This is a genomic window from Streptomyces tyrfis (genome assembly GCF_037034285.1).
Classification (GTDB): Bacteria; Actinomycetota; Actinomycetes; order Streptomycetales; family Streptomycetaceae; genus Streptomyces.
The window spans coordinates 1-203,890 of record NZ_JBAGJZ010000008.1; the positions used below are offsets into that span (position 1 = coordinate 1).

Genomic DNA, 203,890 nt, shown 5'->3' on the forward strand with positions numbered 1-203,890 from the left:
CCCGCTCCAACACCGACTACGCGGTCCTCGGGCTCGTTGTCCGACGGGTCACCGGGCACGGCTACGCCGAGGAGATCCGCCGACGCGTCATCAGTCCCTCGCGTCCCGGCGGCACCTCGCTGCCCGGCGCCCGGACGACGCTGCCCGCGCCGCACGGCCGGGGCTTCACCCGCGACCCGGCCGACGGCACGCTGCGCGACGTCACCGCGCTCGACCCGCGTGCCGCGGGCGCGGCCGGCGAGCTGATCTCCACGCCCGCCGATCCGAACCGCTTCTACGCGGCCCCGCTCGGCGGGCGGCTGCCGCGTCCCGTACGGCGCGCGGCCCTCCTCGAAACCGCCGCCACGCACGGCGTCCACGGCCTGGGAGTCCATCCGCAGCGGCTGTCGTGCGGCGTGACCGTCCGGGGGCACAACGGACACATCGCGGGCAGCCACGTGCGCTCCGCCGCCACGCGCGACGGCCGGCACACCCTGACGTTCCGCGTCGACACCGACGCCCTGGCCGACGCGCCCGCGCTGGAACGGGCGCTGCTCGACGCGGAGTTCTGCCCCGGGTCGCCCGGCTCCCCGGCCGCGGAGGGCCGGGCGGCCCGGCCGGGGAACGCCTGCCGCGGGGGCGGCCGCCGGGAATAGCCGTTCGGCCGCCGCCCGACCGGGGGACGGCGTGACCGCAATGGCCGCCCGCGCCGGGGCGGCGCCCGCCCGGCGGCAGCCGGCCCCGCCCGTCCGCGGCCGGCCCGCCCCCGGCGCCCTCCGCGAAGGCCCCTCCGCGAAGCCCCTCCGCGAACGCCGCTGGGCGCGCCGCCTACAGCGGCACGATGTCCGGCGCGCCCAGCCGCGCCGCGTCCGCCGTGAGGTCGTCCGGCTGCCGCTGCGACTCCCGTTCCGCCTCGACCCGCTTCTCGTAGTGCTCGACCTCCCGGTCGATCTGCCCCTCGTCCCAGCCCAGCACGGGCGCCATCAGCTCGGCGCAGAGCCGGGCGCTGCGCGTGCCCCGGTCGAAGGTCTCGATGGAGATCCGGGTGCGCCGGGTCAGCACGTCGTCGAGGTGCCGGGCGCCCTCGTGCGAGGCGGCGTAGACGATCTCGGCCTTCAGGTAGTCGTCCGCGGCGGGCAGCGGCTCGCCCAGCACCGGGTCGGCGGCGATCAGTTCCAGGAGCTGCTCCGTCAGGGAGCCGTAGCGGTTGAGCAGATGCTCGACGCGGACGACGTGCAGGCCGGTCCGGGCGGCGATCCTCGCCCGGGCGTTCCACAGCGCCCGGTACCCTTCCGCGCCCAGCAGCGGGACGTCCTCCGTGACGCACTCCGCCACCCGCTGGTCGAGGCCGTGCACCGCCTCGTCGACGGCGTCCTTCGCCATCACCCGGTAGGTGGTGTACTTGCCGCCCGCCACGACCACCAGGCCCGGCAGCGGGTGCGCCACCGTGTGCTCGCGCGAGAGCTTGCTGGTCGCCTCCGACTCGCCGGCCAGCAGCGGCCGCAGCCCCGCGTAGACGCCCTGGACGTCGTCCCTGGTCAACGGGGTGGCGAGGACGCTGTTGACGTGTTCGAGGAGGTAGTCGATGTCGGCGCTGGACGCCGCCGGGTGCGCCTTGTCCAGGTCCCAGTCGGTGTCGGTGGTGCCGACGATCCAGTGCCGCCCCCAGGGGATGACGAAGAGGACTGACTTCTCGGTCCGCAGGATCAGCCCGGTCGAGGAGTGGATGCGGTCCTTCGGGACGACCAGGTGGATGCCCTTGGACGCCCGGACGTGGAACAGCCCGCGCTCCCCGATCAGCGCCTGGGTGTCGTCGGTCCACACGCCGGTGGCGTTCACCACCTGCTTGGCCCTGACCTCGTACTCGCCGCCCGCCTCGACGTCCTCCACCCGGGCGCCGACGACCCGTTCGCCCTCCCGGAGGAAGCCGGTCACCCGCGCCCGGTTCGCCACCCGGGCGCCGTATCCGGCGGCGGTGCGCACCAGGGTCGCCGTGTAGCGGGCGTCGTCCATCTGCGCGTCGTAGTACTGCAACGCCCCGACCAGGGCGTCCTTCCGCAGCGCCGGGGCGACCCGCAGCGCCCGGCGGCGGGAGAGGTGGCGGTGGACGGGAAGGCCGCGGCCGTGCCCGGAGGAGACCGACATCGCGTCGTAGAGGGCCACCCCGGAGCCCGCGTAGAACCGCTCCCAGCCCTGATGGCGCAGCGGGTAGAGGAACGGCACGGGCTTCACCAGATGCGGGGCCAGCCGCTGCAGCAGCAGCCCGCGCTCCTTCAGCGCCTCCCGGACCAGCGCGAAGTCGAGCATCTCCAGGTACCGCAGGCCGCCGTGGATCAGCTTGCTGGACCGGCTCGACGTGCCCGAGGCCCAGTCGCGCGCCTCGACCAGACCGGTCGACAGCCCTCGCGTCGCCGCGTCCAGCGCCGTGCCGGCGCCGACCACGCCCGCCCCCACGACCAGCACGTCCAGTTCGCGTTCGGCCATGGCGGCCAGCGCCTCGGCGCGTTCCGCGGGTCCCAGTGTCGGTGTCCTCACTGCTGCCTCCCGGGTGGCTCGGGGTGGTCAGGCACGGGGACACGGCCGACCGGGCGGTCGGGCGCCCCCGCCCACCCCTCGATTCTGTCCGCCGTCCACGACTTCGGCCACCGCCTGTGGACGACGCCCGGCGTCACGGGGCGCGCGGCGCCACGAATCGCGCAACGCCAGGGGCCGCCCAATACGACATATAGGTCATATTTACGCCTAGTCTGACATCGCGCTGTCCCCAGCGGTTGCGCTTTCTGCTCTCATGGTCGTGCACCGGCCGGTGCCCGGAGGACGCCGCCCTCCGCGCCCGCCCGGTCCGAGGGAAGGACGGCCCCACATGCCCGCAGACCTCGCTGTCATCGGCCTCGGCCACCTCGGCCTGCCCCTCGCACAGGCCGCCGTCGCCGCCGGTGTCCAGACCGTCGGCTACGACACCGACGCGCGCGCCTACGCGGAACTCTCCGCCGGCCGCACCCCCGTCGAGGGATCGCTCACCGCCTCGGACGTCCGCCGGATGCTCGCGGGGGGTTTCCGGCCCACCACCGACCCGGCCGAACTGGGCCGGGTCCGTACCGCGGTGATCTGCGCACCCACCCCGCTCGGCGCCGACCGCACCCTCGACCTCACCGCGCTCACCGACGCCACCCGCGCGCTCGCCGCCCGACTGCGCCCGCACACCACCGTGCTGGTGGAGTCGGCCGTCCAGCCCGGCACCACCGAGGACCACGTGCGCCCGCTCCTCGAAGAGGGGTCGGGGCTGCGCGCCGGGCGCGACTTCCACCTCGCCTACGCGCCGAGCCGCCTCGACCCCGGCAACCGGACCCACGGCCAGGCCGGCACCCCCAAGGTCATCGGCGGCCTCACCCCCGCCTGCACCGAGTCCGCCGCCGCCTTCTACGGGCGGCTCACCGACAAGGTGGTCCGGGCCCGGGGGCTGCGCGAGGCGGAGATGACGAAGGTCCTGGAGACCAACTTCCGGCACGTCAACATCGCCCTGGTCAACGAGATGGCGGTGCTCTGCCACGACCTCGGGGTCGACCTGTGGGACGTCATCCGGTGCGCCGAGACCAAGCCCTTCGGCTTCCAGCCGTTCCGTCCGGGGCCCGGCGTCGGCGGGCACGGGGTCCCCGTCGACCCGGGCCGGCTCCCGTACCACAGCCGCACCCCCGGCCACCCGCTGCGGATGGTCGCGCTGGCCCAGGAGATCAACGACCGGATGCCGCAGTACGTGATCCAGCGCTGCGCCACCCTGCTGAACGAGCACGGCAAGTCGGTGCGCGGCGCCCGGGTGCTGCTGCTCGGCGTCACCTACAAGCCCGACCTCGCGGACCAGGAGGCGTCGCCCGCGCGGGAGATCGCGTCCCGGCTGCTCGACATGGGCGCGCAGATCGCCTACCACGACCCGTATGTCCAGGACTGGCGGGTGCGGGACCTCCCCGTGCCGCGCGCCGACTCGCTGTACGAGGCCGCGGCCAACGCGGACCTGACGGTGCTGCTCCAGCACCACCGCACCTACGACCTCCAGGGCCTCTCGGTGAAGGCACAGCTGCTCCTGGACACCCGGGGCGCGACCCCGGCGGGAGCCGCGCACCGGCTGTGAGCGGGGCGCGACCCCGGGGGCCGCGGGGGTCTCGGGGGGCCTCGGGGGCGGGTTCGGCACGGGGCGTTCCGGTGCCGTGGGGCCGATCCCGGGGGGGGGCGACGGCGCGGCGATTCCGGTGGGCGATGCCAGGAGGCCCGGGGGGCGATGCCGCCGTGATTCCGGTGGGCGATGTCACAGTCGGCTGCTAGCCTGCGGCGTCACTTCTCGCACATTCGTGCGCATCCGTTCCAAGGGGGATTCCCACCATGAGCCAGCCCGTGCCGCCGCCGAACCAGCAGCCCGGCCCCCAGCCCGTCGACGGCAACCCGTACGCGGCCCAGCAGCCCGGCGCTCCGACCGGCAACCCCTTCGCGGCCCAGCAGCAGCCCGGGGGCTACGGGCAGCCGGCCCCGGCGTTCGGCGGCGCGCCGTCCGCCCCGCCGGCCCCCGCCGCGAACAAGCTGGGCCTCGGCCTGCTGACCGCGGTGGTCGCGGCGGTCGTCACGGCCGTCCTGTACGGCGTCATCGCCGGCGCGATCGAGCGCGAGGTCGGCTACATCGCCGTCGGCGTCGGCTTCCTCGTCGGCTTCGGGGCGAGCAAGGTCGGCGGGCGCAGCCCGGTCCTGCCCGTCGTCAGCGCCGTCCTGTCCGCGGGCGCCGTCTACCTCGGCCAGCTCATCGGCATCGCGGTCATCGCGGCCAAGCTGTTCCACCAGTCGACGACCGCCTTCTTCTTCGACCACTTCGACATGCTGACGGAGGCGTGGAGCAAGGCGGCGGACTTCAAGACCTACGTCTTCCTGCTGCTCGGCGCCGCCGCCGCGATCGGCGGCGCCAGGAAGGCCGCCGGCTGATCCCGCCGGGCGCACGACGGGCGAAGGCCCCGGAACCGGGTACGGGTTCCGGGGCCTTCGCCCGTGGACCGGCCGCCGCGTGCCGGGGATGTCCGGCCGCGGGCGGTCAGCGGCGGTGCTGCGAGTCCGCGACGGTCACCTCGACGCGCTGGAACTCCTTGAGCTCGCTGTAGCCCGTCGTGGCCATCGCCCGGCGCAGCGCGCCGAAGATGTTCATCGAGCCGTCGGGCGAGTGCGAGGGGCCGGTGAGGACCTCCTCGGTGGTGCCGACGGTGCCCAGGTCCACCAGCTTGCCGCGCGGCACGTCCTCGTGGACGGCCTCCATGCCCCAGTGGCGGCCGCGGCCCGGCGCGTCCGTCGCGCGGGCCAGCGGGGAGCCCATCATCACGGCGTCCGCGCCGCAGGCGACGGCCTTCGGCAGGTCGCCGGACCAGCCGACGCTGCCGTCCGCGATCACGTGCACGTACCGGCCGCCGGACTCGTCCATGTAGTCGCGGCGGGCCCCGGCGACGTCGGCGACCGCGGTCGCCATCGGCACCTGGATGCCGAAGACGTTGCGCGTGGTGTGCGCGGCGCCGCCGCCGAAGCCGACGAGCACCCCGGCCGCGCCGGTGCGCATCAGGTGCAGGGCCGCGGTGTACGTGGCGCAGCCGCCGACGATCACCGGGACGTCCAGTTCGTAGATGAACTGCTTGAGGTTGAGCGGCTCGGCCGCGCCGGACACGTGCTCGGCGGAGACCGTCGTGCCGCGGATGACGAAGATGTCCACACCGGCGTCGACGACCGCCTTGGAGAACTGGGCGGTGCGCTGCGGGGAGAGCGCGGCGGCCGTGACGACGCCGGAGTCGCGCACCTCCTTGATGCGCAGGCCGATCAGCTCCTCCCGGATCGGGGCGGCGTAGATCTCCTGGAGGCGGCGGGTCGCGGCCTCGACGGGCATCTCCGCGATCTCGTCGAGCAGCGGCTGCGGGTCCTCGTACCGGGTCCACAGCCCTTCCAGGTTGAGGACGCCGAGACCGCCGAGCTCACCGATGCGGATCGCGGTCTGCGGGGAGACCACCGAGTCCATGGGAGCAGCCAGGAACGGCAGCTCGAAGCGGTAGGCGTCGATCTGCCAGGCGATCGAGACCTCCTTCGGGTCCCGGGTTCGGCGGCTCGGGACGACGGCGATGTCGTCGAACGCGTATGCCCGGCGGCCGCGCTTGCCGCGCCCGATCTCGATCTCAGTCACGATGGTGTGGCCTTTCCCTCTATGAGGAGCTGACACGATGGGCGCCCGGCTCGCGACGCCTGGCAACGCACGCTCGCCGCATTGCTGAAACGTCCTGGTAGCTCCGCTACGAGGACCTTCCAGCGCCTTGCGACCGCACGCACCAGACGCCGCGAGCTGATCGGACTCCCATTGTGTGAGCCCCTCTGTGTCTGCGCTGTCCAGTATCCCCGACGCATGGCGGAGGGGCGGGCCCGGGAACCCCCTCCGCGCCGTCGCCGTCGACAGTGCGGGGAGTCCCGGGCCGCCCCTCGGCCGCGCCGGTGCGCGTGTTCCCCGTCGCGGCCGGGCCGTCGGGCCCGCCGCGGCCGGGTCGCTACTTCCTGCTGTAGTTGGGCGCCTCGACCGTCATCTGGATGTCGTGCGGGTGGCTCTCCTTGAGCCCCGCCGAGGTGATCCGGACGAACCGGCCCCTGGCCTGGAGCTCCGGCACGGTGCGTCCGCCGACGTAGAACATCGACTGGCGCAGACCGCCGGTGAGCTGGTGGACGACCGCGGAGAGCGGGCCGCGGTAGGGAACCTGGCCCTCGATGCCCTCGGGGACCAGCTTCTCGTCGGAGGCGACGCCCTCCTGGAAGTAGCGGTCCTTGGAGAACGACTTGCGGTCGCCGCGGGTCTGCATCGCGCCGAGCGAGCCCATGCCGCGGTACGACTTGAACTGCTTGCCGTTGATGAAGAGCAGCTCGCCCGGGGACTCCTCGCAGCCCGCCAGCAGTGAGCCGAGCATCACGGTGTCCGCGCCCGCCACCAGGGCCTTGGCGATGTCGCCGGAGTACTGCAGGCCGCCGTCGCCGATGACCGGGACGCCGGCCTCCTTCGCGGCGAGCGACGCCTCGTAGATCGCCGTGACCTGCGGGACGCCGATGCCGGCGACGACGCGGGTGGTGCAGATGGAACCGGGGCCGACGCCGACCTTGATGCCGTCGACACCGGCGTCGATCAGCGCCTGGGCGCCGTCCCTGGTGGCGATGTTGCCGCCGATGACGTCGACGCCGGAGGCGTTGGACTTGATCTTGGCGACCATGTCGCCGACCAGCCGGGAGTGGCCGTGGGCGGTGTCGACGACGATGAAGTCGACACCCGCCTCGATCAGCGCCTGGGCCCGCTCGAAGGCGTCGCCCGCGACGCCGACGGCGGCGCCGACCAGCAGCCGGCCCTCCTTGTCCTTCGCGGCGTTCGGGTACTGCTCGGCCTTGACGAAGTCCTTGACGGTGATGAGGCCCTTGAGGACGCCCGTCTCGTCGACCAGCGGAAGCTTCTCGATCTTGTGGCGGCGCAGCAGCTCCATGGCGTCGACGCCGGAGATGCCGACCTTGCCGGTGACCAGCGGCATGGGCGTCATGACCTCGCGCACCTGGCGCGTGCGGTCCGTCTCGAAGGCCATGTCGCGGTTGGTGACGATGCCGAGCAGCTTGCCCGCGGCGTCGGTGACCGGCACACCGCTGATGCGGAACTTGGCGCAGAGCTCGTCGGCGTCGCGCAGCGTCGCGTCCGGGTGCACCGTGATCGGGTCGGTGACCATGCCGGACTCGGAGCGCTTCACCAGGTCGACCTGGTTCGCCTGGTCCGCGATGGAGAGGTTGCGGTGCAGCACGCCGGCGCCGCCCTGCCGGGCCATGGCGATCGCCATGCGGGCCTCGGTCACCTTGTCCATGGCGGCGGAGAGCAGCGGGATGTTCACCCGCACGTTCTTGGAGATGTACGAGGAGGTGTCGATCTGATCGGGCGCCATGTCGGACGCGCCGGGCAGCAGCAGCACGTCGTCGTATGTCAGCCCGAGCGTCGCGAATTTCTCGGGCACTCCGTCGACGTTTGCAGTCATGACACCTTCCCCAAATGGCCTTGATCGGTGCGGATGTCCATGCTAACGGCCTTCGCACGTGTCTCATTCCACGAGCAAGATCACCTACGGGTTCTGTAGCTTCGTACAGAACGGGACGCGGCGCCGCACCGCCGCCGCTTCCGCCTCCGCTGTCGCCTCCGCCGCTTCCGTTGCCCGTCGCCGTCGCGCTATTGCTCGGCGAGCGCCCGGAGTCTGCTCAGCGCCCGGTGCTGGGCGACCCGGACCGCGCCGGGCGACATGCCCAGCATCTGCCCGGTCTCCTCGGCGGTGAGCCCGACCGCGACCCGCAGGACGAGCAGCTCGCGCTGGTTCTCCGGGAGGTTGGCGAGGAGTTTCTTGGCCCAGGCCGCGTCGCTGCTGAGCAGCGCGCGCTCCTCGGGCCCGAGCGAGTCGTCGGGGCGCTCGGGCATCTCGTCGGAGGGCACGGCGGTCGATCCGGGGTGCCGCATGGCGGCCCGCTGGAGGTCCGCGACCTTGTGGCCGGCGATGGCGAAGACGAACGCCTCGAAGGGCCTGCCGGTGTCCTTGTAGCGCGGCAGCGCCATGAGCACCGCGACGCAGACCTCCTGCGCCAGGTCCTCGACGAAGTGACGCGCGTCACCGGGTAGGCGGCTCAGCCGCGACCTGCAGTAGCGCAGGGCGAGCGGGTGGACATGGGCCAGCAGATCATGGGTGGCCTGCGCGTCGCCCTCGACGGCCCGGTGCACCAGGGCGCCGATCACCGTCGTCTCGTCGTCGCGCATCGGACCATGGTGCCTCGGAGCCTCGTCTTCCGCTCCGCCGCGTCCGTAGTTGTGCACCGAAGCGTTATGAGCGGGTGCGCCGGAAGTCATGTCCTGCGCCCTCCCCTTCCGCTCGACCGAATCGTTCCCGAGGAACTCCACGCCTCAAGGATGCGGCATCGGCCGTGAAGCGTCACACTGCGTCGGCCGGGTGCCCGGCGCAGTGCTCGGCCCGCCGGACCGCCCCGCGTCCGGCGGCCCGCCGCCCTCCCGTCCGCCGCGGCACGGACGCGAGGGCGTTCGACCGCAGGCCGTGATCACCGACCGCGGTCACCGGCTGTGATCACCGACCGTGGTCACCGGCCGCGGTCGCCGCCCCGCGCCGGTCCTCGCGGCCGCGGCCGGCCGCGGGTCACGGGCCCACGGTCACGGACCCATGGCATCGCGGCCGCAGGTCGCGGCCGCCCGGCCCGCCGGTCGTGGTCATCGGCCCCCGGCGGGCCCGGCGGCCGCGGCCGGCGGCCTCGGTCGACCGGACCTCAGCGGACCAGGCCCCAGCGGAACCCGAGCGCCACGGCGTGCGCCCGGTCCGAGGCGCCGAGCTTCTTGAACAGACGCCTGGCGTGCGTCTTCACCGTGTCCTCGGAGAGGAAGAGCTCGCGGCCGATCTCGGCGTTCGACCGGCCGTGGCTCATCCCCTCGAGCACCTGGATCTCCCGCGCGGTGAGCGTGGGCGCGGCGCCCATCTCGGCCGAGCGCAGCCTGCGCGGGGCCAGCCGCCACGTCGGGTCGGCCAGCGCCTGGGTGACGGTGGCCCGCAACTCCGCCCGCGAGGCGTCCTTGTGGAGATAGCCGCGGGCCCCGGCGGCGACCGCGAGCGCCACGCCGTCGAGGTCCTCCGCGACGGTCAGCATGATGATCCGGGCGCCGGGGTCGGCGGAGAGCAGCCGCCGGACCGTCTCCACACCCCCGAGACCGGGCATGCGTACGTCCATCAGAATCAGATCCGAACGGTCGGCGCCCCAGCGGCGGAGGACTTCCTCGCCGTTGGCCGCCGTCGTCACACGCTCGACGCCGGGCACGGTCGCGACCGCGCGACGGAGCGCCTCTCGGGCAAGCGGGGAGTCGTCGCAGACGAGGACGGATGTCATGGCCGCCCTCCGCAGCTGATGCGCGTCACCTTGAGCCTCCAGGCTGTTCACAAGTCGTCACCTGAGCGGTTGACGCTCTCGGACGTCTGCCCGATCGCTTTTTCCGTCAACCGCTTCCGCCCTCTCAACGATGGTCACTCGAAAGAGTTACGGGTCGGACGGCCGGGTTCGGCACTCTACGTGAGGAAGCGTGCACGGAGGAGAGCGACGCGGATCATCCAGCCATCAACCAGATCTTCATATGAAGGTATGCCCCATTTAGCGGGTTTTCTTTCCTTTTCCCGGTGTCTGTGGCTAGATTCGCAATCAGTCATATTTACATCTACTTGCAGCGTAGATGCTAGTGTCATGAACACGGTCAAAGCAGACGGCATCCGACGACAACGACGTTTCCGACTCAGCATGGTTTGAGGGGACAAACAATGGCAGATTTCTCCCGCCTTCCCGGACCCAACGCCGATCTGTGGGACTGGCAGCTGTTGGCGGCCTGCCGCGGGGTCGACAGCTCGCTGTTCTTCCACCCGGAGGGTGAGCGCGGGGCGGCCCGCAGCGCCCGCGAGAACTCGGCGAAGGAGGTCTGCATGCGATGCCCGGTACGCGCCGAGTGCGCGGCGCACGCGCTGGCCGTACGGGAGCCCTACGGCGTGTGGGGCGGGCTCACCGAGGACGAACGCGAGGAGCTCATGGGACGGGCCCGCAACCGCCTGATCGCGGCGGGCGCGCCGTCGGCCGGCCCCGTGCCGTCCCCGTCCGGGCACGGCTGATCCGGCCCGCAGCGCCCATTCACAAGAGAAAAACGTTTCTTCTACCCGGTCGCCCAGTGAGGCCGGGTCACAGGCAGGCCCAGGTCAGCGCGCGGCCGCCTGGGACAGCCGGTCCAGCGTGGCGGCCACCGCGGGGACCTGCGCCAGGTCGGGCAGGGTCAGGGCGACGATCTCGCGCTCGACGGCCGGTTCGACCGTCACGGTGCGGACGCCCTTGGCGCGCACCGACTCGATCGCCAGCTCCGGCAGCACCGCCACCCCGAGTCCGGCCCCGACCAGGCCGACGACCGCCGGGTAGTCGTCGGTGGCGAAGTCGATGCGGGGCGTGAAGCCCGACTCCTCGCAGACCTCCACCAGCTGACGGCGGCAGCGCGGGCAGCCCGCGATCCACGACTCACCGGCCAGTTCCGCGATGCCGACCGGCTCCGGACCGGACAGCCGGTGCCCCTCCGGGACCAGGCCGATCAGCCGGTCGGTGAGGAGCGGGCGCACGACCAGGTCCGCCCATTCCGCGCCGGAGGCGCCGTACCGGAACGCCAGCGCGATGTCGCAGTCGCCCTCGCGCAGCATCTCGACCGAGCGCGGCGGCTCGGCCTCGACCAGCGAGACCCGGGTTCCGGGGTGGGCCTCGCGCAGCGCCGCGAGGGCGCCGGGCACCAGCGTGGAGCTGCCGCTGGGGAACGAGACGAGCCGGACCCGGCCGGCGCGCAGCCCGGCGATGGCGGCGACCTCCTCCTCCGCGGCGGTGAGCCCGGCGAGGATGCCCGAGGCGTGCCGGACGAGGGCCTCGCCCGCCTGTGTGAGGCGCATCTCGCGTCCGGTGCGGATCAGCAGCGGGGTCCCGGCGGAGGACTCCAGGGCCTTCATCTGCTGGCTGACCGCGGGCTGGGTGCAGCCCAGTTCGCGGGCCGCGGCGGAGAACGAGCCGGTGGCGGCCACGGCGCGCAGGACACGGAGGTGACGAGCTTCGATCACCCCTCAACCATAAGCACTTCTTGGAACAAGCGCGAATTACCCTCGTGCACCTTTGGGGCGGAATGGTTAGCGTTCTCCGTATGCGCGCCGGTGATGTACGCGCCGTGGTGCGCCACACGTGGTCGCGGCCCGTCCGCATCGGCGGGGGCGACCGGGGCGCGGGCGCGGGGCGTACGCGCGGCGCGCGGCCGTGGACGGGCGGAGCCGAGGAGTGAGGGACGGGATGGACCGGGCGGGGCGGACGGGACGAGCGGCGGAGGACGGGCGGGGGCCCGCCGCGGAGGCGATGCGGGTGCTGAGCGTGAACGTGGGGCGGCCCAGGACGGTCGCGTTCACCGATGCCCCGGGCGGCGCGACCGGGATCGGCAAGCGGCCGGTCGACGGTCCGGTGCGGGTGACCGATCCGGGGCCCAAGGGCCTGGGCGGCAGCGGCCTGGCCGGGGACGCGGTGTGCGACCTTCGCCATCACGGCGGCTCCGACCAGGCGGTGTACGCCTTCGGCCGCGAGGAGCTCGACGCCTGGGAGCGGGAGACGGGCCGCCCGCTGCCCAACGGTTCGTTCGGCGAGAACCTGACGACCCGTGGGATCGACGTGAACGGCGCGCGGATCGGGGAACGTTGGCGGATCGGCGCGGACCTGGTGCTGGAGGTCGCGTCGAGCCGGATCCCGTGCCGTACGTTCGCCGAGCACCTGGGTGAGAAGGGCTGGGTCAGGCGGTTCACCCGGGCGGCGGCCCCGGGCGCGTACCTGCGGGTGGTCGAGCCGGGTGAGGTCCGCGCCGGGGATCCGGTCGCGATCGTGCACCGGCCCGGCCACGACGTCACGGTGCGGATGCAGTTCCTGGCCGCCACGACCCGCCGCGAGCTGCTGCCCCGGCTGCTCGCGGCCCGCGACGCGCTGCACCCGGAGACCCTGCGCGCCGCCCTGGCGTACGTGGAACGGGGGCACGGGGAGCGGGGGCACGGGGAGCCGGAGCACGGGCAGCCGGAGCACGGGGAGCGGGAACCGGCCGACGGCTGAGCGCGCGGCCGGGCGGGGGCCGGTCCGGCCGGGTACGCCCGGGGGGCGGCTGTCCGATGGGCGGCTGTCCGATGGGCGGCTGTCCGATGGGCGGCTGTCCGGCCGTGTTCCGCCGGACAGGCACTAACGTGCCGCCCATGACGACTGCACTGATTACGGGCGCGACCGCGGGCATCGGCGCCGCGTTCGCGCGGCGGCTGGCGGCCGACGGACACAACCTGGTGCTGGTGGCGCGGGACGCCGAGCGGCTGCGCGAGCAGGCGACCGAGCTGCACGACCGGCACGGCATCGAGGCCGAGGTCCTGCGGGCCGACCTGTCCGAGGACCAGGGGATCGACACGGTCGAGGACCGTCTGTCGGACCGTCAGCACCCGGTCGACCTGCTGGTCAACAACGCCGGCTTCGGCAACAAGGGGCGCTATCTGGAAGTGCCCATGGCCGATGAGCTGAAGATGCTCAAGGTGCACTGCGAGGCGGTGCTGCGGCTGACCTCGGCCGCGGTGACCGGGATGCGGGAGCGCGGGCGGGGCGGGGTCGTCAACGTGGCCTCGGTGGCGGCGTTCGTGCCGCGCGGCACCTACGGGGCGTCCAAGGCGTGGGTCGTGCAGTTCACCCAGGGCGCGGCGAAGGACCTGGCCGGGTCGGGGGTGCGGCTGATGGCGCTGTGCCCGGGGTTCGTCCGGACGGAGTTCCACCAGCGGGCCGGGATGGGGACCGGGAACATCCCCGGCTGGATGTGGCTGGACGCCGACAAGCTGGTGGCGGCGGCCCTGACGGACCTGGCGCGCGGCAAGTCCCTGTCGGTGCCGGACCCCCGTTACAAGGCGCTGATGGGGGTCGTGAAGGTGACGCCGCGCGGGCTGCTCGGAGGGGTCGCCTCCAAGACGGGCCGCAAGTACGGGCCCCGGTAGCGGACGGCCGGCGGGGTCGCGCCGCCGTCCGCCGTCCGCCGTCCGGGGGACGCGCGCTCTGTCTACCGCACGCCGCGCCCCGCGTAGGCGCCGATGTTGGGGGCGCCGTGCTTCAGCCTGTCGCCGAAGTAGTCCTTGCCGCCGTTGTCCTCGATGACGGCTCCGGCGGCGAGGGCGGGCGATCCCGCGCCGAGGCGGAAGTCGGCCCGGAGCTTCGGGTCGGCCGTGATGCCGCCGGGGTTCGGGCGGGTCATGTCGACGCCGTAGAAGGCGTTGTGGTCGAAGGAGAGCCCGGCCGTCGGGTTCTTGAAGGCGTAGCCGCCGGCGCCCTCGCTCACGAACACGTTGTTGCGGACGGACAGTTCGTGCTGGGTGGTGGCGGGGCTGCCGGCGTCGTCCTGGACGAGGTAGCCGGGGATCTCGGTCGTGTTGTGGAAGGTGTTGTTGTAGATCCTCGTGTCGAGGATCGGGCCCCAGCAGTTCTGGATCAGCCGGGCGCCGTCGTTCCGGCTGACGTTGTAACGGGCGACGGTGCCGATCGTCTTGGCGCCGCTGTACGGGCAGATCAGCAGGAAACCGCCCTTGTTGTCGTGGCTGTTGTTGTACTGGAAGACCGTGTTGCGCGAGGCGCCGTCGGCGTCGAAGGACATCCCGTCGTGGGTGTTCCCGCCGCCGGAGACCTCGTTGTGCTCGACGACCGTGTCGTCGGTGTTGAAGGTCCAGATGCCCGCGTTGGCGGAGGGCGAGCGGAGCTGGAAGCCGTCGATCCGGTTGTGGTCGACCCGGGCGCCGCTGGTGGTGTCGAGCTTGACGCCGTCACCGGCCAGGGACTTCAGCGTGTTGTGGTGGACGCGGACGCCGGTGCTGGGCGTCCAGTCCCCCGGGTAGGCGTTGGGGTCCTGCTGCTCGCCGACCAGGTCGCGCCGGGAGAACGTCGACTTGAAGTAGATGCCCTCGCGGTCGACGTCCTCGATGCGGTTGTGGGCGACGTCCAGGCCGTCGTACCAGCTGGCCTTCGCGGTGCCCTCGACGGCGATGTGGATCGCGCTGGAGCCGGTGAGCGTCTTGAAGTCGCCGCCGCGCACGTCGTGGATGTAGAGGCCGGACACGGACAGGCCGCGCGCCGCGCCGTAGTCGGTGAGGCGCAGGCGGACGCCGTTGCGCTCGCTGCCGGGCTTCGCGGCGTTGGTGATCTCCAGGTCCTGGAGGTGCACGTACCGCGTGTTCGCGAGCAGCACGACGTCGTGGGCGCCCGCGCCGTCGAGCCGGGCGCGGGCCGGGCCGTTGCCGTAGTCGCCGATGGTGAAGGGGGCGCGGGCGGAGCCGGCGCCCTCGGGGGCCAGGGTGCCGGTGCAGGTGGCGCCGCGCCTGAAGAGCAGCCGGTCGCCGGGGCCGTAGGTGTGCGCGTTGGCCTCGGCGAGCGTGGTCCAGGGGTGCTGCTTGCTGCCGGTGGCGCCGGCCGGATCGGCGGCGCAGTCGACGTGGAAGGCGCGGCCGTTGGGCGCGGCCTGCGCGGCGCCCTGTCCGACGACGGTCAGAGCGGCGGCCGTCAGGGCCGCGAGCGCGGCCGCGGTGACGCGATGACTCACAATTCTCCTTCGTACGAACTGTGGGAAACGAGCGATCGGTTGAAAACGGGCGATCAGCGGGGAACGAGGCCGGACGGCCGGTCAGGACGGACCGCCGGATCGGACGGCCGGTCAGGTCAGGTCAGGTCGGACGAACGATCGGGCCGGGGCGGACGGTCGAAGGCGGGCGGAATGATCGGGACCGGAACCAGGACAGAAACCGGGGCTGGAACCGGAACCGGGATCGGGATTGGGATCGGGATCGGAGCGGGTCGGTGGTCGGCGGAGACCGGGCAGGGCGAACCGGGCACGGCGAACCGGCGTCACCGGACGCCCGGGCCCGGGCCTGCCGAAATCCCGGACTCGGACTGCCCGGAATCCTGGACTCGGATTGATCGAACGTCAATGGATCGCGTTTGAATGATCGAAACTCCCATCGTTCGATCACGTTGGTCTAGGGTCGGACAACGGCCCCGGCACCGGCCGGGCCGGGGGCCGGGCCACAACACTGCGAGGGGACTGCCGCCGTGCGCGAAAGTGCTGCTGAACGTCATGACCGCCTGCTGGCGCTGGTACGGGAACGGGGCTCGGCCCGGGTGTCGGACCTGGCCGCACGGCTGGGGGTCTCCCCCGTCACCGCGCGCCGGGACGTGGAGGAGCTGGCCGGCCGGGGCCTGCTCGACCGGGTGCACGGCTCGGTGTCCTGGCCGCGCGACGCCGCCCCCGCCCCCGCGCCGGCGCCCGGGGGGAACGGCCTGGTCCTGGGCATGCTCGCGCCCTCGTCGACGTACTACTTCGCCGAGGTGATCCGCGGCGCCCACGAGGCCGCCGCCCGGGCGGGCGCCCGGCTGATCCTGCGGATCTCCGACTACCGCCCGCAGGAGGACCAGGCCCGCACCGAGGGACTGCTGGCCGCGGGCGCCGAGGGGCTGCTGATCGCGCCGGGCTGGCAGCACCCCGGCGACCCCGCCGCGTTCGGCGACTGGATCGCCTCGCTGCCCGTGCCGACCGTCCTGCTGGAGCGCAGGCCCGCCGCGGGCTCCCCGCTGGACGGCCTGGACCGGGTCTGCTCGGACCACGCGTACGGGGTGCTGCTCGCCATGCGCCACCTGGTGGGACTCGGGCACGAGGCGCCGCTGCTGATGGCCCGAGCCGACTCCCCGACCGCCGTGGCGGTGCGGTCCGGGTACGCGGAGGCCCTGGACGTGCTCGGGCTGCGGCCGCCGCGGGACGTGATCGACTCCGTCCCCGCCGAGCTCGCGCCGGAGGCGTTCGAGGAGGGCGTGCGGGCGCTGTACGAGGCGGTCCGCTCGGGGGCGGCGACGGCGGCGCTGGTCCACAACGACGTGGACGCGATCCAGGTGATGCAGCGCCTGGCCGAGCTGGACGTGCGAGTGCCGGACGACCTGGCGCTGATCGCCTACGACGACGAGGTCGCGGGGCTCGCGGACATCCCGCTCACCGCGGTGGCGCCGCCCAAGCGCGACGTGGGCCGACACGCCACGGAACTGCTGGTGGACCGGCTGGGCCGGGAGGAGGGGACGCCCCGCCGGCATCTGACGCTGCTGCCGCAGCTGAGGGTGCGGGACTCCTGCGGGGCCTCCCTCTCGGAGTCGTAGGCGTCGGACGTCCCGGCGCCGCGGGCGCGCGGGGGCCGCGGAACGACGACGCGGCGGGCGGGGCGGAACGCCGGTCCGCCCCCGGAGCCGCCGGGACGCCGATGTGGCGGGTACCCGGCGGTGCGCCGGGGGGCGGGAGGCGGCGGGCGAGTGTTCTCCCGCCCGTCACCCGCTCGTAGCACACGGCATTCCACCCGCTTCGATACGTAATGTATCTGATCTTTTTTCGATCAATCGCTCTTTCGCTCTTGACTTCGGTCACGGCTGGTCGAAAGATCTCGGCCAACGCCAATGTCGTCGCCTGTTCAGGAGTCTCGCTGTGAGCCGCAGTTCGAGCAGAACGTCCCTCGCCGTCGTCGGCGCCGCCACCGCACTCGCCGTTCTCACGGCCTGTGGCGGCAGCGGCGACGACAAAGCCTCCGCCGGAAGCGACGGCAAGCCCGTCAGCATCACGTTCTGGGGCTGGGCCAAGGGGTCCAAGGAGGTCGTTGACGCCTTCAACGCCTCGCACAAGAACATCAAGGTGGTCTACGAGGAGATCCCGTCCGGCAACGCCGGCGGCTACGCCAAGATCTCCAACGCGGTCAAGGCGGGCAACGCCCCCGACCTGGTCTCCATCGAGTACCCGCAGCTTCCGGAGTACGTCAGCCAGGGCGCGCTCCAGGACATCGGGAAGTACTTCACCGACGACATCAAGAAGAAGCTGCTCCCCCAGGCCGTGGACCTGACCACGCTGGGCGGGAAGAGCTGGGCCGTCCCGTTCGACGCCTCGCCGCAGGCCTTCTACTACCGCAAGGACCTGTTCGAGAAGTACGGCGTCGAGGTCCCCAAGACCTGGGACGACTTCCGCAAGGCCGCCGAGAAGGTCAAGAAGGCCGACAAGAAGGCCCGGATCGGCACCTTCTTCCCGGACGACCCGACCACGTTCCAGGCGATGGCCTGGCAGGCCGGCGCCCAGTGGTACAAGCCCGAGGGCGACACCTGGAAGGTCAGCACGAACGACGCCGCCACCAACAAGGTCGCCGACTACTGGCAGGGCCTGCTCGACGACGACCTGATCCGCTCGAACGCCTCGTTCAGCCCCGAGTGGACCAACTCCCTCAAGAACGGCGGCACCATCGGCTACCTCGGCGCCGCCTGGGGCGCCGGCGTCCTCAAGGGCACCCTGCCCGAGCAGAGCGGCAAGTGGGCCGTCGCCCCGATGCCCAGCTGGGACGGCAAGCCGGCCAGCGGCATGCTCGGCGGCTCCACCTTCGCGGTGACCAAGGACAGCAAGAAGGCCGAGGCCGCGGTCGAGTTCGCCACCTGGATGTCGACCACCGAGGAGGGCATCAAGGCCCGCATCGAGTCCGGCACCTCCAGCGCCTTCCCGGCCGCGTCCGCGCTGCGCCCGGTCGCGAAGAAGGCGTTCGACGCCGGTTACTACGGCGGCGAGGACATCTACCAGGTCTTCGAGGGCGCCGCGGCGTCCATCGGCCAGAACTGGAGCTGGGGCCCGACCACCGGCACCACGAACACCACCCTGAAGGACCAGTTCGGCAAGGTCGCCAGCGGCTCCTCCACCATCAAGGACGCGGTCAAGGCCGGCCACGACGCCACCGTCGCCGAGCTGAAGAAGCGCGGTCTGAAGGTCGAGGACGCAGGCTGATGAAACACGCCCGGACGACCAGAGCCGCCGCCATTCTGCTGGGGCCCTTCTTCGTACTGTTCACCGTGGCCATGGTGCTGCCGATCGGATACGCGGTCTGGCTCAGCCTGTTCACCGAGAAACAGTCCGGCCTGGGCTTCGGCGGCACCGAGACCGTCTTCAGCGGACTCGACAACTACACGGCGGCCCTGGGCGACCGGGCGTTCCGCGAGGGCTTCGGCGTGCTCCTCGGGTACTGCCTGTTCTACATCCCGCTGCTGCTCATCGGAGCCCTCGCCCTCGCCCTGCTGCTGGACTCCGCGCTGGCCCGCGCCCGCCGCTTCTTCCAGCTCGCGCTCTTCCTGCCGCACGCGGTGCCCGGGATCATCGCCGCGCTGATCTGGGTCTACCTCTACACGCCCCAGCTCAGCCCGGTCGTCAGCGCCATGGAGTCCGGCGGGCTCGGCTTCGACTTCTTCTCGCCCGAGGGCGCCCTCCCGTCCGTCGTGAACATCGCCCTGTGGGAGTGGCTCGGCTACAACATGGTGATCTTCTACGCCGCGCTGCAGGCCATCGACCGGTCCGTCCTGGAGGCGGCGACCGTCGACGGGGCCGGCGCCTGGCGCATCGCGATCGGCATCAAGGTGCCGCTGATCCGCGCCTCGGTCGTGATGGTCGCCCTGTTCACGGTCATCGGCTCGCTCCAGCTGTTCACCGAGCCCCTGATCCTCAACCGGGGAACGGGCTCCGCCGTCACCTCCACCTGGACGCCGAACATGTACGCGTACACCGCGGCCTTCGAACGCAACGACTACGGCCTCGCCGCGGCCGCGTCCATCCTGCTGGCGCTCACGGCCGCGCTGCTGTCCTTCGTCGTCACCCGCTTCACCGGCCGGAAGGGCAAGAAAGCATGAACTCCCCCGCCTCCCGAAGCCGCTGGATGTCGAAGACCGCCGTCAACGGCTTCCTCCTGCTCGCCGTCGTCTACATGCTCTTCCCCCTGGTCTGGCTGGTCACGGCCGCCACGAAGGACACCGGCGACCTGCTCGCCGGCAACGCGTTCTCCTTCCAGGGCTTCAACCTCGGCGAGAACCTGTCGAACCTGGCCTCCTACGGCGACGGCATCTACTTCCGCTGGTACCTCAACAGCCTCCTGTACGCGGGCGTCGGCGCGCTCGTCTGCTCGCTGATCTGCGTGGCCGCCGGATACGCCTTCGACAAGTACGAGTTCCGCGGCAAGGAGAAGCTGTTCGGCCTGGTGCTGATGGGCGTGCTCGTCCCGACCACCGCGCTGGCCCTGCCGATGTACCTGCTGGCCTCCAAGACCGGCCTGGTCAACACCTACTGGTCGGTGCTGATCCCGGTGCTGGTCAACCCGTTCGGCGTGTATCTGGCCCGGGTGTTCAGCACCGGCTACATACCCAACGAGGCCCTGGAGGCCGCCCGTATCGACGGCGCCGGCGAGCTGCGCGTCTTCTGGTCCATCGGACTGCGCATGATCATGCCCGGCTTCGTGACCGTCTTCCTCTTCCAGTTCACCGCGATCTGGAACAACTTCTTCCTCCCCCTGGTGATGCTCTCGGACCGCAAGCTGTTCCCCCTGAGCCTGGGCCTGTACTCCTGGAACACCAACACCCACGGCGAGCCGAGCTTCTACCCGCTCGTCGTCACCGGCTCGCTCCTCGCCGTCATCCCCCTGATCGTCGCCTTCGTCTCGCTCCAACGGCACTGGAAGGCCGGACTGACCGCCGGCAGCGTCAAGTGACCCTTCCCACGAGCCCCCCACGAGCCCCGAGGAGTACGGGTACCACCATGCCCCACGCCACTGACAACCGGCCGAAGGCCCTGCTCGCGATGGGCCCGGGCATCGCCGACCGGCTGCTCGCCGACCGCCACCGCACCCGGCTGGCCGCCCTCACCCGCACCGACCCGCACCTCGTCGCCCACGACCTGACCGACCCGTCGCCGGAGGTGGCCGCCGCGTTCGCCGAGGCGGAGGTGCTGTTCACCTGCTGGGGCGCGACCCCGCTGACCGCCGAGGTGCTGGCGACGGCCCCCCGGCTGCGGGCCGTGGTGCACGCGGCCGGTTCCGTGAAGCACCACATCACCGACGCCTGCTGGGAGCGCGGCATCGCCGTCACCTCGGCGGCCGGGGCCAACGCGCTGCCGGTCGCGGAGTTCACGCTCGCCGCGATCCTCTTCGCGAACAAGCGCGTCCTCACCTCCGCCGACCGCTACCGCGCCCTGCGCGCCGACCACGACTGGCTCGCGGAACTCGACGGTTCCGGCAACTACCGCCGCACCGTCGGCGTCGTCGGCGCCTCCCGCATCGGCCGGCGCGTCATCGAGCTGCTGCGCCCCTTCGACCTGGACGTCCTGCTGTACGACCCGTACGTGGACGAGGCGGAGGCGGGCCGGCTCGGCGTCCGGCTCGCCCCGCTCGACGAGCTGTGCGCGCATAGCTCGGTGGTCTCGGTGCACGCCCCGCAGCTCCCGGAGACGCACCACATGATCGGCGCGACGCAGCTCTCCGCCATGGCGACCGGGACCACGCTGATCAACACCTCGCGGGGCTCGCTGGTCGACGAGGAGGCGCTGCTGCCCGAGCTGGTCTCCGGACGGCTGCACGCGGTGCTGGACGTGACGGACCCCGAGCTCCCGCCCGTCGGCTCTCCGTTGTTCGAGCTGCCGAACGTCCTGCTCACCCCGCACGTGGCGGGCTCGCTCGGCAACGAGCTGCACCGGATGGCCGACCAGGCGCTGGACGAGCTGGAACGCTACGCGCGGGGGCGGCCGTTCGCGGACCCGGTCCGCGCGGGAGCGCTGCCGCACTCGGCCTGACCGCGCCGCGGGCCCTCCGCCCGCCCCTTCCCCGGCCCGTGGCCCTTTGGCCACGGGCCGTCCGCGTGTCCGGGGCCGGCGCCCGCCCGGGCCGGCGCCTGCCGGGGGCCGCCGGGGGCCGCCGGGGGCCGGGCCTGCCGGGGCCGGGACCGGGCCCGCCTGAGGCCGAGGCCGCCGGGGTGCGTCGGGCTCGCCCCGCCGGAGGGGGCGGCGCCCGCCCGGGCCGGTGCGACGCGTCCTACGGTGTGCGGCCGTCCCTGACCCCCGCACAGGCCGAGGCCCGGTGTCCCGCGACGGGATACCGGGCCTCGGTGGCTGGTGCCGGGGTGACGCCTCAGTGCGCGTGGCCGTGGCCGCCGTGGCCGGCCTCGGCCTCCTCCTCGGCCGGCTTCTCGACGACCAGGGTCTCGGTCGTGAGCAGCAGCGACGCGATGGACGCGGCGTTCTCCAGCGCGGAGCGGGTGACCTTGACCGGGTCGATGACGCCGGCCTTCACCAGGTCGCCGTACTCGCCGGTCGCGGCGTTGAAGCCCTGGCCCTTGTCGAGCTCGGCGACCTTGGAGGTGATGACGTAGCCCTCCAGGCCGGCGTTCTCGGCGATCCAGCGCAGCGGCTCGACGGCGGCGCGGCGCACGACCGCGACACCGGTGGCCTCGTCGCCGGTCTTGCCGAGGTTGTCGTCCAGGACCTTGACGGCGTGGACCAGAGCGGAGCCACCACCGGAGACGATGCCCTCCTCGACCGCGGCGCGGGTCGCGGAGATGGCGTCCTCCAGACGGTGCTTCTTCTCCTTGAGCTCCACCTCGGTGGCCGCACCGACGCGGATCACGCAGACGCCGCCGGCCAGCTTCGCAAGGCGCTCCTGGAGCTTCTCGCGGTCCCAGTCGGAGTCCGTGGTCTCGATCTCGGCCTTGATCTGGTTGACCCGGCCCTTGACGTCGCCGGGCTCGCCGCCGCCGTCCACGATCGTGGTGTCGTCCTTGGTGACGGTGACGCGGCGGGCGGTGCCCAGCACGTCCAGACCGGCCTGGTCGAGCTTGAGGCCGACCTCCTCGGCGATGACGGTCGCACCGGTGAGGGTGGCGATGTCGCCGAGCATGGCCTTGCGGCGGTCGCCGAAGCCCGGGGCCTTCACCGCGACGGCGTTGAAGGTGCCGCGGATCTTGTTGACGACGAGGGTGGAGAGCGCCTCGCCCTCGACGTCCTCGGCGATGATCAGCAGCGGCTTGGAGCCACCGGCCTGGATGATCTTCTCCAGCAGCGGCAGAAGCTCCTGGATCGCGCCGATCTTGCCCTGGTGGACCAGGATGTACGGGTCGTCGAGGACGGCCTCCATGCGCTCCTGGTCGGTCACCATGTACGGGGACAGGTAGCCCTTGTCGAAGGCCATGCCCTCGGTGAAGTCGAGGTCCAGACCGAAGGTGTTGGACTCCTCGACGGTGATGACGCCGTCCTTGCCGACCTTGTCCATCGCGTCCGCGATGAGCTCGCCGACCTGCGGGTCCTGCGCGGAGAGCGCGGCCACGGCGGCGATGTCGGACTTGTCGTCGATCGGTCGGGCGGTCGCGAGGAGGTCCTCGGACACGGCCTTGACCGCGGCGTCGATGCCCTTCTTCAGGGCGGCCGGGGAGGCGCCCGCGGCGACGTTGCGCAGACCCTCGCGGACCAGCGCCTGGGCCAGCACGGTGGCGGTGGTGGTGCCGTCGCCCGCGATGTCGTTGGTCTTGGTCGCGACTTCCTTCACCAGCTGGGCGCCGAGGTTCTCGTACGGGTCCTCGATCTCGACCTCGCGCGCGATGGTGACACCGTCGTTGGTGATGGTGGGGGCGCCGAACTTCTTGTCGATGACGACGTTGCGGCCCTTGGGGCCGATCGTCACCTTGACCGTGTCGGCAAGCTTGTTGACGCCGCGCTCAAGGGCGCGACGGGCGTCCTCGTCGAACTTCAGGATCTTCGCCATGGGAGCTGAGCTTTCCTCTCGAACGAACCGCGCCCCCGGCCGCCCGGCTGATCAGGACGCACGGGGCCCGGGGGCGCGGAACGGAAGCAGACGTGGGTGAATTACTTCTCGATGATCGCGAGAACGTCGCGAGCCGAGAGAACGAGGTACTCCTCGCTGTTGTACTTCACCTCGGTGCCGCCGTACTTGCTGTACAGCACGATGTCGCCGGTCTTGACGTCGAGCGGCAGGCGCTCGCCGTTCTCGAAGCGGCCCGGGCCCACGGCCAGGACGACGCCCTCCTGGGGCTTCTCCTTGGCGGTGTCCGGGATGACCAGGCCGGAGGCCGTGGTCTGCTCGGCGTCGAGCGGCTGGACCACAATGCGGTCTTCGAGCGGCTTGATCGCAACCTTGGTGCTGGCGGTCGACACGATCCGGTCTCCCCCTTCGGAGATCTCACGGGGTTAAGAGTCTGTGGTGTGGCGACCAGGTAAATCCGTCGTCGCGGGTGCCGGACCTGCCCGTCGCACAGTACTGCTGGCACTCTCCAGTGGTGAGTGCCAGCACCGAGACTATGACCGCGATTAGCACTCGGTCAAGCGGAGTGCCAATTCAGCCAGTCGTGGCGTCCCGGATCCCCCCGCGCGGCGCCCGCCCGCCGCCCGCCGCGCGCCCGCCCGCGGCGATCCGGCCGCCGCCGGGCCGGGGCGGGGACGGAGCGTCCCGTTCCGCACGATCCCGGCCGCGCCGCCGCCGTGCGCGGCGACCGTGCCGGCCGGGCGGGAGGACTACCGCCGCGCGCACCCGGTGCCGGCGCCCGTCCCCACGTACGGCCCCGGGCGTTCCGGCCACCCGTGCCTCGGCGGCGGCGACGGCGGCGAGTGCCGGGGCTCGGGCGGCCGAGGGCAGGCGGCCGGTGCGCCGGGGTCCGCGCCGGGGCCGGGGGGCGGGCGGTCCCCCGGGTGCGCGCGGGGGCCCGCGGCGGGTTTCGGCCGGGGGTGGGTCATGTTCCGGGCGGCCTTGCGGCCCAGCCGTTCGATCGGGTCGACCGACTGGGCGCACCCGGCCGTCGCGGTCAGCAGCGCCCCGGCCGCCAGCGCCCCGGCGATCAGCCGGCGCGCCCGTCCCGCCCGCCCCGCTCGCCCCGCTCGTCTCATACGTAGTCCTCCAGCCGGGCCACGGCGAACCCCTGGTCGGTGATCGTCTTCATGACGGCGCGGACCAGGTCGGTCATGTCGGCGCCCCACTCACCGCGCCCCCGGAAGTGCGTGAGGATGATGTCGCCGGGGCGCAGCTTCCCGTCCCCCTCGCGCCACTCCATGTGGTCCGGGAAGGCCTCCGCGTTCCAGAGCGGCACGGCCTTGACGCCACAGGACTTCGCGATGCGGAGGGTGTCCCGGTTGTAGTTCCCGTACGGCGGGCGGAAGAGGACCGGCCGCTTCCCGAACTGCTTCTGGATGACGTCCTGCTGCCCACAGATCTCGCGCTTCTGCTCCTCGTGGGAGAGCCCGGGCAGATAGCGGTGGTTGAGGGTGTGGTTGTTGAGGGTGACGCCCAGCCGCTGGGCCTCGCCGAAGTACCCGTAGCCGCCGTTCACCTCGTGGTCGCTGAGGAACGCGCTGTACGGGATGTCCAGCTCGTCCATCATCCGGAGCAGTTCGGGGTCCTTCTCCGCGCCGTCGTCCATGGTCAGGAACACCACCCGCTCCTTGGTCGGGACGGTGGTGAAGACCGGCGGGAGCGAGGGGTCGCCGCCCGTGACCTCGAAGCCCGGGCGGGTGGTGAGGCGCGGTCTGGCGGCGGGCGGCGGGGGCGCGATCAGCGGGGCGCGGACCAGCCCCCACTTCTTGGCGAGGGCCGCCCGTACGGCGGGGGCGAGCGCGGCGTTCTCCCGCGCCGCGCCGGGCGCGCCGCGGTCGGCGGGCAGCCCCGCGCCCGCCCGGTGCCCGGGGCCGCCGGGCCGGCCGGAGGGCGGCACGCCGAACATCTCGGCGGAGGGGCCCGCGGAGGGTCCGGCCTCCGCCCGCTCCCCGGCCCCGGAGGCGCATCCCGAGCCGACGGCGGCGACCAGGAGTGCGGCCAGGACCGCGCGGGCCGGCCGGCGCCCCGCGGCGCGCGGCCCGCGGGAGGGGCACGGGCCCGATTCACACGCTGTCATGGCTCAGCCTTCCTTTTGTCGCATTAGTCGCATTAGTCGTATAAATGACGGTCGGCGTCGCATCCTGCCAGAGCGGGCGGGGCGCTCCGGGCCGACACCGCCGCCGGTCCCGGTGGTCGACCCGACTGGCTCACCCCGACTGGCTCACAATGGGGCGGGTGAACGCTCTCGACCCGAACGACCCGGCCGGTACGCCCGACCCGGCAGGACCGAACGACCCGAATGCCACGTCCGACGCGGACACCGGCGCGGACACCGGCCCCGGCGCCCCGGCGGGCGCGGCCGGCCCGTCCGGCGCCCGGGCCCGGTCCGGGGCCGACGCCCCGTCCGGCGCCGACGATCCGCTCGCCGCCTTCCTGGCCCTGCGCTCCCCCGAGGGGGCGGCGCTCCTGGACGAGCTGCGGTCGTACGACCCCGCCCGGGAGCTGGCCACCGCGACCCGGCTGCGCCGCACGCATCCGGCCGCCCTGGTGTCGGCGGCGCTGGGACAGGCGCGGCTTCGGCAGCGGGCGGCGGCGAAGTTCGGCGCCGAGGACGCGCACCGGATGTTCTTCACGCCGAACGGCGTCGAGCAGGCGACCCGGACGTCGGTGGCCGCGCACCGGGCGCGGCGGTTCGCCGGGGCGGGCGGGGTGCGGAGCGTCGCGGACCTCTGCTGCGGGATCGGCGGCGACGCGATCGCGTTCGCCCGGGCGGGCATCCGGGTGCTGGCCGTGGACCGGGACCCGCTGACCGCCGAGGTGGCCCGCGCCAACGCCGCCGCGCTGGGGCTGGCGGAGCTGATCGAGGTGCGGTGCGCCGACGTCGCCGAGGTCGACGTCTCGGGTTACGACGCGGTCTTCGTCGACCCGGCCCGGCGCGGCGGCCGGGGCCGGATCTTCGACCCCGAGGCCTACTCGCCGCCGCTGTCCTGGGCGACCGGGGCCGCGCTGCGGGCTCCGCGCGCCGCGCTGAAGGTCGCCCCCGGCATCCCGCACGAGACGGTCCCGGAGCAGGCGGAGGCCGAGTGGATCTCGGACGGCGGCGACGTGAAGGAGGCGGTGCTGTGGTTCGGCGCGGGCTTCACGCCGGGCGCGCACCGCGCCACCGTGCTCCCGTCCGGGGCCGGGCTGTGGTCCGCGGAGCCGCTGCCCGCCCCGCCGGTCGGCCCGGTCGGGCGCTATCTGTACGAGCCGGACGGCGCGGTGATCCGGGCCCATCTGGTCGCGGACGTCGTGGCGCGGTGCGACGGCCGGCTGATCGACGAGACCATCGCGTACGTCACGAGCGACCGCCCGTACGCGTCCCCGTACACCTCCGGGTACGAGATCACCGACCAGCTGCCGTTCAACCTGAAGAGGCTGAGGGCGCTGCTGCGGGAGCGGGAGGTCGGCGTGCTGACGGTGAAGAAGCGCGGCTCGGCGGTCGAGCCGGAGGAGCTGCGCCGCCGGATGAAGCTGCGGGGGCCGAACGCCGCCACGGTCTTCCTCACCCGGGTGGCCGGGGCCCCGACGATGCTGATCGGCCACCCGGTGACGGCCCCCGCCTGAGCGGACGGACGCGGAAGGGCGGGGCGAGGCCGGGCGAGCGGGGCGCGGCGCGAAAGGGCGGGCCGGCGCGGAAGGGCGGGCCGGCGCGGAAGGGCGGGCCGGCGGCCGTCAGGCCGCCCGTCCGGAGGAGGATGACCGCCCACCAGTGCCACGCCATGCGACGCCCCCCGTCCGGCCGAACGCGTTCGGCCTGTCTCCGACCGGCCCGGGCAGGTCAGCGGTGCGCGCCGCCGCCGACCGAGAAGAGCGGTTCCGGGCGGGGCGCGCCGACCAGCACCCGCATCACCCAGCGGCGGTGTGCGAACGCCTTGACGATCCCGATCAGCCCGGTGATCCAGGAGATCATCCCGAGCCCCATGATCAGGGCGGCCTGCCCGTAGGTCTCCCCGAGCCCCTCGTCGGTCGCGGGGACCGCGACGCAGAGGTAGAGCCCGAGCCCGCACAGCGCGTACGACGGCAGCAGCCAGAGCAGGCCCGCCCCGGGCATCCGCAGCCGGGCGTCGCGCTCCGGATCGCGGGCCAACTCGCCCCAGGCGTCGAGCAGTCCGCGGATCTCGCGGTCGCGGCCCAGCCCGGCGGCGACGAGCAGGGCCCCGGGCACCGCGAAGCCGAGGCCCATGACGGCGAGGATCAGCGCGATCCCGACGCCGAAGATCTCGTCGTGGGTCTCCTGGAACGTGACCAGCGCCGCGCACACCAGCGACCAGCCGATCGCGCAGAGCGCGCCCCACAGCCACAGCAGGGCCAGCCGTCCGGGCGAGACGTGCTTGCGCACCAGTTCCCCGAGCACCGCGGCCCGGTCGGCGAGCATCGCCCCGTCGTCGGGCCAGGCGCGTATCTCCACGGGGGGTGGGGGCGGCGGCAGTTGGGAGCGCGAGGACATGGGCCCGACCCTATCGGGGCCGCGCCGGGGCCCCGCCGGGCGGCACGATGCGCCCGGATCGCCCCGGTGCCATGCTGGGAGAGGGACACACGGAGGTTCGCGATGGGGTTCTACGCCGAACGGATCGTGCCCCGGCTCGTCGACGCCGTCGGCGGGATGAGGTCGACCGAACCGCTGCGGCGCCGGGTCTGCGAGGGCCTGTACGGCGAGATCATCGAGATCGGGTTCGGTTCCGGGCGCAATGTGCCCTTCTACCCGGCGGCCGTCACCGACGTGGCCGCGATCGAGCCGTCCGACCTCGGCTGGCGGCTGGCCCGGGAACGGATCGACGCGGGGCGCACCCCGGTCCGGCGCGTGGGGCTGGACTGCCAGTACCTGCCGTTCGACGACGAGATCTTCGACGGCGCGCTGTCCACCTGGACGCTGTGCACCGTCCCCGACGCCGACGCGGCGCTGCGCGAGCTGCGGCGGGTCCTCAGGCCCGGCGGGACGCTGCACTTCCTGGAGCACGGGCTGGCCCCGGAGGAGGACGAGAGCGTACGCCGCTGGCAGCGCCGCCTCGACCCGCTGGAGCGGCGGCTCCTCGCGGGGTGCCGGCTGAACCGGTCGGTCACGGGGATGCTGACGGCGGCGGGCTTCACCATCGTCGACCTGGACGTGTTCTACGAGAGGGGCGCGCCGAAGGCGCTGGGAGCCGGCTCCCTGGGCGTGGCCCTGCGCTGACGGGGGCGGGGCGACCACGGGCGCGGACCGCCCGTACGGGCGAGGCCCCGTACTCCCACCGGGCGGTCCGCCCCCGCCGGCCGCCGGGCGTCATCCCCGCGTCGACGGGGAGGCGGCCGGGCCGGCGCCCGCCCCGGAGTCCTCCCGGGCGTCCCCCGGAGCGGCGGCGGCCGGGGCGTCCCGTGCCGCCGTGCGCGGGAGCAGCACCAGGGCCGCCAGCGCGGCGGCCGCGAGCAGCCCCGCGCAGACCCAGAACGCGGCCGCGTAACCGGCCGCGAGGTCGGACGGCCGCCGCCCGTCGCCGGTGGCCCCGGCGGCGACGGTGACCAGGACCGCGAGCCCCAGCGAGCCGCCCACCTGGCGGGCGCTGTTCAGCAGCCCGGAGGCCATGCCGGTCTCCTCGGGCGCGACATCGGTCGTGGCGGCGGTGCCCAGCGGCACGAAGCACATGCCGATGCCGACGCTGCACACCAGGGACGGTCCGAGGATCGAGTACAGGAAGCTCCCGTCGGCCACCGCGGTCGCCGCGAACCCGGCGAGTCCGAGCGCGGCGAGGGCGCCGCCCGACGCCAGCAGCCGCCGGGTGCCGAGCCGCGCGACCGTCCGGGTGGCGATGACCGAGCCCGTGACGACGCCCGCCGTGAACGGCAGGAAGGCGGCGCCCGCGGCGGTCGGCCCGTAGCCGAGCACCAGCTGCATGAAGAGCGAGACGAAGTAGAACGCGGCGAACTGGCCGGAGCTGAGCAGCAGGGCGAACAGGTTCGCGGTCAGCACCGGCCGCCCCCTCAGCAGCCCGGGTCGGAGCAGCGGGTTCCGGGTCCGCAGCTCGACGGCGGTGAACGCGATCAGCAGCAGCGCGGCGGCGCCGAGCGTGCTCAGCGTCCGGGCCGAGCCCCATGGGTGGACCGAGGTGCCGACCAGCCCGAGGACCAGCAGCGTGGTGCCCGCGGTGGCGAGCAGCGCCCCGGCCACGTCGAGCCGGGCCCCGGTCCGGACGGTGCCGCTCCGCAGCCCGGTGCGCGCCGCCCCCACCAGGGCGAACAGCACGATCGGCACGTTGATCAGCATCACCGCCCGCCAGCCCGCGGCGTCGGTGAGCAGTCCTCCGGCGAGCACGCCGACCGCGCCGCCCGCGGCCCCCGCCATGCCCCACAGCCCGAGCGCGCGGGACCGGGCGGGCCCGGCCGGGAAGGCCAGGGCGATCAGGGCGAACGCGACCGGGGCCAGCGCCGCCGCGCCGACCCCCTGCGCCGCCCGCGCGGCGACCAGCGCGCCGGGCGAGGTCGCCAGTCCCCCGGCCAGGCTCGCGGCGCCGAACAGCGCCAGCCCGGTCGTCAGCACCCGGCGGCTGCCCACCAGGTCCGCGAGGCGTCCGCCGAGCATCAGCAGCCCGCCGAACGCCAGCGCGTAGGCGTTCACCACCCACAGGAGCCCCTCCGCGCCGAAGCCGAGCCCGTGCCGGATCGCCGGCAGCGCGACGTTCACCACGGACATGTCCAACGCCACCAGGAACTGCACGGTGAGCGCCACCGCCAGCAGCCAACGTGTGCGCCGCGACCGGTCGTCCACGACGTCCCCTTCCGCTCGTGCCCACTCCGCCGCCCCTTCGGCGGCCGGATTAATTACTATACGCGTATAGAAATGGCCGGAACGCCCCGGGAGCCGAGCCGGGACGGGCGGGGGACAATGCCGGAGTGCCAGAGAGAGAACAGCCGCCGGAGCCGGGGACGCCCGCGCGGACGGCGAAGAAGCGGACGGCCGGGAAGCGGACGGCGGACGGCGACGCGCGGCCGGCGGACGGCGGCGGCGAGCGGGCCACCGGGAAGCGGTCCGTCGGACGCCCCCGCAGGCTCGACCCGGACGCGATGGTCGCCACGGCGCGCCGCATCATCGAGGAGGAGGGCGTGGCCGCGCTGAGCATGCGGCGGGTGGCCAAAGAGCTGGGCTCCACGCCGATGGCGCTGTACCACTACGTGCGGGACAAGGACGAGCTGCTGATGCTCACCCTGTCGGGCACGGCGGACGCCTTCCCCCGCCCCGAGCTGCCAAAGGACCCGCGCGAACGGCTGCTCGCGGTGGCGGTGCACATGCACTCCGTCCTCGCCCGGCTGCCCTGGGTGCTGGACGTGCTGGCCCTGGGCGAGCTGACCGACAGGAACGCGCTGTGGATGGTCGAGGAGATCGTCGACTGCGCCCTCGCCTGCGGCCTCTCCCCCGCCCGCGCGGTGCGCGCGTACCGGACGATCTGGAGCTACGTCTACGGCGACCTGGTCTTCCGCAGGGCGGCCGAGCGTCGCGCCGAGAACCCGCCGAGCGGACGCCGGTACTTCCCCGAGATGATCACCGAGGAGGACGCCGCCGAGCTGCCCCGGCTCACCGCGGTCAAGGACCGCTGGCGGGAGTACGCCGAGGACTACGAGCCGGCCGAGGAGCTGGACGCGATCGTCGAGGGCCTGCTCCGCCACGGCTCCCGGGCCGACTGACCGGCGGCCGGCCGACCGGGCGGCCGCCCCGGACCGTGGAGGCCCCGCGCGGCGGGCGCCCCGGGCACGGGCGACCCCCGGCCCGCGCCGGGGCTGCCTCCATGTCGCGAATCCGCCGGTATGCCGGACGGGCCGCTCCGAGACTGGCCCCATGACCACCACGACCAGGACCACGACCACAGCCGAGACCACGACCACGGCGACCGCGGGCGCCGCCACGGCCACCGCGTACACGCCCCTGCCCATCCCGCCCGCCGCGCTCGCCGGGCTCCGCCGCGCCGACGACTCCGGACGGCCCGCCCGGCCGTTCACCGCGCGCGAGGACGGGGTCCCCGTCGACTGCGTGGGCAGCCCGCTGCGCTGTTGCCTGCGGCCCGTCGAGGCGGGCGAGCGGGTGGCGCTCGTCTCGTACGCGCCGCTGCGGCGCTGGGCCGCGGCGGCGGGCGCCGAGCCGGGGGCGTACGACGAGACGGGCCCGGTGTTCATCCACGCCGAGGAGTGCGCGGGCCCCGGGGACGCCCGCGGCTACCCCTTCGCGCGGCCGGGGGCCCTGCGCACCGTCCGCCGCTACGACGCCGGGGGACGCATCGTCGGGGGCCGCCCCTTCGAGATCCCCGAGGACGCCGGGGCGGGGTTCGACCGGGTGCTCGCGGAGGCCTTCGCCGATCCGGCGGTGGCCCTGGTGCACGTGCGCGCCCTGGAGTACGGCTGCTTCCTCTTCGAGGTGCGGCGTCCGTAGCCCCCGCTTCCCGCGCCGCCGCCCGTCCCCGCGACGCGCCCCGGTCGGCCCCGGACCCCGTCCGGTCCGGGGTGCGCTCAGTCGGCGGACTCCACGGCCCCCAGCGACTCGAAGCGCCAGCGGTGCACCGGGCGCGTGATCAACTCGGCTGCGGGCTCCGGGAGTTCGGGCAGGTCGTCGCCGAAGGACGCGTCCCACCAGGTGATGACCAGCACCCGGTCCTGCGGGGCGCGCAGCAGTTCCCGGCGCAGCGGCTCGCGGGCCAGTTCGGCGGCGCGGGCGCGCGCCCACTCCAGGAGTTCCGGTCCGCGGCCGGCGACGGCGCGGGCCTCCCACATCAGCGCGACGGCGGCGGCGCTCATGAGTAGAGGTTCTCCTTGCTGATCTCGTGCACGTGATCGTGGTCGTGCGCGTGCCCGTGCGCGTTCCCCCGCTCCTGGGCGTGGGCGCCGGGCACATGGGCGTCCGTGACCGGAAGCGAGGAGTCCGCGGAGAGCTCCCAGTCCGAGGCGGGCCGGCCCCGGGCGACCATCTCCGCGCCCAGCGCGGCGACCATCGCCCCGTTGTCCGTGCACAGCTTCGGCCGCGGCACCCGCAGCCGGATGCCGGCCCGTTCGCAGCGCTCCTCGGCCAGTGCCCGCAGCCGCGAGTTGGCCGCGACGCCGCCGCCGATCATCAGGTGGTCGACGCCCTCGTCCTTGCACGCCCGGACGGCCTTGCGGGTGAGCACGTCCACCACGGCCTCCTGGAAGGACGCCGCCACGTCCCGTACCGGCACCTCCTCGCCCGCCGCGCGCTTGGCCTCGACCCAGCGGGCCACCGAGGTCTTCAGGCCGGAGAAGGAGAAGTCGTACGCGGGGTCCCGGGAGCCGCTCAGGCCGCGCGGGAACGCGATCGCCGCCGGGTCCCCCTCGCGCGCCAGCCGGTCGATGACCGGGCCGCCGGGGAAGCCCAGGTCCAGCACCCGGGCGATCTTGTCGAACGCCTCGCCCGCCGCGTCGTCGATGGTCGCGCCCAGCGGCCGCACGTCGGCGGTGATGTCCGGGGCCAGCAGGAGCGAGGAGTGGCCGCCGCTGACCAGCAGCGCCATCGTCGGCTCGGGCAGCGGGCCGTGCTCCAGCTGGTCGACGCAGATGTGCGAGGCGAGGTGGTTCACCCCGTAGAGCGGCTTGCCCAGCGCGTACGCGTACGCCTTCGCCGCCGAGACGCCGACCAGCAGCGCGCCCGCGAGGCCGGGACCGGCCGTGACGGAGATCCCGTCGAGGTCGCGGGCACCGACCCCGGCCTCCTTCAGGGCGCGCTCGATGGTGGGGACCATCGCCTCCAGGTGCGCGCGGGACGCGATCTCCGGGACGACGCCGCCGAACCGGGCGTGCGTGTCGACGCTGGAGGCGACGGCGTCGGCGAGCAGCGTGGTGCCCCGGACGATGCCGACGCCGGTCTCGTCGCAGGAGGTCTCGATGCCGAGTACGAGCGGTTCGTCAGCCATCAGTCAGTCCCTGTTTCCATTGCGGGCTCTTGTACGTCCAGTGCTCCGGCGGGCCGCCGCGCGCCGCCCGCGCCCCCGCCCTCCGCGTCCGTGCCTTCCGTGCCGTCCGCGTCGTCCGCCGCGCGTTCCAGGTTCTCGCGCACGCGCAGGCGCATCACGAGCGCGTCGACGTTGCCCGGCTGGTAGTAGCCGCGGCGGAAGCCGATCGGTTCGAAGCCGAAGCGTTCGTACAGCCTCTGCGCCCGGGTGTTGTCCACGCGGACTTCGAGGAGCACCTCGGCGCACTCGAAGGCCGTGGCGTGTTTCAGCAGGTCGGTGAGGAGGGCGGAGCCCAGACCGCCGCCCCAGTGACCGCGGGTGACGCCGATCGTCTGCACGTCCGCGAGGTCCCCGGCCGCGGCGAGGCCGGCGTAGCCGACGATCCGGCCGGTGGCGGGGTCCTCGGCGACGACATAGCGGCGGGTGGCCCCCGGGCCTCGGGAGTGCGCCAGCTCGGACCAGAACATGCCGGCCGACCAGGCGTCCTCCGGGAACAGCTCGGCTTCCAGCTCCAGCACCGGGTCGATGTCCCACCAGCGCATCTCGCGCAGCACGACGGCCGCGTTCGTGCTCGTGCTCGTCACTTCGGGGTGACCACCTTGTAGTTCTTCGGGACCTGGGCGTCGGGCCTGCGCAGGTAGAGCGGCTGGGGCGGCAGCAGCTCCTGCCCGGCGGCGAGCCGTTCGGCGGCGAGGGCGGCCAGCGCGCCCGCCGCGACGTGCTCCGGGCCCCGGCCGTCGGGGAACGCCTCGGGGTAGAGGGTCGCGCCCGCCCCGACGACGGGGAGTCCGGCGAGCGCCTCGGCGATGTCGGCGGGGCGGTCGACGGCGGGCCCGGCGACCCGGGTGCGGAAGTCCTCGTACCGCGCCCAGTAGACCTCCTTGCGGCGCGCGTCCGTGGCGACGGCGAACGGGCCCTCCAGCCCGTCCCGCCCGGCGGCGTACGCGAGGCCGTCCAGGGTGCACAGCCCGTGCACGGGCACGGAGAGCGCGGAACCGAAGGTCGCGGCCGTGACCAGCCCGACCCGCAGCCCGGTGTACGGGCCGGGGCCGACGCCCACGACCACGTCCGTCACTGCGGCGAGCTTCGTGCCGGCCTCCGCGAGGACCCGGTCGACGGCGGGCAGCAGCAGCTCCCCGTGCCTTCGGGCGTCGACCTGTCCGTACTCGGCGACGACGGATTTCCCGTCGTGCAGGGCGACGGTGACGGCGGGGGTGGCGGTATCCACGGCGAGCAAGAGCACGCAAACAGCCTACGGCTCCGCCGGACGGGGCACCGCGCCCCGGCCCGGCGTCCCGGCAGGACCGGCGCGACCGGCCCCGGCTGCTACCGTCACCGTGCACACGTGAGTACGACCTAACGACGTAAACGCTTGTACGACAAACACGTGTGCTGTGGACGAAGGCGAAAGGGGCGCACACGGTGGCTAAGGGCAGCTCGGGAATCGTGGCCGGGCTCACCGCGGCGGCACTCGCCGTCGTCGGCGTCCTGGCGTACCAGGCGTCCGCGAACGCGCCGGCGTCCGTGGCAGCCCCGGACCCGAAGGCGTCCGCGCCCGCGCACGCCACCGCTTCGGCGAAGCCGGAGAAGAAGAAGGAGACCCCGCCCGCGCTCCCCGCCGAATCCGGGACGGGCAAGCGGACGGTGTACGCGCTGGCCGACCGGCGGGTGTGGCTCGTCGACGAGAGCGAGAAGGTGCTCAGGACCTTCGCGGTCGTGCCGAGCGCGCTGAGCCCCGCGCCCGGGTCGTACCGGGTGACCAGTCGCGGGGAAGCGCCCACCAAGGGCTCGGACGGCGTGATGATCGAGCACGTGGTGCGGTTCGCGACGGTCGAGGGAGTGACCGTCGGCTTCAGCGCGGCGGTGGACGGCTCGATGACGAGCCCGGACCCGTCGTTGAAGACGGGCGGCGTGCGGATGTCCCGGGCCGACGGGGACGCGCTGTGGAACTTCGCGTGGAACCGCACCGAAGTGGTCGTGGTCCCCTGAGCGGCGGCCGGCGACGCCCCTGAACCCGGGCGACGCCCCTGACTCGCGGCGCGCGCCGCTCACCGGATCGCGCGCCGCTCACCGGATCGCGCGCCGCTCACCGGATCGCGACGGCCGACGTCAGCCCGCCCGGCGGAGCAGGGCCGGCTCGGCGTCCTCGGCGTCCTCGCCCTCGTGCTCACTCCCGCTCTCGCCGTCGGCGGCGTCCGCGGCGCGCTCCTCGGACGGCGGGGGCGGCGTCGAGACCGCCGACGCCGCGGCACAGGACGCCAGCAGGTCGCTCATCGACGGCGGCGGCACGTCGCGTTCGGCGGGCGTCGTCATGGGTGCCTCCCGGGGGCTCCGATGGAAGGCGCGGTTAGGCAGACCTAACCCGCTCTCACCCGTCCATGGGAACACGCCCGCCCCACCCCGCGCAACAATTTGCCGACACGCTGTCGGAAAGTGTTTCCACCGGCGGAACATCGCACCTTGTCGCGATTCGGTCACGCCGCGTGATGCCCGGCGCGCTGCCGGGGGGCGCGGCCGCCCCGCGACCGTGCCCCGGCCATCCCGCCTCCGCGCACGGGCCGCCGCACACGCCTCCCCGCGCGCTTCCCGGCCGGGTCCCTTCCGGTACGGCGCCACGGCGTACGGCGGTACGGACGTGTCAGCCCGCCAGCGCCTCGCGCAGCCCGGCCCAGCGCTCCCCGACGCCGACCAGTGTCACCGTGCGCCGCTCGTCGTCCGTGTCGCCGACCGCGCGGTGGATCAGCACCCGCAGGCGGTTCTCCGACAGCTCCTCGACCTTGCCGTCGCCCCACTCCACGACCACCACCGAGTCCGGCAGTGACACGTCGAGGTCCAGGTCCTCCATCTCGTCGAGCCCGCCGCCCAGGCGGTACGCGTCGACGTGGACCAGGGCCGGGCCGCCGGTCAGCGACGGGTGGACGCGGGCGATCACGAAGGTGGGGGACGTCACGGCGCCGCGCACCCCGAGCCCCTCGCCCAGGCCCCGGGTCAGCGTCGTCTTCCCCGCGCCCAGCTCCCCGGTGAGCATCACGAGGTCGCCGGGGCGCAGCACTCCGGCGATCCGGCGGCCCAGGGCCTGCATCTGTTCGGGGGATTCGACGGCCAGGCCGACGGTGACGGCGCCCTCCACGACGCCCTCCCCGGCGCTCCCGCCGACCCCTTCGCCGGCGCCTGCGCCGACGCTCTCCCCGGCCGTCTCAGCGGTCCCGGTCACCGGAGCCGTCGGGCTGTTGTGCGGTGCTTCCATGTCCGCCAACGTTAGTCGCTGCGGGCACCGCGCCGATGCGCACCAGCAGGTCCGCCAGCCGGTCCGTGACCGTCTCCGGGTGCTCCAGCATCACCAGGTGGCCGCCGTCCGGGACGATGACCAGCTCCGCCTCCGGCAGCTGATCGGCGATGGCCTCGCTGTGCGAGCTGGGCGTCACCAGGTCCTTGTCGCCCGCCAGGATGAGCACCGGGAGGTCGCGGAAGGCGGGCAGCGCGGAGCTCTTGTCGTGTTCGGTGAACGCCGGGTAGAACTCCGCGACCACGTCGATCGGGGTGGACTCGATGAGCCGTTCCGCGAAACGTTCCACGGCCGGGTCGACGTCCCGCGACCCGAACGAGTACTTCTTGATCAGCCCGGCGAACAGGTCCGCGGTCGCCCGCCGGCCGCGCTCGACCAGTTCGGCCTGGGAGCCGAGCGCCCGCAGCACCCCCGGCAGCACCCGCCGCACCGCGTTCACGCCCGCGAGCGGCAGCCCGAAGCTGACCTCGCCGAGCTTCCCGCTCGATGTGCCGACGAACGCGACGGCGGCCACCCGGTCCCGCACCAGCTGCGGGTACTGCTCGGCCAGGGCCATGATCGTCATGCCGCCCATCGAGTGCCCGACCAGCACCAGCCTGCCCTCCGGGGCGGCCGCGTCGATGACCGCCTTGAGGTCCCGGCCGAGCTGGTCGATGCCGACCGGCACCCCGTCCGCCTGGGCCCGGCCCCGCTCCGAGCGGCCGTGGCTGCGCTGGTCCCAGTGGACGGTCCGGACCAGGCCGCGCAGCGCCGCCCGCTGGAAGTGCCAGGAGTCCTGGTTGAGGCAGTAGCCGTGGCTGAAGACGATGGTGACGGGCACGGGCGCCTTGCGGCCGAAGAGCCTGCGGCGGCGGGACCCGTTGCCCGTGGCGGCCCCGGCGTCGGCGGACGCGGCCCCGGCGTCGGCGGGCCGGACGCCGCCCGTCCCGTCGCCCTCCCCGGGGGGCGTCCCGTCGCTCTCCTCGACGCGCTCGCCGTCCGGCTCGACCTCGTCGACCTCGTAGTAGAGCTCGGTGCCGTCGTCGGCGGCGGCCCGGCCCGGCAGCCCGCGCAGCGAGCCGTACGGGCCCGAGGCGTCCAGCGCCAGCCTGGCCCGTTTGCGCATGCCGCGCCCCACGGTCAGCCGCTCGACCGCGACTCCCGCCGCCGCGCCCGCCGCGAGCACGCCTATGGCGGCCCCGGCGATCCCGGCGCGGCGCCAGCCGGCCGTCGTGGCGCCCGCCGTCACGGCGTCCGTCGCCGCGCTGATCTCGCTCACCGTGCCGCGCTCCTCGCCTCGTCGGTCGTGATCGATCGTGCCCCATCGCCGTCCGGTCCTACCCGGTCGTGATCAGATCGTGCCTGGTCAGGAGGAACGAACGGTCAGGACTCGGCCGGAGCGGCGTGCAGGTGGACGCGGGGCACCCGGGCCCCGATCCGGGTGACGATCTCGTACGCGATCGTGTCGGCGGCCTGCGCCCAGTCCTCGGCGGTCGGCTCACCGCGGTCCCCCGGGCCGAAGAGCACGGCCTCGTCGCCCACCGCGACCTCGTCCCCGTCGAGATCGACGACGAACTGGTCCATGGCGACCCGGCCGGCGACCCGCCGCCGCTTGCCGCCGACCAGGACGGGCCCGCGGCCGGAGGCGTGGCGCGGGATGCCGTCCGCGTAGCCGACCGGCACCAGGCCCAGGGTGGTCTCCCGCCCGGTCGTGTAGAGGTGCCCGTAGCTGATCCCGTGACCGGCCGGGGCCTGCTTGACCAGGGCGACCGACGCGGCGAGCGTCATGACGGGGCGCAGCCCGAAGTCGGCCGGGGCGCCCAGTTCGGGACTGGGCGAGAGGCCGTACATCGCGATCCCGGTCCGCACGAGGTCGAAGTGGGCCTCGGGGAGGGTCAGCGTCGCCGGGGAGTTGGCGATGTGCCGGACCTCGGGGTCGATGCCCTCCTTCTCCGCGTACCCGGTCATGTCCCGGAAGGCGTTCAGCTGCCGGGCGATGGAGGGATGGCCCGGTTCGTCGGCGCAGGCGAAGTGGGACCACAGGCCGGTGACCCGGAGGGCGCCCGCCGCCTCGGCGGCGAGGGCGGCGGAGACCAGCTCCGGCCAGTCGGCGGGCTGGCAGCCGTTGCGCCCGAGCCCGGTGTCGGCCTTGAGCTGGACCCGGGCCGGAAGGCCGGCCTCGGCGGCCGCGGCGACGACCTCGCGCAGCGCCCACATCCCGCTCACGGACACGTCGATGCCGGCCTCGATCGCCTCGCGCCAGGGCCCGCCCGGCGTCCACAGCCAGCACATCACCCGGCCGCCGAGCCCGGCGGCCCTCAGGGCCAGCGCCTCCTGCGGGGTGGCGGTGCCCAGCCAGGTCGCCCCGGCCGCCAGCGCGGCCCGTGCGCAGGGCACCGCCCCGTGCCCGTACGCGTCGGACTTGACGACGGCCATGAGCTGCGCGCCGGGCGTCCGGGAGCGCAGTTCGCGCACGTTCGCGCGCAGAGCGGCGAGGTCGATTTCGGCACGGGCTCTCAAGGACGCTGTCTCGTTCATCGTGCCCCAGTCTCTCAGAGCCGCCCGACGTGCCCTTTCGGCACACGGGCCGGGAGCGGCCGGGGACGGGCCGCCGCGGGGCCGCCCGGCCCCGGGGTGAGGGACCCTCGAAGGACCGTCCGGGGCGGCACGGGCGGTACGGGCCGTACGGAAGGCGGCGCGGGCGGGAGGGAAGGCGGCGCGGGCGGCACGGAAGGTACGGAAGGCGGCACGGACGGCGGCGCGGCGGCACGGTCGCGGGTCCGTTCGGGACGGCCGGGAGGCCGGGACGGCCGGGAGGCCGGGACGGCGGCCGGCGGCCAGCGGCCGGCGGCCAGCGGCGGCAGACGATCGCCTGACACTGCCTCATGGGCGGCCGGACCGCGGCCAGACGCGCGCGGGTACCCGCGGGCACGGCCGGGCGCGGCTCAGTGACGCGGCCCGGCGGCGCGGAAGGGCGCGGCCCGGCGGCGCGGCTCAGTGGCGGCGCAGGTCGTGCCGCAGGCGGTCGACGAGGACCGGGACATGACTGTGCGGCATGTCCTTGACCGCCGTGAGCAGCGTCACCGGGCCGCCCTCCCGGACCAGGTCCACCAGTTCGCCCATCGCCGCCGCGTGGACGGGGTCGTCCAGCTCGTCCCGGTAGCGGGCTGCGAAGTCGTCGTAGCGGGCGCCGGTGCGGTCCTCGTGGTACCAGGAGCGGAGCTCCTTGGACGGGGTGACGTCCTTGAGCCACTTGTCGATCCCGGCCCGGTCCTTGGCCACACCGCGCGGCCAGAGCCGGTCGATGAGCACCCGGGTGCCGTCGCCGTCCTCCGGCGGGTCGTACACCCGGCGCACACGCACCTCGCCGCCGCCGCTCGTGCCGCTGCTCCTGCTTCCCATGTCCGGTCCTCCTGCCCCGCCGTCCCGCCGTCCCTCCGACCATCGACCCTGCCGCCCTGCCGCCGCCCTTCTCCCCTGCCGGCTCCCGTCCTCGCGGCCTCGCGGCCAGGATCGCTCAGGCCCGTACGTCCCGCCACGCCGCCGGGATCGCGTCCGCGACGTCCAGGGCGGCCACGGGCGCGCCGTCGGCGGCGTGCCGGGCGGCCAGCCCGTGCAGGTACGCCCCGGCGGAGGCCGCGTCGCGCGGGGCGAGGCCCGCCGCCAGCAGGGAGCCGGTCAGGCCGGACAGGACGTCGCCGCTGCCCGCCGTGGCCAGCCAGGACGTGCCGGTCGGATTGACCCGTACGGGAACCTGCCGGTCGTCGGTGGCGACCAGGGTCGTCGACCCCTTCAGCAGGACGGTGGCGCGGTGGCGCTCGGCGAGTTCGCGTACGGCGGCGAGCCGCCCGGCCTCGACCTCCTCGCGGGGCACGCCGAGCAGCGCGGCGGCCTCGCCGGCGTGCGGGGTGAGGACGGTCGGCGCGGTGCGCGCGCGTACGGCGGCGGGGTCGAGCAGCCGCAGCCCGTCCGCGTCGACCAGCACCGGCACGTCGGCGGCCAGCACGTCGCGGACCGCCTCGGCGGCCTCCGTCCCGTCGCCCAGGCCGGGCCCGACCACCCACGCCTGCACCTGCCCCGCCTTCGACGGCGGGCCCGCGTGGACCAGGGTCTCCGGGTGGCGGGCGATGACCGCGTCGCCGCCCGGACCGACGTACCGCACCGCCCCCGCGCCGCCGCGCAGCGCCCCGGAGACGGCCAGCACCGCCGCTCCCGGGTAGCGGGCCGAGCCGGCGACGATCCCGACGACGCCCCGGCGGTACTTGTCGCTCTCGTTCGCGGGCTCCGGCAGCAGCGCGTCGAGGTCCGCGTACTGCAACGCCTCCAGGTCGGGCACGTCCGGCAGTTCGGCCCCGAGGCCGATGTCGACCAGGCGCAGCGCGCCCGCGTGTTCGGCGGCGGGGTCGACGAGCAGGCCCGGCTTGTACGTGCCGAAGGTGACGGTCGCGTCGGCGCGCACCGCCTCGCCCCGCACCTCCCCGGTGTCGGCCTCGACCCCGCTGGGCAGGTCGACGGAGACGACGGCCGCGCCGGTCGCCGTGAAGACCCGCACCAGTGCGGCGGCCTCCGGGCGCAGCCCGCCGCGCCCGCCGATGCCGGTGATCCCGTCCACCACGAGGTCGACGTGCCCGCCCCAGGCGGCCGCCACCGGGCCGCCCGAGAACGGATGACCGGGGCCGGGGCCCCCGCCCGGACCGCCCGCGCCGGGGCCGGCCGGGTCCGTCCCGCCCGCGTCGGCCGGGTCGGTCTCCGCCTCGGCCACGTGTCCGCCCGCCGCGCGCAGCGCCGCGAGTCCGCCCGCGTGGGCGCGGCCCGGGGAGGTGAGCACGGCGCACACCCCGGCTCCCCGGCGGGCCAGCCGCGCGCCCGCGTACAGGGCGTCGCCCCCGTTGTCGCCGCTGCCGACGAGCAGGACGACGCGCGCCCCGTACACCCGGCCGCGCCGCCGCAGCACGTCGGCGCACGCCACCGCGAGCCCCGCGGCGGCGCGCTGCATCAGGGCGCCCTCGGGCAGCCGGTCCATCAGGGCGCGCTCGGCGGCCCGCACGGTCTGAACGCTGTACGCGGTACGCATGGTTCAACCCTCCGCGATCACCACAGCCGACGCCACTCCCGCGTCATGGCTGAGCGAGATGTGCCAGTGCCGCACCCCCAGTTCGGCCGCGCGCGCGGCGACCGTGCCGCGGACCCGGAGGCGGGGCTGCCCGCTGTCCTCGACGTACACCTCGGCGTCCGTCCACAGCAGTCCGGCCGGCGCGCCGAGCGCCTTGGCGACGGCCTCCTTCGCGGCGAACCGCGCGGCGAGCGAGGCGACGCCGCGCCGCTCGCCGCCGGGCAGCAACCGCTCCCGTTCCAGGAAGAGCCGGTCGGCCAGGTGCGGCGTGCGCTTCAGCGCGGCGTCGAACCGCTCGATCTCGGCCACATCGATCCCCACCCCGATGATCACAGGCGTTCCCTCATCACTCGCTCGTTCGCTGCCGGCCCGTCGGCCGGGCGGCCGGCGGGCTACTCCACGGTCACGGACTTCGCCAGATTGCGCGGCTGGTCCACGTCGTTGCCGCGGGCCGTCGCGAGTTCGCAGGCGAAGACCTGCAAGGGCACGGTCGAGACCAGCGGCTGAAGCAGCGTAGGCGTTGCCGGGATCCTGATCAGGTGGTCGGCGTAGGGGACGACCGTCTCGTCGCCCTCCTCGGCGATGACGACGGTGCGGGCGCCGCGGGCCCGGATCTCCTGGATGTTCGAGACGATCTTGTCGTGCAGCACCGAGCGGCCGCGGGGCGAGGGCACGATCACGACGACCGGCAGGCCGTCCTCGATCAGCGCGATCGGCCCGTGCTTGAGCTCGCCCGCGGCGAAGCCCTCGGCGTGCATGTACGCGAGTTCCTTGAGCTTGAGCGCGCCCTCCAGGGCGACCGGGTAGCCGACGTGGCGGCCGAGGAAGAGCACCGTGTCGTGGCCGGCGAGGGACCGGGCGAGCGCCCGGACGGGTTCCATCGTGCCGAGCACGCGGGCGACCGCCCCGGAGATCTCGGCGAGCTGGCGGACGACGGTGCGGATCTCGTCGCCCCACTTGGTGCCGCAGTTCTGGCCGAGGTAGAGGGCGACGAGGTAGCAGGCGACGAGCTGGGTGAGGAACGCCTTGGTGGAGGCGACGGCGACCTCGGGTCCGGCGTGGGTGTAGAGCACGGCGTCGGACTCGCGCGGGATGGTGGAGCCGTTGGTGTTGCAGACGGCCAGGACCTTGGCGCCCTGTTCGCGGGCGTGCCGTACGGCCATCAGGGTGTCCATGGTCTCGCCGGACTGGGAGATCGCGACGACCAGGGTGCGGTGGTCGAGGATCGGGTCGCGGTAGCGGAACTCGCTGGCCAGCTCGGTCTCGCAGGGGATCCGGGTCCAGTGCTCGATGGCGTACTTGGCGATCATCCCGGCGTGGAACGCGGTGCCGCAGGCGACGACGACGACCTTGTCGACCTCCCGCAGCTCGTGCGGGGCGATGCGCACCTCGTCGAGGCGGAGGGCGCCCGCGCCGTCGATCCGGCCCAGGAGCGTGTCCGCGACGGCCCGGGGCTGTTCGGCGATCTCCTTGAGCATGAACGAGGCGTGGCCGCCCTTCTCGGCGGCGGAGACGTCCCAGTCCACGTGGTACGCGCGGACGGCCGCGGGCGCGCCGTCGAGGTCGGTGACGGTGACGCCCTCCCGGCGCAGCTCCACCACCTGGTCCTGGCCCAGCTCGATCGCGGAACGGGTGTGCGCGATGAACGCGGCCACGTCGGAGGCCAGGAACGCCTCGTCCTGCCCCACCCCCACCACCAGCGGCGAGTTGCGCCGGGCGCCGACCACCGTGTCGGGCGCGTCCGCGTGCACGGCGACGAGCGTGAAGGCCCCCTCCAGCCGCCGGCACACCTGCCGCATCGCCTCCGCCAGGTCGGCGCAGGACGAGAACGCCTCGGCCAGCAGGTGGGCGACGACCTCGGTGTCGGTCTCGGAGGCCAGCACGTGGCCCCGCCCGGCGAGTTCGGCGCGGAGCGCGGCGAAGTTCTCGATGATCCCGTTGTGCACGACCGCGACGCGGCCCGAGTTGTCCAGGTGCGGGTGCGCGTTGGCGTCGTTGGGCGCGCCGTGGGTGGCCCAGCGGGTGTGCCCGATCCCGGCGGTCCCGGCCGGGAGCGGCGCCTCGGCCAGCGCCTTCTCCAGGTTGACCAGCTTCCCGGCCCGCTTCGCCGCGGCCAGCCCGCCGTCCGCGAGAAGGGCGATGCCCGCCGAGTCGTAGCCCCGGTATTCGAGGCGCTTCAGCCCCGCGACGACGATGTCCTGCGCCGACTGCCCCCCGACGTATCCGATGATCCCGCACATACCATTCCCTTCCCTGCGCGTCGCTGCCGCCGAGCCCCCGGGCTCTCTCGAACCACTGAAACTTTTACGGCATTCGCCCCTTTTCATCGCAACCTCACCGCATCGTCGCAGACGCCGGACGGGGCGGCGGGGAACGCCGTGGACACCGGGCGGGGCCCGCATGCAGCCGGACCGGAGCCCGCGCCGCAGGCGCCCCGCAGGCGCCTCCCGGGCGTGGGCGCGGCGCGGCCGGTATCCGGGCGTGGCCGCCGACGCCGGCCGGTACCCGGACGCGGGCGCCGACGCCGGGCGGCGGTACCCGGGCTACGGGCCCGGCCCACGCCCCGAGAAGGCCGGCGCTCCGAAACCTCAGCGCCTGAGGAACTCCAGAACCTCTGAACCTCAGCGCCTGAGGAACTCCAGCAGGTCCCGGTCGAACCTCTCCTTGTCGCCGGGGACGAGCGCGATGCCGTGGGAGCCGCCCTCGTAGACCTTGAGGGTGGCTCCGGGGACGAGCGCGGCGGTCTTGCGGCCCGTGGCGTCGATGGGAACGATCTGGTCGTCGTCGCCGTGCACGACGAGCACCGGGATGTCGAACTTCTTCAGGTCCTCGTGGAAGTCGGTCGCCGCGAAGGCGTCGACGCACGCGACCCCGCCCTCGATGGTCTCGGCCATGGCCATGTGCCAGAACGCGTCCTGGTTGCCCCGGGTGACGCGGTGACCGGCGCGGTTCGCGCCGAAGAAGGCGACGGCCGTGTCCTTCCAGTACTGCGAGCGCTCGGTGAGGATGCCCTGTTTGATGTCGTCGAAGACGGACTGCGGCACGCCCTCGGGGTTGTCCGTGCCCTGGAGCATCAGCGGTGTGATCGAGGAGAGCAGCACCGCGGACCTGATCCGTTCGGTGCCGTGCCGGCCGATGTAGCGGGCGAGTTCGCCGCCGCCCATCGAGTGCGCGACCAGCGTGACGTCCCGCAGGTCCAGTCGGGTGATCAGGTCGTCGAGGTCGTCCGCGAAGGTGTCGAAGTCGTAGCCGTCCCAGACCGGGGTCGAGCGGCCGTGCCCGCGCCGGTCGTGGGCGATGCCGCGGTACCCGCTGTCCGCGACCGCCTTCAGCTGGTCCTGCCAGGCGTCCCCGTTCAGGGGCCAGCCGTGGCAGAAGACGACGGGGCGGCCGCGCCCCCAGTCCTTGTAGAAGATCTCGACGCCGTCGCGCGTGGTCACCGTGGGCATGCGACGCTCCTCCGTCCTCTCGGCTCTCTCCTGCGGGAACGAGCGGGCACGGGCGGACGGGCCGCCCCGCCCCACGTCTCCCCTGCCCAGCGTGCGGCCCGGCGACGGGCGCGCAATCCGAACCGCCCCGGCGCTCCCCGCGGGGACCGGTGGACCCGAACGGGTGAGGCGGGGCGGGACGGGGGCGGGGCCGGCAGGCCAGAGAGGCGGGACGGCGAACCAGGGGGCGGGGCGACGGACCGGCGGGCAGCCGGTCCGCTCCGCCCCTCAGCCCCGGCCCCCAGCCCCGGCCGTCAGCTCCGGTCTACGGCGTCGGTCTACGGCCCCGGGGCGAACGCCCCGCCGGAGCCGAAGGCGCGGGCGGCGAAGTGCTCACCGATGCGGCGGTGCGCGGCGGCGTCCGGGTGGAGCTGGTCGGGCAGCGGCAGTTCCGCGAAGTCCGCCTCGCCGTACAGCTCGCGCCCGTCGAGGTAGTGCAGGTGCGGGTCGTCGGCCGCGCGCTGCGCCACGACGCGGGCCAGTTCGTCGCGGATCACGTTGAGCGTCAGCTTCCCCGCCGCCCGTTCGGCGGGATCGCCCCCGGCCCGGACGCTGAGCCGTCCCCCGTCGTAGTCCGGGACGCTGGGGCCGGGGGTGTCCTCGTGGACGGGGCAGAGAACGGCCGAGACGACCAGCAGCGGGGTGGCGGGGTGTCCCTCGCGGATGGTGTCGAGGAAGCCGTGCACCGCCGGAGTGAAGGCGCGCAGCCGCATCAGGTCGAGGTTCACCAGGTTGATGCCGATCTTGACGCTGATCAGGTCCGCGGGGGTGTCCCGCATGGCGCGGGCGGTGAACGCGTCGAGCAGCGCGTTGCCGCCCAGACCGAGGTTGACCAGTTCCACCCCGCCGAGCGACGCGGCCACCGCCGGCCAGGTCGTGGTCGGGCTCGCGGCGTCGACACCGTGGCTGATCGAGCTCCCGTGGTGCAGCCACACCCGGCGGCCGTCCGCCGGCACGGGCTCGACCGGGGCGTCGGTGCGCAGTGCGACCAGCTCGGTGGCCTCGTTGTGCGGCAGCCAGATCTCGACCCGCTTCTCCCCCTCGGGCAGCGGCGGGAAGCGCACGGTCCCGACCGGCCCGGGCCGGGTCTCCACCGGCCCGCCGACCAGGTCCGCCACCACGACGTCGCCCCCGCTGGTACTGGCCTGCGCCGCCAGCCGCCCGTCGACGACCAGGTCGTAGACCCCGTCCGGGCCGGGCGCGGCGCCCTGGTAGACCGTCCTGGTACGCAGGGTGTCCAGCTCGACGACGGCGGCCCGGGTACGGAACACCAGCCGTACGCCGGACGACTGCGCCTCGACCATCGCCAACGCCCCGTCCCCCTGCGCCCGGACCCACCCGGGCAGCCGGTGCGGCAGCACCCCACGCTCGGTCCGCTCCAGTTCGAGCGCGCCGCGCACGAGGTCGGCGGTCAGCGGGGTGGTGACCAGGCCAGCGTCCGGGACGGCGGAGGAGGGGGCCGGGCCGGGGGCGACGTCAGAGGCGGAGCCGGGGCCGGAGACGGTTTCGGGTTCTGGCTGAGCGTTCATGGCCTCAGCGTTTCAACCGATCCCCCGCCCCACGTACGCATTTCCGGCCGTGGTTGAGGGGGACGGGGACGGGACCCCGCCCGGGCCCCCTGGACTGCTGTAGCTGCTCTTGAGCCAGGCCAGTTGGGGGTCCATAAGTCTCTCCGGGTACTCAACTCGCAGAAACGTACGCCACGAAGTCTTCCCACGCCCCCGGCGCGAAACCAAGCTGCGGACCACACGCAACCTTCGAGTCACGCACGTGCAACGCATCCTGAACCACAGCAACCTCCACACACGCAGGTCCGTCGTTACTGCTGTAGCTGCTCTTGATCCACTCGGGCTCGAATCCATCGCCAACTGACGCGTTGCGGGTCATGTCTCCCCTAGTACTTTCTCGATGAAGGCCAACGACTCCTGTGGAGTCAAGGCTTGCGATCTGATGATTCCGTACCGCAACTCGATGATCCGGACCTGCTTCGGGTCGGAGACCAAGCGGTTGAACAACTGGCCTTCCCAGTGTGCCACCGCCGTACCATCCCCGAACTTCAGCAGCTGGAACTGGCCCCCCATGCCAGCGTGGTCGTGCCGGTCGGTCGGCATCACCTGAATCTCGACGTTCCGCAACATACCGATCTCCAGCAAGCGTTCGAGCTGGCGTCGCGCCACGGCCCCACCGCCGAGAGGACGTCTGATCGTGACCTCTTCCTGAACAAAGCTCAGCATGGCCGGAGGCTTCCGCTCGAAGATGCCCTGCCGCCCCATTCGCCCCGCGACGTGCCGCTCGACCTCGTCCCGGCCATACGACGGACGGCGCATTTCATAGAGCGCCCGCGCATACTCCTCGGTCTGCAACAGACCGTTCAAATTGTGGTTGTCGTACGCCCCGAACTCAACCGCCGCCCGCTCCAGGGTCGCCAGACCTCGAACCTTCTTCGGGTACCGCGCCTCCTTCAGGTCCTGCTTCGTCGCGGCGATCTTGCCGCCCGCGCCCAGGACTTGGTCCGCCTTGTCCAGGAACTCCGGCTTCGGGATGCGCTTGCCGCCCTCCACCTTGTAGACCTGGTTCTCCCCGTAGCCGATCGCGTCGCCCAGGTCCTTGGCCCGCAGCCCCGCCGACTCCCGCCACAGGCGGATCTGCCGGCCCACCGCCGCGATCACCGCGCCCGAGTCGTCCTCCAGGTCGAGCGCCCCGTCGCCGTCGTCCGCGCCGTTCAGCCCGTCCGCCGTGAGGCTCCCGATGCCTTCGATTCCGCCGGCGCCCTCACCCTCGTCCGTCATACGAACATCCGCCTTCGTTCCCGTGCCCGCGCGGTTCCGCGCCCGGCGTCGTACCGGGTGGACAGCTCCGCATCTCCGCTGGACAGTCACCGTCCGTACCCGTGTCATCACTTTTCAGCGTAAGCAGCATCGGCCACGCTGAGTGACGTGAATCAGGAAATCGCCCAACCGCGTGTACGGGACGGCAAGTTCGCCGTCCGTTTCTCCGCCACCCGTCAGGGGGCCCGGCTCGCCAGGCTCGTCACGACCGAATGGCTTCGCTCCTGGGGGCTGCCGTCGGAGAACGCCGGGCACGTCGTCGCCGAACTCGCCTCCAACGCCGCGCTGCACGGCCATGTGGCGGACCGGGACTTCCGGATCGGACTGACCGTCAACGGCGACACGCTCCGTATCGAGGTCACGGACGCGCGCGGGGACGCGCTGCCGCGACTGCCCCGACCGGACGACGAATCCGCCACGGGCCGAGGGCTGTTGATCGTCGACGCGCTCTCCGACCTGTGGGGCGTGCAGGTGGGCCCGTTCCCGCGCAAGACCGTCTGGGCGGACCTCTCGCTCGCGGGTGGTGCGCGCGGTTAGTGCGCGATGCCGTCGATCACGTCGCGTGCGCCCTGTCGGAGCAGGGCGACGGCGACGGATGTGCCGAGCGTGGCCGGGTCGAGTCGGCCCGCCCACTCATGGGCGTTCAGCACGGTCTTGCCGTCCGGGGAGAACACGCAGGCTCGCAGGGAGAGTTCACCGCCGCCCTCGGCGCGGGCGTATCCGGCGATCGGGCTGTTGCAGTGGCCTTGGAGGACGTGCAGGAGCATCCGCTCGGCCTGTGTCTCCCGGTACGCGTCGCGGTCGCCGAGCGGGCTGATCACGTCGATGAGTTCCGTGTCGCCCTCGCGGCACTGGAGCGCGAGGACCCCGGCGCCGATCGGGGGCATCATCGTCTCGGTCGGGAGGATCTCGGTGATGACGTCGGTCCGGCCGATCCGCTTGAGCCCGGCGAAGGCCAGCAGGAGCGCTTCCACCTCGCCTGCCTCCAGAGCGGCGAGGCGGCTGTTCGCGTTACCGCGGATCGGAACGCACACGAGGTGCGGATGCGAGGCGGAGAGCTGCGCGATCCGACGCACCGAGGAGGTGCCGATCCGGGCGCCGGCCGGGAGCTCGTCGAGCGTGAGGCCGCCGGGGTGGATGAGCGCGTCCCGGAGTGGTCTCGATGCCGGGCTGGAGCGCGGCCAGTTCGGCGCGGACGCGCTCCACCTGGGCGAGTGCCATCGGAGAGTCTCGGGAAACGATGCGAATCAGATCGACCGGCATGAGGGCACGGTAGACCCTCAGATGCGGACAGCCACCACCAACCCGGAGGCCCAGCTCATCGGCGTGGCTCGCCAGTTGGTGACGTCGTGCAGCCGTTCGAGGAAGCCGTCGACCCTCGACTGGTGGCCCTCGGGCCATGTGGCCTGCGGAAGCATGTCGTCGACGACGTAGAGCGCGCCGGGCTTGAGCAGGACGAGGAGGTCGGGCAGGCGCAGGTACTTCCCGGGCCTGCAATCGACGTAGACGCAATCGAACCGCTCCCCCGGCTCCTGCTCTCGGCGGTGAGGGCCGGGCCGGTGTAGAGGCCCCGCACGGCGCGGCGTGCGCGCGCGGGGTTGATGCCGTCAGGGGTTGGCGCTTCGCGCTCGGTGAGGGTGGTCATGCGGAGATTAGTGCCGCATCAGGCAACGTTCGCCCTGTGGCCGTCGGCATGCATGGATCGGATACCGGATGATTGAGCACATGACGAATGGCATGTCCGTGTCCGGGATGACAACGCGCCCTGGGCCGCCTCACCTGGTCGGTCTGACCGAGCCGGCTGACCGTCCCTGCAACGTGACCGAGAACTTCTGGGCAGGGCTGCTGGAGGCCGGCTGGGCGGCACGGCTGCGGTCAAAGGACGGCCAGACTCGATTCCAGCTGCGCTACTACGGGGAGCTGTTCGAAGGGCTGATCGTCGGTGACGACTTGCCCGCGCTGGTGTACGCGGTCACCGAGTCCGGGCAGCAGATTCTGCTGTTCGATGGCGCGGTGCATGGCTATGACGCGATGTTCTGTGACAGCTGGGACGAGGACAGGCTGTGTACTCGCCGTGCCGACCAGGTGTATGTCGATGCTGATGGCGAGGACACCTTCGAGCTGGTGGTCTGGGTCGGCTACAACATCGACTGGGAGGATGAGCGGCAGTCCTTCGCGGACGCTGACGATCCCGACTTGGTCACGCTCGTCGACGGTCGTCGTCTCCCGTTCGAGGTCGCTCGGCACGCCGCCTTTGATGCTGTCTCGATAACCGCCACGAACGCGCGGGGCCGGGCCACCGATGCTGTGTCGGAGGAGCTGGCCTGAGCGGTGCCCACAGCGGGCAGATCCGTCGGCCGTGGTGAGCCGAACCATTCCGCGTCCTGTGACCAGGTGCGTCCTGTCCAGCGGGGTTTGTTCTTGGTGATGTGACGTGCCGCTCGGATGCTGGTCCGGACGGCGCGGTGTTGCCAGGCTGTGCGGGTGGCAGAACGAGTACGTGTCCGTGAGATCGATGACGCCGAGGGGCAGCGCCTGCTGCGGATCATCCGCAGAGGCACCGGCTCGGTGGTGACCTGGCGGCGGGCGCAGATGATCCTGCTGTCCGCGCAGGGCATGCCGGTGGCGAAGATCGCCGAAGTGACGTTCACCAGCGACGACCGGGTCCGGGACGTGATCCACAACTTCAACACCGACGGCTTCGACTCCCTTTCCCTCAAGTACAAGGGCGGTCGGCCGAAGACCTTCACGCTGCCCGAGCGCCGCGAGATCAAGAAGATCGCCAGATCCCGGCCCGCCGAGCACGGCCTGCCGTTCTCGGCCTGGAGTCTGACCAAGCTGGCGGACTTCCTGGTCGCCGAGGGGGTGGTCGACGACATCAGCCACGAGGGCCTGCGCATCCTGCTCCGCGAGGAAAGCGTCTCCTTTCAACGCCTGAAGACCTGGAAGACCTCCCGCGACCCCGACTACGCGGCCAAGAAAGCCCGCGTCGAACACCTCTACGCGATCGCCGACGGCGAGGTCGTACCCGAGGAAGAAGAACCCGAAGTCATCTTCTGCATGGACGAGTTCGGGCCGCTCAACCTGATGCCTCACCCGGGCCGGCAGTGGGCTGAACGCGGCGGCAGGCACAAGGACCCCGACCGCGAACCACGCCGCAGGCGGCGGGCCACCTACAACCGCTACGGCGGGGTACGGCACCTGTTCGCCGCCCTGGACCTGGCCAAGGACAAGCTCTACGGCCACATCAAGCCGAAGAAGAACCGCATGAGTTTCCTGGAGTTCTGCCGCTACCTGCGCAGCCTCTACCCGCCGGACATCCGGATTGCGATCGTGCTCGACAACTTCTCCCCGCATCTGACCACGAAGAAGGACACCCGGGTCGGCGACTGGGCTGCGGCCAACAACGTCGAGTTCGCCTACACGCCGACCAACAGCTCCTGGCTGAACCGCATCGAGGCCCAGTTCACCGCCCTGCGCTACTTCGCACTGGACGGCACCGACCACGCCAGCCACAAAGAGCAGGGCAGCATGATCCGCCGCTACATCATCTGGCGGAACAAGCACGCCGCCGACCAACGCCTGCGCGACGTGGTCGACAGGGCGAACGTTGCCTGATGCGGCATTAGATGCCGACGCTCTGTCGGCATCCAGAGGCGTGAGGAGGCTCAAGACGGCGCGCACGCGTGGAAGGCCCGCCGGGTGGGCGACGATTTCCAGGGGCCTTCCCGCACGAGACCGTCTGGGCCGACCACGCGCCCGAGACCCCGACCCGGTGCGGCCAGTCGTACCGTGTCGTGTTTCCTTGCCGTGTCGCGCGTCCCTACCTCGCGGTCGGGCCGTACCGCGTCGCCCGGCCCACGCTCATGTATGTGAAGCCGGCCTCCACCAGCGTCGTCGGGTCCAGCAGGTTGCGGCCGTCGAAGAGCAGCGGGGTGCGCATGCGGCGGGCGGCGGCGGGCCAGTCGACGTCCCGCAGTTCGGGCCACTCGGTGACGAGTACGGCGGCGTCGGCGTCCGACACGGCGTCCAGGACCTCCTGGTGACGGGTCGTCGAGGCCCAGGGGTCCGCCGCGCCGGGGCGGGCCATCGGGTCCCAGCAGGTCACCTCGGCGCCCTCGGCCAGGAGCCGGGAGGCGATGATGGCGCTGGGGGCCTCGCGCATGTCGTCCGTGCCGGGCTTGAACGTCAGGCCGAGGAGGGCGACGCGGCGGCCCCGCAGGCCGCCGAGTTCGGACTTCAGCCGCTGGATGGCGCGCCTCGGCTGGAGTTCGTTGACCTCGATGACGGCGTTGAGGAGCTGGAAGGGGTAGCCGGAGTTGCTGGCCATCGCCCGCAGCGCCCGGGAGTCCTTCGGGAAGCACGAACCGCCGTACCCGAGACCGGCGTTGAGGAAGTGCGGGCCCAGCCGGCGGTCCTGGCCGACCGCGCGGGCCACCTGCGCGATGTCCGCCCCGGTCGCCTCGCACACGGTCGCGATCTCGTTGATGAAGGTGATCTTGGTGGCGAGCAGGGCGTTGGAGGCCAGTTTCACCATCTCGGCGGAGGCCACGTCCATGGTCTCGACCGGCCCGTCCACGCCGGCGTACAGCCCCTCCACCCAGCGGGCGGTGGCCTCGTCGAAGGCGCCGATCACCACCCGGTCCGGATGCAGGAAGTCGTCCACCGCGCTTCCCTCGGCGGTGAACTCGGGGTTCGAGGCGTAGCCGACGCGGCTCAGCCCGGCCTCGTCTAGGGCGGCCCGCACCCGGCTCCCGGTGCCGACCGGGACCGTGCTCTTCACCACCACCGCGACCAGGTGGGACGCGGTGTCCTTCAGCGCCTCGACGACGGCCCAGACGCGGGAGAGGTCGGCGTCGCCGGACGCGGTGGGCGGGGTGTCGACGCAGACGTACACCGCCTCGGCGTCGCGCACCGCCTCCCGCGCGTCCAGGGTGAACGACAACCGTTCCTTGTTCCGGATGATCAGGTCGCCCAGGCCGGGTTCGAAGAACGGGACCTCGCCGGAGCGCAGCAGCTCGATCCGCTCCGGCTGGATGTCGCGTACCACCACCCGGTGACCGAGGTCGGCGAAGCAGGCCCCGGTCACCAGGCCGATGTAGCCCGCGCCGAACACGGCGATCCGGCGGGGGACGGGAAGGAGGGGTGCGGTGTCAGTCATGGATGGCAGATGTCCTTCGGGCGGCGCCGCACGCGTCAGCGGCGGCGCCCTTGGTTTCTCGGATGATTACGGGCGGTGCGTTCGTTGCCGAACTTGTAGGAGCCGGTCCAGCGGGCCATGACGGCCTGTTCGTCGCCGGAACCGGCCTCGGCGAGGAAGCGCGCGGCGCGGTCGCCGCGCAGAGTGGTGGCCTTGCGGCCGCGATGGGTGATGACGACCGTGCCGTCGGCGTGGGTCTCGTAACTGAATCCAGAAGGTGCGGGCATGTGCGGACTGTGCCTCATCTCCGCCGGGGCCGCCAGGTGAATCCCGGCGGCGGTGACGGAGGGTCAGTTCGCCCGGCCGGTACGGGTGCGGTCCGGAACGGACCGCACCGGGAGCGGGAGCGGCAGCAGCAGCGAGGAGCCGCCGCCCGGCGACTGGGGCGGCGCCGGGGAGCACCCGACGGTCCGCATCGGATGTGGAACCGGAGGCGGGGCCGGAAACGGAGACGGAGACGGAAGTGGGACCGGGGCGTGCCCGGCGACTCGTAACGGCAGTGCGACCGGGCGCGGCGCCGGAACCAGAACCGGAAGCAGAAGCGGAACCGGAGGCGAAGCCGGTGCCGGGACTGCTGTCCCTGTCCCTGTTCCTGTTCCTGGCCCTGTCCCTGGCCCTGGCCCTGCCCCTGTTCCCGTCTTTGTCTCTGTCTCTGCCCGTGCCTGTGGCTCTGCCCGTACCTGTGCCTGTGCCAGTGCCTGTGCCGGGATCGCTGCCGCTGCGGGCGTTGGCACCGCTCTCGGTGTCGGCGGCGGGCAGCAGCAGGCGGGCCGCAACGGCGTGGGCGGCGACACGGGCATCGGAACCAGTACTGGCTGCGGCCCCGCGGTCCGCGCCCGCGGCGGGGCGGAAGCGCCGCAGGCCGCGGGCCGTGCCGACGGGAGCGTCGACGGCTCGGCGCCACCGTCGGCCGCCCGTACCGGCAGGGGCAGCGGGACGCCGCCCTCCTCGCGGGCCAGCAGTTCCCGGGCGAACAGCCCGACCAGGGGGTGCAGCCGGTGGCCGGGTGCGCCGCCCGGGCCGGCCTGCTCGGTCCAGTGCGCCTCGGCGAGCCCGGCGAGCAGGTCCTCGGCCCGGTCGGGGCCGACGCCGAGCGCGCGGGCGGCGGTCTCCGGCGTCACGGGACGCGGTCCCAGCGCCGACAGGAACCGCAGGGCGCGCCGTTCCGGCGGCGCGAGCCGGCGGTACCCGCCCCTCAGGCGGTCATGCAACGACAGGTCACCGAGGGCGAGTTCGTCCAGGACACGGTCGTCGGCCGTCAGCCGCCGGGCCAGCGCGGACAGCGGCCACGACGGCCGGGCGGCGGCCCGCAGCCCGGCGATGCGCAGCGCCAGCGGCAGCCCCGCGCACGCCTCGACGACGGCGTCCGCCGCCCGGGGCTCGGCGGCGGTACGGGCCCGGCCCGCCAGCGTCTCGAACAGACCGTGGGCGTCCGCGCGGGTCAGCGGGCGCAGCACCGTCCGGACCGCCCCGTCCAGGGCGTGCAGCGCGCGGCGGCTGGTGATCAGGACCGCGCAGCCCTCGGTCACCGGCAGCAGCGGGCGGACCTGGCGCTCGTCGGCCGCGTCGTCGAGGACGAGCAGCAGCCGCCGGTCCGCGATCCGGGTGCGGTAGGCCCGTACGCGTGCGTCGAGGCCGGACGGAAGCCGGTCGGGGTCCGCGCCCAGCAGCCGCAGCAGTTCGGCGAGCGCTTCCGCGGGGTCGAGCGGCGCCGGGCCGGAGCCGCGGAGGTCGAGATGGACCTGACCGTCGGGGTAGCGGTGCCGGACCCGGTGCGCGGCCCGCAGCGCCACGGCCGACTTGCCGACGCCGACCATGCCGGTCACGGCGTGCACGGCCGGCTCACCGCCGCGCGACCGGTGGTCGCTCAGGGCCGTGCTCAGCCGCGTCACCTCCTGGTCGCGGCCGACGACGTGGGACGGGTCGGGCGGCAGTTCGGCAGGTACGGGCACGGGTACGGGTGCCGGGACGGGGACAGGGACAGGGACGGGCCCGGACGCAGACGCGGAGGCGGAGGCGGAGGCAGCTGCGGGTGCGGGTGCGGACGCGGGGCCGGGGACGGAGGCAGGCGCGGGTGCGGGGGCGGCCGGGCCCCGGCCCTCGGGGAACGCGGCGGCGGAGAGCGGTACGGGGACGGACGCGCCGGGGACGGGCGCGCCGATGGTGGACGCGCCGGTGACGGACTCGGCGGCGGGCGAGGGGCGCGGCGGGCCGGGTGTGCGCGGTGGGCGGGGTTGCAGCGACGGGTGCCCGGTGAGCATCGCCTGGTGCAGCCGCTGGAGCTCGGCGCAGGGGTCCAGCCCCAGCTCCTCGGCGAGCGTGGCGCGGGCGGCCCGGTAGGCGGCGAGTGCGTCGGCCTGCCGGCCGGCCCGGTACAGCGCGGTCATCAGCTTGGCGCGCAGCCCCTCTCGCAGCGGGTGGGACGCGATCTCGGCGATGAGCTCGGGGATGAGCTCGGCATGCCGGCCGAGTTCCAGATCGGCGTCGAGCCGCCGTTCGAGGGCGACCAGACGTTCCTCCTCCAGCCGGTCGCGTTCGACGTCGACGAGCGGGTCGCAGACTCCGCCCAGCGCCTCGCCCCGCCAGCAGGCGAGGGCCTCGCGCAGGGTGTCGGCCGCGGTGCGCGGGTCGCCGGCCGCGAGCGCGGCGGCACCGCGCGCCGCCCGTTCCTGGAAGGCGAACAGGTCGACGTGGACGCCGTGCTCCGGCAGCCGGACGAGGTAGCCGGGGCGGCGGCGCTCCACGTCGACGCCGGGGAGCAGACGGCGCACCCGGGAGGCGTACGTGTGGATCTGGGCGGAGCAGGTGGCGGGCGGGCGGTCGCCCCACAGCAGCGCGGTGAGCTCGGTGTCGGCGACGACCCGGCCACGGGCGATCAGCAGGGCCGCCAGGACCGTGCGGGGCTTGGCGCCGCCCAGGTGGAGGGGTTCGCCGTCGCGCTGGGCCTCGACCGGCCCGAGCAGACGCAGGCGCAGGGCGCCCGTCGGGGCCGGGCTTCGCGGAGCGCCCGAGGCGTTCGGGCGGGGGCCGCCCGTCGGGGCCGGGCGGGGAGTGTGCGGCACGTCCCGGCGCGGGGATTCCGTCGTGGCCACGAGGTCACGGACCCCAGATGTTGCCGCCCTGGTTCCGCCGGCTCCGGCGGAGGCGGTGGCCCGGGGCGCCGGCGGCGGGCAATGAGGCGCGGGCGGTTCCGTACGGAAGGTTCATCGTGTCCCCCTGTGCTGCGCACGGGGCCGGTTCCGGCCCCGCGAAGCGGTCTCCCGAATTCCCGGCGCGGGCGGACCTCGTGTGGTCGTACGAGAGGCCGCCGTGAGGCCCCACCGTTCCGGCGGGGCCTCCTGACCGGTGCGAGCAACTTTGCGCGATGGCCAGAGCTTTGCCCAGGGTTGATCTCTGTCAGGGAGCTGCAATGGCAGGACACGGACAAGGTCCCGTGGCAGGACACGGACAAGGTCCCGGATCGGGGCCGGACGGCTGCTCCCCGCCACCGGCGGTCGCCCGCCTCGCGGCTCACCACGGGTTGCTCTCCTGGGCCAGCAGCTCCACCAGCATGGTCAGCGGGACGACGGATCCCCTCGTGAGGCGGGCCCGGCACCGTGACAGGACGTCGTCCGCGGCGCGCTCGGCGTCGGCCAGGGTGGGCTGGGACAGGAAGAGCACCGCCGCACCCGACTCCCACGGCTGGGCGTAGATGTGCGCCACCCGATGGCCGGGACGGACCGCCTCCCGCAGCGCGGCGCCGACGTCAGCGGTCCGCCGGCGGTACGAGGAATCGGAACCGCAACCGGGGCCGGTGCCGGAACCGGGGCCGGGGTCGGTGCCGTGACCGACGACGGGGCCGAGACCGTGATCCAGGCCGGGTTCGGGATCGGGGACGGGATCGGGGACGGGATCGGGGACAGGGACGGGGTGAAGATTCACCACATACATGAGGCCCGCCCTCCACTTGTCACGGTCATTTGCGTGGAACTCGTGTGAACTTTCGGCCATCGAATAAGGTGTTGGCTCACATCGGACGCGTCATCCGACCAGAGGGCCAGCGCGTGCGGACTGTGGGGCTTCTGCCTTTGGGGGAGGGATAGATGCTGCGTCAACTGGGACTTGGTCCGGACGAGGAAGCGGTGTACCGCGTCATGCTCGCGGACGGAACTGCGAGCATTTCCAGCCTCGTTGCCCAGTTGGGCTGGACCGAGGAGCGTTTTCGTGCAGCGCTGGACCGGCTGGCCGCGCTCTCGCTCGTACGCCCGTCGGCGGACGGCGGCCCGGGGCGGGCCGTCGACCCCGAGCTGGGGCTGACCGCCCTGCTGGTGAGCCAGGAGGAGGAGATCCTCGAACGGCAACGCCGGATCAGCGCGGGCCGTCTGGCCATGACCCGGATGCTGGCCGACATCCGCGCCTCGGGCGGGCAGACGGCCGACGAGGTGGAGAAGCTCCGGACCATGGACCGGATCCAATCGAAGATCGAGCACCTCGCGAGCACCTCCACCACCGAGGTCGCGGCCTTCGTGCCGGGCGGCGGGCAGAGCGCGGAGAACCTGGCGGCCGCCCGTCCGCTGGACCAGGCGGCCATCGACCGGGGCGTCCAGCTGCGCTACGTGTTCCTCGACAGCGCGACGAACTCGCCCGCCACCCGGGAGTACGTGAACTGGCTCGGGGAGCGCGGCGGGCAGGTGCGGACCGTGCCCCGGCTGCCGTCGCGGATGCTCATCTACGACAGACGCACGGCGATCGTGCCGGTGGACCCGACCGCCGCGGACCTGGGGGCCCTGGTGCTGCACGGCACGGGCGCCGTCGCCGCGCTGCTGGCCTTCTTCGAGAACACCTGGCAGCAGGCCCGTCCGCTGGGCGCGTCCGCGCCCCGCAGCGACGAGGATCCGCTCTCCCCGCCGGAGCGGGCGGTGCTCGAACTGCTCGGCCAGGGCATGACGGACGACTCCATCGCCCGCCAGCTGGGGGTGTCGGTGCGGACGACCCGGCGCATCACGGCCGACCTGATGCAGCGGCTGGGCGCCCGCAGCCGGTTCGAGGCGGGCGTGCTCGCCGCGGGGCGGGGCTGGCTCTGCGTCTAGGCCGGTCGGCCTGGGCCCTGTCTTGGAGCCGGTCCGGGCCGGGCCGGCCGGCTCCGTGTCCGGGCCGAGTTCCGTCCGGCCCGGACCGAGTTCCGTCCGGGGCGGGCCGAGTCCCGTTCGGCGCGGGGCCGGGGCCGCCCGGCCGGCGCACGGGCGGGGCGGACGTCCCGGGCCGGGCGGGGTCTTCGAGAAGCTGTGCAGGGCCGACACGGCGATCCCCCTCATTGTGCGACGTGCCCGCCCAGGGTGCCGTCAGCCCCTACACATCCTCTGCACCGGCCCGTTCTCCATGCCGGCCCGTTCTCCGCGCCGGTCAGCCCATCCGTACCGGCCCGTTCCCCGTACCGGCCCGTTCCCCGTACCGGCTCGTTCCCCGCGCCGGTCAGTCCTCCGCGCCGGTCAGCTGCAGGGCCGCGCGCCCGTCCCCCAGCCGGTCCCGGAACCAGTCGACGGTCTCGGCCAGCCCGTGCGCGGTGCTGAACCGCGGCCGCCACCCGAGGTCCTCCCGGGCCCTGGTGGTGTCCGGGCGGCGGACCGACGGATCGTCCACCGGCCTCGGCACCCGCACGACGTCGGAGGCCGAACCGGTCAGCTCGCGGATCCACTCGGCGAGCCGGAGCATGGAGATCTCCTCCTGGTTGCCGAGGTTGACCGGGCCGTCCAGCGAACACCCGGCCATCCGCACCAGGCCGTCGACCAGGTCGGAGACGTAGCACAGCGAACGGGTCTGCGAGCCGTCGCCGGCGACCGTGATCGGCTCCCCGGCGAGCGCCTGCCGGATGAAGGTGGGCACGGCACGGCCGTCATGGGCGCGCATGCGCGGCCCGTACGTGTTGAAGATGCGCACGATGCCGGTGTCCACGCCGTGGGTGCGCCGGTAGGCCATGGTCAGCGCCTCCGCGTACCGCTTCGCCTCGTCGTACACCGAGCGCGGCCCCACCGGGTTGACGTTGCCCCAGTAGCTCTCCGGCTGCGGATGCACCAGCGGGTCGCCGTACGTCTCCGAGGTGGAGGCGAGCACGAACCGGGCGCCCCGCTCGCGGGCGAGGTCCAGCAGCAGGCGGGTGCCCTCGGCCCCCACCCGCAGGGTCTCCAGCGGCAGTTCGAGATAGTCCACGGGTGACGCGGGCGAGGCCAGGTTCAGCACGGCCGCGACCTCGCCCTCCACGGCGAGCGGCCCCTCGCACACATCGGCCTCGACCAGCCGGAAGCCGTCCGTACCGACCAGATGGGCCACGTTCTGCGGGTCACCGGTGCTGAAGTTGTCGACGCAGACGACCCCCCAGCCGTCCGCGAGCAGCCGCTCGCACAGATGCGAGCCGAGAAACCCCGCCCCGCCGGCCACCACAGCTGTCCTGGCCATTCTCATTCCCTCCCTGGAATCGCGTCCCCGCCACCGGGTCCCCGTGATCGCGTCCCTGGACCGGTATCCCGGGAATCGCATGGCACGCCCGCACGGGAATGTCAGAAGTGATTCCCGGGGCACGTTGGAATGTGACAGGAAAGCAGCTGCCCCCGCAAGCGTGCGTTTCTCATGAGCCGCCCCCGTATGACGTCCTCACATCCGGTGTGAAGTTCTCATGCCCGGTGTGAGGGAGTCACATCCGGCGTGAATTCCTCAGCCGCGGTGTGCGTTCCTCATCCGGGGCCTCCCAGGGGTGTGTTGTTCACGCCCGATCGGTGAGCGGAACACTACCGGCGGCATCGGCCGCCCCCGCAGAATCGAGCCGTCAACAACAGCCGGAAACGGGCCGGGGCGAGAACTCGCCCAGGAATTCCGGCAGCGGCAACACGTAAGGAGTCGTACCCCATGTCGCAGCACGCCATCACCGCGGACAACGTGGAAGAACTGATCGCGAAGAACATCGCGGAGCGCTTCAGCGACGACCACGAGGTCCTCAAGCTCTCCCAGCACTTCCGCCGCGAGGGCTACGTCAAGCTCCCCGGGCTGGTCTCCGAGGAGGTCTTCGCCGCGGTCGCCGCCGAGACCCACCAGCTGATCGACACCCACCAGAAGCGCATCGACATCCGCCTCAAGGAGACCGGCGACTCGCCGCGCTACATGTCGACGGTCGGCCAGAAGGCGATCGCCTCGGACGGCTCGCTCGTCCCCGCCGTCTACGAGTCCCCCGCGCTCAAGGGCTTCCTGTCCCGCCTGGCCAAGGAGGAGGTGGTGGACTGCCCGTGGGACGAGGAGAAGTACATCATCACCCGCCAGCACCAGAAGGGCGACACCCACGGCTGGCACTGGGGCGACTTCAGCTTCACCGTCATCTGGCTGATCGAGGCGCCGTCCCTGGAGTACGGCGGCATGCTCCAGGCCATCCCGCACACCGACTGGAACAAGGACGACCCGCGGGTCGAGGAGTACCTCCAGGCGCACCCGATCCGCTCCTACGGGCACGCCAAGGGCGACCTGTACTTCCTGCGCTCGGACACCACCCTGCACCGCACGGTCCCGCTGAACGCGGACAAGACCCGCATCATCCTCAACACCTGCTGGGCCAGCAACGCCGATCTGTCGAAGACCGCCACGCACGAGACCATGAACGCGATGTTCGACTGAGCGGACGAAACACCAGGAGGCCGGGAAAAGAGAGATCAGCGAATGATGGCCAGGTTGCCTGCCACGCTTTCGATCACCGCGATGGTGCCCTGTTACAACGAGGAGGAGTGCATAGAGCAGGCATACCTGGAAATCAAGAAGGAGATATACCGGTACGAGGATTCCGAGATCCTCTTCATCGACGACGGCAGCACCGACCGCACTCTTGAGATCATCAAGCGAATCGCCGCGTCGGACCCGCGCGTCGCCTATCTCTCGTTCGCCCGGAACTTCGGCCTCGAATCCGCCTTCACCGCCGGATTCGCCTACGCGTCCAAGGAATGGACGGTCCAGCTCGACGCCGATCTCCAGTCGCCGCCGGCCGAACTCCACAAGCTGGCCCAGCGGGCCGTGGAGGGCGACTACGACGCGGTCTTCGCGGTCCGCAGGTCCCGCCAGGACCCCTGGTACCGGCGGCTCGGCACCCGGGGGCACCAGGCCATCGCCACCCGCATCCTCGGCATCGAACTGCCCGTCCACGCCTCGGTGTTCCGGGTGGTGCGCACCGCGGTGGCCCGCAAGGTCGCCGAGTGCGAGGTCAGCACCCCGTACTTCATCGCCACCCTGCCGCTGATCGGCGCCCGGTACACCACGGTGGAGACCGCGCACTCCGCGCGGAACGCGGGCCGGGGCAAGTGGTCGCTGGGCAAGCTGTTCCGGCACGCGACGGACCTGTTCGTCGGCTTCTCCTACCGGCCGCTCGCCCTCGTCTACTTCGCGGCGGCGGCGGCCGCGGCGGCCGCCGCGGCGCTCGCCCTCGGGCACGGCGGCGTGCCCCTCCTCGCCACGGCGTCGGTGATCCTGCACGCCGTCGGCATCGGCGCGCTGGCGCTGCTCGCCCGCTACCTGGTGCGCATCATGCGCGGCGGCGCCGGCCTGCCGCGCTACCAGATCCGCGAGGCCAGCTTCCCCGTACGGCCGCGCGACGACCTCTACGCGTACCAGAACGAGCCCACCGGCCGGGCGACGCCCGGACCGGTGCTGCAGACAGGGAATCTGCCATGACCAAGTCCCACATCCTCGTGCTCGGCGGGGGCGAGGACCAGCTGCCCGCCTACCACGAGGCCCGCCGCCTCGGCTACGGCGTGATCGGCGTCGACCAGCGCCCCGAGGCGCTCGGCGCCGCCGCCGCCGACCTGTTCCTGCGCATGACGACCCGGGCGCCGGAACGGATCGCCGCGATGGTGGGGCACCTCGACGTCGCGGCGGTCCTCTCGCCGGCCAGCGACGCGGCGCAGGAGTCGGTCGCCGAACTGAGCCGGCTCCTGAAGACCCCGCACCAGCCCGCCCCGGACGCCGTGCGGGCCTCCGTCGACAAGGGGTACTTCCACTCCGTCCTGGCGCGGCTCGGCCTGCCGGTGTACCGGCACGTCCAGTCCGACGACCCGGACGGGCTGCTGCGGGCCGCCGCCGCGCTGCCGATGCCCGTCATCGTCAAGCCGAGCGACTCCTCCGGCAGCAAGGGCGTCCAGGTCGTCGCCGACCCCGAGGCCCTGCCCGCGGCCCTCGACGAGGCGCGCCGCCACTCCTTCTCCGGACAGGTCATCGTCGAGGAGATGCTGCTGGGCCGGCACCTGTCCGCCGAGGCGTTCCTGCGGGGCGCCCGGCTCGGCACCGTCGCCGTCACCGAGCGCACCACCACCGGCGCCCCCCGGATGATCACCACCGGCCACACCGTGCCGGCCGAACTGGCGCCCGCCACCGAGATCCGGCTGCGCTCCCTGATCATGGACGTCTGCGGGGAGCTCGGGCACGTCGACGGCCCGGTCAACTTCGACTTCGTCGTCGACGACCACACCGACGAGATCCGCTTCATCGAGATGGGCGCCCGGCTCGGCGGCAACGGCATGCCGCTCCTGGTCCGGCACGCCTACGGCATCAACACCTACGAGGCGGCGCTGCGCCTCGCGCTGGGCCAGGACTTCGACCTGACCCCGCGTCACGACAAGAAGACCGCGCTGCGGATCCTCACCGGCGACACCGACGGCGTGCTGCGCGCCGTCGAGGGCGCCGACGCCGTCCGCGCCCTGCCGCAGACCGCCGAGCTCCAGATCTTCGCGAGCCCCGGCGACCGTGTGCACCGCTACACCCAGGCGGGCCACAAGCTCGGCTATCTGCTGCTGGTCGCCGACAGCCACGCCGAGCTCCGCGCGGCGCGCGCCCGGGCCGACGCCCTGCTCCGCTTCGACGTGGAACCCGACCCGCCCCGGGCCCCGCGCATCCCGCCCGTCAGCCCCGAACTCCTTACGGAGAAGACCCCGTGAACACCGTCCGGCGCAACGCGCCCTTCCTGATCCTCTTCGCGCTCGCCGGCGTCTTCGCGGGCGTCGTGTGGTTCGTCATGCCGCACGACCGCGAGGTCAAGAGCCTCGGCATCCTGCTGTTCAAGCTGGTGCCGTTCATCCTGGCCACCGAGGCCGTCGCCCAGCTCGACCCGGCCTGGGCCAGGCGGATCCACCTGCATCTGGCGATCCCGCTCTGCTTCCTCGTCTACTTCGTCTACTTCGTGCCGAAGATCTTCTTCGTCGCGGAGGTCCACCCCGAGCTGTACTACTACATCCTGACGCTGACGCCGTTCCTGGCGCTGAGCCTCGCGTTCTCGTTCCGCGTCGGCGGCGGCGCCGCCCATCTGGTGCGCCGGCTGTCCTACGCGATGATCCTGCTGATGCTCTCCGGCGTCGAGGACTTCGCCTACCTCACCGTCAACGACCACACCGACCCGCAGTGGCAGACCATCCCCGAGGTGTGGAACTGGGCCTCGCACATGACGGTCTTCCTCGGCCACGCCCCCAGCAAGTACGAGGCGTACGCCTTCATCGTCACCCACCTCGTGCTCGTCGTGTTCGTGCTGTTCGCCCCCACCCGCTGGTTCGCCCCGGTCGCCCGGATCTTCCGCCGCCCCGGCGCCCGGGTCCCCGAGGCCGGCTGACGGCCGCCGCGCCGGAGAAACCACGAGGAGACGACGATGTTCCTCCGAGAGGCCGCGTACGTGCCCGTCGCGTACGCCCGCCAGTACGGCACCCGGGGCGCGCTGCGCCGGCGTCAGCTGGCCCAGCTCAACCGGATGGTGGCGCACGCCCGCGCCCGGGTGCCGTACTACCGCGACGACCCGGCCTACCGCACCGGGCCGCTGCGCACCCTCGCCGAGGCGGCCCGGCTCCCCGTCCTGAACAAGGAGGTCCTGCGTGCCAGGCCCCTGGAGGACTTCCTCGCCGACGGGGCGCGGCCCGGCGCCCTGCCCACGTTCCGGACCAGCGGCTCCACCGGCCGCCGGGTGACCGTGGTGCACGACGACCGCAGCCACGACTACCACATGGCCGCGTGCGTGCGCCGGTTCCTGGCGACCCGCCGCTATCTGCCGACCGACCGGCTCTCGCACATCCGGCCCTTCGCGCCGCCGTCGCGCGGCTTCGAGAAGGCCAAGCTGTTCCGCCGCCATGTGCTGCTCACCGACCGGCCGATGGACGACATCAAGGCCGAGCTCCTCGCCGAGCGGCCGCAGGTGATCATCGGCTACCCGGTGCATCTGCGGGCCCTGCTGCGGGCGATGACCCCCGCCGAGCTGACCGTGCTGCGCCGCACCCTGCGGCTGGTCATGACCGAGTCGGAACTCCTCGTCGACGCCCACCGGGCCTTGTTCGAGCGGGAGTTCGGGGCGCCGGTGCGCGACGAGTACTCGGCGTTCGAGGTCCTCAACGTCTCCTACGAGTGCAGCCGCGGCCGGGCCCACCTCGCCGAGGACCGTCTGCTGGTGGAGATCCTCGACGAGGAGGGCCGGCCGCTGCCCGACGGCTCCGAGGGGCGGGTGGTGGTGACCGCGTTCATGGAGCGCGCGATGCCGCTGATCCGCTACGACCTCGGGGACGTCGGCCGGATCGAGACCCGGCCCTGCCCGTGCGGGCGGCGCTTCCGCACCCTGCGCCTGACCGTCGGCCGGGTCAACGACTCGGTGCTGCTGCCCACCGGGCGCCATCTCTACCCGGACACCTTCCTGCACCTGGCGGCGACCTTCCCCGGCATCGCCGAGTGCGGCGTCCACCAGGACCGCGCGGGCGCGGTGCGGCTCGACGTGGTCCCGGACGGGGCGATGGACGAGGACGCCTGGGCCGAGCTGTGCGCGGCGGTGACCCGGCGGCTGCACACCGCGGCCGAGTGCGCGTTCCCGCTCCGGGTCGTCCGGGCCGACCGCGTCGAGATCACCGCGGGCGGCAAGGGACGCTTCGTCACCTCCGAGGCGGTGGCACCCGGGCCGGTGCCGGCCGACACCCCGTGACCGCCGCCGCCCCGGCCCCGGCGCGGGACCGTGGGGCGGGCGGGCCCGCCTCGCGGCGGCCCACCGCCGGGCTGCTGGCCTCCCTGCTCGCCGGACGCGCCGCCTTCCGGCTCGCCCTGCTCGGGGCGAACACCGCGCTGCTCGCGAGCTGGGGGCAGGGCCCGTACGCACGGTACGCCGGGGCCATGGGCACCGCCCAGGTCCTCACCACCCTCACCTCCCTCGGCATCGAGAAGTCCGCCCTGAAGCTGGTGCCCCGGGCCCGCCGCACCGGCGGGCAGCTGATCACCGTCTTCCTGACCTCGGCCCTGGCCCTCACCGGCGCCGTCGTGCTCGGGCTGGGCTGCGCCGCGGCGTTCGTCCCGGCCGGCGACCACCGGCTGCCGGTGCTGCTGGCCGGCCTGTACGCCGCCCTGCTCGGCCTGAACACGGTCCTGGTCGGGCTCTGCCGGGCGCTGGGCCGCAACCGGGCCGACATCGCCAACTTCGCGGCCCTGTCGCTGATCGTCGTCGCCGGGACCGGCCTCACGGCCCTGCTCGGCTGGGGGCCGGCGGCCTTCATCGGCTGGATCCTCGGCGGAACGGCCCTGCTCGACCTGGCCCATCTGCCCGCGCTGTACCGGGCCGCAGCCCGGCCGGTGCGCCGCCGGGTCGCCGTGCCCGCGGTCACCACCTCGCTGCTGATGGCGTCCGGCGACGTGGCGGCCTCCGGCACGGTCAGCCTGCTCTTCACGCTGCTCGCCGCCTCCCGCCACCACGAGCAGAGCGGCCATCTGTATCTGATGGTGCTGGCCTCGTCGGTCCTGCTGAACGGTTTCGGCTATCTGCTGCGGCTCTTCCAGCCCCATGTGTCGCTGACCCTGCGCGCCGCGGCGGACGCCCGGCTCGACCGCCGGTTCCTCCGGCGGCTGCCGCGGGTCGCGGTGGCCGGAGCCCTGTGGACGGCGGCGGCGCTGGCGCTCACCCGGCACGCCGCGCAGGGCGGCCTGGTGTCGCCGCCGGTCGCCGTCCTGCTCCTGTACCTGCTGTGCGTGCCGCTGTTCTTCGCGGTCGGCAGCCTCAACTACCTGCTGGAGAACGCCACCACGCGCACCCTGCGGATCACCGCGGCCGGATCGGTGGCCGGGCTGCTGTGCGCGGTCCTGCTCGGCCTGGTGCTGGTGCCCGCGTACGGCGCGCTCGGCGCGGTCGCCGCGCTCGCGGCCGGGGAGATCGCCCACGTCCTGGCCGCCCGTCTCCTGCTGCGAACCGCCCCGGAACCGGCCGCCGCGCCCGCCCCGTGACCGCCGCCGCGCCCCGCGCGGACCCGACCCACCTGGAGCCCACCCGATGAACCATCCCCGGACCAGCCGCGGCCCCGCCGGAGACGGCCCGGCCGGCGGCCGCCCCGCCGACGGCGGCCCCGTCGGAGGAGACCCGGGCGGCGGCCGCCCGCCCTGGCGCGGCGTCGTCTACCCGCTGCTGATCTCCGCGCTCGCCCTGGGCGCGCTCTTCGCCGTGCTCGGCCTGGGCCTGGGCACCCCCGACGACCTCCCCGCGGGCGCCGCGGCGACGCCCCCGGCCGAGGCCGCCCAGGCCAGCGGGACGCTCCTGCGGGTGGTGGCCGCGCTGGCCGCGGTCGCCGCCGTCGCGGCGGCGGGCGGCGGGCTGGCCCGCCGGATCGGCCAGCCGCCGGTCGTCGGCGAGATCGCGGCCGGTCTGCTGCTGGGCCCGTCCTGCCTGGGCGCGTTCCTCCCGGCCTCGAAGGAGCTGTTCTTCCCGGACGCCGCCCAGCCGGTTCTGGGCCTGCTCGCCCAGGTCGGCCTCATCCTCTTCATGTTCTCCGTCGGCTCCGAGTTCGACGCCTCCCAGCTGCGCCGCAGCGGGCGCGTGGTGGGCGCGGTCAGCCAGGGCAGCATGATCATCCCGTTCGTGCTCGGGGTGCTGTCCTCCGGGCTGGTCTACCGGGAGTTCGCCGCCGGGCACGTGGGCTTCCTGCCGTTCGCGATCTTCCTGGGCACGGCGATGAGCATCACCGCGTTCCCGGTGCTGGCCCGGATCGTGCAGGAGTCCGGCCTGTCCCGCCACCCGCTGGGCACCATGGCGATGACCTGCGCCGCGGCCTGCGACGTCATCGCCTGGGGGGCGCTGGCGACCGCGATGGCCGTGGCCGGCGCGGGCAGCGTCTGGGGCGCCGGCGGCACGGTGCTGCTGGCCGCCGCGTTCGCCGCCGCGGTGCTGCTGCTGGGCCGCCCCCTGGTGCGGGCCGCCGAGCAGTGGTCGGACCGGGTCGGGCTGCCCGCCGCCGCCCGGCTCGTCGCCCTCCTGCTGCTGGTCTTCTCGCTGGCCCGGCTCACCGACCTGATCGGCGTGCACTCCATCTTCGGCGCGTTCCTCGCCGGGCTGCTGCTGCCGCACCGGGCGGGCAGCGCCCTGACCGCCGTGCAGGTCCGCGTCGACTCGCTCAACCGCCGGCTGCTGCTGCCGCTGTTCTTCCTGTCCGTCGGCATGACCGTCGACCTCACCCAGGTCAGCGGGCACCCCGGGCTGCTGTTGGCCGGAACGGTCGCGGTCGTCACCGCGGTCGCCGGCAAGCTCGCCGGAACCGCCGTCACCGCCCGCACCGCGGGCCTGTCCTGGCGTCACTCGCTCGGCCTCGGGGTGCTCCTCAACGCGCGCGGGGTCACCGAGATCGTGGTGCTCAGGGCCGGCCTCGACGCCGGGCTCATCAACCAGAACGCGTTCACCGTCCTGGTCGTCATGGCCGTCCTCACCACGGTGATGACCGGCCCCGCGCTCGGCCTGCTGAAGCTCACCGGCCGGACCGCGATCCCCGCTCCCCCGCACTCCGACCCCGTCCCCAGAGAGAAGGAACCCGTATGAACACCGCCAGCAGCACCGGCGCGGACACCGCCCCCGTCTCCCTCGTCACCGGCGGCGCGGGCTTCATCGGCTCCCATGTGGCGCGCGAACTCCTCGCCGCGGGCCACCGGGTGGTCGTCCTCGACGACCTCAGCGGCGGCGTGCGCGGCAACGTCCCCGCGGGCGCGGAGTTCCGCCACGGCAGCGTGTGCGACCCCGAGGTGGTGGACGCCGTGTTCGCCGCCCACCGCGTGGACTACGTCTTCCACCTGGCCGCGTACGCGGCCGAGGGCCTGAGCCACTTCATCAAGCGCTTCAACTACATGAACAACGTGGTCGGCAGCGTCAACCTCATCAACGCCGCCGTCAACGCGGGCTCGGTCAAGTGCTTCGTGTTCACCTCGTCCATCGCGGTCTACGGCGCGGGGCAGCTCCCGATGCGCGAGGAGCTGGTGCCGGCCCCCGAGGACCCGTACGGCATCGCCAAGTTCTCCGTCGAGCAGGAACTCCAGGTCACCCACCGGATGTTCGGCCTGCCCCACATCGTCTTCCGGCCGCACAACGTCTACGGCGAGTACCAGAACATCGGCGACCGCTACCGCAACGTCATCGGCATCTTCATGAACCAGGCGCTGCGCGGCGAGGAGTTCACGGTCTTCGGCGACGGGGAGCAGACCCGCGCGTTCAGCTACATCAAGGACGTGGCCCCGGCCATCGCCCGCTCGGTCCACGTCCCCGAGGCGTACAACGAGGTCTTCAACATCGGCGGCGACCGGGTCTACACGGTCAACCGCATCGCGGCGGCGGTCTGCGAGGCGATGGGGGTGGAGCTGCGCGTCAACCACCTCCCGGAGCGGGACGAGGTGCGCGACGCCTACGCCACCCATGAGAAGGCCCACAAGGTGTTCGGGGTCCCCGACGCCCCGGTGGAGCTGGAGGACGGCATCGGCCGCATGGCCCGCTGGGTGAAGGAGGTCGGCCCGCAGGAGCCGTCCGTCTTCTCCGGCATCGAGGTCGTCCGCAACCTCCCGCCGTCCTGGCGCGCCGCCCTGGAGGCCCGCCGCTCGATCTGAGCCGTACGGCCGGAAGGAGGCGGACACGGGGCGACGGCCGTGTCCGGTACGGGAGGGACCGTACCGGACACGGCCGTCGCCCTGGCTCCGCGCCTGCGGGACGGCCCTCAGGCCTCCGCCTCCGCCACTCCCGCCACCTTCACGATCTTGATCTTCCCGTTGCGCTCCGGCGCGATGAACGGCACCCGCTCGACCGTCACGTCGAACTCCGGCACCGCCTCCCGCACCGACTCCGCGATCCGGTCGACCACCGACGCGTCCGCGTCCGGCGACAGCACCACCGAGACGGTGACCTGGGCGGGCCGCCGCTGGACCAGCTGCATCCGGGCCACCTCCGGGAAGTCCTGCACCTTGAACGTGAGGAAGTCGGCGTAGAACTCCCGCCCGTCCGCGCCCCGGAAGCGGTCCTCGCTGCGCCCCTGCACCCGCAGCACCACCGGGGCCGCCCGCCCGCAGCCGCACTCGGCGGGGCCGATCGTCACCCGGTCCCCGAGCCGGTAGCGGATCAGCGGCATCGCCTCGCTGTGCAGCCGGGTCACCAGGATCTCGCCCTCCACCACCCGGCTCCCGTCGGCCAGGACCGTCGAACCGTCGTCCCGCTCCACCTCCACCACCACGTCCGCGCTCCGCAGATGCAGCGCGCCGCGTCGGCAGGTGCGGGCCACCGTGAACACCTCCACCGAGGCGTACACCTCGTGGCAGCGCGCCCCCAGACGCCCCAGCACCCGGGCCCGCGCGGTCGGCGTCAGCCGCTCGCCGCCGAACAGCACCCGGCGCACGCCGGTGTACCGCACCCCGCGCCGCTCCAGCTCGTCCACGATCGAGGCGATCACATGGGGGAAGCCCACCAGGAACGTCGGCCGGGCCGCCAGGAACGCCTCGACCTGCTCGTCCAGGGTGGCGCTGGTGTCGATGTGGAAGGAGCGCAGCACCCCGAACCGCTCCAGCGGGTGCCGCAGGAACGGCTTGACCCGGAAGTACGCCATCCGGTCCCACGGCCGCAGCCCGGACGCCAGCATGTCGTACAGGTACGAGGCGCGCAGATACCCCAGGTCGTGCTCGGAGTTGCGGACGGTGATGGGGATGCCGGACGAGCCGCTGGTGGTGCCCGGCTTGGTGTCGGCGGTGGTGAACCCGTCCGCGAGCAGCTCCTCGGCCGGGCAGGCGTGGAGGTCGGCGCGGTCCAGGACCGGCAGCGACGGCAGGTCCCGCGGGCCCCGGAACGCGGCCGCCGTCCCGGGGTCGATCAGCTCGCGGTAGCGCGGCACCCGCGCCTGCGCGTGCCGCACCAGCCGGACCAGCAGCCGCCGCTGTTCCTCGGCGATCCGCTCCGGGCCGGCCCGGTCGAGGCGCACGGTGCGCACCAGGTTGCGCAGCACCGGGCCCAGCTTCATCACGGGTGAGAGACCTGGGGTCATGACGTTCTCCGGACGATCGGCGCGCCGTGCTCGGGGCAGCGCCCCGGGCGGAACCGCTCCGCCCCCTCCGGGCGCGCGTGGACGAGGGTGGGGCGGCGCCTGCGCAGCAGGGTCAGCACGGTCGCGCCGCCGAGCAGACGGGCGTGCACCCGCCGGGTGTTGAGGTGCAGTTCCCCGCAGGAGGGGGGCACCGCCCCGAGACAGCCCAGCCACGGCTCGTACCAGAGCGAGCCGCCGGGCGGCGCGGACCCGGCCGCGTCGGCCAGACCGATCCGCGCCACCCGCACCTGGTCCGGGCGGCCCGGCGTCCCGGGGTCCCCGATCACCAGGGCGGGCCCCTCGGGGGCGGAGCCGGGCCGGGCGCCCGGTTCCGCGTACGGGTCGACGGGCGCGTCGGCGGCGAGCAGGACCCGCCAGGTGGAACCGTGGGCGCGCACCGGGTCGCGCAGCGCCCGCGCCACCTCGTACACGTCGAGGCCCCGGGTGCGGTGGCCGGCCAGCCGGAGCGCCTCGTACAGCTCGGCGGTGCGCTCGGCGGCCGGCCGGCCCGGCGCGCGGCGGGCGGGCGGCGCCTCGCCCAGCGGCATCAGCAGGTGCCGCCGTTCGTGCGCCTCCGCGCGGGTCAGCGGTGGCAGTGCGCCGGTGGCGGCGTACCGCTCCCGGTAGTGCGGGACCGTGCCGAGGGCGCGGCGCACGGTCCGGGAGTACGGGTGGAGCGGGGACGGGTGCTGGGATCCGCCGGTCATGTCAGCAGTGGGTGTTCTGGTCGTGGACGAGCAGCCACCGGCCGTCCGTGCGGGCGAAGACCAGGCTGAGCAGGTAGTCGAGCCGGTAGGGCCTGCCGTCCTGGTCGAGGTCGCGGTAGTCGACGCGGAGCACGGCGACCGCGGTGTCCCGGTGCACGCGGGTGCTGGTCAGTTCCGTCTCCATGGTCCAGTCGGGGTCCTGGAACCAGCCCCGGTGGAAGGCCCGGACCTCCTCGGCGCCGGTCACCGTCCTCCCGTTGGGCAGGATGTAGACCGCCTCGTCGTGGACGGTGTCCAGATACGCGTCCAGGTCTCGGGCGGCGATGGCGGCCAGGTGGCGGTCGAGGGCGGTGGTGAACTCCATGCGGGGTCCTGCTTTCTCGTTCTCGGCGGTGTGCCGGTCTCGGTGCCGGTCTCGGTGTCCCGCCGCGGGCCGGCGCCCGCGGGGGCGGGCCCGTGCGGCGGGGGTCGTGGGGCGGGGTCGTGCGGCCGGGTCGTGGGGCCGGGTGGTGGGGCCGGGTGGTGGGGCCGGGTGGTGGGGCGGGGTCGTGGGGTGTTCCGGGTGCCGGGAGGGCCCCGGCGGGGCGTTCGGCCCGCGGGGCTCAGAACGGGACGGCGACCGCGTGCCTCGGCACCGCGTCGGCCCCGAAGGACGCCTTGAGGTCGCGCATTCCGGGCCCCAGCTGTATCGCGGGCGTCCCGGTGCGGATCATCCGGTCGATCTCCCGCAGATACAGGTCCAGGTAGAGGTCGCGGGTGCCGTCCGAGCCGGTCACCGTGGTGGCCCAGCCGCCCGGCACGTCCAGCACCAGGTCGAACGAGAGCAGCCGGCCCGACGCGCGTTCCCGGTGGGTGAAGTAGGCGGCCCCGGCGTGGGAGTTGAGCCGCTCGAACCAGACGGGCAGCAGGGGCGCGGCCGTGCCGGGGCGGCGGGTGTGCTTCATCCGGGTCAGCTGGTCGAGGCGGCTGGCCCGGACCGGGTCGACGGCCGTCTCATGGGCCGCGGTCAGCCCGGGGTCGCCGCCGATCCGCTCGTGGAGGGCGGCCAGCCGGCGCCGCCGGGTGCGCGGCAGACCGGCGAAGTAGGCGTCCATCGAGTCCCACCGGTTGTGCAGCACCGAACAGGGGGCGGTCGACCGGCGCACCGTGAACAGGCCCCGGATCTCGTCGAGTTCGTCCCGTTCCACGTCCAGGTGCAGCACGCCCAGGCAGCCCGCGCCCAGGCGTCGGCGCAGCGCCCGTCCGAAGGCGCGCAGCGCGGCGGCCCGGGCGGCGGGGTCCAGCCCCGCCGCGTAGGTCCGGCCCCGGCTGAAGCTGTTCGGCAGATGCGTCTGGAACCAGCCGGGGAGCCGGGGCCGGCCCGGCGCGGCGAACCGGCGGGCCGGGGACAGCAGCCCGAGGTGCCCGCAGAACGCGCCCACCGGTTCGCCGCGGTCGCGGACCAGGCCCGCGCGCAGCGGCCGGCGGCTGCCCCACGCGGCCGCCTCCAGCAACGGCTCCTCCCACAGGGCGCAGCCGTTCACGGACCGGACGAAGTCGTCCCAGCCGTCGGGGGCGGGTTCCTCGCCGGGGGTGAAGATCTCAGCCCGCATGCGGCACGGCCTCCTGGAGCACGGGGTCGGGGCGGTCGGACGGCCGCTCCAGCAGCGGGCGGCGGCCGTGGTCGCGGTACGCGGCCAGCGCGTCGGCGAGCACGGCGGGGCCCAGGGCGTCGGCGAGGGTGTCGAGCCGCGGGCCGTGGGCCGTGCCGAACAGCGCCCCGTAGATCTCCCGGAAGTCCTCCCGGGTGCGGGCGCGGGCGGCCCGGGGCGCGCCGGGTCCGTCGTGGGCGCGCAGCCCGTCGAGGAGCGCGTCGAGGGCCGTGCCCGGGGCGGGCGAGCCCGGGGCCGCGGGGGCCGCGCGCCGGGGGTGCGCCGGGCCCGTGCGGGAGTCGGCGGGGGCGCCCCAGTAGCGGTGGCGGCCGTGGGTGTTCAGCCAGTTCCGCGCGTGCCGCACCCGTTCGGCCAGCGGTTCGCCCGCCGCCCGCGGGTGCAGGCGTTCCAGCCGGCGCAGCGCCGGGGCGGCCCGGCCGCCGTGCGCGTAGAGCGCGCCGACCACCGTCCGCATCCGGGGCAGCGCGGCGCGGGCCGCCGGGTCCTCGTCGCCGAGCAGGTCCCAGAGCGCGCGCTCCCGCTCCCGGTGCGGCACCGCGCGCACGAACCGGTCGAAGGCGTCGTACGCGCCGAAGAACGCGCCGGGACCGAGGCCGAGCCGGAAGTCGGACAGGCAGTTGCCCCGGGCGTAGAGCCAGAGCACCAGCACCGGCGGGTACACCGCCAGCAGGTCCCGGACGTACGGGCCGCCGCCGCGCGAGCCGGACACCTTGCCGCCGCCGCGCTCGCCGCGCACCAGCCCGTAGGGCACGATGACCGGCTGCGGGCGGCGCAGATAGCGGTCGTACACCGGCCGGGTGCGGTCCATGGTGCTGCCCGCGCTGCAGTGGTCCTGGCCCGCGGGCTCGCAGTCGATGTCCTCGTGGGCGACCCGCAGGGCCCAGTCCAGCGCCCACGACGGTTTGACGACGGCCGGGTCGCGCGCGGTGAGCCCGGCGCCGCAGGACAGGCAGCGGTAGCGGGCGGCCGCCGCGTCCAGCTCGTGGATCTCGGTGTCGTTGCGGCCGCACTGGAGGCAGTACACGGCGAACAGGTCGCGCCCGTCGTCCCTGCCGAGCAGGCGCGCCAGCCGTCCGGCGTCGCGCTGGAACCGCCGCTGGCGCTCCTGGTACTCGCCCGAGCGGTAGCGCTCGTACTGGTAGTGGGTCTGCCAGGGGGAGTCCGGCGGGGTGCGGCCGTCCTCGTCGGCCTCGTCCGGCAGGATGCCCACGGCCCGCAGCTCCGCGAGGTACGCCCGGCAGATCCGGGTGGCCCGCTCCCGGTGCACGGCCAGCGGCCGTCCGCCGTGCCCGGCGAGTTCCGGGTCGCGGGCGGCCTGGCTCGCCCGCACCGGGTCGTAGTCGTCGAAGCTCAGCAGGATCGCGGAGCGGCGGCCCATCCCCGCGAGCGCCCGGTGGACCAGATGCGCGCAGACCGTGTCCCGGAAGTTCCCGATGTGGAAGTAGCCGGTCGGGGACATGCTGGTCTGGATCAGGATGCGGTGGTGCGGGGGGTGCCGGTCGGCGAGCCGCCGGGCGTAGTCGAGCGCCCAGTGCGCGGCGGCCCGGTCCTGTGCGTGCAGGCCGCCGCCGGGCGTGCCCGCCGCGGCCCCCGCCCGCGCCCGCGCGCGTCGTGTCATTGGCATGACGGCAGTACAGCGCGGGGCCCGATGAAGGCCCTATACGCGGCCGTGCCCGGCCCGGAAGCCGTATCCGGCCCGGCGGTCGCGCATGGCTCGGCGGTCGCGTCACGACACAGCCGCGTACGGCGGGGCGGTCGCGTACGGCCCGGCGGTCGTAGACGGCCCGGCGGTCGTAGACGGCCCGGCGGTCGCGTCACGGCACAGCCGCGTACGGCGGGACAGCCGCGTACGGCGGGACAGCCGCGTACGGCGGGGCAGTCGCACACGGCGGGGCAGCCGCGTACGGCCGGGGCGGTCGCGTACGGCGCGGCAGGTCCCCGGGCCGGGACGGCGAACCGCTCCCCCGGCGGGCCAGTTCCGCCCCACGTCCGTCGCGGCCGGCCGGGGCCGCCCCACGTCCATCCCGGCGGGCCAGTTCCGCCCCACGTCCGTCCCGGCCGGCCGGGGCCGCCCCGCGTCCGTCGCGGCGGGCCGGGCCGTCGGTCAGGCCAGCCAGCCGTTCTCGCCGGCGATCCGCAGCGCGTCGACCCGGTTGCGCGCGCCGAGCTTGTTCACGATGGTCGTGAGGTAGTTGCGCACCGTCCCCACCGACAGGTTCGTGGCCGTCGCGATCTGCGCGGCCTCCGCGCCCCCGGCGACCCGGCCCAGCACCTCGATCTCCCTCGGGGTGAGCGGGTTGTCCCCGATCTCCCAGGCGGCCATGGCCAGTTCGGGGTCGATGATGCGCCGCCCGGCCCCCACCTTGCGGACCGCGTCGACCAGTTCGTCGGGCGAGGAGTCCTTCGGCAGGAACCCGCCGACCTGCGCCTCCAGGGCCCGCCACAGCCTGCCCGGCTGCGGCATGCCGGTGAGGATCAACGTGCGGCACTCCGGCGCCTGCTCCCGGAGTCTGGCCGCGGCGGCGATCCCGTCCATGCCCGGCATCCCGATGTCCAGGAGCGCGGTGTCGGCGCCCGTGCGGATCACCGCCGGGACCACCTCGTCGCCGCTGCCCACCTGGGCCACCACCTCCAGGTCCGGCTCCAGATCCAGCAGCGCGGCCAGCGCCACCCGTATCACGTGCATGTCCTCGGCCAGCACGATCCGCTGCATGCGTCCCCCTGTCTCCCCCTCGGCACGGCGGCCGTTCGCCGTTCTGTGTACCAGGGAACGCGGCGGGCCCGCCCGACGCGTATAGCCCGGTGATAGCGGCCTCGGCGAGGCTTCCCGGCAGCAGGAGCAGCCGACGACGACAGAGCGGGGTCCGCCGTGCCACAGCCGCCGATCACCTCACCCGCGCCCGCCCCTTCGGCGGGTCCCGGCCGCGCGCCGCGCGACCGCGCCGCCGCCGGCTCTCCGGACCCCGGCGGCCCGCCCACCGGTCTGTCCGCCGACGAGCGGCGCCGGATCGTGGTGGGGGAACGGGTGCGCTTCGCCCGCGATCTGCACGACCTGGTCGGACCTCGGCTGTCGGCGGTCATCCTCCAGTGCGAGCTGGCGGACCGGCTCCTCGACGGCCGGCCGGACACCGCTCACGACCAACTCGCCCAGGCGCTGCGGGGGATGCGCCGGATCCTCGACGAGGTGCGCACGGTCGCGCACGGCTACCACTGCCTGTCCCTGGACACGGAGATCGAGTCGGCCCGCGGACTCCTGGAGTCCGCGGGCGTCCGCACCGAGACCGCGCTGCCGCGCGCCGCGCTCCCCGCGCCGCTCCAGACGGTCCTGGCCACGGTGGTGCGCGAGGCCACCGCCAATGTGCTCCGGCACAGCGACGCCCGTACCTGCGCGCTGCTGGTCGAGACGGGCCCGGAGTCCGTCCGGCTGACCGTCGCCAACGACGGCGTCCCCGCCGCCGACGCGACCAGCCCCGCCACGGACGCGAACGGGCCCGCCGCGGACACGAACGGCCGCGCCGCCGACGCGAACGGCGCCGCCGCGGACGCGAACAGCCCCGCCACCGACGCGGCCGGCCCCGCCATCGGTCCGGCCGGGCCCGCCGCCCCCGGCATCGGCCTGCGCAGCCTCGCCGAGCGGGTCGCCGCCGCCGGGGGCCGCCTCGTCCACGGCGCCGGCCGCCCCGGGCAGCACGTCCTGGAGGTCCGCTTCCCCCTGAGGCCCGCGCCCGCGCCCGGTCCCCCGGGTCCCGTGCCCCGTACGTGACCGAGCCCACCTCCCGCCGCGTCCGAACTCCCGCGACAATGAACCCGTGATCAGTTCGCCGCCACGGAGCACCCACCGACGCGCCGAGCACGCGGCGACGCCGTACGTCGACCTGTCGCGCGCCGAGTGGAGCGCCCTGCGCGACCGGACGCCGCTGCCGCTGAGCGCCGAGGAGGTGGAGCGGCTGCGCGGGCTCGGGGACGTCATCGACCTCGACGAGGTCCGGGACGTCTATCTGCCGCTCTCCCGGCTGCTCAACCTGTATGTCCAGGCCACCTCCGGGCTGCGCGGCGCGCTGAACACCTTCCTCGGGGACGCGGGCAACGGGCACGGCGAGCAGCGCGGCACCCCGTTCGTCATAGGGGTCGCGGGCAGTGTCGCGGTCGGCAAGTCCACCACCGCCCGCCTCCTCCAGGCGCTGCTGGCCCGCTGGCCCGAGCACCCCCGGGTGGAACTCGTCACCACGGACGGCTTCCTGCTGCCGATGAAGGAGCTGAAGGCGCGCGGGCTGATGTCGCGCAAGGGGTTCCCCGAGTCGTACGACCGCCGGGCGCTGACCCGGTTCGTGGCGGACATCAAGGCGGGCAAGGACGAGGTGACGGCCCCCGTCTACTCGCACCTGATCTACGACATCGTGCCCGGCGAGCGGCTCACCGTGCGCCGCCCCGACATCCTGATCGTCGAGGGGCTGAACGTGCTCCAGCCCGCGCTGCCCGGCAAGGACGGCCGGACCAGGATCGGGCTCGCGGACTACTTCGACTTCAGCGTGTACGTGGACGCGCGCCCCGAGGACATCGAGAGCTGGTACCTCGACCGGTTCCGCAAGCTGCGCGCGACGGCGTTCCAGGACCCGTCCTCGTACTTCCGCAGGTACACCCAGGTCTCCGAGGAGGAGGCCATGGAGTACGCCGCCACGATGTGGCGGACCGTCAACCGGCCCAACCTGGTGGAGAACGTCGCGCCCACCCGGAGCCGTGCCACCCTGGTGCTGCGCAAGGGACCGGACCACAAGGTCCGGCGGCTGTCCCTGCGCAAACTCTGACCGGCCGTCGCCCGGCTCCTGTTCGGCGTCCGCCCGTGCCGCCCCGCGCCCCGTCTTCTCTCCCCCGGCCCCGTCCCCCGCTCGCCGTCCGCCCCATCGAGGAGCCCTTCGCGTGCTGCATCTGCGCCTGATCGTCCCGGCCGACCGTACGGACGAGGTGGTGAGCCTGGTGGAGGGCACCGCCGGCACCGCCCATCTCGTGGTGCTGCCCGGGGTGGCCCGCGACCCGGTGGGCGACGTGGTGATGTGCGACGTGGCGCGCGAGGCGGGCGACGACCTGATCGCCGCGCTGCGCGGGCTCGGGATCGACGAGCAGGGGTCGATCAGCATGGAGAACCTCGACCTCACCCTCTCCGCGCGCGCCGAGCGGGCGGAGGAGGAGGCGCCGGGCGAGGGCGCGGACGCGGTGCTGTGGGAGGAGCTGACGGAGGCGACCAGCGAGGAGTCCACGTTCAGCGTCACCTATGTGGCGTTCCTCGCCGTCGCGTCGATGCTCGCGGCCTGCGGTGTGATGCTCGACAACGCGATCCTGATCGTGGGCGCGATGGCGGTCGGCCCGGAGTTCGGGCCGCTGGCCGGGATCTCCACGGCCCTCGTGCAGCGCGCTCCCCGTCTCGCGCTGCGCTCGCTGTGGGCGCTGATCGGCGGGTTCGCCGCGGCGATGGTGCTGACCGCCGGGTTCGCCTGGCTGATGGACGCCTTCGGGCTGTTCGACCGGTCGATGATCGAGGCCGGTCGGCCGAACACGGCGTTCATCTGGAAGCCGGACGCGCTGTCGTTCGTGGTGGCGTTCCTGGCCGGGGTCGCCGGGACGCTCTCGCTCACCTCGGCGAAGTCCGGGGCGCTGATCGGGGTCGCCATCTCCGTGACGACCGTGCCGGCCGGGGCCAACGCGGCGGTGGCGTTCAGCTACGGCGACTACGGCCAGATGTGGGGGTCGGCCGCCCAACTGCTGGCGAACCTGGGCGGGATCGTGGTCGCGGGGGTGCTGACCCTGCTGCTCCAGAAGGCGCTGTGGGCGGCCCACCGCCGCCGGACGGGCCGTGGCGCGGCCCGTCCGTCCGGCAGCCGGCGCTGAGCCCCCGCGACCGGGCGGGCACGGCTCGCTCGCGCGCACCCGCCCGGTCGCGGACCGGGGATCAGCCCAGCGCCGACTTCACCACGTCGGCCAGGCGCCCGGCGACCGACCGCGCCTGCTCGATGTCGGCGGCCTCGACCATGACCCGCACCAGCGGCTCCGTGCCCGACTGGCGCAGCAGCACGCGTCCGGTGGAGCCCAGCTCGCGCTCGGCCTCGGCGACGGCGGCGGCGACCTCCGGGGAGGTGCTCACCCGGGACTTGTCGACGTCCGGGACGTTGATCAGCAGCTGCGGCAGTCGCCGCATCACGCCCGCCAGGTCGGCCAGGGTGCGGCCGGTCGCCGCGACCCGGGCCGCCAGCAACAGGCCGGTCAGCGTGCCGTCGCCGGTGGTGGCGTGGTCAAGGACGATGACATGGCCGGACTGCTCGCCGCCCAGGGCATACCCCTCGGCCTTCATCGACTCCAGCACATAGCGGTCGCCGACGGCGGTCTGGACGAGCCGGATGCCCTCCCGCTCCATGGCCGTCTTGAAGCCGAGGTTGGACATGACCGTGCCGACCACGGTGTCCTTGGTCAGCTTCCCGGCCTCGCGCAGGGCGAGCGCGAGCACGGCCAGGATCTGGTCGCCGTCGACCTCCTCGCCCGAGCCGTCCACCGCGAGGCAGCGGTCGGCGTCGCCGTCGTGCGCGATGCCGAGGTCGGCGCCGTGCTCGACGACGGCGGCCTTCAGCAGCTCCAGATGGGTGGAGCCGCAGCCGTCGTTGATGTTCAGGCCGTCCGGGTCGGCGCCGATCGTGACGACCTCGGCCCCGGCCCGGGTGAACGCCTCGGGCGAGACCCGGGAGGCCGCGCCGTGCGCCTCGTCGAGGACGACCTTCAGCCCGTCGAGCCGGTTCGGCAGGACGCCGACCAGGTGGTCCACGTACCGGTCGAGGCCCTCGGCGTAGTCGGTGACCCGGCCCACCCCGGCGCCCGTCGGGCGGGTCCACGGCTCACCGGTGCGGTGCTGCTCGTAGACCGCCTCGATCCGGTCCTCCAGCTCGTCCGCGAGCTTGTGCCCGCCGCGCGCGAAGAACTTGACGCCGTTGTCCGGCATGGCGTTGTGGCTGGCGGACAGCATCACCCCGAGGTCGGCGCCCAGCGCCCCGGTCAGGTGCGCCACGGCGGGGGTGGGCAGCACTCCGACCCGCAGCACGTCCACGCCCGCGCTGGCGAGCCCGGCGACGACGGCGGCCTCCAGGAACTCCCCGGACGCCCGTGGGTCGCGCCCCACCACGGCGGTCGGCCGATGCCCCTCGAAGGTGCCCGCCTCGGCGAGCACATGCGCCGCAGCGACCGACAGACCGAGCGCGAGCTCGGCCGTCAGATCCGCGTTGGCGACACCGCGCACACCGTCCGTGCCGAAGAGTCGTCCCACTGGTGTCCTCCGAAGATGCTTCGAAACCGCACAACAAACCAAGACAAACCAAAGCAAAGCAATACAGCCGCCCCCCGCGCACCGCGCGGTGCGGCGGACGCCGGGCACCCCACGGAGGCCGACGTCCGAAGCACCGCGCCGGAAGGCGTGCGGACTCCCGGGGCCGCCGGGGCCCCATAGCCGCACGATCAAGCGTATGAACGTCTTATGCCGTTATACGCCCAGGGGTGCCGATAGACGAACGCCCCGGTCGGCACGAGGTGTGCTGACCGGGGCGGACGTACAGAGCTGCTGCGCAGCAGGCGGATTAGCGCTTGCTGTACTGCGGCGCCTTGCGGGCCTTCTTGAGACCGGCCTTCTTGCGCTCGACCGCACGGTCGTCGCGGGAGAGGAAACCGGCCTTCTTCAGGGTCGGACGGTTGTTGTCCACGTCCGCCTCGTTCAGCGCACGGGCCACGCCGAGGCGCAGGGCGCCGGCCTGACCCGAGATGCCGCCGCCCGAGATGCGGGCGATGACGTCGTAGCGGTCGTCGAGCTCGAGCACCTTGAAGGGCTCGTTGACTTCCTGCTGGTGCACCTTGTTGGGGAAGTAGTCCTCAAGGGTGCGCCCGTTGATCTTCCACTTGCCGGTGCCCGGAACAATCCGGACGCGGGCGATGGCGTTCTTCCGACGGCCGAGGCCGGCGGCGGGCTGCGGGTCGCCGAAGCGGGAGGCCAGCGACTCGCTGGTGTACTCGCCCTCGACGGGAACCTCGGACTCGAAGGTGGTCACCTCGGCGAAAACCTCTTCGCCCTCGACCGGGTTCTCAACAGTGGTCTCGGCCACGATTCTCCTCAGATCTTTCTCTTGGTCTTAGGGGGAGGCCGGAACTACTGCGCGACCTGGGTGATCTCGAACGGGACCGGCTGCTGAGCAGCGTGCGGGTGCTGGTCGCCCGCGTAGACCTTGAGCTTCGAGAGCACCTGACGGCCCAGGCTGTTCTTGGGGATCATGCCCTTGATGGCCTTCTCGACGGCCTTCTCGGGGTTCTTCGCGAGGAGCTCGTCGTAACGGACCGAGCGGAGACCACCCGGGAACCCGGAGTGGCGGTAGGCCATCTTCTGGGTCTTCTTGTTGCCGGACAGGTGAACCTTGTCCGCGTTGATGATGATGACGAAGTCGCCCATGTCCATGTGGGGGGCGTAGGTCGCCTTGTGCTTGCCGCGGAGGAGGTTCGCGGCCGTGGAGGCCAGACGTCCCAGGACGACGTCCTGCGCGTCGATGATGTGCCACTGGCGCGTCACATCGCCGGGCTTGGGGCTGTACGTACGCACGGTCGTAGCCTTCGCTTCTTCAGTGAGTGGGTCCTGACAAGGCCACCACGGCCGATCACACCAGCCCTGGCGGAACACGGGGACGCAAACCGAGTGCCTGCCGCTGGTCATCGGCCCGGTGGACCGGCGTAAGGGCCCCTCGCGTGAGAACGACCAAGCCAATACGCATAACAAACCAGGAGCCTACCGCCGACCCCCCGTGCGAGTCAAAATCCCCCGCACGGGCCCCCGACCGGCCAGGATCGCGCGGGCGCGGCCGGCCCGCCCGGCGGGGCCGGCCGGAGGTCCGCGGCGACGGCCCGCGCCCCCGGCCCCCGTCGGACCCCCGCCGGCCCCTCACCGCGCCCGGCGAAAGAGGCGCGGGCCGGGCGCTCAGCGCGCCCGCTCGACCCTCCGCTCGTCCCAGACCGGCTCCTTCGACTCCCGCACGACGCCGTCCGAGCCGAACACCAGATACCGGTCGAAGGACTTCGCGAACCACCGGTCGTGGGTGACGGCCAGCACCGTCCCCTCGTACGCCTCCAGGCCGTCCTGGAGGGCCTGGGCCGACTCCAGGTCCAGGTTGTCCGTCGGCTCGTCCAGCAGCAGCGCGGTCGTCCCGGCCAGCTCCAGCAGCAGGATCTGGAACCGGGCCTGCTGCCCGCCGGACAGCTTCTCGAACGGCTGGTCGCCCTGCCGCTCCAGCTCGTAGCGGCGCAGCACCGACATCGCCCCGCCCCGGTCCCTGGCGTGTTCCTTCCACAGGATCTCGACGAGGGTGTGCCCCAGCAGCTCCGGATGGGCGTGGGTCTGCGCGAAGTGCCCCGGCACCACCCGGGCCCCGAGCTTCCAGGCGCCCGTGTGCGCGACCGGCTCGCCCGCGAGCAGCCGCAGGAAGTGCGACTTCCCGGAGCCGTTCGAGCCGAGGACCGCGACCCGCTCGCCGTAGAACACCTCCAGGTCGAACGGCTTCATCAGCCCGGTCAGCTCCAGGCCCTCGCAGGTCACCGCCCGCACCCCGGTCCGTCCGCCGCGCAGCCGCATCCTGATGTCCTGCTCGCGCGGCGGCTCCGGCGGCGGGCCCGCCTCCTCGAACTTCTTGAACCGGGTCTGCATGGCCCGGTAGCGGGACGCCATGTCGGGGCTGTTCGCCGCCTGCTGCCGCAGCCGCAGGACCAGCGCCTTCAGCCGCGCGTGCTCCTCCTCCCAGCGCCGCATCAGCTCCTCGAACCGGGCGAACCGGTCCCTGCGGGCCTGGTGGTACGTGTCGAAGCCGCCGCCGTGCACCCAGACGTCGCTGCCCGCCGGGCTCGGCTCCACGCTGACGATCTTCTCGGCGGCGCGGGAGAGCAGCTCCCGGTCGTGGGAGACGAAGAGGACCGTCTTGCGGGTCTCCTTCAGCCGCTCCTCCAGCCACCGCTTGCCGGGGACGTCGAGGTAGTTGTCCGGCTCGTCGAGCAGCAGCACCTCGTCCGGCCCGCGCAGCAGCGCCTCCAGCACCAGCCGCTTCTGCTCGCCGCCGGACAGCGTGCGGACCTCGCGCCACCGCGCCTTCTCGTACGGGACGCCGAGCGCGGCCGTGGTGCAGATGTCCCACATGGTCTCGGCCTCGTAGCCGCGGGCCTCGGCCCAGTCGCTCAGCGCCTGCGCGTACGCCATCTGCGCGGCCTCGTCGTCGGCCTCCAGGATCCGCTCCTCGGCCCGGTCCACGGCCAGGGCGGCCTCCCTGATCCGGGGCTGGGCCACGGACACCAGCAGGTCCCGGACCGTGCGCTCGTCCCGCACCGAGCCCACGAACTGCGGCATCACGCCGAGCCCGCCGCTCACCGAGACGGAACCGCCGTGCGGCCGGAGCTCCCCCGCGAGCAGCCTCAGCAGGGTCGTCTTCCCGGCGCCGTTGGCCCCCACCAGGGCGACCACGGCCCCGTCCGCCACCCGGAACGAAGCGTCGCCGAGCAGCACCCGCCCGTCCGGTAGGTAGTACTCCAGATGGCCCGCTTCGAGATGTCCCATGCGCGCCATTGTCACGGCACGCGCGCATCGGCCCAAACGGATTATCTTCCGGCCCCGCCGCGCCCGGACGCACCGCATTAGGATGCGCCGCATGAGCTATGGGCAAGGGGGGCCCTCGTGGGGGCCCGGGGGCACGCCGACTCCGGACTGGGCGGCGCTCGCCGAGGCGTCCTCGGCGCGCAACCGCCGCAAGAAGTGGCTGCTGATCGGCGGCGGGGCGCTCGCCACCGCCGCGGTGGGCGCGATCGTGGCCACCGCCGTCATCGCGAGCGGCAAGGGCGACGCCGACGCCCCCGGCCGGAACGCGAGCCGCCTCCCGGCGCCGGACGAGCTGCCCGACGAGACCACCGGGCCCGAGCCGTCCTTCTCCTCGGTGGCGCCGCCGCCCCCGCCGGACCCGAAGGACTACATATCCGACGCCAGGAAGGACAAGGCGCCGATCACCGTCGAGGCGTTCTTCCCCGGCAGAAAGCTGACGATGGGCGACCGCGTCTACGTCAAGGGCGCCACCCACCGCACGGAGAACTGCGCCGCCCCCACCAAGAGCGGACTGGGCCAGGTCCTCGCCGCCAACGGCTGCGAGCAGCTCATCCGGGCCACGTACGGCAAGGACGGCGTCGCCGTCACCGTCGGCATCGCCGTCTTCCCCACCGAGGCCCGCGCCCGGCGCGCGGCGCAGCAGTCCACGGGCGGCGTCGCCGCGCTCACCGGCTCCGGTGTGCCGGCCTTCTGCTCCACCGGGACGGTCTGCCGCCGCACCGCCAACTCCTACGGCCGCTATGCCTACTTCTCCCTCACCGGGTTCACCGACGGCAGGAACGTCACCACCGACGACAAGGACGCCTACGCCGCGGGCAACGACCTGACGAACTTCACGTTCCGTCAGATCCACCACCGCGGCGAGCTCCAGGCGTCCGCCGCGGCCACCGCCCAGACCGGCTGACCCGGCCGGCCGTCCCGGACCGGCCGACGGCGCGGGCGGGCCCCGGACCGACGCGCGCGCATCGGTCCGGGGCCCGGCGCCTCAGCAGCAGCCCGCGTCGCCCCGCTCCCCCGCGCCGTCGCCGCCGTCCGCCCCGGGGAGCGTGCGCATCCGGCGGGTCTCCTCGGCCCGGGCGGCCAGCAGCGCGTCGCCGGGGTAGGCGACCTCCTCCAGCGTCAGGCCGTGCGGGCGCACCACGTGCACCCCCGGGTTCCGCACCCGGGCCGCCAGCACCCGGGCGGGCCACTCGGGAGAGCGCCGCCCGTCGCCGACGAACAGCGCCGCGCCGATCAGCGCCCGCACCATGTTGTGGCAGAACGCGTCGGCCTGCACCGTCGCCGTGAGGATGCCGGAGTCCTCGTCCCGTACCCAGCTCAGCTTCTGCAGCGTGCGGATGGTGGTGGCGCCGTCCCGCTTCTTGCAGTACGCCGCGAAGTCGTGCTCGCCGGTCATCCGCGCCGCCGCCTCGTTCATCGCGTCGACGTCCAACGGCCGGTCGTGCCACAGGACATGACCCCGCAGCAGCGGATCCACCCCGCCGGGGCGGTCGCAGACCCGGTACGCGTAACGCCGCCACAGCGCCGAGAACCGGGCGTTGAACCCGGCCGGCGCCTCGCCGATGCGCCAGATCCGCACATCGGCCGCCAGCCGCCCGGCCATCCGCCGCAGCAGCTTCTCCCCGTGCTCGGCCCACACCTCGTCCGGCAGGTCGACATGGGCGACCTGGCCCCGCGCGTGCACCCCGGCGTCGGTGCGCCCGGCCACGGTCAGGTCGTACGTCCGCGCCGACCGGGTCACGGTCCGCAGCGCGTCCTCGATCTCCCCCTGCACGGTCCGCCGGGCGGTCTGCTTCGCCCAGCCGGAGAACTCCGTGCCGTCGTACGCCAGGTCCAGCCGCAGCCGCACGGACCCGGGCTCCACCTGGTCACCCATCGTCATTCACCCCACAGATCTTCTTCCCGCACCGTCCCGCGGCCCCGCCTACGGAACGGGCCCGCACCGCCCCGAAGGGTGATGCGGGCCCGTCCAGCGGTCCGGTGACGCTCAGGCGTCCTTGGACTCGGCGTCGGCGTCGGCCGGCTTGGCGTCCTCGACGGCCTCGGTCGCGGCGGCGTCCTTCTTGAGGGCGTCCTCCTTGACCGCGCGCTTCGTGGCGGCCTCGGCCTCACCGGTGGCCTGCTGGGCCACGGTCAGCGCCTCGACCAGCTCGATCACGGCCATCGGGGCGTTGTCGCCACGACGGTTGCCGATCTTGGTGATGCGGGTGTAACCACCGGGGCGGTTCTCGTACCGCGGGGCGATCTCGGTGAAGAGCGTGTGGACGACGCCCTTGTCCGTGATCGACTGCAGCACCAGGCGACGGTTGTGGATGTCGCCCTTCTTCGCCTTGGTGATGAAGCGCTCGGCGACCGGGCGCAGGCGGCGGGCCTTGGCCTCGGTCGTGGTGATGCGGCCGTGCTCGAACAGCGACTTCGCGAGGTTGTTCAGAAGCAGCTTCTCGTGCGCGGCGCTGCCGCCCAGACGGGCACCCTTGGCGGGCTTCGGCATGGTTCTTCTCCTTGTGTGCTGCACCGGCCGTGTCAGGTACCGGTGTCAGTTCCCGCGCGGCGGACGCCACGCGGAAGATCTCGCTACGGACGGGGACGGGTCCCCTCCGGCGGGCGAGGGCGGAGCCTCACCACGGTGCGTGGTCCCGGAGGCCCCGGGACCACGCACCGTGAACGGCTCAGTACTGCTCGGTCTCCGCGAAACCGGCGTCCGCGTCGTCGTCGGCGCCGAAGGCGTCGGCGGCGGCCGTCGGGTCGAATCCGGGCGGGCTGTCCTTGAGCGCCAGGCCCATGCCGGCCAGCTTCGCCTTGACCTCGTCGATCGACTTCGCACCGAAGTTGCGGATGTCGAGCAGGTCGGCCTCGGAGCGGGCCACCAGCTCGCCCACCGAGTGGATGCCCTCGCGCTTGAGGCAGTTGTACGAGCGGACCGTGAGCTCCAGCTCCTCGATCGGCAGCGCCAGATCGGCGGCGAGCGCGGCGTCCGTCGGGGACGGGCCCATGTCGATGCCCTCGGCGTCGATGTTGAGCTCGCGCGCCAGACCGAACAGCTCGACCAGGGTCTTGCCGGCCGACGCCATGGCGTCGCGCGGCCGCATGGCCTGCTTGGTCTCGACGTCGACGATCAGCTTGTCGAAGTCGGTGCGCTGCTCGACACGGGTCGCCTCGACCTTGTACGTGACCTTGAGCACCGGCGAGTAGATGGAGTCGACCGGGACACGGCCGATCTCCTGGCCCACCTGCTTGTTCTGGACGGCGGAGACATAGCCGCGACCGCGCTCGACGGTCAGCTCCATCTCCAGCTTGCCCTTGCTGTTCAGCGTGGCCAGGACCAGGTCCGGGTTGTGGACCTCGACACCGGCCGGCGGGGCGATGTCCGCGGCGGTGACCAGACCCGGGCCCTGCTTGCGCAGGTACATCACGACCGGCTCGTCGTGCTCCGAGGAGACGACCAGCTGCTTGATGTTGAGGATGAGGTCGGTGACGTCCTCCTTGACGCCCGGCACGGTGGTGAACTCGTGCAGGACCCCGTCGATCCGGATGCTGGTGACGGCGGCACCGGGGATCGAGGAGAGGAGGGTGCGGCGGAGGGAGTTGCCGAGGGTGTAGCCGAAGCCCGGCTCCAGCGGCTCGATCACGAACCGTGAGCGGAACTCGTCAACGACCTCTTCGGTCAGCGACGGACGCTGAGCGATAAGCATGTTGCGTTCCTTCAGTCGTGGGCGCCCACTATTTGACGCCCCCAGGTACTGACAAGGGTACGGGCGGTACGCCCCAAGAGGGCCGTACCGCCCGGACCCGCGGTGCTACGCCCGCGAAGACGTCAGACGCGGCGGCGCTTCGGCGGCCGGCATCCGTTGTGCGGGGTGGGGGTGACGTCCTGGATCGAGCCGACCTCCAGGCCGGTGGCCTGGAGCGAACGGATCGCGGTCTCGCGGCCGGAGCCCGGACCCTTCACGAAGACGTCGACCTTGCGCATGCCGTGCTCCTGCGCGCGGCGGGCGGCCGACTCGGCGGCCATCTGCGCGGCGAAGGGGGTGGACTTGCGCGAGCCCTTGAAGCCGACGTGGCCGGCGGAGGCCCAGGAGATCACGTTGCCCGAGGGGTCCGTGATCGAGACGATCGTGTTGTTGAACGTGCTCTTGATGTGCGCGTGGCCGTGAGCGACGTTCTTCTTTTCCTTGCGACGCACCTTCTTGGTTGCGCCCTGACGTCCCTTGGGGGGCATGTCTTGACTCCAGATGGAGAGGGGAGGTGATCGGTCCTACAGCGAAGACCGCTGGTTGCTGCGGGTTCCGGTGGTCCGGACGTCCGCAGTGCGTCCGCTGAGGACTACTTCTTGCCCGGCTTCTTCTTACCGGCGATCGCGCGACGCGGGCCCTTGCGGGTACGAGCGTTCGTGCTGGTGCGCTGGCCGTGGACCGGAAGGCCACGGCGGTGGCGCAGACCCTGGTAGCAGCCGATCTCGACCTTGCGGCGGATGTCGGCCTGGATCTCGCGGCGGAGGTCACCCTCGGTGCGGAGGTTGGCGTCCACGTACTCGCGGATCTTGACCAGGTCCTCTTCGGCCAGGTCGCGAACACGGGTGTTCGGGTTCACGCCGGTGGAGGCGAGGATCTCCTTGGACCGGGTGCGCCCGATGCCGAAGACGTAGGTGAGGGCGACCTCCACGCGCTTTTCGCGCGGGATGTCAACACCTGAAACGCGTGCCATGCAATGGCTCCAGTTGTCATGTCGGGGGTCTTCCGCAGAGCCGCTCCCGACCGCCGACCCCTCGTGCCGAGAGGTGGTACGTCCGGGTCCCCGGCCCCCGCCGGAGGTGCCGTCAGCCGAAGCTTGGACGGACTCTGCGTATGTACGTTGTTACGTGCGTCGCGCGAAGTACTGCGAGATGCAGGTGGTCGTGCGTCAGCCCTGGCGCTGCTTGTGGCGCAGGTTGTCGCAGATGACCATGACCCGGCCGTGGCGGCGGATCACCTTGCACTTGTCGCAGATCTTCTTGACGCTCGGCTTGACCTTCATGGGATGTCAGGTTCTCCGGGTCAGTGCCATCACCGCGACGGGGCGCGGTGCGGGCAAGATCTACTTGTAGCGGTAGACGATCCGGCCACGCGTCAGGTCGTACGGAGAGAGCTCCACGACGACCCGGTCATCCGGGAGGATACGGATGTAGTGCATCCGCATCTTGCCGCTGATGTGCGCGAGGACCTTGTGACCGTTCTGGAGCTCCACCTTGAACATGGCGTTCGGGAGGGACTCGATCACGGTGCCCTCAATTTCGATGGCACCTTGCTTCTTGGCCACGCTTCGCCCTTCGAATCGGCTACCTTGATCGGCTTCCGGGCATCCGGTGCGGAAATGCGGGCACACGGATGCACGAGAGCCGACGCGTCAGTCTACGTCAGCGAACCCCAAAAGACGAATCCGTCAAGTTTGCCCGCCGGAGTAGATCCTTAGTCCTCGGCGGGGCCGGATGAGGCCGCCCCTTGTCACCGGCCGCGTGGGCCGGGTCACGGTTCGCGTGCGGCCGGGCACGGCGGGTCCGGCCGGTGGGGCGCCCCGGCGCTCAGGACTTCGCGAGGGGGTCCGGCGCGGTCTCGATGCCGTACTGGGCCAGCTTCGCCCGGCCGCAGTCGGGGGCCGTCAGGACCAGCGGGCCCTCCTCCGTGAGGGCGACCGTGTGCTCCCAGTGCGAGGACCAGGTGCCGTCCGTGGTGAGCACGGTCCACTCGTCGTCGAGCACCTCGGTCTTCGCCGTGCCGAGCGAGACCATCGGCTCGATCGCCAGGCAGACCCCGGGTACCAGCCGGATGCCCTTGCCGCGCTTGCGGGAGACGTAGTTCAGCAGGTGCGGGTCCATGTGCATCTCGGTGCCGATGCCGTGCCCGCCGTAGTCCTCGATGATCCCGTACTTGCCGGTGGCGGGGCGGGGCTGGCGGCGAATGTAGGACTCGATCGCCTTCGAGATGTCGACGAGGCGGTTGTTCGCCTTCATCGCGGCGATCCCGGCCCACATCGACTCCTCGGTCACCCGGGAGAGCTCGACCAGCTCCGGCGCGTGACCGGTGCCGACGAAGGCGGTGTACGCGGCGTCGCCGTGCCAGCCGTCGACGATCGCGCCGGCGTCGATCGAGATGATGTCGCCGTCCTTGAGGACGGTCTTGTCGTCCGGGATGCCGTGGACGACGACCTCGTTGACCGAGGTGCAGATGGTCGCGGGGAACCCGCCGTAGCCCAGGAAGTTCGACGTGGCGCCGTGGTCCGCGATCACCTTGCGGGCGACCCGGTCCAGGTCCGCGGTGGTGGCGCCGGGGACCGCCGCCTCCCGGGTGGCCGCGTGGATGGCAGCGACCACCAGCCCCGCCTCACGCATCTTGGCGATCTGCTCGGGGGTCTTGATCTGCACCATGGTGCGGCGCCTCTCTGCGTCGGATTGCACCGGAGCGCGTCGGGCCCGCGTCCGGGCCGCGTCGAACGGTGACGGATGGAAAAAAACCGTACTCAACCATACGGCGCAAACAGTCGGCCGCGGCGCCCGAGGACGCCGCGGCCGACTGCGTGAGTACTTACGGTGTGGCGCTCAGCCCTGCTCGGACTTCAGCGCCTCCATGGCCCGCTCGGTCACGTCCGTGACCTTGCCGAGCGCGGAGATGGTGACCACCAGGTTCTGCGCCCGGTAGTAGTCGATGATCGGCTCGGTCTGCGTGTGGTAGACCTCCAGCCGGGTGCGCACCGTCTCCTCGCTGTCGTCGTCGCGCTGGTACAGCTCGCCGCCGCAGACGTCGCAGACGCCCTCGGCCTTCGGCGGGTTGTACGCGACGTGGAAGACGTGCGAGCCGTCGTTCCGGCAGATGCGGCGGCCGGCGATGCGCTTGACCACCTCGTCCTCGGGGACCTCCAGGTCCAGGACCGCGTCCAGCTTGGCGCCCTCGTCCTTGAGCATGGCGTCGAGCGCCTCGGCCTGCCCCACGTTCCGCGGGAAGCCGTCCAGCAGGAAGCCGTTCTCGGCGTCCGGCTGGGACATGCGGTCCTTGGCCATCCCGATGGTGACCTCGTCCGGCACCAACTGTCCCGCGTCCATGTAGGCGCGGGCCTGCTTGCCAAGGTCGGTGCCCTGGCTGATGTTGGCGCGGAAGAGATCGCCCGTGGAGATCTGCGGAATCGACAGGTTCTTGGCAAGGTACGCAGCCTGCGTTCCCTTGCCGGCACCGGGCGGCCCGACGAGGACGATTCGCATCAGCGGAGGAACCCTTCGTAATTGCGCTGCTGGAGCTGACTCTCGATCTGCTTCACGGTCTCCAGACCCACACCCACGATGATCAGGATGCTCGTCCCGCCGAACGGGAAGTTCTGATTGGCACCGCCGAAGCCTGCCAACGCCATTGTCGGCACCAGAGCGATCAGGCCCAGGTACAGCGAGCCCGGCCAAGTGATCCTGTTGAGCACGTAGCTCAGGTACTCGGCAGTAGGTCGACCAGCCCGGATACCCGGGATGAACCCACCATACTTCTTCATGTTGTCGGCGACTTCCTCGGGGTTGAACGAAATCGCCACGTAGAAGAAGGCGAAGAAGACGATCAGGAGGAAGTACGCGGTGATGTAGTAGGGGTGGTCGCCCTTGACGAAGTTGTCACGGATCCAGGTCGCCCAGCCCGCGGTGGAGTTGGAGAACTGCACGACCAGGGCCGGGATGTAGAGCAGCGAAGAAGCGAAGATGACGGGGATCACACCCGCCTGGTTCACCTTCAGCGGGATGTACGTCGAGGTGCCGCCGTACGACCTGCGTCCGATCATGCGCTTCGCGTACTGCACCGGAATACGGCGCTGGGCCTGCTCGACGAAGACGACGAGGCCGACCATCACGAAGCCGACCAGGATGACGGTGCCGAACTCGATCCACCCGTCCGCCAGCTTGCCGCTGGTCTTGATGGCCCACAGGGCGCCGGGGAAGCTGGCGGCGATCGAGATGAACATCAGGATCGACATGCCGTTGCCGATGCCGCGGTCGGTGATGAGCTCGCCGAGCCACATCACGGTCGCGGTGCCCGCGGTCATCGTGATGACCATGACGATCGTGGTGAAGATCGACTGGTTCGGCACGATCTGGTCGGCCACGGGGCAGCCGCTGAACAGCGCGCCATTGGTGGCGGTGGCCACCAGACCGGTGCCCTGGAGGACGGCGAGCGCCACGGTCAGATAACGCGTGTACTGCGTGATCTTGGCCTGGCCCGTCTGCCCCTCCTTCTTGAGCGCCTCGAGCCGGGGGATCACCACGGTCAGCAGCTGGAGAATGATGCTGGCCGTGATGTACGGCATGATGCCGAGCGCGAAGATCGTGATCTGCAGCAGTGCGCCGCCGCTGAACATGTTCACCAGGCCGAAGAGGCTGTTGTTGCCCTTGCTGGCCTGATTGACACAGATCTGGACGTTCTCGTAGCTCACTCCCGGTACCGGGATGTGCGCCCCGAGCCGGTAGAGCACGATGATGCCGAGCGTGAAGAGCAGCTTCTTGCGCAGGTCGGGCGTCTTGAACGCCCGGGCGAACGCGGTGAGCACGGTGCCTCCTGCGACCCCCGCGCAGTGCGAAGAGGTGACGGTCTTGAGGTTCGACGGGGACTAATGACTCAAACCCGCGCAGACCGCCCGTTGGGCACACCGCGCGGAAGTTAACAGTGCACGCCACCTTACCGGCGCTCCCCCCTCCTGGAACAACCATCCAGGCTGGCGACAGCCGAGCGGCGACGGAAGCCGGGACGAACACCCGACCGCGCGAGGCCCGATCTATGCGGTTCTGCGGTAGAGCGAGATATGGCGGTCCGCGGAACGGGTGAACGCGCCCCCCGCCCAGTCGGCCCAGCGCCCCACGAGTCGCAGCGCCTCCGCCGCCGCCATGAGGTCGAGCTCGGCGGGCCACGAGCAGCGGCTGGTCTCCGGGCAGGTGCGCACCACCCCGTCGGACACGAACGTGCGCAGCACGATCTGCAGGCCCTGCGAGGGGAGCGTGAACAGCGTGTCGTTCGCCATCACGCTCAGGTCGAAATCGTCGCCCACGTCGGCCTCGGCCATGTCGGCCACGCGCAGGGCGACCAGACCATCGGTTTCGCGGGCGCACAACTGCTCCGGCATCGCCAAGGAAACCTGCGGCCGTCGCCCGCATTCGGGGCGACGGCCGCAGGGCCGACGCGGCGGAGCCGGGCATGGCTTCCTCTTGATATCTCAGGATGGGCGAGGTCCATTGAATTCGGGGAAGAGAATTTCGGCAATTCGGATTTCGGGGCGCGAGCTGGACCCCGTCATTCGCAAAGGTCGACCGCATCACATCGACCGGGGCGCTCCTGGCGGCGCCGGAGCAGTTGAGCCGCACCGGCCGGAAGAACAACGGCGAGGCTGCTCCCGTGGACCATCGCCTGGATCTTGTTCCCGTTCCTGGACCGTCCCACGGGCCGGTTCGTGTCGAAGCTCGTACAGCCGCCGAGCGATGCCGTGCTCCCGGCGGTACGCCTCGCCACGGCGGCCCGGCTTGCTGCTCGGGAACACGGGACGCGCGGAGAGGGCGGCCCTGCCGGCCCTGCCCGTGAGGTCGGTCCGGACCATTCCGGCGGTGATGGTCACCCCTGAGAACGCCCCCACCAAAAGCAAGGAAAAGAAATTCCCCGACAATGATAAAAGGCAGAGCAAAAGGCCGCGGAGATCATAGGCAGACATTCATCGAAGCAACAAGCAATAAAATCATCGAAAGAAACAGAAACGGGCTTGATCTTTACCAGGAAATTACTCTCATTACAGGCCCCCCGAGCGTCCGCCCTGCATCTTGCTCGAAACCCCACCCCTGCGGATCCGCTGCTATGTTGACTGAAAATGATCAATTTCGCTCGACGCGCGATCCTCCAAACACAGGGAAAATTCTTCTCAGAAACGACAACGGCCCGGACCCCCTCCATGAGGGGATCCGGGCCGTGAGTGTCAGGCCGAAGCTCAGACGAGCTCGGTGACGGTGCCGCCGGCGGCGGCGATCTTCTCCTTGGCGGAGCCGGAGACGGCGTCGACCGTCACCTGCAGCGCCACGGAGATCTCGCCCTGTCCGAGGACCTTGACGAGGTGGTTGTTGCGCACGGCGCCCTTGGCGACCAGGTCGGCCACGGTCACCTCGCCACCCTCGGGGTAGAGGGCCGCGAGACGGTCCAGGTTCACGACCTGGTACTCGGTGCGGAACGGGTTCTTGAAGCCCTTGAGCTTCGGGAGACGCATGTGGAGGGGCATCTGCCCACCCTCGAAGCGCTCCGGAACCTGGTAGCGGGCCTTGGTGCCCTTGGTGCCACGACCGGCGGTCTTACCCTTGGACGCCTCACCACGACCCACACGGGTCTTGGCGGTCTTGGCGCCCGGGGCGGGCCGGAGGTCATGGGCCTTCAGCGGCTTGTTCTCCGCCATGTCAGTCGACCTCCTCGACCGTCACGAGGTGGCGGACGGTGTGCACCATGCCGCGGAACTCGGGGCGGTCCTCCTTGACGACCACGTCGTTCAGGCGCTTCAGCCCGAGCGAACGCAGCGTGTCACGGTGGTTCTGCTTGCTGCCGATGTACGACTTCGTCTGCGTGATCTTGAGGCGGGCCATCACACACCCGCCCCAGCACGCGCACGGAGCAGAGCCGCAGGGGCGACGTCCTCCAGCGGCAGACCGCGGCGGGCCGCGATCTCCTCCGGACGCTGCAGGCCCTTGAGGGCCGCAACGGTCGCGTGCACGATGTTGATCGCGTTGTCGGAGCCGAGCGACTTCGACAGGATGTCGTGAACGCCGGCGCACTCCAGGACGGCGCGCACCGGGCCACCGGCGATCACACCGGTACCGGGGGAAGCCGGCTTGAGCAGGACGACGCCCGCGGCCTTCTCGCCCTGGATCGGGTGCGGGATGGTGCCCTGGATGCGGGGGACCTTGAAGAAGTTCTTCTTGGCCTCCTCGACGCCCTTGGCGATGGCCGCGGGAACTTCCTTGGCCTTGCCGTAACCGACACCGACGGTGCCGTCACCATCGCCCACCACGACCAGCGCGGTGAAGCTGAAGCGACGACCACCCTTCACAACCTTGGCGACACGGTTGATCGCGACGACGCGCTCGACGTACGCGGTCTTCTCGGCGGCAGCTGCGCCGCCGTCACGGCCCTTCCGGTCCCGCCGCTCGCCGCCACCGGCACCGCTGCCGCGGCGCTGGGGTCCAGCCATTGGATTTACCTCTCTCTGTTACGTCCGCTGTGCGTAGGAACCGGGGCTCAGAACTTCAGCCCGGCTTCACGGGCGGCGTCAGCCAGAGCGGCAATCCGCCCGGCGTACTGGTTGCCGCCGCGGTCGAACACGACGGCCTCGACGCCTGCGGCCTTGGCGCGCTCGGCGACCAGGGCCCCGACCTGCTTGGCCTGGGTGCTCTTGTCGCCCTCGCCACCACGGATGGAGACGTCCAGGGTGGACGCCGACGCGAGCGTGTGACCCGCGACGTCGTCGATGACCTGAGCCACCATGTGGCGGTTGGACCGCGTCACGACCAGACGGGGACGCTCCGGCGTACCCGAGACGTACTTGCGGACACGGATGTGGCGACGCTTGCGGGCGGCGCGCTTGTAGGCGTCGCCCTTGGCGATCTTCACGCCGTATGCCATGGCTACTTACCAGCCTTTCCGACCTTGCGGCGGATGACCTCGCCGGCGTACTTGACGCCCTTCGCCTTGTACGGGTCGGGCTTCCGCAGCTTGCGGATGTTGGCCGCCACCTCGCCGACCTTCTGCTTGTCGATGCCCTCGACCGACAGCTTGGTCGGGGACTCGACCTTGAAGGTGATGCCTTCCGGCGCCTCGACGAGGATCGGGTGGCTGTAGCCCAGGGCGAACTCCAGGTTGGAGCCCTTCGCCTGGACGCGGTAACCGACACCGCTGATCTCGAGCGCCTTGCTGTAACCCTGGGTCACACCGGTGATCATGTTCGCCACCAGCGTGCGGGACAGGCCGTGCAGGGCCTTGTTCTGACGCTCGTCGTTCGGGCGGGTGACGTTCAGGACGCCGTCCTCACCCTTGGTGACCTCGATCGGCGCGGCGACGGTGTGCGTGAGGGTGCCCTTGGGGCCCTTCACGGCGACCGTACGGCCGTCGATGGTGACGTCCACACCGGCGGGAACCTGGATGGGGAGCTTGCCGATACGCGACATGAGCTTTTCCTCCGTTCCCGACTACCAGACGTAGGCGAGGACTTCCCCACCTACGCCCTTCTTCTGCGCCTGCTGGCCGGTCAGGAGACCGTGGGACGTGGAGATGATCGCCACGCCCAGGCCGCCGAGGACCTTCGGCAGGTTGGTGGACTTTGCGTAGACACGCAGACCCGGCTTGGAGATGCGCTTGATGCCGGCGATCGAACGCTCGCGGTTCGGGCCGAACTTCAGCTCCAGGACGAGGTTCTTGCCGACCTCGGCGTCCTCGACCTTCCAGCCGGTGATGAAGCCCTCCTGCTGGAGGATCTCCGCGATGTGCGACTTGATCTTGCTGTGCGGCATCGACACCGTGTCGTGGTAAGCCGAGTTCGCGTTACGCAGACGCGTGAGCATGTCTGCGATCGGATCAGTCATGGTCATGAATTGGCCTTCGGCCTCTCTCGCCGGGGTTTCCTGTATGCGCCATCCCTCTCCCCGCTCAGAGGCGGGACGGGTGCGGTGCGGGGACCTACGGCGTAGTAAGTCGGTCATGGGCGGCAGGCGCCCAACCCCGCAAGCCTACGGCATGCGAGGCGGGGCTCCCGCCGACCAGATGCTTACCGAGAGCTTCCGTGCAATTCCCAACGCCCGAGGGGCGGAGGGGAATTACCAGGAGCTCTTGGTCACGCCCGGCAGCTCGCCGCGGTGAGCCATCTCACGAAGGCACACGCGGCACAGGCCGAACTTGCGGTAGACGGAGTGGGGCCGGCCGCAGCGCTGGCACCGCGTGTACGCGCGGACGCCGAACTTCGGCTTGCGGGCGGCCTTAGCGATCAGAGCCTTCTTCGCCACGGTCAGTTCTCCTTGAACGGGAAGCCGAGGTGACGAAGGAGGGCACGACCCTCGTCGTCGTTGGTCGCCGTGGTCACCACGGTGATGTCCATGCCCCGGACCCGGTCGATCTTGTCCTGGTCGATCTCGTGGAACATGACCTGCTCCGTGAGACCGAAGGTGTAGTTGCCACGGCCGTCGAACTGCTTCGGCGACAGACCACGGAAGTCACGGATACGCGGCAGCGCGAGCGACAGCGTACGGTCCAGGAACTCCCACATCCGGTCACCGCGGAGGGTGACGTGGCAGCCGATCGGCTGACCCTCGCGCAGCTTGAACTGCGCGATGGACTTGCGGGCCTTGGTGACGGCGGGCTTCTGGCCGGTGATCGTGGTGAGGTCGCGCACGGCGCCGTCGATCAGCTTGGAGTCGCGGGCGGCGTCGCCCACACCCATGTTGACCACGATCTTGACCAGGCCGGGCACCTGCATGACGTTCTCGTAGGAGAACTCCTCACGCAGCTTGCCGGCGATTTCCTCGCGGTAGCGCGTCTTGAGACGCGGCGCAGTGGTGGCAGTCATCAGATGTCCTCACCGGTCCGCTTGGCAACGCGGATCTTGTTGCCCTCGTCGTCGAAACGGTAGCCGACGCGGGTGACGACCTTCTTGCCGTCCTTCTCCACGACCAGCTGCACGTTGCTGACGTGAATCGGGGCCTCGGTGGTGACGATGCCGCCGGTCTGCGAACCGCGAGCCGTCTGACCGGCCTTGGTGTGCTTCTTGACCCGGTTGACACCCTCGACGAGGACACGGTCCTGAGCGGGGTAGGCCACGATGACCTTGCCCTGCTTGCCCTTGTCCTTACCGGTGATGACCTGGACCAGGTCGCCCTTCTTGATCTTCATGCTTACAGCACCTCCGGCGCGAGCGAGATGATCTTCATGAACTTCTTCTCGCGCAGCTCCCGGCCCACCGGGCCGAAGATGCGGGTGCCGCGGGGGTCGCCGTCGTTCTTCAGAATGACGGCGGCGTTCTCGTCGAAGCGGATGTACGAGCCATCCTGACGACGGCGCTCCTTGACGGTGCGAACGATGACGGCCTTGACGACGTCACCCTTCTTCACGTTGCCACCGGGGATCGCGTCCTTGACGGTGGCGACGATGACGTCACCGATGCCCGCGTAGCGGCGACCCGAACCACCGAGAACACGGATGGTGAGGATCTCCTTGGCACCCGTGTTGTCGGCGACGCGAAGTCGCGACTCCTGCTGGATCACGTCTATCTCCTGATCGTCTGCCGGTTCCCGGCGGGGGCCGCCCCGTTGCCGGAGCGGACCCCGCCGAGCCTGGCGGAACTCGCCTGAGGGGGATGCCCCTCAGGAATTACTTGGCCTTCTCGAGGATCTCGACGACGCGCCAGCGCTTCGTCGCGGACAGCGGCCGGGTCTCCATGAGGAGGACACGGTCGCCGACGCCCGCGGCGTTCTGCTCGTCGTGGGCCTTCAGCTTGTTGGTACGGCGGATGACCTTGCCGTACAGCGCGTGCTTCACGCGGTCCTCGACGGCGACGACGACGGTCTTGTCCATCTTGTCGCTGACGACCAGACCCTCACGGGTCTTGCGGAAACCGCGGTCGGTGTTCGTCTCAGTCACAGTCTTCTCGCTCATCAGGCGCTCTCCACCGTCTCGATGCCCAGCTCGCGCTCGCGCATCAGGGTGTAGATCCGGGCGATGTCCTTACGGACGGACTTGAGCCGGCCGTGGTTCTCAAGCTGCCCGGTCGCCGCCTGGAAGCGGAGGTTGAACAGCTCTTCCTTGGCCTCGCGGAGCTTGTTGAGCAGCTCCTCGTTGCCCAGCTCGCGCAGCTCGGACGCCTTGGTTCCGGCCGACATCACGCCTCACCTGCCTCGCGCCGAACGATGCGGCACTTCATCGGAAGCTTGTGAGCAGCGCGGGTGAGCGCCTCACGAGCAATCTTCTCGTTCGGGTAGGACAGCTCGAACATCACCCGACCCGGCTTGACGTTCGCGATCCACCACTCGGGAGAACCCTTACCGGAACCCATGCGGGTCTCGGCGGGCTTCTTCGTCAGGGGACGGTCCGGGTAGATGTTGATCCAGACCTTGCCGCCACGCTTGATGTGGCGGGTCATCGCGATACGAGCCGCCTCGATCTGGCGGTTCGTCACGTACGCCGGGGTCAGCGCCTGGATGCCGTACTCGCCGAACGCAACCTGCGTACCACCCTTGGACATACCGCTGCGCTTCGGGTGGTGCTGCTTGCGGTGCTTGACCCTACGGGGGATCAGCATTTCGGTCAGGCCTCCGTTCCGGTGCTCTCAGCAGCCGGAGCGGCAGCGGCGGGAGCCTCGGCCTTGGGGGCCTCGGCCGGAGCCGACTGCTGCTGCGGCTTGCGGCCGCGGCCGCCACGCTCGCCACCGCGGCCGCGGCCGGCCGGGCGGTCGGCGCCACGGGCCGGGCGGTTGCCGGCGCGGGCGGCGGCGTTCTCGGCGCGGACCTCGGCGATGTTCTTGACGTCGCCCTTGTAGATCCAGACCTTCACGCCGATGCGGCCGAAGGTCGTCTTGGCCTCGAAGAAGCCGTAGTCGACGTTCGCGCGGAGCGTGTGCAGGGGCACACGGCCCTCGCGGTAGAACTCCGAGCGGGACATCTCGGCGCCGCCGAGGCGGCCACCGCACTGGATCTTGATGCCCTTGGCGCCGGCCTTCATCGAGCTCTGCATGCTCTTGCGCATGGCCCGACGGAAGGAGACGCGGGAGGACAGCTGCTCGGCGACGGCCTGGGCCACCAGCTGGGCGTCCACCTCGGGGTTCTTGACCTCGAGGATGTTCAGCTGGACCTGCTTGCCGGTGAGCTTCTCCAGCTCGCCGCGGATGCGGTCGGCCTCGGCGCCGCGGCGGCCGATGACGATGCCCGGGCGGGCGGTGTGGATGTCAACGCGGACGCGGTCGCGGGTGCGCTCGATCTCCACCTTGGAGATGCCGGCCCGCTCCATGCCCTTCGTCATCATGCGACGAATGGCGACGTCTTCCTTGACGTAGTCCTTGTACAGCTTGTCGGCGTACCACCGGGACTTGAAGTCCGTGGTAATGCCGAGTCGGAACCCGTGCGGGTTTACCTTCTGGCCCATTACCGGGTTCCTTCCTTGCTGCTGACGACCACGGTGATGTGGCTGGTCCGCTTACGGATCCGGTAGGCACGGCCCTGGGCGCGCGGCCGGAACCGCTTCAGGGTCGGGCCCTCGTCCACGTACGCCTCGCTGATGACCAGCGTGGAGGCGTCGGTGTGGTCGTAGTTGTGTGCGGCGTTGGCGATGGCGCTGTCCAGCACCTTGCCAACCGGCACGCTCGCGGCCTGCGGGGCGAAACGCAGGACCGCCTGAGCCTCCGTGGCGTCCATGCCACGGATGAGGTCCACCACGCGGCGGGCCTTCATGGGCGTGACGCGGATGTACCGCGCCTGGGCCCTGGCTTCCATGGTTGTCCCTTCGGTGTAAGTCATCAGTCGTTCCACTCCGCGGTCAGCGGCGCTTCGACTTCCGGTCGTCCTTGACGTGGCCGCGGAAGGTGCGAGTCGGCGAGAACTCGCCGAGCTTGTGGCCGACCATCGACTCGGTGACGAACACCGGGACGTGGATCTTGCCGTTGTGCACCGCGATGGTGTGACCCAGCATCGCCGGGACGATCATCGAGCGACGGGACCAGGTCTTGATGACGTTCTTGGTGCCTGCCTCGTTCTGCGCGTCCACCTTCTTGATGAGGTGGCCGTCGACGAAGGGCCCCTTCTTGAGACTGCGCGGCATCTAAACCCGCTCCTAGCGCTTCTTGTTCGTCTTGCGGCGGCGGACGATGTACTTGTTGCTCGCCTTCTTGGGAGAACGAGTACGACCCTCCTTCTGACCCCACGGCGAGACCGGGTGGCGACCACCGGAGGTCTTGCCCTCACCACCACCGTGCGGGTGGTCAACCGGGTTCATCGCGACACCGCGGACGGTCGGGCGGACGCCCTTCCAGCGCATGCGGCCGGCCTTGCCCCAGTTGATGTTCGACTGCTCGGCGTTGCCGACCTCGCCGATCGTGGCGCGGCAGCGGGCGTCGACCAGGCGGATCTCACCGGACGGCATGCGGAGGTGGGCCATGGAGCCCTCCTTCGCCAGCAGCTGCACGGAGGCGCCCGCGGAACGGGCGAACTTCGCGCCGCCGCCGGGCCGCAGCTCGATGGCGTGGATGGTCGTACCGACCGGGATGTTGCGCAGCGCCAGGTTGTTGCCGGGCTTGATGTCGGCGGCCGGGCCGTTCTCGACACGGTCGCCCTGCGACAGGCCACGCGGCGCGATGATGTAGCGCTTCTCGCCGTCCGCGTAGTGCAGCAGCGCGATGCGCGCGGTGCGGTTGGGGTCGTACTCGATGTGCGCGACCTTGGCCGGCACGCCGTCCTTGTCGTGACGACGGAAGTCGATCACTCGGTAGGCGCGCTTGTGGCCACCGCCCTGGTGGCGAACGGTCACACGACCGGCGTTGTTACGGCCGCCCTTGCTGTGCAGGGGGCGGACCAGCGACTTCTCCGGCGTGGACCGCGTGATCTCGACAAAGTCGGCGACGCTGGACCCACGACGGCCCGGAGTCGTCGGCTTGTACTTGCGGATACCCATTTTCTCTCAGTCCTCGGAAGAATTCCGGATCCTGGACGATTCCGGCCGCCGTCAGGCGGTCGGACCGCCGAAGATGTCGATTCGGTCGCCCTCGGCGAGGGTCACGATGGCGCGCTTGGTGTCGGCGCGCTTGCCGAAGCCGGTGCGGGTGCGCTTGCGCTTGCCCTGCCGGTTGATCGTGTTGACCCCGGTGACCTTGACCGAGAAGACCGCCTCGACGGCCTGCTTGATCTGGGTCTTGTTGGAGCCCGGCGCGACGATGAACGTGTACTTGTTCTCGTCGAGCAGCGCGTAGCTCTTCTCCGACACGACCGGCTTGACGAGAACGTCGCGCGGGTCGGTGAAGGTCTTGCTGGTAACGGTCGCCTCGCTCATCAGGCGGCGCTCCCTTCGGTCTCAGCGGTCTGGGGGCCAGACACGAAGGACTCGAAGGCGGCCTGCGTGAAGACCACGTCGTCGGAGACGATCACGTCGTACGTGTTCAGCTGGCCCGGCTCCAGGATGTGCACCTGGGGCAGGTTGCGGGCGGACAGCCACGCGGCCTCGTCGGCGCGGTCGACGACCAGGAGCAGGTTCTTGCGCTCCGTGATCTTGCCGAACAGCGTCTTGGCGGCCTTGGTGGAGACGGCACCCTCGACCACGCCGGTGACGACGTGGATGCGGGAGTGACGGGCCCGGTCCGAGAGGGCACCGCGCAGGGCGGCGGCCTTCATCTTCTTCGGGGTCCGCTGCGAGTAGTCACGCGGCTGCGGGCCGTGGACGACGCCACCGCCGGCGAACTGCGGGGCGCGGGTCGAACCCTGACGGGCGCGGCCGGTGCCCTTCTGGCGGTACGGCTTCTTGCCACCGCCGCGGACCTCGCCGCGGGTCTTGGTCTTGTGCGTGCCCTGACGGGCAGCCGCCAGCTGCGCGACGACGACCTGGTGGATCAGCGGAACGCTGGTCTTGGCGTCGAAGATCTCCGCGGGGAGCTCGACGGTCCCGGCCTTGTCGCCCGCCGGCGAAAGGATGTCAATGGTGCTCATCGGTTCCTCAGGCCCCCTTGGCCGCGGTACGGACCAGGACGAGGCCGCCGTTCGGACCGGGGACGGCTCCCTTGATGAGGAGCAGACCCTTCTCCGCGTCAACGGCGTGAACGGTCAGGTTCTGGGTGGTGACCCGCTCGTTGCCCATGCGGCCCGCCATGCGGAGGCCCTTGAACACACGGCCCGGGGTGGCGCAGCCACCGATCGAACCGGGCGAGCGGTGCTTGCGCTGGGTGCCGTGACCGGCGCCGAGGCCACCGAAGTTGTGGCGCTTCATGACACCGGCGAAGCCCTTGCCCTTGCTCTTGCCCGTGACGTCGACCTTGACGCCGGACTCGAACACCTCGGCGGTGATCTCCTGGCCGAGCGTGTACTCGGAGGCGTCGGCGGTGCGGAGCTCCACCAGGTGGCGGCGCGGGGTCACGTCGGCCTTGGCGAAGTGGCCCTTGAGGGGCTTGTTCACCTTGCGGGGGTCGATCTCGCCGAAGGCGATCTGGACTGCCTCGTAGCCGTCGGTGTCGTTGGTGCGGACCTGGGTGACGATGCAGGGCCCGGCCTTGACGACGGTCACCGGGACGACCCGGTTGTTCTCGTCCCAGACCTGGGTCATGCCGAGCTTCTCGCCCAGGACGCCCTTAATGTTCTTAGCCATCTCGCGCGTCACCTCAGAGCTTGATCTCGATGTCGACGCCCGCCGGCAGGTCGAGGCGCATCAGCGAGTCAACCGTCTTCGGCGTGGGGTCGAGGATGTCGATGAGGCGCTTGTGCGTGCGCATCTCGAAGTGCTCGCGCGAGTCCTTGTACTTGTGCGGCGACTTGATGACGCAGTACACGTTCTTCTCAGTGGGCAGCGGCACCGGGCCCGCGACCGACGCACCCGTGCGGGTCACCGTCTCGACGATCTTCTTCGCCGAGGAGTCGATGACCTCGTGGTCGTAGGCCTTGAGCCGGATGCGGATCTTCTGTCCCGCCATGGCTACTAGTAGTCCTGTCTCTCGCTAACGCTCTGGAACCCGGTGGTTCCGCCTCCCCCTCCGACCCACGCGGTCGGGCGTGTCGCATCCCCTCCACGTGGAGTTCCCTGAAGGGATTTCCCGTACCGAGGGGGTGCGGGCCCGAGGGCCGCGCTGTGCTCCGTCAGGAGCGTCGGGGGTGGAGACCCGCCGGGTGCCTGGCCGGCGCCCCACTGACGCTTCCCGGAAGATTCCCGTACGTCCGACCCGCGAGGGGTCGACGAGTACTGTGGGACTCGCTTCCGGTCCTCCCGGCGGGAGGCGCGCAGCATTGACACTCAACCGAGCAACCTGAGCAGTGTGCCATACGGGGCCTGAGCCTGGCCAATCGGGTCCGAGATCCTACCCCGCGCGGTCACCCGGTCAAACGCGGACGGCTCCCGGGGCGCGCCGGACGGTCGCGCGGCCGGTCGTGCGGACCGTCGCGAATTCGGTCGAGCCCCGTGCCTTCCCGCCCCTACAGTGACCGGTCGGCACACCGTCGTCACAGGGACTCTCGTCATGCGTACGCACTATCCGCGCACCGGCCATCTGCCCTGGTCCCCGGGGGCCGCCCCGGACGACGTGCGGATCGCGGACCTGTCCGCGCTGGCCGGCCGCGAGGTCGTGGTGACCGAGAAGCTGGACGGCGAGAACACCACGCTCTACGCCGACGGCCTGCACGCCCGCTCCCTCGACTCCGCCCACCACCCCTCGCGGGGCTGGGTGAAGGCGCTCCAGGGCCGGATCGGCCCGCGGATCCCGGCGGGGTGGCGGGTGTGCGGCGAGAACGTGTTCGCCCGCCACTCCGTCCCGTACGACGGTCTGGAGAGCTTCTTCTACGGCTTCTCCGTCTGGGACGGGGAACGGTGCCTGGGCTGGGACCGGACGGTGGCGTTCCTGCGCGGCCTGGGGATACCGACGCCGCCCGTGCTGTGGCGCGGGGTGTTCGACGCGCGGGCGGAGAAGGCCCTGCGGGCGCTGAAACCGGACACCGCCCGGCAGGAGGGGTACGTCGTCCGCCCCGCCGGCGGCTTCGACGCGGCGGACTTCGGACGCCTGGTGGCGAAGTGGGTGCGGCCCGGCCATGTGCGGACCGGCACGCACTGGATGCACGCCGCCGTGGTGGAGAACGGGCTGGGCCCGGCCGCCGCCCTGTGGGCCGTGCGGTCCGGAGCACCCGTCGACCCGGCGGCCCTGGCCGCCGCCGCGGGTGCGGGGGCGGCGGCGGACGCCGGGGCCGCCGCCGCGATGGCCGACGCGCTGGACGCGCTGGGCCGGACCGGCGACGACCGGCTCACCGGCGTGCTGGCCGGGCTGCTGCGCCGGGCCCGCCGGACCGACCTGGCGCCCGCGCTGGCGCGGACCGTGGGCATGCCGGTGGCCCGCCGCGTCGCGGACCTCGTCGGGCTGCACCCCGCGCTGCACCGCCCGTACCCGGACGAGGACCGCCGCACCGGCCTGGCCCGGATGTCGTCCGCCGCCGATCTGGAGGTGCTGCACGCGCTGGCCGCGGCCGCGGCGGAGACCGGCGAGGAGCGCGAGCAGGTGGAGTGGTCGGCGCTGCACGCGCAGGACGTGCGGCAGCCGGCCGGGCTGGACGAGGCGTTCGCGGACCTGGACCCGGTGGCCGCCGACCGCTGCCGGGCGCAGGCCCGCGAGGCGTACGCGCTGGGCCGGATCGGCACCGTCGAGGAGGCGGTCGCCGCGACCTGGCGGTGGCGGACCGGGGACTTCCCGCGCCTGGTCCATCTGGTCGGCCCGTCCGGCAGCGGCAAGAGCACCTTCGCCCGGGGCCTGCCGGACGTGGACGTGCGTCTGTCGCTGGACGACCTGCGCGGGGCCCGGGGCTCGCGCACCGACCAGCGGGCCAACGGGGACGTGCTCCGCGAGGGCCTGGACCGGCTGGACGCCGCGCTCGTCCCGGGCGCCACGGTCGTCTGGGACGCCACCTCGCTCAACGCGCACCAGCGTTCGCTGGTACACGCGGTGGCCCGGCGGCGGGACGCGCTGCTCACCCATGCCGTGACCGTGGTGGACGAGGCGGAACTGGTCCGCCGCAACGGGCGGCGCGCCCATCCGGTGCCGCCGGAGGTGCTGACCTCGCAGCTGCGCCGGTACGTGCCCCCGTATCCCGGGCAGGCGCACCGCACCTGGTACGTCGGCGCGAGCGGGACCGTGGAGGACCGGGCGTAGCCGCGTACGGGCCCTGCGGACCGGCATTCCGCACGGGCACCGCGCACCGGCGCTCGGCGGGAGTCCGGCATTCGGTGGGAGTCCGGCGCTCAGTGGGAGTCCGGCATTCGACAGCAGGAGCGAGGAGAGGCGGGGCGCGGATGCGTACCAGCGAGGAGATCTACCACCGGGTCCGCTGGGACCCCCGGTTCGATCCGGCGCGCTTCGTGATGGGCGTGGCGCAGCGCGGGAGGGAGCCGAAGCGGGTGCCGCTCCCCCGGTTCACGCCGGGCGGCGAGATCCCCTGGCACCGGGTGCTGTTCATCGAGGCGGACGGCGAGGTGGTGTGGGACCGGGCGGCGGGCGTGGACCGGGTCGACGCGACGGAGGCCGGTCGGGTGCGCGCCCCGCGCAGGCTGCCGTCCCCGTACTTCACCTCCCGGACGCCGCACGCGTACTCCGCGTCCCTGGAGGTCTGGACGCCGGCGGAGGGGGACGTGCCGCCGCACCCCGCGCCGGCCGGCCCTCCGCCCGCCGGTCCGCTGACGGTGCTGACCTGGAACACCCTCTGGGACCGCTACGACAGCGACCGCATCGACACCGCCCGCCGCCGGCCGCTGCTGCTGGACGCCCTGCGCGCGGCGGACGCGGACGTCATCGCCCTCCAGGAGGCCGAACCCGTCCTGCTCTCGCTGCTGCTGGCCGCGCCCTGGGTCCGTGAGCGCTACACGTTCTGGGCCGACCCGGACGGCCGGGACGTCGCCGACCACGGTCTGCTGCTGCTCAGCAGGGTCCCGGTGCGGGAGGCGGGTCTGCACGAGCTGGGCCCGCACAAGGCGGTCGCCGCCGTCGTGGTGGAGAGCGCGCAGGGTCCGGTGACGGTCGCGGCGACCCATCTGAGCAGCGACCACTCGCCGAACGGCGCGGACCGACGGGACGCCGAACTGACCGATCTGGCAACGGGGTTGGCGGCCGTCGAGGGCGAGGTGCTGCTGCTCGGCGACTTCAACGACGGCGGGAGCACTCCGCAGGAGCGGCTGGGGATGGCGGACGCCTGGAGCCTGGTGCGCGGCGCGTCGGACCGCACGCCGACCTTCGACCCGTCGGTCAACCCGCTGGCCGCCGTCTCCTCCCTGTCGGGCCGGGCGTCCCGGCTGGACCGCGTCCTGCTCCGCGCGGAACGGTGGCGCCCGGTGTCGGCGTCGCTGCTGGGCGACGCGCCGGCGCCGGACGGGCTGTACGTCTCGGACCACTTCGGCGTGCGGGTCGAGCTGGCGGCGGAGGCCGCGCGGGACGACGACGGCGCGACTTACTACGCGACCGCCGGGGCCGAAGAGCCTGCTGAGGCGTACGAGACCACCGAGGCCGAAGAGGCCGCTGAGGCGTACGAAGCCAACACGGCCGCCGAGGCCACCGCCGCCGACGCCGCTTCGGCGGCCGGGCTGGTCGGGCGGGTGGCGGCCGCCCTGCCGGAGGCCCGGGTCCACCTGGTGGGCTCGCGGCGGATGGGCTGCGCGCTGCCCGGCGCGGACGTGGACCTGGTCGCGGCGCTCCCGGGCGACGGGGACGCGGCGGGCGCGCGCGTACGGGAACGGCTGGCGGCCGCGCTGCCGGACGCCGTCGACGTGCGCGAGGTGACCGGCGCCCGGGTGCCCGGACTGCGCTTCGGCGCCGGCGGTCTGCGGGTGGACCTGGTGACCGTGCCGACCGGGGTCCTTCCCCCGGCCGAGGCCGCCGAGCGCCGCGCCGAACTGGGCGACCCGGCGGCCAGGGCGCTCAGCGCGGTGAGCGACGCGGACGCGGTGCTCGCGGCGGCGGACCCGCACCGGGCCGCGTTCACCGGGCTGGCCCGCGAGGTCAAGGCGTGGGCGCGGGCGCGCGGCCTGGACTCCGCCCCCTGCGGCGGACTGCCGGGCCTGGCCTGGTCCGTTCTCGCGGCCCGCACCGCGCGCGATGCGGGCGGCCTGCCGCCGCTCCCCCTGCTCCGGCACTTCTTCGCGACCTGGGCGACCTGGGACTGGGACCGCCCGGTGGGCCTCGGGGAGGCTCCGGCGAGCACGGCCGACACCGGCCGGCCGCTGACCGTGCTGACCCCGACCGCCCCCGTGCGTTCCTGCACCACGCAGGTCTCGGCGGCGGGCCGCGACCTGATCGCCGAGGAGCTGTTCAGCGCCTGGGAGATCCTGGAGCCCGTCCCCGACTCCGCCCCCGTCCCGCGCACCCGGCTCCGCGCCCGCCCGCCGTTGGGTGCACGTCACGCCGCCTGGGCGGTCGTCTCCGTACGGCGCGGCGAGGACGAGGGCCGCTTCCGGGGCCGCGTCCTGGCCCTGCTCGCCGCCCTCGCGGAGGCTGGCGCGCCGGACGCCCACGCCTGGCCGCGCCCGTACGCCGCCGACGCGTCCCATGTCCGGTACGCCGTCGGCCTGGGCCGCACCCCGCCCGACCCGGCCCGGCTGGCGGAGATCGCGGCGAGCTGCTGCGCGGCCTGCCCGATGCCTCGCTCTCCCGCGCGAGCGAGGCGGCTCCACGGTAGGCAACACCGAGCGAGGCGCCGCCTCAGCGGGCGATCAGCTCGCGGACCGCATCGCTGACCTCGGGCAGCTCGCCCGGGAGGGCCCACTGGTGGGCGTCGTGTTCGGTGAGGACGACCGGTTCGGGCTTCTGCACGGTGACGGCGAAGTTGAACTGGCGGGTGGTGCCGCCACGGCTGTTCCGGTAGTCGAAGTGCCCGATGTAGCACGTGACCTGATCGATGGTCAGCCCGGTTTCCTCGGCGCTCTCCCGGTGGAGGGCGTCCAGGATGGTCTCCCCGGTCTCGACCGTTCCGGAGGGGACCTCCCACATCCCGCCCAGGTAAAGTCGCCGGGATTGCGGCGCACGAGCAGGACCCGGCCGTCGTGGCTGATCACGGCGGCGGCGACGAAGCGGGTGATGCCGGCGGCTTCGGCATCGGCCGCCAGGCCGGCCACGAACTCGGGGGAGGTGACAGTCACAGCAGCTCCTTGTGGTGTTCGCTGATCTTGGCAGCCGCGCGGATGTACTGCTCGGCCACGTCCAGATCCTGCTCACGATGCCAGACCGGGAGCTTGACCGTGTGGGCATGGGCGCGCTCGGCGACGGGGAAGTCGCCCGCCTTGTACCGGCGGTGGGAGCGCGGGTGGCCGGGGAACAGCACGCTGGGCTGCTGGTACAGCGGCAGTTGGTTCATCGGGCAGGTGGAGCCGGGCCGGTCGAACTCGATGGCGCCCTCGGCGATGAGCGCCCGGTGGAACTTCTCGATCGGCAGGCCGCCGAGCTCGTCCGGCCGGTAGGTGAGCGTCAACCCGTACCAGGATGGAATCACCCCTTCCGGCATCTCGGTGACTTCGAGGCCGGGTATCCGGGCCAGCCGGCCGGTCAGGTAGCGGGCGATCTCCGCCCGCCCGGCGAGGTAGCTGTCCAGGCGGGCGAGCTGGTCGTGGGCGATGGCGGCGGCGAGAGGGTGGATGCGGAGCTTGAGGCCGGCCCCGGTGACCGCGTACCGCGCGAGCGGATGGCCTTTCGGGATCTCGGTCCTGGCGCGTTTGCTGTAGTGCGCGAGCATGATGAGGCGGTGGTAGGTGTCGTCGTCCGTGAGGACGAAGCCACCCTCGCCGCCGGACAGCGGCTTGGGGCCGTTGAGGGAGAAGGCCGAGGCGAGGCCGAAGGTACCGGCCTTCTGCCCGTTGACGCTGGCGCCGTGGGCGTGGGAGCCGTCCTCCAGTACGAGAAGGTCGTGGGCGTTCGCCACGGCGACGAGGCCGGGCATGTCTGCAGGCTTGCCCCACAGGTGGGTGACCATGACCGCGCGGGTGCGAGGAGTGATCAGCTCCTCGATCCCGTTCGGGTCGATGTTGCCGTCCGGGCCGGTCTCGCACAGCACCGGCACCGCGCGGAGGTGAAAGAGCGGGGAGGCGGTGGCGTGGAAGGTCCAGGCCGGGACGACGACCTCGTCGCCGGGCTCGATCCCCGCGGCCCAGTAGGTGGCGTGCAGGGCAGCGGTGCCGGAGCTGGTGGTGACCGCGTGCCGGACACCGAAGTACTCCTGCAGGCCGTCCTCCAGCTCGGCGACGATGCCCGAGCGGCCGGGGAGGGAGATCGACTCCTCCAGCTGGGCGGCGACCTTGGCGCGGGTGGTGTCGTCGACTGGCGGCCAGATGAAGTGGGGGCCGTCCGCGGTGACGGCGGGCCTGCCGCCAAGCAGGGCGAGGGCACTGGTCACAGCGTCTCCTTCGGGTCGATGTACCGCCCCGCCGCCTTGGACCGGTAGCAGGAGGCGATGAACGCGGCGTGAGCGAGGTGCTGGTCGGGACCGGAGGTGTTGGGCCTCTCCCCGTCCAGGACCCGGCAGAAGTAGTCGATCTGCGCGGTCGCGGCAGAGGCCGGGGCGTGAGGGCGGGTCAGCTCGTCCACAACCGTGCCGTGCAGGTCGAGCCGCTGGACCCGGCCCTTGGCCAGCAGCACCGAGCCGCGGGTACCGACCACGTGCAGGCGCTCGGTCTTCGGGGCGATCCACCTGGAAAGCAGTACCGAGCCGTACAGGCCGGTGTCGTAGTCGAGTTGGATGACGGCGGTGTCCTCCGTGTCGTATCCGTCGCCGGGGACGGCGGTAGTGGAGAACTCGGCGATGACCCGGCTGGGCAGGCCGAAATACCAGAGCAGCAGATCGATGAGGTGGTAGCCCATGTCGATGATGCAGCCGCCACCGGCCTGCCGGACGTCTCCGCGCCAGCCGACCCCGGGGTCGTCGGTGTGGAAGGTGTACTGGCCGTCGATCAGGAACGGGGTGCCGATCTGGTCCAGCAGTCCGGCGACGCTCGCGTGGACCGGGTTGAAGCGCCGCTGGAGGGTGACCATCAGCTCGACCCGCCCGGCCTGGCAGGCCTGGGCGAGTTCCCGGGCCTCCCGCACGCTGGTGGCGAACGGCTTCTCCTTGAGTACGTGGACGCCTCGGGCAGCGCATTCCTGGACGACCTCCCGGCCGGCGTGGTGCGGGACGGCGACGACCACGAAGTCCGGGGCCACGGCGTCCAGCAGCTCACCGGTGCGGGTGAATCCCGGGACCTGGAGCCTTTCTTGCTGCCGCCGCAGGGGGTCGGGGTTGCTGTCGCAGATGGCGACGAGCTCGGCCCTGCTGGACGCGAGCAGACCGGGCAGGTGGTCTTGGATCGCCTGGTGGCCGAGGCCGATGACCGCAGCGCGTCGTTTCATGCGCGGACTCCTTCCGCTTCGTGAAGGAACGTGTCGGTGCACGACGAGTAGAGCCCAACTCACGGTCGTCAAACAGGCGTTGTCTGTAGTCCCGAGGTTGTCCCGCCATCACTCGCAGTAGGCTCACGGTTACCATCGATGATGGGATTGACCCGTGGACGACCAGATCCGGCACCCCCTCGCGTACGCCCGCGCGCTTCGCGGCTGGTCCCAGACCGACCTCGCGGCCCGCATCCACCACGCCGCCAGGAACAGGCCCGAAGGGCTTCGCTCCGGCACGGACAAGGCCGCCGTCAGCAAGTGGGAGAACTGGCGCAAGACGCCCAGCATCGAATCCCAGCTCCTGATCGCCGAAGCCTTCGACGTCCCGATCGGTGACCTGGAAGCCTTCGAGTGGCCCTACTGGCTCCCAGGCCAGGAACAGCCGGTGCCGCTCGGATCGGCGTTCACCGTCCACGCACTCCGAGACGCACAGAGAGCCGCAATGGATCACCGCCGCCGCACCTTCATGACCTTCAGCGCGCTCGCCCTGGCCGGGCTGTCCACCCAGTGGGCCGCCCTCGAACCCGACCGGCTCACCACCGCCCTGAACGGCAGGTGTGTCGACGGCGAGCTGGTGGATTGGCTGGAGGACACCAGCGCCAAGCTGACCGCCCTGCCCACCGAACAGCGCCAGCACACCGCGAAGCTGATGGGCGCCCAGCTGGACACGGTCACCGATCTGATCGAGCAAGGTCATTACACCGAGTCCGTCGGCCACCGGCTTCACCTGCTGGCCGCCTCGCTGGCCAGCACCTGCGGTTGGCACCGCTTCGACCAGGGGCACCACTTCGCGGCGGGCAAGCTCTGGAATGCGGCCCTCACCAATGCGCACGCCGCCCGCGACCGCGACCTCGGCGCCAGCATCCTCTCCGACTTCGCCTACCAGTCCATCTGGCTCACCCATCCCGGCGCCGCCGTCGAACCGCTCAGCCAGGCCCTCATCCACACCCGGCACCCCACGGCACGGTCCCTGCTTCACCTCCGCCGGGCCCGCGCGCACGCCGCCCTCGGCGCCGCGTCCGACTGCCACCGGGACCTGGCCGCCGCCGAGGCCGCCCTGCTGACCGACAGCCCCGACGCGGCGCCGGCCTGGTGCCGGTGGATGAGCACGGCGGACCTGGCCGTCGACTCCGGCCAGTGCATGCTCGATCTCGGCCGCACCGACGAGGCCCACGCCCGCATCGGCGAGGGCATGAGCCTGCTGCCGCGCTCCCGGGACAAGACACGCGGCATCTTCCTGACGTATGAGGCCCGCAGCCTATTGCAGGCCTGCGAGGTCGAACATGCCCTCGCTGTTACGAACCAGTCGCTCGACCTCGCGACCCGGATCGGCGCCGAACGGTGCGTCACCCTGGTACGCGAGCTCGCTCCGGCGTTCAAGCCCTACCGCCAGGTCGATGGCGTCGCCGACCTCGTGGACCGCCTCAAAGCGAGCTAGGGGGTGTCTGATGAATGAGTGCGGGAGAAGGAGCGGGGTCCGGTGCGTGCGATCGCAAGGCGCCGCAGCGTCTGCGTGGCGGAGCCACGTGGGCGGTTCGGCAACGCCACGAGCGTGCGCACCGGACCCCGCGACGCCGCAGGTATTCGTCAGACAGCTCCTAAGGGCCGCCCGGCCGGCTCGGTCCGGTCCGGGGCCACGGTCATGGTCTGGTCCAGCCCGGACCATGGCCGTGCCCGCCGCTCAGGCGATCATGAAGCTCTTCACGGGCAGTGCGCGTTCGACGATCCGGACGTCGCCGAGCCAGCCGCGCATCAACTGGTCGAGCTCGCCCCCGTACTCGTAGGCGCCGAGCAGCCAGGGAAGGCCCGCGGTGGCGAGACCGGTGGCGCGGGTGGCCGGGTTCCGGGCGACGACGCAGCCGTCGATGTACATCGTCGTGCGCTTCGTGTCGTTGACCACGGCCACGTGCCACCACCGCTCCCGGGGCAGTTCATGACTCCAGTTGGTGACGCCCCCGGGCTGGTTCAGCGGCGCCGCCGCCCACTGGAGTCCGGGGCCGTCCGAGACGGAGAGGGTGGCGACGGGCTCCTCCAGGTCGCCGGAGGTCTTGCCCGCGGCCCCGAGCGTGCCCCGGCGGCCGAGCACGCCGCCCCAGGCGTTGCGTCCGGCGTTCCAGTCGGCGGGCAGGCGGAGGAAGGCTTCGATGGTGTAACCGGACCTGAAGGTCTTGGCGTTGAGCGGTGCGTCGTTCTCCGTACGCAGATACGCGCCCCGGAGCGGCGACTTCGAACCGTCGAAGTAGAGGCTGCCGTGGCCGGGCTGGTCGGGGTGGTGGCCGCTGGACCAGCGCAGCGCGTCGGGCGCGCTGCCGGGGACGGCCTCGCGCACCAGGTCGTTGCGGTGCCCCGACAGGTCGGTGACGCGCAGCGCGGCCGCGGCGGCGGAGCCGTCCGGGTGCGACGGGGAGTCGAAGCGCCAGTAGGCGACGGTGCCCGGTATCAGCATCCGTCCGGCCGGGCGGGGGCCGCGCGCGGGCACGGGCGCGAAGCCCGAGAACCGCTTCTCGAAGTCGATGGGAACGGCGAAACGGTCCTGCGGGCCGGTCAGTTCGACCTCGCCGCGCTCCAGTTCGTTGAGCTTCTCGCCCGCGCGGCCGAGGATCCACGGGGAGATCGTCTCCACGTCGATGGTGTTCCTGGCCAGGTCGAAACGGTAGAGGCGGATCATCGCGCTGCCGCCGTAGTACCGGTTCTGGTAGTTGGTGATGTGCAGATGGACGTCGTTGCCCGCCGCGTTCTCGCGGGTGGTACGCCCGGCGGGCCAGTAGTGCCCGTTGAGGGTGAGGAAGATCTGGTCGTTCCCGGCGATCAGTTCGTCCCACAGATGCCGTCCATGCTGGGAGAACTCGGCCTCGTCGCCGTCCGCGTCGGCGTACACCAGCTCGTGGGTGGTGAGGATGACCGGGGTGTGCGGATGCCGGGCGATGACCTCCTTCGCCCAGGCGAGGCCGGCCGCCGACGGCCGCCAGTCCAGCGCCAGCACCAGCCACTCGCGCCCGGCGGCACGGAACAGGTGGTACGTGTTGTACCCGTCCGCGGTCGACCCCCCGTACGTCGGCAGGCGCCGCATCCGCTGCGGGCCGAAGGCGTCCAGGTACGGGGTGCGGCCGCGCTGGTCGTCGGTGGACGACTTGATGTCGTGGTTGCCCGCGACGACGCTGTAGCCGACCCGCCGCCGGTCCAGCAGCTCGAACGCCTTGCCGATCGCGCCGAACTCGGCCGCCTGACCGCTCTCGGTGAGGTCGCCGAGGTGGGAGAGGAAGACGATGTTCTCGTCGCGCCCGTGGTCGAGGACGTAACGCAACGACGCCTCGACCGGCGCCCTGTCGATGCTCGCCCCGTCGAAGAGGTACTGGGTGTCCGGCATGACGACGAACGTGAACCTGGGGCTCTCGAAGTCGGGCCGCCAAGCGGCCGCGACGGTGCCGGAGCTCTCCGGGGACCGGGCGGCAGCGGGGCCGGCGGACACGAGCCCGGTGGCCGCGGCGGCGGCCCCGGTCAGCGCGGTGGTCCGCAGGAACGTACGCCGGCTGGAAGCGGGCAGGAGCGGACCGTCGGGCTGGTGGAGCGGGCTGCACATGGATGTCTCCGCGGGGGACGAGCGTCGGGGGATCGCCCGAAAGCTAACCGCGCGTGCCGGACGAACCGGACCTCACAGGCGTCACCCGGACGAAGACTCCATGAACTGCCCCTCCCCCTGCCGCGGGTCCCGGCGGCGGTGTCCAGCGCGCCCAGTCCAGGATCACGAGGGGGATCGTGGGTGAGGTCGGCCCACGGGAGATCGGCATGCCCGGCGCCACCACCCCGGATCCTCGGCGAGATCAGGCGTTTCCGGGGGGATGACGGCCTGGGCGATGCAGTCGATCAGCTCCGCCGCGAAGACGCGGACGCGGCCGCGCGCGCCGCCTCCAGCTCGGCCACCAGCCGCACGACCCGCCGATTCCGGGCCCGGCCAAAGCTGTGGCCCGACAGCATGTGCAGCTGGTCCGTTCCGCCGGACGCCAGCACCAGCTCCGGGACATCGGACGAGTAGACCGTGCTCGGCAGGACGGCCACCCGCACCTCCCGGATATCCGCCCACGCGTGGGAGCGCGCGTTGAGCAGCCCGGAGTACCGCAGCCCGTCCGGCCCGTAACGGACACCGAACACCGGCGCACGGAACGTCAGCACCACACCCGGCACACCCAGGACAACGACCGGGAGCAGACCGACTACCCCCCTCACTCCCATCGCCACCACGCCCATCGCCATCACGACGGCAAGCAGCAGGCACACACTCCCATCAGGAAGTACACGAGCGACCAGAGACCTCGCCTCTTCCGCATGTCCGCCCCCAGTTCCGCAGCGCGCGACGTCGTCCGAGGTCCGGGGCGCCGCCACCGTTCGTGGACAAGCATACGAATGGTGGCCGCGCCGCCAGGGGCACGAATACGTGCGGGATCAGCGCCTGGCGGCGTACGACACGAAGCCCGCCCACGCGTCCCCGCCAACAGCAAGCTGCGGCCCCGGCACGTTCTTGGAGTCGCGCACATGCACCGAGTCCGGTGCCGTCGCGACCTCGACACAGTCGCCTTCGTTGCCGTTGCTGCTGTAACTGCTCTTGAACCACTCCAGCCCGGAAGCACCCCCGGCAGAGGTCTTGCTCTTGCGGATCATGTCTCTCCCAACTGGGCTCCGATGACACTGACAACAGCGCGCTTCCGCCCAGGCATCAGCCCAGGACGGAGGCACGGACACGTGTGAGATCAGTGCCCGGCGGCGTACGACACGAAGCCCGCCCACGCGTCCTCACCGAAGGCAAGCTGCGGCCCCGGCACGTTCTTGGAGTCGCGGACGTGCACCGCACAGAACGCAGTGGCCACCTCGACGCAGGAGTCCCCTTCGCTGCTGCTGCTGTAACTGCTCTTGAACCACTCGAGCCCGGAAACGTCCCCGGCAGAGGTCTTGCGGATCATGTCTCTCCCAGCAGTTTTTCGATGAAGGTCAACGACTCCCGTGGCGATAGAGCCTGGGCCCGGATCATCCCATAGCGCAGCTCAAGGATCCTGAGCTGCTTCAGATCGGAGACCGGCCGTCCGGCAAAGGCACCGTCCGACCGCCCCACCGCAGTGCCGTCTTCGAACTTCAGCACTTCGACTCCGCCAGCCATTCCTGCGTGATCCTCGCGATTGGTCGGCATCACCTGAATCTCGACGTTCCGCAACTGCCCGACCTCCAGAAGCCGTTCAAGTTGTCGACGCAGCATCATTGTGCCCCCGATGGGGCGGCGCAGCGTCACTTCTTCCTGTACGAAGCTGAGCGCGGGGGCGGGTGACCTCTCGAAGACCGCTTGCCTGGCCATGCGTGCGGCCAGTACTCGCTCCACTTCGTCCTGCGAGTATGCGGGCCGCCTCATCTCGAACAGCGCCCGCGCGTACTCCGACGTCTGCAACAGGCCGTGGATGTTGTGGTTGCTGTACAACCCCATCTCAACTGCCCGCTTCTCCATCTTCGTCAAGTTCCGAATCTTCTTCGGGTACCGGACCTCCGCCACGTCCTGCTTCATCGCAGCGATCTTCCCGCCCGCCCCCAGGACCTCGTCCGACTTGTCCAGGAACTCCGGTCGGGGGATGCGCCGGCCGCCCTCCACCTTGTAGACGAGGCCCTCCCCGTACCCGATGGCGGTCCCGAACTCTTCGGCCCGCAGCCCCGCAGCCTCTCGCCATGCCTTGATCTGGCGGCCCACGGCGGTGACCACGGCCAGCCCCGAGTCGTCATCCGGATCGACGTCCCAGCCCGGCTCGTCCGCGCCGGTGTCCCCGCGTTCTGTACCGGCCTCATCCACGCTCATCCGTGCCCCACTTCCGACGCGCCTACCGTTCTCGGCCCAACCCCTGGTGCCCCCGGCACGTCACCCCGGACAGCCGGGACAACACCGGACAAGCCCTGGACAACCCTCCTACGAGTGGGGCTCGTTGGGCCACTCCACCGGGTCGCGGAAACCCACGACCCGGTAAGCCACGTCCCCCTCTGCCGCGTCCCCCTCTGCCACGACACATAAAACGTTGAAGTACTGAGGGAAAACACCCTCCCCACCCGAACCCGACCCCCCGTCCCACCCTGATCACTCGCGCGGGTGACACAGGGCAACTGAGCTGGATTTCATGTGGGTTCGCTGGCTTATGCTCGCCGCGACAACCCCAGACATGCGACGGCCCCCGACGAGACTGGCACTCTCGACCGGGGGCCTGACCACCGAGGAAGTAAAGGGCTTCCCGATGGATACCCAGCAGGTTACCGCGCCCCCGTGCGCCTCGTCCTTGGTACGCGAAGACGCAACGCCGTCATGAGGCGTCATCCACATCAACTTCCGGCATGCCGCGGGCTACACCGTCATCGGCAACCACCTCGCCCAGCACCGCGGCCTCTCCCTCACCGCGATCGGGCTCGCCACCCACATCCAGTCGCTCCCCGCCGGAGCCAGGATCGGCATCAAGCGCCTCGCCGAACGCTTCCCCGAGAGCGAGTTCCGCATCGCCGCCGCCCTGCGCGAACTCGAAGCCCACGGCTACCTCCACCGCAGCCGCGTACGCCTCGCCGACGGCCGCATCGTCACCCGCACCGTCTCCTACAACCAGCCAGGTGCCACCGCTCAACCCACCGCGGCCCCTCGCCCCCGGAACGCTCCCGGCAAGCCGGTCCCACAGCCCGCGCCCACACCCCCACCGGCGCCCACACCCACACCCCCACCCCCACCCCCACCCCACCGGCAGCCGCACCCCCGCCCGCGCCCGCAGCCGCACCCGAACCGCCCCCCCGTCCCAGCTCCCGCCCCGCCCCCGGCCCCGGCCCCCGCAACGCCCCCGCCGCCGCCCGCGCCGCAGCCGGAACCCACTCCCGCCGCGCGCACCACACCACCTCCGCCGCCGCTCCCCCAGCCGCAGGAGTTCACGCCCGAGCTTCAGCGCGCGGCCACCGCGCTCCTCGCCGACCTCCGCCGCCACGCACCCGGGCTCGCGCTCTCCGAAAGGGATATCGCCGCCCTTGCCCCCGGCGTCGCCACCTGGCTCGAACGCGACACCCACCCCGACACCATCCGCCACGCCCTCACCACCGACCTCCCCAGCCCCCTGAAGCATCCGGCCGGGCTCCTCCGCCACCGGATCACCACGCTCCTGCCACCCCCGCTCCCCGGTGCAGCGGACCTCGCCCCGGCCCGCCACGGGGTCCTCGCCATCCCGCTCCAGAACTGCGACACCTGCGACCGCGCCTTCCGCGCCGCCGACCCCGGTCGCTGCCGCGACTGCCGCGAACGCCACGCCGAACAGGAAGCCCCCCACAGAGCCGCCTGACGACCAGCGGCCGCCCCCAACGCAACACAACGCGACGCGACGACAAGCGTGGCGCGGACCAGGCAACCCGCCCCCGTCGATCTCCGTCTATCCCTCCGCAACAGCGGCTCGCGCTCTCCCCGCGCGGTCTGCGCGCGAATCGGTACGCAGCACAGGGTCGCCCCGCCGCCCGCTGCGAGGGAACGGACGGAGCACGGTGTGACGGATCGACCCTCGTCGCGGGCGCCCCGTACGGGAATCCCCCGCCGCGCCCTGCTGGCGGCGACGGCCGCGGCGACCGGGGCGGCGGCCCTCGGGGCGTGCTCGGCCCCCGCGTCGCCCCGCCGCCGCGATCCCGCGCCGGACCCGCTGCCCGGGCGGCCGATCAGCGCCTCGCGACCGGCGCTGATGATGCAGCTCCTCGCCCACCCGGACGACGACCTGTACTTCATGAACCCCGACACCCGGCAGGCGTTCCACGACGGGACGCCCCTGGTGTGCGTCTATCTGACCGGGGGCGAGGCCAACGGCGTCAACCGGATGCCCGGCCGGCCCGGCCCGGCCCCCGACAAGGCCGCGTACTCCTCCGCCCGGCACCAGGGGCTCCGCCAGGCGTACGCGACGCTCCTCGGGCTCGACCGGTTCACGAAGTGGCAGGAGTCCGTCGTCGAACTGCCGGGCGGTCACCGGGCGGAGCTCAACCTGCTCGCGCACCGGGGCCGCAGGGTCGAGCTGATCTACCTCAACACCGCCATGCACACCACATACGGACGGCTCGGACTGCCGAGTCTCTGGCAGGACCGGCGTCTGGTGCTGCCCACGGTCGTCGCCGACGGCTCCCCGCTGCGGCAGGCCGGTTCGTACACGTACGACGGGCTGATCGACGTCCTGGTGGGGCTGTTCGACCGGTACCGGCCGACCGCCGTGCACACGCTGGACCCGGACCCCGACATCCAGCACAGCAGCGAGGCCCAGCGCCGCCGGGACAGCGAGCAGCAGGGCTACTCCGACCACCCCGACCACACCGCGGCCGCGCTGTTCACCTGGACGGCGCTGATCCGCTGGGTGGCGCGGGCCACCCGGGACGGCGGCACGGTCCCCGGCTTCGCCACCACCGCCTACCGGGCCTACTACAACCGGCACTGGCCCAAGAACCTGCCGCCCGCCGTGCTGGCGGAGAAGGCCGCCCTGCTGGTGCCGTACGGCGGCTCGGCCGACTGGGACTGCGGCAACCCGGCCGGCTGCGGCGACTACGGCGTGGGCGGCGACCGGCCGCTGACCAACCGGAAGGGCTGGGTGCGCTCCACCCACTACCGCTACCCGGGCCCCCGCCCGGTGCTCGGCGCCGGGCCGGACGGCCGGCTCGTCGCGTACGGGGTGCTGGGGCTGCGGGCGGTCCGCTGGCGCGAGAGCGCACCGGGCAGCGGGGTGTGGGAGGCGCCGGACGACCTCGGCGGCGGCCCGCTGGCCCCGGTGCTCGGCGGCACGGCCCTGCCGGACGGGCGGCAGCTGCTGTTCGGGCTGCGGTTCGCCGCGATCGGCGGGCACGGCGCGGACAACGCGCGCGAGATCGCCGTACTCGAACAGCGCTCCCCCGGCGGCGGCTTCCGCGCCTGGGAGGGGCTGGGCAATCCGGAGCGCGGGCAGGACGACGGCCGCCGGATCGGCGTCCCGGTCGCGGCCACCGCTCCTGACGGGCGGGTCCACCTCTTCGTACGGAACGCGGAGAAGGGTCTCAGCACCCGGATACGGGAGGCCGACGGCAGCTGGGGCGACTGGCGGGACATGGGCGGCGGCGAGGTCCAGGACGGCCTGAGCACCGTCGTGGACGGCGAGGGGCGGGTCCATGTCCTCGCGGCGGGCCGTTTCGCGGTCCACCACTGGACGCAGGACGCCCCCGGCGACCCGGTCACCGCGCGCACCCAGATCGGCGGGGTACCGGTCCCGGGCGACGGCCCGGCCGCGCTGGCATCCCCGGACGGGACCCTCGACCTCTTCTACCGCGCGGCGGCGAAGGCCGCGCTGACCACCGTGCGGACCGGCGAGACGCCGGACGGGAACGTCCTCGACGGCCGGACCCCGGCCACCGGCGACTACACCGGCCTCGACGGCCGGGGCAGGGTCCTCGACGACCGCCCCGGCTTCACCGGCTACGGCCCCGTCGCCGCGGCCGGCCCGACGCACTCCCCCGTGCTGCTCGGCCGCACCGAGAAGGGCCTGGTCCAGGTGCGCACGCCCCGCGGCCTCTCCGTACGGCGGCACGGCCCGGTACCGCTCGACGCCCCGGCCCTGCGCCTGACCCAGGACGGCCGCCCGGTGGTCGCGGCCCTGGGCGTCGACGCCCACCCCTGGCTCTGGCGCCCCTGACCGCTCACCGAACGGCTGCCGTCGTGCCGTGCGCTCGTCCTGACCGTGCTCGACCGCCCGGGTCATCTGCGCGCGGCCCGGGAGGCGGGCGCGGCCGGCTCGCTGCCTGCGAGCGCTCCCCGAACGCCGAGCCATCGAGCTAATCCGAACCGTACTCAGATGTCACTTGACGGCATGTCACTCCAAACGTCGCTGGAATATCCATGCCACGGCGAGGATCAATCCCGCGGATCCGAGGATGGGGGCGCCGTCGGCCTTTCCCAGGGTCAGCGAAACGATGGTTCCGCTGATAAGAGCGAGGCAACCCAGCGCGAAGAACACTGTGGAGCTCTTCCGCTGATCAACTTGTTTCACGTGTCCTCATTTTTCTCGCAACGGAATCAGGCATCGTCATCATCGACGCCACCAAGGCTTCTTGTGGGACCTGGGAATGGGTCTGACGTGGTACCCGCGTGAGGGATACCGCTTGATGGACCAGCGCAGCAGTGCAAGGCTCCTGCTGCGACGCCGGCCGTTCGTCTCGACGGTGAAGGACCGGAAGCGGTGCGCCGCGTCCAGCGTCCAGCTCTGGCGCTGGTCGTCCGTGGTCTGGGTGTGGACCAGATCATTGGCGTAGTACGCGAGGGACGAACCTGGCAGCGCCGTGGTACGGCCGAACGCGTCATACGTGTATCCGGCGTCGACCAGCCGGTCGCCGCTGTCGTAGGCGTGCGTCGTCGTGACCGCGCCGGTGCTCGTGCGGTCCGCGCCCTCCGACGCGGCGGACTCGGTCAGCCGGGTCCGGTTGGTGCGCTTGTCGAAGGTGTAGGCGCGGCGTGTGCACACCTCGCCCACGCTGTCGTCGACCGATGTCAGCCGGCCCGCCTTGTCGTATCCGTACTCCCGCGTCGACCAGCCGGTGTGCTCGGTGACCTGTCCGTGGACGGACTCGGAGACCATGTCCGAGGAAACCAGCACGCCGTCGGCGTCTCGCGCGTAGGTGCGGCCCACCGTGGAACCGGCGGTGTCCTGATCGACGGTGAGGGTGTAGCCGCCGGGCAGCCGCTCGGTGGAGACCCCGCCGTCCGCGTCGCACGTGGTCGTGAAGGCGCCCGCCACGGAGTCCACCGTCTTCGTGGCCAGGCCGCGCGGCTCGGCGACGTGGTCGTAGGCGTACGTCACCGTCGAGCTCGACGGAACGCTGACCATCGAACGGCCGTCACCGAGACAGTTCCTCCTCCTGGTCCGGCTTCCCCTGCCGAGCCCGGCAGCCGCACACGCCCCGCCCGCCCCGCCCCCATCACCGCCGTAGGCCACCCCACCACCCCCGCACCACGCCGAAGGGCCCCGGCCCACCGCATACGCGGCGGGCCGAGGCCCTTCTTGGTGCTCGGTGCGGAGCAACCAGGTCAAACCATCAAGTAATTACTTGACGATCTTGGTGACCTGGCCGGCGCCCACGGTCCGGCCACCCTCACGGATGGCGAACTTCAGGCCCTCCTCCATGGCGACCGGCTGGATCAGCTGGACGGACATGGTGGTGTTGTCGCCCGGCATGACCATCTCGGTGCCCTCGGGGAGGGTCACGACGCCGGTCACGTCCGTGGTACGGAAGTAGAACTGCGGGCGGTAGTTGTTGAAGAACGGGGTGTGGCGGCCACCCTCGTCCTTCGACAGGATGTAGGCCTGGGCCTCGAACTCGGTGTGCGGCGTGACCGAACCGGGCTTGATGATGACCTGGCCGCGCTCGACGTCCTCGCGCTTGATGCCACGGAGGAGCAGACCGACGTTCTCACCGGCCTGGCCCTCGTCGAGCAGCTTGCGGAACATCTCGATGCCGGTGACCGTGGTGGTGGTCTTCTCCGGGCGGATACCGACGATGTCGACGGTCTCGTTGACCTTGAGGACACCACGCTCGATACGACCGGTGACGACGGTGCCACGACCGGTGATCGTGAAGACGTCCTCGATCGGCATCAGGAACGGCTTGTCGACGTCGCGCTCGGGCTGCGGGATCGCCTCGTCGACGGCCTTCATCAGGTCGAGGACGGTCTGGCCCCACTCCTTGTCGCCCTCAAGGGCCTTGAGCGCGGAGACCTTGACGACCGGAACGTCGTCGCCCGGGAACTCGTACTCGGAGAGGAGCTCGCGCACCTCGAGCTCGACGAGCTCCAGGATCTCCTCGTCGTCCACCATGTCGGCCTTGTTCAGGGCGACGACGATGTACGGAACGCCGACCTGGCGGGCCAGGAGCACGTGCTCCTTGGTCTGCGGCATCGGGCCGTCGGTGGCGGCGACCACGAGGATGGCGCCGTCCATCTGCGCGGCACCGGTGATCATGTTCTTGATGTAGTCCGCGTGACCCGGGCAGTCGACGTGCGCGTAGTGACGCTGCTCCGTCTGGTACTCGACGTGCGCGATCGAGATGGTGATACCGCGCTGGCGCTCCTCGGGAGCCTTGTCGATCTGGTCGAAGGCCGAGGCCTCGTTCAGGTCCGGGTACGCGTCGTGCAGCACCTTGGTAATGGCGGCCGTGAGGGTCGTCTTACCGTGGTCGATGTGACCGATGGTGCCGATGTTGACGTGCGGCTTAGTCCGCTCGAACTTCGCCTTCGCCACTGGGTCCTCCTGTGGAGTGGTTCTGTACGCCTTGCTTCATCGGCGCCAGGGTGATCTTTGCTGGGATGCCGGGGCCGGGGGCATTCAGCACGTCGCTCGCGCTCCGCGCCGAATGCCCCACCGGGCTCCGGTGACAAGCCTAAAGCGTGTACTCGGAAGAGTTACTCGCCCTTGGCCTTCGCGATGATCTCCTCGGCGACGTTCCGCGGAACCTCGGCGTAGGAGTCGAACTGCATCGAGTAGCTTGCGCGACCCGAGGTCTTGCTGCGGAGGTCTCCGACGTAGCCGAACATCTCCGAAAGGGGCACGAGGCCCTTCACGACGCGAGCGCCGCTGCGCTCCTCCATGGCCTGGATCTGGCCACGGCGGGAGTTGATGTCACCGATGACATCGCCCATGTAGTCCTCGGGCGTGGTGACCTCGACGGCCATCATCGGCTCCAGGAGCACGGGGGACGCCTTGCGCGCGGCCTCCTTGAAGGCCTGCGAACCGGCGATCTTGAAGGCCAGCTCGGAGGAGTCGACCTCGTGGTAGGCGCCGTCGAGAAGAATGACGCGGACGCCCGTCATCTCGTAGCCGGCCAGGATGCCGAACTGCATGGCCTCCTGCGCACCCGCGTCCACCGAGGGGATGTACTCCTTGGGGATGCGGCCGCCGGTGACCTTGTTGACGAACTCGTACGAGGCGTCGCCGCCCTCGATGGGCTCGATCGCGATCTGCACCTTGGCGAACTGACCGGTACCACCGGTCTGCTTCTTGTGGGTGTAGTCGACGCGCTCGACGGCCTTGCGGATCGTCTCGCGGTACGCGACCTGCGGCTTGCCGACGTTCGCCTCGACGCGGAACTCGCGCTTCATGCGGTCGACGAGCACCTCGAGGTGAAGCTCGCCCATACCGCCGATGACGGTCTGGCCGGTCTCCTCGTTGGTGTGCACCTGGAAGGAGGGGTCCTCCTCCGAGAGACGCTGGATGGCGACACCCAGCTTCTCCTGGTCGCCCTTGGACTTCGGCTCGATCGCGACCTCGATGACCGGCGCCGGGAAGTCCATGGACTCCAGGATCACCGGGTTCTTCTCGTCGCAGAGCGTCTCACCGGTGGTGGTCTGCTTCAGGCCCATGACGGCGATGATGTCGCCGGCGCCCACCGAGTCGATCTCCTCACGCTTGTTCGCGTGCATGCGGTAGATCTTGCCGATGCGCTCCCTCTTGCCCTTGACGGAGTTCAGCACCGAGGTGCCGGAATCCAGGCGGCCCGAGTAGACCCGGACGAAGGTGAGCTTGCCGAGGTGCGGGTCGCTCATGATCTTGAACGCCAGCGCCGCGAGCGGCTCTTCGTCGGACGGCTTGCGCTTGACGACGACCTCGGGGTCCTTGACGTCGTGGCCCTCGATGGCCTCGACGTCCAGGGGGGAGGGCAGGAAGCGAACGACGGCGTCGAGCAGGGGCTGGACGCCCTTGTTCTTGAACGCGGTGCCGCAGAACACCGGGGTGACGGTCGTCTCGCCGCCCTTGCCGGAGTTGATCGTGATGCGACGAACGGCGGCGTAGAGCTGCTCCTCGGTGGGCTCCTCGCCCTCCAGGTACAGCTCCATGATCTCTTCGTCGTTCTCCGCGACGGACTCCAGGAGCTTGGCGCGCCACTCGTCGGCGGCCTCGGCCAGCTCGGCCGGGATGTCGACGACGTTGTACGCCTCGCCCTTGGTGGCTTCCACCGGGTAGACGAGCGCCTTCATCCGCACGAGGTCGATGACGCCCGTGAAGTCGGCCTCGGCGCCGATCGGCAGCTGCATCACGATCGGGGTCGCGCCGAGGCGGTCCGTGATCATGCCGACGCAGCGCAGGAAGTCCGCGCCGGTGCGGTCGAGCTTGTTGACGAAGCAGATGCGCGGAACGCCGTAGCGGTCCGCCTGACGCCACACGGTCTCGGACTGCGGCTCGACGCCCGCCACACCGTCGAAGACGGTGACGGCGCCGTCGAGGACGCGGAGCGAACGCTCCACCTCGACGGTGAAGTCGACGTGGCCCGGAGTGTCGATGATGTTGATGGTGTGGTCAACATCGTCGAGCGGCCAGTGGCAGGTCGTCGCGGCCGACGTGATCGTGATGCCGCGCTCCTGCTCCTGCTCCATCCAGTCCATCGTGGCGGAACCCTCGTGGGTCTCGCCGATCTTGTACGAAACGCCGGTGTAGAACAGGATCCGCTCGGTGGTGGTCGTCTTGCCCGCGTCGATGTGGGCCATGATCCCGATGTTGCGGACCTTGGCCAGGTCAAGCGAAGTGGTGGCCATAAGGCTCAGTCTTCTCTCGGTCTCGATGTGGGGTAGCGACTACCAGCGGTAGTGCGCGAAGGCCTTGTTGGACTCGGCCATCTTGTGAGTGTCCTCACGCTTCTTGACCGCCGCGCCAAGACCGTTGGAGGCGTCGAGCAGCTCGTTCATGAGGCGCTCGGTCATGGTCTTCTCGCGACGGGCGCGGGAGTAGCCGACGAGCCAGCGCAGCGCGAGCGTGGAGGCCCGGCCCGGCTTGACCTCGATCGGCACCTGGTAGGTGGCGCCACCGACACGGCGGGACTTGACCTCCAGCGAGGGCTTGACGTTCTCAAGCGCGCGCTTCAGCGTGATGACCGGGTCGTTGCCGGTCTTCTCGCGGAGGCCCTCCATGGCGCCGTACACGATCCGCTCGGCGGTGGAACGCTTGCCGTCCAGCAGGATCTTGTTGATCAGCGAGGTGACAAGAGGAGAGTTGTAGACCGGGTCGATGATGACCGGGCGCTTCGGGGCGGAGCCCTTACGAGGCATTCTTACTTCTCCTTCTTGGCGCCGTAGCGGCTGCGAGCCTGCTTGCGGTTCTTGACACCCTGGGTGTCGAGCGAGCCGCGGATGATCTTGTAGCGAACACCCGGCAGGTCCTTCACACGGCCACCACGCACGAGCACGATGGAGTGCTCCTGCAGGTTGTGTCCCTCACCCGGGATGTAGGCCGTGACCTCGATACCGGAGGTCAGACGCACACGCGCGACCTTGCGGAGGGCCGAGTTCGGCTTCTTCGGGGTGGTCGTGAACACACGCGTGCAGACGCCGCGGCGCTGGGGCGAACCCTCGAGTGCGGGCGTCTTGTTCTTTTCGACCTTGTCCTGCCGGCCCTTGCGGACCAGCTGCTGGATCGTAGGCACTACTTCTCCGGTTTCTGTGTGCCGTTCGTGAAACTAACCTGGAACGTCACCGACCCACGCGGTCGGGTGTGTCGAATACTGCAGGCCACTGCCGCAAAGCAGGACGGGCGCAGATTGCGGCGGCCATCGACGGAATCGTCGTGCGGCTGAGGACACGCACACGAGTCCCAGGCACACCCCAGGCACAAGGTCTGAGCGTACCTACCTCGTCGACTCCGGTCAAAACAAATGCGTCTCACCGGCGACACACCGGGCGATTCTGTCCGCTGTCGGCGGAATCGAGCCAGCCGGCCCCGGGCACGCGGCAGGAAAACGACCTTGGCCGTCCGCCCGGGCGCCTTCTCAGTACATTGAGGCGCTCTGCGGACGATCGCACGATCGGGGGACGTGATGGCGGCGTACGCGTCCGACGGCGACGGGCTCGACGACCAGGTGCCCTTCCTCGCACGTCTGGAGCGGGAGGACCGGGTGTCCCTGCTCGGGCTTGGCCGCGAGCTGAATTTCGCCTCCCGGGACCCTCTGCTCAGACAGGACGAGCCGTCCGCGTATGTCCTGCTGATCCTGACCGGGTGGACGAAGGTCACCGAGTCGGCGCCGAACGGTTACGAGGCGTTGCACGCTCTGCGCGGCCCCGGCGACATCGTCGGCGAATCGGCCGCGCTGACCGGCCGACCGCGCTCGGCGACGGTCACCGCGCTCTCCCCCGTACGGGCCGTGGTCGTGGAGCATGAACGGTTCCGTTCGTTCGTGGCTGGATCCGCCGAGGTCTCCCTCACACTCCTGGCCCTGACCGCCGACCGGGCACGCGCCGCCGACCGACGCAGTCTGGAGTCCGCAGCGATGACGGTACGGGAGCGTTTCGCCGTCCTGCTGCTCGATCTGGCGCGCACCCACGGTGTGCGTACGAACGGGGGCATCGAGCTCGACATACCGCTCAGCAAGCAGGAGCTGGCCGGCGCGGTCGGGGCGTCCCGGGAAATGGTCCAGCGGCTGCTGAAGGACTTGCGGGAGCGGGGCATCGTGCAGACCGGGCGGCGGGCACTGGTGATCGTGCGGCCGGACGCGCTCCGCAGGATCGCCCGGACGCCGGGCCTGGTCCGGCCGCCCGCCCACCACGGAGCCCCGCGGACTCCTTGACACCGGCCCCGGCCGCTCCGGGCGGGCGTTCGGGGCCGCTCTGTGCACACGGTCACACTCCGAGTGAGTCATCCGTCCTCACCGCCGAGGGCCCGCCGGCCCGACGCTCGTGTCTCCGGCCCGCACCCGCGGCGACCCGAGCGAGAGGCATCCCGTGAACGATCCCGTGAACAGCACGATCCTGCTGCTCGACATCGAGAAGTACAGCGAGCGGGACGACGTCGAGCAGGCATACCTGCGACGCATGCTCTACGACCTGACCGACCGGGTACTGCTCACCGCCGGAGTCGACGAAACCCGGCGCAGGCGGGCGGACCGCGGCGACTCCGTGATGGAGCTGATCGACGCCAACTGCTCGGTGATCGCCCTGCTGCGGGCGCTGCTGGCCGAGGTACCGGCCCAGCTGCGCAGCCGGAACCGGCGTGCCTCCGCCTCGGCCCGGATGCGGCTGCGCGGTGTGGTCGCCTCCGGGTACGTCGCGGTGGACGAGCTCGACGGATGGGTCGGCAGCGATCTCAACCACGCGTGCCGGCTGCTGGACGCGGAGCCGCTGAGGGCGGCGCTGCGCGCGGCCCCGGACGACTTCGCGCTGTGCGTGTCCGAGCCCGTCTACCAGGGGATCGTGCGGCACGACCACACCGGTGTACCGGTCGAGGAGTTCCACTCCGTCCTGGTGGACAGCAAGAACGGTCTGCTCGCCGCGTGGCTGCACGGCCCCGCTCCGTATGAGCGCCCACGCCCGCACCCCGTGGAGAGGCGGACGGACGCCCCGTCGGACCCCGGCCCCGCCCCGCGCACACCGCCCGCACCCGCGCAGGCTGCGGCATCGGCCCAGCAGGCGTTCGACCTCGGGGGCGCAACGGTCACCGGCGGGGTCTTCGGCGGGACCAACCACGGCATCGGCGGCGGCACCTTCTCCGGGAACATCCACCTCGGCGGCACCGGCCCGGAGAACCACCGGTGAGCACCGAGGAGCAGCCGCAGGCGCACGGCCCCCAGCCTCCACCGGGCGGCGACCAGCCCTCGGGGACGCAGGACGGCCGCCCGGCCGACGGGGAGCCGGCCGAGGAGACCGACCAGCCGCAGCCCGCCTGGGCTGCCCGGCGGGACCTCACCGACCACGCCCCCCGGACCATGGGTTTCGGGGACGCCGCGCAGGTCGGCGGGGGCGTCTTCGGCGGGACCAACCACGGCATCGGCGGCGGCACCTTCTTCGGTGACGTCCTGGTCGGCAGGACCGAGATCATCAACTACCAGTTCGGCGCGTCCGCCGTGATCCACGCCTCGGGTGAGATCGCGCGGTCCACCCTGGAGGAGCTGGCGGCCTGCTTCGTGCCCGCACGCGCCGACTTCGACGAGTTGACCGACCGGCTGCGCGAGGAGCATGTCCTGGTGGTCTCGGGCCCCTATTTCGCGGGCCGGCGGACCGCCGCGCTGATGCTGCTGCACCGGGTCGGCGCCGCCCCGGTACGGGCGATCGGCCGGGACACCGCTCCAGGACAGCTCGTCGCCGGTCTCGGCGCCGGGACACCGGACGGCCGCACCGGCCACGTCCTGTGCGACCTGATCACCGACCCCGGCCGGCCGCTGCGCGAGGCGGACCTGCTGGCCGCCCGCAAGGAGCTGGGCGAATACGGGTATCTGGTCGTCACCGTGGGGCCGACGGCCCTGCTGGAGGACGTACCGGTGGTGCACTGGCAGGCGCCTCCGCCGCGTGACGTCCTGCGCGCGCACCTCGGCACGCTGGTGGACGAGGAGCGCGTGGCACGGCTGTTCTCCCTGCCCGCCACGACCGCCTTCCTCGAACGCAGCCACCAGCCGCGCGAGGCCGCCGAGTTCGCCCGACTCCTGGCCAGGTACTCGGCCGGGGAGGCCGACGCCGAGCAACTCGAGAACTTCTCCCTGGCGGCTCTGGAGAACCAGGTCCAGGAGTGGTTCGAGGACGACGGAAGCGTGCTGCACCTACGGGACAAGGCGTTCCTCGTCTCGCTGGCCGCCTTCGACAAGGGCCCGTACGCCCTGACCGCGGAGCTGGGCGACCTGCTCCACGTCTTCCTCCACGAAACCGAGAACCGGGGGCGGTACCCCGTCGTCCCGGTCTTCGGCACGCACATCGGCAAGCGGCTCCAGCTGGCCCGCGCCCACCGGTTCGAGGAGGAGGAGGCCACCGAGTGGGGTCCGGTCCGGCAGGTGAAGGCCGCCTACCGGGACGAGCGGGCCTCGCTCGTGCTGCTGCGCGAGATATGGACCGGGCACCCCTCAGCGCGGCCCGCGCTGGTGCGCTGGCTGCAGCACCTGGCGGGTGACGGGCGACCGTTCGTCCGCACCCGGGCCGCCTCCACCGCGGCTGTCCTCGCTCACACCGACCTGCCGTCCGCCATGGCGCTGATCATCGAACCGTGGGCCTCCTCCCGCCTTTACCGGCACCGCCTCGTCGCCGTCAACGCGCTCACACTCTCCCATTTCCTGGGCGTCCCCAACGTGCCGCGCATCCTCGACTCCTGGTGCGAGAGCGATGAGCCGGCACAGTGCTGGGTGGCCATCCGCACTCACGGGCTGATCGGCCCGAAGCGCCCTGCCGAGACCCTGGCGGCGCTGCGCGCAGCGGCCCGGCACCAGGCGGGACGGCCGGAACCCGGCGAGGACCTGACGGGGCAGCTGGCCGAGTCCGTGGAACTGTTGCTGTTGTCGTCGGCGGGCGACGAGGTGCTCGCGGGGCTGCTCCGAACGCTCCACGACGACCGTCCGGCCACCGAACTCGCGCTCGGCGGCTTCCTCAGTGCCTGCCGTCGGACCGAGCGGGACGAACGCCACGGACAGCCGCTCGTCCTGACCTGGTATGTACGGGCGTCGGCCACCCGGACACCGGCTGTCGCCGGCATCGTCGAGCTGTGGCGCACCGCGCTGGAGAGCCGCGGCCACACCCGAGGCGCCCTCGACGTGCTGCGCCTCTGGGTGCTGTCGGCGGACCACGGTCCCGGCACGGAGTGGGCGCTCGCCGCGCTGCTGCCCTCGCTCGTCACCACGTCGTCGGAGTACCAGCGGCTCAGCCACCTTCTGCGGACCATGCCCGGCGAGGACGGTGTCGATCCCCCACCCGTGGCGGGCCGCCTGCTGGCCGTCCTTCCGCGTCCCTGACCCCGCGCTGCCTCTGCTCCTCCAAACCGCCTCATCCACAGCGACAGGAGAGTGTCTCCCATGCCCGAGTTCCGCCGAGCGCCCGACTGGGACCAGTACGCCGATCGCGGCACACCGTTGAGCGATCCCGTCGTCACGGTCCGGCAGCTGTCCCGCTTCGGCTTCGCCCGTCGACCGCTCACCCGCATCGACCACGCCCTGGTCTTCTCGGCGCCGGACGGCTCGTACGACACCTATCTCCCGCCTCTCCGGCCCACCCGTGCCGCGGCCGCCGCGAAGCGGTACACCTCGGTGTACGAGGTCGACATGGGGATCCATCCCGTGCGTGAGGAGATCGGTCTGCCCAGCGACGACGACGCCTTCGAGTTCGAGCTGATCTCCGAACTGTCGTGGCAGGTCGTCGATCCTGCCCGGTTCGTGATGAGCCGGCACCGCGACGTGCCCCGGCTGCTGCTCGGCGAACTCGAGCAGGCGGCCCGCCCCGTCACCCGTCGCTTCGCGGTCTCCCGCAGCGCGGACGCGGAGCGGGCGCTGCTGCGGGAGGTGCACGCACGAGGCCCGCTCGGGGCCGGGGTGGGGCTCTCGGTGTCCTGGACCGTACGGGTGCGTGGGGACCAGGGGGCCATCGACCACGTGCGGCGCATGAGGTCCATCGACCACGAGGCCACCGAGCGGGTGCACACCGAGCGGCGCGGCAGGGAACACGACGCCGCGATCGACCTGCGCAACCGGGAGCAGGACGCTCTCCAGTGGCGGCGCGCGGCCGAATTCGGTGAGTGGGAGCACGCGCTGAACCTGCGCCGACAGGAGTGGCTGCACGCGGAGGCGGTCGACCGGTCCCGTCAGCAGCTCGAACTGCAGCAGGTGAACGCGGAGAAGATCGCGTTCTACGAGAAGCACCTGGAGCGGGACGGGGTCCGTGCGTGGGCACTCCACCTGGCCGACCACCCCGAGGACACCAAGCTGGTGGTGACCAGCCTGCGCCAGGACCAATTGCACACGATCAGAGCGAAGCTGGCACTGGCCGGCGAACTTCTGAGCGGTGACAGTGCGGAGAACCACGAGCTGGAGACGCCGAAGAAGATGGCGTTCCAGGCGGTGATCGACGTCCTGGACCAACATCTGCCGGGGGTCACCGCGCAGAGCACGGCCACGGGGCGGCTGACCGTGTCGCTGGCGAAGGAGGCGCAGCACGCGAGACCGGGGACGGCCACACGGGACGCCTCCCGGCCAGGTCTCGGCCGAACCGACCTCGGACGAACCGATCTGGACCGGACCGATCTGGACCGGACCGATCCGGACGGAGCCGAACCCGGCCGCACCGAGGGCATGGGCGCGAACGGGCGACGCGTGCGCGGGCTCGCCGGCACACCGGTCCAGAGGGCTGATGCGGGGGAGGGCGCGTCGTTCGGCTCCTTCCCGGGCTGGCGCCCGCCACCGGGCTACGGCAGCACTCCCCTGAGGCCCGCGGACGACAGGCGCCCGCCGTCGCCGGACACGCCGTCGCCGGGCGCGGTGGACCGGCGCGAGGCCACGGACACATACGGGGTCACGGACATGTCCGGGCCCCCGGGCACACCGAGGCTCGCGGACTTCCTCAAGGCCGCAGGAGAGGCCGCCGAAGCCGCCGAAGTAGCGGAGGTCGTCGAAGTGGCCGAAGCGATCAAAGCGATCACGGAAGCATCCGGAGCACCGATCCGGGAGGGCCGCGGCGCATGACCGGCATCTCCCCGTCCCCGGACTCCCCGGCGGCTCCCCCGGCTCGGCAGAACGACGCCGGGACGCGACTCCTGCTCGATCTGCGGTCCGAGATCGCACGGGCCGACAACAAGGCGTCCGTACTGGTCGCCGCGCTCGGCATGACCGCGGGCGTGATCAGCGGCTGGCTGGCCGGCAGCGAATGGCGTCCGAGCGCGCTCTCCGGCCCCGGCACGGCCCTGTGGTGGACCGGAACGGGCGGGCTGGCGGCCGCACTGCTCTCGATGCTGATGGCTGTGCTCCCCCGCTACCACGGCAGCTCCTGGACCCCCGGCACCCCACTCACCTACTTCGCGGACATCCGTCGTGCCGCTCGCCAGAACCGGCTGGCGGAGGCGCTCGACGCCACCGAGGGTGCCCCGACCTCCGCACTGCTCACCGCTCTGGCCGAGACCAGCTGGATCGCCGTGCGCAAGCACCAGTGGATACGCGCCGGACTGCTCGCCTACTCCGTGGGCACGGTCCTGCTCCCCGGCTCACTGCTCCTCGGCTGACGCCCCCACCCCGAAGGATGATCATGCCCCGACCAGCGCCTCGACCCCAGGTTCCGGGCGACGAACCCGGGCCGGCGGACGACCGGCCCGGACATCTTCCGCCTGACAGCGGCACCGTACCGCCCCTGGGACGCGGCCCAGCACCGCGTACGACCGCGGCGTCCTACGGGCCGGACGACCTCGTCTACCGGCACGGGCCGGGCCGACGCGTCCACTACACCGCACACCAACGACGCCTGGACGCCACCGCGCTCGGGCAGCTGGTGCTGGCGCTGCCGTCCTTCCTGACGAGCGCACTGGTGGTGCTGCTCGTGAGCGCGGTCCTGGACAGCTGCCTGGGGCTGCCGTTCTGGCTGCCGCCCGTGCTCTGGCTGGCCTCCGGCACCCTGGTCTTCCACCGGCCGACGGAGGACCTCCTCGCCCGCTACCTCTACCGGCTCCAGCGCCCGGTGCCGCAGGAGGCCGCGCGCCTGGAGCCGGTCTGGCGGGAGGTGACGGCTGCCGCCGGGGTCGACTGGGCACGGTACGAACTCTGGATCGAGGAGAGCGACGAGCTCAACGCGATGGCCGCGGCGGGCCACATCGTGGGAGTCACCAGGTTCGCGCTGGAACAGCTGCCGACCGCCCAGCTGGCCGCCGTACTCGCTCACGAGCTGGGGCACCACACCGGCGGTCACGCATGGTCGTTGCTGCTGGGCCACTGGTACGGGATACCGGGCCGGGCGGCGTGGCATGTCCTGCGGGCCATGGCCCGACACCTCGTCACACCGGCCCGATGCGCCGTCTACCTCGCCGTCGGCGCGGTGCTGCTCACGATGGGCGGGCTCGCCTCCACCGCCGCCGCCCTCCTGTACGGGCTTCCGCTGCTGCTCGTCCTCCCGTATCTGTCGGCGGCGGTGGGGCGCCGTGCCGAACTGCGCGCGGACCGCCACGCCGCCGCGCTCGGATTCGCGCCGGAGCTGGCCGAGGTGCTGCAGACGCTGCACGCGGACGAGGTCCGGGCCCGGCGCGGCACGCTCATCGTCACGGGAGAGCCGGAGGAACGGGAGTCGGTGCCCGCGAGGCTGCTCTCCTCCCACCCCGATCTCCCGACCCGGCTCCACCATCTGCGCCCATACCTGCGGCCGTGAGCGCGACGCCCCGCCGCGGACACGCCGGTGGGCGGCCACCCCGTACACAACGGGATGACCGCCCACCGGTCGTTCAGGCGACTCGCCTCTTACTGGTTGTACGGACCGTAGTCGTAGTCCTCCAGCGGAACGGCCTGGCCGGAGCCGGTGCCGAACGGCGAGTAGTCGATGTCGTCGTAGCCGACGGCCGAGTACATCGCGGCCTTGGCCTCCTCGGTCGGCTCGACCCGGATGTTGCGGTAGCGGGACAGGCCCGTACCGGCCGGGATGAGCTTACCGATGATGACGTTCTCCTTGAGGCCGATGAGGCTGTCGGACTTGGCGTTGATCGCCGCGTCCGTCAGCACTCGGGTCGTCTCCTGGAAGGAGGCGGCCGACAGCCAGGACTCCGTCGCCAGCGAGGCCTTGGTGATACCCATCAGCTGCGGACGGCCGGAGGCGGGGTGACCGCCCTCGGTGACCACACGACGGTTCTCGGTCTCGAACTTCGAGCGCTCGACGAGCTCGCCCGGCAGCAGCTCCGCGTCGCCGGACTCGATGATCGTCACGCGGCGCAGCATCTGCCGGATGATGATCTCGATGTGCTTGTCGTGGATCGACACGCCCTGCGAGTTGTAGACCTTCTGGACCTCGCCGACCAGGTGGACCTGGACCGCGCGCTGGCCGAGGATGCGCAGCACGTCGTGCGGGTTGGTGGCGCCCACGGTGAGCTTCTGGCCCACCTCGACGTGGTCGCCCTCGCCCACCAGCAGACGGGCGCGCTTCGAGATCGGGTAGGCCGTCTCGTCGCTGCCGTCGTCCGGGGTGACGACGATCTTCTTGGTCTTCTCGGTCTCCTCGATGCGGACGCGGCCGGCCGCCTCCGAGATCGGGGCGACACCCTTGGGCGTACGGGCCTCGAAGAGCTCGACGACACGCGGCAGACCCTGGGTGATGTCGTCACCGGCCACACCACCGGTGTGGAAGGTACGCATCGTCAGCTGGGTGCCGGGCTCACCGATGGACTGGGCGGCGATGATGCCGACCGCCTCACCGATGTCGACCAGCTTGCCGGTGGCGAGCGAGCGTCCGTAGCAGAAGGCACAGGTGCCGACCGCGGACTCGCAGGTCAGGACCGAGCGGGTCTTGACCGTCTCGACGCCGGCGGCGACCAGCTGGTCGATCAGGACGTCACCGAGGTCGACGTTGGCCGGCGCGATGACCTTGCCGTCGACGACGACGTCCTCGGCGAGCATGCGGGCGTAGACCGAGGTCTCGACGTCCTCCGTCTTGCGGAGCACGCCGTCGGCGCCCTTCTCGGCGATCCGCAGCTTCAGACCGCGGTCGGTGCCGCAGTCCTCCTCGCGAATGATCACGTCCTGCGAGACGTCCACCAGACGACGGGTCAGGTAACCCGAGTCGGCGGTACGCAGGGCGGTGTCCGCCAGACCCTTACGGGCGCCGTGCGTGGAGATGAAGTACTCCAGCACGGACAGGCCCTCGCGGAAGGACGCCTTGATGGGACGCGGGATCGTCTCGTTCTTGGCGTTGGACACCAGACCACGCATACCGGCGATCTGACGCATCTGCATCATGTTTCCTCGGGCGCCCGAGTCGACCATCATGAAGATCGGGTTCGTCCGCGGGAAGTTCTCGTTCATGGCCTCGGCGACCTCGTTGGTCGCCTTGGTCCAGATCGCGATGAGTTCCTGCGTGCGCTCGTCCTTGGTGATCAGACCGCGCTCATACTGCTTCTGGACCTTCTCGTCCTGCGCCTCGTAGCCCGCGACGATCGCCTTCTTGGCCTCGGGGACCACGACGTCGGAGATGGCCACGGTGACACCGGAACGGGTCGCCCAGTAGAAGCCCGCCGCCTTCAGGTTGTCGAGCGTCGCCGCCACGATGACCTTGGGGTAGCGCTCGGCGAGGTCGTTGACGATCTCGGAGAGCTGCTTCTTGCCGACCGAGTAGTCGACGAACGGGTAGTCCTCGGGCAGCAGCTCGTTGAAGAGCGCGCGGCCCAGGGAGGTGCGCAGCCGGAACGAGTCGCCCTGCTGGTACTCGCGCTCCCCGACGCCGTCCTCGCCCTCCTCGGAGACCGGCGGCACCCAGCCGCGCGGCGGGATGGTGCCCACCGGGAAGCGGATGTCGACCTTCGCCTGGAGCGAGAGCTCGCGGGCGTCGAACGCCATGATCGCCTCGGCCGTGGAGCCGAAGGAACGGCCCTGTCCGACGACGTCGCGCTCGGTCTCGTCCGTGGTGAGGAAGAACAGACCCAGCACCATGTCCTGCGTCGGCATGGTGACCGGACGGCCGTCGGCCGGCTTGAGGATGTTGTTCGAGGACAGCATCAGGATGCGGGCCTCGGCCTGCGCCTCCGCGGAGAGCGGCAGGTGGACGGCCATCTGGTCGCCGTCGAAGTCCGCGTTGAACGCGGTGCAGACGAGCGGGTGGATCTGGATGGCCTTGCCCTCGACCAGCTGCGGCTCGAAGGCCTGGATGCCGAGGCGGTGCAGCGTGGGCGCACGGTTCAGCAGCACCGGGTGCTCGGCGATGACCTCTTCGAGGACGTCGTACACCACGGTGCGGCCGCGCTCGACCATGCGCTTGGCCGACTTGATGTTCTGCGCGTGGTTCAGGTCGACCAGGCGCTTCATCACGAACGGCTTGAAGAGCTCCAGCGCCATGGCCTTCGGCAGACCGCACTGGTGCAGCTTCAGCTGCGGACCGACGACGATCACGGAACGCGCGGAGTAGTCCACACGCTTGCCGAGCAGGTTCTGACGGAAGCGGCCCTGCTTGCCCTTCAGCATGTCGCTGAGGGACTTCAGCGGACGGTTGCCGGGGCCCGTCACCGGGCGGCCGCGGCGGCCGTTGTCGAAGAGGGCGTCGACGGCCTCCTGGAGCATGCGCTTCTCGTTGTTGACGATGATCTCGGGCGCGCCGAGGTCGAGAAGCCGCTTCAGGCGGTTGTTGCGGTTGATCACGCGGCGGTACAGGTCGTTCAGGTCGGAGGTCGCGAAGCGGCCACCGTCCAGCTGCACCATCGGACGCAGGTCCGGCGGGATGACCGGCACGCAGTCGAGCACCATGCCCTTGGGCTTGTTGCTGGTCTGCAGGAACGCGGAGACGACCTTGAGGCGCTTGAGCGCGCGGGTCTTCTTCTGGCCCTTGCCGGTGCGGATGATCTCGCGGAGGCGCTCGGCCTCCTCGTCCAGGTCGAAGGACTCCAGGCGCTTCTGCAGGGCGGCGGCGCCCATGCAGCCGTCGAAGTACGTGCCGAAGCGGTCGCGCAGCTCGCGGTAGAGCAGCTCGTCGCCCTCCAGGTCCTGGACCTTGAGGTTCTTGAAGCGGTTCCACACCTCGTCGAGGCGGTCGATCTCGCGCTGCGCGCGGTCGCGGAGCTGCTTCATCTCGCGCTCGGCGCCCTCGCGCACCTTGCGGCGCGCGTCGGCCTTGGCGCCCTCGGCCTCCAGCTCGGCCAGGTCGCCCTCGAGCTTCTTGGCGCGGGCCTCCAGGTCGGCGTCGCGGCGGTTCTCGATCTGCTGGCGCTCGACGGAGACGTGCGCCTCCAGCGAGGGCAGGTCGCGGGTGCGCCGCTCCTCGTCCACGAACGTGATCATGTACGCGGCGAAGTAGATGACCTTCTCCAGGTCCTTCGGCGCGAGGTCGAGCAGGTACCCGAGGCGCGACGGGACGCCCTTGAAGTACCAGATGTGGGTGACGGGGGCGGCGAGCTCGATGTGGCCCATCCGCTCACGGCGCACCTTGGCGCGCGTGACCTCGACGCCACAGCGCTCACAGATGATGCCCTTGAAGCGGACACGCTTGTACTTGCCGCAGTAGCACTCCCAGTCCCGGGTCGGACCGAAGATCTTCTCGCAGAAGAGTCCGTCCTTCTCGGGCTTGAGGGTGCGGTAGTTGATGGTCTCCGGCTTCTTCACTTCGCCGTGCGACCAGGTCCGGATGTCGTCCGCGGTGGCAAGGCCGATCCGCAGCTCGTCGAAGAAGTTGACGTCGAGCACTTGTCGTCAATCCCTCTTTCGGGGGTTCGAGCCCCTCGCGTCACGCGAGAAAATGGGGCACTTCAGCAATGGTCTGAACGGGTCCCGGGAGGGCCGGCCGGGTCGCGGGGACCCGGCCGGCCGGCCCGTCAGACCTCTTCGACGCTGCTCGGCTCGCGCCGGGACAGGTCGATACCGAGCTCCTCCGCCGCGCGGAAGACGTCCTCGTCCGTGTCGCGCATCTCGATGGACATGCCGTCCGAGGACAGCACCTCCACGTTGAGGCAGAGCGACTGCATTTCCTTGATGAGCACCTTGAAGGACTCGGGGATGCCGGGCTCGGGGATGTTCTCGCCCTTGACGATGGCCTCGTAGACCTTCACGCGGCCGGTCACGTCGTCGGACTTGATCGTCAGGAGCTCCTGGAGGGCGTATGCGGCGCCGTATGCCTCAAGGGCCCACACCTCCATCTCACCGAAGCGCTGACCACCGAACTGGGCCTTACCACCCAGCGGCTGCTGGGTGATCATGGAGTACGGACCCGTCGAACGGGCGTGGAGCTTGTCGTCGACGAGGTGGTGCAGCTTGAGGATGTACATGTAGCCGACCGAGACCGGGTCCGGGAACGGCTCGCCGGAGCGGCCGTCGAACAGCTTGGCCTTGCCGGAGGGCTGCACCAGACGCGCGCCGTCGCGGTTCGGGATCGTGGCCTCGAAGAGACCCGAGATCTCGTCCTCGCGCGCACCGTCGAAGACGGGGGTGGCGACGTTGGTGCCGGGGGCGACCTGGTCGGCGCCGATGGCCTGGAGCCGCTTGGCCCAGTCGTCGGCGAGACCGGAGACGTCCCAGCCGCGGCTGGCGAGCCAGCCGAGGTGGATCTCCAGGACCTGTCCCGGGTTCATTCGGGACGGGACACCCAGCGGGTTGAGGATGATGTCGACCGGGGTGCCGTCCTCCAGGAACGGCATGTCCTCGATCGGCAGGATCTTCGAGATGACGCCCTTGTTGCCGTGGCGGCCGGCGAGCTTGTCACCGTCGGTGATCTTGCGCTTCTGCGCGACGTAGACGCGAACCAGCTGGTTCACGCCCGGCGGCAGCTCGTCGCCCTCCTCGCGGTCGAAGACGCGGACGCCGATGACCTTGCCGATCTCGCCGTGCGGGACCTTCAGCGAGGTGTCGCGGACCTCGCGCGCCTTCTCACCGAAGATCGCGCGGAGCAGGCGCTCCTCGGGGGTGAGCTCGGTCTCGCCCTTGGGCGTGACCTTGCCGACGAGGATGTCGCCGGCGACGACCTCGGCGCCGATGCGGATGATGCCGCGCTCGTCGAGGTCGGCGAGGACCTCCTCGGAGACGTTCGGGATGTCCCGGGTGATCTCCTCGGGGCCGAGCTTGGTGTCACGGGCGTCGACCTCGTGCTCCTCGATGTGGATCGAGGAGAGGACGTCGTCCTGCACGAGGCGCTGCGACAGGATGATCGCGTCCTCGTAGTTGTGACCCTCCCACGGCATGAACGCCACGAGCAGGTTCTTGCCGAGGGCCATCTCGCCGTTCTCGGTGGCCGGACCGTCGGCGAGGACCTGGTCGGCGACGACCCGGTCGCCCTCGGAGACGACGACCTTCTGGTTGACCGAGGTGCCCTGGTTGGAGCGCATGAACTTGGCGATGCGGTACGTGGTGTACGTGCCGTCGTCGTTCGTCACGGTGATGTAGTCCGCGGAGACCTCCTGGACCACACCGTCCTTCTCGGCCTTCAGCACGTCACCGGCGTCGGTGGCGCAGCGGTACTCCATGCCGGTGCCCACGAGCGGGGCCTCGGACTTGATGAGCGGCACCGCCTGGCGCATCATGTTCGCGCCCATGAGGGCACGGTTGGCGTCGTCGTGCTCCAGGAAGGGGATCATCGCGGTCGCGACGGACACCATCTGGCGCGGCGAGACGTCCATGTAGTCGACCTCGGCCGGCGGCACGTAGTCGACCTCGCCGCCGCGGCGGCGGACCAGGACGCGGGGCTCGGTGAAGCGCAGCTCCTCGGAGAGGGTCGCGTTCGCCTGGGCGATGACGAAGCGGTCCTCCTCGTCGGCGGTGATGTAGTCGACCTCGTCGGTGACCTGGCCGTCGACGACCTTGCGGTACGGGGTCTCGATGAAGCCGAACGCGTTGACCCGGCCGTACGAGGCGAGCGAGCCGATCAGACCGATGTTCGGGCCTTCGGGGGTCTCGATCGGGCACATGCGTCCGTAGTGGGACGGGTGCACGTCACGGACCTCGAAGCCGGCCCGCTCACGGGAGAGACCACCCGGGCCCAGCGCGGACAGACGACGCTTGTGCGTCAGCCCGGAGAGCGGGTTGTTCTGGTCCATGAACTGGGACAGCTGGCTGGTGCCGAAGAACTCCTTGATGGAGGCGACGACCGGCCGGATGTTGATCAGGGTCTGCGGCGTGATCGCCTCGACGTCCTGGGTCGTCATGCGCTCGCGCACGACGCGCTCCATGCGGGCCAGACCCGTGCGGACCTGGTTCTGGATGAGCTCGCCGACGTTGCGCAGGCGGCGGTTGCCGAAGTGGTCGATGTCGTCGGTCTCGACGACGATCTCCCGGCCCGACTCGCCGATCGTCTCGGTCTCACCGGCGTGCAGCTTGACCAGGTACTTGATGGTCGCGATGACGTCGTCGGTGGTGAGCACGCCGGCGTCCAGCGGCTCGTCCGCGCCGAGCTTCTTGTTGACCTTGTAACGGCCGACCTTCGCGAGGTCGTAGCGCTTCGGGTTGAAGTAGAGGTTCTCCAGCAGCGTCTGGGCGGCCTCGCGCGTCGGCGGCTCGCCCGGACGGAGCTTGCGGTAGATGTCGAGCAGCGCGTCGTCCTGGCCCTGGGTGTGGTCCTTCTCCAGGGTGGCGCGCATGGACTCGTACTCGCCGAACTCCTGCAGGATCTGCTCGGTGGTCCAGCCGAGCGCCTTCAGCAGCACGGTGACGGACTGCTTGCGCTTGCGGTCGATGCGGACGCCGACCATGTCGCGCTTGTCGATCTCCATCTCCAGCCAGGCGCCCCGGGAGGGGATGATCTTGGCGGAGAAGATGTCCTTGTCGGACGTCTTGTCGATGGAGGAGTCGAAGTAGACACCCGGCGAACGGACCAGCTGGGACACGACGACACGCTCGGTGCCGTTGATGACGAAGGTGCCCTTGTTGGTCATGAGCGGGAAGTCGCCCATGAAGACCGTCTGGGACTTGATCTCGCCGGTCTCGTTGTTGGTGAACTCGGCCGTGACGAAGAGCGGGGCGGCGTACGTGAAGTCGCGCTCCTTGCACTCGTCGATCGAGTTCTTCGGGGGCTCGAAGCGGTGGTCGCGGAACGTCAGCGACATCGACCCGGAGAAGTCCTCGATCGGAGAGATCTCCTCGAAGATCTCCTCCAGTCCGGACTTGGTGGGGACGTCTTGTCCACTGTCCAGAGCAGCCTCGACGCGAGCCTTCCAGGCCGCATTGCCGAGGAGCCAGTCGAAGCTCTCGGTCTGCAGCGCGAGGAGGTTCGGAACCTCGAGGGGCTCCTTGATCTTTGCAAAGGAGATGCGCAGCGGGGCGGTGCTGGCACCGTTGTTCGTATTCGCGGTCGAGGCGTTGCGCGAGGCGGCCAAGAGGGGGTCCTTCCGAGGGCTCGGACTCACTACGCGCGTACCGGTCCCAAGCTGGACGCCGAGACGGTCGGTTCCTGATTCCGGTCCGAAAAGGCCAGGTCAGAGACGTGTGATCGTCGGTGCTCAAGCGTGGGCATGCCCCTGGTGACGGGCAGGGGGCAGCTAACAGGCAGCGCAAAGGGACAGTGTAGCCAAACGGCACACTGATGTCCAGTGAGGGTTCTCAGAGACCCACGTTGCTCTCACCAGCTTGTTCTCAACACCTATTGGTTCCGCGCGTGCTGCGCTCTTCTTTACTGCCCTCTTCGGCCACGATCCATGCCTCGGATTCGGATCGATGTGCTGACGCGTCCTGAGAATCGCGCGCCGCGTCCGGTTCGTCAAGGCCCCCTGCCGGGGCGGCGCCCCGGCGGCCCGGCGGCACCGGCCGGCCGTCCCCCGAGAGGCAACGGCGAAGATCACCATACTCGTCGCCGCCGGAAGAGCAAGGCAGCGGTCCCGGGGACGCCGAAGGGCGACCACCCTGATGGGTGATCGCCCTTCGTGTGACGGCCGCCTGCGCCGTGCGGCGCGGACAGCCGGAGGAGTCAGCGGACTCCTTGAGTCACTTGACCTCGACGGAGGCGCCGGCGGCCTTGAGGGACTCGGCAGCCTTCTCGGCGGCCTCCTTGGCGACCTTCTCGAGGACCGGCTTCGGGGTGCCGTCGACGAGGTCCTTGGCCTCCTTCAGACCCAGGGAGGTCAGCTCACGCACGACCTTGATGACCTGGATCTTCTTCTCGCCGGCGCCGGTGAGGATGACGTCGAACTCGTCCTTCTCCTCGACGGCCTCGGCGGCGCCGCCGGCGGCACCACCCGCGACGACGACCGGCGCGGCAGCGGCGGCGGTGACGTCGAACTTCTCCTCGAAGGCCTTCACGAACTCGGAGAGCTCGATGAGGGTCATCTCCTCGAACTGCGCGAGCAGGTCTTCCTGGCTGAGCTTCGCCATGATGGCGTCCTTCCACTAATTCGGCTGGTGCCGGATGTACATGTGAGGCGGGCGTACAGGCCCGCTACGACCACCGCTCAGCGAGCGACGGTCACTGCGCGAGCCGAATTACTCGGCACCGCCCTGCTCGGCCTGCTTGGCGCGCAGCGCGTCCACGGTGCGGACGAGCTTCGACGGCAGAGCCTGGAAGAGCGAGGCAGCCTGGGACTGCTTGCCCTTGAAGGCACCGGCCAGCTTGCTGAGCAGAACCTCGCGGGACTCGAGGTCCGCGAGCTTCTTGATCTCATCGGCGGACAGCGCCTTGCCGTCAAGGACACCGCCCTTGATGACGAGGTTGGGGTTGTCCTTGGCGAAGTCACGAAGACCCTTCGCCGACTCCACCGGGTCACCGGTGATGAAGGCGACCGCCGTCGGACCCGTGAACAGGTCGTCGAGCGCGTCGATCCCGGCCTCGTTGGCCGCAATCTTGGTCAGCGTGTTCTTCACCACGGCGTACTGGGCGTTCTCACCGAGCGAACGGCGCAGCTCCTTGAGCTGGGCCACGGTGAGACCCCGGTACTCGGTCAGCACGGCGGCGTTCGAGCTGCGGAACTGGTCCGTCAGCTCGGCCACCGCGGCAGCCTTGTCGGGCCTTGCCATGAGCGTCGGCCTCCTTCCGGGTGATGAGGACCGCTCAGAAGGGGCCGGGAAAGACGAACGCCCCGGCGCAGGCGCCAGGGCGTAGCTCGACCGGAATCCGGGAGCTCTCCACAGTCACCTGCGCGGGTCGCCCGTACTCGACGGATCCTTCGGTCACCGGCCCTCGGAGAAGGGCACGGCGACGACCAGCGGTCTTTGGCTTCTGGGAGAGAGTACGCGACGGGGGTCGCGCCGGGCAAATCCGCCCGTTCCCGCGGTGGGGGTCCGGCTCAGCCGGTGACCCCGCCGGCCTTCTGCTGCTGCTTCATGAGCTCGGTCAGCGTGAGCGTGTCGTCGGCCGGGGGCTTCTCCACCGAGACCTTGGTGCCGTAGTCGCTGTAGTACACGGTCGAATTGATCTCGCCGGTGTTCATCCGGCCACGCTCGGTCTTCTTGACCAGCAGGTCGTTCTTGTCGACCCAGAGGTCGACCTGCTCGGTGGTGACGCCGGCCTCGCTCAGCTGCTTCTTCAGCTCGGCGAGCTGCTTGGCGTCGAGCGCGGAGTTCTTCTCGGTGAGCGCGGCGACGTCGACGGTGCCGGAGTAGTGCGTGGTGGGGACGCCGCGCACGTCCTCCTCGCCGACCTTCTTCACGTCGCCGGAGGCCAGCAGGACCTTCACGCCCTGGCTGGGCGTGGCGTTCTGCAGCTGCTGCTTCATGGCCTCGCCGGAGGCGCCCGCGAGCTCCGCCAGATCGGCGTAGTCGTAGGTGATCCAGTGCTTCCCGCCGGACTGCTGGGCGAAGGCGTCGCCCATGTTCACGGCGTAGCCCTCCTTGAAGTAGCGGGCCTCCATCGTCCCGCTGCCGCCGTTCTTCTTCACCGTCTCGGCCATGCTGCCGCCGGTGTACGTGATCTTCATGGAGCCGGCGAGGCCGTCGCCCCATCCGATGGCGCCGGTCTGCTTCATGGACATGAGGGTGCCCATCTCGGTGGTGCCCTCGATCTTCGCCGAATCCACGCCGCCGGTCTTCTTCTCGACCTGGCGCAGCGCGGCGATCGGGTCGGTCTTGGCGACACCGCCGCCGCCGCTCGCGCCGTCGTCCGAGCCACTGCAGGCCGCGACCGACGTCAGAGCCGCCGCCACCGCCACCGTCAGGCCCACGCGTCGCACGGTACTGGTCCTCATGTCCGATTCCACCCCTCGTTCGGCTACGGAAGCCTCACGCTAACGCACAGCTCCGACACAGCCTGATCATATGTACGGAAATGAGGACGAGCCCCGCACCTGAAAAGGTTGCGGGGCCCGTCCATGTCACACATGACGCGGCGTGCTGCCGAGCGCGGGGGCTCAGACGGCGGCCGGGTCCTCCTCGACGAGGAGGTTGCGGGTGCGGTTGGCGTCCAGCGGGATGCCGGGGCCCATCGTGGTGGCCAGGGTGGCCTTCTTGATGTAGCGGCCCTTGGCGGCGGACGGCTTCAGACGGAGGATCTCCTCCAGCGCCGCGCCGTAGTTCTCCACCAGCTTGGTCTCGTCGAACGAGGTCTTGCCGATGATGAAGTGGAGGTTCGCGTGCTTGTCGACGCGGAACTCGATCTTGCCGCCCTTGATCTCGTTGACGGCCTTGGCGACGTCGGGGGTGACGGTGCCGGTCTTCGGGTTCGGCATCAGACCACGCGGACCGAGCACCCGGCCGAGGCGGCCGACCTTGCCCATGAGGTCCGGGGTGGCGACGACGGCGTCGAACTCGTTCAGGCGCTGGCCCTTGGAGATCTCGTCGATGAGCTCGTCGGCGCCGACGATGTCGGCGCCCGCGGCTTCCGCGGCCGCAGCACGGTCACCGGTCGCGAAGACCAGGACCCGGGCGGTCTTGCCGGTGCCGTGCGGGAGGTTCACGGTGCCGCGGACCATCTGATCGGCCTTGCGCGGGTCGACGCCCAGGCAGAGCGCGACCTCGACGGTGCCGTCGAACTTGGTGGAGGCGGTCTCCTTGGCGAGACGGACGGCCTCGAGCGGCGCGTAGGTGCGCGACCGGTCGACCTTGGCGTCCGCAGCGCGGAGGTTCTTGCTGCGCTTCACTTCTGCTCCTGTGTTCTCAGGTGTGGAGTCGTGGTCCGGGCCAGCGCCTGGCCCTGCCACTGTGTGCGTGAGGGGCTGGATCAGCCTTCGACCGTGATGCCCATGGAACGGGCGGTGCCTTCGATGATCTTCGACGCGGCGTCGAGGTCGTTGGCGTTCAGGTCGGGAAGCTTCGTGGTGGCGATCTCGCGGACCTGGGCGGCCGTCAGCTTGGCGACCTTGGTCTTGTGCGGCTCGCCGGAGCCCTTCTCCACGCCCGCGGCCTTGAGGATCAGCTTCGCGGCCGGCGGCGTCTTGGTCACGAAGGTGAAGGAACGGTCCTCGTAGACCGTGATCTCCACCGGCACGACCATGCCGCGCTGCGACTCGGTCGCGGCGTTGTAGGCCTTGCAGAACTCCATGATGTTGACGCCGTGCTGGCCGAGCGCGGGGCCGACCGGCGGGGCCGGGTTGGCCGCACCGGCGTTGATCTGGAGCTTGATGAGCCCCGTGACCTTCTTCTTCTTGGGAGGCATTGCTCTCTCCGGGTCCTAGTGAGAGTGTTCCGCCGCCGTCCGGTCATCCGGACGGAGGCATACCGCACAACGATAACGGGTACCCCTGCGCGACCAAAAACCGAGCAGGTCAGACCGGCGACGAGACCGGCCCGACCTGCTCGGTAGGCATGTGTCCGTCCGCGTGCCGCCGGACGGGTGCTGGTGCCGTGACCGGTGGTGTCCGAGGGGGACGCCACCGGGCGGGCACTAGTTCTTCTGGATCTGGTCGAAGCTGAGCTCGACCGGGGTCTCGCGGCCGAAGATCTCGACGAGGCCCTTGACCTTCTTCGAGTCGGCGTTGATCTCGTTGATCGTCGCCTGGAGCGTGGCGAACGGGCCGTCGGTGACGGTGACCGAGTCGCCCACCTCGAAGTCGAGCACCTGCACCTCGACCTTGCGGGCCGGAGCCGGCTTGCCCTCGGCCTCGGCGGCCTCGCGGGCGGCCTTCTCCTCCGCCTCCGGGGCGAGCATCTTGACGATCTCGTCCAGGGTCAGCGGGTACGGGTCGTAGGCGTTGCCCACGAAGCCGGTGACGCCGGGGGTGTTGCGGACGACGCCCCAGGACTCGTTCGTCAGGTCCATGCGGACCAGGACGTAGCCCGGGAGCTTGTTCTGGCGGACGTTCTTGCGCTCGCCGTTCTTGATCTGGACGATCTCTTCCTCGGGCACCTCGGCCTGGTAGATGAAGTCCTCGACGTTGAGCGAGACGGCGCGCTGCTCCAGGTTGGCCTTCACGCGCTTCTCGTATCCGGCGTAGGTGTGGATGACGTACCACTCGCCGGGCAGGCCGCGCAGCTCCTCGCGGAGGGCCGCGACGGCGTCGACCGGAGCGGCCTCCTCGGCAGCGCTCCCGTCGTTCTCGGAGTTGTCGGAACCGGCTTCGGCGCCGGCGTCGTCCTCGATGTGCAGGGCCGCCTCCTCGGCGGGCTCCCCTGCGGCGGCGTCGGCAGCTTCGGCCTGGTCCGGCTCCTCGGCGTCCGCCGCCTCGACGATGTCGAGCTCGTCCTCGGCGGACTCGAAGGCGCCCGCCGTCGGCTCGACGGCGTCGTTCAGGTTCGGGTCAGACACGGTGGCTGCTTCTTCCTGGATACATATGGGTGGAACATGCGAAAGGGGCGCCCATGAGGCGCCCTCCGCGGGATCAGCCGAAGACGTAGTTGATGGCCCGCTGGAATCCGAAGTCAATCACGGTCACGAGGCCGATCATGACGACGACGAAGGCGATCACCACCGTGGTGTACGTCGTCAGCTGGGAACGAGTCGGCCAGACGACCTTGCGGAGCTCGGCGACGATCTGGCGGTAGAACAGCGCGAGGCGACCCAGGGGGCCCTTCTTACCGCGCTTGCCGCCCTTCCGGGTCTTCTTCTTCGACTCGGGTACTTCGTCCTCGGCATCAGGCATGTCGATGGAGCCCACGGCGTCCGTCAATCTTCTCACCTGATTCCGGGTCGTGGCCGTGCCGCGCCCGGTGGAGCCGCACGGCGGTGCATTGAAGTACGTACATGCGCACACTTCCTGGCGAAGGAGTGTGTAGCAGGGCCGGAGGGACTTGAACCCCCAACCGCTGGTTTTGGAGACCAGTGCTCTACCAATTGAGCTACGACCCTTTGTGGTTTCCACCAACCTACCGCATCTTCCCGGATGCCCCGGGAGGAGTGACGATGCGGCCGGTGAAGGCCAACGACAGGTGAGTGTACGTGTTCAGAGGCCCGGCGTCGAACAGACAACCCGCCGCGGCTCCGGGACACCTTCCGTCCGCATGCCGAGGAGGGCCTGTCCGGTCCCTGAAACCCGGGCGCCGCCGGGAGGAGCGGTCTGGGACCATGGGCCCATGAGCGCTGCAACTTCTCCGTCCGAGCGCCGGGTCTCCGCCCGCGTCGGCGCGATCTCCGAGTCCGCCACCCTCGCCGTCGACGCCAAGGCCAAGGCCCTCAAGGCCGCCGGCCGTCCGGTGATCGGCTTCGGCGCCGGTGAGCCCGACTTCCCGACCCCCGGCTACATCGTCGACGCCGCCGTCGAGGCGTGCCGCGACCCGAGGTACCACCGCTACACCCCGGCGGGCGGGCTTCCCGAGCTCAAGGCCGCGATCGCGGAGAAGACGCTGCGCGACTCCGGCTACGAGGTCGACGCCTCCCAGATCCTGGTGACCAACGGCGGCAAGCAGGCCATCTACGAGGCCTTCGCCGCGATCCTCGACCCGGGGGACGAGGTCATCGTCCCGGCCCCGTACTGGACCACCTACCCCGAGTCGATCCGGCTGGCCGGCGGCGTCCCGGTGGAGGTCGTGGCCGACGAGACCACCGGCTACCGGGTCTCCGTCGAGCAGCTGGAGGCGGCGCGCACGGAGAAGACCAAGGTCGTCCTCTTCGTCTCGCCCTCCAACCCGACCGGCGCGGTGTACGCCGAGGCCGAGGCCGAGGCGATCGGCCGCTGGGCCGTCGAGCACGGCCTGTGGGTGCTGACCGACGAGATCTACGAGCACCTGGTCTACGGCGACGCGAAGTTCACCTCGCTGCCGGCGATCGTGCCCGAGCTGCGCGACAAGTGCGTCGTGGTCAACGGCGTCGCCAAGACGTACGCGATGACCGGCTGGCGGGTGGGCTGGCTCATCGGCCCGAAGGACGTCGTCAAGGCCGCGACCAACCTCCAGTCGCACGCCACGTCGAACGTCTCCAACGTCGCCCAGGTGGCCGCGCTGGCCGCCGTCTCCGGGAACCTGGACGCGGTGGCCGAGATGCGCACCGCCTTCGACCGCCGCCGCCGGACCATCGTCCGGATGCTCAACGAGATCGACGGCGTGCTGTGCCCGGAGCCCGAGGGCGCGTTCTACGCGTACCCCTCGGTGAAGGGGCTGCTCGGCAAGGAGATCCGCGGCCGGCGCCCGGCCACCTCGGTCGAGCTGGCGGCGCTCATCCTGGACGAGGCCGAGGTCGCGGTCGTGCCGGGCGAGGCCTTCGGCACGCCGGGCTACCTGCGCCTCTCGTACGCCCTGGGCGACGACGACCTGGTCGAGGGCGTCTCCCGGCTCCAGAAGCTGCTGGCGGAGGCCAGGGCGTAGGCGCGTTCCGGGCCCGACGGGCGCCCCTCGGCTCCGGCCGGGGGGCGCTTGTTTGTTCGTACGTCACCCCGGATTGGGAAAGCGGCTACCGCCGGACCCCGCGGATGCGGCAGGATCCTGGAATGGAGCGTGATGTACGGCTGTTGCCCAAGGCCCACCTGCACTTGCATTTCACCGGGTCGATGCGGCCCGCCACCCTGCTGGAACTCGCCGACAAGTACGGCGTGCGCCTCCCGGAGGCGCTGACCGGCGGCGAGCCGCCCCGGCTGCGCGCCACGGACGAACGGGGCTGGTTCCGCTTCCAGCGGCTCTACGACATCGCCCGCTCCTGCCTGAGAGCCCCCGAGGACATCCGGCGCCTGGTGCGCGAGACGGCCCAGGAGGACGTCGCGGACGGCTCGGGCTGGCTGGAGATCCAGGTCGACCCCACCTCGTACGCCCCGCTGCTGGGCGGGCTCATCCCGGCGATCGAGATCATCCTGGACGCGGTGGACGAGGCCTCGCGCGACACCGGCCTGCCGATCCGGGTGGTGATCGCGGCGAACCGGATGAAGCACCCGCTGGACGCCCGGACGCTGGCCCGGCTGGCGGTGCGGTACGCGGACCGGGGCGTGGTCGGCTTCGGGCTCTCCAACGACGAGCGCCGGGGCATGGCCCGGGACTTCGACCGGGCCTTCGCCATCGCCCGCGACGGCGGCCTGCTCGCCGCCCCGCACGGCGGCGAGCTGTCCGGCCCCGCCAGCGTGCGGGACTGCCTGGACGACCTGGACGCGGCCCGGATCGGGCACGGCGTGCGGGCCGCCGAGGACCCGCGGCTGCTGCACAGGCTGGCGGAGCGCGGGGTGACCTGCGAGGTGTGCCCGGCGTCGAACGTGGCGCTCGGCGTCTACGAGAAGCCCGTCGACGTCCCCCTGCGCACTCTGTTCGAAGCCGGGGTGCCGATGGCGCTGGGCGCGGACGATCCGCTGCTCTTCGGCTCCCGGCTGGCCGCCCAGTACGACTTCGCCCGGGAGCACCACGCGTTCACGGACGGGGAGCTCGCGGAGCTGGCCCGGCAGTCGGTGCGGGGCTCCGCGGCGCCGGCCGGGGTGCGGGCGGAGCTGCTGGCGGGCATCGACGACTGGCTGGCGAAGCCGGCCGGCTGAGCGGCGGGCGGGGCGGGCCGGCGCCGCCCGCGGCCCCGTGCCGCCGTGCCGTCATGGCGTCGCGACGTCATGGCGTCGTGGCATCGTGACGTCCCTGGGCCGGGGGCCGGGTCCCCGCGTGCCCCGGGGCGGGTGAGCACCCGCCCCGCCCCGTCGTCCACCCCGGGAGGGTCGTCATGAGGATCACGGTGTTCGGTGCGACGGGCGGCGTCGGCCGGGAGCTCGTCCGCCAGTCGGCCGCGGCGGGTCACGAGGTGACGGCGGTGGTGCGCGATCCGGCGCGGCTGACGGTCCGGCTTCCCGGCGTGTCCGTCCGCGCGGTGGCGCGGCTGGACGACCCGGAGCCGCTGCGTGAGCTGGTCGCGGGCCGGGACGCGGTGCTCTCCGGGCTCGGCGCGCGCGGCCGGCGGCCGGACGGCGTGACGGAGCGGCTGACCCGGTCGGTGCTGCGGGCGATGGAGGCCGCGGGGACGCGTCGGCTGGTCGTGGTCAGCGCCGCCCCGCTCGGCCCGCGGCCGGCCGACGAGCCGCTGGTGGACCGGCTGGTCCACCGGGTGGTGAGCGCGGTCCTCGGGGAGGTCTACGCGGATCTGCGCCGGATGGAGGCCGCGCTGGCCGAGAGCGCGCTGGACTGGACGTCGGTGCGCCCGCCGAAGCTCACCCATGGGCCGCTGACCGGCCGGTACCGGACGGTGATCGGCGGGACCCCGCCCCGTGGCCGGACCCTCTCGCGGGCCGACACGGCCCACGCGATGCTCTCCCTGGTCGACGAGCCGGACGCGGTGCGGCAGGGCGTGGGCGTGGCGTACTGAACGGCGTCCGGCCGTTCTCGCGCGTGTCCGCCGTTCTCGTACTTGAACGCCGCTGTCATGCTTGAACACCGCTCTCATGCTTGAACGCCGCTCTCGTACGCGAACACCGCCCGTATGCGTCCGCCGCTCTCACATGCGTCCACCGCACTCGCACGCGTCCAGCGCTCTCGTACGCTCCCGCTGTCCCGTGTCCCATGGGTCCCGTAGGGGACCCGCCCGGCGCGTACGGCCCCGGGGGGGTGTCCGTCCTACGAGGCTCGCGCCGACCGTCCCTACAGGCTCACGCCGACCGTCACCGGTTCGTTGACGAGCCGGACGCCGAACGCCTCGTGGACCCCGGCCACCACCTCGCGGGCCAGCGCCAGGAGGTCCTCGGTGGTGGCGTCGCCCCGGTTGGTGAGGGCGAGGGTGTGCTTGGTGGAGATGCGGGCCGGGCCGGCGCCGTACCCCTTGGCGAAACCGGCCCGGTCGATGAGCCAGGCCGCGGAGGTCTTGACGCGTCCGCCGTCCGCGGGGAAGGCCGGGGGCGTCACCTCGGGGCCGAGGCGGTCCCTGACCCGGGCGAGGAACGCCTCGTACTCCGCCGCCTCCAGGATCGGGTTGGTGAAGAAGGATCCGGCCGACCAGGAGTCGTGGTCCTCGGGGTCCAGCACCATGCCCTTGCCCGCGCGGAGCCCGAGCACCGTCTTCCGGGCGGCCGCCGCGGGCACGCGCTCGCCCTGCTCGACGCCCATGGCGCGGGCCGTCTCGGCGTACTTCAGGGGCGCCGACAGCCCGCCCGCGTCCTCCAGCTCGAAACGGACTCGGAGCACGACGAAACGGTCGGGTTCGGCCTTGAAGCGACTGTGGCGGTACGAGAACGCGCACGCGGCGTTGGGAATGGTGACCGTTTCGCCGGCCCGCCGGTCGTAGGCGATGACCTCGGTGATGGTGGAGGACACCTCCTGCCCGTAGGCGCCGACGTTCTGGATCGGCGTCGCCCCGGCGGACCCGGGGATTCCGGCCAGGCACTCGATGCCCGCGAGGCCGGCCTCGACCGTGCGGGCGACGGCGTCCGTCCAGACCTCTCCGGCGGCCAGCTCCAGCGTGGTGCCGTCCAGGGCGAAGCCCTTGGTCGCGATGCGCAGGGCGGTGCCGTCGAAGCCCTTGTCGCCGATGACCAGGTTGCTGCCGCCGCCGATGATCAGGAGCGGGGTGCCGGCGTCGTCGGCCTCCCGCACGGCTTCGATCACCTCGGCGTCGGTCGTCGCCGTGAGGAGCCGGGTGGCGGGGCCGCCGAGCCGGAAGGTGGTCAGGGGGGCGAGGGGGGCGTCGTGGAGTTCCTGCACGGGGACAAGAGTACGGTCCGGCCGCAGACGGCCACGGACGCGTGTCGGGTACGGCGCGCGACCCCGCCCCGGCAGCCGGGACCAAGCCGCCGACCGGGGCGAGGCCGTGGACCGGGGCAAGGCCGTGGACCGGGACCAAGCCGCTGACTGGGACCAAGCCGCCGACCGGGGCAAGGCCGTGGGCCGGGGCGAGGCCGGGACGCCCCGCTCAGGCGGCGACGGGGACGCGCTCCCCCGCCGTCTCGTCGGCCGCTTCGGGCCGCGCCGCCGCGGACGTGCCGCGCCCCGGGATCAGCAGCGCGACGAGGGCCGCCAGCGCCACCGCGCCGGAGCCGATCCACACCGCCGGAACGGTCCCGTCCGTGAAGGCCCGCGCCGACTCGTAGCCGCCCCGCGAGGAGAAGACCGTGGCGAGCACCGCCACGCCGAGGGCTCCGCCGACCTCGCGCAGGGCGTTGTTGGTGCCGGAGGCGATGCCCTGTTCGGCGGGGCCGACGCTGGACATCACGAGCCCGGCGGCGGGCGCGAAGTACAGGGCCATGCCGATCCCGCCGACGATCAGGCCGGGCAGCTGCGAGGCGTACGAGGCGTCCGGACCGATGATCAGGGCGAAAAGGGCCAGGCCCACCGACTGGAGGGCGAGCCCGGTGACGACCACCGGACGGCCGCCGAACCGGTCGGAGAGCATCCCGGCGATCGGCGCGACCAGCATCGGCATCCCGGTCCAGGGCAGCATCCGCAGACCGGCCTCGGTGGGCGAGTAGCCCAGTACGGCCTGGAGGTACTGGCTGAGCAGGAAGATCGACCCGAACATGCCGAGGAACATCAGCAGACCGGCCGCGTTGATCCCGAGGAAGGCGCGCCCCCGGAACAGCCGCATGGGCAGCATCGGGTGCTTCGCGCGAAAGCCGTGCCGGATGAACGCGGCGATGAGCACCGCGCCGCCGAGCAGCGAGCCGAGGACGGGGGCGCTGGTCCAGCCGTCGGCGTTGGCGTTGACCAGGCCGTGGACGAGGCCGAAGAGCCCTCCGCTGACCAGGAGCGTGCCGGGAATGTCGAGCCGCGCGTCCGGTGCGTACGACTCCGCCAGGCGCAGCCGGGCGACCGGCAGCAGGACCAGGCCGATCGGCACGTTCAGCCAGAAGATCCACTGCCAGGACAGGTGCTCGGTGAGGCTGCCGCCGATCAGCGGACCGCCGGCCACGGCCAGCCCGGTGACGGCGCTGAACGCCCCGAGCGCGGCGCCGCGGCGGCCGGCCGGCACGGCGGCCGTGAGGAGGGTCAGGGTCAGCGGCATCATGACCGCCGCGCCGACGCCCTGCACCGCCCGGAAGGCGATCAGTTCGCCGATGCCCGACGAGAGGGCCGCCGCGGCGGAGGCGCCGGTGAAGACGGCGAGCCCGCCGAGGAAGAGCCGACGGCGCCCGAACCGGTCGCCGAGGGCCGCGCCGAGCATCAGCAGGACGGCGAAGGTGAGGGTGTAGGCGTTCACCGTCCATTCGAGCTCGGCCAGTTCGCCGCCGAGGCTCTTGCGGATGGAGGGCAGGGCGGTGGTGACGACCAGATTGTCGAGGGCCGCCATGAAGGCGGCGGCGCTGGTGATGACGAGGGTCCAGACCGCTCCTGAGCGGCCCGTCGTGGGTTGGTTCACTGTTCCCCCCTGGGGTTAGTTATCAATGACTAACTTCTCTGGACAGAAAACCGGGCGGACGGCGCCCCGGACGGGGCGGGCGCCCGGGTCGCGCCGTGCTGTTCGCCGTGCCGTTCAGGGACAGGGCCTGGCCGAGTCGTAGAACCCGGTCCAGACCCGGTGATCGGCCGGGAAGCCGAGCGAGGTCAGGGTGTTGATGAGCATGCCGTACGCGAAGAACGTGGTGGTCTCCTCGGCGTCGGCGCCGAGAGCGAGGTGCACCTCGTCCCACATGCGCAGCCACGCGGTGCGCAGCGTCTCGCCGAGCTCCTGGTTCCCCGCCGCCCCGGCGCTGGCCACGGCGGCGTAGGTCTGCATCTGCATCAGGAGCTTCTCGGGGTCCTCGACGATGAGATGCTGGTACGCGGCGGCCATCGCGGAGACCGCTTCCTCGCCCTCCAGCCCCTCGGCGGCCTCGGCGAAGACCTTGCGGGTGTCCAGCAGGCAGCGTTCGGCGGCGGCGAGGAACATGGCCTGCTTGTTGGGGAAGAGCCGGAAGAGGTACGGCTGCGAGACGCCGACGCGCCGGGCGATGACCTCGGTGGAGGTGGCGTCGTAACCGCTGCGGGCGAATTCGGTGATCGCCGCACGAATGACGCTCTCGCGCCGCTCTTCCGCGCTCATCCTGACCATGCCATGAAGTTAGTGCCCAATCACTAACCTGGTCAAGCGGTGGTCGCACCCGAACGGACCGGGTCCCCGGCGCCCGGGGGGACGCGCGAGGGGCACCGCCCCCAGGACGGTGCCCCTCGTGCGCGCCGGGCCATGACCGCCGGACCGCGGCCGTCGGCACCGGGCCCGCCGCACCACGGCGCGAGCGCGGCCCGTCGGCACCGGGCCGGCCGCGCCCGCGGCACGGGCGACGCCCGGCCCCGTCAGGCCAGCCGCACCACGGCCCGGGCCATGCCCAGCACCTTCTTGCCCTCGCTCATGGCCGTCAGGTCGACCCGCACCTGCTTGTCGTCGAGCAGGGCCGCCACCTTGGCGGCGACCTCGATCAGAGCGCCCTCGTCGTCGTTCGGCACGACGACCGGCTTGGTGAACCGCACCCCGTACTCGACGACCGCGCCCGGGTCGCCTGCCCAGTCCGTGACCACCCGGATCGCCTCGGCCATGGTGAACATGCCGTGCGCGATCACGTCCGGCAGCCCGACCTCGCGGGCGAACTTCTCGTTCCAGTGGATGGGGTTGAAGTCCCCGGAGGCCCCCGCGTACTGCACCAGCGTCGCCCGGGTCACCGGGAAGGACTGGGCCGGCAGCTCCGTGCCGACCTCGACCGACTCGTAAGCGACCTTCGCCGTCATCACGCCTCCTCGGCGGCGCGCGCCACCAGCTTCGTCCATGCCGTCACAACGTGCTCACCGGACTCGTCGTGGACCTCGCCGCGGATGTCCAGCACATCGTTGCCCGCCAGCGACTTGATGCCCTCGATCGTCGAGGTGACCGTCAGCCGGTCCCCCGCCCGCACGGGACGCACGTAGGCGAACTTCTGGTCGCCGTGCACCACGCGGCTGTAGTCCAGGCCCAGCTGCGGGTCCCGTACCACCTGCCCGGCGGCCTTGAAAGTGATCGAGAAGACAAAGGTCGGCGGTGCGATCACATCGCTGTGGCCCAGCGCCTTGGCGGCCTCGGGGTCGGTGTACACCGGGTTGGCGTCCCCCACCGCCTCGGCGAACTCGCGGATCTTCTCCCGGCCGACCTCGTACGGCGGAGTGGGCGGATAGGTCCGCCCCACGAAGGACTGGTCGAGCGCCATGGGCTCGCTACCTCCTGATGAGAGATGAAAAAGGCCGAACAACAGCCCTATACAACGCCACGAGGCCGCCCCCATCGGGGACGGCCTCGTGAACGAGCCTGAGTCAGCGCGTCTCGCGGTGCGCGGTGTGCGAGTTGCAGCGCGGGCAGTGCTTCTTCATCTCAAGACGGTCCGGGTTGTTACGCCGGTTCTTCTTGGTGATGTAGTTCCGCTCCTTGCACTCCACGCAGGCCAGCGTGATCTTCGGGCGGACGTCGGTGGCAGCCACGTGAGTGCTCCTTGACGGACGGGTAGACGGATAAACACAGAAAGAGTAGCCGATTGAAGGACCGACCCCGCAATCGGCTACCGTGAGTAGCGGTGACCGGACTTGAACCGGTGACACAGCGATTATGAGCCGCTTGCTCTACCGACTGAGCTACACCGCTTTGATGACAGGTTTCCCCCGCCGAAGCGGGGAATCCCGATCACCAGAGCCCCAATGCGGAATCGAACCGCAGACCTTCTCCTTACCATGGAGACGCTCTACCGACTGAGCTATTGGGGCGAGCGAGGAAGACATTACACGCTTGGTCGCCGGTTGCTCAAATCCGTTCCGGCGAAGCCCTTCGGACGGCCGACCGGACGGTCCGGGGCCCCTCCGCGACTGTCCGTTCCCCGCCTCCCACCTGCCTGAACAGCGGCCCGACCGGCCCGGCGCCCCCGCCGACCGCCCCACCGGCCACGACCGCCCCGGCCGTACGCCCGTGCCCCAGGGGCCCCGGACCACACCGGTACGACTATTTCGCTCCTCCTCGAACCGGGCCGAACCCGCCCCTAGGCTCGACTCACTCTGCGTGATCTTTCCCCCTTTTTCCGTAGCGCCTTTCCCGACGCCCGTTCCAGCCCCCATCCCCCAGCTCCGCCCCATCCCCATCCCCATCCCCGTTCCCTCGCCCGCCCCTTCCGCGCATTCCGCCTTTCCTCCGCCCCCTTTCCCCGTACTTCCCCGTACTTCCCCGTACTTCCCCGCCCTTCCTTGCCCTTCCCCGCCCTTCCTTGCCCTTCCCCCTCCCCTTTCCGACCGCCCGCCACCTCCCGCCTGCCCTCCCCTCCGCAGGTCCCGTTCCAGGAGCGCGATGCCCGACAGCCAGCCGCGGCCGTCCGACGACCACGCCGCCGACGGCCTCGAAGCCCCCGACCCGGCCGACGGCCCCGACACCACCGCGACCGCCGAGACCGCCGAGACGAGCCCCCTGGTGCTCTGCGGCGCCCGCCTGACCGACGGACGCGTCGTCGACGTACGGCTCGGCGGCGGCCGGATCGAGGCCGTCGGCACCGCGGGCAGCCTGGCCGTCCCGGGCGCGCGGGTGGACCTGCGCGGCCACCTGCTGCTCCCGGCGCCCGTCGAGCCCCACGCCCACAGCGACACCGCGCTCACCGCCGACGGCGCGGGCCCCGGCGTCCCGGGTCCGGTGTCCCACCGTCCCCAGGACGTCCAGCGCCGGGCCACCGAGGCCGCCCTGCTGCAACTGGGCCACGGCGCCACCGCGCTGCGCGCGCACGTACGAATCGGCTCGGTCCAGGGCCTCGCCTCGCTGGAAGCGGTCCTCCGGGCCCGCGACTCGTTGCGCGGGCTCGTGGAGCTGACCCCGGTCGCGGTGCCCCGGCTGCTCACCGGCGTCGCGGGCGCCGACAACCTGGCCATGCTGCGCGACGCGGTCGAGATGGGCGCCGCCGCGGTCGGCGGCTGCCCCGACCTCGACCCGGACCCGGCGGGCTACGCGGAGGCGGTGCTGGAGATCGCCGCCGAGCGGGGCCGCCCGGTCGATCTGCACACGGACGGCGACGACCCGGCCCGGCTGGGCCGGCTCGCCGCCTTGGCCGGCGGGGTGCGCTCCGGGGTCTCCCTCGGCCCGTGCGCCGGCCTGGCCCGGCTGCCCTTCCCGTCCGCGACCCGCGCCGCCGACCAGCTCGCGGCGGCCGGGGTGACGGTGATCTGCCTCCCCCAGGGCGGCTGCTGCGGGACGGAGGGTCGCGGCACCGCGCCCGTGGGGCTGCTGCGGGCGGCCGGGGTGCGGATCGCCGCGGGCAGCGGGGCGCTGCGGGACCTCGCGAACCCGGTGGGCCGCGGGGACCCGCTGGAGGCCGCCTACCTGCTGGCCTCGCAGAACGACCTGCCCGCAGACGAGGCGTACCGGACGGTGTCGTCGGCCGCCCGGGCGGCGATGGGACTGCCCGAGGTCCGGGTCGAGGCGGGCTTCCCCGCCGAGCTGCTCGCCGTACGCGGGGAACAGCTCTCGGGCGTGCTGTCGCTGGCGTACAGCCGGGTCGTGATCCATCGCGGCCGGGTGGTGGCGCGGACGAGCGCGGTACGCGAGTACTGCGACTCGGAGACCGTCGCCGCCCTCGGACTCCCCCGTCAGGGCCGGCCGGGCACCGGTCTCTGGAGCGGGACCTGAGCGCGGCCGCCCGCGGCGACGTACGGTCAAGACATGCGCATTGTCATCGCAGGTGGACATGGTCAGATCGCGCTGCGGCTGGAGCGCCTGCTCGCAGCGCGCGGGTACGAGGCGGTCGGCGTCGTCCGTGACCCGGGACAGAGCGAGGACCTCCGGGCGGCGGGCGCCGAACCGGTCGTCCTGGACCTGGAGTCGGCCTCCGTGGAGCAGGTGGCGGAGGTGCTCCGCGGCGCGGACGCCGCGGTCTTCGCGGCCGGCGCGGGCCCGAACAGCGGCGCGCCGCGCAAGGAGACGGTGGACCGCGGCGCGGCGGTGCTCCTCGCGGACGCGGCCGAGCGGGCGGGCGTGCGCCGCCTGGTCGTGGTCTCGTCGATGGGCGCCGACCCCGATCACCCCGGCGACGAGGTGTTCGACGCGTATCTGCGGGCGAAGGGCGCCGCGGACGCGTACGTGCGCTCCAGAACCGCGTTGGACTGGACGATCCTGCGCCCCGGCATGCTGACGAACGACGCGGGCACGGGGCTGGTCCGGCTGGCCGTCTCGACCGGCCGGGGGCCGGTGCCGCGCGACGACGTGGCGGCGACGCTGCTGGAGCTGCTGGAGACCCCGGCGACGGCGGGGCTGACCCTGGAGCTGGTCTCGGGGAGCGTGCCCGTGGCGGTCGCGGTGAAGGACGTCGCGGGCAACTGAGCCGGCCGGTGCCGGGACGCCCGTACGCGCGGCGCGCACGGGCGTCCCGGCACCGGCGCGGGGCGTGCGCCCGGCCCGCTTCGGTCGCGCGCCCTCAGTCGGGCGGGGCCGGGCGGACCGTGATGCCGTGGCGCTCCAGCAGGGCCGAGGTCACGCCGTCGCCCTCACGGAGCACGCCCGTGAACGTGCCGTCGTAGACCGTGCCGCGCCCGCAGGAGGGGCTGCGGGCCATCAGCAGCGCCTCCGTGCACCCGCCGGCGCGCGCCGCCGCCAGCGCGCGCTCCGCCCCGTCAACGAACTCCCGCGTCACATCGCGCCCGGTGTCGTCGACGACGCGCGCGCGGCCGTCCAGCACGTCGTGACCGTCGCCCCCGACGATCTCCGCGGGGCGGCGCGGGGTGGGCAGTCCGGCGGCCACCTCTGGGCAGAAGGAGACGGGACGGCGGTCCCCGATCGCCTCGGCCACCGCGCCGGAGGCCTTGCCCCGGCCGTCGAAACGGCAGGGCACCCCGCGCAGACAGGCGCTGACCAGTACAGGTTCCATGCTCCGACCCTCGCATGAGGCCGCGTCAGAGGACACCCGGGCCAGGTCGTACGCCGGCCGTGCTCCCCGTTCCTCCACGCGCGCCCCGTCGCTCTCGTACACACGAAGAAACCCCGTCCGACCTGCGTGAAGCAGGTCGGACGGGGTTTCCCGTCCTGTGGCGGCGCCAGGATTCGAACCTGGGAAGGCTGAGCCGGCAGATTTACAGTCTGCTCCCTTTGGCCGCTCGGGCACACCGCCTGGGATCGCTGCCCTGAGAACCGCTTTTCGGCGGTGCTCCCTGGCAACGACGTAAACGATACCCGATGCCCGGGGGTGCTCCGCCACCGGATTGATCAGCGGCTCGATCGGGTGCGGATGGCTAGGCTTTGACGGCGGGGCGGGGCCGGGAGACCGGCGACCGCCCGTGCGTACGCCGTTTCCCAGCATCCCGATACAAGGAGCCACACGTCATGGCCGACTCCAGTTTCGACATCGTCTCGAAGGTCGAGCGGCAGGAGGTCGACAACGCCCTCAACCAGGCCGCCAAGGAAATCTCGCAGCGTTACGACTTCAAGGGCACCGACGCCTCGATCTCCTGGTCCGGCGAGAAGATCCTGATGTCGGCGAACGGCGAGGAGCGCGTCAAGGCGATCCTCGACATCTTCCAGTCCAAGCTGATCAAGCGGGGCATCTCGCTGAAGGCCCTGGACACGGGCGAGCCGCAGCTGTCCGGCAAGGAGTACAAGCTCTTCTCCTCCATCCAGGAGGGCATCTCCCAGGAGAACGCCAAGAAGGTGGCGAAGATCATTCGCGACGAGGGCCCGAAGGGTGTGAAGGCCCAGGTCCAGGGCGACGAGCTGCGGGTCAGCTCGAAGAGCCGCGACGACCTCCAGGCCGTGCAGGCGCTGCTGAAGGGCAAGGACCTGGACTTCGCGATCCAGTTCGTGAACTACCGCTAGCAGGAGGCGGGCCCGGCCGGCGCAGGCGCCGGTTCTTCGGCCGGAGAGAGCACGTCGGGGGCGCGGCGCGGGATTGTTCCGCCCGCCGCCCCCGGTGTGCTTCCTCCCCGTTCGGCCCCCTGGCGGGCCGGTCGGGTGGCAGGGTGAGGGGATGCTCTCCGAATCCGCCGTTCCCGGCGACCGGCACGTCCCGGCCGAGCCGACGCCCTTCGAGGGCGGCGAGGCCTTCCGAGGAGCGGATGCCGGGACGGTGCTGGACTTCTGGCGCTACGCGGTGCCCGACCTCCGGACCAACACGACCCGGGGTCTGCTCGCGGAGTTCCTGGTCCATCGGGCGGTCGGCGCCGAGGAACGCAACACGGAGTGGGAGAGCTTCGACGTCCTGGCGCCGAGCGGGCTCAGGATCGAGGTCAAGACCAGCGCGTACCTCCAGGCGTGGGGGCAGCGCCGGTTGTCGGAGATCCGCTTCTCGCGGCTGCGCGGGCGGGTCTGGTCGCCCGAGGACGGCAGCGCGCCGGAGCAGACCTACAACGCCGACGTCTACGTCTTCGCGCTGCACACCGCGCGCACCCACGCCGAGTACGACCCGCTCGACATCGGGCAGTGGCGCTTTCATGTCGCTCCCCGGGCGCTCGTCGAGGCGACCGGGCGGGCCGGCCTGGGGCTGGCCGCCGTGCGGAGGATCTGCGGCGAGCCCGTCGCCTACGCGGCGCTCGCGGACCGGATCGCTGCCTGCGGCCGTGCGGTTCGGCGTCCAGACGCCGAGCGGGCGCGCTGACCCGCGCCCCGGGGCACCGCGCGGGCGGCGGGCCCGGGGGCCGATGTCCGAATACCGCCGGTCGTGGCGGAGGCCGGGACGCAGACTGGTGGGTGCCGGGCGATGAACCTGTCGCCTTCCGGCACGACGGGTGCGGAGAGGACGAGCCATGACCATGTACGCGACGGTCGACAGCCCACTGGGCGAGTTGTTGCTGGTCGGCGAAGAGGCGGGGGACGCCGCGGAGACGGCCGGAGGGGTGGCGCTCGTGTCGTGCTCCCTGCCCGGTCAGAAGGGCGCGGCGGTGGTCCGGGAGGGCTGGGGCCACGCGCCGGACGCCTTCGCGGGGATCGCCGCACAGTTGCGGGAGTACTTCGCGGGGCGGCTGACCCGTTTCGACATCGCCCGCGCCGACGGCGTGGGCACGGACTTCCAGCGCCGGGTGTGGGCCGCGCTGGACGCCGTTCCGTACGGGGAGACCGTGTCGTACGGGCAGGTCGCCGAGCGGGTCGGGGTGTCGGGGGCGGGGGTGCGGGCCGTGGGGACGGCGATCGGGCGCAATCCGCTGCTGGTCGTCCGGCCGTGCCACCGGGTGATCGGCGCGGACGGGTCCCTGCGCGGCTACGCGGCCGGGCCGGAGCGCAAGCGACGGCTGCTGGAGCTGGAGGGCGCCCCGGCGGTGCGCTGACATGTCCGGGCTCTTTCCGAGGCCGCGCACCGTCGTCGCGCCGGGGGCGGTGCACGTGCCCGAGTGGCTCTCGCCGGAGCGGCGGCGGGAGCTCGTGGCGGCCTGCCGGGAGTGGGCGCGGGGGCCGGTGCCGATGCGGCGGACGGTGCTGCCCGGCGGGGGTGTGATGTCGGTGCGGACGGTCTGTGTGGGGTGGCACTGGCAGCCGTACCGGTACTCCCGGACCGCCGACGACGTGAACGGGGCGCGGGTCGCCGGATTCCCCGACTGGCTGGCGGAGTTGGGCCGGGAGGCGCTGGTCGCCGCGTACGGGGAGGAGGCCCCGGTCCGGACGTACGCGCCGGACGCGGCGCTCGTGAACTTCTACGAGGGCGCGGCGCGGATGGGCATGCACCAGGACCGGGAGGAGCGGTCCGGCGCGCCGGTGGTGTCGCTCAGCATCGGCGACACCTGCGTCTTCCGGTTCGGGAACACGGAGAACCGGGGACGGCCCTACACGGACGTGGAGTTGGCCTCCGGCGATCTGTTCGTCTTCGGCGGGCCGTCGCGCCTCGCCTTCCACGGCGTGCCGAAGGTCCTTCCCGGGACGGCCGATCCGGCCTCGGGGCTGAGCCATGGCCGGCTCAACCTGACCCTGCGCGAGACGGGGCTGGGGTCCTCGGGGGACTCGGACGCCCGCGGCGCGGACGCGCGCCGACGGGGTGCGCGCGGGCCGGGCGGCGACCGGTGACCCGGGGCGCCGCCGGACGGAGCCGCGGAACGGGACCGGCGGGACCAGCGGGACCTGCGGGACCAGCGGGACCGGCCGGACGGGCAGGGCCGCCGGGACGGGCGGGCCGGTGACCCGGGACGCCGCCGGACGGAGCCGCGGAACGGGACGGGCGAGACCTGCGGGACCGGCGGGACCAGCGGGACCAGCAGGACCAGCAGGACGGGCGGGACGGGCGGGACGGGCGGGACCGGCCGGACGGGCAGGACCGCCGGGGCGGGCGGGCTGCTGACGGGCGCGTCCGGGCGCCGGGGATGCCGGTGCGCCCGGGCGTCAGCCCGCGTTCGCTCCGAGGCGCGGGCCGACGCGGGCGGCGTAGTCCGGCCAGGGCGCCGGCTCGGCCGCCTCGTCGTCGTCGGAATCCTCGGAGTCGTCGCCGTACCAGGCGGCGCCGTCCGGCGTCCGGTCGCCGGTCAGCGGCATCGGACCGTACGCCGGTCCGCGGCCGCCGTCGGCCATCCCGGTGCGGAGCGCGGTGAGCAGCGGCGGGACGGGGAACCCGAGGGCGGCTTCCGCGCGTCGTACGTCTTCGACGGGCAGCGGCGCGGGGAGGGGGTACGCCGCCCGTCGCGGCGCGGTGCGCGCGGTCTTCTCCGCGGCGGCAGGCAACCGTTCGGTGTCGTTCATGCGTTCATGGTGGACGACGGCACTGACAATCCCCGGCGGCGCGGCCGCCGGGCCGGACGGCGCGGGGGGGTCCGGCGGGCGGGGCCGGGACGGGGGCCCCGGGCGGCCCGTCCTGCTCCGCCGCCCCGGCGATGACGGCTCCCTACGGGCGGGGACCGATACTGACACTGGGTCGGCCCACCGGCGCCGGGCGGGCCGACGGACGAGCGAGACGGAGTGTGGCGGGCATGAAGCCTCTTCAGCTGATCCTCAACATCCTGTGGGTGGTGTTCTGCGGCTTCTGGATGGCCCTCGGCTACGCGGTCGCGGCACTCATCTGCTTCATCTTCATCGTGACCATCCCCTTCGGCATCGCCTCGCTGCGGATCGCGGGCTTCGTCCTGTGGCCGTTCGGCCGGACCACCGTGGAGCGGCCCGGCGCGGGGGCGCCCTCGTGCGTGGGCAATGTGATCTGGCTGGTCTTCGCCGGATGGTGGCTGGCGCTGGGGCACCTGCTCACCAGCATCCCGCTGTTCGTGTCGATCATCGGCATCCCGTTCGGCTGGGCGAACCTGAAGCTGATCCCGATCTCCCTCATGCCGCTGGGGCGTGAGGTGGTCACGACCGACGAGGCGTTCGGAGCGCGCTGAGGCCGGGGGAACGCCGGGTCGCCGCCGCGCGGGGCGCGCCGCTGAGGCCCCGGGGGAACGCCGGGTCGCCGCGCGGGGCGCGCCGCTTCCCGGTGGTCGCCGGCCGGGCTCAGGGGCGGCGGCCCGCCATCCGCTCCAGGCGGGCGATGCGCTCCGCCATCGGCGGGTGCGTCGAGAACAGCTTGGACAGACCCTGGCCGGGGCGGAACGGGTTCGCGATCATCATGTGGCTCGCGGTCTCGATTCTGGGCTCGGGGGGCAGCGGCAGCTGCTTCGTGCCCGCGTCCAGCTTCCGCAGGGCCCCGGCGAGGGCCAGCGGGTCGCCGGTGAGCTGGGCGCCCGAGGCGTCCGCCTCGTACTCCCGGGACCGGCTCACGGCCAGCTGGATGACGGAGGCGGCGAGCGGGCCCAGGATCATGATCAGCAGCATGCCGAGGAGGCCCGGGCCCTCGTCGTCGTCGGACCGGCCGACCGGGATCAGCCAGGCGAAGTTGACCAGGAACATGACGACGGAGGCGAGCGCCCCGGCGACGGACGAGATCAGGATGTCGCGGTTGTAGACATGGCTGAGCTCGTGTCCGAGGACGCCGCGCAGCTCTCTCTCGTCGAGGATCTGCAGGATTCCGTCGGTGCAGCAGACCGCCGCGTTGCGCGGGTTTCGGCCGGTGGCGAAGGCGTTGGGGGCCTGGGTCGGGGAGATGTAGAGCCGGGGCATGGGCTGCCGGGCGGCCGTCGAGAGCTCGCGGACCATGCGGTAGAGCGCCGGCGCCTCGAACTCGCTGACGGGGCGGGCGCGCATGGCCTTCAGCGCCAGCTTGTCGCTGTTCCAGTACGCGTAGGCGTTGGTGCCGACGGCCACGACAAGCGCGACGACCAGGCCCGTACGTCCGAAGAAGCTTCCGATGACGATGATGAGGGCGGACAGCCCTCCGAGAAGTACGACGGTCTTCAGCCCGTTGTGCCGGCGGTGCACGGTACGCCCTCCAAGTGGTGCGGCAGGGGAACCCTTTGCTCGGTGGTCTCCACTCCCCCAGTGGAGCCTCTCGTACGGGTCAACGCCAGGCGGGTTGAGCTAGTTCCCTTGTGCACCGCGTCACGGGGCGGCCGGGGACGGCGGACACGTCCCGGGCGGGCACGGCGCGAACGGCCCGGGCGGGCACGGCGCGCACGGGCCGCATGGGCGCTGGGCCGTAGGGGTGGGCGGGGCCGCGCGCCCCGGCGGACGGCCCCGTCCCACGCTCCGGACCGGCCGCGCCGCACGGGGCGGGGCCGGGGAAGAGGGGCTGACGGGGCCGGGGAGAGGGCTGGGGCGAGAGGGCCGGGAGAGGGGCCCTCGGCGGGTCAGCGCTGGGCGGGGAGGCCGGCGAACGCGAGGGCCTTGGGGTCCGGCTCGATCTCGCTGGTGCAGTGGGCGCAGCGGGAGGCGATGGCCGGGATCTCGGTGTAGCAGCGGGGGCAGTCGCGGACGGCGGCCTTGATGTCGACGGCGTCGTCGTGCTTGGCGAACCGGTCCTGGACCTTCGTCATGGGGACGACGACGGCGAAGTACAGGACCGTCGCGGTGATCAGGAAGGCGATGGCGGCGGCCAGGAACTTCCCGTACGGGAAGACCGTGCCCTCGATCGCGAACTCCGCGGAACTGAAGTCGCCGACCGACCCGGTGGCGAGACCGATCAGCGGGGTGATGAACGCGGTGCTGAAGCCGGTGACGACGGCGGTGAACGCGGATCCGACGGCCAGACCGATGGCCATGGAAATGATGTTTCCGCGCAGGATGAAGTCCTTGAACCCGTTCAGCACTGCTCTTGCTCCCTCTGGGACATGGGTGGGTGTCGCGATGTGCGGCCATAGACCTTGCCCTGTGCGGGCCGTCCCGGGCAAACCGATCTTGTGCCGGCCGGAACCGGCCTCGCGCCGGTCAGAAGAGACTCACGGCGGCGAATTCGAGGATGGTCTGCGGCGCGCCGGACAGCACGACGCCCGCGACGGCCGTGAGCCCGATCGCGACGGCGACCGGGACCGGGGCCGGATGCCTGGTCGGGGCGAGTGCGGCCGGGGCCGCGGTGCCCTCCCCCGCGGGCCGTTCCGCGCTTTCGTCCGCGGTCTCGCCGGGCGCCGGCTCCGGGGCGCGGAAGAGGGCCGCGGTCCACCGCAGGTAGTAGTACAACGCGATCACCACGTTGACGGCCATGACGACGGCGAGCCAGCCGAGTCCGGCGTCGACGGCGGCGGAGAAGACCGTGACCTTGGCGAAGAGGCCGATGACGCCGGGCGGCAGGCCGGCCAGGCAGAGCAGGAAGAAGGCCAGCGCGAGGGCGGCGAGCGGACGGGTCGCGTACAGGCCCCGGTAGTCGGAGAGCCGGTTGCCGGGGTGGGTGCGGGCGACGAGCGCGGCGACCGCGAACGCGCCGAGGTTCACCACGGCGTACATCAGGGCGTACGCGACGGTGGAGCCGATGTGCCGGTCGCTGGCGTACGCGGCGGCGGCGATCGGCACCAGCAGGTAGCCGGCCTGGCCGACGGACGACCAGGCGAGCAGGCGTACGGCGCTGCGCGCCCGGTCGGCGTTCTGGCGCAGGGCGGCGACGTTGCCGACGGTCATGGTGAGCGCGGCGAGGACGGCGAGGGCCGGGCCCCAGACGTCGGCGTAGGCCGGGAAGCCGATCACGGCGACGAGGATGAGCCCGGAGAAGCCGGCGGCCTTGCCGACCACGGAGAGGTAGGCGGCGACCGGCAGCGGGGCGCCGATGTAGGTGTCGGGGACCCAGAAGTGGAAGGGCGCGGCGGCCGTCTTGAAGGCGAAGCCGACGAGGGTGAGGACGACGCCGGTCTCGGCGAGGGTGCCGAGCTGCCCCGGCACGTCGTCGAGCCGGGTGGCGAGCTCCGTGAGGTGGAGGGTTCCGGCGGCGGCGTACACGAAGCTGACGCCGAGCAGCGTGACCGTGGTCGCGACGACGGAGGAGAGGAAGAACTTGAGCGCGGCCTCCGAGGAGCGGCGGTCGCCGCGCTTGATGCCGACGAGGGCGAAGGCGGGCAGCGAGGCGACTTCGAGGGCGACGACGAGGGTGGCGAGGTCGCGGGCGGCGGGCAGCAGCACGGCGCCGGACGCGGAGGCCAGCAGCAGGAACCAGAACTCGCCGGCCGGGAGCCTGCGGGTGCCGCCGAGCGAGAGCAGGGCGGTGAGCAGGGCGCCGACGAGGACGAGGGCCTGGATGACGAGGGCGAAGTGGTCGGCGGTGTAGCTGCAGGCCCCGGCGGTCCCGGTGCCGGTGGCGGCCGGGGTGAGGCAGAAGGTGGAGCGGTCGCCGGCGCGCAGCGGTACGAGGAGGGCGAGCGCGGCGACGAGCCCGGCGAGGGTGATCCCGCCGAGGGCCGGCTTGCGCGCCTCGGGCAGGAAGAGGTCGGTGACCAGGACGATCAGGGCGGTGGCCGCGACGACGACGGGGGGCGCGATGGCGAGCCAGTCGACGGACTGGACGAGCCCGGTGACGCCGTCGGCGGCGGTGGCGGCGAGACCGGCGGCGGTCGTGACGGCGTCCGGCGGGAGGAGGCCCGGGGTGGCGGCGGCTGCGGTCACGACTTGCCTCCTGCGAGGAGCTTCTGCACGGCCGGGTCGGTGAGGCCGAGGAGGGCGGCGGGCCACAGGCCGGCCAGGACGGTGAGGGCGACGAGCGGGGTCCAGGTGGCGAACTCGTACGCCTGGACGTCGGCGAGCCGTTGCCGCTCCTCCCGCTTCTCGCCCATGCAGACGCGGCGCACCACGATGAGCATGTACGCGGCGGTGAGCAGGGTGCCGAACGCGGCGATCGCCATGAAGGTGAGGAAGGCGGGCCGGCTGAGTCCGTCGGCGGGGGCGAAGGAGCCGAACAGGGCGAGCATCTCGCCCCAGAATCCGGCGAGTCCGGGCAGGCCGAGGGAGGCGACCGCGGCGAAGGCGAGGAGGGCGCCGAGGCGGGGCGCCCGGCCGTAGAGCGCGGCCCCGGTGGCGCCGGCGAGGGTGTCGAGGTCGGCGGTGCCGTACCGGTCCTTGACGGCTCCGACCAGGAAGAACAGCAGCCCGGTGATGAGGCCGTGGGCGATGTTGGCGAAGAGCGCGCCGTTGACGCCGGTGGGGGTCATGCTCGCGATGCCGAGGAGCACGAAGCCCATGTGCCCGACGGAGGAGTACGCGATGAGGCGCTTGAGGTCGCCCTTGGAGCCGGGGCGCGCCAGCGCCAGGCAGGCGAGCGATCCGTAGACGACGCCGACGGCCGCGAAGGCGGCGAGGTAGGGCGCGAAGGTGTGCATGCCGTCGGGGGCGACGGGGAGCAGGATGCGGACGAATCCGTAGGTGCCCATCTTCAGCAGGACGCCCGCGAGCAGCACCGAGCCGACGGTGGGGGCGGCGGTGTGGGCGTCGGGGAGCCAGCTGTGCAGGGGCCACATCGGGGTCTTCACGGCGAGCCCGATCCCGATCGCCAGAACGGCGATGACCTGCACGGACGTGGTGAGCCCGCGGCCGTTGTCAGTGGCGAGCGCCACCATGTCGAAGGTGCCGCTCTTCAGCCCGATGAGGAGCAGGCCCAGCAGCATGACCACCGAGCCGAGGAGGGTGTAGAGGATGAACTTCCAGGCGGCGGCCCGCCTCCCGGCGCCGCCCCAGCGGGCGATCAGGAAGTACATCGGGATGAGCACCGTCTCGAACGCCAGGAAGAACAGCACCAGGTCGAGAACGGCGAAGGTCGCGAGGGTGCCGGCCTCCAGGACGAGGACGAGGGCGACGAACGCCTTCGGCGAGGGCCCGGCGGGCGGCTTGAAGTAGCTGTGGAGGGCGCAGAGGAAGGTCAGCAACGCGGTCAGCACGAGGAGGGGGAGCGAGATGCCGTCGATGCCGAGGTGGATGCGGACGTGGAGCGCCGGGATCCAGCTGATGTCGGTGGTGGCCTGCATCTTCGACGGGTGGGCGTGGTCGAAGCCCGCGGCGAGGAGGAGCGTGGCGGCGAGGACCGCCCCGGTGACGGTCACGCCGTGGCGGAGCACGGCCTGGTCGGGGCCGGTGCCCTTGAGACCGGGCGGGGCGGGCAGCAGGGCGGCGACGGCGCCGAGGAGCGGGGCGGCGACGGCGAACGCGAGAAGGAACTGCATCACGGATTCACTGATATCGATCACGGCTCACGACCCGGCGTTGACGTTGGCGAAGACGACGGCGGCGATCGCCAGGACCAGGGAGCCGGCGAGCAGCGCGCTGAGATAGGTCTGCACGTTGCCGGTCTGGGCGCGGCGGACGGCGGCGCCGAGCAGGCGCGTTCCGGCGCCGGAGCCGCGTACGTAGGTGTCGACGACCTCGCGGTCCAGGAAGCGGACCAGGCGCGCGGCGGCCCGCACGGGGCGGACGAACAGCGCCGTGTACAGGGCGTCGAGGTGGAAGCCGGTGGCGGCGTGGCGGTGGAGCGGGCCGAGCAGGAGGCGGCCCGGGTCGGCCGGGTCGGGGGCGTCGCCGGCGGGGCCGTAGGCGGCGGTGTGCGCGGTCAGCGCCTCGGCCTCGACGAGGGCGGGCTCGGCGTCGGGGTGGGGGGCGAGGGTGCCGACGGCGGTCCGGGCGGCGAGCGCCGAGGTGTGGCGCCAGGCGCCGTAGGTGATGAGGCCGCCGATGAGTCCGACGCCGGTGGAGAGGACGGCGGTGGTGAGGGACGGGGTGAGGCCGTGGCCGTCGAACCAGTCCCCGATCGCGCCGACGGTCAGGCCGAAGGCGATGGTGGGGACGGCGAGGACCCACAGGACGGCGGTCATGGCGACGGGCTGGCGGCCGTGGTCCGGGACCTCGGCGCCGCGGCCCCGGAAGGCGAGGAGCCAGAGGCGGGTGGCGTACGCGGCGGTGAGGGCGGCGGCGATCAGCCCGGCGACCAGGACGGTCCAGCCGGCGGCGGCCGGGGCGACGTGCCGCTCCCCGAGCGCGGTGTGCTCGGCGGCGACGAGGACGGCTTCCTTGGAGAAGAAGCCGGCGAACGGCGGGATGGCGGCGAGCGCGAGCAGGGCGACGGTCATCGTCCAGCAGGCGTCCGGGATGCGCTTCGCCAGGCCGCCCATGCGGGACATGGCGGCCAGTGAGTTGGTTCCGGCGGCGTGGATGACGACGCCGGCCGCGAGGAAGAGGACGGCCTTGAACGCGCCGTGTGAGAGGAGGTGGAAGACGGCGGCGCCGCGGTCGCCGACGGCCAGGGCCCCGGCCATGTAGCCGAGCTGTCCGATCGTCGAGTAGGCGAGGACGCGCTTGATGTCGTCCTGGGCGAGGGCGGCGAGCCCGGAGCCGGTCATCGTGACCGCCGCCATCACGGCGAGGACGACGAGGGCCGCGCCGGACTGGGCGAAGACGGGGAGGAGCCGGGCCACGAAGTAGATGCCGGCGGCGACCATCGTCGCGGCGTGGATCAGCGCGGAGACGGGGGTGGGACCGGCCATGGCGTCGGGCAGCCAGGTGTGCAGGGGGAACTGCGCGGACTTGCCGGCCACGCCCGCGAGCAGCAGCAGGGCGATGAGCGTGGGGTGGTCGAGGCCGCCGCCCGCGACGGCGCCCAGGACGCGGGTGATGCGGAACGAGCCGGTGTCGGCGGCGAGGGCGAACAGGCCGATCAGGAACGGCACGTCGCCGAGCTTGGTGACCAGGAAAGCCTTCAGGGAGGCGGCGCGGGCCTCGGGCGTCTCCCAGTAGTGGCCGACGAGGAAGTACGAGCAGATGCCCATGACCTCCCAGCCGACCAGGAGCACCATCAGGTCGCCGGAGTAGACGACGAGCAGCATCGCGGAGGTGAAGAGGGAGACGAGCGCGGCGTAGGAGGGGTAGCGGGGGTCGTCGCGCAGATAGGCGGTCGAGTAGATCTGCACGCAGGTGGCGACGAGCCCGACCAGGACGGCGACGAGGACGGCGAAGCCGTCGAGGTGCAGGGCGAGGTCGATCGGCACCGACCCGGTGGGGGTGAGCGGGGTCGCCGCGTCGACGGCCGGTCCGCCGCCCTGCCGCCGGGCGACGACGGCGGCGAGCACGAAGGAGGCGAGGGTGGGCAGTACGGCGAGGGGGCGTACGAAGCCGGGGGCGGTGCGTCCGACGAGCAGTCCGGCAGCGGCGCCGAGGAACGGGAGGAGGGGGACGAGGACGGCGAGGGTCGTGGTGTTCACGCGGTGGCCTCAGCCTTCTTTGCCTTCCCTGCCGCAGCAGTGGTCCGGTCTTCGGTGTCGGGGTCGCCGGGGTGTGCCGCGTCGTCGGGGAGCGTCTCGGCGGCGTCGGTCTCGGCGGTGTCCCGGAGGCGGTCGATGTCCGAGGTGCCGCGGTTGCGGTACACGGCGAGGACGACGGCGAGCCCGATGCCGATCTCCGCCGCCGCGACGGCGATGGTGAAGAGGGTGAGGGCCTGGCCGGCGTGCAGGGTGTCGCGGAGCCAGACGTCGAAGGCCACCAGGTTGAGGTTGACGGCGTTGAGCATCAGCTCGACGGACATCAGGACCAGGATCGCGTTGCGGCGGGCGAGCACCCCGTACAGGCCGGTGCAGAAGAGGAGGACGGCGAGCACGGCGGGGTAGGCGAGATGCATCAGCTCTGCTCCTTGCCGCGGTCGGCGCGTTTGCGGGACAGGACGACCGCGCCGACGAGGGCGGCGAGCAGCAGGACGGAGAGCGCCTCGAACGGCAGCACCCAGTGCCGGAAGAGGAAGACGCCGGTCACCTCGGTGGAGCCGCCGGCCGGTCCGCCGAGGTCGATCCAGGTGGTGCGGAAGGCGTCGACGACGACCCAGACGAGCGTGCCCGCGGCGGCGGCCGCGACGGCGAGCGCCGCCCAGCGGTTGCCGGAGTCGGCGTCCGGGGAGCGGCCGATGGGGGCCTTGGTGAGCATCAGCCCGAAGAGGAGGAGGACGACCACGGAACCGACGTAGATCAGCACCTGCACCCAGGCGATGAACTCGGCGGTGAGCAGGAGGTACTCGACGGCGAGACCGCCGAGCGCCACGACCAGCCAGAGCGCGGCGTGCACCAGTTGCCGGGTGGTGACGGTGGCGAGCGCGGCGCCGAGGGTGGCGACGCCGACGAGCACGAAGACGATCTCGACGCCCGTCGGGGACAGGAATCCGGAGGGCGCGGAGGGGACGGAGGGGAGGGACTGGGCGGCGTCGGCGGCGGTCCGGGCCGCGGCGGCGACGGACCGGGCCGCGGCGGCTGCGAGGCTCACTCCTTGCCCTCCTGTTCTTCCCGTTCGTCCTGTTCACCCTGTTCACCAGGTGAGCCCTGTTCGTGCTGTTCGCCCTGTTCGTCACGGGCCTGCCGGGCCTGTTCGGCCTGTTCGGCCTCCTTGGCGCGCTGGGCCGCGAGCTTCTCCGCCGTCTTGCGGGCGGCGGCGATCTCCTTCGGCTCCTCGGCGCCCGGGTCGAGCGCGGGCGGTTCCGGTACGGTCCACATCCACTCGCGCAGCTTGTCGCGCTCATGGGTGAGTTCGAGGATGTCCGTCTCGGCGTACTCGAACTCCGGCGACCAGAACAGGGCGTCGAAGGGGCACACCTCGATGCAGATGCCGCAGTACATGCAGAGCGAGAAATCGATCGCGAAGCGGTCGAGGACGTTGCGGCTGCGTTCGCGTCCGCCGGGGGCCGCGGCCGGCACCGTCTCCTTGTGGGAGTCGATGTAGATGCACCAGTCGGGGCACTCGCGGGCGCAGAGCATGCAGACCGTGCAGTTCTCCTCGAACAGCGCGATCACGCCGCGGGACCGGGGCGGGAGTTCGGGCTGGACGTCCGGGTACTGCGCGGTGACGTTCTTCCGCGTCATCGTCCGCAGGGTGACGGCCAGGCCCTTGGCCAGGCCTGAGCCGGGGAACCCGGACCGGGAGGGCGCGGGTGTGCCGCCCGGGGAGGGCGGGAGGGGCGCGGCCATCAGTTGATCGCCACCTTCACGATGCCGGTGAGCGCGATCTGCGCGAGAGCGAGCGGGATGAGCGTGGTCCAGGCGAGCTTCTGGAGCTGGTCCTCGCGGAGCCGCGGGTAGCTCACCCGCAGCCAGATGACGACGAAGGCGAGGACCGCGGTCTTCAGGAGCGTCCAGACCCAGCCAAGACCGTCGGCGCCGAACGGGCCGTGCCAGCCGCCGAGGAAGAGCACGGTGGTCAGTCCGCACAGCACGACGATGCCCGCGTACTCGGCGAGCAGGAACAGCGCGAAGCGCAACCCGGTGTACTCGGTGTACGCGCCGAAGATGATCTCCGAGTCCGCGACCGGCATGTCGAACGGCGGGCGCTGGAGCTCGGCGAGTCCGGCGACGAAGAAGACCAGCGCGCCGGTGATCTGCCAGGGCAGCCACCACCACTCGAAGGCGTCGAGGATGCCCGGGAGCGAGACGGTGCCGGCCGCCATCGCGACGGAGGCGGCGGCGAGCAGCATCGGCAGTTCGTACGCGAGCAGCTGGGCGGCCGTGCGCAACCCGCCGAGCAGGGAGAACTTGTTGGCGGACGCCCAGCCCGCCATCAGCGAGCCGAGCACGCCGACGCCCATCACGGCGAGCACGAAGAAGACGCCCGCGTCGACCACCTGGCCGACCGCGCCCTCGCCCGGACCGATCGGGATGACGAGGAGCACGAGCAGATACGGGAGGAGCGCGACGGCCGGCGCGAGCTGGAAGACCCGCCGGTCGGCCTCGGCCGGTACGACGTCCTCCTTCTGCGCGAACTTCACGCCGTCCGCGACAAGCTGCGCCCAGCCGTGGAAGCCGCCCGCGTACATGGGTCCGAGGCGGCCCTGCATATGGGCCATCACCTTGTGCTCGGTCTGGCCCACGACGAGCGGCAGGACCATGAACGCCACGAAGACGATGACGAGCCGGAGGGCGACGTCGAGTACGTCGTTCACGCGGTATCGCCTCCGTCGGGGCGCTCGGGAGCATCGGGCGGGGTGGATACGTCCGGCCGGGAGTCGTTCGGGGCCGGCGGCTCGTCCGGGACCGGCCGGGAGTCGTCCGGCCGGGGAGCGCCGGGGGCGCCGGGCTCGCCGGGGGCTTCGGATTCAGGCGTGGTGTCGGATGCGGGCGCCGTTCCCGGTTCCGAGCGTGTGTCCGGCTCGGAACGCGTATCGGGTCCGGACGCCGTGTCCGGCCCGGGTGCGGGCCCGGCGGGGGCGCCGGGGGTCGGGTCGAAGGCCGGGCGGGCGTGGTGCCAGGGGGCGTCGCCGCTCCCGGTCCTCGGCCTCCGGCCGGACGGTGACGGGGCCGGGCCGGTCGACGGCGGCTGCTGTGCCGCCTCCGCCGAGGGTGTCCCCGCCTCCGCCGAAGGCGTCGCGGACGCGCCGGATCCCGCCGTGCCCGTGCCGGGCGTGCCCGCGCCGCTCGTACCCGCGTCGGTCGCGTCCGCGCCGGGCGTGCCCGGCTCGGTCCGGCCCGGGGCGGCGGCGTCGCGGCGCTGGCTCGCGGAGCCCTGGGAAGCGGAGCGCGTGCGGCGCGGGCCAGCCGGGGCCGCCGTCCCACCCGACGGGGCCGCCGCGCCCGTTCCGGGCGTGCCCGGCTCGGTCGGGCCTGGCTCAGCAACATCGCGGCGCTGGCTCGCGGAGCCCTGGGAGGCGCTGCGGGCGCGGCGCGGGGGCGGCGCGGGGGCGGCGTCCGGCGCGGCGGCGGCCGGGGCCGGCCGCTGGCCGGCCGAGCCCTCGCTCGCGCTGCGGGTCCGCCGTGCCGGGCGGTCGCCCGCCGCACGCGGGGTGCGGGCGGGGCGCGAAGGGGCGGGCGGGAGCTGCCCCTTCAGGGGCCCCCACTCGTTCGGGTCGGGGACGCCGGGCGGCAGCATGGTGCGCCGCTTCGGGCCGCCGTGCTCCGACTCGCCCGGCTCCTTCGCGCCCGGCCACGCCTTGGCGACGCGAGCCGCCAGCACGAAGTCCTTGCGCAGCGGGTGGCCCTCGAACCCCTCGGGCAGCAGCAGCGGCACCAGATGGGGGTGGCCCTCGAAGCCGATGCCGAACATCTCGTGCGTCTCGCGCTCGTGCCAGGAGGCGCCCGCGTAGACGTGGACGGCCGTGGGGAGCGTGGCGGCGTCGTGCGGCACGGTCGTACGGACGAGGAGCCGCCGGACCCGGCCCCTGGACGGGGCCACGACATGGGCGCAGACCCGGAAGCCGGCGCCCGGCTCGTCGACCGCGCTCAGCCAGTCGAAGAAGGTGCAGCCCAGCCGGTCGCGGGCCGTTTCGAGGGCGGCGATCCAGGACTCCGCGGGCACGTCGACGGTCAGCAGGTCGTACGCGTACTCGGCCGTCGCGCCCTCGCCGAAGAGGTCGGCGGCGGCGTCCGGCAGCCGGTCGTAGGCGCCCTCGTCGTACACGTCCCGGGCGTCGGAGCCCTGCCCGGCCGCGTCCCGGGCGGTCTTCTCCCGGTCGTCCCGGGCCGGGTCACCGGTGCCGGGGCGGTCCGTTCCGGGGTGTTCCGTCCCGGTCACTTCGGCTCCTCCCCGGGGGCCGGCGGGGCGGCGACCAGGCCGCTGCGCAGCGCGGCGGTGCTGGGCCGGCTGCCGCCGCCCACCCCGTAGCGCGCGCCCAGCGACTCGCGGGCGATCTTCTCCTGGAGCTTGAGGATGCCCTGGAGCAGCGCCTCGGGCCGGGGCGGGCAGCCGGGTACGTAGACGTCGACCGGGATGATCTGGTCGACCCCCTTCGTCACGGAGTACGAGTCCCAGTACGGGCCGCCGCAGTTGGAACAGGCGCCGAAGGAGATGACGTACTTGGGCTCGGGCATCTGCTCGTAGAGCCGCTTCACGGCCGGGGCCATCTTGTCCGTCACCGTGCCGGAGACGATCATGAGGTCGGCCTGGCGGGGTCCGGGCGCGAACGGGATCACGCCGAGCCGGATGAAGTCGTGCCGGGCCATGGAGGCGGCGATGAACTCGATGGCGCAGCAGGCGAGCCCGAAGTTGAAGACCCAGAGGCTGTAGCGGCGGCCCCAGTTCAGGACCACCTTCATCGGCTCCGGGGCCAGGCGCGACAGGACGCCGAGCCGCTTGGGCTCCGGCAGGAACGTCGGAGCGTGCCGCGGTTCGCCGCCCGCTTCGGGAGCCGACGGGGCGGAGCCCGCCCCGGAAGCCGTCCGGGCGGCCGCCTCGGGCCGGTGCTCGGGGGGCGTCGGGCTGGTCACGTCCATTCGAGGACGCCCTTCTTCCATGCGTAGAGCAGTCCTACGGCCAGGAAGCCGAGGAAGACGAACATCTCCACCAGGGTCGTCGCCCCGTATCCGGGTGCGGCGAACACGGTCGCCCACGGGAACAGGAAGATCGAGTCGACGGCGAAGATCACGTACAGGAACGCGTAGACGTAATAACGGACCTGGGTATGAGCCCATCCTTCACCCACCGGGTCCACGCCGCATTCGTACGTCAGGAGCTTTTCCGGGGTGGGGACCACGGGGCGCAGCAGCCGCCCGGCGCCGAAGGCGACGGCGACGAACAGCACGCCGATCACGGCGAGCAGTCCGACCACCGCGTAGCCGTGGAAGTAGTCCGACGCGAGAACGGTCGATTCCGGCAGGTCCGCCACTCCGCCCCTCGCTCCCTGAATCCCGTTCGACGTTTTCGACGATTCCGACGACGCCGATTTCGACGACGTCGTACGCACGGGAGTCTAGGCCCTGTTAAAGGGAGGGTAAGCGGCCCCGTCGGACAACGGGTGGGGTTATCCCCACTCCACGCCACCCACGGACCCCATGGCATGCGCGGTCCCCGCCCGGCAGGCTGGGCGCATGACCATGAGCCCCCTCGTGCCCGCCGACGACGCACCGCCGCCCGCCCGCCTGGCCCTCGACCGGTGGGCGTGGAAGGAGTTGGCCCATCTCCTGGCGAACCTTCCCATGGCCGTGGCCGGTTTCGTTTACACGGTGTTCATGATCGCCGTGGGCGTGGGGCTGTCGGTCTCGGTGATCGGGCTGCCGCTGCTCGCCGTCGGTCTGCACGGGGCGCGGCTGGTCGGCAGGGCCGAGCGGGGCCGGGCGCGGGCGATGCTCGGGGTGCGGATCGACGAGCCCAGCCCGATGGTGCTGTCCCGGTCGGAGCAGGGGTTCTTCCCGTGGCTGTGGTCCAGCCTCAAGGACCCGGTGGGCTGGCGGGCGGCGCTGTACTCCTTCATCCGGCTGCCGTGGGGGGTCCTGACCTTCGGTGTGGTGTGCGTGAGCTTCTTCCTGCTGTGGCCGGTGCTCCCGTTCATCACGCGGTTCCTCGCCAACGCCGACCGGGCGATGGTGCGCGGGCTGCTGTCGCCCTCGGACGAGCTGGAGCGCCGGATCGCGGAGCTGGAGTCGGACCGGGGGGTGGTCGTGGACACCGCCGCCGCCGACCTGCGCCGCATCGAACGCGACCTCCACGACGGCGCACAGGCCCGCCTCGTCGCCCTCGCCATGGACCTCGGCCTCGCCAAGGAGAAGCTCACCGACGACCCCGGGGCCGCCGCCCGCATGGTCGACGAGGCCCACGGCGAGGTGAAGACCGCCCTCCAGGAACTCCGCGACCTCGCCCGGGGCATCCACCCCGCCGTCCTCACCGACCGAGGACTCGACGCCGCACTCTCCTCCATCGCCTCCCGCTGCACCGTCCCCGTGACGGTGACGGCGGATCTGCCGGCGCGCCCGGCGGCGGCGATCGAGGGCATCGCGTACTTCACGGTGTCGGAGCTGCTGCAGAACGTCAGCAAGCACAGCGGGGCGCGCTCAGCGTCCGTCGAGGTGTGGCGGGCCGGCGACCGGCTCATGCTCCAGGTCACCGACGACGGCCGCGGCGGCGCGCGGCTGGACGGCGGTACGGGCATGGCGGGCCTGGCCGAGCGGCTGGGCGCCGTCGACGGGCTGTTCGTCCTGGACTCGCCGGTGGGCGGCCCCACGACGATCACCGCGGAGCTGCCCTGGCGGGACCGGGAGCAGGAGCGGGGCGGCCGGGACCGGGGCCGGCAGTGGGACCGGAAGGGGACCGCGTAGCGGAACGCGCCGCCGCCCTCTGCCACTGCCCTCTGCCGCCCTCTGCCACCGCCCTCTGCCACCGCCCTCTGCCGCCGCACGCACCCGGCCCGCCGCGCGCCCCGCCCCCGGTGGGCCGCGCGGCGGGCCGCGTCGCGCGCCCGTCCGCTCCGGGACGCCCGCCCCACCGCCCTCCCGAGGTGGGGAAAACCCCCGGCCGAAGACGGATACCGCCCTCATGGCGGGCGATGCCCGGGGTCCAGCACCCTTGGGTCATGGCCGGAAGCCCTCGTGCTACCGGCTCTCCCCAGCCCGAGACGGAAGCCCCAGCGGACCGCCGAGAAGAAACGGACTCCATCCATGGTCACGGCATACGGACCTGGCACCCGGGACCACCAGCGGTCCGGAGCCGGTCTTGAGGACCACCCCCCGGTGAAGCACGTGCTCCCCGCCGCGCTGCGCGCGCCCTTCGAGGCCAGGACCTTGCGCGAACTCGGTCACCTCACGCTGAGCCTGGTGGTCTCCCCGGTCCTGTTCGCCCTGTCGCTGGGCCTGACGACCGCGGGCGTCAGCACGCTGATCACCTTCCTCGGGGTGCCGATCCTGGCCGCCGCGCTGGGCATGTGCCGCGGCTTCGGCGCGTTCGAGCGGGCCCGCGCGCGCGGGCTGCTGCACCTGGACGTCGCGGCCCCGGAGCCGGTGCGCGGCCGGACCGACGGCCTGATGTCCTGGATGGGCGCGATGCTCAAGAACGGGGCGTCCTGGCGGCACCTTCTCTACATGCTGCTGCACTTCCCGTGGGCGCTGTTCGCCGGCATCGTCTCGCTGACGTTCTGGACGACCGGGTGGGCCGTCTTCACCTATCCGCTGTGGCGGTGGGTGTTCCCGACGTACGTGGGGACCGGCGGCATCCAGCTGTACGGCGACGACCACCACCAGATCTACCTGGACTCGCCGCTGGAGATCGCCGCGACCAGCGTGTGCGGCCTGGCGCTGGTGCTGTTCACGCCGTGGCTGATCCGCGGGCTGGCGAACGTGGACCGGCTGCTGGTGGCGGGGCTGCTCGGCCCGTCCCGGCTGGCCACCCGCGTCAGCGAGCTGGAGTCGGACCGGGGGGTGGTCGTGGACACCGCCGCCGCCGACCTGCGCCGCATCGAACGCGACCTCCACGACGGCGCACAGGCCCGCCTCGTCGCCCTCGCCATGGACCTCGGCCTCGCCAAGGAGAAGCTCACCGACGACCCCGGGGCCGCCGCCCGCATGGTCGACGAGGCCCACGGCGAGGTGAAGACCGCCCTCCAGGAACTCCGCGACCTCGCCCGGGGCATCCACCCCGCCGTCCTCACCGACCGAGGACTCGACGCCGCACTCTCCTCCATCGCCTCCCGCTGCACCGTCCCCGTCGCCGTCGAGGTCGACCTGACGTCCCGGCCCGCCCAGGCCATCGAGGGCATCGCCTACTTCACGGTGTCGGAGCTGCTCCAGAACGTCAGCAAGCACAGCGGGGCCCGCTCCGCCTCCGTCGACGTGTGGCGGGCCGGCGACCGGCTCATGCTCCAGGTCACCGACGACGGCCGCGGCGGCGCCGACCTCTCCGCGGGCAGCGGACTCGCCGGGCTGGCCGAGCGGCTGGGCGCGGTGGACGGCGTGCTCGTCGTGGACTCCCCGCCGGGCGGCCCGACGCGGGTCACCGCCGAGCTGCCCTGGCGCGGCTGACCCCGCCCCGGGCGAAGGGGCACGGCGCACCTCCCCCGCGCCGTGCCCCTTTCCCGCGCCCCTTTCCCATGCCCTTTTCTTTCCCGCGCCCCGGTGCACGCCCCTTCGCCGCCCTCCGCGCCCCGGCTCCTTCCTTCCGTCCGTCCCCGCGCTCCCCAGCCCCTTCTCCCTTCCCCCGCTTCCTCGGCGTCCCTTCGCATCCGGTGCTCCCGGCCGCCTCCCGGGCTTCGTTTCCGAGCCTGCGGGGCGGGTGGGAGCACGAAACCGCGGATACTGGGATGCTGAACGCCGCACGGGCGGGATCCGCGAGGAGCGCGGGACCGGCCGGCGGCGGGGACCAGCGAGCGGTACGGGACCGGCGCGCAGGGCGCGGGGCCGGACGGACAGTGGGGGAAACGGCTTCATGGTGGAGGACAGGGTGCGGGTGGTCATCGCCGAGGATTCGGTACTGCTCCGGGAAGGGCTCACCCGCCTGCTGACCGATCTCGGGCACGAGGTCGTCGCCGGGGTGGGCGACGCCGAGGCGCTGATCAAGACGGTGCGGGACCTGGCCGGCGAGGACGCGCTGCCCGACGTGGTGGTCGCCGACGTGCGGATGCCGCCGACCCACACCGACGAGGGCGTCCGGGCGGCCGTGCGGCTGCGCAAGGAGTACCCCTCGATCGGGGTCCTGGTCCTCTCGCAGTACGTGGAGGAGCGGTACGCGACCGAGCTGCTGGCCGGTTCCACCCGGGGCGTCGGCTATCTGCTCAAGGACCGGGTCGCCGAGGTCCGGGAGTTCGTGGACGCGGTGGTCCGGGTGGCGCGCGGCGGCACAGCGCTGGACCCGGAGGTGGTGGCACAGCTGCTGGGCCGCAGCCGCAAGCAGGACGTCCTGGCCGGGCTGACGCCGCGCGAGCGGGAGGTCCTCGGTCTGATGGCGGAGGGGCGGACGAACTCCGCGGTGGCCAGGCAGCTGGTGGTGAGCGACGGCGCCGTGGAGAAGCACGTCAGCAACATCTTCCTGAAGCTGGGCCTGTCCCCCAGTGAGGGGGATCACCGGCGGGTGTTGGCCGTGCTGACCTACCTGAACTCCTGATCACCTGACACTCTGTCAGATACCTGCCGGGCGTCTCCGGGGGGGCGCGGCCATTGCGGGCGGCCCCTCCTCGACGCCCCCGGAGGTGGGTCCCCGCCCCGGTCGGGGCAGGATCTCCCCCGCCGGGGTCCTACAACCAAAGAATGAGCACACAGCGTCTTCATCGAACGACTGGGGGGGTCCGCGAACCATGACAAACCGGTACCAAAGCGCGTCTCAAAATCATGTCCACCATATGAGCGGTCCAGGGAAGGCGACCCTTACGGTCGTAGGGTGGGACCCGGGACCGTCGGTGGGCCGGCCGGTCCCGAGCCGCCGCGAGGGAGGTCCAGTTCAGTGACCAGCCAGGTCAGTAGCCCAGCCGGACAGGCCGATGAGGCCGGCGAGGCGCTCGCCGGGGGGCCCCGGGCCTCTCGCCCCGGTTCCTCGGGCGCCGGGGACAAGGAGGTGCGCCGCCTCGACCGTGTGATCATCCGGTTCGCGGGTGACTCGGGCGACGGCATGCAGCTCACCGGCGACCGGTTCACGTCGGAGACGGCGTCCTTCGGGAACGACCTCTCCACGCTGCCGAACTTCCCGGCCGAGATCCGGGCGCCCGCCGGCACCCTGCCGGGCGTCTCGTCGTTCCAGCTGCACTTCGCGGACCACGACATCCTGACGCCGGGGGACGCCCCGAACGTGCTGGTCGCGATGAACCCGGCCGCGCTGAAGGCGAACATCGGGGACGTGCCGCGCGGCGCCGAGATCATCGTGAACACCGACGAGTTCACCAAGCGCCCGATGGCGAAGGTCGGCTACGACAGCAACCCGCTGGAGGACGGCTCGCTGGACGGCTACAGCGTCCACCCGGTGCCGCTGACCACGCTCACCATCGAGGCGCTCAAGGAGTTCGGGCTCTCCCGCAAGGAGGCCGAGCGCAGCAAGAACATGTTCGCGCTGGGTCTGCTGTCGTGGATGTACCACCGGCCGACCGAGGGCACCGAGGCGTTCCTGCGGGCCAAGTTCGCGAAGAAGCCGCAGATCGCGGAGGCGAACGTGGCCGCGTTCCGGGCGGGGTGGAACTTCGGCGAGACGACCGAGGACTTCGCCGTGTCCTACGAGGTCGCACCCGCCACGCAGGCGTTCCCGACGGGCACGTACCGCAACATCTCGGGGAACCTGGCCCTGTCGTACGGGCTGATCGCCGCGGCCCGGCAGGCGGACCTGCCGCTGTACCTGGGCTCGTACCCGATCACCCCGGCCTCCGACATCCTGCACGAGCTGAGCCGGCACAAGAACTTCGGCGTGCGCACCTTCCAGGCCGAGGACGAGATCGCGGGCATCGGCGCGGCGCTGGGCGCGGCCTTCGGCGGTTCGCTGGCGGTGACGACGACGTCGGGGCCGGGTGTGGCGCTGAAGTCGGAGACGATCGGCCTCGCGGTCTCCCTGGAGCTGCCGCTGCTGGTCGTGGACATCCAGCGGGGCGGGCCGTCGACCGGTCTGCCGACCAAGACCGAGCAGGCGGACCTGCTGCAGGCGATGTACGGGCGCAACGGCGAGGCCCCGGTGCCGGTCGTGGCCCCCCGCACCCCGGCGGACTGCTTCGACGCGGCGCTGGACGCCGCGCGGATCGCGCTGACGTACCGCACCCCGGTGTTCCTGCTCTCGGACGGCTATCTGGCCAACGGCTCCGAGCCGTGGAAGATCCCCGAGCTCGACGAGCTGCCCGATCTTCGGGTCCGGTTCGCCACCGGCCCGAACCACGAACTGGCCGACGGCACCGAGGTGTTCTGGCCCTACAAGCGGGACCCGCAGACCCTGGCCCGCCCCTGGGCCGTCCCCGGCACCCCCGGTCTCGAACACCGCATCGGCGGCATCGAGAAGCAGGACGGCACCGGCAACATCTCCTACGACCCGGCCAACCACGACTTCATGGTCCGCACCCGGCAGGCGAAGATCGACGGCATCGCCGTCCCCGACGTCGAGGTCGACGACCCGGACGGCGCGCGCACCCTGGTCCTGGGCTGGGGCTCCACCTACGGCCCGATCACCGCCGCGGTGCGCCGGCTGCGCGCCGCCGGGCGCCCCGTCGCCCAGGCGCACCTGCGTCACCTCAACCCCTTCCCGGGGAACCTCGGCGAGGTGCTGGGCCGTTACGAGAAGGTGGTCGTGCCGGAGATGAACCTCGGCCAGCTCGCCGCCCTCGTGCGGGCCAGGTATCTCGTCGACGTCCACAGCCACAACCAGGTCAACGGAATGCCGTTCAAGGCCGAACAGCTCGCGACGGCTCTCGAGGAGGCCATCGATGCCTGACACCAACGAACTCCTCCAGCTGGTGCCCCGGGCCGAGGCCAAGCAGTCCATGAAGGACTTCAAGTCGGACCAGGAGGTGCGCTGGTGCCCCGGCTGCGGGGACTACGCCGTCCTCGCGGCCGTCCAGGGCTTCATGCCCGAGCTGGGCCTGGCCAAGGAGAACATCGTCTTCGTCTCCGGCATCGGCTGCTCCTCCCGCTTCCCGTACTACATGAACACCTACGGGATGCACTCCATCCACGGCCGCGCCCCGGCCATCGCCACCGGGCTCGCCACCTCCCGCCGCGATCTGTCGGTCTGGGTCGTCACCGGCGACGGCGACGCCCTGTCCATCGGCGGCAACCACCTCATCCACGCGCTGCGCCGCAACGTCAACCTGAAGATCCTGCTGTTCAACAACCGGATCTACGGGCTCACCAAGGGCCAGTACTCCCCCACCTCCGAGACCGGCAAGATCACCAAGTCGACGCCGATGGGCTCCCTCGACGCCCCGTTCAACCCGGTGTCGCTGGCCCTGGGCGCGGAGGCGTCGTTCGTCGCCCGCACGATCGACTCCGACCGCAAGCACCTCACGAGCGTGCTGCGCGCCGCCGCCGATCACCCGGGCACGGCGCTGGTGGAGATCTACCAGAACTGCAACATCTTCAACGACGGCGCCTTCGAGGCGCTCAAGGACAGGGACCGGGCGCAGGACGCGGTGATCCGCCTGGAGCACGGCGAGCCGATCCGCTTCGGCGCGCCGGCCGAGGACGGTCTCGGCTCCAAGGGCGTCGTCCGCGACCCCGCCACCGGCGACCTGGAGGTCGTCGCGGTCACCGACGACACCCGGTCGCGGATCCTGGTCCACGACGCGCGCGCCGCGTCCCCGACCACGGCCTTCGCGCTGTCCCGGCTCGCCGACGCCGACACCCTGCACCAGACCCCCATCGGGGTGCTGCGCAGCGTCGAGCGGCCGGTCTACGACACGCAGATGGCCGAACAGCTCGACGCCGCCGTCGAGCGGAACGGCAAGGGCGACCTGGCCGCCCTGCTCGCGGGCAACGACACCTGGACCGTCGTCGGCTGACGGCCGGCCCGCGAGGATCTGACGCTCCGGGATCGCCGGACGGGTTGAAATTCCGGCCCGTCCGGCGTTTGCGCGCCGGGGGGCGGCCCTCCGGGCCCCCACCATGGGGCCATGACCCTGGACCGTCCCGTGTACCGCATCAAGCGGCGTCTGCTCGGCCGGCCGCTCACCACCGAGCGCATCGCCGAGGAGAAACTGAACAACCGGACGGCGCTCGGCGTGCTCGCCTCGGACTGCATCAGCTCGTCCGCGTACGGCTCCGAGGAGATGCTCCGGGTCCTGGTCCCCGTCGTCGGCGCGGCGGCGTTCACCCTGCTCATGCCGGTGACCGGCGCGATCCTGCTGGTCCTGCTGCTGCTGACGCTCTGCTACAGCGATGTGGTGATGATCTACACCCGGGCGGGCGGCTCGTACGTCGTCGCCCGGGAGAACTTCGGGCCGGACGTGGCGCAGATCGCCGCCGTGGCGCTGCTCGTGGACTACATCGTCACCGTCGCCGTGCAGGTCTCCGCCGGCACCAACGCCCTGATCTCGCTCGCCCATCTGGTGGGCGGCGAGTTCACCGGGCTGGACCACCTCCAGCTGCCGGTGTCCGTCGCGGTGATCGTGATCCTGGCGTACGGGAATCTGCGCGGGGTCCGGGAGGCGGGCCGCGCCTTCGCGCTGCCCGCCTATCTCTTCATGGCGGCGGTCGGCCTGATCCTGCTGGTCGGGACGGTGCGCGGGCTGACGAGCGGGCTGCCGCACGCCGATCTGACCGCCGCGGGGGTGGTGCCGGTGGGCACCCCGGGCGAGGGCTGGCTGTACGGGGCCGCGCTCTTCATCGTGCTGCGCTCGTTCGCCAACGGGGGTTCGTCGCTGACCGGGCTGGAGGCGATCTCCAACGGCATCTCCACCTTCCGCGAACCGCAGGGCCGCAACGCCCGCCGCACCCTGATCGCCATGAGCCTGATCCTCGGCGTCCTCGTGCTGGGGGTGTCCACGATGGCGCACTTCACCCATGCCGTGCCGTATGCGGACGGCACCCCGACGGTCATCGCGCAGGAGGCCCATCTGGCGTTCGGCGGCGGCCCGCTGGGCACGGCCGGGCTGGTCTTCGTGCAGCTGGCGACGGCGCTGGTGCTGTACACCGGGGCCAACACGCCGTTCACCGGTTTCCCGTACCTGGCGAGCTTCGTGGCCGCTGACCGCTTCCTGCCCCGGCAGCTGACCCGGCGCGGGCACCGGCTGGCGTTCTCCAACGGCATCATCGCGCTGACCGTGGTCGCGCTGGCGCTGCTGCTGGTGACCGGGGCCAGCGTGGACCGGCTGGTGGCGCTGTACGCGATCGGCGTGTTCACCGCCTTCACCATGGCCGGGGCCGGGCTCGCCGCGTACCACCTGCGGCGCCGCGAGCCGTACCGACGCCTGAAGATCATGGTCAACGCGCTGGCCGCGGGCGTCTCGGCCGCGGTGGTGCTGATCTTCGCCGTCACCAAGTTCACCGAGGGCGCCTGGCTGGTCGTGGTCGTCTTCCCGCTCGGCGTGTGGGGGCTGATGCGGATCAACCGCGAGTACCGGCGCGAGGCGGCGGCCCTGGAGAACCTCCCGACGCCGGGCGTCGTCCGGGCCCGCTACCGCCGCCATCTGGTCATGGTCCTCGTCGAGACGCTGGACCTGGCCACGCTGAAGGCGCTGCGGTACGCGCAGGAGCTGCGGCCGGACGAGATCCGGGCGGTGCACTTCGCGATCGACGAGGCGTACGCCAGACGGCTGGCCGCCCAGTGGGGCACGACGGCCGCCACCCCGGTGCCGCTGGAGCTGGTGGCGTGCCCGGACCGGCGGCTGCGGCACGCGATGCTCCAGCTCGCCTCGCGCACCACGGAGGCCGGGGACACCTGGCTGACGGTGCTGGTGCCCCGGCGGACGTACGGCAATGTGCTCGGCAAGCTGCTGCACCGGGGCACCGGCGAGCAGATGGCGAAGACGCTGGGGCGGCTGCCGCACGTGGCGGTGACGGTTCTGCCGTTCGACGTGTCGCGGGCGCTGCTGGAGCTGGAGGAGGGGCGGGCGGGCCGGCCGGACTGACGACGGCGACGCTTCCCCGGGGGGGCCGGGGTTCCCGGGTTCCCGAGCCCCGGGCGCCCAGGAACCCGAGAACCCCGGGCCGGTCCCGGACGGTCTACGCCTGGCGGGCCTTCTCCCGGTCGTAGCTCTCGCGGGCCGACTGCACCGCGTCCAGGCTGCGTTCCGTCCAGCGGGCCAGCGCCCACACCTGCTCGGCCGCCTCCCGGCCCAGCGCGGTGAGCGAGTAGTCCACCCGCGGCGGGATCACCGGCTTGGCGTCCCGGTGCACGAAACCGTCGCGCTCCAGCGTCTGAAGGGTCTGGGCCAGCATCTTCTCGCTGACCCCGCCGACCGTGCGGCGCAGCTCGCTGAAGCGGTACGAGCGCTCCAGCAGCGCGGCGAGCACCAGCACCCCCCAGCGGCTGGTCACATGCTCGAGCACCAGCCGGGAGGGGCACATCGGCTGGTTCACATCGGGCGGGCGGGCCTCGGGCCCGCGTTCCACAGCACTCACGCTCATACCAGTACCTTACTTCAAAGTGGGTACTTTCCGCGAGTTAGTACCCCCCTTACAGTTAGTTTCAAGGCCGACCTGGACCAGCGCCACCGAAAGAACGAAAGAAGAGGGCAAACCCCATGAGCATCGTCGTCACCGGAGCCACCGGAGAGCTCGGCCGTCTCGTCGTCGAGCGGCTGCTGGCCACCGTGCCCGCGGCCGGGATCGCCGCCGTCGTACGGAACGAGGAGAAGGCGGCCCCGCTCGCCGCCCGGGGCGTCGAGGTCCGGGTCGCCGACTACGACCGCCCCGAGACCCTGAAGGACGCCTTCCGGGCCGGCGACCGCGTGCTGCTCATCTCCGGCAGCGAGGTCGGCCGGCGGGTCCCGCAGCACACCGCCGTCATCGACGCGGCCACGGTGGCGGGCGTCGCGCAGCTCGCGTACACCGGCATCCTGGGCGGCCCCGACGCCGACTTCGACCTGGCCGCCGAGCACAAGGTCACCGAGCGCCTGATCCTCGAATCCGGCCTGCCGCACACCTTCCTGCGCAACGGCTGGTACACCGAGAACTACACCGCCAACCTCGCCCCCGTCCTGGAGCACGGCGCCGTCGTCGCCAACGCGGGCGACGGACGGGTCGCCTCCGCCACCCGCGCCGACTACGCCGCCGCCGCGGCCGCCGTCCTGACCGGCGAGGGCCACATCGGCGCGACGTACGAGCTGAGCGGCGACGTCGCCTGGTCGTTCGCGGAGTACGCGGCGGAGGTCGCCCGGGCCACCGGCAAGGAGATCGTCTACCGGAACGTCCCGGCCGCCGAGCACCAGGCGATCCTGGTCGGCGCCGGCGTGCCCGAGCCCTTCGCCGCGATCCTGGTCGACGTGGACGCCGCGATCGAGCGCGGGCGGCTCGCCGGCGCCAGCGGCGACCTGGCGCGGCTGATCGGCCGCCCGACGACCCCGCTCGCCGAGACGGTGGCCGCGGCGGTCGCGTAGCCCCGCCGCGCGGCCCCGCCGTCGCGCCGCCGCCGGGTCGCGTCGGGCCGCCGTCGCAGCGGACGCGACGCCCCGCCCACCGCGTGACATCCGGCACACGCGCGCGCCGCGCGGCCGGGGGCGGCCCCTCCCCCGGCCGGTCGCCGGGCCGCCGCGCCCCTTGCGTCCCGCCCCATGGCCACACCCGCCCCAGGGGCCTCCGTGTCATGACCGTATGACAGTACGGCCATGACACGAGGCCCCCGGCGGCGCTACCGTCGTGCGGTCGGCGACGTGTTCGACGGAGACAGGCCGGGAGGGGTCCGTGGGGTCCATGAAGGGGACGAACGAGCAGCGGACCGGACTGCTGTCCGGCATAGGCGCCTACGGGCTGTGGGGCATCGTCCCCCTGTTCTGGCCGCTGCTGAAGCCCGCCGGCGCGATCGAGATCCTCGCCCACCGCATGGTCTGGTCCCTCGCGGTCGTCGGCGTGGCCCTGCTGGCGCTGCGCCGGTGGTCCTGGATGGGCGAGCTGATCCGGCAGCCGCGGAAGCTCGGCCTGGTGTCGGTCGCGGCGGCCGTGATCACGGTCAACTGGGGCCTGTACATCTGGGCCGTGAACAACGGCCAGGTCGTCGAGGCGTCACTGGGCTACTTCATCAATCCGCTGGTCACCATCGCCATGGGCGTGCTGCTGCTGGGCGAGCGACTGCGCCCCGTGCAGTGGGTCGCGGTGGGGACCGGCGCGGCGGCGGTGCTGGTGCTGGCGATCGGGTACGGGCGGCTGCCGTGGATCTCGCTGACGCTGGCGTTCTCCTTCGCGGTCTACGGCCTGGTGAAGAAGAAGGTCGCCATGGGCGGGCTGGAATCGCTCACCGCCGAGACCGCCGTGCTGTTCCTGCCCGCCCTCGGCTATCTGCTCTGGCTGAGCGGGCGGGGCGAGTCGACGTTCGGCTCCGAGGGCCTCGGCCACGCGGCCCTGCTGGCCGCGACGGGGATCGTCACGGCCACCCCGCTCGTGCTGTTCGGGGCGGCGGCGATCCGGGTGCCGCTTTCCACGCTGGGGCTGCTGCAGTACCTCGCGCCGGTGTTCCAGTTCGTCCTGGGCATTCTGTACTTCCACGAGGAGATGCCGCCGGAGCGCTGGGCCGGTTTCGCCCTGGTGTGGCTGGCGCTCGCCCTGCTGACCTGGGAGGCGTTCCGCACGGCACGCCGGACGCGGGCACGGGCGGCGTCGGCCCGGGCGTCACGGACGGCGGCGCGCCCGGCGCCCACGACGGGCCCGGACCCCGACTCGCCCGCCGCCCCGCCGGCCGGGGACTCCACCGCGACCCCGGCGCCCTGACCCGCTCTCCCGGCACACCGCCCCGCACGCCCGGCACGCCGCGCCGCACGCCCGCCCGAACCCCGAAAGACAACTCGGTTGCTTTTTTAACTCAGTTACGTTTTGCTGGACATCCACGGACCCACGACCGAGGAGCCCGCATGTCCGCTGCCGCACCCGTCGCCCAGGTACTGATCATCGGCTCGGGCCCGACCGGCCTGACCCTGGCCTGCGACCTGGCCCGCCGCTCCGTCGATGTACGGATCATCGACAAGTCCACCGATTTCCCGCGCACCTCACGGGCCAAGGGGCCCAATCCCCGCTCCCTGGAGGTGCTGGAGGATCTGGGGGTGGCGGACCGGGTGCTGGCCGCGAGCACGCCGCCGCCGCCGATGCGGAAGTACCGGAACGGACTGCAGGTCGCCGACGCCGACCCGTTCGAGGCGTCGCGTCCGGCGCCGGACGCCCCCTACGACCGTCCGCGGCTCATCGCCCAGTGGCGGCTGGAGGAGATCCTCCGCGACCGCCTCGCGGAGCACGGGGTCGAGGTGGAGCTGGGCGCGGAGGCGACCGGGCTGACGCAGGGCCCGGGATCGGTGACGGTCGCGCTCGCCGACGGCCGGAGCGTCGAGGCGCGGTACGCGGTGGGCTGCGACGGCGGCCACAGCCCGGTGCGCAAGCTGCTGGGCGTCGCCTTCGAGGGGCGGACGGCCGAGGAGCAGAGCATGGTCTGCGGGGACGTCACGGCGGACGGCCCCGACCGCCGCTACTGGCACCAGTGGTTCGACGAGGACGGCGCCGTGATGCTGTGCCCGATCCCGGGCACCCGGTCGGGCTGGTGGTTCCAGGCGGGGCCGGAGCGGGACGGGGCCGGCACGCCCGTGCCACCCTCGCTGGAGAGCTTCCGCCGGCTCTTCGCCCGGCACACCGGGCTGCCGGGCGACCGCCTCTCGCGGGCCGAGCTGCTGTCCACGTACCGGGTCAACGAGCGCATGGCCGACCGCTACCGGGTGGGCCGGGTGCTGCTGGCCGGGGACGCCGCGCACGTGCACTCCATCGCGGGCGGGCTGGGCATGAACACCGGCATCCAGGACGCGTACAACCTGGGCTGGAAGCTCGCCCTGGTCGTAACCGGACGGGCGGCCCCCGGCCTGCTGGACACGTACGAGGAGGAGCGGCTCCCGGTGGCGGCACGCACGCTGGGCATCACGGCGGAGCGACTGCGGGTCACGCTCGAAGCGATCAAGGAGCCGGGCGGGGGCCTGGACGCGGCGGTCGGCCCGGAGACCCTGGGGCTGGGCCCGGGCGACGGCTACCGATGGAGCTCGCTCGCACGGGACGCGCGCGGCGGCCTCGACGGTGACGACGCCGACGGCGACGCCCGCGGGGTGCGTCGCGGCGAGGCCGGTGGCGGCGGCCGCCCGGCCGCGGTCTCGCCCACCGGCCGGGACAGCGGCCGGAGCACCGCCCCGAACGCCGCCCCGGAGGCCGCCCCGGACACCGCCCCCGGACCCGGCCGGGACACCGCCCCGCGCGCGGGCGACCGCGCCCCGGACGCGCCCTGCCGTGACGCCGCGACGGGTGCGCCGGTCCGCCTGTTCGAGGTGTTCGCCGGGCCGCACTTCACCCTCCTGGGCTTCGGCCCGGGCACGGCGGGCGCGCTGCGCGCCGCGGCGGCGGAGTACGGGGGCCTGCTGCGGGTCTCCGGGGTGGACGCGGGAACCCCGCAGGGCCTCGACGACGTGGCGGGCCACGCCCGTTCGGCGTACGGCATCACGCGGGACACGCTGGTCCTGGTCCGTCCGGACAACCATGTGGGGCTGATCGCGCCCGCCGGGGACGGCCGGGCGGTCGGGGGCTACCTGGACCGCCTCCTCGGCCGGGCGTCGGCCGGCTGAGCGCCGCCACGCGCCCACCATGGTCCGTACGGCGTTCCGTACCGCCTTCCGCACGGCGCTCCGTACGGCATTCAGGCGGGCTTTGACCGCGTCACGGTGAGTCGTCGTAGAACTACTATCTGTTTATATTCTTCTGACGTGCCATGAGCCAGTCCACGAGTCAGCCCATGTGCATGTCCGGTGGCGTCCGCGTGCTCCTGCGCACCGTCGTCGCGACCCTGTCCACCCTGTCCTTCCTCGTCTGCGAGGCGTCGCCCACGGCGCACGCGGCGTCCGGGCCGCCCCTCGCGGCGCGCGAGGCCGCGCAGGGGGCGGCCTCGCAGGAAGGCGCACGGGAGGCCGCGCAGGAGGGGTCGGGGCCGCTCCCCGCGGCCCTGGGCGGGCCGGACGCCGGTTCCGCCGGGCTCGCCGGCGCCGCGGGGCTCGCGCTCACCGCCGCCGGGCTGCTGGCCGCCGCCGGGGCCGTGGGCGCCGGCAGCCTCCGCGCGATGCGCCGCGCACGGGGCTGAGCGGCGACCGGCAACGGCCGCGGCGTGCGCCGCGGGCCGGCGCCGCAGCCGCAGCCCCGGCGAGGTCTCGATCCGGGCGGGCGGCATGCCCGAGTGTCCGGGCGGCCCGTCCCCGCCCCGGGACCGGCCGGTCTCAGTCCTTCGCCACGTCCTGCGGGTACCAGCGCAGCTCGACCGTGTTGCCGTCCGGGTCGCGGACGTACACCGACTGCGCCGTGCCCCGGGCGCCGGAACGGCTGACCGGGCCCTCCAGCACGGTGAAGACGCCCGAGTCGATGACCTCCCGCCAGTCCAGCGGCTCCACGACCAGGCAGATGTGATCGACGTTCGACTCCGAGCGCGGCTTGCCCAGCAGATCGATGATCATGCTCGGGCTGACCCGCACCGACGGGAACGGGAACTCACCGGCCCGCCATTCCTCCACCTTGATCGGCTCCAGGCCGAGAGGACCGCAGTAGAACTCCAGGGAGCGCTCGACGTCCCGCACGTTGAGCACCAGGTGATCGAAGTCCTTGACCTTCACTCGCACGACAGAAACAACCTTTCAGCCATTCGGTCACTACCATTCGGGCGTCTCGGGGGTACCGCGGAAGCCGGGGCGTCGGGACGGACGCGATCAGCTCCATGTCGCCCGCCGGACGCTCGTTCCCTCCCACGGACATCCTGTACAACTCCGGGCCGGACCGCCGAGGATTCACGAGACGAACGCGGGCCGGCGTCCTCGTGCGGGCCGAGGACGCGCTGTTCAGAACGAGTTGGCGGAAAGTCCGCCGGCCGCGCCCGGGCGGGTCCCGACGCGGCGCCCGGACTCGGCATCATGGGACGCAAGCGCCCCCGCGACACGGGGCACGGGCAGGTGCGTACGGAACGCGGCCCCGTGCGACGCGCCGACGAAGCCGAGTCCGGCGGCGCGCGGCACCATGGGCGGGCGCGTCGGAGAACGGAGCCCGGACCATGCCCACCCCGCCCGCCCACGCCCTCGTCGCCACGGACCTGGACGGCACCCTGCTGCGCCGCGACGACTCCGTGAGCCCCCGCACCCGTGCCGCGCTCGCGCTGGCGGCACACGCCGGGGCCCGGCACCTGGTGGTCACCGGACGGCCGGTGCCCGGCGTGCGGCGGCTGCTCGCCGTGCTCGGATACGGCGGGCCGGCGGTCTGCGGGCAGGGGGCCCAGCTGTACGACGCCGGGGCGGGGCGGATGGTGCGCACGGTCACCCTCGACCGCGGCGCCGCCGACACCGCGCTGGGCAAGATCGAGGCCCAGGTGGGCCGGGTGTTCGCGGCCGTCGACCAGGACGGCGCCGACGGACGGACCCTGATCGAACCGGGCTACCGGATGCCCCATCCGAACCTTCCCGCCCAACGCGTCCGCCGCCGCGAAGAGTTGTGGTCGGCGCCCGTCATCAAGGTGCTCATCCGGCACCCGGAGCTCGCCGAGGACGCGCTGGCCGAGGCGGCCCGCGACGCCGTGGGCGACCTCGCGTCCGTGACGCATTCCGGGCCCGGCACGGTCGAACTCCAGCCGTACGGCGTCGACAAGGGAACCGGTCTCGCGCTGGCGGCGGAGTTCCTGGGCACGGACGCCGGCGCCGCGATCGCCTTCGGGGACATGCCCAACGATCTGCCGATGTTCCGGGCGGCCGGTTACGGCGTCGCGATGGCCGGAGCCCACCCGGACCTGCGGGCGGCGGCGGACGAGGTGACGTCGTCGAACGAGGACGACGGGGTGGCGGTGGTCCTTGAGCGGGTGTTCGGCCGCGCCCGAACCGGCCGCGGGGCCCGTCCGCAACCGCCCCGGTGACTGGGTCCCGGCCCAGGGAGCCCCGGCTGCGGGCCGCCGGCCACGGGAAGCCGCCGCCCCGGGCCTCACGCCTCTCCGGGCTGCGGGGCCCGCGCCGGTCCGTCCTCCGGGGCCCGCGCCCGGGGCACCCTCGCCTTCCGCGCGGGCAGCGGACCCGCACCGCCCCGTGCGGCACCCTCGGACGACGCCCCCGAGGTCCCGGAGGTCCCCGGCGACCCTGACGCCCCCGAGGTCACCGAGGTCACCGAGGTCCCCGGCACGCCCAACGATCGCAGCACATGCTCGACCAGCGCCGCGATCGTCTCCTCGTCCGGCACCGGCTTGCGCAGCACATGCCGGTAGTAGACCGGCCCGTACAGCATCTCCACCGCCAGCGGAAGGTCGGCGTCCGCCGGGATCTGGCCCTGTTCCTGGGCGCGGCGCAGGCGGTCGACCGCCTCCTCGAAGCGGGGGTCGACCAGCTTGGCCCTGACCGTCTCCGCCAGCGCGTCGTCGTGATGGACCTCGGAGAGGATCCCGGCGTACGCGGGCCCGAACGGCGGCGTGGACAGCAGCCGCACCGCGCCCATCAGATTCGCCCGCAGGTCGGCGGCGACGTCCCCGGTGTCGACGAACGGCGTGGTGCCGACCAGCGCCTCGGTGAACGCCTCCAGGATGACCGCGCTCTTCGCGGGCCACCATCGGTAGATGGTCTTCTTGCTGACGCCCGCTCTGGCCGCGATCGCCTCGATGGTGACCCGGCCGTACCCCTTCTCCGTGCACAGTTCGAGTGCGGCTTCCAGGGTCGCCCGTCGTGATCTCTCGCTGCGACGCAGTGAACTCGGCGATGTGATCATTCGGTGAGCATAGGTGCGCCGGAGCCTGGCCTTGTTGACAGTCCGTCGCCACAAGTCGAACAATGCTGAGGCGGAAACGGAACGTGCCGTGTCGCAACGTTCCCGCTGTTCGCACCGTTCGCGCCGCGACGAGCCGATCGGGGGACGGCTCGCCCGGCCGACGGTGCGGGGCGGTGTTCCGTACCCCCGGGCCCGCGGTCGCCGGACCGGGCGTCAGGACGAGGCGTGCTTCGCCGGACCGCGCTTCAGGTCGGGGCGTTCCTCGCCGGACCGCGCTTCAGGTCGTGATGTCCTTGGTGGTGAAGCGCGCCCAGGCCGCCGAGCCGAACACCACCGCGTACAGGCCCTGAAGGCCCAGGTTTTTGATCAGCTCGTCCCAGTAGACGGGGGCGCGCAGCAGGTCGGCGTACGACATCCAGTAGTGCGGGAAGAGATAGGGGTGGACCCCGCTCAACTGCGGGATCGTGTCCACGATCTGCACGGTGATCAGCAGGCCGACGGTCGCGGCCATGGCCGCGATCCCGCTGGTGGTGAGGGTCGAGACGAAGAGCCCGAGCGCCGCGAAGCCGATCAGCGACGCCGCGACCGCCAGCGCGATCAGACCGGCCCTCAGCAGCCCTTCGCCGAAGCCGATCCGGGTGCCGGAGATGGTGGTGACCTCACCCACGGGGAAGAGCAGGGCGCCCGTGGCCAGCGCCGACAGCGCCACGACCAGGGTCGCGGCCAGGCAGAACGTCAGAACGGAGGCGTACTTCGTCAGCAGCAGGCGGGTCCGGCCCGCCGGGGCGACCAGCAGATAGCGCAGGGTCCCCGGGTGGGCCTCCCCGGCGACCGCGTCGCCCGCGACGACGCCGACGGCCATCGGCAGGAAGACCGGGAGCGTCACGGCGAGGGCTGCGAAGACCAGGAAGAGGCCGTTGTTGGTGACCTGGGAGAGGAACGCGGGCCCCGCCGCGCCGTCGCCCGGTCCGGCCGGGGAACCGTGGCGCGTCTCGATCCGCACCGCGATCCCGATCAGCACGGGAACGGCGGCCAGCACCCCGAGCAGGGCCACGGTGCGCCACCGGCGGAAGGTGAGGGCGAGCTCGGAGCGGAGCAGCCCGAAGGTCCACAGCGCGCCGCGCGCGCCACGCGTACCGCCCGTACCGCCGGTACCGGCCGTCTCGTCCGGTGCGCCCGGTGCGGCGTTGCGGTCCGCCTTCGCGCGTACGGCGTCAGCCCGCGACATCGAATCCCTCCCCGGTGAGTGCGACGAAGGCGTCCTCCAGTGAGGCCCGCTCGACGCCGAAGGCCCGCACACGCACCCCGGCGTGCACCAGTGCCGCGTTCAGGTCCGCGAGTTCCACGTCTCCCGCCGGGGCGTCGGCGGTCAGCCGCTCGCCGTCGGCCGTGATGCCGGTGACGCCCCGTTCCGCCAGGACCCGGGCGGCCTCGGCGGGGTCGGGGGTCGTGACGGCCAGCCGGCCCCGGGCCCCCGCCGCGAGGTCCGCGACCGGGCCCTGGGTGATCAGCCGGCCGCCCGCCATCACGGCGGCGTGCGTGCAGACCTGTTCGATCTCGTCGAGGAGGTGGGAGGAGAGGAAGACGGTGGTGCCGTCCGCCGCCAGCTCCCGGACCAGGGCGCGGATCTCCCGCATGCCCTGCGGGTCCAGCCCGTTGGTCGGCTCGTCGAGGACCAGCAGACGGCGCGGCCGGAGCAGGGCCGCCGCGAGGCCGAGGCGCTGCTTCATGCCGAGCGAGTACGTCCTGGCCTTCTTGCCGGCCGCCGCGGCCAGCCCGACCCGGTCCAGGGCCTGCCCGGCCCGGGTCCGGCGGGTGCGGGGGTCGGCGGTCGGGTCGGCGGAGTCGTAGCGCAGCAGGTTGTCCCGGCCGCTCAGGAACCCGTACAGCGCGGGCCCCTCGATCAGCGCTCCGACCTGCGGAAGCACCGCGCGGGCCGCGCCCGGCATGGGCCTGCCGAGCACGCGGGCCGTGCCCGACGTCGGCTCGATCAGGCCCATCAGCATCCGGATCGTCGTGGTCTTGCCGGAGCCGTTGGGGCCGAGGAAACCGAAGACGCTGCCGGCCGGCACGGTGAGGTCCAGGCCGTCCACGGCGGCCCGGCCGCCGCCGTACCGCTTGGTGAGGCCCCGTGTCTCGATCACCGGGCCCTCGCCGGTCGCGGGCTCTGTCATGCGTGCTCCCTCGATTCGGTCGGGGGTCGGGGCGGGGCCGGCACGGGGCCGGGGCGGACCGTCCGGGCCGTGGCGGGACCGCCCGGCGCACCCCGAGCCGTGGCCGGGCCGCGACGCCCGGCCGCCCCGTCGTACGGAGGGTACGGCGGGGCGGATGTACGAACGGCCGCGGGGCCGTGCCGCGCGGGCGGCGCCGCGGGGAAGCCGCGACACCGCCCGCGCCGGGTGTCAGGAGGCGCTGTCGGCCGCCTTGACCAGGGTGTCCGGCGTCACGGCGCCGACGTACACCTTGCCGTCGTCGGTCATCAGCGCGTTGATCAGGCGGGTCTTGAAGACCATGCCCGAGCCGAACGTGCCGGAGACCCGGTCGCCCAGCGCGTCCAGGAACTGCCGCGCCTCGGCCGGCACGTCCTCGCCGGACGCCTTCGAGGCCAGGCCGGTGCCGCCCGGGACGCTGATCTCGGCGATCGCGTTCCAGCCCTCGCCGATGACCTTCAGGTCCCCGGCGTCCTTGGCATCCTTGGCGCCCTTGGCTCCTTCCGCGCCCGCGCCCGGCTCACCGATGCCCGGGAACAGGCCGAACCCCTGGGGCCCGTCGGCCTTCCGCCCGGCCTTCGCGTCGTCGGCCTCGGTCACCTGGGCGCCCTTGGGCGGGGTGAACGTGAACGAGGAGGCGGCCGGCTTCCCGAAGTCGACCTGGGTGAACCCGGCGTCCACGACGGCCTTGCCGCCGCCGCTCGGCAGCAGGGTGAACTTCAGCGGCACGCCGTTCTTCGCGTCCACCGCGACGGTGACCGAGGCGACCGTGGAGCCGCTCAGCTTCGGCTTGACGACCAGCCGGTACGCGTCCCGGCCGGCGATCCGCGCCGTGCCGTCGACCGACACCGAGGTGGTCGGGTCCGCGGCCTTCAGGAACTGCTCGGCGAACTCCTTCGGCGTGGTCGGCGCGGACCCGGCGAACGGAGCCGTGCGGCCGTGCTCCCCGGCCGTGCCGTGCCCGCCCGACGCCTGCCGCTCCTTGGCGTGGTACGCCTGGTTGCTGCCGCTGTCGTACGCCCAGACCTCGTCGCCGTTGTGGATCAGGCTGTACTCGGCCGCGTCCTCCAGAACGGAGAGCCGCTGCCGGTCCGGGCCGTCGGCGGCGACCCGCAGGGTGTGCGTGCCGGACGCCAGCTCCGTCAGCTTCTGCTGCGGGTCGGCGCTCGAACCGCCCGAGCCGCCGTCCTGGGCGAGGGAACCGGCCAGGCCGCCCAGTGACGGCAGGCCGAGGTCCGTGCTGATCTTCACCGTGCCGGAAAGCTGCTGGGTGTCCGAGGCGGCGATCTTCTCGATGAGCCGCTGCGCGCTGATCTTCGGCAGATCGGGGTCACCGGTGCTCGCGAGCGCCGGGACCAGCCCGATCGTCGCGGCCGCCGTTCCCGCCACCGCGACCGGGACGATGTAGCGTGCCGCCTTCCGGCGGACCGCGCTCCTGGTCCCGCCGTCGGTCGCCGCGCTGTCGTTCGGTGCCATGTGTGCCCTACCTCCGTGATCGGCGGCCTACGTCCGGATGCACTCCCCCACTCCGCGCCGCCAGTCTCGCCCGATTCGTTCAGGAGTGGATGTACTCCATCCGACCAAATCGGCGGCGCGAGGGCGTCACCCGCGGGAAGCAACTCCGCCTACCTCTCCGGTATGACACGGCTCGCGCCCGGCCCGCCCGACCCGTAGGGGGCGGCATATGGCCGAAGACATGCGTGGCGGAGGGCGCACGAGCACCGGAGCATACGAGCGTCAGGGCGCACGAGCGCCGCGGCGCACGGCACGGGGCGGGCCGCACCCCGGCGCGCGGCACCCGCCGTGCCCCGGCGCTCGGTGCGGGTGTGCCCCGGCGCACGGCCGGCGCTCGACACGGGCTCGACCAGCGCTCGCCCCGGGTGCGGCACCGGCGCTCGGCACCGCCGTGCCCGGCGGTCCGGCACCGGCGCACCCCGGCGCGCGGCGCCCGCCGTATCGCGGCGCGGGCCCGCGCGATGCGCCCCGCGTCACGCCGCCACGTCACACCACCGCGCGGCGCGGGCCCCGTCGCCTCCGGGCCCTCAGCCCGCGCGGTGGACCACCGCGTCGCACATCTCCGCCAGCGCGGCCTTCGCGTAGCAGTCCGGCAGCGGGGCCAGCGTCCGGCGCGCCTCCTCCGCGTAGCGCACGGTGTCCCGCCGGGCCTGCTCCAGCGCCGGGTGGGCGCGCAGCCTGCGCAGCGCCTCGGCGTGCCGGGCGTCGTCCGCGAGGCCGCCGTCGAGGAGCGCGACCAGCTCCAGGTCCTCCGGCCGGCCCTCGGCCGCCGCGCGGGCCCGCAGATGGAGCACGGGCAGGGTGGGGATGCCCTCGCGCAGGTCGGTGCCGGGGGTCTTGCCGGACTCGTGGGAGTCGGAGGCGATGTCGAGGACGTCGTCGGCGAGCTGGAAGGCGACGCCGAGCCGCTCCCCGTACTGCGTGAGGATGTCGACGGCGGACTCGTCCGCGCCGGCCATCAGCGCGCCGAACCGGCAGGCCACGGCGATCAGCGAGCCGGTCTTGCCGCGCATCACGTCGAGGTAGTGCTCCACCGGGTCGCGGTCGTCGGGGCCCGCGGTCTCCAGGATCTGGCCGGTGACCAGCCGCTCGAACGCCTCCGCCTGGATGCGCACGGCCTCCGGGCCGAGGTCGGCCAGTATGTGCGAGGCGCGGGCGAAGAGGAAGTCGCCGGTCAGCACCGCCACCGAGTTGCCCCAGCGGCTGTTGGCGCTGTCGACGCCGCGCCGCACGTCCGCCTCGTCCATCACGTCGTCGTGGTAGAGCGTCGCGAGATGGGTCAGCTCCACGACGACCGCCGCGGGCACCACGCCCGGCGCGTCCGGGTCGCCGAACCGCGCGGCCAGCATCGCCAGCAGTGGCCGGAAACGCTTGCCCCCGGCGCGTACCAGATGCTGGGCGGCTTCCGTGATGAAGGGCACTCCGCTCTTGGTGGCTTCGAGCAGCCCGGACTCGACAGCGGCCAATCCGGCCTGGACATCGGCCTCGAGAGCGTGGTCCCGCACGCTCAGTCCGAACGGCCCGACGACGGTCACGAGGGGATCTCCTGTCTGCTGACGATCACACGGAATGTCGATGTGTCGCTGCCATCACTCAAGTCAGCGTATCCGGTCCCCTTTGGATCAACGTGGGCGGCTTCCCGCCACCGCCGGTATGTTCGGGATCAGCTCATACGATCAGGAGTAGTCCTTTTGTCTCGCACGACAACCGATACCGAACCGACGCAGTCCCCGCCTGCCGACGACCACGCCTTTTTCGGCCAGCCGCGGGGGCTGATGACGCTGTCCGGCCTGGAGGTCTGGGAACGGTTCTCGTTCCTGGGCATGCAGGCGATCCTCGTCCTGTACTTCGCGGACACGGTCGCCCGCGGCGGCATGGGGATGGAGGCCGGCACGGCGGCGTCCGTCTCGGCCGCCTACGGCACCCTGGTCTACCTGGTCTCCGTGGCCGGCGGCTGGCTGGCCGACCGAATCCTCGGCTCGTACCGGGCCGTGCTGTACGGCGGGATCCTCATCGCCTGCGGGCATTACGCCATGGCGGTGCCCACCGACGCCATGACCTGGACCGGCCTGGGTCTGATCAGCGCCGGGACGGGCCTGCTCAAGCCCAATGTGGCGGCCATGGTCGGCAAGCTGTACCGGACCGACGACGAGCGCCGCGACGCCGGGTTCGCGCTCTACTACATGGGCATCAACATCGGCGCGTTCCTGGGCCCGCTGGTCACCGGCTGGCTCGGCGACCACGCGAGCTGGCACTGGGGCTTCTCCGCCGCCGCCGTCGGCATGACCCTGGGCCTGATCCAGTACGTGCTGGGCCGGCGTCACCTGATCGGCCGAAGGCACGGCGCCGAATTCGCGCTGTCGCCGCGCTCCATGCGGCGCGCCGTGCGGCTGATCGTGACCGGCGCCGTCGTGGTCGCCGCGGTCGCCACCGGGCTGTCCCTGGCGGGGTGGCTCACCATGGGCCGGTTCGTCGACGTGCTCACCGTCGCCTCGGTGATCGCCCCGGTCGTGTACTTCGTGGTGATGTTCCGCAGCCGGCAGGTCACCGCCGAGGAACGCGGCCGGCTCCGCCCGTACGTGGTGCTGTTCCTGGCCTCCGTCGTCTTCAACTTCATCCTCTTCCAGGCGTACTCGACGATGATGCTGCTGGCGTCGACCAACGCCCGCACCGAGATCCTCGGCTTCCACTTCCCGGCCGGCTGGTACGCCTCCGCGCTGGGCGCCTTCGAGGTGGCGCTGGCCCCGGTGGTCGCGGCCGTCTGGGCCCGGATGGGGCCGCGCCAGCCGCACGCCTCCAACAAGATCGCGATCGGGGTGATCCTCGGCGGTCTGTCCTTCCTGCTGATGGTGGTGCCGACCTCCGGGCACTCCGGTGACACGTACCGGATGGCCGCCTGGTGGATCGTCGGCTCGTACCTGCTGCTGGGGCTCGGCGACATCCTGCTGGAGACCTCCGGCATGTCGGCGTCCACCAAGCTCGCGCCGAAGGCGTTCGCCGGCCAGACGATGGCGCTCTGGTTCCTCTCGCTGGCCCTCGCCAACGGCATCCAGGCCCAGGTCGTGAAGCTGTACGGCGAGGTCTCCAACCCGGCCTACTTCGGCGTCAACGGCGCGATCGCGGTGGTGGCCGGGGTGGCCGTCATCGCCGCCGCCCCCTGGCTCAGGCGCACCATGCACCCCGTCCACTGACCCGCACCCCGCGCGTCCCGGCCGCGGCGCACGCCCCGGGCGCCCGCACCCGCGCACCCCGTCCACCGACGCACCACGCGCCCCGTCGACTGAGGTACCGCCATGCACATCCGCACCACGTTCCCGTATGACACCACCCATGAGGACGTCCTCATCCCGCTGCCGGACGGCACCCGCCTGTACGCCCGGATCTGGCGGCCGGTCACCGACGAGCCGGTCCCCGCGCTCCTCGAATACCTGCCGTACCGGCTGAGCGACTGGACGGCCCCGCGCGACTGGCAGCGCCACCCCTGGTACGCGGGCCACGGCTACGCCTCCGTCCGGGTGGACGTGCGCGGCCACGGCAACAGCGAGGGCATGCCGGGCGACGAGTACGACGCGACGGAACTGGCCGACGGCGTCGCCGTCATCCACTGGCTGGCCCAGCAGGAGTGGTGCTCCGGCCGGGTCGGCATGTTCGGCATCTCCTGGGGCGGCTTCAACTCGCTCCAGATCGCCGCGATGGCCCCCGAGCCGCTGAAGGCCGTCGTCACCGTCTGCTCGACCGACGACCGCTACGACAACGACGTCCACTACATGGGCGGCTCGGTCCTCGGCGTCGACATGCACGCCTGGGCGGCCACCATGCTGGCCTTCGTCTGCCGGCCCCCGGACCCGGCGCAGGTCGGCGAGGGCTGGCGGGACATGTGGCTGAAGCGGCTGGAGGGCGTCCGGCCGTTCATCCACACCTGGCTGGCGCACCAGACCCGCGACGACTACTGGAAGCACGGCAGCGTCTGCGAGGACTACTCCGCGATCCAGGCGCCGGTCCTCGCGGTGGGCGGCTGGCACGACCCGTACCGCGACACCGTGCTGCGGCTGGTCGAGCACCTGCCGCCGGACCGGGTGCGCGGGCTGATCGGCCCGTGGTCGCACCAGTACCCGGACCGGGGCCTGCCGCCGGGACCGGCGATCGGCTTCCTGCAGGAGACGCTGCGCTGGTGGGACCAGCATCTGAAGGGCGCGGACACCGGCGTCATGGCGGAGCCGCTGCTGCGGTCCTGGATCAGCGAGTCGCACCGGCCCGCCACCGCGTACGAGACGCTGCCCGGCCGCTGGGTCGGCGACGCCGTCTGGCCGTCCCCGAACGTGTCGACCGTCGCGTACGCGCTCCAGGGCGGCCCGCAGATCGTCGACTCGCCGCAGCGGACCGGCCTGGACGCGGGGCGGTTCTTCCCGTTCGGCAACGACGCCGACCTGCCGCCGGACCAGCGCGACGAGGACGCCAAGTCGGTCTGCTTCGAGTTCCCGGTCGAGGGCGCCCCGATCGAGATCCTGGGCCGGCCCCGGGTGAGGCTGCGCCTGCGGATGGACGCGCCGCGCGGGCAGGCGATCGCCCGGCTCTGCGACGTGGCGCCGGACGGCTCCTCCACCCTGGTCACCCGCGGCGCGCTCAACCTCTCCGCCCGGCACGGCCGCGACCGCGCGGTGGACTGGCCGGCGGGCGCGACCGAGGAGGTGGACTTCGAGCTGAACGGCATCGGCCACACCTTCCCGCCGGGCCACCGGATCAGGCTCGCGGTGTCGTCCGCGTACTGGCCGTGGATCTGGCCGCAGCCGGGATCGGTGGGCTTCACCCTGGACGCCGAGGGCAGCTTCGTCGAACTGCCGGTGCGCCGGCACACCGAGGACCCGGAGATCCGCTTCGAGGAACAGGAGCAGGCCCCGCCGCTCGGCGTCGTCCACCCGGCGCAGCTCGACGGGCAGCGGCCCGAGCGGCTGGTGGTCCGCGACGTCGCCAAGGGCGAGTGGCGGCTGGAGGTCGACCCGCGCTACGGCGGCACCCGGGTCTACCCGGACGGCCTCGAATTCACCGAGGACGCGCTGGAGACGTACACCATCCAGGAGGACGACCCGCTCTCCGCGCGCACCCGCTCCGACTGGTCGGTCCGGCTGCACCGGCCGGAGCTGGCCTGGGACGTGCGGATCGAGACCCGCTCCGAGATCAGCGCCGACGCCACCGACTTCATCACCTCCGACGAGGTGGTGTGCCGGGACGGCGGCGAGGTGGTCTTCCACCGCACCTGGGAGAAGCGCATCCCGCGCACGGCCGGCTGAGCCGCGGGGGCCCGTGCGCCCGGTGCCGGCTCCCCGCCGGACGCGCGGGCCCAACCGCAGAGGCCCCGGCGGGGCGCGCGGGCCCGGTCGCACGGCCCCCGGTCGGGCGCGCGGGCCCGGCGCCGCCGGGAGCTTCCGCCGAGCCCCGCGCGTGTGCCCCGCGCGCACCGGGCACGTCGGAACTTTCCGGGTGTCGCGGACAGTTGGGACACTCCCGTGGGCGGCGGCGCCGACGTAACGTGTCCCCCAAGCGACCTGGAAAGCGAGGCGGCAACACATGCCCGAGCAGAGCAGCCCGCTCGATCTGGCCGAGGGCGATCCCTTCGGTCCGCACAACCTTCCGTACGGTGTGTTCTCCACCCCCGACCGCCCCGAGGACCACCGGGTCGGCGTCCGCATCGGCGGTCATGTGCTGGACGCCGGGGCCGCCGCGCACGCGCTCGGCTCGCCCTACGCGCGGCTCCTCGCCCAGCCGGACCTGACCGGGCTGCTGGCCGCCGGCCGGACCGCCTGGCGGGACGTCCGCCGGGCCCTGACCGCGTGGGTCACGGTCCCCGCGCACCGCCCGGACGTCGAACCGCTGCTCCACCCCGTCGAGTCCGTCACGCTGCACCTCCCGTACCGGGTCGCGGACTACGTCGACTTCTACGCGAGCGAGCACCACGCCACCAACGTCGGGAAGATCTTCCGCCCGAACGGCGACCCGCTGACGCCCAACTGGAAGCACCTGCCGATCGGCTACCACGGCCGGTCCGGCACCGTCGTCGTCTCCGGCACGGACGTGGTGCGCCCGTCCGGCCAGCGCAAGGCGCCCACCGACGCGGCCCCGGTCTTCGGCCCGTCCGTGAAGCTGGACATCGAGGCCGAGGTCGGCTTCGTCGTCGGCGTCGGCTCCGAGCAGGGCCGGCCGGTCCCGCTCGCCGACTTCCGCGAGCACGTCTTCGGGCTCTCGCTGCTCAACGACTGGTCGGCGCGGGACATCCAGGCGTGGGAGTACGTGCCGCTGGGCCCGTTCCTCGGCAAGTCCTTCGCCACGTCGGTGTCCGCGTGGGTGACCCCGCTGGAGGCCCTGGAGGCGGCCTGGACCGCGCCCCCGGCCCGGGACTTCCCCCTCCTCCCCTATCTGGAGGACGGCGGCGAGGAGCGGGACGGTGGGCTGGACCTGCGCATCTCCGTCGCGATCAACGGGCAGACCGTCGCGGAGCCGCCGTTCGCGACCATGTACTGGACCCCGGCCCAGATGCTGGCCCAGATGACGGTGAACGGCGCGTCGCTGCGCACCGGGGACCTGTACGGCTCGGGCACGGTCAGCGGCGCCGAGCCCGGCCGGCGCGGCTCGCTCCTGGAGCTGACCTGGAACGGCCGCGACCCGCTTGACCTCCCCGACGGCAAGCGCACGTTCCTGGAGGACGGCGACACGGTCACGATGACGGCCTGGGCCCCGGGACCGGACGGCACCCGCGTCGGCCTCGGCGAGGTGACGGGCCGGATCGTCCCCGCCGCCTGACGCACGCG

192 protein-coding genes, 4 tRNA genes and 2 pseudogenes are annotated in these 203,890 nt (G+C 72.3%); 66 read left to right on the forward strand and 132 right to left on the reverse strand.

All coding sequences use genetic code 11. The features are described from left to right. Positions 1-635: serine hydrolase domain-containing protein (locus tag WA762_RS08120; protein ID WP_335934166.1), on the forward strand; the 635-nt coding region annotated here is incomplete at its 5' end. A gap of 172 nt (positions 636-807) precedes the next feature. On the opposite strand, the gene WA762_RS08125 is transcribed toward WA762_RS08120, so the two are convergent. Continuing rightward, entirely contained in the window at positions 808-2,514 is a 1,707-nt protein-coding gene (locus WA762_RS08125) for a glycerol-3-phosphate dehydrogenase/oxidase (protein WP_335934168.1), read from the reverse strand. A gap of 328 nt (positions 2,515-2,842) precedes the next feature. Here WA762_RS08125 and WA762_RS08130 point away from each other — a divergent pair, with 328 nt between their 5' ends. Next, positions 2,843-4,105, forward strand: coding sequence for a nucleotide sugar dehydrogenase (locus WA762_RS08130; protein ID WP_335934169.1), 1,263 nt, complete (start codon positions 2,843-2,845; stop codon positions 4,103-4,105). 248 nt (positions 4,106-4,353) lie between these two features. After that, on the forward strand, positions 4,354-4,941 hold the full coding sequence (locus WA762_RS08135) for a hypothetical protein (RefSeq protein ID WP_335934171.1): 588 nt from the start codon (positions 4,354-4,356) through the stop codon (positions 4,939-4,941). A 106-nt stretch (positions 4,942-5,047) separates the two neighbouring features. Here WA762_RS08135 and WA762_RS08140 read toward each other — a convergent pair whose 3' ends face one another. From WA762_RS08140 to WA762_RS08155, 4 genes are all read right to left on the reverse strand, one after another. Further along, complete coding sequence (locus WA762_RS08140; RefSeq protein ID WP_335934172.1) at positions 5,048-6,172, reverse strand: GuaB3 family IMP dehydrogenase-related protein; 1,125 nt, start codon at positions 6,170-6,172, stop codon at positions 5,048-5,050. 355 nt (positions 6,173-6,527) lie between these two features. Further along, positions 6,528-8,033, reverse strand: a complete 1,506-nt coding sequence (gene guaB / locus WA762_RS08145; RefSeq protein ID WP_335934173.1) for an IMP dehydrogenase — start codon at positions 8,031-8,033, stop codon at positions 6,528-6,530. 188 nt (positions 8,034-8,221) lie between these two features. Next, positions 8,222-8,797 carry a sigma-70 family RNA polymerase sigma factor gene (locus tag WA762_RS08150; RefSeq protein WP_335934175.1) on the reverse strand — a complete coding sequence of 192 codons (576 nt, stop codon included), beginning with the start codon at positions 8,795-8,797 and terminating at the stop codon, positions 8,222-8,224. A gap of 518 nt (positions 8,798-9,315) precedes the next feature. Further along, a complete protein-coding gene (locus WA762_RS08155; RefSeq protein ID WP_003948568.1) occupies positions 9,316-9,927 on the reverse strand; it encodes a response regulator transcription factor in 612 nt (203 codons plus the stop codon). A 422-nt stretch (positions 9,928-10,349) separates the two neighbouring features. Between WA762_RS08155 and WA762_RS08160 the strand changes: the two genes are divergently transcribed. Then, complete coding sequence (locus WA762_RS08160; protein WP_335934289.1) at positions 10,350-10,691, forward strand: WhiB family transcriptional regulator; 342 nt, start codon at positions 10,350-10,352, stop codon at positions 10,689-10,691. 84 nt (positions 10,692-10,775) lie between these two features. Here WA762_RS08160 and WA762_RS08165 read toward each other — a convergent pair whose 3' ends face one another. Next, positions 10,776-11,666 (reverse strand): LysR family transcriptional regulator, encoded by an 891-nt coding sequence (locus tag WA762_RS08165; protein ID WP_335934291.1) that lies wholly within the window; start codon positions 11,664-11,666, stop codon positions 10,776-10,778. A gap of 286 nt (positions 11,667-11,952) precedes the next feature. Between WA762_RS08165 and WA762_RS08170 the strand changes: the two genes are divergently transcribed. Continuing rightward, entirely contained in the window at positions 11,953-12,687 is a 735-nt protein-coding gene (locus WA762_RS08170) for an MOSC domain-containing protein (RefSeq protein WP_335934630.1), read from the forward strand. 137 nt (positions 12,688-12,824) lie between these two features. Then, on the forward strand, positions 12,825-13,598 hold the full coding sequence (locus WA762_RS08175; RefSeq protein ID WP_335934293.1) for an SDR family NAD(P)-dependent oxidoreductase: 774 nt from the start codon (positions 12,825-12,827) through the stop codon (positions 13,596-13,598). 62 nt (positions 13,599-13,660) lie between these two features. On the opposite strand, the gene WA762_RS08180 is transcribed toward WA762_RS08175, so the two are convergent. After that, positions 13,661-15,187 carry a right-handed parallel beta-helix repeat-containing protein gene (locus WA762_RS08180; protein ID WP_335934294.1) on the reverse strand — a complete coding sequence of 509 codons (1,527 nt, stop codon included), beginning with the start codon at positions 15,185-15,187 and terminating at the stop codon, positions 13,661-13,663. Positions 15,188-15,693: 506 nt separating this feature from the next. On the opposite strand from WA762_RS08180, the gene WA762_RS08185 reads away from it, so the two are divergent. The 5 genes from WA762_RS08185 (at position 15,694) to WA762_RS08205 (ending at position 21,253) form a co-directional block, all read left to right on the forward strand. Beyond that, entirely contained in the window at positions 15,694-16,785 is a 1,092-nt protein-coding gene (locus WA762_RS08185; RefSeq protein ID WP_335934296.1) for a substrate-binding domain-containing protein, read from the forward strand. A gap of 319 nt (positions 16,786-17,104) precedes the next feature. After that, complete coding sequence (locus tag WA762_RS08190; protein WP_335934298.1) at positions 17,105-18,433, forward strand: ABC transporter substrate-binding protein; 1,329 nt, start codon at positions 17,105-17,107, stop codon at positions 18,431-18,433. After that, positions 18,433-19,326, forward strand: a complete 894-nt coding sequence (locus WA762_RS08195) for a carbohydrate ABC transporter permease (RefSeq protein WP_335934300.1) — start codon at positions 18,433-18,435, stop codon at positions 19,324-19,326. Before WA762_RS08190 ends, WA762_RS08195 begins: the two co-directional genes overlap by 1 nt. Further along, the gene (locus WA762_RS08200) at positions 19,323-20,177 is read left to right on the forward strand and encodes a carbohydrate ABC transporter permease (protein ID WP_335934302.1); all 855 of its coding nucleotides are present in this window, start codon (positions 19,323-19,325) and stop codon (positions 20,175-20,177) included. The genes WA762_RS08195 and WA762_RS08200 overlap by 4 nt, the downstream gene beginning before the upstream one ends. 47 nt (positions 20,178-20,224) lie before the next feature. Beyond that, positions 20,225-21,253 carry a hydroxyacid dehydrogenase gene (locus WA762_RS08205; protein ID WP_335934304.1) on the forward strand — a complete coding sequence of 343 codons (1,029 nt, stop codon included), beginning with the start codon at positions 20,225-20,227 and terminating at the stop codon, positions 21,251-21,253. A 334-nt stretch (positions 21,254-21,587) separates the two neighbouring features. On the opposite strand, the gene groL is transcribed toward WA762_RS08205, so the two are convergent. From groL to WA762_RS08220, 3 genes are all read right to left on the reverse strand, one after another. Further along, positions 21,588-23,213: a chaperonin GroEL gene (groL, locus tag WA762_RS08210; protein WP_335934306.1), complete on the reverse strand. Its 1,626-nt coding sequence runs from the start codon at positions 23,211-23,213 to the stop codon at positions 21,588-21,590. 101 nt (positions 23,214-23,314) lie between these two features. Next, the gene (groES, locus tag WA762_RS08215; protein ID WP_073786877.1) at positions 23,315-23,623 is read right to left on the reverse strand and encodes a co-chaperone GroES; all 309 of its coding nucleotides are present in this window, start codon (positions 23,621-23,623) and stop codon (positions 23,315-23,317) included. Between the two features lie 722 nt (positions 23,624-24,345). Then, positions 24,346-25,350 (reverse strand): polysaccharide deacetylase family protein, encoded by a 1,005-nt coding sequence (locus WA762_RS08220; RefSeq protein WP_335934310.1) that lies wholly within the window; start codon positions 25,348-25,350, stop codon positions 24,346-24,348. 356 nt (positions 25,351-25,706) lie between these two features. Here WA762_RS08220 and WA762_RS08225 point away from each other — a divergent pair, with 356 nt between their 5' ends. Beyond that, complete coding sequence (locus WA762_RS08225) at positions 25,707-26,879, forward strand: THUMP-like domain-containing protein (RefSeq protein WP_335934632.1); 1,173 nt, start codon at positions 25,707-25,709, stop codon at positions 26,877-26,879. Between the two features lie 214 nt (positions 26,880-27,093). On the opposite strand, the gene WA762_RS08230 is transcribed toward WA762_RS08225, so the two are convergent. After that, the gene (locus tag WA762_RS08230; RefSeq protein WP_335934312.1) at positions 27,094-27,762 is read right to left on the reverse strand and encodes a hypothetical protein; all 669 of its coding nucleotides are present in this window, start codon (positions 27,760-27,762) and stop codon (positions 27,094-27,096) included. 102 nt (positions 27,763-27,864) lie between these two features. Between WA762_RS08230 and WA762_RS08235 the strand changes: the two genes are divergently transcribed. Beyond that, on the forward strand, positions 27,865-28,485 hold the full coding sequence (locus WA762_RS08235; RefSeq protein WP_335934313.1) for a class I SAM-dependent methyltransferase: 621 nt from the start codon (positions 27,865-27,867) through the stop codon (positions 28,483-28,485). Between the two features lie 90 nt (positions 28,486-28,575). On the opposite strand, the gene WA762_RS08240 is transcribed toward WA762_RS08235, so the two are convergent. After that, positions 28,576-30,054: an MFS transporter gene (locus WA762_RS08240; RefSeq protein WP_335934315.1), complete on the reverse strand. Its 1,479-nt coding sequence runs from the start codon at positions 30,052-30,054 to the stop codon at positions 28,576-28,578. A gap of 125 nt (positions 30,055-30,179) precedes the next feature. Here WA762_RS08240 and WA762_RS08245 point away from each other — a divergent pair, with 125 nt between their 5' ends. Both WA762_RS08245 and WA762_RS08250 read left to right on the forward strand, forming a co-directional pair. Beyond that, positions 30,180-30,968: a TetR/AcrR family transcriptional regulator gene (locus tag WA762_RS08245; RefSeq protein WP_335934317.1), complete on the forward strand. Its 789-nt coding sequence runs from the start codon at positions 30,180-30,182 to the stop codon at positions 30,966-30,968. A 151-nt stretch (positions 30,969-31,119) separates the two neighbouring features. After that, on the forward strand, positions 31,120-31,707 hold the full coding sequence (locus WA762_RS08250; protein ID WP_335934319.1) for a DUF1203 domain-containing protein: 588 nt from the start codon (positions 31,120-31,122) through the stop codon (positions 31,705-31,707). A gap of 77 nt (positions 31,708-31,784) precedes the next feature. Here the strand turns inward: WA762_RS08250 and WA762_RS08255 are convergent, their stop codons facing one another. The 4 genes from WA762_RS08255 to tsaB are packed head-to-tail and all read right to left on the reverse strand — an operon-like array spanning position 31,785 to position 34,478. Beyond that, positions 31,785-32,069, reverse strand: coding sequence for a hypothetical protein (locus WA762_RS08255; RefSeq protein ID WP_335934321.1), 285 nt, complete (start codon positions 32,067-32,069; stop codon positions 31,785-31,787). Continuing rightward, a complete protein-coding gene (tsaD, locus tag WA762_RS08260; protein WP_335934323.1) occupies positions 32,066-33,196 on the reverse strand; it encodes a tRNA (adenosine(37)-N6)-threonylcarbamoyltransferase complex transferase subunit TsaD in 1,131 nt (376 codons plus the stop codon). Before tsaD ends, WA762_RS08255 begins: the two co-directional genes overlap by 4 nt. Continuing rightward, positions 33,196-33,777: a ribosomal protein S18-alanine N-acetyltransferase gene (gene rimI / locus WA762_RS08265; protein WP_335934635.1), complete on the reverse strand. Its 582-nt coding sequence runs from the start codon at positions 33,775-33,777 to the stop codon at positions 33,196-33,198. Before rimI ends, tsaD begins: the two co-directional genes overlap by 1 nt. Before the next feature lie 38 nt (positions 33,778-33,815). After that, entirely contained in the window at positions 33,816-34,478 is a 663-nt protein-coding gene (gene tsaB, locus WA762_RS08270) for a tRNA (adenosine(37)-N6)-threonylcarbamoyltransferase complex dimerization subunit type 1 TsaB (RefSeq protein ID WP_335934325.1), read from the reverse strand. Between the two features lie 179 nt (positions 34,479-34,657). Between tsaB and WA762_RS08275 the strand changes: the two genes are divergently transcribed. Continuing rightward, complete coding sequence (locus WA762_RS08275; RefSeq protein ID WP_335934326.1) at positions 34,658-35,224, forward strand: hypothetical protein; 567 nt, start codon at positions 34,658-34,660, stop codon at positions 35,222-35,224. Between the two features lie 120 nt (positions 35,225-35,344). Here WA762_RS08275 and WA762_RS08280 read toward each other — a convergent pair whose 3' ends face one another. The 12 genes from WA762_RS08280 to WA762_RS08335 form a co-directional block, all read right to left on the reverse strand. Further along, the gene (locus tag WA762_RS08280) at positions 35,345-35,548 is read right to left on the reverse strand and encodes a hypothetical protein (RefSeq protein ID WP_335934327.1); all 204 of its coding nucleotides are present in this window, start codon (positions 35,546-35,548) and stop codon (positions 35,345-35,347) included. Between the two features lie 325 nt (positions 35,549-35,873). Beyond that, positions 35,874-36,482, reverse strand: coding sequence for a tRNA (adenosine(37)-N6)-threonylcarbamoyltransferase complex ATPase subunit type 1 TsaE (tsaE, locus tag WA762_RS08285; protein WP_443080544.1), 609 nt, complete (start codon positions 36,480-36,482; stop codon positions 35,874-35,876). Further along, the gene (locus WA762_RS08290; RefSeq protein ID WP_335934328.1) at positions 36,433-37,779 is read right to left on the reverse strand and encodes an alpha/beta fold hydrolase; all 1,347 of its coding nucleotides are present in this window, start codon (positions 37,777-37,779) and stop codon (positions 36,433-36,435) included. The genes tsaE and WA762_RS08290 overlap by 50 nt, the downstream gene beginning before the upstream one ends. 104 nt (positions 37,780-37,883) lie before the next feature. Next, positions 37,884-39,038: an alanine racemase gene (gene alr, locus WA762_RS08295; RefSeq protein WP_335934329.1), complete on the reverse strand. Its 1,155-nt coding sequence runs from the start codon at positions 39,036-39,038 to the stop codon at positions 37,884-37,886. A gap of 456 nt (positions 39,039-39,494) precedes the next feature. Beyond that, positions 39,495-39,902: a DUF488 domain-containing protein gene (locus WA762_RS08300; protein WP_335934330.1), complete on the reverse strand. Its 408-nt coding sequence runs from the start codon at positions 39,900-39,902 to the stop codon at positions 39,495-39,497. 115 nt (positions 39,903-40,017) lie between these two features. Next, positions 40,018-41,574 carry an NAD(P)H-hydrate dehydratase gene (locus WA762_RS08305; RefSeq protein WP_335934331.1) on the reverse strand — a complete coding sequence of 519 codons (1,557 nt, stop codon included), beginning with the start codon at positions 41,572-41,574 and terminating at the stop codon, positions 40,018-40,020. A 3-nt stretch (positions 41,575-41,577) separates the two neighbouring features. Beyond that, positions 41,578-41,946, reverse strand: a complete 369-nt coding sequence (locus WA762_RS08310) for a holo-ACP synthase (RefSeq protein ID WP_335934332.1) — start codon at positions 41,944-41,946, stop codon at positions 41,578-41,580. 59 nt (positions 41,947-42,005) lie between these two features. Next, positions 42,006-43,853: a glutamine--fructose-6-phosphate transaminase (isomerizing) gene (glmS, locus tag WA762_RS08315; RefSeq protein WP_335934333.1), complete on the reverse strand. Its 1,848-nt coding sequence runs from the start codon at positions 43,851-43,853 to the stop codon at positions 42,006-42,008. A 381-nt stretch (positions 43,854-44,234) separates the two neighbouring features. Next, on the reverse strand, positions 44,235-45,062 hold the full coding sequence (locus tag WA762_RS08320; RefSeq protein ID WP_335934334.1) for an alpha/beta fold hydrolase: 828 nt from the start codon (positions 45,060-45,062) through the stop codon (positions 44,235-44,237). A gap of 317 nt (positions 45,063-45,379) precedes the next feature. Continuing rightward, a complete protein-coding gene (locus WA762_RS08325) occupies positions 45,380-46,630 on the reverse strand; it encodes a GDSL-type esterase/lipase family protein (protein ID WP_335934335.1) in 1,251 nt (416 codons plus the stop codon). A gap of 151 nt (positions 46,631-46,781) precedes the next feature. Beyond that, a complete protein-coding gene (locus WA762_RS08330) occupies positions 46,782-46,988 on the reverse strand; it encodes a DUF397 domain-containing protein (protein WP_335934337.1) in 207 nt (68 codons plus the stop codon). After that, the gene (locus WA762_RS08335) at positions 46,985-47,890 is read right to left on the reverse strand and encodes a helix-turn-helix domain-containing protein (RefSeq protein ID WP_335934339.1); all 906 of its coding nucleotides are present in this window, start codon (positions 47,888-47,890) and stop codon (positions 46,985-46,987) included. The genes WA762_RS08330 and WA762_RS08335 overlap by 4 nt, the downstream gene beginning before the upstream one ends. Before the next feature lie 147 nt (positions 47,891-48,037). Between WA762_RS08335 and WA762_RS08340 the strand changes: the two genes are divergently transcribed. After that, complete coding sequence (locus WA762_RS08340; RefSeq protein ID WP_335934341.1) at positions 48,038-48,466, forward strand: ATP-binding protein; 429 nt, start codon at positions 48,038-48,040, stop codon at positions 48,464-48,466. Here WA762_RS08340 and hemC read toward each other — a convergent pair. Both hemC and WA762_RS08350 read right to left on the reverse strand, forming a co-directional pair. Further along, positions 48,463-49,192, reverse strand: a pseudogene (hemC, locus tag WA762_RS08345) (hydroxymethylbilane synthase). The gene WA762_RS08340 and the pseudogene hemC sit on opposite strands and share 4 nt — an antisense overlap. A 17-nt stretch (positions 49,193-49,209) precedes the next feature. Beyond that, a complete protein-coding gene (locus WA762_RS08350) occupies positions 49,210-49,347 on the reverse strand; it encodes a hypothetical protein (protein WP_335934343.1) in 138 nt (45 codons plus the stop codon). 295 nt (positions 49,348-49,642) lie between these two features. Between WA762_RS08350 and WA762_RS08355 the strand changes: the two genes are divergently transcribed. Both WA762_RS08355 and WA762_RS08360 read left to right on the forward strand, forming a co-directional pair. Continuing rightward, positions 49,643-50,257 (forward strand): hypothetical protein, encoded by a 615-nt coding sequence (locus WA762_RS08355; RefSeq protein ID WP_335934345.1) that lies wholly within the window; start codon positions 49,643-49,645, stop codon positions 50,255-50,257. Positions 50,258-50,413: 156 nt separating this feature from the next. Continuing rightward, positions 50,414-51,547, forward strand: coding sequence for an IS630 family transposase (locus WA762_RS08360; protein ID WP_335934346.1), 1,134 nt, complete (start codon positions 50,414-50,416; stop codon positions 51,545-51,547). Between the two features lie 205 nt (positions 51,548-51,752). On the opposite strand, the gene WA762_RS08365 is transcribed toward WA762_RS08360, so the two are convergent. The 4 genes from WA762_RS08365 to WA762_RS08380 all read right to left on the reverse strand — a co-directional run bounded on the left by WA762_RS08365 (position 51,753) and on the right by WA762_RS08380 (position 57,050). Next, complete coding sequence (locus WA762_RS08365) at positions 51,753-53,090, reverse strand: UDP-glucose dehydrogenase family protein (protein WP_335934347.1); 1,338 nt, start codon at positions 53,088-53,090, stop codon at positions 51,753-51,755. A 35-nt stretch (positions 53,091-53,125) separates the two neighbouring features. Then, a complete protein-coding gene (locus WA762_RS08370) occupies positions 53,126-53,356 on the reverse strand; it encodes a hypothetical protein (RefSeq protein ID WP_335934349.1) in 231 nt (76 codons plus the stop codon). 63 nt (positions 53,357-53,419) lie between these two features. Then, on the reverse strand, positions 53,420-56,221 hold the full coding sequence (locus WA762_RS08375) for an AfsR/SARP family transcriptional regulator (RefSeq protein WP_335934350.1): 2,802 nt from the start codon (positions 56,219-56,221) through the stop codon (positions 53,420-53,422). Between the two features lie 418 nt (positions 56,222-56,639). Next, positions 56,640-57,050: a hypothetical protein gene (locus tag WA762_RS08380; protein WP_335934352.1), complete on the reverse strand. Its 411-nt coding sequence runs from the start codon at positions 57,048-57,050 to the stop codon at positions 56,640-56,642. A gap of 161 nt (positions 57,051-57,211) precedes the next feature. On the opposite strand from WA762_RS08380, the gene WA762_RS08385 reads away from it, so the two are divergent. Beyond that, positions 57,212-58,198, forward strand: coding sequence for a helix-turn-helix transcriptional regulator (locus WA762_RS08385; RefSeq protein ID WP_335934353.1), 987 nt, complete (start codon positions 57,212-57,214; stop codon positions 58,196-58,198). A 382-nt stretch (positions 58,199-58,580) separates the two neighbouring features. Here WA762_RS08385 and WA762_RS08390 read toward each other — a convergent pair whose 3' ends face one another. Next, positions 58,581-59,561, reverse strand: coding sequence for a UDP-glucuronic acid decarboxylase family protein (locus WA762_RS08390; RefSeq protein WP_335934354.1), 981 nt, complete (start codon positions 59,559-59,561; stop codon positions 58,581-58,583). A gap of 447 nt (positions 59,562-60,008) precedes the next feature. Between WA762_RS08390 and WA762_RS08395 the strand changes: the two genes are divergently transcribed. The 8 genes from WA762_RS08395 to WA762_RS08430 are packed head-to-tail and all read left to right on the forward strand — an operon-like array spanning position 60,009 to position 68,990. Beyond that, complete coding sequence (locus WA762_RS08395; protein ID WP_335934355.1) at positions 60,009-60,764, forward strand: HalD/BesD family halogenase; 756 nt, start codon at positions 60,009-60,011, stop codon at positions 60,762-60,764. A 45-nt stretch (positions 60,765-60,809) separates the two neighbouring features. Further along, positions 60,810-61,808, forward strand: coding sequence for a glycosyltransferase family 2 protein (locus WA762_RS08400; protein ID WP_335934638.1), 999 nt, complete (start codon positions 60,810-60,812; stop codon positions 61,806-61,808). Beyond that, entirely contained in the window at positions 61,805-63,067 is a 1,263-nt protein-coding gene (locus tag WA762_RS08405; protein WP_335934356.1) for an ATP-grasp domain-containing protein, read from the forward strand. Before WA762_RS08400 ends, WA762_RS08405 begins: the two co-directional genes overlap by 4 nt. Beyond that, positions 63,064-63,732 carry a hypothetical protein gene (locus WA762_RS08410; RefSeq protein ID WP_335934358.1) on the forward strand — a complete coding sequence of 223 codons (669 nt, stop codon included), beginning with the start codon at positions 63,064-63,066 and terminating at the stop codon, positions 63,730-63,732. The genes WA762_RS08405 and WA762_RS08410 overlap by 4 nt, the downstream gene beginning before the upstream one ends. Before the next feature lie 36 nt (positions 63,733-63,768). Continuing rightward, positions 63,769-65,076, forward strand: coding sequence for a phenylacetate--CoA ligase family protein (locus WA762_RS08415; protein WP_335934360.1), 1,308 nt, complete (start codon positions 63,769-63,771; stop codon positions 65,074-65,076). Next, complete coding sequence (locus WA762_RS08420; RefSeq protein ID WP_335934362.1) at positions 65,073-66,359, forward strand: oligosaccharide flippase family protein; 1,287 nt, start codon at positions 65,073-65,075, stop codon at positions 66,357-66,359. The genes WA762_RS08415 and WA762_RS08420 overlap by 4 nt, the downstream gene beginning before the upstream one ends. 46 nt (positions 66,360-66,405) lie before the next feature. Next, positions 66,406-67,938 (forward strand): cation:proton antiporter, encoded by a 1,533-nt coding sequence (locus WA762_RS08425; protein ID WP_335934363.1) that lies wholly within the window; start codon positions 66,406-66,408, stop codon positions 67,936-67,938. Further along, positions 67,935-68,990, forward strand: a complete 1,056-nt coding sequence (locus tag WA762_RS08430) for an NAD-dependent epimerase/dehydratase family protein (RefSeq protein WP_335934365.1) — start codon at positions 67,935-67,937, stop codon at positions 68,988-68,990. Before WA762_RS08425 ends, WA762_RS08430 begins: the two co-directional genes overlap by 4 nt. 107 nt (positions 68,991-69,097) lie before the next feature. On the opposite strand, the gene WA762_RS08435 is transcribed toward WA762_RS08430, so the two are convergent. From WA762_RS08435 to WA762_RS08460, 6 genes are all read right to left on the reverse strand, one after another. After that, positions 69,098-70,408 (reverse strand): phenylacetate--CoA ligase family protein, encoded by a 1,311-nt coding sequence (locus tag WA762_RS08435; protein ID WP_335934366.1) that lies wholly within the window; start codon positions 70,406-70,408, stop codon positions 69,098-69,100. Further along, positions 70,405-71,154, reverse strand: coding sequence for a hypothetical protein (locus WA762_RS08440; protein ID WP_335934367.1), 750 nt, complete (start codon positions 71,152-71,154; stop codon positions 70,405-70,407). Before WA762_RS08440 ends, WA762_RS08435 begins: the two co-directional genes overlap by 4 nt. A gap of 1 nt (position 71,155) precedes the next feature. Next, positions 71,156-71,518 carry a YybH family protein gene (locus WA762_RS08445; RefSeq protein ID WP_335934368.1) on the reverse strand — a complete coding sequence of 121 codons (363 nt, stop codon included), beginning with the start codon at positions 71,516-71,518 and terminating at the stop codon, positions 71,156-71,158. Positions 71,519-71,756: 238 nt separating this feature from the next. After that, positions 71,757-72,746 carry a hypothetical protein gene (locus WA762_RS08450; RefSeq protein ID WP_335934369.1) on the reverse strand — a complete coding sequence of 330 codons (990 nt, stop codon included), beginning with the start codon at positions 72,744-72,746 and terminating at the stop codon, positions 71,757-71,759. Further along, positions 72,736-74,430, reverse strand: coding sequence for a nucleotidyl transferase family protein (locus WA762_RS08455; protein WP_335934371.1), 1,695 nt, complete (start codon positions 74,428-74,430; stop codon positions 72,736-72,738). Before WA762_RS08455 ends, WA762_RS08450 begins: the two co-directional genes overlap by 11 nt. A gap of 480 nt (positions 74,431-74,910) precedes the next feature. Then, the gene (locus tag WA762_RS08460; protein ID WP_335934373.1) at positions 74,911-75,519 is read right to left on the reverse strand and encodes a response regulator transcription factor; all 609 of its coding nucleotides are present in this window, start codon (positions 75,517-75,519) and stop codon (positions 74,911-74,913) included. A 156-nt stretch (positions 75,520-75,675) separates the two neighbouring features. Here WA762_RS08460 and WA762_RS08465 point away from each other — a divergent pair, with 156 nt between their 5' ends. The 3 genes from WA762_RS08465 to WA762_RS08475 all read left to right on the forward strand — a co-directional run bounded on the left by WA762_RS08465 (position 75,676) and on the right by WA762_RS08475 (position 78,689). Further along, the gene (locus tag WA762_RS08465) at positions 75,676-76,569 is read left to right on the forward strand and encodes a sensor histidine kinase (protein WP_335934375.1); all 894 of its coding nucleotides are present in this window, start codon (positions 75,676-75,678) and stop codon (positions 76,567-76,569) included. A gap of 46 nt (positions 76,570-76,615) precedes the next feature. Further along, positions 76,616-77,611 (forward strand): type I pantothenate kinase, encoded by a 996-nt coding sequence (gene coaA, locus WA762_RS08470; protein WP_335934377.1) that lies wholly within the window; start codon positions 76,616-76,618, stop codon positions 77,609-77,611. Between the two features lie 112 nt (positions 77,612-77,723). Next, positions 77,724-78,689, forward strand: coding sequence for a DUF389 domain-containing protein (locus WA762_RS08475; protein WP_335934380.1), 966 nt, complete (start codon positions 77,724-77,726; stop codon positions 78,687-78,689). A 61-nt stretch (positions 78,690-78,750) separates the two neighbouring features. Here WA762_RS08475 and glmM read toward each other — a convergent pair whose 3' ends face one another. The 4 genes from glmM to WA762_RS08495 all read right to left on the reverse strand — a co-directional run bounded on the left by glmM (position 78,751) and on the right by WA762_RS08495 (position 83,415). Beyond that, the gene (gene glmM / locus WA762_RS08480; protein WP_335934382.1) at positions 78,751-80,109 is read right to left on the reverse strand and encodes a phosphoglucosamine mutase; all 1,359 of its coding nucleotides are present in this window, start codon (positions 80,107-80,109) and stop codon (positions 78,751-78,753) included. Positions 80,110-80,416: 307 nt separating this feature from the next. Continuing rightward, the gene (rpsI, locus tag WA762_RS08485; protein ID WP_335934384.1) at positions 80,417-80,935 is read right to left on the reverse strand and encodes a 30S ribosomal protein S9; all 519 of its coding nucleotides are present in this window, start codon (positions 80,933-80,935) and stop codon (positions 80,417-80,419) included. A 44-nt stretch (positions 80,936-80,979) separates the two neighbouring features. After that, positions 80,980-81,423 carry a 50S ribosomal protein L13 gene (gene rplM, locus WA762_RS08490; RefSeq protein ID WP_335934386.1) on the reverse strand — a complete coding sequence of 148 codons (444 nt, stop codon included), beginning with the start codon at positions 81,421-81,423 and terminating at the stop codon, positions 80,980-80,982. A gap of 372 nt (positions 81,424-81,795) precedes the next feature. Next, a complete protein-coding gene (locus WA762_RS08495) occupies positions 81,796-83,415 on the reverse strand; it encodes an ABC-F family ATP-binding cassette domain-containing protein (protein ID WP_335934388.1) in 1,620 nt (539 codons plus the stop codon). A 91-nt stretch (positions 83,416-83,506) separates the two neighbouring features. Between WA762_RS08495 and WA762_RS08500 the strand changes: the two genes are divergently transcribed. Then, positions 83,507-84,358 carry a hypothetical protein gene (locus WA762_RS08500; RefSeq protein ID WP_335934390.1) on the forward strand — a complete coding sequence of 284 codons (852 nt, stop codon included), beginning with the start codon at positions 83,507-83,509 and terminating at the stop codon, positions 84,356-84,358. A gap of 81 nt (positions 84,359-84,439) precedes the next feature. On the opposite strand, the gene truA is transcribed toward WA762_RS08500, so the two are convergent. The 32 genes from truA to rpsJ all read right to left on the reverse strand — a co-directional run bounded on the left by truA (position 84,440) and on the right by rpsJ (position 103,116). Continuing rightward, complete coding sequence (truA, locus tag WA762_RS08505) at positions 84,440-85,330, reverse strand: tRNA pseudouridine(38-40) synthase TruA (RefSeq protein WP_335934640.1); 891 nt, start codon at positions 85,328-85,330, stop codon at positions 84,440-84,442. A gap of 111 nt (positions 85,331-85,441) precedes the next feature. After that, on the reverse strand, positions 85,442-85,945 hold the full coding sequence (gene rplQ / locus WA762_RS08510) for a 50S ribosomal protein L17 (RefSeq protein ID WP_335934393.1): 504 nt from the start codon (positions 85,943-85,945) through the stop codon (positions 85,442-85,444). 178 nt (positions 85,946-86,123) lie between these two features. Continuing rightward, positions 86,124-87,146, reverse strand: a complete 1,023-nt coding sequence (locus WA762_RS08515; protein ID WP_335934394.1) for a DNA-directed RNA polymerase subunit alpha — start codon at positions 87,144-87,146, stop codon at positions 86,124-86,126. Between the two features lie 122 nt (positions 87,147-87,268). After that, the gene (gene rpsK, locus WA762_RS08520; RefSeq protein ID WP_125496499.1) at positions 87,269-87,673 is read right to left on the reverse strand and encodes a 30S ribosomal protein S11; all 405 of its coding nucleotides are present in this window, start codon (positions 87,671-87,673) and stop codon (positions 87,269-87,271) included. A gap of 104 nt (positions 87,674-87,777) precedes the next feature. Beyond that, positions 87,778-88,158, reverse strand: a complete 381-nt coding sequence (rpsM, locus tag WA762_RS08525; protein ID WP_335934396.1) for a 30S ribosomal protein S13 — start codon at positions 88,156-88,158, stop codon at positions 87,778-87,780. A 195-nt stretch (positions 88,159-88,353) separates the two neighbouring features. Beyond that, positions 88,354-88,467, reverse strand: a complete 114-nt coding sequence (gene rpmJ, locus WA762_RS08530) for a 50S ribosomal protein L36 (protein ID WP_003956441.1) — start codon at positions 88,465-88,467, stop codon at positions 88,354-88,356. A gap of 60 nt (positions 88,468-88,527) precedes the next feature. Then, entirely contained in the window at positions 88,528-88,749 is a 222-nt protein-coding gene (gene infA / locus WA762_RS08535; protein ID WP_003956442.1) for a translation initiation factor IF-1, read from the reverse strand. A gap of 262 nt (positions 88,750-89,011) precedes the next feature. After that, on the reverse strand, positions 89,012-89,854 hold the full coding sequence (gene map, locus WA762_RS08540) for a type I methionyl aminopeptidase (protein WP_335934420.1): 843 nt from the start codon (positions 89,852-89,854) through the stop codon (positions 89,012-89,014). Positions 89,855-90,025: 171 nt separating this feature from the next. After that, complete coding sequence (locus tag WA762_RS08545) at positions 90,026-90,682, reverse strand: adenylate kinase (RefSeq protein ID WP_335934422.1); 657 nt, start codon at positions 90,680-90,682, stop codon at positions 90,026-90,028. Beyond that, positions 90,682-92,001: a preprotein translocase subunit SecY gene (secY, locus tag WA762_RS08550; RefSeq protein ID WP_335934423.1), complete on the reverse strand. Its 1,320-nt coding sequence runs from the start codon at positions 91,999-92,001 to the stop codon at positions 90,682-90,684. Before secY ends, WA762_RS08545 begins: the two co-directional genes overlap by 1 nt. A 225-nt stretch (positions 92,002-92,226) precedes the next feature. Next, entirely contained in the window at positions 92,227-92,571 is a 345-nt protein-coding gene (locus WA762_RS08555) for a hypothetical protein (protein WP_335934424.1), read from the reverse strand. An 849-nt stretch (positions 92,572-93,420) separates the two neighbouring features. Then, complete coding sequence (rplO, locus tag WA762_RS08560; RefSeq protein WP_335934425.1) at positions 93,421-93,876, reverse strand: 50S ribosomal protein L15; 456 nt, start codon at positions 93,874-93,876, stop codon at positions 93,421-93,423. Position 93,877: 1 nt separating this feature from the next. Further along, positions 93,878-94,060, reverse strand: coding sequence for a 50S ribosomal protein L30 (gene rpmD / locus WA762_RS08565; RefSeq protein ID WP_005313525.1), 183 nt, complete (start codon positions 94,058-94,060; stop codon positions 93,878-93,880). Then, positions 94,060-94,665 (reverse strand): 30S ribosomal protein S5, encoded by a 606-nt coding sequence (gene rpsE, locus WA762_RS08570; RefSeq protein ID WP_335934427.1) that lies wholly within the window; start codon positions 94,663-94,665, stop codon positions 94,060-94,062. The genes rpmD and rpsE overlap by 1 nt, the downstream gene beginning before the upstream one ends. A 47-nt stretch (positions 94,666-94,712) precedes the next feature. Next, positions 94,713-95,096, reverse strand: coding sequence for a 50S ribosomal protein L18 (gene rplR, locus WA762_RS08575; RefSeq protein ID WP_335934428.1), 384 nt, complete (start codon positions 95,094-95,096; stop codon positions 94,713-94,715). Positions 95,097-95,098: 2 nt separating this feature from the next. After that, positions 95,099-95,638: a 50S ribosomal protein L6 gene (gene rplF / locus WA762_RS08580; protein ID WP_335934429.1), complete on the reverse strand. Its 540-nt coding sequence runs from the start codon at positions 95,636-95,638 to the stop codon at positions 95,099-95,101. A 21-nt stretch (positions 95,639-95,659) separates the two neighbouring features. Continuing rightward, complete coding sequence (gene rpsH / locus WA762_RS08585) at positions 95,660-96,058, reverse strand: 30S ribosomal protein S8 (RefSeq protein WP_335934431.1); 399 nt, start codon at positions 96,056-96,058, stop codon at positions 95,660-95,662. 225 nt (positions 96,059-96,283) lie between these two features. Next, the gene (locus tag WA762_RS08590) at positions 96,284-96,469 is read right to left on the reverse strand and encodes a type Z 30S ribosomal protein S14 (protein WP_003956452.1); all 186 of its coding nucleotides are present in this window, start codon (positions 96,467-96,469) and stop codon (positions 96,284-96,286) included. A gap of 2 nt (positions 96,470-96,471) precedes the next feature. Further along, positions 96,472-97,029 (reverse strand): 50S ribosomal protein L5, encoded by a 558-nt coding sequence (gene rplE / locus WA762_RS08595; RefSeq protein ID WP_006126888.1) that lies wholly within the window; start codon positions 97,027-97,029, stop codon positions 96,472-96,474. Then, on the reverse strand, positions 97,029-97,352 hold the full coding sequence (gene rplX, locus WA762_RS08600) for a 50S ribosomal protein L24 (RefSeq protein ID WP_073786786.1): 324 nt from the start codon (positions 97,350-97,352) through the stop codon (positions 97,029-97,031). The genes rplE and rplX overlap by 1 nt, the downstream gene beginning before the upstream one ends. A 2-nt stretch (positions 97,353-97,354) precedes the next feature. Continuing rightward, positions 97,355-97,723, reverse strand: coding sequence for a 50S ribosomal protein L14 (gene rplN, locus WA762_RS08605; protein WP_003966950.1), 369 nt, complete (start codon positions 97,721-97,723; stop codon positions 97,355-97,357). Between the two features lie 106 nt (positions 97,724-97,829). After that, the gene (gene rpsQ, locus WA762_RS08610) at positions 97,830-98,114 is read right to left on the reverse strand and encodes a 30S ribosomal protein S17 (protein WP_030977953.1); all 285 of its coding nucleotides are present in this window, start codon (positions 98,112-98,114) and stop codon (positions 97,830-97,832) included. Next, a complete protein-coding gene (gene rpmC / locus WA762_RS08615; protein ID WP_015035581.1) occupies positions 98,114-98,338 on the reverse strand; it encodes a 50S ribosomal protein L29 in 225 nt (74 codons plus the stop codon). The genes rpsQ and rpmC overlap by 1 nt, the downstream gene beginning before the upstream one ends. Next, positions 98,338-98,757: a 50S ribosomal protein L16 gene (gene rplP / locus WA762_RS08620; protein ID WP_072485538.1), complete on the reverse strand. Its 420-nt coding sequence runs from the start codon at positions 98,755-98,757 to the stop codon at positions 98,338-98,340. The genes rpmC and rplP overlap by 1 nt, the downstream gene beginning before the upstream one ends. A 5-nt stretch (positions 98,758-98,762) precedes the next feature. Further along, the gene (gene rpsC / locus WA762_RS08625; protein ID WP_335934452.1) at positions 98,763-99,596 is read right to left on the reverse strand and encodes a 30S ribosomal protein S3; all 834 of its coding nucleotides are present in this window, start codon (positions 99,594-99,596) and stop codon (positions 98,763-98,765) included. Next, the gene (gene rplV, locus WA762_RS08630; RefSeq protein ID WP_009997296.1) at positions 99,596-99,943 is read right to left on the reverse strand and encodes a 50S ribosomal protein L22; all 348 of its coding nucleotides are present in this window, start codon (positions 99,941-99,943) and stop codon (positions 99,596-99,598) included. The genes rpsC and rplV overlap by 1 nt, the downstream gene beginning before the upstream one ends. 43 nt (positions 99,944-99,986) lie before the next feature. After that, positions 99,987-100,268: a 30S ribosomal protein S19 gene (gene rpsS / locus WA762_RS08635; RefSeq protein ID WP_283853425.1), complete on the reverse strand. Its 282-nt coding sequence runs from the start codon at positions 100,266-100,268 to the stop codon at positions 99,987-99,989. A gap of 12 nt (positions 100,269-100,280) precedes the next feature. Beyond that, a complete protein-coding gene (gene rplB, locus WA762_RS08640; RefSeq protein WP_283853424.1) occupies positions 100,281-101,117 on the reverse strand; it encodes a 50S ribosomal protein L2 in 837 nt (278 codons plus the stop codon). A gap of 51 nt (positions 101,118-101,168) precedes the next feature. Then, positions 101,169-101,492 carry a 50S ribosomal protein L23 gene (gene rplW / locus WA762_RS08645; protein WP_335934456.1) on the reverse strand — a complete coding sequence of 108 codons (324 nt, stop codon included), beginning with the start codon at positions 101,490-101,492 and terminating at the stop codon, positions 101,169-101,171. Next, positions 101,492-102,142 (reverse strand): 50S ribosomal protein L4, encoded by a 651-nt coding sequence (rplD, locus tag WA762_RS08650; RefSeq protein WP_335934457.1) that lies wholly within the window; start codon positions 102,140-102,142, stop codon positions 101,492-101,494. The genes rplW and rplD overlap by 1 nt, the downstream gene beginning before the upstream one ends. 7 nt (positions 102,143-102,149) lie before the next feature. After that, positions 102,150-102,794 carry a 50S ribosomal protein L3 gene (gene rplC / locus WA762_RS08655; RefSeq protein WP_335934458.1) on the reverse strand — a complete coding sequence of 215 codons (645 nt, stop codon included), beginning with the start codon at positions 102,792-102,794 and terminating at the stop codon, positions 102,150-102,152. A 13-nt stretch (positions 102,795-102,807) separates the two neighbouring features. Continuing rightward, positions 102,808-103,116, reverse strand: coding sequence for a 30S ribosomal protein S10 (gene rpsJ, locus WA762_RS08660; RefSeq protein ID WP_003948644.1), 309 nt, complete (start codon positions 103,114-103,116; stop codon positions 102,808-102,810). 540 nt (positions 103,117-103,656) lie between these two features. Between rpsJ and WA762_RS08665 the strand changes: the two genes are divergently transcribed. Together WA762_RS08665 and WA762_RS08670 are read left to right on the forward strand one after the other, a co-directional pair. After that, entirely contained in the window at positions 103,657-105,330 is a 1,674-nt protein-coding gene (locus WA762_RS08665; RefSeq protein ID WP_335934490.1) for an RNA ligase family protein, read from the forward strand. A 140-nt stretch (positions 105,331-105,470) separates the two neighbouring features. Then, the gene (locus WA762_RS08670; protein WP_335934492.1) at positions 105,471-107,900 is read left to right on the forward strand and encodes a poly(A) polymerase; all 2,430 of its coding nucleotides are present in this window, start codon (positions 105,471-105,473) and stop codon (positions 107,898-107,900) included. On the opposite strand, the gene WA762_RS08675 is transcribed toward WA762_RS08670, so the two are convergent. The 3 genes from WA762_RS08675 to WA762_RS08685 form a co-directional block, all read right to left on the reverse strand. After that, positions 107,866-108,153, reverse strand: coding sequence for an NUDIX hydrolase (locus tag WA762_RS08675; protein WP_335934494.1), 288 nt, complete (start codon positions 108,151-108,153; stop codon positions 107,866-107,868). The two genes, WA762_RS08670 and WA762_RS08675, sit on opposite strands and share 35 nt — an antisense overlap. 145 nt (positions 108,154-108,298) lie before the next feature. Continuing rightward, the gene (locus WA762_RS08680) at positions 108,299-109,549 is read right to left on the reverse strand and encodes a DegT/DnrJ/EryC1/StrS family aminotransferase (protein ID WP_335934495.1); all 1,251 of its coding nucleotides are present in this window, start codon (positions 109,547-109,549) and stop codon (positions 108,299-108,301) included. Next, positions 109,546-110,538, reverse strand: coding sequence for a Gfo/Idh/MocA family protein (locus WA762_RS08685; RefSeq protein ID WP_335934496.1), 993 nt, complete (start codon positions 110,536-110,538; stop codon positions 109,546-109,548). The genes WA762_RS08680 and WA762_RS08685 overlap by 4 nt, the downstream gene beginning before the upstream one ends. A 154-nt stretch (positions 110,539-110,692) precedes the next feature. Between WA762_RS08685 and WA762_RS08690 the strand changes: the two genes are divergently transcribed. Continuing rightward, complete coding sequence (locus WA762_RS08690; protein WP_335934497.1) at positions 110,693-112,018, forward strand: helix-turn-helix transcriptional regulator; 1,326 nt, start codon at positions 110,693-110,695, stop codon at positions 112,016-112,018. 243 nt (positions 112,019-112,261) lie between these two features. Here the strand turns inward: WA762_RS08690 and WA762_RS08695 are convergent, their stop codons facing one another. The 6 genes from WA762_RS08695 to WA762_RS35650 form a co-directional block, all read right to left on the reverse strand. Beyond that, the gene (locus WA762_RS08695) at positions 112,262-114,160 is read right to left on the reverse strand and encodes a LamG-like jellyroll fold domain-containing protein (RefSeq protein WP_335934498.1); all 1,899 of its coding nucleotides are present in this window, start codon (positions 114,158-114,160) and stop codon (positions 112,262-112,264) included. A 284-nt stretch (positions 114,161-114,444) separates the two neighbouring features. Continuing rightward, on the reverse strand, positions 114,445-114,855 hold the full coding sequence (locus WA762_RS08700; protein WP_335934499.1) for a hypothetical protein: 411 nt from the start codon (positions 114,853-114,855) through the stop codon (positions 114,445-114,447). A gap of 165 nt (positions 114,856-115,020) precedes the next feature. Beyond that, the gene (locus WA762_RS08705; protein WP_335934500.1) at positions 115,021-115,236 is read right to left on the reverse strand and encodes a DUF397 domain-containing protein; all 216 of its coding nucleotides are present in this window, start codon (positions 115,234-115,236) and stop codon (positions 115,021-115,023) included. A gap of 89 nt (positions 115,237-115,325) precedes the next feature. After that, positions 115,326-115,535, reverse strand: a complete 210-nt coding sequence (locus tag WA762_RS08710) for a DUF397 domain-containing protein (RefSeq protein ID WP_335934501.1) — start codon at positions 115,533-115,535, stop codon at positions 115,326-115,328. Further along, positions 115,532-116,410: a helix-turn-helix domain-containing protein gene (locus WA762_RS08715; RefSeq protein WP_335934502.1), complete on the reverse strand. Its 879-nt coding sequence runs from the start codon at positions 116,408-116,410 to the stop codon at positions 115,532-115,534. Before WA762_RS08715 ends, WA762_RS08710 begins: the two co-directional genes overlap by 4 nt. Before the next feature lie 493 nt (positions 116,411-116,903). Next, positions 116,904-117,125: a hypothetical protein gene (locus tag WA762_RS35650; RefSeq protein WP_443080545.1), complete on the reverse strand. Its 222-nt coding sequence runs from the start codon at positions 117,123-117,125 to the stop codon at positions 116,904-116,906. A 984-nt stretch (positions 117,126-118,109) separates the two neighbouring features. On the opposite strand from WA762_RS35650, the gene WA762_RS08725 reads away from it, so the two are divergent. Beyond that, positions 118,110-120,257 carry a PIG-L family deacetylase gene (locus WA762_RS08725; protein WP_472911607.1) on the forward strand — a complete coding sequence of 716 codons (2,148 nt, stop codon included), beginning with the start codon at positions 118,110-118,112 and terminating at the stop codon, positions 120,255-120,257. Between the two features lie 177 nt (positions 120,258-120,434). Here WA762_RS08725 and WA762_RS08735 read toward each other — a convergent pair whose 3' ends face one another. The 6 genes from WA762_RS08735 to rpsL form a co-directional block, all read right to left on the reverse strand. After that, complete coding sequence (locus WA762_RS08735) at positions 120,435-120,611, reverse strand: hypothetical protein (RefSeq protein WP_335934503.1); 177 nt, start codon at positions 120,609-120,611, stop codon at positions 120,435-120,437. 39 nt (positions 120,612-120,650) lie between these two features. Continuing rightward, positions 120,651-121,445: a hypothetical protein gene (locus tag WA762_RS08740; protein WP_443080546.1), complete on the reverse strand. Its 795-nt coding sequence runs from the start codon at positions 121,443-121,445 to the stop codon at positions 120,651-120,653. A 216-nt stretch (positions 121,446-121,661) separates the two neighbouring features. Continuing rightward, positions 121,662-122,855, reverse strand: coding sequence for an elongation factor Tu (gene tuf, locus WA762_RS08745; RefSeq protein WP_335934504.1), 1,194 nt, complete (start codon positions 122,853-122,855; stop codon positions 121,662-121,664). Positions 122,856-123,016: 161 nt separating this feature from the next. Continuing rightward, positions 123,017-125,143, reverse strand: coding sequence for an elongation factor G (fusA, locus tag WA762_RS08750; RefSeq protein WP_335934505.1), 2,127 nt, complete (start codon positions 125,141-125,143; stop codon positions 123,017-123,019). Between the two features lie 39 nt (positions 125,144-125,182). Continuing rightward, on the reverse strand, positions 125,183-125,653 hold the full coding sequence (gene rpsG, locus WA762_RS08755; protein ID WP_335934506.1) for a 30S ribosomal protein S7: 471 nt from the start codon (positions 125,651-125,653) through the stop codon (positions 125,183-125,185). Positions 125,654-125,655: 2 nt separating this feature from the next. After that, entirely contained in the window at positions 125,656-126,027 is a 372-nt protein-coding gene (gene rpsL, locus WA762_RS08760) for a 30S ribosomal protein S12 (protein WP_003948652.1), read from the reverse strand. Positions 126,028-126,417: 390 nt separating this feature from the next. Here rpsL and WA762_RS08765 point away from each other — a divergent pair, with 390 nt between their 5' ends. The 6 genes from WA762_RS08765 (at position 126,418) to WA762_RS08790 (ending at position 133,684) form a co-directional block, all read left to right on the forward strand. Beyond that, positions 126,418-127,164 (forward strand): Crp/Fnr family transcriptional regulator, encoded by a 747-nt coding sequence (locus tag WA762_RS08765; protein WP_335934647.1) that lies wholly within the window; start codon positions 126,418-126,420, stop codon positions 127,162-127,164. A gap of 154 nt (positions 127,165-127,318) precedes the next feature. Next, positions 127,319-128,128 (forward strand): hypothetical protein, encoded by an 810-nt coding sequence (locus WA762_RS08770; protein ID WP_335934525.1) that lies wholly within the window; start codon positions 127,319-127,321, stop codon positions 128,126-128,128. After that, complete coding sequence (locus tag WA762_RS08775; protein WP_335934526.1) at positions 128,125-130,302, forward strand: hypothetical protein; 2,178 nt, start codon at positions 128,125-128,127, stop codon at positions 130,300-130,302. The genes WA762_RS08770 and WA762_RS08775 overlap by 4 nt, the downstream gene beginning before the upstream one ends. A gap of 60 nt (positions 130,303-130,362) precedes the next feature. After that, positions 130,363-132,021, forward strand: coding sequence for a hypothetical protein (locus tag WA762_RS08780; protein ID WP_335934528.1), 1,659 nt, complete (start codon positions 130,363-130,365; stop codon positions 132,019-132,021). Continuing rightward, the gene (locus WA762_RS08785) at positions 132,018-132,554 is read left to right on the forward strand and encodes a Pycsar system effector family protein (protein ID WP_335934530.1); all 537 of its coding nucleotides are present in this window, start codon (positions 132,018-132,020) and stop codon (positions 132,552-132,554) included. Before WA762_RS08780 ends, WA762_RS08785 begins: the two co-directional genes overlap by 4 nt. Before the next feature lie 23 nt (positions 132,555-132,577). After that, on the forward strand, positions 132,578-133,684 hold the full coding sequence (locus WA762_RS08790; protein ID WP_335934531.1) for a M48 family metalloprotease: 1,107 nt from the start codon (positions 132,578-132,580) through the stop codon (positions 133,682-133,684). An 89-nt stretch (positions 133,685-133,773) separates the two neighbouring features. On the opposite strand, the gene WA762_RS08795 is transcribed toward WA762_RS08790, so the two are convergent. The 10 genes from WA762_RS08795 to WA762_RS08840 form a co-directional block, all read right to left on the reverse strand. Next, the gene (locus WA762_RS08795) at positions 133,774-137,688 is read right to left on the reverse strand and encodes a DNA-directed RNA polymerase subunit beta' (protein WP_335934533.1); all 3,915 of its coding nucleotides are present in this window, start codon (positions 137,686-137,688) and stop codon (positions 133,774-133,776) included. A gap of 128 nt (positions 137,689-137,816) precedes the next feature. Further along, positions 137,817-141,302 (reverse strand): DNA-directed RNA polymerase subunit beta, encoded by a 3,486-nt coding sequence (gene rpoB, locus WA762_RS08800; protein ID WP_335934535.1) that lies wholly within the window; start codon positions 141,300-141,302, stop codon positions 137,817-137,819. Between the two features lie 604 nt (positions 141,303-141,906). Then, positions 141,907-142,293, reverse strand: a complete 387-nt coding sequence (rplL, locus tag WA762_RS08805) for a 50S ribosomal protein L7/L12 (protein ID WP_335934537.1) — start codon at positions 142,291-142,293, stop codon at positions 141,907-141,909. A gap of 108 nt (positions 142,294-142,401) precedes the next feature. After that, positions 142,402-142,932 carry a 50S ribosomal protein L10 gene (gene rplJ / locus WA762_RS08810; RefSeq protein WP_335934539.1) on the reverse strand — a complete coding sequence of 177 codons (531 nt, stop codon included), beginning with the start codon at positions 142,930-142,932 and terminating at the stop codon, positions 142,402-142,404. A gap of 269 nt (positions 142,933-143,201) precedes the next feature. After that, a complete protein-coding gene (locus WA762_RS08815; protein ID WP_335934540.1) occupies positions 143,202-144,098 on the reverse strand; it encodes an SCO4651 family lipoprotein in 897 nt (298 codons plus the stop codon). 162 nt (positions 144,099-144,260) lie between these two features. Continuing rightward, entirely contained in the window at positions 144,261-144,989 is a 729-nt protein-coding gene (gene rplA / locus WA762_RS08820; protein WP_335934541.1) for a 50S ribosomal protein L1, read from the reverse strand. Between the two features lie 80 nt (positions 144,990-145,069). Continuing rightward, entirely contained in the window at positions 145,070-145,504 is a 435-nt protein-coding gene (rplK, locus tag WA762_RS08825) for a 50S ribosomal protein L11 (RefSeq protein WP_073786749.1), read from the reverse strand. Positions 145,505-145,732: 228 nt separating this feature from the next. Further along, positions 145,733-146,593: a transcription termination/antitermination protein NusG gene (gene nusG, locus WA762_RS08830; protein ID WP_335934543.1), complete on the reverse strand. Its 861-nt coding sequence runs from the start codon at positions 146,591-146,593 to the stop codon at positions 145,733-145,735. Between the two features lie 73 nt (positions 146,594-146,666). Then, positions 146,667-146,954, reverse strand: a complete 288-nt coding sequence (secE, locus tag WA762_RS08835) for a preprotein translocase subunit SecE (RefSeq protein ID WP_335934544.1) — start codon at positions 146,952-146,954, stop codon at positions 146,667-146,669. 106 nt (positions 146,955-147,060) lie between these two features. Continuing rightward, positions 147,061-147,133 (reverse strand) — tRNA-Trp (locus WA762_RS08840). A 224-nt stretch (positions 147,134-147,357) separates the two neighbouring features. Between WA762_RS08840 and WA762_RS08845 the strand changes: the two genes are divergently transcribed. The 3 genes from WA762_RS08845 to WA762_RS08855 all read left to right on the forward strand — a co-directional run bounded on the left by WA762_RS08845 (position 147,358) and on the right by WA762_RS08855 (position 150,541). Beyond that, a complete protein-coding gene (locus tag WA762_RS08845) occupies positions 147,358-148,584 on the forward strand; it encodes a pyridoxal phosphate-dependent aminotransferase (protein ID WP_335934545.1) in 1,227 nt (408 codons plus the stop codon). Positions 148,585-148,706: 122 nt separating this feature from the next. Then, complete coding sequence (locus WA762_RS08850; protein ID WP_335934546.1) at positions 148,707-149,729, forward strand: adenosine deaminase; 1,023 nt, start codon at positions 148,707-148,709, stop codon at positions 149,727-149,729. 176 nt (positions 149,730-149,905) lie between these two features. After that, positions 149,906-150,541: an NAD(P)-dependent oxidoreductase gene (locus tag WA762_RS08855; protein WP_335934547.1), complete on the forward strand. Its 636-nt coding sequence runs from the start codon at positions 149,906-149,908 to the stop codon at positions 150,539-150,541. A 272-nt stretch (positions 150,542-150,813) separates the two neighbouring features. Here the strand turns inward: WA762_RS08855 and WA762_RS08860 are convergent, their stop codons facing one another. The 8 genes from WA762_RS08860 to WA762_RS08895 all read right to left on the reverse strand — a co-directional run bounded on the left by WA762_RS08860 (position 150,814) and on the right by WA762_RS08895 (position 155,862). Next, on the reverse strand, positions 150,814-151,869 hold the full coding sequence (locus WA762_RS08860; RefSeq protein ID WP_335934548.1) for a UDP-N-acetylmuramate dehydrogenase: 1,056 nt from the start codon (positions 151,867-151,869) through the stop codon (positions 150,814-150,816). A gap of 208 nt (positions 151,870-152,077) precedes the next feature. Beyond that, a complete protein-coding gene (locus tag WA762_RS08865; RefSeq protein WP_335934549.1) occupies positions 152,078-153,520 on the reverse strand; it encodes a DHA2 family efflux MFS transporter permease subunit in 1,443 nt (480 codons plus the stop codon). Between the two features lie 114 nt (positions 153,521-153,634). Then, positions 153,635-154,183, reverse strand: coding sequence for a TetR/AcrR family transcriptional regulator (locus WA762_RS08870; RefSeq protein ID WP_335934551.1), 549 nt, complete (start codon positions 154,181-154,183; stop codon positions 153,635-153,637). Between the two features lie 251 nt (positions 154,184-154,434). Beyond that, on the reverse strand, positions 154,435-154,863 hold the full coding sequence (locus WA762_RS08875; protein ID WP_335934552.1) for a MaoC family dehydratase: 429 nt from the start codon (positions 154,861-154,863) through the stop codon (positions 154,435-154,437). Beyond that, positions 154,863-155,315: a MaoC family dehydratase N-terminal domain-containing protein gene (locus WA762_RS08880; RefSeq protein WP_335934554.1), complete on the reverse strand. Its 453-nt coding sequence runs from the start codon at positions 155,313-155,315 to the stop codon at positions 154,863-154,865. The genes WA762_RS08875 and WA762_RS08880 overlap by 1 nt, the downstream gene beginning before the upstream one ends. 103 nt (positions 155,316-155,418) lie before the next feature. Next, the gene (rpmG, locus tag WA762_RS08885; RefSeq protein WP_003956487.1) at positions 155,419-155,583 is read right to left on the reverse strand and encodes a 50S ribosomal protein L33; all 165 of its coding nucleotides are present in this window, start codon (positions 155,581-155,583) and stop codon (positions 155,419-155,421) included. Positions 155,584-155,670: 87 nt separating this feature from the next. Then, positions 155,671-155,743 (reverse strand) — tRNA-Met (locus WA762_RS08890). Positions 155,744-155,789: 46 nt separating this feature from the next. Further along, positions 155,790-155,862, reverse strand: a tRNA-Thr gene (locus WA762_RS08895). 571 nt (positions 155,863-156,433) lie between these two features. Here WA762_RS08895 and WA762_RS08900 point away from each other — a divergent pair. Next, on the forward strand, positions 156,434-157,756 hold the full coding sequence (locus tag WA762_RS08900) for an amidohydrolase family protein (RefSeq protein ID WP_335934562.1): 1,323 nt from the start codon (positions 156,434-156,436) through the stop codon (positions 157,754-157,756). Positions 157,757-157,789: 33 nt separating this feature from the next. Next, the gene (locus tag WA762_RS08905) at positions 157,790-158,446 is read left to right on the forward strand and encodes an SDR family oxidoreductase (protein WP_335934564.1); all 657 of its coding nucleotides are present in this window, start codon (positions 157,790-157,792) and stop codon (positions 158,444-158,446) included. 94 nt (positions 158,447-158,540) lie between these two features. Here WA762_RS08905 and WA762_RS08910 read toward each other — a convergent pair whose 3' ends face one another. Then, positions 158,541-158,990, reverse strand: a complete 450-nt coding sequence (locus WA762_RS08910) for a 2-thiouracil desulfurase family protein (RefSeq protein ID WP_335934566.1) — start codon at positions 158,988-158,990, stop codon at positions 158,541-158,543. 158 nt (positions 158,991-159,148) lie between these two features. Next, positions 159,149-159,230, reverse strand: a tRNA-Tyr gene (locus WA762_RS08915). Between the two features lie 212 nt (positions 159,231-159,442). On the opposite strand from WA762_RS08915, the gene WA762_RS08920 reads away from it, so the two are divergent. The 4 genes from WA762_RS08920 (at position 159,443) to WA762_RS08935 (ending at position 162,106) form a co-directional block, all read left to right on the forward strand. Next, a complete protein-coding gene (locus WA762_RS08920; protein WP_335934567.1) occupies positions 159,443-159,931 on the forward strand; it encodes a YajQ family cyclic di-GMP-binding protein in 489 nt (162 codons plus the stop codon). Positions 159,932-160,082: 151 nt separating this feature from the next. Then, positions 160,083-160,709: a hypothetical protein gene (locus WA762_RS08925; RefSeq protein ID WP_335934568.1), complete on the forward strand. Its 627-nt coding sequence runs from the start codon at positions 160,083-160,085 to the stop codon at positions 160,707-160,709. Between the two features lie 148 nt (positions 160,710-160,857). Further along, positions 160,858-161,376, forward strand: coding sequence for a methylated-DNA--[protein]-cysteine S-methyltransferase (locus tag WA762_RS08930; RefSeq protein WP_335934570.1), 519 nt, complete (start codon positions 160,858-160,860; stop codon positions 161,374-161,376). A 1-nt stretch (position 161,377) separates the two neighbouring features. Further along, positions 161,378-162,106: an alpha-ketoglutarate-dependent dioxygenase AlkB family protein gene (locus tag WA762_RS08935; RefSeq protein WP_335934572.1), complete on the forward strand. Its 729-nt coding sequence runs from the start codon at positions 161,378-161,380 to the stop codon at positions 162,104-162,106. Between the two features lie 312 nt (positions 162,107-162,418). Here WA762_RS08935 and WA762_RS08940 read toward each other — a convergent pair whose 3' ends face one another. Then, entirely contained in the window at positions 162,419-162,772 is a 354-nt protein-coding gene (locus WA762_RS08940; RefSeq protein WP_335934574.1) for a hypothetical protein, read from the reverse strand. A gap of 227 nt (positions 162,773-162,999) precedes the next feature. Here WA762_RS08940 and WA762_RS08945 point away from each other — a divergent pair, with 227 nt between their 5' ends. Then, positions 163,000-163,401, forward strand: a complete 402-nt coding sequence (locus tag WA762_RS08945) for a YccF domain-containing protein (RefSeq protein ID WP_335934576.1) — start codon at positions 163,000-163,002, stop codon at positions 163,399-163,401. Positions 163,402-163,510: 109 nt separating this feature from the next. On the opposite strand, the gene htpX is transcribed toward WA762_RS08945, so the two are convergent. From htpX to WA762_RS09005, 12 genes are all read right to left on the reverse strand, one after another. Further along, complete coding sequence (gene htpX, locus WA762_RS08950) at positions 163,511-164,374, reverse strand: zinc metalloprotease HtpX (protein ID WP_335934578.1); 864 nt, start codon at positions 164,372-164,374, stop codon at positions 163,511-163,513. A gap of 368 nt (positions 164,375-164,742) precedes the next feature. Then, a complete protein-coding gene (locus tag WA762_RS08955) occupies positions 164,743-165,201 on the reverse strand; it encodes an MscL family protein (RefSeq protein WP_335934580.1) in 459 nt (152 codons plus the stop codon). Between the two features lie 118 nt (positions 165,202-165,319). Next, positions 165,320-166,855: an NADH-quinone oxidoreductase subunit N gene (locus WA762_RS08960; protein ID WP_335934649.1), complete on the reverse strand. Its 1,536-nt coding sequence runs from the start codon at positions 166,853-166,855 to the stop codon at positions 165,320-165,322. 119 nt (positions 166,856-166,974) lie between these two features. Continuing rightward, positions 166,975-168,525, reverse strand: a complete 1,551-nt coding sequence (locus tag WA762_RS08965; RefSeq protein ID WP_335934582.1) for a complex I subunit 4 family protein — start codon at positions 168,523-168,525, stop codon at positions 166,975-166,977. A 27-nt stretch (positions 168,526-168,552) separates the two neighbouring features. Next, positions 168,553-170,553 carry an NADH-quinone oxidoreductase subunit 5 family protein gene (locus WA762_RS08970; protein WP_335934584.1) on the reverse strand — a complete coding sequence of 667 codons (2,001 nt, stop codon included), beginning with the start codon at positions 170,551-170,553 and terminating at the stop codon, positions 168,553-168,555. Then, positions 170,550-170,966 carry an NADH-quinone oxidoreductase subunit NuoK gene (nuoK, locus tag WA762_RS08975; protein ID WP_335934586.1) on the reverse strand — a complete coding sequence of 139 codons (417 nt, stop codon included), beginning with the start codon at positions 170,964-170,966 and terminating at the stop codon, positions 170,550-170,552. Before nuoK ends, WA762_RS08970 begins: the two co-directional genes overlap by 4 nt. Next, positions 170,966-171,598: an NADH-quinone oxidoreductase subunit J family protein gene (locus tag WA762_RS08980; protein ID WP_443080547.1), complete on the reverse strand. Its 633-nt coding sequence runs from the start codon at positions 171,596-171,598 to the stop codon at positions 170,966-170,968. Before WA762_RS08980 ends, nuoK begins: the two co-directional genes overlap by 1 nt. Then, entirely contained in the window at positions 171,595-172,296 is a 702-nt protein-coding gene (locus WA762_RS08985; protein ID WP_335934588.1) for a NuoI/complex I 23 kDa subunit family protein, read from the reverse strand. Before WA762_RS08985 ends, WA762_RS08980 begins: the two co-directional genes overlap by 4 nt. Continuing rightward, entirely contained in the window at positions 172,296-173,264 is a 969-nt protein-coding gene (locus tag WA762_RS08990; protein WP_335934589.1) for a complex I subunit 1/NuoH family protein, read from the reverse strand. Before WA762_RS08990 ends, WA762_RS08985 begins: the two co-directional genes overlap by 1 nt. Further along, a complete protein-coding gene (locus WA762_RS08995; protein WP_335934652.1) occupies positions 173,261-174,715 on the reverse strand; it encodes an NADH-quinone oxidoreductase subunit C in 1,455 nt (484 codons plus the stop codon). The genes WA762_RS08990 and WA762_RS08995 overlap by 4 nt, the downstream gene beginning before the upstream one ends. Positions 174,716-174,825: 110 nt before the next feature. Then, on the reverse strand, positions 174,826-175,527 hold the full coding sequence (locus tag WA762_RS09000) for an NADH-quinone oxidoreductase subunit B (protein ID WP_335934591.1): 702 nt from the start codon (positions 175,525-175,527) through the stop codon (positions 174,826-174,828). Continuing rightward, positions 175,518-175,919, reverse strand: coding sequence for an NADH-quinone oxidoreductase subunit A (locus WA762_RS09005; RefSeq protein WP_335934593.1), 402 nt, complete (start codon positions 175,917-175,919; stop codon positions 175,518-175,520). The genes WA762_RS09000 and WA762_RS09005 overlap by 10 nt, the downstream gene beginning before the upstream one ends. Positions 175,920-176,121: 202 nt before the next feature. Between WA762_RS09005 and WA762_RS09010 the strand changes: the two genes are divergently transcribed. The 6 genes from WA762_RS09010 to WA762_RS09035 all read left to right on the forward strand — a co-directional run bounded on the left by WA762_RS09010 (position 176,122) and on the right by WA762_RS09035 (position 185,543). Next, positions 176,122-177,345: a sensor histidine kinase gene (locus tag WA762_RS09010; RefSeq protein ID WP_335934595.1), complete on the forward strand. Its 1,224-nt coding sequence runs from the start codon at positions 176,122-176,124 to the stop codon at positions 177,343-177,345. A gap of 339 nt (positions 177,346-177,684) precedes the next feature. Further along, positions 177,685-179,040, forward strand: coding sequence for a sensor histidine kinase (locus WA762_RS09015; RefSeq protein ID WP_335934597.1), 1,356 nt, complete (start codon positions 177,685-177,687; stop codon positions 179,038-179,040). 403 nt (positions 179,041-179,443) lie between these two features. Continuing rightward, positions 179,444-180,118, forward strand: coding sequence for a response regulator transcription factor (locus tag WA762_RS09020; RefSeq protein ID WP_335934599.1), 675 nt, complete (start codon positions 179,444-179,446; stop codon positions 180,116-180,118). A 336-nt stretch (positions 180,119-180,454) separates the two neighbouring features. Further along, the gene (locus WA762_RS09025; protein WP_335934602.1) at positions 180,455-182,410 is read left to right on the forward strand and encodes a 2-oxoacid:acceptor oxidoreductase subunit alpha; all 1,956 of its coding nucleotides are present in this window, start codon (positions 180,455-180,457) and stop codon (positions 182,408-182,410) included. Then, the gene (locus WA762_RS09030) at positions 182,403-183,476 is read left to right on the forward strand and encodes a 2-oxoacid:ferredoxin oxidoreductase subunit beta (protein ID WP_335934604.1); all 1,074 of its coding nucleotides are present in this window, start codon (positions 182,403-182,405) and stop codon (positions 183,474-183,476) included. The genes WA762_RS09025 and WA762_RS09030 overlap by 8 nt, the downstream gene beginning before the upstream one ends. Positions 183,477-183,587: 111 nt before the next feature. Beyond that, the gene (locus tag WA762_RS09035; protein ID WP_335934606.1) at positions 183,588-185,543 is read left to right on the forward strand and encodes an APC family permease; all 1,956 of its coding nucleotides are present in this window, start codon (positions 183,588-183,590) and stop codon (positions 185,541-185,543) included. Between the two features lie 94 nt (positions 185,544-185,637). Here WA762_RS09035 and WA762_RS09040 read toward each other — a convergent pair whose 3' ends face one another. Beyond that, entirely contained in the window at positions 185,638-186,042 is a 405-nt protein-coding gene (locus WA762_RS09040) for a winged helix-turn-helix transcriptional regulator (protein WP_335934607.1), read from the reverse strand. Positions 186,043-186,158: 116 nt separating this feature from the next. Here WA762_RS09040 and WA762_RS09045 point away from each other — a divergent pair, with 116 nt between their 5' ends. The 4 genes from WA762_RS09045 (at position 186,159) to WA762_RS09060 (ending at position 190,723) form a co-directional block, all read left to right on the forward strand. After that, complete coding sequence (locus WA762_RS09045; RefSeq protein WP_335934609.1) at positions 186,159-187,013, forward strand: SDR family oxidoreductase; 855 nt, start codon at positions 186,159-186,161, stop codon at positions 187,011-187,013. Positions 187,014-187,326: 313 nt separating this feature from the next. Continuing rightward, on the forward strand, positions 187,327-188,337 hold the full coding sequence (rarD, locus tag WA762_RS09050) for an EamA family transporter RarD (RefSeq protein ID WP_335934611.1): 1,011 nt from the start codon (positions 187,327-187,329) through the stop codon (positions 188,335-188,337). 140 nt (positions 188,338-188,477) lie between these two features. Next, a complete protein-coding gene (locus WA762_RS09055; RefSeq protein ID WP_335934613.1) occupies positions 188,478-190,214 on the forward strand; it encodes an FAD-dependent monooxygenase in 1,737 nt (578 codons plus the stop codon). A gap of 143 nt (positions 190,215-190,357) precedes the next feature. Further along, entirely contained in the window at positions 190,358-190,723 is a 366-nt protein-coding gene (locus WA762_RS09060; RefSeq protein WP_335934614.1) for a hypothetical protein, read from the forward strand. A 133-nt stretch (positions 190,724-190,856) separates the two neighbouring features. Here the strand turns inward: WA762_RS09060 and WA762_RS09065 are convergent, their stop codons facing one another. Beyond that, positions 190,857-191,246, reverse strand: coding sequence for a VOC family protein (locus tag WA762_RS09065; protein ID WP_335934654.1), 390 nt, complete (start codon positions 191,244-191,246; stop codon positions 190,857-190,859). A 431-nt stretch (positions 191,247-191,677) separates the two neighbouring features. On the opposite strand from WA762_RS09065, the gene WA762_RS09070 reads away from it, so the two are divergent. Continuing rightward, positions 191,678-192,526, forward strand: coding sequence for an HAD family hydrolase (locus tag WA762_RS09070; protein ID WP_335934615.1), 849 nt, complete (start codon positions 191,678-191,680; stop codon positions 192,524-192,526). 251 nt (positions 192,527-192,777) lie between these two features. Here WA762_RS09070 and WA762_RS09075 read toward each other — a convergent pair. The 5 genes and pseudogenes from WA762_RS09075 to WA762_RS09095 all read right to left on the reverse strand — a co-directional run. Continuing rightward, positions 192,778-193,362, reverse strand: a pseudogene (locus tag WA762_RS09075) (TetR/AcrR family transcriptional regulator); the annotation flags it as partial. A gap of 277 nt (positions 193,363-193,639) precedes the next feature. Further along, positions 193,640-194,590, reverse strand: a complete 951-nt coding sequence (locus WA762_RS09080) for an ABC transporter permease (RefSeq protein WP_335934616.1) — start codon at positions 194,588-194,590, stop codon at positions 193,640-193,642. Continuing rightward, the gene (locus tag WA762_RS09085; protein ID WP_335934618.1) at positions 194,577-195,536 is read right to left on the reverse strand and encodes an ABC transporter ATP-binding protein; all 960 of its coding nucleotides are present in this window, start codon (positions 195,534-195,536) and stop codon (positions 194,577-194,579) included. The genes WA762_RS09080 and WA762_RS09085 overlap by 14 nt, the downstream gene beginning before the upstream one ends. A 228-nt stretch (positions 195,537-195,764) precedes the next feature. After that, the gene (locus tag WA762_RS09090) at positions 195,765-197,048 is read right to left on the reverse strand and encodes a LolA family protein (protein ID WP_335934620.1); all 1,284 of its coding nucleotides are present in this window, start codon (positions 197,046-197,048) and stop codon (positions 195,765-195,767) included. 566 nt (positions 197,049-197,614) lie between these two features. Then, positions 197,615-198,622 carry a polyprenyl synthetase family protein gene (locus WA762_RS09095; RefSeq protein ID WP_335934622.1) on the reverse strand — a complete coding sequence of 336 codons (1,008 nt, stop codon included), beginning with the start codon at positions 198,620-198,622 and terminating at the stop codon, positions 197,615-197,617. 156 nt (positions 198,623-198,778) lie between these two features. Between WA762_RS09095 and WA762_RS09100 the strand changes: the two genes are divergently transcribed. The 3 genes from WA762_RS09100 to fahA all read left to right on the forward strand — a co-directional run bounded on the left by WA762_RS09100 (position 198,779) and on the right by fahA (position 203,882). Next, positions 198,779-200,278 carry a peptide MFS transporter gene (locus WA762_RS09100; RefSeq protein ID WP_335934624.1) on the forward strand — a complete coding sequence of 500 codons (1,500 nt, stop codon included), beginning with the start codon at positions 198,779-198,781 and terminating at the stop codon, positions 200,276-200,278. 102 nt (positions 200,279-200,380) lie between these two features. Then, positions 200,381-202,375, forward strand: coding sequence for a CocE/NonD family hydrolase (locus WA762_RS09105; RefSeq protein ID WP_335934626.1), 1,995 nt, complete (start codon positions 200,381-200,383; stop codon positions 202,373-202,375). Between the two features lie 277 nt (positions 202,376-202,652). Further along, on the forward strand, positions 202,653-203,882 hold the full coding sequence (fahA, locus tag WA762_RS09110) for a fumarylacetoacetase (protein ID WP_335934628.1): 1,230 nt from the start codon (positions 202,653-202,655) through the stop codon (positions 203,880-203,882). Positions 203,883-203,890: the final 8 nt, after the last annotated feature.

Excerpts from the sequence above, each read along its gene's own strand:
- WA762_RS08130 (WP_335934169.1), top strand. The coding sequence starts at position 2,843 with ATGCCCGCAGACCTCGCTGTCATCGGCCTCGGCCACCTCGGCCTGCCC.
- WA762_RS08135 (WP_335934171.1), top strand. The coding sequence starts at position 4,354 with ATGAGCCAGCCCGTGCCGCCGCCGAACCAGCAGCCCGGCCCCCAGCCC.
- guaB (WP_335934173.1), bottom strand. The coding sequence starts at position 8,033 with ATGACTGCAAACGTCGACGGAGTGCCCGAGAAATTCGCGACGCTCGGG.
- WA762_RS08150 (WP_335934175.1), bottom strand. The coding sequence starts at position 8,797 with ATGCGCGACGACGAGACGACGGTGATCGGCGCCCTGGTGCACCGGGCC.
- WA762_RS08155 (WP_003948568.1), bottom strand. The coding sequence starts at position 9,927 with ATGACATCCGTCCTCGTCTGCGACGACTCCCCGCTTGCCCGAGAGGCG.
- WA762_RS08160 (WP_335934289.1), top strand. The coding sequence starts at position 10,350 with ATGGCAGATTTCTCCCGCCTTCCCGGACCCAACGCCGATCTGTGGGAC.
- WA762_RS08170 (WP_335934630.1), top strand. The coding sequence starts at position 11,953 with ATGCGGGTGCTGAGCGTGAACGTGGGGCGGCCCAGGACGGTCGCGTTC.
- WA762_RS08175 (WP_335934293.1), top strand. The coding sequence starts at position 12,825 with ATGACGACTGCACTGATTACGGGCGCGACCGCGGGCATCGGCGCCGCG.
- WA762_RS08195 (WP_335934300.1), top strand. The coding sequence starts at position 18,433 with ATGAAACACGCCCGGACGACCAGAGCCGCCGCCATTCTGCTGGGGCCC.
- WA762_RS08200 (WP_335934302.1), top strand. The coding sequence starts at position 19,323 with ATGAACTCCCCCGCCTCCCGAAGCCGCTGGATGTCGAAGACCGCCGTC.
- WA762_RS08205 (WP_335934304.1), top strand. The coding sequence starts at position 20,225 with ATGCCCCACGCCACTGACAACCGGCCGAAGGCCCTGCTCGCGATGGGC.
- groL (WP_335934306.1), bottom strand. The coding sequence starts at position 23,213 with ATGGCGAAGATCCTGAAGTTCGACGAGGACGCCCGTCGCGCCCTTGAG.
- WA762_RS08220 (WP_335934310.1), bottom strand. The coding sequence starts at position 25,350 with ATGACAGCGTGTGAATCGGGCCCGTGCCCCTCCCGCGGGCCGCGCGCC.
- WA762_RS08230 (WP_335934312.1), bottom strand. The coding sequence starts at position 27,762 with ATGTCCTCGCGCTCCCAACTGCCGCCGCCCCCACCCCCCGTGGAGATA.
- WA762_RS08235 (WP_335934313.1), top strand. The coding sequence starts at position 27,865 with ATGGGGTTCTACGCCGAACGGATCGTGCCCCGGCTCGTCGACGCCGTC.
- WA762_RS08250 (WP_335934319.1), top strand. The coding sequence starts at position 31,120 with ATGACCACCACGACCAGGACCACGACCACAGCCGAGACCACGACCACG.
- WA762_RS08255 (WP_335934321.1), bottom strand. The coding sequence starts at position 32,069 with ATGAGCGCCGCCGCCGTCGCGCTGATGTGGGAGGCCCGCGCCGTCGCC.
- tsaD (WP_335934323.1), bottom strand. The coding sequence starts at position 33,196 with ATGGCTGACGAACCGCTCGTACTCGGCATCGAGACCTCCTGCGACGAG.
- rimI (WP_335934635.1), bottom strand. The coding sequence starts at position 33,777 with ATGCGCTGGTGGGACATCGACCCGGTGCTGGAGCTGGAAGCCGAGCTG.
- WA762_RS08280 (WP_335934327.1), bottom strand. The coding sequence starts at position 35,548 with ATGACGACGCCCGCCGAACGCGACGTGCCGCCGCCGTCGATGAGCGAC.
- tsaE (WP_443080544.1), bottom strand. The coding sequence starts at position 36,482 with ATGGAAGCACCGCACAACAGCCCGACGGCTCCGGTGACCGGGACCGCT.
- alr (WP_335934329.1), bottom strand. The coding sequence starts at position 39,038 with ATGAACGAGACAGCGTCCTTGAGAGCCCGTGCCGAAATCGACCTCGCC.
- WA762_RS08300 (WP_335934330.1), bottom strand. The coding sequence starts at position 39,902 with ATGGGAAGCAGGAGCAGCGGCACGAGCGGCGGCGGCGAGGTGCGTGTG.
- WA762_RS08305 (WP_335934331.1), bottom strand. The coding sequence starts at position 41,574 with ATGCGTACCGCGTACAGCGTTCAGACCGTGCGGGCCGCCGAGCGCGCC.
- glmS (WP_335934333.1), bottom strand. The coding sequence starts at position 43,853 with ATGTGCGGGATCATCGGATACGTCGGGGGGCAGTCGGCGCAGGACATC.
- WA762_RS08320 (WP_335934334.1), bottom strand. The coding sequence starts at position 45,062 with ATGCCCACGGTGACCACGCGCGACGGCGTCGAGATCTTCTACAAGGAC.
- WA762_RS08325 (WP_335934335.1), bottom strand. The coding sequence starts at position 46,630 with ATGAACGCTCAGCCAGAACCCGAAACCGTCTCCGGCCCCGGCTCCGCC.
- WA762_RS08330 (WP_335934337.1), bottom strand. The coding sequence starts at position 46,988 with ATGACCCGCAACGCGTCAGTTGGCGATGGATTCGAGCCCGAGTGGATC.
- WA762_RS08335 (WP_335934339.1), bottom strand. The coding sequence starts at position 47,890 with ATGACGGACGAGGGTGAGGGCGCCGGCGGAATCGAAGGCATCGGGAGC.
- WA762_RS08350 (WP_335934343.1), bottom strand. The coding sequence starts at position 49,347 with ATGCTTCCGCAGGCCACATGGCCCGAGGGCCACCAGTCGAGGGTCGAC.
- WA762_RS08355 (WP_335934345.1), top strand. The coding sequence starts at position 49,643 with ATGATTGAGCACATGACGAATGGCATGTCCGTGTCCGGGATGACAACG.
- WA762_RS08365 (WP_335934347.1), bottom strand. The coding sequence starts at position 53,090 with ATGACTGACACCGCACCCCTCCTTCCCGTCCCCCGCCGGATCGCCGTG.
- WA762_RS08370 (WP_335934349.1), bottom strand. The coding sequence starts at position 53,356 with ATGCCCGCACCTTCTGGATTCAGTTACGAGACCCACGCCGACGGCACG.
- WA762_RS08385 (WP_335934353.1), top strand. The coding sequence starts at position 57,212 with ATGCTGCGTCAACTGGGACTTGGTCCGGACGAGGAAGCGGTGTACCGC.
- WA762_RS08390 (WP_335934354.1), bottom strand. The coding sequence starts at position 59,561 with ATGGCCAGGACAGCTGTGGTGGCCGGCGGGGCGGGGTTTCTCGGCTCG.
- WA762_RS08395 (WP_335934355.1), top strand. The coding sequence starts at position 60,009 with ATGTCGCAGCACGCCATCACCGCGGACAACGTGGAAGAACTGATCGCG.
- WA762_RS08400 (WP_335934638.1), top strand. The coding sequence starts at position 60,810 with ATGGCCAGGTTGCCTGCCACGCTTTCGATCACCGCGATGGTGCCCTGT.
- WA762_RS08405 (WP_335934356.1), top strand. The coding sequence starts at position 61,805 with ATGACCAAGTCCCACATCCTCGTGCTCGGCGGGGGCGAGGACCAGCTG.
- WA762_RS08415 (WP_335934360.1), top strand. The coding sequence starts at position 63,769 with ATGTTCCTCCGAGAGGCCGCGTACGTGCCCGTCGCGTACGCCCGCCAG.
- WA762_RS08425 (WP_335934363.1), top strand. The coding sequence starts at position 66,406 with ATGAACCATCCCCGGACCAGCCGCGGCCCCGCCGGAGACGGCCCGGCC.
- WA762_RS08430 (WP_335934365.1), top strand. The coding sequence starts at position 67,935 with ATGAACACCGCCAGCAGCACCGGCGCGGACACCGCCCCCGTCTCCCTC.
- WA762_RS08435 (WP_335934366.1), bottom strand. The coding sequence starts at position 70,408 with ATGACCCCAGGTCTCTCACCCGTGATGAAGCTGGGCCCGGTGCTGCGC.
- WA762_RS08440 (WP_335934367.1), bottom strand. The coding sequence starts at position 71,154 with ATGACCGGCGGATCCCAGCACCCGTCCCCGCTCCACCCGTACTCCCGG.
- WA762_RS08445 (WP_335934368.1), bottom strand. The coding sequence starts at position 71,518 with ATGGAGTTCACCACCGCCCTCGACCGCCACCTGGCCGCCATCGCCGCC.
- WA762_RS08450 (WP_335934369.1), bottom strand. The coding sequence starts at position 72,746 with ATGCGGGCTGAGATCTTCACCCCCGGCGAGGAACCCGCCCCCGACGGC.
- WA762_RS08455 (WP_335934371.1), bottom strand. The coding sequence starts at position 74,430 with ATGCCAATGACACGACGCGCGCGGGCGCGGGCGGGGGCCGCGGCGGGC.
- WA762_RS08460 (WP_335934373.1), bottom strand. The coding sequence starts at position 75,519 with ATGCAGCGGATCGTGCTGGCCGAGGACATGCACGTGATACGGGTGGCG.
- WA762_RS08495 (WP_335934388.1), bottom strand. The coding sequence starts at position 83,415 with ATGGGACATCTCGAAGCGGGCCATCTGGAGTACTACCTACCGGACGGG.
- WA762_RS08500 (WP_335934390.1), top strand. The coding sequence starts at position 83,507 with ATGAGCTATGGGCAAGGGGGGCCCTCGTGGGGGCCCGGGGGCACGCCG.
- truA (WP_335934640.1), bottom strand. The coding sequence starts at position 85,330 with ATGGGTGACCAGGTGGAGCCCGGGTCCGTGCGGCTGCGGCTGGACCTG.
- rplQ (WP_335934393.1), bottom strand. The coding sequence starts at position 85,945 with ATGCCGAAGCCCGCCAAGGGTGCCCGTCTGGGCGGCAGCGCCGCGCAC.
- WA762_RS08515 (WP_335934394.1), bottom strand. The coding sequence starts at position 87,146 with ATGCTTATCGCTCAGCGTCCGTCGCTGACCGAAGAGGTCGTTGACGAG.
- rpsK (WP_125496499.1), bottom strand. The coding sequence starts at position 87,673 with ATGCCCCCCAAGGGACGTCAGGGCGCAACCAAGAAGGTGCGTCGCAAG.
- rpsM (WP_335934396.1), bottom strand. The coding sequence starts at position 88,158 with ATGGCACGCGTTTCAGGTGTTGACATCCCGCGCGAAAAGCGCGTGGAG.
- rpmJ (WP_003956441.1), bottom strand. The coding sequence starts at position 88,467 with ATGAAGGTCAAGCCGAGCGTCAAGAAGATCTGCGACAAGTGCAAGGTG.
- map (WP_335934420.1), bottom strand. The coding sequence starts at position 89,854 with ATGGTGCAGATCAAGACCCCCGAGCAGATCGCCAAGATGCGTGAGGCG.
- WA762_RS08545 (WP_335934422.1), bottom strand. The coding sequence starts at position 90,682 with ATGCGAATCGTCCTCGTCGGGCCGCCCGGTGCCGGCAAGGGAACGCAG.
- WA762_RS08555 (WP_335934424.1), bottom strand. The coding sequence starts at position 92,571 with ATGCCGGAGCAGTTGTGCGCCCGCGAAACCGATGGTCTGGTCGCCCTG.
- rplO (WP_335934425.1), bottom strand. The coding sequence starts at position 93,876 with ATGGCGGAGAACAAGCCGCTGAAGGCCCATGACCTCCGGCCCGCCCCG.
- rpmD (WP_005313525.1), bottom strand. The coding sequence starts at position 94,060 with ATGGCCCGCCTCAAGATCACGCAGACGAAGTCGTACATCGGCAGCAAG.
- rpsE (WP_335934427.1), bottom strand. The coding sequence starts at position 94,665 with ATGGCTGGACCCCAGCGCCGCGGCAGCGGTGCCGGTGGCGGCGAGCGG.
- rplR (WP_335934428.1), bottom strand. The coding sequence starts at position 95,096 with ATGGCATACGGCGTGAAGATCGCCAAGGGCGACGCCTACAAGCGCGCC.
- rplF (WP_335934429.1), bottom strand. The coding sequence starts at position 95,638 with ATGTCGCGTATCGGCAAGCTCCCCATCCAGGTTCCCGCCGGTGTGGAC.
- rpsH (WP_335934431.1), bottom strand. The coding sequence starts at position 96,058 with ATGACCATGACTGATCCGATCGCAGACATGCTCACGCGTCTGCGTAAC.
- rplE (WP_006126888.1), bottom strand. The coding sequence starts at position 97,029 with ATGACTGCCACCACTGCGCCGCGTCTCAAGACGCGCTACCGCGAGGAA.
- rplX (WP_073786786.1), bottom strand. The coding sequence starts at position 97,352 with ATGAAGATCAAGAAGGGCGACCTGGTCCAGGTCATCACCGGTAAGGAC.
- rpsQ (WP_030977953.1), bottom strand. The coding sequence starts at position 98,114 with ATGAGCGAGAAGACTGTGACTGAGACGAACACCGACCGCGGTTTCCGC.
- rpmC (WP_015035581.1), bottom strand. The coding sequence starts at position 98,338 with ATGTCGGCCGGAACCAAGGCGTCCGAGCTGCGCGAGCTGGGCAACGAG.
- rplP (WP_072485538.1), bottom strand. The coding sequence starts at position 98,757 with ATGCTGATCCCCCGTAGGGTCAAGCACCGCAAGCAGCACCACCCGAAG.
- rpsC (WP_335934452.1), bottom strand. The coding sequence starts at position 99,596 with ATGGGCCAGAAGGTAAACCCGCACGGGTTCCGACTCGGCATTACCACG.
- rplV (WP_009997296.1), bottom strand. The coding sequence starts at position 99,943 with ATGGAAGCCAGGGCCCAGGCGCGGTACATCCGCGTCACGCCCATGAAG.
- rpsS (WP_283853425.1), bottom strand. The coding sequence starts at position 100,268 with ATGCCGCGCAGTCTCAAGAAGGGGCCCTTCGTCGACGGCCACCTCATC.
- rplB (WP_283853424.1), bottom strand. The coding sequence starts at position 101,117 with ATGGGTATCCGCAAGTACAAGCCGACGACTCCGGGCCGTCGTGGGTCC.
- rplW (WP_335934456.1), bottom strand. The coding sequence starts at position 101,492 with ATGAGCGAGGCGACCGTTACCAGCAAGACCTTCACCGACCCGCGCGAC.
- rplD (WP_335934457.1), bottom strand. The coding sequence starts at position 102,142 with ATGAGCACCATTGACATCCTTTCGCCGGCGGGCGACAAGGCCGGGACC.
- rplC (WP_335934458.1), bottom strand. The coding sequence starts at position 102,794 with ATGGCTAAGAACATTAAGGGCGTCCTGGGCGAGAAGCTCGGCATGACC.
- rpsJ (WP_003948644.1), bottom strand. The coding sequence starts at position 103,116 with ATGGCGGGACAGAAGATCCGCATCCGGCTCAAGGCCTACGACCACGAG.
- WA762_RS08665 (WP_335934490.1), top strand. The coding sequence starts at position 103,657 with ATGCGTACGCACTATCCGCGCACCGGCCATCTGCCCTGGTCCCCGGGG.
- WA762_RS08670 (WP_335934492.1), top strand. The coding sequence starts at position 105,471 with ATGCGTACCAGCGAGGAGATCTACCACCGGGTCCGCTGGGACCCCCGG.
- WA762_RS08675 (WP_335934494.1), bottom strand. The coding sequence starts at position 108,153 with ATGTGGGAGGTCCCCTCCGGAACGGTCGAGACCGGGGAGACCATCCTG.
- WA762_RS08685 (WP_335934496.1), bottom strand. The coding sequence starts at position 110,538 with ATGAAACGACGCGCTGCGGTCATCGGCCTCGGCCACCAGGCGATCCAA.
- WA762_RS08695 (WP_335934498.1), bottom strand. The coding sequence starts at position 114,160 with ATGTGCAGCCCGCTCCACCAGCCCGACGGTCCGCTCCTGCCCGCTTCC.
- WA762_RS08705 (WP_335934500.1), bottom strand. The coding sequence starts at position 115,236 with ATGATCCGCAAGAGCAAGACCTCTGCCGGGGGTGCTTCCGGGCTGGAG.
- WA762_RS08710 (WP_335934501.1), bottom strand. The coding sequence starts at position 115,535 with ATGATCCGCAAGACCTCTGCCGGGGACGTTTCCGGGCTCGAGTGGTTC.
- WA762_RS08715 (WP_335934502.1), bottom strand. The coding sequence starts at position 116,410 with ATGAGCGTGGATGAGGCCGGTACAGAACGCGGGGACACCGGCGCGGAC.
- WA762_RS08740 (WP_443080546.1), bottom strand. The coding sequence starts at position 121,445 with ATGGTCAGCGTTCCGTCGAGCTCGACGGTGACGTACGCCTACGACCAC.
- fusA (WP_335934505.1), bottom strand. The coding sequence starts at position 125,143 with ATGGCCACCACTTCGCTTGACCTGGCCAAGGTCCGCAACATCGGGATC.
- rpsG (WP_335934506.1), bottom strand. The coding sequence starts at position 125,653 with ATGCCTCGTAAGGGCTCCGCCCCGAAGCGCCCGGTCATCATCGACCCG.
- WA762_RS08765 (WP_335934647.1), top strand. The coding sequence starts at position 126,418 with ATGGCGGCGTACGCGTCCGACGGCGACGGGCTCGACGACCAGGTGCCC.
- WA762_RS08780 (WP_335934528.1), top strand. The coding sequence starts at position 130,363 with ATGCCCGAGTTCCGCCGAGCGCCCGACTGGGACCAGTACGCCGATCGC.
- WA762_RS08785 (WP_335934530.1), top strand. The coding sequence starts at position 132,018 with ATGACCGGCATCTCCCCGTCCCCGGACTCCCCGGCGGCTCCCCCGGCT.
- WA762_RS08790 (WP_335934531.1), top strand. The coding sequence starts at position 132,578 with ATGCCCCGACCAGCGCCTCGACCCCAGGTTCCGGGCGACGAACCCGGG.
- rplL (WP_335934537.1), bottom strand. The coding sequence starts at position 142,293 with ATGGCGAAGCTCAGCCAGGAAGACCTGCTCGCGCAGTTCGAGGAGATG.
- rplJ (WP_335934539.1), bottom strand. The coding sequence starts at position 142,932 with ATGGCAAGGCCCGACAAGGCTGCCGCGGTGGCCGAGCTGACGGACCAG.
- WA762_RS08815 (WP_335934540.1), bottom strand. The coding sequence starts at position 144,098 with ATGAGGACCAGTACCGTGCGACGCGTGGGCCTGACGGTGGCGGTGGCG.
- rplK (WP_073786749.1), bottom strand. The coding sequence starts at position 145,504 with ATGCCTCCCAAGAAGAAGAAGGTCACGGGGCTCATCAAGCTCCAGATC.
- WA762_RS08845 (WP_335934545.1), top strand. The coding sequence starts at position 147,358 with ATGAGCGCTGCAACTTCTCCGTCCGAGCGCCGGGTCTCCGCCCGCGTC.
- WA762_RS08850 (WP_335934546.1), top strand. The coding sequence starts at position 148,707 with ATGGAGCGTGATGTACGGCTGTTGCCCAAGGCCCACCTGCACTTGCAT.
- WA762_RS08855 (WP_335934547.1), top strand. The coding sequence starts at position 149,906 with ATGAGGATCACGGTGTTCGGTGCGACGGGCGGCGTCGGCCGGGAGCTC.
- WA762_RS08870 (WP_335934551.1), bottom strand. The coding sequence starts at position 154,183 with ATGAGCGCGGAAGAGCGGCGCGAGAGCGTCATTCGTGCGGCGATCACC.
- WA762_RS08875 (WP_335934552.1), bottom strand. The coding sequence starts at position 154,863 with ATGACGGCGAAGGTCGCTTACGAGTCGGTCGAGGTCGGCACGGAGCTG.
- WA762_RS08880 (WP_335934554.1), bottom strand. The coding sequence starts at position 155,315 with ATGGCGCTCGACCAGTCCTTCGTGGGGCGGACCTATCCGCCCACTCCG.
- WA762_RS08900 (WP_335934562.1), top strand. The coding sequence starts at position 156,434 with ATGCCCGACAGCCAGCCGCGGCCGTCCGACGACCACGCCGCCGACGGC.
- WA762_RS08905 (WP_335934564.1), top strand. The coding sequence starts at position 157,790 with ATGCGCATTGTCATCGCAGGTGGACATGGTCAGATCGCGCTGCGGCTG.
- WA762_RS08910 (WP_335934566.1), bottom strand. The coding sequence starts at position 158,990 with ATGGAACCTGTACTGGTCAGCGCCTGTCTGCGCGGGGTGCCCTGCCGT.
- WA762_RS08920 (WP_335934567.1), top strand. The coding sequence starts at position 159,443 with ATGGCCGACTCCAGTTTCGACATCGTCTCGAAGGTCGAGCGGCAGGAG.
- WA762_RS08925 (WP_335934568.1), top strand. The coding sequence starts at position 160,083 with ATGCTCTCCGAATCCGCCGTTCCCGGCGACCGGCACGTCCCGGCCGAG.
- WA762_RS08930 (WP_335934570.1), top strand. The coding sequence starts at position 160,858 with ATGACCATGTACGCGACGGTCGACAGCCCACTGGGCGAGTTGTTGCTG.
- WA762_RS08935 (WP_335934572.1), top strand. The coding sequence starts at position 161,378 with ATGTCCGGGCTCTTTCCGAGGCCGCGCACCGTCGTCGCGCCGGGGGCG.
- WA762_RS08940 (WP_335934574.1), bottom strand. The coding sequence starts at position 162,772 with ATGAACGACACCGAACGGTTGCCTGCCGCCGCGGAGAAGACCGCGCGC.
- WA762_RS08945 (WP_335934576.1), top strand. The coding sequence starts at position 163,000 with ATGAAGCCTCTTCAGCTGATCCTCAACATCCTGTGGGTGGTGTTCTGC.
- WA762_RS08965 (WP_335934582.1), bottom strand. The coding sequence starts at position 168,525 with ATGCAGTTCCTTCTCGCGTTCGCCGTCGCCGCCCCGCTCCTCGGCGCC.
- nuoK (WP_335934586.1), bottom strand. The coding sequence starts at position 170,966 with ATGCATCTCGCCTACCCCGCCGTGCTCGCCGTCCTCCTCTTCTGCACC.
- WA762_RS08985 (WP_335934588.1), bottom strand. The coding sequence starts at position 172,296 with ATGGCCGCGCCCCTCCCGCCCTCCCCGGGCGGCACACCCGCGCCCTCC.
- WA762_RS09000 (WP_335934591.1), bottom strand. The coding sequence starts at position 175,527 with ATGGACGTGACCAGCCCGACGCCCCCCGAGCACCGGCCCGAGGCGGCC.
- WA762_RS09010 (WP_335934595.1), top strand. The coding sequence starts at position 176,122 with ATGACCATGAGCCCCCTCGTGCCCGCCGACGACGCACCGCCGCCCGCC.
- WA762_RS09015 (WP_335934597.1), top strand. The coding sequence starts at position 177,685 with ATGGTCACGGCATACGGACCTGGCACCCGGGACCACCAGCGGTCCGGA.
- WA762_RS09020 (WP_335934599.1), top strand. The coding sequence starts at position 179,444 with ATGGTGGAGGACAGGGTGCGGGTGGTCATCGCCGAGGATTCGGTACTG.
- WA762_RS09030 (WP_335934604.1), top strand. The coding sequence starts at position 182,403 with ATGCCTGACACCAACGAACTCCTCCAGCTGGTGCCCCGGGCCGAGGCC.
- WA762_RS09035 (WP_335934606.1), top strand. The coding sequence starts at position 183,588 with ATGACCCTGGACCGTCCCGTGTACCGCATCAAGCGGCGTCTGCTCGGC.
- WA762_RS09040 (WP_335934607.1), bottom strand. The coding sequence starts at position 186,042 with ATGAGCGTGAGTGCTGTGGAACGCGGGCCCGAGGCCCGCCCGCCCGAT.
- WA762_RS09045 (WP_335934609.1), top strand. The coding sequence starts at position 186,159 with ATGAGCATCGTCGTCACCGGAGCCACCGGAGAGCTCGGCCGTCTCGTC.
- rarD (WP_335934611.1), top strand. The coding sequence starts at position 187,327 with ATGAAGGGGACGAACGAGCAGCGGACCGGACTGCTGTCCGGCATAGGC.
- WA762_RS09055 (WP_335934613.1), top strand. The coding sequence starts at position 188,478 with ATGTCCGCTGCCGCACCCGTCGCCCAGGTACTGATCATCGGCTCGGGC.
- WA762_RS09060 (WP_335934614.1), top strand. The coding sequence starts at position 190,358 with ATGAGCCAGTCCACGAGTCAGCCCATGTGCATGTCCGGTGGCGTCCGC.
- WA762_RS09070 (WP_335934615.1), top strand. The coding sequence starts at position 191,678 with ATGCCCACCCCGCCCGCCCACGCCCTCGTCGCCACGGACCTGGACGGC.
- WA762_RS09080 (WP_335934616.1), bottom strand. The coding sequence starts at position 194,590 with ATGTCGCGGGCTGACGCCGTACGCGCGAAGGCGGACCGCAACGCCGCA.
- WA762_RS09085 (WP_335934618.1), bottom strand. The coding sequence starts at position 195,536 with ATGACAGAGCCCGCGACCGGCGAGGGCCCGGTGATCGAGACACGGGGC.
- WA762_RS09090 (WP_335934620.1), bottom strand. The coding sequence starts at position 197,048 with ATGGCACCGAACGACAGCGCGGCGACCGACGGCGGGACCAGGAGCGCG.
- WA762_RS09105 (WP_335934626.1), top strand. The coding sequence starts at position 200,381 with ATGCACATCCGCACCACGTTCCCGTATGACACCACCCATGAGGACGTC.
- fahA (WP_335934628.1), top strand. The coding sequence starts at position 202,653 with ATGCCCGAGCAGAGCAGCCCGCTCGATCTGGCCGAGGGCGATCCCTTC.